A 230686-nucleotide genomic window follows, 5' to 3' on the forward strand; every position below is an offset into this window, starting at 1 on the left:
CCCTTGCTCATCAATCATCAAGCCAGCATACAAGAAACCTGTGTAAGTATGACCATCAGCCTTCATACCATCTACAGTTGGACGCATGACTTCTTTCATGACTCTGTCAAAAACATCTGCAGTCACAACTGGGGCAGGGGAATACGCACCCATACCACCCGTATTTGGACCTTGGTCAGCTTCAAAGATACGTTTATGGTCTTGTGACGTTGCCATAGGAAGGATGTTGTCACCATCAATCATACAAATGAACGATGCTTCCTCACCCTCAAGGAATTCTTCAATAACAACACGCGAACCTGCATCACCAAATTTATTGCCTGCAAGCATGTCATCAATTGCATCAAACGCTTCTTGATTGGTCATCGCAACAATGACGCCTTTACCCGCAGCAAGGCCATCTGCCTTAATTACGATTGGTGCGCCATTTTTTTCTACAAATGCTTTGGCTGCATCCACTTCAGTGAATACATCATAGAATGCTGTAGGAATGTTATGACGTTTTAAAAAGTGTTTGGCGAAAGCTTTAGAGCCTTCAAGTTGTGCTGCAAATTGGGTTGGTCCCCAAATTTTAAGGCCAGCTGCTCGTCCTGCATCCACCACACCATTTACAAGCGGTGCTTCAGGACCAACAATAATGAGGTCAACGGCATTATTTTTTGCAAAGTCGATAATGGCAGGGTTGTTGAGAATATCTAAAGCAACATTTTCACATTTATGTTCAGTTGCTGTACCCGCGTTTCCTGGTGCAACAAAAACTTTAGTGACTTGATCGTCTTGCGCAATTTTCCATGCCAATGCATGTTCACGACCACCACTACCCAAAACTAATATGTTCATCTTATGTATCCTTTTTTAATCCCTCCCAACCTCCCTTTATACAGGAAGGGGTATCACGAATTTAAAGAGTCCTGTAGTTCGTGACAAGTCCCTCTTATGAAAAGAGGGACTTAGGGGGATTTTTAAATAATGATTTATTGTGAATTAGTGACGGAAATGACGCATACCCGTGAAGACCATTGCAATACCAGCTTCATCTGCTGCTGCAATTGTTTCTTCATCACGCATTGAACCACCCGGTTGGATAATACATTTGATACCAGCTTTTGCAGCGTTATCAATACCATCACGGAATGGGAAGAATGCATCAGATGCCATAACAGCACCTTCAACCACTAAACCTGCATGTTCAGCTTTGATCGCGGCAATACGTGCAGAGTTTACACGGCTCATTTGACCAGCACCAACACCAATGGTTTGACGGCCTTTAGCATAAACAATAGCATTGGATTTAACGTATTTGGCAACTTTCCAAGCAAAGATTAAATCATCGATTTCTGCTTCAGTAGGGGCACGCTTAGTCACTACTTTAAGATCATCTTTAGTGATCATGCCAAGGTCTTGGTCTTGAACCAATAAACCGCCATTGACACGTTTATAATCGTATTGTGAAGCACGTTCATCAATTTTAGGAAGTTCGCCACATACCAGAACACGGACGTTTTTCTTTGCGCCAGTCACTTCAAGTACACCATCGGCAATACTTGGTGCAATAATCACTTCAACAAATTGACGGTCAACAATTGCTTGAGCTGTAACAACATCTAACTCACGGTTAAATGCAATGATGCCACCAAATGCTGATTCTGGGTCAGTTGCATAAGCAAGATCGTATGCAGCTTTAAGACCGTCTAACGATACTGCAACACCACATGGATTTGCATGTTTAACAATGACACACGCTGGTTTTGCAAATGATTTGACACATTCAAGTGCTGCATCTGTATCCGCGATATTGTTATAAGAAAGTTCTTTACCTTGTAACTGCTTAGCAGTTGAAACTGATGCTTCAGTTGCAGTCGATTCTACATAGAAAGCAGCGGATTGATGTGGATTTTCACCATAACGAAGATCTTGTACTTTATTTAACTGGGTATTGAAAGTACGAGCAAATTTGTCAGCTTGACCTTCTTCTTTACCAACACGTGCACCGAGGTAAGAAGCAATCATGCCGTCATACTGGGCAGTATGTTCAAATGCTTTAACCGCTAAATCGAAACGAGTCGCATAAGATAAAGCACCATCCGCTTTAAGTTCTGCAATTACAGTTTCATAATCAGTTGCATTTACGATGATCCCCACAGAAGCATGGTTTTTCGCAGCTGCACGAACCATTGTTGGGCCACCAATGTCAATATTTTCAATTGCATCTGCAAGCGAGCAGTCTGGTTTAGCAACAGTAGCAGCAAAAGGATAAAGGTTTACGACAACAAGATCGATTGCATCGATGTTGTGTTCAGCCATGACAGCTTCGTCTAGACCACGACGAGCCAAAATGCCTCCATGAATTTTAGGATGCAGTGTTTTTACACGACCATCCATCATTTCTGGGAAGCCTGTGTGCTCTGAAACTTCAACTACAGCCACATTGTTGTCTTTAAGCAACTTATATGTACCGCCAGTAGATAAAATTTCCACCCCAAGAGCAACAAGGTTCTGGGCAAATTCAACGATCCCGGTTTTATCAGAAACAGAGATTAAAGCGCGTTTAATAGTCATGATCTTCGTCAACAGTTTTTAAGTCTAGAGATTGAACAGGTAGGCAAAATATAGGTAAAAAAAATGCCCACGCAAGCCGTGAGCATTTTATCATTTATTCACTCATTAAACCGTGAGCTTTTAACTTTTTGCGTAAAGTGCCACGGTTCAGTCCGAGAATCTCAGCAGCGCGAGTCTGATTCCCGCGTGTGTATTCTAAGACAACAGATAAAAGAGGTTTCTCCATTTCTGCTAGCACCATGTCGTACACTTGTGATGGTTGCTCACCTTGCAATTGTGCAAAATAGTGACGAACTGCGCGATCTACGTGAATACGAAGAGCGACGTCAGATTGTGCAGTAAAAATAGGAGATTTGCTATTCATGCGAGTTAATCCGAAAATCAAAATATTACTTGGGTAAAGTAATATATAAATGTGGTCTAAAAAAATCTGAGCTCCGTTTTAGATCCTAAAACGGTTGGCTCTAAAACAAGAACAATTAGCTTGCCACAAATCGTCGAGTTGAGTGAAAAATAAGCGTAACAATAGATTAATATTTGTTACAACACTCTTTTAAACAAAAAAATGTTCTACATGCGCGATATTGGATATAAAGCACATAACAAAACAGTATTTTTTTTGAAAAAATGCGAGGAGTTTGCAGGACAAAGCTTTCGTGGCGCGTATGATACCATTGTCTAAGAAAAAATGAGCAAGAAAACTACATTTTTTTTCATTTTTTTATAATTTTTTTTAATTTTAAGGGTGAATAATGTCTAATTGGTACTGATCAAAACTTTTTCTTGGCTCTGTAACAACAAATTTAAAAGGATATGGGCTATTTTTAGGAATACGCTTAATTCCAACTAAACTTTCAATCAGATATTGCTCAGGTGTAATCACATGTGTAGCAATGACCTTATTTTGAGCTTTTAAAGTGACTCTTATGAGGGGTAATTCTAAGCTTTTAGAATATTGGTTATTGAGTTGACCTGAAAATTGAGTCTCCTGCCTATCAAGTGCTTTAACTTTAAGATGGCTAATCACAATTTGTTTATAGCGTTGATCAACAGTATCACACTGTAAGACGGCACAGGTTTGGGTAAAGACAGTATTCAAAAACGGATAACGATCAGTTAAGTTTGGATTAAACCAAAGGATTTGAAATAATAAAATGCTGAGTAAAGCAAGATTGATCAAGCTCCACGCCAGATAATAAAACGTACTTTTGGGTTTTACTAAATGTTGTCCGTGGTTATTTAAACCTTGTGATAGGTTTAAGCTTGGAATGTTATTGACTGGCTCATTGTTGAAATAATTCAAATTGTTTAAGTATGTTCTTAAATCAATATTGGAGTTTTCAATTTTACGATTAAAAATATCTAAAACATTGGTTTCGATTTGTCGTTTCGTCGTAATGAGGTTTTGTGCCTGACTTTGCACGACAGTCTCAGGATCGATCTTGGGTTGAGCAGGTTGACTGTTTTGTAAATGAATTAATGCATTAAAATTATGTGAACATTTCGGACAACAAACCATACCCTGCGCAACAGTGAGTTGCGTAACTGATACTTTATAAACTGAAGCACAATTTGGGCATCGGGTTTGTTTTTCGGTCATAAATATTTAAATTTTCATAGATTAAACAGCCTTACGCGACCCAGAAATTCTGCACCAGGTTTCTTCACGTTTCTCGACTTCTACTATATCAAAAAATTCAGAATAAATACTAGAAACATCAGTAACTTGCTCTTCAATTACGCCAGCAAGTGCGAACTCTCCCTCAGATTTAATCAAAGTTGAGAATTCTTTAGCAAGAGACATAAGTGGGCCTGCCAGAATATTTGCAACCAAAATATCCGCCTGTTGGTTTTTAAATTCTGCATTGAACTCTTCAGGTAATCCAACATAAAGATTTTCAAGAACGCCATTTAGCTCAGCATTTTGTTTGGTCGCCAAGACAGCTTGTGGATCGATATCTGTTGCATAGACTTTCTTTGCACCTAAAAGCAGTGCTGCAACACCGAGGATGCCTGAACCACAACCATAATCAATCACCACTTTATCTTTAACATCGGTTTTGCCTAACCATTGCAGACAAAGGAAAGTAGATGCATGGTTACCTGTACCAAACGCTAAGCCTGGATCAAGTTTGATATTGACTGCATCCGCTTCTGGTGGTTCTATCCATTCAGGTACGATCCAATACTTTTCACCAATTTGAATTGGTTCATAGTAATCCATCCAAGAACGTTCCCATACTTGGTCTTCAAGAAATTCACTACGCATCGGTTCAGTTGGGAGTTGGGTGCGAATAAATGTTTCTAGTGCTGTTACATCAATGTCTTCGCCTTCTTCTTGCGCGTAGATTCCTGTAACAATCACTTTATTCCATAGCGGAGTTTCGCCAGGGAGTGGTTCAAGCAAGTCTTGGTTTTCAGCATCATCTAATGTCACGCTGACTGCGCCTAAAGAACTTAACAAGGTTTCAGTAAAATCAACTTGAGCTTGTTCTACAGTAATATGAATTTGTAACCACTTCACGGCAAAGACCTAAATCGTTTTCTTTAAAGGCAGTATTGTAGCCGAAACTGGGAAGTTACGCTTATATTCAGTAGCAAAATAAAAAATGGATGCTTAAGCATCCATTTTAGTTGAGATACATGATGACTTTATATCGCAGGTTCAGTTTCAGTTGCTGCACGTCTTGAAATTAAGGCACCAAAAATAGCAGCGAAAATATACATAAAGATTGAGTAAACCGCTGCAGGCATTGCGACAGTAGAATTTGCGATGACAGTCAACGCAATCGTCATGGCTAAGGTACTATTATGAATGCCGATCTCAAATGCGCATGCGCGTGCTTGAGCACTATTAATACCGAGTAATCTTGGAACAAAGTAGCCAATAACCAGACTGCAAATACAGAAAATCACCGTGGCTAGGCCGACTTGAGTCAGGTACTCCATGATATGTGCACGTTCTTTGGTGATTGCCCCAATAATAATGAGAATCAAAAACACCACTGAGAAAATTCTTAAAGGTTTACTTAATTTTTCAGTAAAGTGTGGCGCATAATGTCGAATGAGCATGCCGATACACACAGGAATTAAAATAATTGCAAAGACTTGCAGTATTTTACTGAACTGCATGGTGATTTGTTGCCCATCATTCATAAAATATTGAATCGAAAAGTTTACGATCAAAGGCAAGGTAAAGGCAGCAATGACTGAGTTAATTGCAGTTAAGGTAATATTAAGTGCAATATCACCTTTAAATAAATAACTAAATAGATTGGCGGTACTTCCTCCAGGTGAGGCTGCAAGCAACATTAAACCAACGGCAAGCAACGGTGGGAGTGCAAGTACCTTACAAATGATAAAAGCAATACCGACCAAAAGTACCAATTGACAGAATAACGCAATCAATACAGCTTTAGGGTGTTTAGAAACTCGCGCAAAATCTTTTGGAGTAAGTTCTAAACCTAGTCCAATCATAATAATGGCGAGGGCGAGGGGAAGCATTATGGTAATTATCCCTGAATCCATAGTTTCATCCTTTTTGTTGTTTTTACATCAATTCAATATGTGAATATTCCGTTCTCGATTTGAGTGTAATCGAAAGGTATCGAATTGAAAAATGAAATCTATGACTCAGAAATCTTCTTGAAAATATGTGTTTTAAATATATAGCATTAGGCCGAACAACAATTGATTCATCGTAGACGTAAAACTATATGGATACTGATATTAATCAAGTCTACGCACAGACTTGAAATAAAAAAGGTGCTCCATTTTTAATGGAACACCTTTTTGCTCATATATGCTATTTATAAAAGCAGGTATTTATAAATGCACGTATTTATGCCTAAAGCAGATTATTGCGCTTGGATCGGATCTTCGCTTGGAGCGGCTTGACTCGGTTGCTCCATTGCAGGCTGTTCTGCTTGTGATGCATCATTTGTTGCTGGTGCATCTGCACTCGCTGGAGCAGATTGTTCTACAGCTGGGCGGTTTTCAATCGCTGGTTCAGGCGCTGCAGCAGCGGCAGTTGGGTTGCCACCTGCAGGTGCTGGAAAGCTAAATTGTAATTTACCATTTTCATTTGGTTCACATGTACCGTTAAAAGTTACACCTTTATTGGCGTAGGTGACCCAGTCACCTTGTTTTTTCTTGGCACATACCTGAATTTGCTTTTTCACTTCGGCTTTGCTGGTGTTTTCATCAGCAGCATGGGCAAAACTAAATGCAACACAACTGAGTAAAGATGCTGTAATTACTTTAGACATGGTATTTTTCATCATGATATTCCTTAAATATAAAGTCTCGAAAAAAATAATTTGTCCGTGTATTGTCTATCGTATCGTGAGTTTTTGATAAGTTAAATTCTATTTGTAGGGCAGTCATGAAACGAAGTGTCAATTTATGTTGCCTATGTATAAGAGATGTTTAATCGTTCATACGCATGATTGAGGGAAATAATATTTGTAAAACTGCCTAAAACTAGAAGTAAAATTTTGCTATAATTTCCTGTCATTCTTTTATCTCTCATTTATCACTATGCATTATCCTAAAGTTTACGATGTCATTGTTATCGGTGGCGGTCACGCAGGTACGGAAGCGGCACTGGCTGCGGCGCGTATGGGTCGACAGACTCTGCTTTTGACTCATAACATTGAGACTTTAGGGCAGATGAGCTGTAACCCAGCCATTGGTGGTATTGGTAAATCTCACCTTGTTCGCGAAATTGACGCCTTAGGCGGTGCAATGGCATTGGCTGCAGACAAGGGCGGTATTCAATTTCGTATTTTGAACTCGCGTAAAGGCGCAGCTGTACGTGCAACTCGTGCGCAAGCTGACCGTATCCGTTATAAAGCCGCGATTCGTCATACACTTGAAAATCAAGCCAATTTAGATATTTTTCAACAATCTGCAGATGACTTAATTGTTGAAGGCGATACGGTTAAAGGTGTAGTGACCCAAATGGGTATTCGCTTTGATGCGAAAACTGTGGTGTTAACCACAGGTACATTCTTAGGTGGCGTGATTCACGTTGGGCTAAATAATTCGTCAGGTGGACGAGCAGGCGATCCACCATCAATTTCGTTAGCAGCTCGTTTACGTGAATTAAACCTGCCAGTAGGTCGTTTAAAAACTGGTACACCACCACGTATTGATGCGCGTTCTGTCGATTTTTCTGTGATGATTCCACAACCGGGTGATTTCCCATCACCAACCATGTCATTTATGGGGGATGCTTCGATGCATCCTGAGCAAGTAAATTGCTATATCACGCATACCAATGCGCGTACTCATGAGATTATTCGTGGTGGTTTAGACCGTTCGCCGATGTATACCGGGGTGATTGAAGGTGTAGGTCCACGTTATTGCCCATCGATTGAAGATAAAATTCATAAATTTGCAGATAAAGATTCGCATCAGGTATTCCTTGAGCCAGAAGGGCTGGATACACACGAGCTTTATCCAAATGGTATTTCAACATCTTTACCATTTGATGTGCAGTTTGAGTTGGTACGCTCAATCCGTGGTATGGAGAATGCACACATTCTTCGTCCAGGCTATGCAATTGAATATGATTATTTCAATCCGCAGTCTTTGAAATTCTCACTTGAAACCAAATCGATTAATAACTTGTATTTTGCAGGTCAAATTAACGGTACAACAGGTTATGAAGAAGCTGGTGCACAAGGTTTATTGGCGGGCTTAAATGCTGCACGTCGTGCATGGGATCAAGAGCAATGGACGCCTAAACGTGATGAAGCGTATATGGGCGTTTTGGTCGACGATTTGATTACCTTAGGTACCAAAGAACCGTACCGTATGTTTACCTCTCGTGCGGAATATCGTTTGATGCTTCGTGAAGATAATGCTGATCAACGTTTAACAGCAATTGGCCGTGAAATGGGCTTGGTTGATGATGAGCGTTGGGCTTCTTATTGTGAAAAAATGGAAGCAGTTGAAAAAGAAACAGGTCGTTTACAACACCTTTGGGCTGCACCGAACAATCCAATGGGTAAAAAATTCGTTGAATTGACGGGTGCTGATCTTTCTAAAGAATGTTCTGCAATCGATTTACTTAAACGCCCAAACATTAACTTTGCACAAATTGCTGAATTAACTGGTTCTGAAGTATCTGCATTTGTTGGTGAGCAGATTGAAATTGCTGTGAAATACGAAGGTTATATCAATCGTCAGCAAGAAGATGTTGCGCAAATGAAGCGTTTGGAAGACACCAAAATTCCTGCTGATTTTGATTATGATATCGTTTCAGGGCTTTCTCGTGAAATCACCATGAAACTGAAAAATGTATTACCTGAAACATTGGCACAAGCCAGCCGTATTCCGGGGGTAACACCTGCTGCTGTTCAATTGGTGATGATTACAATTCGTAAAAATAACCAAGCGAGAAAATCAGCTTAAGATGTTGAATTGTAAGAAACCCGCTATATGCGGGTTTTTTATTATCTATAGCAAAGGGGGATTCTTATTGAAAATATATTGTCATTATGACAATATAAAAAGCAAGTAGATTCTAGAGTAAAACATGACAAAACAAGATCAATTAAAAGGTGCAATCTATGGTTTGTTGGTAGGTGATGCTGTAGGGGTATCTTATGAATTTCTCTTAGCTGAGCAGTTACCAGCCTATGACCAAATTGAAATGCTTCCACCGAATAATTTTGCAAAGACCTATCCTCATATTCCAGCAGGGACATGGTCAGATGATGGCGCACAAGCTTTATGCCTTTTGGATTCATTACTTTATAAAAATAAAATGGATACAGAAGATTTTATGAAACGCATATGTAACTGGTATCAATGTGGTTATATGGCTGTGGATTTTCAAGTATTTGATGTTGGAGTACAAACTGCTGAAGCCATAAGAAACTATCTGTCTGGTGTGCCCTTATTACAGGTTGCAAATAATGATGTACTCGCAAATGGCAATGGTTCATTGATGCGGGTATTACCTCTAGCAATTTGGCATCAAGGTTCAGATATACAGTTGATTGAAGATGCTTATGCGCAATCACATGTCACACATGCGCATTTACGTTCTAAAGTTTGCTGTGCTTTATATTGTTTATGGGCAAGGTCTATTTTAAATGGTTTGGATATTGCAGCTGCTTGGTCTGATGCAGTGACAAAATTACGTGCTTATTTAAAAGATAAGCCAGATGATCTAGAACAACTAGAATATTATATTCGACCTGATGAATTGGAAAAGGGAACAGGCAGTGGTTATGTGGTTGATTGTTTAAAATCGGCTAGATATGCATTAAAACAAACAACATATCAAGATGTCATTAAAACAGCCATTGCATTTGGTCGAGATACAGATACAACGGCTTGTGTCGCAGGAGGAATCGCTGGATTATATTTTGGTTTTGATTCAATTCCAGAGTCATGGTTAGCGCAGCTCAGAGCTAAAGATTTAGTTGAACCCTTATTGGCCAAACTACTCTCCAATGTGCCAGCTTAAAGGCAAATATTTATGTAAATCAAAGGGCAATTATGGCGCTTTGATTTTATGAACTCTACAGTCCAATTTGATCTTATTAGGAGGTATCTTTTAAAAAATCATCTCACTTATCTTTGTTAAGGCTAAATTTACGATTTATTTTTAAAGGCATATTTTAACTACACAGATCCAATCTAACTTTATAAAAATAACTCCTAAACAGAATTGATGAAAAACAAAGCAGTTTTAATTATTTTTCAGTTTGCAAAATTATCGTTATAGTCAATTTACATTCAAACGAGAGGTGAACATCATGACAATGAAATCGATCCGCTACAATAGTGCTGAACTCGCGTGCTGTAACATGTGATGTTTAACATACTCCAATAAATCCCATGTCTTGTGGACATGTAAAAATGTGACATGGGCTTTATATCAGCGCAAAAACAATAAAATTTAAAAACAACAATCAAAACAATAAATCAAAGAGCCGAAAGGCTCTTTTTATTTTGATTATCTTGGCTTGGGTGAAGTCGCTAGCTTATTCAATTTCATGTACCGCATTAAACACTTCAACAGGCTCAATTCGGACAATTTTTTTACCAAAACTTCTTAACCACCATACCAGTTGTGAGGTAAATGGAACTACAGCACTGACTTGATACAACTCTTCATTGAGTTGTTCAACTTTTTGCTCTTTACTGAGTTGGCTCTCCGTAAAGTATTGTGCATCATCTTCGTGCATGACTAATTTTAATTCAACATTTTCGGTCGGTCGAGAAAAGTCGACTCTAAAGCCCAGCGCACCAGAATCGATATATTCATCAATATCGAATTTGACTGGGTGTAAAGCACGTAAATCTAAAACAGTTGCAGATTTAAAACGATGTAATGCAAAGGTCTGAACTTCTGTCTTGTCATGACGCGTACAAATCAAATAAATAATTGCACCTTTTTGAACCAAACCTAAAGGATTTAGAGTATAGGTTTTCTCTTCACCCTGATAACCGCGTGCACGATAAACACATTCAATTTGTTTATCTTGTAGTAGTCCTTCATAAATGGCTTGCTGTGCATGTCTTTCCACCAGAGGTGGGATTACTGGTTGGCTAGCAGGCACAATTCGAACACGGTTAATCCATTGTCGAACATTGTTCTGCGTAGAAAGGCTACGCCGTGCCAAATCGAACCAAGGGTTCATTTCATCAATTAAACTCGGTGGAAGCAGGTGTTTTAAATGTTCTTCAACCATCATAAACGTGACTGCTTGCGAGCTGGTCATATGCGGCAGACTTTGAATCGGGGCATCTGAACGCCAACGCCAGCCTTGTGGTACGGTTTTGTTACTCTCGATAGGAAAGCGTTGAGCAATCTGATTTAGATCACGTTGAATCGTACGTAAACTGATTTCGATCCCTTCACGTTCTAAAACTTCTTGTAATTCACGTGTGCCCATCCACTTCCCCGTAGAGAGTCGGGACAGGATTTGCCATTGGCGATAGAGGCTATTGGAAGTTTCTTTTTCTTGTGCAGACATGGTTTGGTATCAATGGAATCGTGAATGTTTAAGGGAAATAAATCAGCTACACAATAGAAAATTAAAACTGATTCTGCAAGTTATATCCTGTGACTAGTCGCTTAGGTGTTGAAAATATTAGCTAAAAAATTTTGAAACAAGTTCGATCAAAACTCACATTGAGTGCAATAGCAAACAATGAATTAATAAAACTGAGCCAGAAAGATTTAATTGTACAGGTGAAGAATACAGGATATGGCGATTTAATAATATTTTGGCATTGATATTGCATTATTAAAGAAGCCATTAGAGAAGATAAAAAGAGGTTTGTATGCTAAAAGAAACCATAGATACAAATTCAAGCAATGAGAATTATGCAGATCGCTTCGCTTTGCCAATTGCTGAGGCAGAAGAAAAAACTGAAACGACGAATCAACAACAGATAGGAAATATTCAACAGGCCATTAATCTAAATTTCGATGCACAACAAGCCTCACATCATTTACTTAAACAGATGAACTCGGTTTTTTTTAATGAAATGACGGATGATCAGGTTCTTTCGCCCGAAACTGCTGAAAAAATCGAAGATTGGTTATCTCAACACAGCATTTACCAACTTGAGAAACTCAATGAAACAGCCAAAGCACATTTTTTATATCAAGGAATTACTTTTGCGGTTTATGGTGAAAAATCGGGAATTGATCGCACCATACCGTTTGATTTAATTCCGCGTGTGATTGCCAAGCAACAGTGGAACAAGATTGCAGCAGGCTGTACACAGCGTATTCAAGCATTAAATTTATTTTTAGCTGATATCTATAATCAACAAAATATTTTAAAAGAAGGTTTAATCCCAGCAGTACAAGTGCTTTCTCATGAAGCTTATCAACCAGTGATGATGAATCATCGCTTGAATGGAAATATTTACAGTCAAATCAGTGGAATTGATATTGTTCGGGACTGCAAAGGTGAGTTTTTTGTCTTAGAAGATAATCTACGTACGCCTTCAGGTGTGTCCTATATGCTTGAAAGTCGTAAGATGAGTCAAAAACTTATGCCTGAATTATGCAATCAACACGTTGCCAATATTGAGTTGTATCCACAATTGTTGCGTGATGTTTTGGCTGAAAATTCAAAAGTAGATTGCCCCACAATCGTGGTTTTAACACCAGGACGTTATAACAGCGCCTATTATGAACATTCATTTTTAGCAAGGGAAATGGGTGTGCCATTGGTGACATCACGTGATCTTTTTGTTGAAAACGACAAGGTTTATGTGAAAACTATCCGTGGGCGTCAACAGGTTGATGTAGTTTATAGGCGTTTGGATGATGGTTTTTTAGACCCATTAAGCTTTAGACCTGATAGCACTTTAGGTGTTGCAGGGCTAATGTCTGCTTATTTAAGTGGAAATGTGGTGATTGCTAATGCACCTGGTACAGGCGTTGCAGATGATAAGTCGATTTATCCATATGTGGATCAAATGATTGCTTATTATTTAAATGAAAAACCAATTTTGTCCAATGTACCGACGTATCAATGCCGTGAAGCTGAAGCTTTGGATTATGTTTTGGCAAATCTGGATCAATTGGTGGTAAAAGAGGCTCAAGGTTCAGGTGGTTATGGGATGCTCATCGGTCCTAAAGCAACTGAACAAGAAATTGACCTATTTAAAATGAAGTTAATGGCTTCACCCTCTGCGTATATCGCTCAACCCACCTTAAATTTATCTGTTGCACCAACACTAACTTCCCAAGGAATTGCTGAACGTCATATTGATTTACGACCATTTATTCTCAGCTCACCAGAACGCATAGAAATTGTTCCAGGTGGCTTGACTCGTGTTGCGATGCAACAAGGTTCACTGGTGGTCAACTCATCACAAGGTGGTGGAATTAAGGATACATGGGTAATTGATGAATATTCAATTTAGCCCCACCTTCAAATAATCCCAGCCAAAGGAGAGCAAACATGATTTTACTCAGTACCAATGCACAGAATATTTTTTGGTTAGGACGCTATTTAACCCGTATTCAATATTTGTGTAGCCAATTTCCATTTAAAACCAATGAATTGGCTTTAGACTATGCACATGCTTTTTGTTTACCCGCATTTGATGCAAGTTCTTTAAATGAATTGATTTTAGACAATGAGCAACCTGCATCATTTCATCAGCATTTTTTATGTGCCAAAAATAATATTCATGATTTACGTGGGGTGATTTCAGCACAGTCCTTTGCCGAATTAAATCAGTTATTACAACAGGCAGAGCAAAATGCTGGTTTTATTTGTGATGTTTGTGAAGAATGTAATGATGTTTTAGAGGCAGAGGATGATGAATTATTGTTTCTATTTTTTAGCTTAGGGCAAAAAATGGAACAATTTGATCGTCAATTACGTCTGAATCAAGATAAATCAGTGACTTTGACACAATTGAATCATTTGATTGATCGTTTAGATCAACATGGTATGTGTAGTTTGCCTGAAGTTTGGGAAGAACTAAAAAACCAACCAGACCGTATGAATTATTATCATTTTAGTGACCATATTGACTCATTATTTGAATTGGATCGCTTATGAAACTGATGATTAATCACCAAACGCATTACCAATATTCTGAATGGGCAAAAAATAGTATTCAGTATATCAAGATGACACCACAGTCTAATTTGCATCAACAGGTGACGGGTTGGCATGTCAGTGTTCCCGGTGAAAAACACATTAAAAAAGATGCCTTTGATAATGTCTGGTTGACCAGTTCGCAAATTGAGCCTTATCAACAAATGTCCATTATGGCGCAGGGGATTGTCGATATTAATGTAGACAATCAATTTGGTATAGAAGATCAGGTATCACCTGTGGTTTTTTTACAGCCAACCACTGCAACCTTGTGCAATACAGAAATGATTGCTTTTGCTGAACAGTATCTAACGCATAAGCATTGGGCGAATTTCCAAAAATTAGCAGAAGCTTTATTGCAACATATGCCTTATATCAGCGCAAGTACCACAGTAACGCATACCGCAATGGAGTCTTTTTCAGCACGACAAGGGGTATGTCAAGATCATAGTCATGTCTTGATTGCGATGGCGAAAGCATTGGGGGTACCAGCTCGCTATGTTTCTGGTTACTTATATGTAAATAATCAATCGCATTTGGCAAGTCATGCTTGGACAGAGATATTTTTAGATGGTAAATGGCATGTTATTGATGTCAGTAATCAATTATTCCGCCCAGAATCACATGTCTATGTGGCGATTGGACGCGACTATTGGGATGTTGCACCCGTTCGTGGAGTAAGAGAGCAAGGTGGCACTGAAACCATGTACTCTATTGTTCAAGTGCTTGCATGTTAGTGGTGGCAATGGTAAATAGTGTGAATAATTGCAGAATGTGATTAATCTCAAATTTAGTTGTATAGGTAGTTTCATGACGTATTGCTGTGCTTTAAGACTCAAACAAGGTTTAGTATTTATTAGTGATACCCGAACCAATGCTGGAGTCGATCACATTTCTGTATATCGAAAACTTTATACGTTTGGGGTAAAAGGCGAACGCTTTATTTGTATTCAAACTTCTGGCAACCTTGCAACGACACAAGCGGTGATTGGACATTTAGAAAATCATTTGGCACTTAAGCAAGAACCCAATTTGTATAGCGTGAATACGATGTTCGAGGTCGCAGGATTGGTTGGGCAAACCCTACGCAAAGTCATTGCAGATGTCACTGAAGATACTCAAGAGCAAAGTAATTATTATTGTAGTTTGTTGGTTGGTGGTCAGATCAGTGGAGAGGAAATGCAGCTTTATAATATTTATCCGCAAGGTAATTTTATTTCTGCAACCAGTGATACGCCTTATTTCCAAATTGGTGAAAGTAAATATGGTAAACCAATTTTAGATCGTGCCTTAAGTTATGATATGCCTTTAGATGAAGCGTTACGTTGTAGTTTAATTTCATTTGATTCGACTTTACGTTCAAATGTATCTGTTGGTATGCCATTAGATGCGATGATTTATCTTAAAGACAGCCTAGAGGTGCCAAAAGGCAAGCGAATTAACGACAGTGATCCTTATTTTCAACACATCAGCAAACAATGGTCTGAAACTTTAAAGAAAGGTTTGCAAGATTTACCTAAACCGACCAATGATTATTTTGAATAATACTCTATGTGCTTTTAAAGCGAGTTTAATCTCGCTTTTTTTATATTAAAAATTATAAAGAGGTTGCATAAATTCAATTCTATGTTTCTTTTATTCTAAAATTTATATCGAGACAATTGACTAGGTGGATCATGATTTACTTTGTGTTTTTAATGATAAATATATATTAAATCACTGTTTTAAATTAAAAAAATTAAAGAGCATGGTTATTATGTATGTGCTGTAAAGCAATCCGAATAAAAAAATGATAAACAATTAAATAATAAAATGTTAAGACTTGTATGATCGCAAATAATTGTTTATAAATAATGAAAGTTAAAAATAGAAGAATTACATGACTTTTCAATTATGCTATGCAAGTAAAACAACTTCACCCCATCATCAAATACTCAATGATTTAAGAGATATTTTAGGTGAAGCGAGAGATTTTAATATACTTCATCAAGTTCAAGGCGTTCTGTATTTTGCAGATGAGCATTTTTTTCAATGTCTAGAAGGTGAGGAAGTGGTTATCTTACATGTACTGGAAAAATTGCATAAAGATCCAAGACATCATCAGATCAAGCTGTTTAGAGCAGGCCATGTTGAGCAAGGGCATTTTTCACAGTGGTCTATGAAATACGTGAGACGAAATGGCAAAATTCAACAATACTTCGAGAGTAAGGGCTATAACCATTTTCGCCCATTAAGTTTAGATGAGCAGGATATCCCGACATTACTTAAACTACTCTATGAGATTGAACAGCCAGAAGAATTTGTCTGAAATCTGAAAACTCTTAAAAAATCCAAGCGATGGCTTGGATTTTCATCTTGAATCGAGAACGCGTGTTTAAAGTTTTTTACGGATAGGGCGAGCACTCATACGACAGAGTAACTCATAACCGATCGTACCATTGGCAGCAGCCACATCATCAACCAAACGATCTTTGCCCCACAGTTCAACGACTGTACCTAGCGGTGCATCTAAACCAGTGACATCAATTGCGATCATATCCATTGCGACACGACCAATGATCGCTGTCATTTGACCATTGATGCTGACATAGTTTTGTTGAGGAAAAGTACGCGGATAACCATCCCCATAGCCTATTGAAACAATGGCGATATCCATTTCATTTTTGGAGAAAAATGTAGAGCCATAGCCTACAGATTCACCTGCTTGAATATGATTGAGTGCAATAATTTCAGCGGTAAAGCTCATGACAGGTTTGATGTCTAGTTCAGCAACGCTTCGATCTGCAAAGGGAGACGCGCCGTAAAGCATGATACCTGGACGTACAAAATCAAAATTCAGTTCAGGCCATTTAAAAATGGCAGCAGAATTGCAGCAGGAAGCTAAGATCGGTTCACAAGCAGCTTTTACCTGTAAGAATTGATCTTTCTGTTGTTCATTTAACGGGTGATGATCCGCATCTGCATTGGCAAAATGCATGGCCAGCACACAGGTAAAACCTTCTGCTTTGAGTGATTGAATCACTTCAATAATTTCAGCCACCTTAAAACCCAATCGGTTCATACCGCTATTGAGTTTTACCCAGACTTTTAAACCTTTGTCGATATATTGTTTTTTATGTGCACGTAACCAAGCCAATTGTGGTTGATGATGTACAACGATTTCAAGGTTGTTTTCAAGAACACTAATCATTTCATCAGCGCTGAAAATACCTTCGATGAGAGTAATCGGTTGTTGATAGCCTAATGCTCGAATCTCTAAGGCTTCAGCAAGGCAGGCGACACCAAAGGCATCAGTCGCATTTAAGGCGGCTAAACAGTCCTTGACGCCATGTCCATATGCATTGGCTTTAACCATACTGACAATTTTAGCGCTTGGTGCAAGTTGTTTGACTCGGTTTAAATTATATTGCAGTGCTTCACTGTCAATATAAACTGTTGCTTGACGCACCCTAGTTACTCCTGAGGAATGGCAAAGATTGAATAATGCTAAATCGCATAAATAGAGATAAAAGCCTAACTTTAAAAAAAGTGCAGCTTTAAAACGCTAAATATTGTAGTCCTATCAGCTTTAAATAAACATAAACATTTGTGTTTTGAATGGTTTATTGATTTTGTATCGATAAAATTTTTGCTAAGCGCTTTGCACATAATTTGTAAAGATATTGCACTTTATTTTTTAAATAAAATCGTACATTTTATATTTAAATTTAAGGATTTATTTCGGAGGGTATATGGGAACATGGTCACATGAACCATTTGGAAATGATACTGCAAGTGATTGGGCCTATGAGTTTGAAGAGCAAGATGGGCATGTTGTCATTGAACAAGCTTTTGATGAAATGATTGATATGGCAACCGAAGAGTTTATCGATGCCGATATTGGTTGTATTGCGCATGCTGCGGCTGATGTTTTAGCTAAATCATTTGGTGAAGGGATTGAAGAAAATGAATATTATCCTGAACCTGTAGAAAAATGGCTTGAACAAAATAAAAACAATGTCAATTATGCGCTTATTCCCAAAGCATTGACTGCATTATTATTATTGACCAGTGAAAACTCTGAATTGGATGAGCTTTGGCAAGATTCAGATGATTATGATGAATGGACTAAGAATATTGAAACGTTGAGAGAGACTTTAAGTTCTAAGATTTGAAGATTAAAATCTCATCTCAACAGCAGTGTTAAATGATGCTAAATCTATTGATCAACATTATTCTTCATCTTGATATTGCGCATAATACTCAGGCGATAGATTACTAAAGCGCGTGTATTGACCTTCAAAGGCTAAACGCACAGTCCCGATCGGGCCATTACGTTGTTTACCAATGATAATTTCAGCTGTGCCTGCTTCTTTCGACTCTTTGTTATAAACCTCATCACGGTAAATAAACATAATTAAATCGGCATCCTGCTCGATTGCACCTGATTCACGTAAGTCGGACATTACCGGACGTTTATTTGGACGGTTTTCCAGAGAACGGTTAAGCTGTGACAGTGCAATAACAGGGCACATCATTTCCTTGGCAAGGGCCTTTAAGCTTCGTGAAATTTCACCAATCTCACCAACACGGTTATCACCCATGCCTGGTACTTTCATCAATTGCAGATAATCGATCATGATACAACCCAGCTTGCCGCCATGTTGTTTGGCAATACGTCGTGCACGTGCCCGAAGTTCCGTTGGTGGCAGTGCAGATGAATCATCAATATAAAGATGTTTTTCTTGTAGCTGTAAAATGGTTCCAGTGACTTTAGACCATTCATCGCCGTCAAGTTTACCCGAACGTAAATGCCCTTGATGGACTTTACCGTATGCTGAAATGAGACGCATGGCGATAGAGTCTGCTGGCATCTCCATAGAGAAAACCAGTGCTGGCAGATCACAGTTAAATAACACACTTTCTACAAGGTTCATGGCAAAGGTTGTTTTACCCATCGACGGACGTGCAGCAACAATGATCATATCACCAGCTTGCATACCAGAGGTTTTATTGTCTAACTCCATAAAACCTGTGGTTAAACCAGTGATATTGCCTTCCATTTGAGAAAGTTCATTTAACTTATCAAAAACGTCTGCTACAACTGAGGTAATGGCTTTTGGTCCTTGTGCTTTGGCATTATTATTATGTTGTTCTGCAATAGAGAAAATATTGGTTTCAGCAAGATCTAGAATTTCACTGACTTCACGACCTTTGGTGTCATAAGCATTTTGCAGGATTTCATTGCCTACTTTAATCATGCTTCTTAACGTTGAAAATTCTTTGATTTTGCCCGCATAGGTTTCTAGGTTATAGAAACTTGAAGGTGAATCGGACATCAATTGCATTAAATATTCTTCACCACCAATTGCATCAAGCAAGTTTTGCTTAATCAGCCAATCGTTGACTAAAACTGCATCATATGGAGAGTTTTCTTGTGCCAGTTTTTCGATTGCACGGAAGATATATTTGTGACGTGTTGCATAAAAATCAGTTTCATTCAAAGTATCACTGACTTGTTCAAAAGACTCAGCAACCGTCATCAATGCAGCCAGTACAGCTTGTTCAATTGCCAAGTTATGAGGAGGCGTACGAAACTCTTTTAACTGAGCATTGTCTTTGTTTTTTGCATCAGTGCTGAAGGGATTCTGTTGAGCTGTGGCAGTTGCCTGAGACATATAAAACCTTGATTTTTAAATCGTGCAAAAACATTATTTACGTAATGTACGTGTGTACTGAAGTACTCACTTATCTTAATGCAAAATACTAAAAGTATCTAACAGTAATACCGATAAGTAGGGGAATGAATCAACTAGAAACAATTTCAGCTGATCCGAGGTAAAATTTAAAGATAAAAAAAGAGCATACAAAAGTATGCTCTTTTTTTCTGCAAGAAATTACTCAGATACGATAGTAACGAGAACTTCAGCAGTAACATCATGATGCAATTGGATTGCGATGTTAAATTCGCCAGTGTGACGAAGTGCACCGTTCGGTAAACGAACTTCAGCACGGTCAACAACAAGACCAGCATTTGTTAACGCGTCAGCGATATCACGAGTACCGATTGAACCGAATAATTTACCTTCATCACCAGCTTTCGCAGTGATAACGATGTTTACTTCGTTCAATTGGTCAGCACGTGCTTGAGCAGCAGCTAAAACTTCAGCTTCACCTTTCTCAAGTTCTGCACGACGAGCTTCAAATGCAGCAGTATTCGCTTCAGTCGCTGCAACTGCTTTACCTTGAGGGATAAGGTAGTTACGGCCGTAACCAGCTTTAACTGAAACTTTATCGCCTAATTTACCAAGGTTTTTAATGCGTTGTAATAAAATAATATCCACGGCTCAACCTCACTTATGATTGTCAGTGTAAGGAATCAACGCTAAATAGCGAGCTTGTTTGATAGCAAGCGCTAATTGACGTTGGTAACGAGCTTTAGTACCTGTAATACGGCTAGGAACAATCTTGCCGTTTTCAGTGATGTACTGTTTTAAAGTGTCGATATCTTTGTAGTCGATGTACGTAACGTTCTCAGCTGTAAAGCGGCAGAACTTGCGACGACGGTAAAAACGTGCCATTGATGTTCTCCTTATGCTTCAACAGAATCTTGAGCTTGTTGTGCTTCTTCACGTTGAGCTTTACGCGCACGTTTTTCTTCAGCACTCTTAGCGAGTAAAGATTCTTCAGTGATTGCGTTTTCACGACGGATAATCACGTTACGAAGGATTGCATCGTTATAACGGAACAATTCTTCTAATTCATTAAGCGTAGTTTGGTTACATTCAATGTTCATTAAAATGTAATGCGCTTTATGGATTTTGTTAATTGGGTAAGCCAATTGGCGACGGCCCCAATCTTCAAGACGGTGAATTTGACCTTCAGCATCTTTGATGTGAGAAATGTAGCGTTCTACCATTCCCACAACTTGATCGCTTTGGTCTGGGTGTACCAGAATTACGATTTCGTAGTGACGCATTGTCAGCTCCTTACGGTTTATACAGCCCCAACCTTAAAAAGATTGAAGCAAGGAGTCACAATCAGCATAAACTTTAAACAACAGTTTAAAAGCCAATAGATTGTGCCGCAAAAATTGCGAGCGCCTATTATAGGAAAGTTTGCGCGCAAACACAATTTAATATTCAAATATTTATTGGAATAACCACTAAATTTTACAGACCCGAGATTGAATTTCATCTTGTACCTATTTAGATTGAAAATGAATAAAAATATGGACCGCTAAAATGACAAATTACAGCGCTGAAAAACTGGAAACCATTGAATCTTATATCGAAAACCCTACACAAGACTTCTACTTTGATGTTTTTGATGGTCGTTATGACATTGTCATGGTGGTGGATTGGAGAGAGGAGGATGATGCAATTATTGGCTATTGTGAAAATATTTTAGAAACTGGACAATTGTCTGCTGAACTTGAAGATGCTGATAATCAACAAGGTTTTAGCATCACAATTCATTATGGTGAAAAATCATTGTTGATTCCTTATCAAGGAGAAGGTGCTGATCGTGATACCACACTACGGGCACTCAATGAAATTTTACAACCTGAGTATGAAATCCGTTTCTGTAAAGCTTCTGATGGTTCCGACACATTAGAATTTATTCCACTTCCGAAAAAATTATGGCATCAACTGGATATGAAATATGCGGGAAAAATGGATGCGTTATTTGCTCGGTTTGAGCATGATTCTGTTTTTTTTGGAAGTTAATTGGGTCACTCAATTAGAAGTTAAATTGAATAAAAACGTGAATTTATTGATTAGATTAATTCATGATTTATTTTGTGGTAATAAAAACACCACAAAACCCTTAAAGTTTGGATCAGTATCAAATTTAAGTTGCTGATCCCATTTACCATGTTGTACCAAGCCAATTTTATAAGGCAGTTTCAATGTTGAAGCCTTGGTTAAATAAGTCTGATAATTTGGAATAGTCGTAGTGCCTTGATAGGTTTGAATTACCATTTCATCAATATTTTCTCTAAATAGCCTAAGTGTAACTGGATCACGCAGATTGGCCCAATCCATCAAACTGGTGATGCTGAGTTGATAATGCTGTGGTAACTGCTTTCTAAGCTGTTGTAGAAATAAGCCATACGCTTTTAAATTTTTAGTTGGTGCATCAAAGTCGATTTGAATACCTTGAATGTGATTGCCTGCGCTTTCCCACTGTCGGACGCGTTGTAAAATTTTTTCTATTTCAGCGCCTTGCCAATTTAAATGATGATTTCGAAAAACTAACCATACTTTTTGATGTGGAATTTTAACCACAGAAATGCCTTGTTGGATCAAGATAGGTTGGTTGGAATTTTTCTCCAGCCTAACTTCACCTTGTAAAATATAGATTTCCTTAGCTTTACTTAAATAAGGCGCAGACTTGATATTTCCCCAAATCCAAAAGGCATTATAGTCATTTGCATTGACCTGATCTGAGGCTGTTGCGGATTGACTCGGTTGACACGCCATTAATCCTAAACAACATTGGATTGTCAGTAGAACCGAGAAAATCTGTTTAAGCATGAATCAACTACCAATAATATTTTAAAGATTTTGCCCATGTGGTATTTGGATAGTCACGTTTAATTTGTGTATACCATTGTTTGCGTGTGGATTTTGTGGCCTCTTTTCCACCACAGACATTCATACTGCTCGGCGAATAACACATCACAGCGCGATAAAGCGCATAAGCTTGTAATTCACTTTTAGAATTGGATTTAATAATTTCTTTATAGACCTCACCACGACTAAAAGTTTCACCTGTAAAGGCATTTTTCGGTTGGCTAAAACTTGGACCATAGTAATAGTCACCATAAAAACTTTCTAAAGCAGTGCCTTGATTACGCATATATTCGCCTAGGCATAAACGATAAGTTAAATTTTTTGGATTTTTTTCTAAGCCAGCTGTTAAGGTGCTTAATTTAGGGCATTTGAGCGTTGGTGTAATTTCATGACCATTCCAAACAAAAACTTCGAAGTGGGGTTCTGACTTATAAGCTTTAATTTTGCTGTTGTATGCTTTGTATTCTGAGGCATCTTGAGGTAACCATGTGGTATAGGCTTTATTGAATACCGCATAGTTTTGACTCATTAAGCTTTTATCTAATAATGTATATAAAGCCAGATTCTTTTTATCAGCTGAACTGTCTTTGGCAGTAATGATACTTTCTAAAGCTTTGACATCGGCAATTTGAGTAATGAATGCTTTCTGTAAGGTGGCTTGTTTGATTTTTGAATGATTTCCTAAAAAGGCATTTTGGTTATTGGTGTTTTTATAGTGAATCGCTAGGGCGACTTCTACCAAAGCTTTTTGATAAGGATTAGCAGAAATTGCGAGTAAATGGTCCCAATATTGTTCAACCAGATTTTTATCGCTACTTTTTTCAAGAATGACCCCTTTAAGCGTATATTGGCTGAGTTCTAAATAATTTTGAATGGAATTGGGTTTTTGTTTCGGTAAATAATTTAACGCATCTTGCGGTTTTTTCTGAATAAAATATAAATGAACGGCTTGTAAATAACGGAACAACTCAGGTTGCTCCTTAAATACAGGTTTTTGTGCATTTAACTCGGACCAGCTAATTGGCCGGTACTGCGTAGAATCACTCTGACGCATATACATCAGATCATAGATGGCTAAAAAGAAAGGATCGTTGAGTGTTTTTGCGTTGAAGTTTTCTAAACCAAATACCTTGCGATCTATTTCGGCCGCCAATGTGGACATATCGAGATTGTAATAATCTGATCTGGGGTGATCCATCTGCCAAATCATCTCTTTGACTAGCGCATCTTGTTGATTGGCAATCCAGTAGCCTCGGCGTAAAAAGCCTCTAGCACTGGCTACGTATTGACCTTTAGGGTAAAGCTTAAAATAATCAGTAATGCGATTAAAAAAAGTTTTAAGAAGTGCTTGATCAACTTTCTGAGTATCTAAATCACCATAAGTTCCTAATGACTGGCTATACAGCTCATTTAATGATGTGCGGATGAGCATGTATTGAGCGGTTTCTTTTAACCAAGGGTCATCAACTTGGCTTAAGGCTGTAAATATTTTAGTTGCTGAGGAATAGTTAGCTTTGTAAAATAAAATGATCCCATTTAAATAAGAAGCATACTGTTGAGCGGACTGTGTCCATTGCGCATTGACCTGAATCAATGGAATAGTTTGTTGACAATCTTTAATCTGATTTCGTTGTTCTAACAAGCTGCCTTTTTCGTCTTGAGATATTTTCTTGTGATTTGAAACTTGTTGAAGAAAAACTTCAGCACCAGATTTGAGCGTTATACAGCGCTCATCATAGACGTGATCATTTGCATCATAAAAAGCACGTTTGTTTGGAATTTTATTTTCAGATGCTTGAGTTAATTCGGTAGGGTAAAAAGGGACTAAGCCACTAGACGTATCCCATAAACTCATTTTATCAACTTCAAATGCTTTGATACTTGCTAAACCTTTGTCACTTAGCAGTAGCATCATGTTGGTTCTATTGTCATTGGCTGGATAGAGTATGGGGAGGTTTAATATACGATATTGATTGTTGTTTAGGTCAAAAGTTGGTGATGCGATTTCTTCTGCAGCGCCAGCAAAGCTAGAAGTAGGATGAACTACCAAAGGTAAACCGACAAGAAAGACATATTGCAGTGTTTTATTTTTAAAAAGCATAAAGTGCCTATCGTTATAATAAAAATTTTAATATTTTAATTTTATTTATGCAGATAAAAAAAAGATAGAGAGAACTCTATCTTTTTTTAAAACAGTGGCAAATGAGGTGCAGGGGAGACATAACTAAAACTAAAGCTCACACTGAGCGCTGTAATTAGAATGACGGAATACAAAAAATATTTTTTTGCCCAGACCTGATCATTTTCAGCTTTAAATCCAATAATCGATAAATATACCCAATAGGCACATAAAGCATTAAAGGTAATAAGGAAGAAAATGTTGGTATAGCCAAAACAATACAATCCATTTAAAACTGCAGCAAACAGAATAACGTAAATTAAACTTTCAACTTTCGTGCGAAAAATTGAACGGGCTACAGGTAAAATTGGAATATTTGCATTTTTATAATCATCAAATCGATAGATTGCAATTCCCCAAGAATGTGGCATTTGCCAGAGTGCATAAGCTAAAAAAATCAGCAAAGCGGCAACATCAAATCCGTTGGAAACAGCAGTATATCCAATTACAGGAGGGCTTGCGCCAGAAATACTTCCAATCACAGTTTGGTGAATGGTAGTACGTTTACTCCAAAGACTATAAAAAATCACATACACAACAAAGCCGAGTACAGCAAAGCCAAATGCGTAGGCGTTGACAAAAAACCACAACAAAGCAAAGCCAATTAAACCGAGCACAGCAGAAAAAATTAAAGCAACTGTTGGGCTGATAGTTTTTTTGACGAGCGCACGATTCATTGTACGTTGCATTTTTTGGTCAATGTCTTGGTCAATGACATTATTCACCACACAGCCAGAGGCAACGACAAGCGTAGTGCCTAGTAATGTGATGAGAAGTAAAAGGAAATCTACAGAACCTTGAGCGGCTAAGAAAAAGCCGCCCAAAGTGGTAACGAAGTTACCAAAGAGAATTCCTGGCTTAGTCAGGAATAGATATTTTTTCAACATGACACCCTAGAGCATCATGTTTGAATGTAAGTAGTTCATGATCCATACAGAACCAATTAATAGAACTGCAATCGTCAGAATCGTATAGATGAATGCAATCACATTCCAGCGTTGTTCAGAAGATGAATTCATGTGCAAGAAGAAAACTAATTGTACAAGAACCTGAGCAATCGCAGTGATCGCAATCGTTGCAACAACTGCACCACCAGTCATTCCTTTCATCACCATCCCAAAAGGGATGATGGTCAATACGACAGAAAGAATGAAGCCGATAGAGTATTGTTTGATGTTTCCGTGCGAAGCACCAGCAGCATTATGATCATGACTCATTATAAAGCTCCCAGTAAATAAACTACGCTGAATACACAGATCCAAACGATGTCAAGGAAGTGCCAGAACAAACTTAGGCAAGCAAGACGACGTGTATTTGGAACAGTCAAACCATTTTTCTTGATTTGAACCATTAACACGATCATCCAGACCAAACCAGATGTTACGTGGATACCATGCGTACCTACAAGGGTAAAGAACGCAGATAAAAACGCACTGTGGGTAGGACCATGACCAGCGTGAACTAAATGATTAAACTCATAAAGTTCCATACCGATGAATGTTGCACCAAAGAGCCAAGTGATAATTAACCACATAAGCACTTGGTTAACATTTTTCTTGTAAGAAGCAAGTACCGCAAAACCGAAAGTCACAGAAGAAATCAAGAGAGCAAAGGTTTCAACAAGTACGAAACCTAAAGACTCACCAAATAACTCTTTTGGACTTGGAGTACCAGGCGGAATATGACTGCTTAATACAGCGAACGCGATGAAGAGTGTACCGAATAAAATCAAGTCACTCATCAAGTATGTCCAGAAACCAAAGACGGTGATGTCTGTATCATCGTGATGATGATGTTCATCGTGTCCGTGGTTGTCGTGATGAAGTACTTCAGCCATATCCTTAGTCCTTCTTCAAGTGTTTTTCAAGTAAAGCATAACGCTCGTTTTCGATACGTTCTACTTCAGCAGCTGGTACGTAGTAGTCCACTTTTTTAGTGAATGAACTTACGATGAAGCTGATAACAGCACCAAGGAAAGTTGCAACGACTAACCACCAGATATGCCAGATTAAAGCGAAGCCCATTGCTGTAATGAACAAGGCAATAACAAAACCAGCAGCACGGTCAGTTGGCATATGAATATCTTCATATTTCTCAGGACGTGCATACGCTACACCATTCTCTTTGTCATTCCAGAAAGTATCAATACCATTGATTTTTGGAATTTCAGCAAAGTTATAGAACGGAGCAGGGGATGAAGTAGACCATTCAAGTACACGACCATCCCATGGATCGCCTGTGTTGTCCATGTTGTCGTGACGTTGTAAGAAACCAACAATAACTTGCATTAAGAAACAAGCAATACCGATTGCTACAAGCACAGCACCAAACAAAGCAATTGCTAAGTATGGGTCCCATTCAGGGTTGTCATATGTATTCAAACGACGTGTCATACCCATGAAACCAAGGATATAAAGTGGCATGAATGCAAAATAGAAACCAAAGAACCAGAACCAGAACGATGCTTTACCCCAAGTTTCATTTAACTTCCAACCAAACATTTTTGGCCAGTAGAAAGTGATACCTGCGAACATACCGAATACAACACCACCAATAATTACGTTATGGAAGTGAGCGATCAAGAATAAAGAGTTGTGTACCAAGAAGTCAGCTGGTGGAACAGCCATCAATACACCCGTTAAACCACCGATACCGAAAGTCACAAGGAAGCCAAGTGTCCAGTACATTGGTGATGTAAAGGTAATACGACCCTTATACATAGTGAATAACCATGAGAAGATTTTCACACCAGTAGGAATCGCAATAATCATGGTCATGATACCGAAGAACGCGTTAACGTTGGCACCAGCACCCATGGTAAAGAAGTGGTGTAACCATACCACGAAAGCAAGTACTGTAATCGCAATCGTTGCATACACCATAGACTTGTAACCGAACAACGTTTTACGAGAGAACGTTGAAACGATTTCAGAGTAAAGACCAAAAGCAGGTAATACTAAGATATATACTTCTGGGTGACCCCATGTCCAAATCAAGTTCACATAAAGCATTGGGCTACCGCCAAGCTCATTGGTGAAGAAGTGGAAACCGAAGTAACGGTCTAGTGTTAACATTGCAATTGTTGCAGTCAATACTGGGAAAGATGCAATGATTAATACTGCTGTACAAAGTGCAGTCCAAGTAAAGATCGGCATGTCCATAAGTTTCATACCAGGCGCACGCATTTTGATGATGGTAACAAAGAAGTTAACACCCGTTAAAAGCGTACCTAGACCAGAAACCTGGAGTGCCCAGATATAGTAGTCAACACCAACACCAGGAGAATATTGAATGCCAGAAAGAGGTGGATAAGCCATCCAACCTGTTGCAGCAAACTCACCTAATACTAGTGAAACCATCATCAAACCAGCAGCACCAGCAAATAACCAGAAGCTCACAGAGTTTAATAATGGGAATGCAACGTCACGCGCACCAATTTGAAGTGGTACAGTGATGTTCATCATACCAACAACAAGACCCATTGCTACGAAGAAGATCATGATTACACCATGTGCGGTGAAGATCTGATCGTAATGGTCTGGATGTAAGTAACCTTCACCGCCACCTTTTGCAAGGAACAGTTGAAGACGCATCATGATTGCATCTGCGAAACCACGAAGTAGCATCACAACAGACACAAGGATATACATAATACCAATTTTTTTATGGTCTACAGATTTAAACCATACATTCCAGAGGTAACCCCATTTTTTGAAATAGGTGATACCGCCGAAAACTGCAATTGCACCAAGAGCCATAATGACCATTGTTACAAGTACAATCGGCTCTTTAGGGATTGCATCCCAATTGAGTTTACCTAATAACAAAGACATGTCTTATTCCCCTACAGAAGCAGTTGCATGTTCAGCACCTGCATGTTCAGCACCTGCATGGTCTGCACCATGGTAGTTGCTCATGTAAGTGTTGATAATGCTTTTGAACAAGTCAGGCGTAACTGAAGAATAATAAGTCACAGGATGAGGCTTAGTAGGGAATGGACCTTTACGTTCAGCTTCGTGTGCAGCTTTAAGTTCTTCTGGAGTATGCGCATTGTTCAGCATTGCTTCAATTTGGTGTTTAGAACGATCACCATCTTTGAGCGTAGCAAATTCAGTCGCATCAAGCGTGGTTTTTTGGATCGCTTCAGGATTAATTGAAGTACCTTTACCTGCTTTAATAGCGTCTACCCAAGTGTTGAAGTCAGCATCTGAAACAGCATGAGCTCTGAAACGCATTTGCGTAAAGCCATAGCCGCTATAGTTTGCTGAGAATCCACGGTAGCCATCTGCTGGACTTGGATGTTCTGCAAGCATATGTAACTTAGTTTGCATACCTGCCATTGCATAAACCTGACCTGCTAACTTAGGAATGAAGAATGAGTTCATTGTAAAGTTAGAAGTGATTTGAAATTCAATTGGTTTATTGACTGGGAAACGAACTTCGTTAATTGTAGCTATTTGTTGTTCAGGATAGATAAATACCCATTTAAACTGTTCAGCGACTGCTTGAATTTTTAAATGTTCTTCCATCTGACCTTGAGTATTCGTTAATGGTCTGTAAGGGTCATATTTGTGTGAACCCCACCATGTTAAATACGCAAGAATAGCAATAATAATACACGGGATACCCCATACTACAATTTCAATCGCAGTAGAGTGTGCCCATGTAGGTTTATAGTCTGCATCTTTATTTGACGCGCGATATTTCCAACCAAACCACAATGCCATCAAGATCGAAGGAATTACGACCAATAGCATTAAGTAGATCGCAGTCATCATCAGGCTACTTTGACCTTCAGCGACTGGACCTTTAGAGTTTAGAAGTACTATATCACCACCACACCCAGTTAAGAGTGCGGCGATCGCAGATAAAGACAATACAGCTAAAGTCGTTTGTCTCATTTTACAACCTCGGTGAAGAGTCCCATTCCCTATATAAATATGGGATAGCGATTAAAGTGCCGCATGATTGAAAATGACTATTATTTCTAAATAGAAAACATTCTCAATGATCTGACACCGCTACGTTGTAGGGCATTATGCCTCATATCGTCAAACTTAGCTATACATAGAGGTTGAATATATTGATGTAAAAATACCTGATATTTTTAGTCGGAATTATAAAGAAAACAAAAACATAAATTATTATTTTGTGCATGGCGAGCGATAAAAAATGGCGGTATAACCGCCATTTGAATTATTCTGAAAGATCAATAACTTTGGTTTTAGAAATACGATCATGTAATGCATAATTCTCTTTAGAGAAAAACATGAACAAATCAACAATGAAAATGATGGCAATCAGAGGCAATACGCTCATAACTTGAGACAGGATAAGAAATAAAAATGAACGAACAAAAAATCCTCTTAGCGACCCTGGCAATTGATTGGTATTGACATCAACAATCTGCAGTTTGAATATTTTTTTACCAATAGATTGCCCAAATTTGGTAATCATAAAGCATTGAGTGATCAAGAGAATAAGTACAAAGACCATCAGAGCAATATTCAGATAGGCTGGCATACTTTGGCTGATCATTTCAGCAATTTTAACTTGGTTGTCTACTGAAAAACCATCTGAAGCAACTTTGATTGCATCTTCAGGCATAAAATAAGCAATAGCGATGAATTGGGGTAAAAACAAAAGGGCAAAATCGATAAGTTTGGCTGAGATTCGTTTACCTATAGGTGCCGCTTTAATGATTTTTTTTGTACTTTTTTCAATTTTTATATTGGTGATAGCAGGATTTTGTTGACGATCAATTTGTTCGTTGTTTGATGACGTTGGTGTGACATAACCAATAGGCTCATAAACAAGTTTACCTTGTGTAAGTTCACCAAGCGCTTTCCATTCCGTTAATCCTTGATGCCAAGCTAAATCTGTTAAAAGTACTTGCTGGCTTGCAAGCATTTGATTCAGTTGTTCAATTGAATACGGGCCAGCTTGTTGGTTATTTCTCGCCAAGTAAATTTGCATAAAACTCAATTCTCAAAATAAATCTAAAAGTACAAAATTGGTAGATGAAAATGAACATAACCGCAACTTTGTTCACCTACTTTTTTAAACCACTATGTATACTAGATTTTTGAATGTATTAACATTAAATTTACACGAAATCTTAAAATATCAAGAAAAATTAACCTGTTTAGCAGCAGAGGGGTGCCCCTGAAACTTGGTTTAACATTCAAACACAGATGTGAAAACTTAATGCAGAAACTATATAAAATGTTTGTATCTACGTTAAAAACTAGCAATCTTAAATCTGATATTTAATAGAATATTAAAATCAAAGTTTAAAAAAATATACATAAAAAAGACCCTGCTAGAGGGTCTTTTTAAACGGCTTTGATTAAGATTGTTTAATCTTTTCTTCAGCAAGGAAGAACCAAGTATCTAAAACTGAGTCTGGGTTTAATGAAACAGATTCAATACCTTGTTCCATTAACCATTTTGCAAGATCAGGGTGATCAGAAGGACCTTGACCACAGATACCTACATATTTACCCGCTTTACGGCAAGCATGAATTGCCATAGAAAGTAATGCTTTTACTGCTGGATCACGTTCGTCAAACAAGTGAGAAACGATACCAGAGTCACGGTCTAAACCAAGTGTTAGCTGAGTTAAGTCGTTTGAACCGATAGAGAAGCCATCGAAGTGTTCAAGGAACTGTTCAGCAAGTAATGCGTTTGTTGGTAACTCACACATCATGATCACTTTAAGACCGTTTTCACCACGTCTAAGACCGTTCTGAGCCAATAACTCAATAACACGTTTCGCTTCAGATACTGTACGTACAAAAGGAATCATGATTTGAATGTTGGTTAAACCCATTTCATCACGTGCTTTTTTCAATGCACGGCATTCGAGTTCAAAGCAGTCACGGAAGTTATCAGATACATAACGACTCGCACCACGGAAACCAAGCATTGGGTTTTCTTCTTCAGGCTCGTAAAGCTTACCACCAATCAAGTTCGCATATTCATTCGACTTAAAGTCAGACATACGAACAATTACTGGTTTGTCAGCAAATGCAGCTGCAAGGGTAGAAATACCTTCAACCAATTTTTCAACATAGAATTCAATCGGTGATGCATAACCAGCAGTACGTGCCAGAACGGCCGCACGTGTTTCGCGTGGTAGGCTGTCAATGTTTAACAACGCTTTTGGATGCACACCAATCATACGGTTGATGATGAATTCTAAACGTGCAAGACCAATCCCTTCGTTTGGAATTTGAGCAAAGTCAAATGCACGGTCAGGGTTACCTACGTTCATCATAATTTTGAACGGAAGTTTAGGCATAGATTCGATCGAGTTACGTTGAATTTCGAAATCTAACGCACCTTCATAAATAAAGCCTGTATCACCTTCAGCACAAGAAACAGTGACTTCTTGACCATCAACAAGCACTTCTGTTGCATTACCACAACCTACGATGGCAGGAACACCAAGTTCACGGGCAATAATTGCCGCATGACAAGTACGACCACCACGGTTAGTTACAATTGCAGCCGCACGTTTCATCACTGGTTCCCAATCTGGGTCAGTCATGTCAGATACAAGAACATCACCTTCTTGTACTTTGTCCATTTCTTTAATTGAGGTAACGATACGAACTTTACCAGAACCAATACGTTGACCAATTGAACGACCTTCACAAAGAACTGTACCTTTTTGTTTAAGGAGGTAACGTTCCATTGTGCCGACATTCTCACGGCTTTTTACCGTTTCAGGGCGTGCTTGAACGATATAGATTTGACCATCATCACCGTCTTTTGCCCATTCGATATCCATCGGAGCTTGATAATGTTCTTCAATGATCAAGGCTTGTTTAGCAAGTTCTTGAAGCTCTAAATCATTTAAAGCAAATTGCTGACGATCTGTTTTTTCAACATCAACAACGACAACAGATTTACCCGCAGCACCTTCTTCACCATAAATCATTTTTTGGTGTTTAGAACCAAGATTACGGCGAATAACGGCATGTTTGCCATTTCTTAGAAGTGGCTTAGAAACATAGAATTCGTCAGGGTTTACTGCACCTTGTACAACCATTTCCCCTAAACCGTAAGAAGCAGTAATAAATACTGCTTCACGGAAACCAGATTCTGTATCAAGTGTAAACATTACACCTGCAGCACCCGTTTCAGAGCGAACCATACGCTGAATACCAGCAGAAAGCGCAACAATATCATGTGCAAAATTTTGGTGTACACGGTAAGCAATGGCACGGTCATTATAAAGTGAAGCAAAAACTTCTTTAATTGCGATAAGAACGTTGTCGATCCCACGAATGTTTAAGAAAGTTTCTTGTTGACCCGCAAATGAAGCATCTGGTAAGTCTTCAGCAGTTGCAGAAGAACGTACCGCAACAGCGATGTCAGGATTACCGTTAGAAAGGGCAGCAAATGCTTCGCGAACTTCAGTCTCTAGACCTGTAGTAAGTGGAGTTTCTACAATCCATTGACGGATTTTTGCACCAGTTTCTGCCAGTGCGATTACATCATCAACATTTAATGCTGCAAGTTCTGCATTGATTTTAGCATTTAGGCCACTTTGCTCTAGGAATTCGCGATATGCATCAGCAGTCGTTGCAAATCCACCTGGAACTGATACACCAGCATTTGCTAAATGACTGATCATTTCCCCAAGTGAAGAGTTTTTACCACCCACGATCTCAACGTCGTGTTTACCTAGTTTTTCCAGACCGATTACGCGTGCTTCCAAAGTTGTTACTCCACTTATGCAGTATTAATCACTATCTTGGCATGAAATTATAACAAAAAACTTAGCATTTTGATTCAACTAAGTGATAGTCATGTAAGATGGGCTTACTATAAAGATTATACATCGCTAAGACAAATGTTTGAGGAGATTTTTAATGTCAGAAAGTAACCAAATAAAGCGGAGCGTATTTTTTATTTCTGATGGTACAGCGATTACAGCTGAAACCCTTGGGCATTCATTATTAGCGCAATTTCCTCATGTAAAGTTTGATATCCATATTATTCCCTATATTACCTCTGAAGAAGCTGCAATGAATGTGGTCGAAGAAATCAATAAAAGGGCGGATAAAGATGGTCAACAACCCTTGGTATTCGATACTTTGGTTGACCCTTATGTTCGTGACATTATTAATACTGCAAATGCAGTAAATCTTGATGTTTTTGAAGGGCTTATTAGTAAGTTGTCGGACGTTTTAGGTACACCGCCTACAACTTTAGTCGGACAAACCCATGCTGTGACGGATTCTGAGTCGTATAAAGCACGTATTGATGCTGTTCATTTTGCTTTGGATAACGATGATGGAGCACGTACCCGCCATTATGACAAAGCAGATTTAATCCTGATCGGCGTATCGCGTTCTGGTAAAACCCCAACTTCAATTTATTTATCTTTGCAGTTTGGTATTCGAGTTGCAAACTACCCATTAACCGAAGAAGATTTAGACGATAATCGTTTACCTGCAGTACTGAAAGAACATAAAAATAAACTATTTGGTTTGATGATTGATGCTGAACGTCTCGTTGCCATTCGTTCTGAACGTAAAGCCAATAGTCGTTATGCGAGTTTTTCGCAGTGTCAGATGGAGCTACGTGCTGTTGAAGGGATCTATATTTCTGAAGGGATTAAATATTTAAATGTTTCAGAGATGTCGATTGAAGAAATTTCAACCCGTGTTTTACAAATGACAGGGCTTAAACGTCGTATTGGATAATCCATCCTTATAATTTTTGAAGTGTGATGTGGTGTAACAACAGTATTGAGCTGAATCAAGATTTGGCTCTTTTTCTTTTATGTTTATTATTTTTTATAGTGTGATTTGTTATATGAATAAGATATTAAAAGTAAGTTCATTTTTCATGCTTGTAAGTGTACAAGGTATATTTGCACAACAAACCAATGCTGAATCATTGAGCAATTTTGAAAATGGTTTGGTTGAAAAATACTATCAAAAATCCTGTTCAGGGCGTGGTGAATGTGATCAGTACAATGAAAAAATTTCCAGTGAAATTGAAAATAAAATAAAAAATGATTCATCGAGTTTTGCATATTCGTTTGCAAAACTCACTGAAAAAAATATGCTGGATATCCATTACAGTCCTGATCGAAAAATCAAATTTTATACGATGGACGTTTCTGCTGGGGGAACGATGAGAGAACCATATAGTTTAATTCAAGTGAAGCCAAGCAATGGATTGGCGTCCCAAGAGTTAGCTCAAGTGGGATTTATCGATAAAATTGCGCAAGTCAAAATTAAAAATCAGGACGTTTATTTAGTCACCAGTCTATTTATTAATAGTACTTGTTCAAGGGGCTACCGCATTCACTCCTTTGTATTGAACAACGGCAAATTTGTCGCGCACCCCATTTTTGAAACCAAGACTCAAAAACTTGATTCAATTGGTGTTGAAAATGATTGTCAGGAATGGGAGCGTTCTGCTGAAGATTTTATCCGTATCTCAAAAGACTTAAAAAATATTGATATATTGGTGGTGAATGCTTCAGGAAAATTGACCAATAACTATTTACGTTATCAAAAAGCTCCACAGGGTTATCGTTACAGTGGTGTGGTCAAATAATTAAATAAAAGAGGCCTAAAAGCCTCTTAAGTTCAAACCTTCTCAAACTATTATTCGTAAGTGGTAATAATCACATCCACTAAATGTTCAATTCCTTCCATACTTTGTACTGCATTTTCAGTAATTTTAACGACTGGCCAAGTGATTAATTTACAGTTTTTACGTTGTAACGCTGTATAGTAGGTATCTGATTTTAAAAACACTTTACTCTTTAATGCAGAGTTCGGCATCAACTGACGTTTTAACCATTGTTCCTGAACTTGCGACTCTAGATAACGAATCGCCAACATTGATTTAACACGATGATTAAACAAGCGACGATTTTTGATAATCAAAGGGTGCGAAATTAACTTTTGAACCCCTTTTTCAGTTTGCGGTAAAATAAAAGCGGGTGTTATTTGAAACACTTTTACAAATTCAGCACTGTTTAAAACGTGGCTAAGGTGTGTGACTGTAAGTTGATTTGCACCAATAATTGCCACGTTTAAACCGGTAAAATCGGTGAGCTTAATCTCAGTAGATGCAATAATTTTACCTTTATAATGCTTGAAAAATTCCGGCTGATTTTGAAAAAAACCTTCATTTTGACTCTTTTTCCTATCGAGCATATTATTTCCTTTTTATACTAATTGGTCGCAGTGGGTTCTGACGTTAATTGATATATCCAACTTGGGACTTTAGGTAAAGACTTTTCAGGAATCTTGTCAGTCACGCTAACCATGGCATCAATCGGGATATGGAACCATTTTTTATTGCGATCTACTACATTTTTGCCATGAAATTGAATGATTTGGAACCATGGGTTACGACGTCCTTCCGCTGTTCTTCCGCCAATTTTCGAAAATTTATTCATTGCTGCATATAATTTTTCTTCAGGAAGCCCGAGCTTAATGACGTTGTCACGCATTTTATTGATCAATGGTAAGTAGGCCAAAATACCCAGCATTAAACGTGGATCGATTACTCGTGCAGCCATTTGGGCAAGCTCAATGACGCTTTTATTGATCCCTTGTGCTTCCATTACACTGAAACCCACACCTAAATGGCGTGCTTCATCGCCATTAATCAGTTCAAAGGCTTGGTGGCAAACTGGATCATCTACAGTATCCAATAAAAAGGTACATAAAGCGCCATCCAAAGCCACTTCAAGCATGGGAATCACTGCGCCTAAAATATAAAAAGGCATTTCATCGGCATAGGTATCTAGCCATTCAATAATCAAGCGTAAATTTTTATTTGGTTTAGGGATATCACCATCTAACATTCCCCAGCGTTTCATGAGCGCCATTTCTGCATTGGCATGGCGTTGTTCTTCGGCATGAAAGATGGCGTACATCTCCCGTAAAGTTGCCGTTGGCGCTTTTTTTGACATTGCTGAAAATGCACGGGCACCTACATGCTCAATCCACATCAGATCTGCCATAAAGTCTTTAAGTTTTGGCCATTGTTCAGCTGTAACCAGCTCACGGCCTGGTGCATCCCAATCAATATCGGATAAAGTCCATTGTGTGTTTTTGACTTTATCTAACATTTTTTCTAAGTCAATTGAAGCCATAGCAAATCTATTAAAAATAAGGATTTCATTGCATTTTATTTAATATTTCTGTGAATCAATTGGCGAAGATATTCATTGTGGAATGATGAAAAATATCAACCCAGTAATGGTTTGATTTTGAATGTGAAAATTTAGCTAAGTGATTGAGATAAAAAGAAAGACTTGTCATAAAAGGACAAGTCTTATCATTTGGAGCAATAGATTGTTTAACAATTAAAATTTATCTTCTGGTGTTTCAAGTTCTTTAACTTCAACTTGTTGAACAGGGTGGGGCTGAGGCAATTCAGGCTGTGAATTCGTTCTGAGATATTCCAAGTCTCGTATATTCTTTTGTACAGCAACAGCACCAAAGAGGCTAAGTAAAAAAGCCATGATATAAAAACCTTTCTCACTGAGTGCCATCGTCGCATTCCATAAACCCAATGCGAGCAGAACGATACAGATCACCACTGAAGCCCAGCATAGTCCATAATAAATTGCTGTGACTGGCTGACCTTCAAGTTTATCCCGAACAACTTTTTGTAGTGAAACAGCAGAAAATAGACCATAAAGGATCAGGATTAAATAATAGCCTTTTTCATTTAATAGAATTTGTGCATTGAATAAACCGACACAGTAGGCTGCCGCACCAGCAAGTAAAGCCACCCAACTGACTGCAATAAAAGCAGGGGTGGGTTTATTGATATATTGGTTCATTGTTGTTCCTTATTACTATTTTACTGATTTTTATATGTTCTATTATGCTGATTTGAAATGAGATGGCAAATCTTTTCAATTTATGAGAGCTAATTCAAATAGAGTTTAAGTGTGGGAAATAATAAATAGTATTTTAAATCAATTGGATATTTCAGCTATAGGACAGTTAAATCAAAAAAAAACCAAAATGAAATTTATCATTTCATTTTGGTAAAGAGGAAAACATGATTGATTTGTATTATTTTTTAAATCCATCAATAAACTAAAGTTGTCTAGGCGCTTCTGTGTATCATAAATATCGCAAGTGAAAATAAATTCATCTACCTGATATTTTTCTAAAAGTTGCTTTAAACCGTTCTTCACTGTGTCTGGTGAGCCAATTTGCGCCATACCTAAGAAGTTTTGTACGGACATTTTCTCTGATGCAGACCATCGGCCTTCCATTGTTGCTACAGGCGGTTTCAGTTTTAAACTTTGTCCTGTCAGTAATGCAAGAATACGTTGATACACACTTGTGGCTAGATACTCTGCTTCCTCATCGGTTTGGGCGACCACAGTAGGAACCCCCATAGATACAAACGGTTTATCTAAATAGGCGGATGGTTCAAAATTGTCACGATAGAGCTGAATGGCTTGTCCTAACATTCTCGGTGCGAAATGTGAGGCAAATGAATAAGGAAGCCCTAATTTAGCCGCCAGTTGTGCGCTAAAAAGACTCGATCCTAAAAGCCACACAGGCACATGCGTACCTTGCCCAGGTGTTGCTTTAATTCTTTGCTGAGGCACTGCATCAGCGAAATAGCTTAAAATTTCTAAAACATCTTGTGGAAATTGCTCTTCTGTTTCTTGACGACCACGTCTTAATGCACGCATGGTGGTTGGATCTGTTCCGGGCGCACGACCTAAGCCGAGTTCAATACGATTTGGATAGAGTGTTGCCAAGGTACCAAACTGTTCAGCAACCACTAAAGGTGCATGGTTGGGTAACATAATCCCTCCCGAGCCCACTTTAATATTTTTTGTATTGGCTAAGATGTAACCCAGCAATACAGCAGTTGCGGAGCTGGCGATACCGTCCATATTATGATGTTCAGCTAACCAAAGGCGATCAAAGCCTAACTGTTCTGCATGCTGAGCAAGTTGCAATGCATGCTTAAGAGAAAACTCAACTGTTTGATCTTCTCGAACAGGTGCGAGTTCTAGGATAGAGAACTTCGTATTCTTTAATGCGGTATCTGTTAAAGACGACATTTTTAAACTCGAAAATAATATATATCGAAATAATACGATATAAGTGTGCAAATGTATATCGAAAATTGTCGATATTTGGTGGTTTTGATGTTGATTTTATTATCCAAAAAAAGCACCCGAAGGTGCTTGATTTAAATGATTGGATATTAATTTTGGACTGAAATTAATTTTTCCAATTATTCTTGTTTTTGTAGTGACCATAATGATTGCCATTGTCTTTACGATAGCCACGGTCATTGTAGCGATAATCAACATTACGGTAACCGCCACGATCATATCGATCATTATAACGTCCATAACGGTTGTCATAGCGGTCATCATAACGACGGTCGTTACTGACTTTTTGACCTAATGCCGAACCACCTGCAGCACCAAGACCTGCGCCAATATAGCCACCAGTTGAAGTACCCGTCACATTACGACCTACGGTATAACCACCAGCACTACCTAAAGCACCGCCAATGATCGCACCATTACGGTCACGTTTATTCGATGAAGCGCCTGCGCCAACACCACCACCGATTGCAGAACCAATCATAGCGCCTGTTGAACCACCCATTTGTTGGCCAATCGCAGCACCCACCACACCACCAAGTGCAGATGTTAATGCTGTATTGGTTGAGTTGCCTGCATGTGCAGTCGTCATCATTGTTGCTGCAATTACAGTTGCACCAAGGATTGCTTGTAATTTCATTTTAAACTCCTGATCGAAGCTTCTTCGAATTCTTAACTTGAGGCTAGAATAACGAAACATTTAGCAATAATTATGGATTTGAATGTAAGCAATTTCTATGTTTTGTGTGTGGATTGTATTTCTTGCTCTTTAATTTATTCATATTGCGTGAATGTTAAACTTAATTTTAAGTAAAACCTTATTTAGTACAATCAATATTAAGCTATAAATCATTACTTGTAGTTCTACAAGATAGACAGTTTATCTAAGATGAAACGATACAAAAAAAGCACCAGAAGGTGCTTGATATCGTTCAAGGATCAATTAGTGATGACGACGGTGTTTTTTGTAGTACTTTTTATTGTACTTACGTTGATCTGCATGGCGGTCTTGAGAAACTTTTTTACCAAGAACTGAACCACCTGCTGCACCAGCAGCAGCACCAATATAACCACCTGTGGTACCACCCATATTTTTACCTACGGTATAGCCACCAACACCACCTAAACCACCACCAATTGCAGCCGCAGTACGGTCTTTTCTATTGGTTGATGCAGCAGCACCACCTGCACCGCCCACTGCTGAACCAATCATTGCGCCAGTGTTACCACCAATTTGTTTACCTACAGCAGTACCAACGACACTACCTAAAGCAGAGGTTGCTGCGATACGTGTTGAGTTATCAGCATGAGCACTTACTGTAAATATTGAAGTTACTGCCAATACAGTACTAAATATGATCGTATTAAATTTCATGTGTTGCTCCATGTCCTTATCTGGACAGTTCTATCTCTATTCGATGTGGCAAATGTAACAAAAATTTTTCCAAAAAATGTGGAGAGGGATCTGAAAATTGATAGCGTTTGGTATCTGAATGTATGTTTTCTATTAAAAGTGATTTTAAAACACCCATATTAGTCAACAAATAGCATGAATAATGGAGAATAAAAGCATCTAATCAAAAATCATGCGGATCATCTTGCTATAAATTCTATAGCTTATCTTGATGGTGCTTATATAAATGTGTCATTTAAATGGCAGAATCGGTAAACTAGGCACAATTTTAGAATTTTCTTACCAATTTTAAATGGGCTGTTATAAAGCTCGATGTTTTTTGGTAAGGCTTAGCTTGAGAATGTATTTAAAATGAAAGAATCGTTACGTTTACGATTAGACCAACTTTGTGATCGACATGAAGAGTTAGAAGCATTATTGGCAGATGTTGAAGTCATTTCAGACAATAAGCGTTTTCGTAATTTGTCCCGTGAGCATAATGATTTATCAGAAATTACCGATGTTTGGAAAAAGTACAAGCAAGCTGAAGAAGATATTGAAACAGCAGAAGCAATGTTAACTGATCCAGATTTTAAGGATATGGCTGTTGAGGAAATCAAAGAGAACAAAGCTTTAATTGAACAACTTGAAGCTGAGTTGAATATTCTCATGATTCCTAAAGACCCAAATGATGCCAACTCGGCATATTTGGAAATCCGCGCTGGTACCGGTGGTGATGAAGCGGCGATTTTCTCGGGTGACTTATTCCGTATGTATAGTAAATACGCTGAAACTCAAAACTGGCGTATTGAGATCTTATCTGAAAATGAAGGTGAGCATGGCGGATATAAAGAGATTATCTGTCTAGTGAATGGTGAAGGTGTTTACGGTCGCTTGAAGTTTGAAAGCGGGGCGCATCGTGTACAACGTGTTCCAGCCACTGAGTCACAAGGTCGTGTACATACTTCGGCATGTACTGTGGCAATTCTTCCAGAAGTTGATGTAGACACCACAGTAGAGATTAATGCTGCGGATCTACGTATTGATACTTACCGTGCTTCTGGTGCGGGTGGTCAGCACATTAACAAAACTGATTCTGCTGTACGTATTACCCATCTTCCAACAGGTACTGTGGTGGAATGTCAGGATGAACGTTCACAGCATAAAAACAAAGCAAAAGCGATGGCGTTACTGGCTTCACGTTTAGAGAATGCGAAACGTGCTGCAGCCGATGCAGCAACATCTGAAATGCGCCGTGATTTGGTAGGTTCAGGGGATCGTTCGGAACGTATCCGCACATATAACTATCCACAAGGTCGTATGACAGATCACCGTATTAATTTAACTTTATATAAGTTAGATGCAGTAATGGAAGGTGATTTGACTGAGCTACTTGACAGCTTACATCGCGAATATCAAGCAGATCAGTTGGCGATGCTTGCACAACAAAATGGTGGTTAATGAATATTGCACAGGCTTTGGCCTTACGTGGAGAAGCTGAAAGTTATGAGCGTCAAGAAAATGCTTGGTTACTTGAGCATATTTTAAAAATTGATGCTTTTGATTTGTCACTTAAATCTACGCAAGAATTAACTGCTGAGCAAGAACAGCAATATGTTGAGGGTCTAGCGCGGATTGCTGCGGGTGAACCCTTGGCTTATGTAACTGGCTCACAACCATTTTGGACTTTGGATTTAACCGTTACCAGAGATACTTTAGTCCCTCGTCCAGATACTGAGGTATTGGTTGAAACGGTTTTAAATCTTGATTTGCCTGAAGATACTCGTATGGTTGATTTAGGTACGGGTACAGGTGCGATCGCATTATCGCTGGCAAGTGAGCGTCCAAATTGGTCTATTATTGCCACAGATATTTATGAACCGACTTTAGAAGTTGCTTTACATAATGCTGAAAAGCATGACTTGGGGCAGGTCAAGTTTTTTCTAGGAAGTTGGTTTAAAGCTTTGAATCGTCAATTTTTTGATGTGATAGTTTCTAATCCACCTTATATTGATGCTGATGATGAGCATATGCAGCATCTTGCTTCTGAGCCTGAACGAGCTTTGGTTGCTGAGCAGCATGGTTTGGCGGATATTGAACATATTGTTCAGCAAGGTAAAAAATGGTTGGCGACTCAAGGTTGGATCGTACTTGAGCATGGTTATGATCAAGCTGAAGCGGTACAAAACATTTTTAAAGGTGCTGGTTTTAAACAGGTCAGAACTGTTAAAGACTATGGCGGTAATGATCGTGTCACGTTAGGTCAGTGGCCAAATTAGTTTTGCATTGCTATATCTAAAAAGACTTTGTTCGATGGCGGTGGTTGCGCTTATCCAACAAAGTCTTTTTTATTGGCGAATAAATAGTATTAAAAGAATTTGACCTATTCAAAATTTTAAAGATTGGGTTGAAATATAGCCTTTAGAAAAACCAGCTAAGTCAAATTACTTTTCACCAATTGAATCGGCTCTAAGAGTTTTTCACCCAGAGAGCTGTGCATTTCTCTTTCAATTAAACGAGTAATTGAATCTAAAGGTAAATCATTTTCTTGTAGGCCAAATGGTTCTTCAAGCTGAGCACTCAAAGCATCTAGTCCCAAAAATAAATAAGCAATTAAACTGACGATGACGGGTGTCCAAATCCCTAAACTTGCTTCTAAACTAAACGGCAAAATCAAACAAAAGCAATATACTGTGCGATGTAATAAGACTGAATAAGAATAAGGCAATGGGGTGGTTAGAATGCGATCACAGCCAGCCTGAATATTACCCATTGCAACAATATGATGATTTAAACCTTGATAGATAATGTCAGAAATTTCACCTGATTTAAGTGATTGCACTAAAGATTTTTGGATTTCTTCTAAAACAAATTGTGCAGCATTAATGTGGTTTGCCAGTTGGCTAAAGCTTAATTCATCTAAATCAACTTTATTTTTATAAAATTCAATGGACTGATTTTGATTGCGTAAACGATTTCTTAATAAACGGGTAAATAGCATCACACGATACATTAAAACTTTACGCTGGTTTTCTTGCAAAACATGCGTGTCACGAGAAAGATGGCGTGAGGTTGCAATCAAAGCACCCCAGAGTTTACGACCCTCCCACCAACGATCATAACATGCAGTATTTCTAAAGCTTAAGAAAATAGAAAGGATAATCCCGAACACGGTAAACCCAATTGCAGGTACAGCAGGAATTGTAAAATAGTGATGTGATGATAGGTAAACCAGAACTGTCGAGATCAGCACAACAAAAGTTAATGCGGGTAAGACTTTGGGAAGAATGGTGCCGTGCCAAGCAAAGAGAAGTGCGAAGCTGTTACTTTTATCACGAATGATCATACTGTCTACCTTACTATTACTGTGACAGTGTTTCATAGAGAAAAGCAGAAATGCAAGTTGCAAATAAGCAATTTAAAAAATACGGCTGATCAAAAGCCGTATTTTGAGCGGTTTATGTTCTCCAACGTAAAAACCAGTTTTCAATCAATTTCATCAGATTGTCAGTGAGTTTACCAAGGACAGCCAGCAAGATAATCGCAATAATCACAATATCGGGCCGTGAGGTTTCTCGACCATCACTGAGTAGATAACCGATACCTTGTGTCGCTGCAATCAGTTCTGCTGCAATCATAAACATCCACGCTAGGCTTAAACTGTTTCTTAGTCCAACGAGAATTCCAGGAGATGCAGCAGGCAGAACAATTTGGAAGATACTTTGTAGATAGGTCAGACGGTATACTTTTGCCACTTCTAACAACTTTGAATCAACACCATGTATGGCAGATACGCTATTGGTATAGGTGGGAAAGAATGCACCAATCGCGATTAAGGTAATTTTTGAGGCTTCATCAATGCCTAACCACAAAAGCAATAACGGAATCCAAGCAAGGCTTGGAATAGACTTGATCGCTGAAAATGTGGGTTCTAAAAAATCTTCAATGTGTTTGTTTAAACCCACTGCAATTGCAAAAATGAGTCCCAATAGGCTACCAATAAAAAATCCTAAAAATACACGCCAAGTACTGGTATAGATATGGGTAAATAAATCACCTGCGGCAAGCTCCTTGAATGAGTCAACTAAGCTACTTGGGGCAGGGAGCAGATAAGACTCAATCCATCCAAAACGAACTAAATACTCACATAATAAAATGAGCAACAACGGAATCGTAATTCCTTTTACCCATTTTAAAACATTGGCCTTAAAGGCAGGTTTGTTTAAACCCGCCTGCGTTATACGTACATTTGATTCGCTTTGCGTCGATTGAGCATGTGTAGACTTTGTCATTACTTCTCAGCAACCTTGCCAATGACCTTTTGCGCATATTTGCTGTCAAATAGTTGATCCACAACTTGATTTACATTGGTGCCTTTTCGAACCAGTTCTTCTTCAGTCAAAATAGTCCCTGCTTTCTTTAGCGCATTAAGATGTTTCGCGGTTGGAATGTTTTGATCTAGATTGGTTCGGCTCAATTGCAACTTCGCCACTTCAAGTGGTAACTTTGCTTCACGTGCTAATAATTCTGCAAGTTTATCTGGATTGGCTTTTGCCCATTTACGTGCTTGTTCATAAGCTTTAATTACAGCCTCAACTGCTTCTGGACTTTGAGTGCTAAATTGATCTTTTACACTTAACACACTGTAACTATTAAAAGCGATATTGCGATAGAGCAGTTTTGCACCTGATTGCAATTGTGCAGATGCCATCAGTGGGTCAAGCCCAGCCCAAGCATCTACCTGACCACGTTCTAAAGCTGTTTTTCCATCTGGATGTTGTAGATGTACCAATTGCACATCGCGTTTATTTAAGCCAGCGGTTTCAAGTGCTTGAAGTGTAAATAAGAATGGGTCTGTCCCTTTGGTTGCAGCAATTTTTTTCCCTTTGAGGTCTTTTAAGGATTTGATTGCTGAGTTTTTTGCAACGACTAATGCAGTCCATTCTGGCTGGCTTTGGATATAAACCGTTTTAATCGGACTGCCATTGGCACGACTTAATACTGCTGCTAAACCTGCGGTAGAGGCGAAATCGATACTGCCACTGTTTAAATATTCAAGTGAACGGTTACTGCCTTGGCTAAACACCCATTTGACCTCTGTTTTGGGTAATGCTTTTTCTAACAGCTTTTGTTCTTTAACCACTAAACTTGTTGGGGCGTAATAGGCATAGTCTAATTTCAATGTTGTTGGGATGGCTGCAAAAGAAGACATTGCGGTTAAGCTTAAGGCTAAGGTGGAAACTAAGCGCGTCATTTTTTTGCTAAAAACTTTCATACATACCCCATAAAATTCAAAGAGAAACACAGAGCTAGATATGTATATTTTTTAGGGTGAAAGTACAAAAAAGAAAAACAGATATTCACTTCTTAAAATATGAAATGTAAAAAATATTAGTTTAACTATATGAATAAATTTATGTTTTTAACGTATGCATATTTGCTTGTTGAATAGATGATTATTGAAATGAGTTATAAAAAAATATTCTAATTAAATTTTAGTCATTAGACATAAAAAATGCCTCTATACAGAGGCATTTTTGGATTGGGCAAATTAAACTGGATAATCTTCCAGACTGTCTGCAATTTCAACTTGGTCTAATGCATTGGTTTCAAGTGCCAGACAAAGCGCAACAATTTTTGCAGTATCAGCAATGTTTTCTTTTTTCATTGCTAAGCCTGATTGAATTGCATCTAATCGCTCTTGGTGAATATCAAGCGCTTGTGCGACTTCTGCAGCATCATTGGTTTTGAAAAAATCATTCATGGCATGTTCAAAGTCATGATCTGAAGCTTTTAAAATACCTTCGATAAGCTCATCTAAATGTTCAGTTTGAGCCGAAAGGGAATGGATAAAGTTTTGAACTAGATTTTGCTCTAGTACATCAATCATCTTAATCATGTTAGTGACCTAAAAGTGATTAAAGGGGAGGAGGGTACCACAGGAAATAAGCAGAAAACCTGCTTTAAATTGGGTAATAAATATACCATTATTGATTAATTTGCAACCTTATTCAGATAAGCTGTAAATATCGAGCTTGCATTTATATTGATATGTTTTTTATTATAATTTTGATTTTAAATAAATTTCCCTAAAGACTGAGATTTTGTTTAACGATGTTATCAAGGTTGTTTGGGTTCTCTATAAGCACCTGGACTTACCCCAGTCCACTTTTTAAATGCACGATGAAATGCACTGGCATCCTGAAAGTTCAACAGCTCACTGATGTCTTGTAAGGTATGTGAGGTTTTGCCAAGTAGTTCAATCGCCATATCTCGCCGTATATCATTTTTGAGTTGTTGGTAACTGCTGCCTTCATTTTTTAAACGGCGTTGTATAGTGGCTTCTGAAATATTGAGCTGTGCTGATAGTTCACCGAGTTCTAACCATTCAGCAGGAGCAATAGAAAGTAATTGCTTGCGAATCATTGAACTTAAAGCCAAAGGATTCTTAAATCTTAATAGTAGATTTTCAGGGGTGTTTTTAATAAAACCATACCAAGATTTTTGATCGCGTTTGATTTGAATGTTTAAATAGTTTGCATCGAATTGCAGATAATTTTCATCTGCTTGGTAAGTAATATTTTCACAGAATCGAACGCGATAATCGCTGTCATCTTCAGGGGACGTGCATTTTAATTGCAATTGATTGAGTAAAACTCTTTGATCTACTAACCAACAGATCAAACTGTGAATCAACATAATATAAGTGGCATAGCAGAACATGCGCTTAGTTTGTAATTTGTCTGTAATGACAATGTATGCATAATTTTCATCAATAATCAGTTTGCTGGTGAAGTCATCCAAGACAAAATTAAAATATTGCAAAATTTGTTCAATCGCTGTGTGTAGGGTATCCGCTTGCATGACCATTTTAGACAATAATTTATAACAACCGCGTCGCATCTGATGCGAGTCCATGCCAAAGAACTCATCATTCATATGGTCTGCTATTTTAGTCCAAAGTTTTGCATAAGCTGAAACAGCAATACGTGATTTGGTTGCATGAAATATTTCTAGCGGTATCTCTGCATCATGCAAAATCTGCTGTATATCATAGCCCTTGTCTTGGGCACTGCTCAGCGCCTCATGTACCAGTGCAATTGAAATTGTGCCTTTGCTTTCACTGAATTGTTGATTGTTCACAGTGTATTCCATTATCTTGTGAGACGTGTTTTGTGACTAAAGTTTTCCAAAAAGATGTTTAAATTGTCCAAATACATCATACAGGATGCAACTTTTGGAAATTGTACTCAAGCTTGACTATGTTTACTCTGCATCTTAAGTCGAAAGTGGGTTTAATTCATCATTTAAACTGCTCAATTCAAACAATGAACTAGGAAAATAAAATGAAAATTGAAGGAAAAGTTTTTGTTGTGACTGGTGGTGCATCTGGATTAGGTGCAGCGACAGCCACACATTTGATTGGTCAAGGTGCGAAAGTGATCATGGTGGATATGAATCACCAGCTTGGCGAAGAAATGCAGAAGCGCTTAGGTGAAAAATCCAAATTTGTTCAACTTGATGTGACGGATGAAGTTGCTGTTGAACAATTCTTTAAAAATGTGGAGCAGGATTATGCTCAATTAAATGGCTTAATTAATTGTGCAGGGATTGGTCCATCTGCCAAAGTACTAGGTAAAAATGGCATCCATGCTTTAGACGCATTTCAAAAAGTATTGAATATTAATGTCGCAGGAACATTTAACATGCTGCGTTTTGCCGCAGATGTCATTTCTCGTTATGCATTACCAGCAGGTGAAGAAGATCGCGGTGTGATTATTAACACTGCTTCAGTGGCTGCGTTTGATGGCCAAATTGGTCAATCCGCTTATGCTGCATCTAAAGGTGCTGTTGTTGCAATGACATTACCTTTGGCGCGAGAACTTGCGCAACATGCCATCCGTGTGATGACCATTGCACCAGGGATTATGGAAACTCCAATGTTGAAATCATTACCACAAAATGTTCAAGATGCGCTGGGTGAAATGGTGCCTTTTCCTAAACGTCTTGCGAAGCCTGAAGAGTTTGCACAGCTTGTTGGTCATATTTGTGAAAATAGCTATTTAAATGGTGAAACAATTCGATTAGACGGCGCAATCCGTATGCAGCCAAAGTAATCTGGTCTAATCCATCTGCTTATTTCTAACTTTGCTTTAACACAAGCAATAGCAAACTTTTAAAAAATTGAATACTGCCTGACATGATCTAAACCATCATGTTAGGCAGACTTTAGCCTAAATTTATATAAACAACGAGATTTTGATTGGTCGCTGATCATGATTGCAGTGATTTAAAATTTAAAAGTGCTGAGAGGGATGCTCAAATGATTCTCAATGATGAACAAAAAATGGTTCAGGAAATGATGCGAAATTATTCGCAGAATAAACTTAAACCCACAGCTGCTGAACGTGATAAAACTGCAAAATTTCCTCAGCAAGAACTCAAAGAGTTGGGTGAACTGGGTGCATTAGGCATGACCGTGTCTGATCAATGGGGTGGCGCAGGTTTGGACTATATTTCCTTGGTGACGGCAATTGAAGAAATTGCCGCAGGAGATGGTGCAATTTCAACCATTGTCAGCGTACAAAATTCTTTGCCTTGTGGAATTATGCAAAAATATGGGACAGACCAACAAAAACAAGACTACTTAATGCCATTGGCAACAGGTCAATGGCTTGGCTGTTTCTGTTTAACGGAACCACAGGCGGGTTCAGACGCAGGTGCTTTACTATGTAAAGCAGAACGTGATGGCGATTCGTGGGTAATTAATGGAACCAAACAATTCATTACTTCTGGACTGCATGCACAAGTGGCGATTGTGTTTGCAGTTACGGATAAATCCGCAGCAAAGAAAGGCATTTCTTGTTTTATCGTTCCAACCAATACAGAAGGTTATATCGTTTCTCGGATTGAAGATAAAATGGGACAACATTGCTCAGATACCGCAACAATTGTTTTTGAGAATTGTCGGATTCCTGCTGAGAATATATTAGGAAATGAGGGTGAAGGCTATAAAATCGCCTTGTCGAATTTAGAGTCAGGTCGCATTGGTATTGCCGCTCAATGTGTGGGAATGGCACGAGCAGCGTTGGATGCTGCGGTTGAATATGCCAATCAGCGTAAAGCTTTTGGAGTGGAGTTGGTACAACATCAGGCTGTGGCATTTCGCTTAGCCGATATGGCCACTCAAATTGAAGCAGCACGGCAGTTGATTTACCATGCCGCAAGTTTAAAGGATGCAGGTTTAGCTTGTCTAAAAGAAGCATCAATGGCGAAGTTATTTGCATCTGAAATTGCTGAAAAAGTCTGTTCGGATGCGATACAAATTCATGGTGGTTATGGCTATGTCGCTGATTTTCCAGTAGAGCGAATCTATCGAGATGTTCGAGTCAGCCAGATTTATGAAGGCGCTTCCGATATTCAGCGTTTAGTTATCGCAAGAGCGGTGATTCAGTAAGTTTAATTGTAGATTAGCGCATCAAAATTCTATCTCAAGACCAGCTTCGCACTGGTCTTTTTTATTTTAAAGCCTTCCACCATGACAGCAAAAGCAGATGTTCAAAAACTGCAATACAATTGAGGTATTTGGAAATTGTGTGTGATTTCTAATCATGGTTATCTATACGCATAGGAACACATGTTGAATGATTCAACATTTTTAGAAAAGCTAGAAAGCAAAATATGGAACCGCACATCGAGATGATTTGTGCTGAAAATACAAGGATATTGCCATGAAAACATTGGAACAAGCCTATCAAGAATTCGATTATGAAAAACTAATCAATGAACAACTGGTTGGCAACCCACAGTCAATCAATGCCTATATCGAGTGCTGCGAGCGTTTTGTCGGTTTAAATAAAGTGGCTTTGATCTGGGAAGGCAAAAACGGTGAGTCTTCACAATGGACCTTTGAACAACTGGCACAAGCATCAGGAAAATTAGCCAATTATTTACACTCGCTAGGCTTAAAAACTGGTGATTGTATTGCTGGCTTATTACCACGTACTCCAGAACTATTGATCACCATATTGGCAACTTGGCGTATCGGAGCAATTTATCAGCCCTTATTTACCGCCTTTGAATCAAAAGCGATTGAGCATCGCGTAGCAACAGCCAATACCCAACTGATCATCACTAACACTGAACAACGTCCAAAATTAAACGGGATTGAACTTCCACATATTCTGACCGTTCATCCACAAGATTTTGCTACAACAAAGGATGCAGATTTTTGGCAAGAACTAGCAGGTCAATCAGCTGAATGTACACCCGTCATGTTGAGTTTTACTGATGATTTTTTAATGATGTTTACCTCGGGAACAACAGGTTTGGCAAAATCGGTTCCAGTGCCATTAAAAGCAATTTTGGCCTTTAAAGAATATATGCGTCACGCCGTTGATTTACGTGAAGATGATTCTTTTTGGAACCTTGCGGATCCAGGTTGGGCATATGGTCTATATTATGGTATTGCTGGCCCATTGGGATTAGGTCACAGTATTATCATGGATGAACGTGCATTTAGTGTCGACCATGCTTTAGAAATTATTCAAAAATACCAAGTCAGTAATCTTACTGGTTCACCTACAGCATTTCGTATGTTCTTTGGTTTTAAAGAAAAATTTAATGCTTCAATCAAAGCGCATTTACGAGCAGTTAGCAGTGCGGGTGAACCTTTAACACCTGAAGTAATTCACTGGTTTAATCATGACTTAAATGTCAATATTTATGACCAATATGGGCAGACAGAATTAGGTATGGTGATTGGTAACCATCATGCTTTAGCACATGCAATAAAAGTCGGCTCAGCAGGTTTTGCTAATCCTGGTCATCGTTTTGCAGTGTTAAATCAAGACAATCAAGAAGTTGAACGAGGTGAGATTGGAACGCTAGCAATTGACTTCTCTCAATCGCCACTCACATGGTTTAAAGGTTATGGTGGAAATAATCGTAAATCCTTCGTTGGTCATTATTACTTAACTGGGGATACGGTTCGTTTGAATGAATTAGGTGGGGTTGATTTTATTGGTCGTGCAGACGATGTCATTACAACTTCAGGTTATCGTGTTGGGCCATTTGATGTAGAAAGTACACTTTTGGAATGTGTTGAAGTTTTAGAATCTGCCGTGATTGGTAAACCTGATCCAGAAAGAACAGAGATCGTAAAAGCTTTTGTTGTGCTCAAGCCTCAGTTCACGGGTTGTCACCAATTGAATACTAAATTACAAGAATATGTACGTTCTCGATTATCTAAGCATTCTTACCCACGTGAAATTGAGTTTGTTGAAAGCTTACCCAAAACATCTAGTGGCAAAATTCAACGTAATTTATTGAAGCAACAAGAAGTGGCTAAATTACAGCAAATGCAATTGCAGGCTTAATATTTTAATATCTTTTAAAGTTCCATGCTTTGCACCCGAAAGGGTGCTTTTTTATGATCAGCATAAGATCTCGTATTTCTAAGGTCTTTATAACAATTTTAGTCCACTTTACCTGTGATATTTTTTGTCTAAATAATAAATGGATCAAATAGAATGATTCAAATTCACGATATTGTCATTAATAAAAATTAATCTGCTTTAAATTTCAACAAACGTTAAAAATTATGCAAAATTTAAAACCACATACACTTTGTTTAAGCCTTGCACTATTGGGCTGTTCATTTCCAAGCTATGCACAATTGATGTTTAGCCAATACATTGATGGCACAGTAAATAGAAAAGGATTAGAAATTTATAATCCAGATGGCAGCACTGTAAATCTTGCAGATTATCAAATTGAACAATATACCAATGGGGCAACGAGTAAAACAGCGACTTATACCTTAGAGGGAAATTTAGCCAGTAAAGCAAAATTTATTATAGGTCGTACCGAATTACAGGCAGAACTTGGTACTAAAGTGAATCAGGTTGCTGGTTTGTCATTTAATGGCGATGATGCTTTGGTCCTTGTGTATAAAGGCACAGCTGTAGATCGTTTTGGACGGATTGGGGACAAACCAGCAAGTGGCGGCTGGGGAACAACAATCACCAGCTATCAAAATAGCCTAAGCAGAATAAAAAATAAAAATGATGTCAGCGCTGTAGATCCAAATAGTGCTTTTGATTTGGACAGTGAGTGGAGCAAATGGTCAGATCGTAATGCATTCAGTAGCTATTTAGGTACTGGTACAACGACACCGCCAATCACTGCAATCAGTTGTAGTACTGCTGATACTGCAATTGCAGATTTACAATCTGCGGCACAAAACCAACAATATGTGGTTCGAGGTGTCATTACTGCGGATTATCGCTATCAAAATGGTTTTTCAGGTTTCTATATTCAAACCCCTGACAGTAAAGCTAAAGCAAATTTAAGCAATGCGATCTTTGTCTATCTCCCTGCTGCAAGCACAATCACTGGCGGTAAAGTGGGTGAAGAAGTTATTCTGAAAGGGCGTTTAACCAATTATGAAAATCAATTGCAAATTGATCAACTGAGCAGCAATATTCAAACCTGTAATAATCAAGCCGCAAGTTTGGTGAGTTCTACTCCGATTCAACTGCCATTTTCAAGTTTAACCGATGCTACAGGCAATGCACCTAAGCGCTATCAAGGTATGTTGGTAAAAATTCCTCAAACCTTAACGGTTAGCGAGAATTATGATTATGGTCGATATGGTCAATTGTCTTTAAGTTTGGGACGCTTATATATCCCAACCAATTTATATCCTGCGAAATCCAATGAAGCGGTTGCTTTAGCAAAACAAAATCTATTGTCTAAGATTATCTTGGATGATGGTTATAACAATCAAAACAGAACACCGTGGTTGCCACAAACATTTAATGCGGCAAACACTTTACGTACAGGCTATCAGCTTAAAAATGTTGAAGGGATTTTGGAATACCGTTTCAATGCTTGGCGTATTCAACCGATTCAAAACAAAGCTTTGCCTGAGGTTGTCAAAGACAGCAATCTGCGGAATTCAACCGTCTTGGCAAAAGAGACTAAACAGGTTCGTGTTGCCGCATTTAACGTCCTAAATTATGACAATTCGCCGCTGATTGGTGTTAAACCAGATCGTGGTGCAAACACCGAGACAGAATTTAATCGTCAACATGCCAAAATAGTCAGTGCGATTAAAACCATTGATGCAGATGTTTATGGCTTAATGGAAATTGCCAACAATGGTTATGGCGAAAAAAGTGCTGTGAATTACTTAACCAAAGCTTTGGGTGCAGATTGGAAATATGTCATCCCACCGAATATGGATAAGTTGGGTACTGATGTGATTGCAGTTGCGATTATTTATAATAGCAAACGTGTAAAACCTGTTGGTAATCCTGTGGTATATGATGATTTAACACAGAAAAACCGGGTCACAATGGCACAAAGCTTCCAAGCGGTAACGGGAGGAAAAACCTTTACTGTTGTACCAAATCACTTAAAGTCTAAAGGTAGTTGTCCTGACGATAAAACCTCACCAGAAGCTAACCAAGGTGATGGTCAAGGCTGTTGGAATCCGACTCGTGTCACTGCAGTACAAAAATTGATTCAGTGGATTGCAACCAACCCGACCAAAGCGGAAAAGCCAAATTATTTATTGGTCGGGGATATGAACAGTTATGCCAAAGAAGATCCAATCTTGGCATTTGAAAAAGCCAACTATAAAATATTGCTAAATGATGAAAAAGTAGGGCAAGGGAAATCTGCATATAGCTATGTCTTTGGTGTGGCCAGTGATGCAACCGGGAATGGCGGTGCGGGTAATTTAGATCATGCAATTGCAGATGCAAACTTATACCCAATGGTTAAACGTACTTTTGCATGGCATATCAATGCTGATGAACCAACAGCATTAGACTACAATGAAGAATATAAGACTGAAGAACAAATTGCTTCTTTCTATGCGCCAGATGCTTTCCGTTCTTCTGATCACGATCCGGTTATTGTTGATTTAGATTTAAATGAATCAAGTGGTACTACAGGTGGGCATAAGAGCAGTGGGGGCAGTACGGGACTGTGGTCTTTATTTGGACTGATGTTGCTTACAGCGAGCTCAGTATTAGCGCGTTCTAAAAAGAAATCCTAATACGCGATATCTTTTTTAAAGAGAAACTAGTGATCTAGTTTCTCTTTTTTATGCTTTTATAAAACTATAGAACATAAAAAATTGCACCAACTGATTTAAGACTGAATCTCTTCATAGATCAAGCGAATGATATTGGTCGAAATACTATTTCATTCATGTAAATCATTCGGTTTTATCTTTCAACGGTACTATGGCTCGGATCACGGTAAAACCCTGCTGAGAATGGATTTCAAAACTACCCCCAATTCTTTTTACTCGCACCTGCATACTCTGTAAACCCACATGCAAACCAGCTTGAACCTGATCTACTTCAAAGCCAATGCCATTGTCTTGAATGGTTAAAACGAGTTGTTGTCGTTCATCTTCAACCAACGAAACTTCGACATCAGTTGCATGGCTGTGTTTTACAATATTGGTTAAGGCTTCTTCTGCGACACGAGAAAAGGTTAAACAAATCAATGCAAGCGGTTTATGTTTCCATTTTTCTGCAAAAATCCAAGTCGATTCAATCTCCATTTCTTCGAAAATTTGTATAAAACGATGACGCAATGGCGCAACCCACATCACTGGGCTTTCTGGTATTTTTGCCCCAGCACTGCTTCCTGAGTCAATCACTTGGCGTAAGTCATTTCTTAACAGTTTAAACATAGAGATCACTTGCTGTTTTTCAATATGTTCACTGTGATCCAGTATAATCATCGAGCGAACAATTGAACCACCTAGTCCATCATGTAATTCATGAGACAGATTTAGACGCTCTTGCAACCGCATATTATCAATTTCGAGTTGGTACTTTTTATCTAAAGATTGTTCTAAGTCAAACGTGACTTTTTCAATAGTTTCTTCAAGGGTCTGATTAAATTTTTCAATACGTCCAACATTCTGTGAAATACGATAAGCCAAGATAAACGAAATTGCTAAGCTGGTAATTGGTGCGGCCAATGGCGTCCAATAGAGCGTCTGATCCAGATGATGGATCATGCTATAAAAATCATGAACAATAATAAGTAAATAAATGAGGAAAATAAACGCAAGCAGGAGAATGTCCATCTTTCTACGTTTAAAAGCAATCCACTGGAAAAACAAGCAGTTAAAAATAAATACCATGCCAGAATAGAAAAAGACAGAGGATAAGCTACGCTCTAGATAATTGATCGGTGTCAACAGCAATGCCGCAATCGCGATTGTAGAGGTCAATAAAAGTAAACGTTCTAAATACGGATAATGGCGATTGGCAAAACGCCAAGCAAATAAACAGAGGCAATAGGTGTATCCAACTAAAAATACCAGATTTAGACGTGCTGTTAAGATACTGTCGGTAAAAGGAAGAGGAATGGTCGAAATGATATTGTAGGCAAACAATACCCATAAAAATGAAGTTAAACTAAACCACCCAAAGGCTTTTTCTTGGCGTCGAAATAGCCAAATGGTAAAACCTGTAGTTCCCACCACAAAGGTAATAATAATATTGATAAAAAATAAAGTTCGTCGTTCAAAAACCAACTGATCCTGTTGATTGGCGATATCTTCGGCCTGACCAAATTTAATTTTTCCTAGGCCTGAATGTTGTGATGCAACCCCTACAACACGGACTAAAATTTCATTTTGTTGGTTTTGAATAGATGTAGCAGGAAGTACCCAATACCTTGGCATATTCCAACTTCTTGACAATGGCTCGACTAAGGATTTGTCTTTCCATAACAGTTCATTATTGCTATAGACAGCTCCTGCAATATTGATTCGTTCAATCAGCAAGGCGACAGGTTGATTTTCCTGATCACACTGATATTGCCATTTGATTTTATACCAAGCAGTGCCTGTGTAGTTTTTCCAGCGCGTTTCCCAGTCATCTGGCAAGGTGACTGTTTCCCATCCCTGTTGGGGAACCTGTTCAAGATTTGCAAGCGCTTGAGCAACTTGTATGCTTTGGATTTGAAAATGGCAGGCTGCATCTGCTGTATTGGACTGACCTGTTAAGGCTGCACCAGCAAAAGCAAAATGCTGGGTCAAACTTAGCATAAGACCGAACAACCCGATTAATTTTAGAATTAGTCGAGTAATCCTAAGTTGCGTGCTGTATCGATGGCTTTGGCTCTGTTGCATACCGCAAGTTTCCGATAAATATGTTTAATATGAGATTCAACGGTATAACGGGATAAATTGAGTTGATCTGCAATTTCCTTATTGCTTAAGCCTTGAGAAACCAGTTCTAAAATTCCCAATTCTCTTTTGGATAATACACTGTCCTGATCAGTGACTTTCTGACAGGGTGCAGTTTTATTTGAATTATTTTTTTCATTAAAGTGTAGTTGTTTTAAAATTTTTTGAGCAATAAATGGATCAATCGGCGCTCCACCACGCAAGACACTTTTGATCGAAAGAGAAACTTCTAAGTCATCTCTTTCTTTGAGCACATAGCCTGTTGCACCTGCACTTAGTGCATTGAGGATCGCATCTTCAGTGCTCCATGCAGAGATCACTAAAATCATGATGGTTGGATCATAGTTTTTTAAAATCTCAATAAACTCAATTCCATTTCCATCAGGCAAGCCTAAATCAACCAATGCAAAAGAGGCTGAATGTATACTGAGTTGTTCTTTGGCTTGAGCTAAACTTTGGGCAAAACGTAAATCTGCAATTGAGTATCCTAGATTAATTAATATGTCAGTCAGTCTTTTTTGTATAAGCGGCTCATCTTCTACGATGATGACTGGAACAGGTAAACTTAACTCATTGTTCATGATGTAAAAAACTCGCCCATGTCTATTGGACTTAGTTTTTCAGATATTGATGGCTTTATCTATACCTGATAATAGGTATTTTTAGTATTTAATAAGGGTCTGTTGATATTTCATAAATGGCTTGCGTTGTAGGTTAAAATTGAGCATGAGACGTATACGTCGTAAAGCATGAATGAGAATAGCGAGACTATTTTCAAGTTTCATAACGAAGGCTGAGATAATTTTAACCACAACCCTGAGCAAGAACAAAGCACTGCTTTGTTTGCAGCGCAAGGCGCAGCGGGGGACTAGAGTGTTTTTTGCCGCTACGTTGTTACCTTGCGAAACGATGTTTCTCATCATTTAGAATGACTAAATTTCGTATTTCGCGCCTAGTATCGCCTAAAAAACATTCGTAGTCGCAAACATAGACGAATTGTCAACAGCCCCAAAGTGATTAGGAATGAATATTCAGTTTATTACAATCGCGTTTTAACGCACTTACTGAGTATCAAATGATGCCTAAAGTCAATTTATTGAGACCAAGTTAACTTTTTGAGATAAGGTTATTGAGACAAGTTAAGTAAATATTCAAATTTTAGTAGATAAAAATCACAATTTAACAGCAAAATATCGGTTATATTCGCTGAATAATGGATTATTTTTATAATGGATGTAGCTTACGATGATTAAATTCCTTAGAAATTTGGCAGTGATACAATGCATTGCGATTACCATTTTGGCTATTGTTCTTTACCTGTATTAAACGCTGATCATCACTGCCTTAAGAAAAATAAAGCTGTTTATTTTACCGCACTAAATTGATCAACCAAGCTACGACTTGCTTCATTCATCCCTATAATTTCAACCTGAATGTTATTTTGCAGAAACTTGTTTTGTACCTGATTGAGCATACTGACAGAGGTAATATCCCAAATATGGGCATGGGTTAAATCGATAATGACATGATCAACAGATTCATTAAAATCAAAAAACTGAAAGAATTTTTCTGAACTGCTAAAGAAAATTTGCCCAAAAATTTCATATTTACGGGTCGTGCTGTTCAATAGATGAGACTGGACACGCACTGTATTTTCTAATTTATTGACCAAGAAAAGTGCAGATAAAAGTACACCAATCAACACGCCTAAAGCTAAGTTATGCGTCATCAGTACAATGACCACCACCGCAAGCATCACGCTATTGCTTTGTTTGGGATGTTTTGAAAAGTTTTTGACTGAGTCCCAGTTGAATGTAGTAAAAGCCACCATAATCATAATTGCCACCAGTGCAGCCATTGGAATATAAGACAGCCATTCTTTTAAAAAGACCACTAAGCACAGTAAAAAAACACCTGCAACCAAGGTCGATAAGCGAGTTCGTGCACCAGAAGACACATTGATAATCGATTGCCCAATCATGGCACAACCTGCCATACCCCCCATAAACCCACTGACCATATTGGCGATGCCTTGTCCACGGCATTCTTTATGACGATCGCCTTCCGTTTGGGTCACTTCATTAACAATCGTGGTTGTCATCATGGTTTCGAGTAAACCCACGGTGGCCAAGGTGATGGCATAAGGAAAAATAATTTTTAAGGTATCGAGGTTAAGTGGAATGTCTGGAATTAAAAACAGCGGCAAAGTGTCTGGAAATTTTCCTAAATCACTGACTGTACGCATATCTGCACCCAAAAATAAGGCAGCTAAACTCAGTACAATAATGCACACCAAAGGTGAGGGAATGAGTTGACCGATTTTGGGAATATAGGGGAAAAGATAAACCACCCCTAAGCCAAAGGCGACAAATAGATAAGCCGTCAAATCCATACGTTGTAATTCAGGAATCTGTGCCACAAAGATGAGAATAGCCAACGCATTAACAAAACCATAGACGACAGACTGTGAAACAAAGCGCATCAGTTTTGCAACTTTAAAATAGCCAGCAAGAATCTGAAGAATTCCAGTCAAAATTGTGGTGGCAAATAAATACTGTAAACCATGATCTTTGACGAGAGTAACCATCAGCAACGCCATTGCGCCCGTGGCTGCGGAAATCATTGCGGTACGTCCACCAAAGAAAGCAATGCTCACTGCAATACAAAATGATGCATACAGGCCGACTTGTGGATCTACGCCTGCAATTGCAGAAAAAGCGATTGATTCAGGAATAAGTGCCAAGCCTACGACCATTCCAGCAAGTACATCTGTACGAATATTGGAAAACCATTCCGCTTTTTTTAGACTAATCACTATAAACCTTTCATCATTCTTTAAAGATGCGTATGTTAAAACATCTCTTAGTGAAAAAGCAGTTAACTTTGACTTGAAAAAGTCTTCATTTTGTTGAATATTCAAGTTATAGCTGATTTTATAAATTTATGCTTTTTGCAATTTTATGTTTTACGACTTGAAATTGTGATCTGAGCCATTTACAACTTAAACAGTCATATAACAAGGATTAGATATGAAATTATATTATTCACCAGGTGCATGTTCTTTAGCTGCCCATATTTTACTCAACGAAATTAATGTTGATTTTGATCTAGAACGTGTTGATTTAAAAACGCATAAAACAGAAAAGGGCGCAGATTATTACGAAATCAATCCAAAAGGCTATGTACCCGCATTAGAAATCAATCCAGGTTTACTTTTGACTGAAAATGTTGCAGTACTGCCTTTTATTGCACAACACGATCCTAAACAGGATTTGATCCCACCATCAGGTTTGGGACGTGCTAAAGTTTTAGAATGGTTGGGTTATTTAAACTCAGAGTTGCATGATGAATATGCCGTCTTCTTTGACCCAGCGATCACTGAAGATGAAAAAGTACGTGGCTATGCAACCATAGATAAAATGTTGAAATATATAGATGACTATCTTGCAGAGTCTGAATACGATTATTTGGTCAATGACCGCTTTGGTCCTGCTGATGCGTACTTGTTTGTACTGACAAATTGGTCGAATTCAATTCATCATGATCTAACGCCATTTACCAATATTGTGGCATTACGCAATAAAGTCGCTGAACGTCAATCTGTACAGATTGCAATGCGTGATGAAGGTTTAATTCCTTAAGTATTCTTAAATCGATATACAAAGCACCTACGGGTGCTTTTTTATTGAATTGATTAACGTGAAATGGGCAGAAACAGGGAAAGGTGTTTATTATTGATTTTTAGTCAATAATGTTTTGCTTATTTTTGCGTTTTTTGCGATAAAAATAAGTTCTATAGTTGCGCCATAAATCAAGCGTATTGGCAAAATATAGGTAAACAATGAGTAATATCTTAATCGTAAATGGTGCGAAACAGTTTGCACATTCAAATGGTGAATTAAACGATACCCTAACTGCTTTGGGTGAAGACGTGCTTAGCGATTTGGGACACCGTGTAAAAGTGACACGTACTGATGCAAATTACGATGCTCAAGAAGAAGTAGAGAAATATCTCTGGGCGGATGTTGTGATCTATCAAATGCCAGGTTGGTGGATGGGTGCACCGTGGACCATGAAAAAATATATTGATGATGTTTTTACCACTGGTCATTGCAGTTTATATGCCAACGATGGTCGTAGCCGTTCTGATGCTACCAAGAAATATGGCTCAGGTGGTTTGATTCAGGGGAAAAAGTATATGTTGTCGTTAACTTGGAATGCACCCTTGCAAGCGTTTGATGATCCTGAGCAATTTTTCCATGGTGTTGGTGTAGATGGTGTGTATTTACCTTTTCATAAAGCCAATCAATTCTTAGGGATGCAAAGCTTAGAAACATTTATTGTCAATGATGTGATTAAAGCACCACAAATTGCGCAATATGAACAGGCATATCGCCAACATTTACAGCAGCTTTTTGCTTAAGCAAATTGGAATTTTGAGTATCTCATTTAAAAAATTTAAGGAGCCTAAAATGTTGACCATTGTCGCTGAAATCCGTGCATATCCAAATGGATTACACAAAGATAAAATTATCCAAGCATTTAAGAAAATTACCCCGACAGTATTACAAGAGCAAGGCTGTCATGGTTATCAGCTATTGGTTGATGCTGGTGTTGATGTGAGTTATCAAAGCAAGGATTCTGATTTGATCGTGATGCTTGAAAAATGGGAAAGTATTGAACATCTCAATGCCCACTTGCAAACTGAGCATATGCAAGCGTATCAACTTGAAGTAAAAGAGCATGTTGCTGATGTTAAAATCCGTATTTTAGAACATGGATTTTAAAGCTAATTTATTGTTATAAGCTTTTTTCTCGCTTTGGGAGAAGGCTAGGGTGAGGGATTCTTTTATGTTGAATTATTGTTTTTAAAAAATAATTTATAAAAGACATCCATCATTGAACATAACGCTCAAAGTTGATTTGCTCAAGTTTGGGCAAAGGTGCTTTCTTTAATTTTGACCAGGATATCTTTGGTGTATTTTTGCGATCAAGTTCTTGCGTACTGGTGACATTTTTGATTTTCCCTGTTAAAAAATTAGTACTTTCAGTTCGACTGTCACCTGATGGTATATCGAAATAATGTAAATCATAGCCGATCAGATCGAATGATGGGTTTTGATAGCGGAAAGTATAAATATTATTAAAGACCTCCCATGAATTACAACGAAACGAGTAATTTAATGTGATCTTAAGTTGTCCATTCTGGATGATTGGTGAATTGTCTACAATCAATGGATCGATAAGGCAAGGGTGTTCATTGTTGCTTTCTCTAGGGAGTGAAGAATTACTGGTGATAAGGCGATAAGTTTGAGCGTCTTTAAATAGAACTAATAATTTTCGCTCATTTTGGTTAAGTAGAAGATTTGCTGGCTTTTTATGATTGAATTTATTTTTAACAATATTTACGGGATCCGTATTTTCAATAATCAGCACCATATCGGCCTGTTGATCACCATTTAAGTCACCTTGAACTTTGCTAAGTATTTTCCAATCTTTAGGAATGAAAGCTTGAACATCAGCTTCAGTATTGGTTTCTGCCCACACTAAGCTTGAGCAGACTGTTAATGTAAAAAATAGAAGTAATAGATTGTTATTCTTCATGGTTTTCTTCCAATTCACTGAATTGTAAATTTATGCCTATTTTTAGGCATGTCCCCAAGCTATCACTTTTGATTACCTTGTCTTAGCTAATTTTTTATGGCAAATATCGAGTCCTCTTCGACACTTTTATTCTCAGAATAATATGGCATATTTATGAATTGTTGGTAGATACGAAACGTGTTTTATTCAAACTCGCCGTAGTCTTTAAAATTGATCTGCTCAAGTTTAAGTGAATAACTGTTCTTTAATTTGGACCAAGAAACTTGCTTAGCTTGATCCTGATTTTCAAACTCACCACCACCTGTAGTGTTTTTAATTTTACCTGTTAGAAAATTGATACTTTTCGCACTGGTTTCACCAGATGCACGATGGAAGTAATCTGTATCGTAACCAATCAGCTTAAAAGACTGGTTTTGATAACGGAAAGTAAAAGCATTGTTATAGACAGACCATGAACCACAACTGAGCCAATAATGTAAATTAATTTTAACTAATCCATTTTTGATGGTGAGTGGATCGCCTTCACCTAGAGGGTCAGCAAGACAAGGTGATTCTTTATCTCCCTCAGTAGGAAGCGAGGAATTACTTGCAACAAGACGATAGCCTTGAGGGGCTTTAAATAAAATTAATAACTTTCGATTGTTTAAATTCAGCTGAGGATTACCTAATCCCTCATTTGTCACAATATTTTTTGGATCCGTATTTTCAATAATTAAAGCAAGATCTGTAAGCTTATCACCATTTAAATCACCTTGTACTTTACTCAACACTTTCCAGTTTTTAGGGATAAATGATTGATAGTCAGCTTTGGGGTTGGTGTCTGCCCAAACCAAAGTTGAGCATGTTGTTAATGCACAAAATAAAATTAATTCAGTTTTGTTTTTCATTATTTTTCTCCAATAAATTGAACGCTAAAGTTATGAATCAATTCTTCACTATCCCAAGGAATATTCTCCAAAGTATAGCTTGTCGAAGTTCTCAGTGTTTTCCAAACAATTTTGGATGGCGTTTCAACTTGTGCAAAGATATTTGGCGTTGTGGTCACTTTGGCTTTGTTACTTAGAAAGTTAAGGCTGGTTTCTTTTAGTTTGCCACTAATTTTATCTAAATCATAAACATCAAATCCAATGAGATGGAATTGATTGTTCTTTAGTTTAAACCCATAGGTATATATCAAGCCATACGTATTGCTACAGGATGACATAGTATTGAATAACACATCTAAGCGTTGATTTTTTATCGTCAATGAGGAGTCATCTAGAGCATCTTCGATACAGAGTTCTTCTGAACGATAGGTCCAGTTAGGAATTTGTCGACTTAGCTTAAGTTGTAATTGTTGGCCTTTTTGAAAAAGCACTAAAAGCTTTCGATTGTGCTGATTTTCATTTTTAGGTTGGATGATGAGGGCAATATCCTTTTTACCATCTTGATTTAAATCACCTTCTGCTTGAGCAAGAATTTCCCAATTGTTTGGGACAAATTTTTGTAATGAGGTAGAAGGCTGATTTGCAAAGCTTAGCGATGAATAAGCGCTCAGGAGCAGGGCGGTATTTATTATTTTATTCATGATCTTTCTCAATGAATTTATCAAGATATTTTGAGCCTAAAAGGACTTCGGAAAATCCTTTTAGGCAATTCAAACGATTATTTAAAGAAATAACCTGTTTCTGGTGAACTCGCATTTGCCATTCGTTTACGTGGCATACGACCCGCCAAATAGGCTTCACGTCCAGCTTCAACCGCTTTTTTCATTGCTGACGCCATTAAAATTGGATGATGTGCAGCGGCAATCGCGGTATTCATCAATACGCCATCGCAACCTAATTCCATTGCAATTGCGGCATCGCTTGCAGTACCTACACCAGCATCAACCAAAACTGGCACTTTGGCATTTTCTTTAATAATTGAAATAGTATGCGGATTTAAAATGCCTAGGCCAGAACCAATTAAGCTACCTAAAGGCATGATCGCAACACAACCCATGCTTTCAAGTTCTTGAGCCACAATAGGGTCATCCGATGTATACACCATCACTTCAAAACCATCTTCAATCAATGTGCGAGCAGCATCAAGTGTTGCTGTTACATTGGGATAAAGGGTTTTCTCATCACCTAATACTTCCAATTTGACCAGGTTATGGCCATCTAAAAGTTCACGTGCAAGCATACAGGTACGTACTGCGCTATTGGCGTCAAAACAACCCGCTGTGTTCGGTAAGATGGTGTATTTTTCAGGTGGAAGGATTGACAGTAAGTTGGGATGATCTGGATTTTGCCCAATGTTTACTCGGCGAATCGCCACTGTCACAATTTCAGCGCCACTGGCTTGAATTGCTAAATCAGTTTCTTGCATGTCTTTGTATTTACCCGTACCCACGAGAAGACGAGATTGAAAAGTACGAGAACCGATAATAAGAGGGGAGTTTTCAGTAGGAAAATCTAGCATGGGAGAGCTCCAAATTAGCCGCCACCGACAGCGTGAATGATTTCAATACGGTCTTTTTCAGCAATAGGGGTAAGTTCAAGTTTACTTTTGGAAATGATCATTTCATTCATTTCTACGGCAAAGCGTTTACCTTCGAGTGAAAGTTCCTGAACCAGTTGTAAAAGATTTTGGCAAGCGGTTTCTTGAGGCTCACCATTTAAGAAAATTTGCATATACATTCCATTCGATTGCGCAAATTGTGATGTCTAAAATCAAAATAATTTTATTTAGCGTATTTCAATGCATTCCATGCAAGGACCAGCCAACCTGCAATCATCAGTGCTCCACCAATGGGTGTAATTGCACCTAAACCTCGTGGTAAACCCAGTGCCATGACATAAAGCGAACCGCAGAAAAATAAAATACCAATTTGGATGAGTAAGAAGCTGGCTTTGATTGGAAGTTGAGGGATGACTTTACTGAGAATAGCCAGTGCCAATAGGCCCAGTGCGTGGTAGAAAAAATAATCAGTAGCTGTTTGCCACCATGCCAACTGAGCTTCAGTTGCGTGAGCTTTTAAACCATGTGCGCCAAATGCACCTAAGATTACTGCAAGCGCTAAATTCAGTGCTGAAATTGCAATCCACATAAGCCAGTCATCTGCATAAATTTGCGCATAACATTAACACAATTTCGAAGCGGGATTAAAGGCAAAATCTATTAAGAATAAAGATTTGACAAAAATATCAGGCAAAATAAAAGGGCATGTCGCCCTTTTATTGAAAATATAAATATCGGTCTTGTATGCAGACTGTTTTGAAGATTTAGTTGGATGACATGGCAACTTTGATTTTGTCCATGGCATTTTTTTCTAACTGACGAATACGCTCAGCAGAGACATTGTACTCTGCAGCCAATTCATGCAAGGTCGATTTATCATCATCTAACCAACGGCGCTGTAAGATGTTGCGTGAGCGATCATCTAACTGTTCCATAGCATTATGCAAAGCTGAAGTACTTTGTTCTTCGTAATCTTCTTCTTCGACTAAACGAGCAGGATCATAGCGGTTATCTTCGAGATAAAGCGCTGGTGCAACATGAGTTGAACCTTCGTCATCGTCATCACCTTGAGCTTCAAAAGCAGCATCATAAGCGGTTAAACGACCTTCCATTTCCAAGACTTGTTCTGCTGTTACATTTAAGTCATTGGCAATTGATTGTGCTTCTTCAAGTGTAAGTTTTTTACTTGATTTTTTTAGGCTACGTAAATTAAAAAACAATTTACGTTGCGCTTTGGTGGTCGCAATTTTGACAATACGCCAATTGCGAATCACATATTCATGAATTTCAGCCTTAATCCAGTGCACAGCAAAAGACACCAAACGCACACCCATATTGGGGTCAAAGCGTTTAACTGCTTTCATTAAACCGAGATTACCTTCTTGAATTAAATCACCTTGTGGCAAACCATAGCCCGCATAACTGCGCGCAATATGTACCACAAAACGTAAGTGAGACATCACTAACATTTTCGCAGCATCTAAATCTTGATCGTAAAAATAGCGATCAGCTAACTCTTTTTCTTGTTCAGCTGTCAAGATTGGAATCTGATTTACGGTGCTGATATAAGCACCTAAGTTAACACCTGGTGCAGATAAGGACAGGGGCATCAACTGATTGCTGCTGTCACTCATGGGTTCTCCTTATAGGAATTTCGTTGTATAGCTAATGCATTCATCTTAATTCGAATATTGTACATAAGTAAGGAAATTTGGGTATCGAAATGTAAAAATATATGCAAATTTGCAAAAAATAATTTGAATTGAAAATAATTAAGATTCAATTAAGTAATGAAATTCATGCTCTGATCGTTTAGTCAATTGGCAGGAAATCTTGTTGATCTCGCAATAACGCGTAATATCAATTTCACTGTGTGGATCAGAGGACATTAAAAGAAATATTTGATGAGGCAATGCTCTTTTTAATTCACGCTTTAACATTAATAGAGGCATTGGACAGGGTTTACCCATACAATTTATTTCAATTGCTGTCTGACCTAAAGGTTCATTCATTTTTTGGCAAGGTAACAACAGGGTTATGGAACACATATTTTACCAAGTTTATTGAAACACCCCAACAAAAATTGGAATATTCTTCAACAAATAAAAAATAATCGTGAAGCTGTTTAAAAAACACGCTTGATATCGAAAATAATTATCAAAAAAAATTCTATTAATTGTCATAAACCCATGTTAAGCTCGTTGCGTATTTAGGATTTATCAGAAACAATTCTTGTTTTGAAACCCTATTACAAGATGGATGTAACCGGGATTTTGTTAATAGTTTTACAGAATGATTACAAGCTTTGAAATTAGAAAATATTTTAAAACTTTGTTTGCTCTGCTGTTTGCAACACCGGGTGGTCCCTTTTTCTTAATAACTGAGGATTAACTTATGACAGCTCGTGAACAAGGCGTAGTTAAATGGTTCAACGACACTAAAGGCTTCGGCTTTATCCAACGCGCAGGCGGTGATGACGTATTCGTTCATTTCCGTGCTATTCAAGGTGACGGTCATCGTTCACTTCGTGACGGTCAACGCGTTGAATTCAGTGTTGTGCAAGGTCAAAAAGGTTTTCAAGCTGAAGAAGTTCAGCCTTTAGACTAATCTTAAATTTTTAAAATTTAAGTGGCGCTCCAATTTCTTATAAATTGGGGCGTTTTTTGTTTATAATGGGCGCAATTAAAAGTGTCTACAGTTAGAGCTCGTATTTATGTCATCAGGTTTCGAAACCCTTAATTTACATCCGCAACTTAAACAAGCGATTGATGCTTTAGGGTTTAAAGAAATGACCCCAATTCAGCAAAAAGTATTGAAATATACTTTAGCAGGTCATGATGCAATTGGTCGTGCTCAAACCGGCACAGGTAAAACAGCGGCATTTTTAGTCAGTATTATTAATGATTTGCTCACAAACCCAATTAAAGAACAACGTTTCCGTGGTGAGCCACGTGCATTGATTCTTGCCCCAACACGTGAACTTGCAATTCAAATTGAAAATGATGCAAAAGATTTGGTCAAATATACCAATCTAAATGTCGTGACTTTGGTTGGCGGCGTTGATTTTGATAAGCAAAGAAAACAACTGGATCAAGGTTTTGTTGATATTTTAGTGGCAACCCCTGGTCGTTTAATTGATTTCACAGAACAAAAAGAAGTTTGGTTAGATCAAATTGAATTTTTGGTGATTGATGAAGCTGACCGTTTATTAGATATGGGCTTTATCCCATCAGTTAAACGGATTGTGCGTTTTTCGCCACGTAAAGAGCAACGTCAAACCTTAATGTTCTCGGCAACATTTAGCTATGATGTTCTCAATCTTGCCCAACAATGGTTATGTGAGCCAGTTACAGTCGAAATCGAACCAGAAAAGAAAACCAATGCTGATGTTGAGCAACGTGTATATGTGGTCGAAAAGAAAGATAAATATCGCTTATTGCGTGAAATTTTGGCAGATGAACCCATTGAAAAAGTGATGATCTTTGCCAATCGCCGTGATCAAGTACGTAAACTTTATGATCATTTAAAAGCAGATGGTTATAAGGTGGTGATGCTATCTGGTGAAATAGCGCAAGATAAACGTTTGAAAATGTTAGATCAATTTAAAAATGGTCAACATAATATTATGATCGCAACGGATGTTGCTGGCCGTGGTATTCATGTAGATGGCGTATCTCATGTGGTGAATTTCACTTTACCTGAACAGTCAGATGATTATGTACATCGTATTGGTCGTACAGGTCGTGCAGGTACACAGGGTGTAAGTATCAGCTTCTTGTCTGAAGATGATGCATTTAATTTACCAACTATTGAGAAAGCGATTGGGCAAAAATTGCCTTTAACGCGACTAGATGGTTATTGCTAAGTTTTTTGTTTTTTATCAAATTGTGTTTAAAAAACCCACTTATTTAAAGTGGGTTTTTTATTGGCTATTTTAGTTTAGGCGGCTAAACGGATTAACTTGCTTTACAGCTAAAGGTCAATGTTGTTTGATAGTCAGTATCTTTTTCAATACCGTAGTTTTTGCCCATTACTGAACCTAATACGCCTGCTGCTGCAGTGATCATTTTTCCAGTCTGTTCATCGACGACACCTTTTAAACTGCCATGGTATTCAGTTTTTTCATCCACTAAGACTGGTGCACCTTTTTTACCGCAAGCCTTGTTTGCTGCAGTAATGGCATTATTTTTTGCGGTAATTTGGTCTTTACCTAAGCCAGTGACTTCATACTGGTTATCTGCGTTTTGAATCGCTAAAGTTTGTGTTGGATTTGATGCACACGCAGTGAAGAGTAACGCTGAACTAGCAAGTAAAGTGATCGTTGTTAATTTATTCATATTGATTCTCAAATTCCTGTACTAAAAATTAAAAATAGATACTGCTTTTAAATTAGTTATAATTTGAGCATAGAATATGGGCTAAATATTGAGAAACATGTATAAATTTTGCAGTTTTTTTTAAGTTTATTGATGATTTGGCTTTATTTTCGAAGCCAAAGGGTATCGAAGGCATTTTTGCGAGCAATCATGTTCATTGATAACCTAACAATAAGTTGTATGTAATATTGACAGATGCCAAGTAAATTTTGTCGGAGATAGCTTAATGATTTTAGATTATGCTAATCTTGAAACAAGTGAAATTAACCAGATAATAGATAGGTCAATGTCAGATTTAAATTTCAAAGCAGTACATGACAATATTCATCAACGTCAATCGATTGGTCATTTGGTTGAACCTGCACCTTCACACGCACAACTGAATATTGCATTTAAAGCCGCTTTAACAGCACCTGATCATCATCGTTTAAAACCCACACAATTTATTGTCGTGGATGTTGAGCAACGTGAGGCATTTGGTGCATTACTGGCACAATCTATTGCTGACTTAGGTGAATTAGATCCAGCCCAAGTTGAACGGGTAAAACTTCATCCTTTTAGAGCGCCTATTTTAGTGCTTGCTGTGACTAAATTTCAGGATCACCCTAAAGTGCCTTTTTTTGAACAAACGCTGAGTTCAGGGGCTGCAATTGAAAACTTTTTATTGTCGATGCAGGCACAAGGTTTCGCAACCATGTGGCGGAGTGGGGCTGTGGTCGAATCTAAATTATTAAAATCAGCACTGGGTTTAGCTGAACGAGATTTAATTTCTGGCATTATTTATGTTGGTACAGCGGCAAAAGCGATTGCCCCGCGTGCAGAGATTGAAACAACACAATATGTTCATTTTTGGCAAGCTTGAGTCAAAAAATTGTTGATATTTTCAGGTCGAAAAATCATTGGGTTATTAGGATAAGCATTTTAGGATAACAATAAATGTCGGATTTACAATTTAAAGATTTAGTTGAACCTATTGTATTGGGTCAGAAAACAGCGTTGCGTGTGACTGTGCTGGGTGGTGGTAGTTTTGGTACTGCAATGGCAAATACAGCAGTACGTAATGGTTGTGACACCATGATTTGGATTCGCGATGAAAGTATCGCAGCTGAAATTAATGCGACTCATGTCAATAAACGCTATTTACCAGATTTTCAATTGGAAGCGGGTTTACGTGCTGAGTCAAATCTAGAAGATGCAGTGCGTGATCGCGATATTATTCTGGTGGCAATCCCAAGCCATTCTTTTCGTGATGTTTTACGTCAAATTAAACCGTTTATTAGTGCACAAGCCGTTGTTTCATTAACCAAAGGCATCGAAGCAAAAACCTTTAGCTTTATGAGTGACATCATTCGGGAAGAGCTTCCTGAAGTCCCTTATGGTGTTCTTTCAGGACCTAATTTAGCCAAAGAAATTGTTGCAGGACAACCTGCAGGTACCGTAATTGCCAGTGATAGTGAATTAGTACGTTATGCCGTACAACAAGCACTGCACAGTGCCTTGTTTCGAGTATTTGGCAGTGATGATGTACATGGTGTCGAATTGGGTGGGGCACTTAAAAATATTTATGCTGTTGCAATGGGAATGGCCGCTGCTTATAAAGTTGGTGAAAATACCAAGAGTATGATTTTAACCCGTGCCTTGGCTGAAATGAGTCGCTTTGCAGTTAAGTTGGGGGCAAATCCTTTAACATTCTTAGGTTTGTCTGGTGTCGGTGATCTTTTTGCAACCTGTAACAGCCCATTGAGCCGAAATTATCAAGTTGGTTTTGCCTTGGGTTCTGGAAAGACACTGGAACAAGCAACCTCTGAATTGGGACAAACCGCTGAAGGGATCAACACCATTGTACAAGTCAATGCACGTGCAAAGGAGTTGGATGTCTATATGCCAATTACCACTGCATTGTATGAAGTTATTTTTGAAGGTGCGCCACCACTGAATATTGCCGTTTCTTTGATGAAGAATGGGCATCGTAGTGATGTAGAGTTTGTGCTTCCGCATAACGAAGTTTAATCGTGTGTTGTTGGCACAATATTCAAAACTTTAGAGATGGATTTGTAACAAAGCCTCGTTATAATCAGTGCAGTATTAAAAAGGAAATCTTATGCAACTGACTTTGGTGCGTCATGGTGAAGCAGCTCCACCCGTCAATGGGGTGGACAGTAAACGGCCTTTAACACAACGTGGGCATTTACAAGCACAACAAACGGCTAATTTTTTAAAAGAAATCGTGCAGCCGGATGTATTTGTTGTCAGCACTTTATTAAGAGCACAAGAAACATTGGCGCACATACAGACGTACTTCCCGAATATATCTGTATTGGTCTGTGACAAAATAAAGCCAGATGATGATGCAAAATTAGCAATCGAATGGTTGTCACAATTGCCATTTGAACGTATTGTGGTGGTATGTCATATGAATGTTGTGGCACATATTGCAGAACAACTGACACATGAACATTTTAATCCTTTTGCCTTGGCAGAGGCTCGTATTTATGAGCAAACTGTGATTGCAAATGGTCTATCTACACAAGATAAAGCCTTTATTCCAACTGTATAAAAGCATTGTTAAAAGAACTTAACGGCAGAAAACGATAAATGTTGTACTTATGGATGCCTGAAGCCAATGGGGTTTGGCAGTGGTCTCGAGGAAGTGATTGGACTAAATCTTCGAGCCTAGAACAATTAATACAAGATATTAAACTTTACCAAGGTGAAGAAGCTGTGGTTTTCTTCCCAAGTCGTGAAGTGCAAATTCTTCAACAGAAATTTAGTAAAACTCAATATAAACAATTGGGTGTAGATGGTGTCAAATATTTATTAGAAGAATATGTGATTTTGCCGATTGATCAGATGAAAGTGTTTTCACACTTTCAACAACCCGATCAGGTTTCAATATTGGGGATTCATCAATATGCTGTCACCACAATGCAGCATTCCTTGTCATTGATTCCGTTAAAAATTGTCTCTTTATTACCTGACTTTTTGATGCTGCCTGTACCGGAAATTGGGCAGACGATTTTGGCCAATGTCAACGGGCAATTATTGGTTCGAGAAGGTGAGTTCCTTGGTAATTCGATTGATGATCTGAATGTATATTTGGATTTCGCTGATCGAGAGAAAAGCTATTTATATAGCGGATTGACAGATGAGCAAGCGGTCAGCTTATTTGCGATTGCTACAGCGGATCAGCGTGAGCCTTTTGATTATCAATTTAGTGAAATCAAAAAACCGAAACTACATCCTTATAATGTATTGCCAAAAGCCAAGCAAGCCAATCAAGGCGTTTCTCGTTATTGGCAAGCCTGTGCAGTTTTGGTGGTTGTTTTGATCATTGCGCAATTGAGTTACGATGCTTTGCGTTGGATTAAGCTGAAGAAAGTTGCGGATCAAACTGCTTTGATTGCAGTGGATCAGTATAAAAAGTGGTTTCCAAATGAGCAACGGATTACAGAAGAATCTGTAGAACGTCAGTTTAAAAATAAATTGGCACTGAGTCAGAGTGCAAATACCCAAGCTTTACAATTACTCAGCCGTGTTGGGCCAATTTTGATGCAACATCAGATCATTGCCAGTCGTGTGAATTATGATACAGCAGTGTTAAATATGGATCTGGTGGCGAAAAATGCTGAAGGCTTGCAGACCTTGGTGACGCAACTGAATCAACAGGGCTTTAAAGCAGAATTAGGCAATGTTCAGACGCAAGGCGCATCTGTCGTTGGTTTGGTGAAGATACAATAATGAAAACAATGGAAAATGTGCAAAATCGACTGGATATATGGTCTGAGAAAATCGCAGAGAATTTAGAAAAAATATCTCCACGTGAACGTGTCATGGTTATTTTTACTACGATTTTTGTCATTGTGGCAATTGTGGGTGCGGCGTTGTGGTACACCCATAAAGCTGCCGAAAAACAACAAGCACGTTTAAATCAGATGAAAGATCTTGTGGTGTGGATGCAAAGTAATGTAGTGGCCATGAAGCCCGCAGATGATTTGGCATTAACCACTGCGGATAAAATTCAGCGTGTGGCTCAACAACAAGGGCTTTCGGTTGCCTCACAGCAAGTGGGTGAGCAATTTCAGATTATTGCACAACATCAAAACTATGCCGTTTTAGCTAACTTTTTAACCCAAATTGCTCAAATGGGTGTGAGTTTGGAAAAGATGGAGTTAGCCAAAGAAGGTGGGCAGATTAAATTAACAGCGACGGTACAGTAGTAGTGAAAATAAACACAGTTCAAGCATAGCCTTTTCAACATACTGTGCCTATAATATGGCAACTTAAAAAGCAGTAGACTTTTGTAGCTATGATGTATTCACTTGCTCGCCCTTTGTTGTTTTCTTTAGCACCAGAGCGTGCACATGAACTCACATTATCCATGCTTAAATCTGCCCATAAAATGGGGGCGATTCGTCAAACTGTTGCTGCCAAACCAGTCACTTGCATGGGAATTGAGTTTCCAAATCCAGTTGGTTTAGCAGCAGGACTGGATAAAAATGGCGCTTATATCGATGCCTTAGCGGGTTTAGGATTTGGTTTTATTGAAATTGGAACCATTACGCCTAAGCCACAAGAGGGCAATCCCAAGCCACGCCTTTTCCGTATTCCCCAAGCCAAAGCAATTATTAACCGTATGGGGTTTAATAATGATGGCGTGGATCAATTGGTTGAGAATGTTAAAGCCGCAAAATTTAAAGGCATTCTTGGTATCAATATTGGTAAAAATGCCACAACACCAGTTGAAGATGCAGTTTCCGATTATTTAGTTTGTCTTGAAAAAGTTTATAACTACGCATCTTATATTACTGTTAATATCTCATCTCCAAACACCAAGAATTTACGTTCTTTACAAAGTGGCCATGCGCTCACTGAACTTTTGGAAACACTCAAAAAACGCCAGTTAGAGTTGGCAGAAGAATTGCAGCACTATGTTCCTTTAGTGTTGAAAGTTGCACCAGATCTAGAAGCTTCAGATATCGAATTTATTGCATCACAATTGTTGCAGTTTAAAATTGATGGATTGATCGTGACCAATACAACATTATCCCGTGAGGGGGTTGAAGGTTTGCCATTTGGTGATGAAGCGGGTGGTTTATCAGGTGCGCCCGTATTTGAAAAGAGCACGGCATGTTTGGCGGCTTTTTCAAAAATTTTACAAGGTAAAATTCCTTTGATTGGTGTTGGTGGAATTTTATCTGGTGAACAAGCTGTTGCAAAACAACAAGCCGGTGCAAGCTTAGTCCAAATTTATAGTGGTATGATCTATACAGGTCCTACACTCATTAAAGACTGTGTTGACGCTATGATTTAAAATATGAATACCTTAGACATTATTATTCTGATTCTATTGCTCATTGGAGGGCTAAACGGTTTGCGACAAGGATTCGTGAAAGCCTTTGCGAACTTGATAGGATGGATTTTTGCACTGATTGTCGGTGCTAAATATGCCAATATCATCGCACCTTCAATGTCTGCACTCAGTCAGGATCCTGTGGTGCAGAAAATTGCTGCATTTGCTTTTATTGTCTTGGTGATTATTGTTTTAACATGGATTGTCACAGCCTTACTCAATCAGATTTTAAAAACTTTAAAACTCGGTCCGTTAAATCGTTTAGCTGGAAGTGCTTTAGGGACCTTGAAAGGTTTGTTCATCGTCCTCATTACTATGCAAGGTTTAGGGCCGTGGGTTGAAAGTTCTCCAACGTGGAAACAATCCAAATTCATTCAGACGCTGTTACCATTTGCACCTTTGGCATCTGAAATCTCTAAAGATGCTGCAAATGAAGCATTACATCATATACATTCAGAAGATCGTTCCGATGATACTTCTGTAACTAAGGCTGATCGATCATCGGATACTCAAAGCGATGAAAAATCAGCACATTCGACAAAGAATCCGTTTTATTAGTCCTAGCTGGTCTGCGAGGTAGTTATGTGTGGAGTCGTTGGTATAGCAGGTAAAGCACCTGTAAACCAAATGTTATTTGATGCGTTGACGATGTTACAACATCGTGGGCAAGATGCGGCTGGGATTGTGACTTGTCATAATGGACGTCTTTTTCTAAGAAAAGATAATGGTATGGTACGTGATGTATTTCATACTCGCCACATGCGCGCATTACTCGGTAACTATGGTATTGGTCACGTGCGTTATCCAACTGCTGGTTCTTCAAGTAGTGCAGAAGCGCAGCCTTTCTATGTAAACTCACCTTATGGGATTACATTGGCGCATAATGGTAACTTAACCAATGCGGCTGATATTCACGATGACTTATTCAAAACTGACTTACGTCATATGAATACGGACTCAGACTCAGAAGTATTGCTAAACGTTTTTGCTCATGAATTGCAAAAATGTGCATCATTAACGCCAATGCCTGAAGATATTTTTCATACAGTTAAACGTGTGCATGAGCGTTGTAAAGGTGCTTATGGCGTCGTTGCAATGATCACAGGGCATGGTATCGTAGGTTTTCGTGATCCGAATGGTATTCGTCCACTGATCTATGGTTCGCGTTTAACTGAAAATGGTGAAACAGAATATATTATCGCTTCTGAATCTGTTGCGATTACCGCGTTAGGTTTTAAAGTAGAACGTGATATTGAGCCTGGTGAAGCGATCTTTATCAATTCAAAAGGTGAGTTCTTTTCACAACAGTGTGCGGCAAATTCACGTTACCGCCCATGTATTTTTGAATATGTCTATTTTGCGCGTCCAGATGCAACTATTGATGGTATTTCGGTATATAAAGCACGCTTGAAAATGGGTGAAACCCTTGCGAAGAAAATTCTTCGTGAATGGGGGGATATGCATGACATCGACGTGGTGATTCCAATTCCAGATACGAGCCGTACTTCTGCTTTAGAATTGGCGAATATGTTGGGTGTGAAATTCCGTGAAGGTTTCATGAAAAACCGTTATATCGGTCGTACCTTTATTATGCCGGGTCAGCAACAACGTACCAAATCTGTTCGTCAAAAACTCAACCCTGTAGAGCTTGAGTTTAAAGGCAAGAACGTTTTGTTGGTTGATGATTCGATTGTACGTGGTACCACTTGTAATGAAATCATTCAAATGGCACGTGATGCGGGTGCGAAAAAAGTCTATTTTGCCTCTGCTGCACCGATGGTGAAATATCCAAATGTGTATGGTATTGATATGCCAGCAAAAGCAGAGTTGATTGCTTCACATCGTAGTGTTGAAGAAATTCAGGAGATTATTGGTGCTGATCGTTTAATCTTCCAAGACTTGGATGATTTAAAAGCGGCAGTAAGAACCAGTAAAGTACCTGTCATTCAAGATTTTGATTGTTCAGTATTTGACGGTGTTTATGTCACAGGCGATATTGATGAGCAATATTTAACTGATCTTGAGCAAAGTCGTAGTGATACTGCGAAAAAAGAAAAAGATGGTTATATTGATGTCAATATCGATGCAGCATCTGTGGATTTAAGCGGTATCAAAGAAGAAATGTAAGCAACTTTGATTTACATTGAGAAAAAGCGGGAAGTTCCCGCTTTTTTCATTTATAGTATTTTGCAATGTAATGAGGAATTTTACATTGAAAGATGTCAGTCATTATTTGATAAAAAACAAGAATATGTTGTGGTCTGCAAGTATTTGCTTACTTGCGGTCATTTTGACCATTTTTATTCTAAATACTGTTTTAGGATTGCTGGTTCACTATGTGGATCCAGATCAAGAGATCTGGTGGAATATTCTCAGTCCTTACTGTGTCGGTTTGATCATCGTCATCATCGGTTGGTCAATCGCATATGAATTTTATGTGTTCCGTACAGGTGGTCACTCACTTGCAAAGCAATTAAAAGCCCGCCGTTTAAGTCAAATTGAAAGCACTCCAGAAGAAAGTGTAGCATTAAAGCTTGCAGATAAATTTGCAGAGACTTTTGAGATTGATGCACCTACATTGTATGTATTGCCAGATGAAGTCGGAGTCAATGCTTTAACTGCTGGGTTTCATCCAAGAGATACGGTGATTATTCTGACCTGGGGTGCATTACAGAATCTGGATGAATTAGAGCTTTATGGTTTATTGGGGCATGAGTTCAATCAAATTCTATCCGGTGAAGCACGCGAAAATACCCGACTTAAAATTTTATATAGTGGTTTAATTACCTTTAGCCAGTTGGGAAGTAAAATTGCGAAACAGGGTTTTAATCGTTATAACGCCAAGGGAAATCAGCATAAATTTGAAACCAGTTTTGTCGCAGTTGGCGGGGTGATTTGGCTGCTCGGCAGTATGGGGATTTTAATTAATCGTTTGATTAAATATTTTACTTTGGGTGGTCGTACTTTTTATAACGATTATAAAACTAAAAAATTGTTGCTTAACAATGCCAATGTACAAACCTTATTGCGTATCTATGTGCATCATGCAGGTTCTCAAATTCATAGTGAGTTTTCCGAAGCCATTGCGCATATGTGTTTTGCCAATTCCTTAAGTCCGCAAAGTTGGTTAAATATCCATCCAAGTATTGAAGACCGTATTTATGAGTTAAATCCAACACTGTTACAGGATCTACAGCTGGAAAATTTAAAAAAATTACGTAGTCAGCCTTTATTTAGTTTGTTACGCCCTTTGGAAGAATCAACAGGGGACGTTTATAACCCGTGGGTATCTCCACAGCCTTTACCTTTATTGCGTTTATCTCCAATTAGTTTTGCTTTAAACGATGCAATTAAACCTTTAAATCCAGAAGTACGCCGTCAAATTGAGCGTTCTGACTTGATTCAGCGCGCTATGCAAACGGCAACGGGTTCTCGTGAGGTGATGGTCGCAATCTTAATGATTCGACAGTATCGCGAGTTTATTCCGTCTGATGCGGAGGTAAGTCGTGCCATTATTGACTCACTTTTAAATTTAGATGGTCGGGTACATATTCAAATTTTCCATGATGCCTGTGAAAACCTTGGTAATATGCCTGCGACCAGTGCACGTCAATTCGTCACCAAGCTAGCGAAAATTATTCAAGAAGATGGCGAGATTGGTTTGTTGGATGCATTGCTGATTGAGCGTGTAAAGGCTGAATTGCATTTGTTGCCGATGCATACACCGTCATCCTTGGAAACGGTTAAACCACAAATTGTGCGCTTGATTGATGCCTTGCTACACGTACAGCAAATTAACAGTGCCAATCAGCTTGATGTGCGTTATGAGATTTTAGAACGGGTTTTGTCTAAGGATGAGTTAGAACTGTTTGAAGAAATCTCAGATGAACCTATTGATTTGGGTGAAATCTTAAATGACATCGCAGGGTTATTATTACGTGATCGTCTGAGTATTTTAGGTGTGGCTGAAATTTGTTTGTGGAATGATCGAATTATTACCCAAGATGAATTAGATGTACTGCAATTGCTGTATTGGCGACTTGGCTTTGCCACAGATGATATCGTAGATCAAATGCAGAAAAAGAACAGTGTGATGATTATTTAACAAGAGTAAAGTGAATTGTAGAAAAAGTAATCATAGCAATGATAATAAAAAGAATTAGCTGGGAAGTGCTAACACCACTTGATCTTAAGTGGTGTTAGAAAAAACACTGAATTAACTCGCCATCGCATCGACAGAAAGCTCAGCCACTGTTGGCTTGGCTTTTTCTGCTTTTAGACCTAGCTTATTAAACAATTGTTTGTCTTTGCCTTCACCAGCATTTGGTGTGGTTAATAATTTTTCACCACTAAATAGCGAGTTTGCACCTGCCATAAAGGCTAAAGCTTGATCTGAGTCAGTGAGCGATTCACGGCCTGCAGAGAGGCGGATATAGCTGTGTGGCATGATAATACGCGCAACCGCAATCGTACGAATCCATTCTGTGACATCAAGTTTTTCAACATCTGCAAGTGGCGTGCCTTCAATTGGAACAAGCATATTGATTGGTACAGATTCAGGATGAACAGGCAGGGTTGCTAATTCATGTAATAATCCAATACGATCATTGCGATTTTCACCCAATCCAACAATACCGCCACTACAGACTTTCATCCCCGCATTACGGACATGATCCAAGGTGTCTAAGCGATCATCAAAAGTACGTGTGCTGATGATATGTGAATAGTATTCACGAGATGTATCTAAGTTATGATTGTAATAATCTAGGCCTGCTGCATGTAAACGTTCAGCTTGTGATTGGTTGAGCATACCCAGTGTCATACAGGTTTCTAAACCTAATGCTTTAACTTCGCGCACCATTTCGAGGACATAAGGCATATCACGCTCATGTGGGTTTCGCCATGCTGCACCCATACAAAAACGCGAAGAACCTGATTCAATGGCTTCTTTTGCTTCACTGATCACTTTGTCAACTGCAATACGTTTTTCAGCTTCTAATTTTGAATCATAGCGTGCAGATTGCGAACAATATTTGCAATCTTCAGGGCACTTACCAGTTTTAATTGAAAGTAAAGTACTGACTTGAATGGTATTGGCATCAAAGTGTTCACGATGAGTTTGCTGTGCTTTGAAAACTAAGTCTAAAAAAGGCTGTTCATATAAAGCTTGAATTTCTTCACGAGCCCAGTCATTACGTACTGTCATTAATTAAATCCATGATAATCATTATCTATCCCTGTATATAATACATAATTCATGCCAATTCCATAGGGCAAAAAAGTCCAAATACGATGGTATCTTACGATTAAAAAGATCAAGAGTATAGAAAACTAAAATTATAAATATAGTTGCAAAGTTAACCACATTCCTTGTGATTTACTCACAAAATTTTAACTTTAATTTTTATTAACTTCAGTGTATTGGTCATTAAAATATTCAAAAATTACGAACTTTGCAACGATCTGAAAATTATCACTCGGCACAATTTAAGGGCATCAATGGGCTGAAATTTGGTGTTGTTTAGCATTTTGCTCGGTAATAGCCCAATCAATATGGACTTGCACAACTTCATCATGTAAGGCTCTATTTTGGGTCAATGCTGCAATAATTTGGGCTGAATACGGTGCATTACCTAAGCCAATTGCAATATTGCGCATAAAGCTTTGAAAGCCTGTACGTCGGATGGGGCTACCCTCAGTACAATTGAGGAAGGTTTGTTCATCCCATTGCCATAAATCCAATAAGTTAATATCGTCTAGGCCATGACGTGGGTTAAAGTCTTCAATCGAAGCTTTTTTGGCAAAACTGTTCCAAGGACAAATCAGTTGACAGTCATCACAGCCAAAAACACGGTTACCAATACCACGTCTTAACTCTTCAGGAATGATTCCCTTATATTCGATGGTTAAATAGGCGATACATCTGCGCGCATCCAGCATATACGGCTCAACAATCGCTTGAGTTGGGCAAATGTCGATACAGGCTGAGCATGAACCACAATGATGCGTTGCTGGTTCATCAAAGGGCAAATCAAGTGAAGTAAATAATTCACCTAAAACAAAAAAAGAACCCGATTTTTTATGAATCAATAAAGTATGTTTACCAGTCCATCCCATACCCGCACTTTCTGCCAATGATTTTTCAAACACCGGCGCTGAGTCGGCAAAGGGGCGGGATTCAAACGGACCAACTTTTTCTTTAATGAGGGTTGCCAAGGTTTTTAGCCGACCACGCATGATTTTATGATAGTCACGTCCACGTGCATAACGGGCAATAATTGCTGCATTGGGCTCATCTGGTACATAACGCGGTTTTGGTGTTTCCACCAAATAATTCATTCGTACACAGATGATACTTTTTGTGCCTGGAACCAGTAGTGTTGGATCCGCTCTTTTTTCTAAATTTTCTTCTAAAAACTTCATATCCCCATGGTATCCGCGTTTTAAATATTCTTTAAATCGTGGTAATTCAGCTTGAGCATCAGGACGAGCAATGACACAATCAGCAAAGCCCAGTTGCAAAGCCTGTTGTTTGATCCAAGATTTTAGTTCTTGAAGATCAAGCTGTTGCAAGGGAATGGATTGCGAAGTTAAAGTTGCCGACATAATGAATCAATGCGCTATAAAATAGTGAGAAGAAAAGGACAGAATGATGCATCAGCAAGTTTATCACAGCCGTGAAATACAAGCATGGGAAGCGCGTTGGTTTGCTCAGCAAAATAGCGTTTTTGGTTTAATGCAACAGGTGGCTTGGTCGATTGCGCAACGCTTAAATATTTTGTTTCAACAAGCTTCTCCCCCAATTACCACTGTTGCAGTGTGGTGCGGTGCAGGAAATAACGCAGGTGACGGCTATTGTGTTGCTCATTATTTGCATCAATACGGTTATCAAGTCGAAATATTTGCAACTGATGCAGGGCATTCTCAGCAGTTAAAGGCGGCAAGTGAATTAGTACAGACAGATAAAATAAAAATCCATCCACATTTTAATATCGAAAAGCGCTTTGATTGTCATATTGATGCACTGTTTGGTATTGGCTTAAACCGTGATTTGGATGATGCATTGCAAGCGATTATTCAACACTATAATGTCCAATCAGGTTTAAAAGTAGCCATCGATATTCCAAGTGGTTTAAATGCCAATACTGGACAGCCATTACCTGTTGCGGTAAAAGCAGATCAAACATTGACTGTTTTAGGCCTGAAAGCGGGCTTGTTTACAGGGCAGGGTCGAGAATATGCGGGTCAAATTGAGCTCGTTTCAATTGTTCCAATAGACCCACAATTAAAAGCAGTCGCACAGTTGTCACCTACCCAGATTCAATTGCCACAACGCCAAGCGTTCGGCCATAAAGGCAGTTATGGGCATGTTTTGGTGGTCGGTGGGCATGCAGAGATGGGCGGTGCAGTCATGTTAGCTGCTGAATCTGCATTTAGTGCGGGTGCAGGAAAAGTCACGATTGTATGTCATGCCAAGCATCATACAGCAATTCTGGCACGCTCTCCTAACATCATGCTAAGAGATATCAATGCTTTAACTGATGTGGATATTCAAAATTTATTAAGCCATGTGGATGCTGTCAGTTTTGGAATGGGTTTAGGGCGTGATGCTTGGGCGAAACAACAATTTTCAAAATGGTTTTCACCCATTCATTTAACCCCACAGCTACAAGTGGTTTTAGATGCTGATGCTTTATGGTTTTTAGCTGAACAAGCTGCTCAACTCAATCAACGAACTTACCTGACGCCTCATCCAGGTGAGGCTGCTAAATTATTAAATTGCTCAGTGGCAGAGATTGAAAATGATCGTATTGCTGCGATTCAAAAACTTCAGCAAAAATATTCAGGACAATGGGTACTTAAAGGTTCTGGAAGTTTGATTTTAGAAAAGCATCTATGGATCTGTACTGCGGGGAATGCAGGCATGGGCACTGGTGGAATGGGAGATGTTCTTGCAGGAATGATTGCCAGTTTAAAAGCACAATTTGATGAGAATATTCACTTACATGAAATTGTCACCTTACATGCTTTGGCAGGTGATAGGCTCGCAAAAAACGGTATGCGTGGTTTACAGGCCCAGCAAATGCATGATGCTGTGTATTATGTGGTCAATCATTCATTGTCAGGAGTGAGTATGTGATGAAAGCGGTTAAATTGTTAATTCGTGGTAAAGTTCAAGCTGTAGGCTATCGTCGTTGGTTTGAAAAAGAAGCCTTACAATTGAATTTAAAAGGTTATGTGAAAAATCTAACTACAGGCGAGGTTGAAGCTGTGGTGGTCGGAGATGAACAAGCGATTTTAAGTTTGATTCGTCATTGCTATGTTGGGCCTTTACGTGCTGATGTGAGCAGTATTGAACAACAAAACCTGAATCGTGATTTAGACTATACGGATTTTAAGATGATTCGTTAAAGTGATCATTTAGAATAGCAACCACATACTGATATAAATCAATATTACCTATGATGATCAACAAAATTTTATTCAGCTGTATTTTGATGTGCGGTATTCATACTGAGCTTGTCGCACAACCAGTAGACGCTGTGATGAATAAGAATAAGATTGTTTTAAAAGATTTGGACTTTAAAACTGTGATGAAATCTTTTTATCAACAGCAGATCCAATATGTCAAAATCCTTCAATTAGATCAGAGCAATATACAGTATGTCGGGATTAAAAATGCCGAATATACCCATGTCTTTGATCGTGATGATGCTGTGATTGTATTTAGTCCTGCGAATGCTTATCAAAATGCTCAAAATGAGTTGCGCTATCTTATAAGTACAACAGAAGTTTCGATAGATAAAAATAATCAATTACTAAACTTTTGTGGTGTATGCGCAACATTTACTAAAATCTACCTATTTAAGAAAAATGCTTTAGGTCAATTTGAGTTAGTGAGTCAGAGTCAGGATGAAAAGAGTTGGATGAATGCAGATTTTAATTATTTGCCTTATCCGACTGAAAATATAGTTAAAAATATTCGAAAAATTGGTCCGCGAATAAAAGGCTATGTCGAAGAACAAGCGTATAGTCGACAAGGCTATTCAACGAGCACGCTCTATATCATCCCATTTGATGAAAACCCTGTACTGGTCAAATTGGAAGTTGCAGAAATTGGGAATGACAATGAAGTGACAGGAAGTGATAAAATCTACAATACACAAGCTGATTATCGCTTTTTAAGCACTGAGCATGATGGTTTGTACGATATTGAAATTCACTATTCTGGTACGCAACAAATCTATGTTGGTGATATCGCTAAAATTGTGCCTATAAATGAAACCCATGTTTATCAGTATAATGAAAAACAGCAGAAGTATATTCGAGTGAAATTACATGATTGATAAATATTTAGTTGTTGGAATTGTATTTGCTGCGTGTTTGGTATTGATCATTTATACCCAACTCGATAGTGGAAAAAAAGAAGATAAGTCTTTGTCATTCAAAGCAAAGTTACAAAAGGAATTTCCAAATTATACCATTCTTGAACGGAATCAAAATTTCATAATTTGTCGAGAAGGGAGTAATCCACGTATTCCTGAAGAGTTGGTATTGATACGTGTTGATTCAGAACAGAAGAAAAATCTAAGAACTTCTGGAAAAATGTTAATTGCAACCTATACGAAGCAACCCAGCATTCGTGAGATTCGAAAAGATACTTTGCCTTATCTCACTTGAGATGGGCTCTACCATCTCAATAAATAAAAAACCTTTCAGATCATCTTGGTGATACCGATAACTTGTTTATGATTGCAATAGCTTGGGCTTTGACATGGGTAGAGTGAGGCGTTTTGGTGGTATATAAATTAACGTCGACGACTACTATTGCGACTCCGCCCACGAGCCATCCCGCCTAAAGCATTCAGTACAGCTAATTTGCTCATACTGCCAGAAGCATGGGCATGGCAAATTGCTGCAGCGAGTGCATCGGCAGCATCTTGTTGGGGTTGGATTGATAAGTTAAGTAACTTCATTACCATCATCTGAACTTGTTCTTTGTCTGCAGCACCATAGCCCACAACAGATTGTTTAATTTGACGGGCCGTATATTCTGCAACTTGTAAGTCTAAATTGACCAATGCTGCAATTGCCGCGCCACGCGCTTGTCCAAGTTTTAAAGCGGAATCAGGGTTTTGTGCCATAAATACTTGCTCTACAGCAGCTTCTGTAGGACCATGAAACTGAACAATACGTTCAACTCCAGCAAAAATTCGTTTGAGTCGCTCAGGCATTTCTGTTGTTTCAGTGCGAATTGTACCAGCATCAACAAAAGTAAGTTTTTGACCATCTTTTTCAATGATGCCATAACCTGTTAAGCGTGAACCAGGGTCAATTCCAATAATTAAAGGCATAATACTGCTTATCGTAAGTCTTGCTTCAATTATATGATTCTAAAAATGAATTGTAAGTAAAATTTTAACTTAGTTGTATAATCAAAGTACACAATAGTATTATTTCCCTTAAGCACAACGCTAGGGGGCTCATTATTTATAAAATCTTAGTCAATAAATCGCACAAATACATAAAATCGTTGTCAGAACACAAAATTACCCTTTAAAAATTTTTAACTGCCCATATAAATGATAGAAGCAACGAAATTCATTGTTTTTATATGTGAATTTTCAAGCTCACTTTTAATTTATCTTTGAGATGCCTTGTTTCGATGAAACTTTTTCCTATTATTTTAATTGGTACGATTCTTGAAATTGCTGTATGGATTGGTGTAGCCCAATTCATTAGCGGTTGGTACGTATTTTTCTGGTTTATCATTGCTTTTGTAATTGGTTTAAACTTGTTGCGTTCAAGTACCGCAACAATTATGCCGCAATTACAACAAATGCAAATGACAGGAATGATGGGAAATGATCCTGCAATTGCCAAAAAAATGGCGACAGCATTTGCGGGCATTTTGTTGATGATTCCAGGTTTAATCACCGATGTCTTGGCGTTACTGGTTATTCTTCCACCTGTACAGAATGCAATTAAAAATGCAGGTATGAAATATATGGCGAAAAAGCAACAAGCCATGATGAACAATATGATGGGTGGAATGGGGGACATGGGGGGTGCTCAAGGTCAAAACCCATTTGCAGATTTGATGCGTCAAATGCAGGATATGCAAAACCAGCAATCTGGTGGGCAATATCGTGATTCAACCATTATTGATGGTGAAGCGCATGAAGTTGAACCGCAGCATAAACAAATTGAATTGAAAGATGTAAATAAAAAATAAAATATAGTCTACGATATTGAATAGAACGCCGAATCAATGATTCGGCTTTTTTATGTCTGAAATCATAGGGTCTGTTGACAATTCGTCTACGTTTGCGACTACGAGTGTTTTTTAGGCGATACTAGGCACGAAATACGAAATTTAGTCATTCTAAATAAGTAGTTCGTAACAAAGTAGCGGCAAAAAACACGCTAGTCCCGAAGGGTTGTGGCTAAAATTATCTCAGCCTTCGTTATGAAACTCGAAAATAGTCTCACTATTCTCTTCGTTTCCTGCCTTGCCTGCTCAATTTTAACCTACAACGCAAGCCATTTATGAAATGTCAACAAACCCTAAAGCAAGCATAATTTCTTAAACATATTTTTGATCAAACGATATAATCACTGAGTCACAATTTCTAAGATTTTATTATGTCGATGTTATTGACTATTTGTGCACTACACTTTGTTGCACAGTTGAGTCCTGGTCCAGATGTATTACTTGTCGCTAAAAGCTCAGCATCGACAACACGTGCCAATACTGTAAAAATCATTTTAGGCATCTCTGCTGGTGTGGTGGTATGGGTTGCATTAACCTTGCTTGGTTTTACGGTTTTATTGGAACAATGGCCATGGATTCAACAAGTCTTGATGCTGATCGGGGGCTTATTCCTTGCTAAAATGGGCTATGCAATGTTGAAAGGCGGCATTGCAACACTTAAACAAAATACCAATTTAGATGGCGTGATCGAGCAGCCCCCTAAAAACTATTTTCTATTGGGCCTTTATACCAATTTAGCTAATCCTAAGATTGTGATTTATTTTAGTAGTGTTTTTTCATTGGCATTGAGTTCAACAGCAGGTGCAAATTTAAAACCGCAGTTGGCAGTGATTATTCCAATACAAACATTTTTAGTTTTCAGCCTGTTGATGATGATCATGTCAATTCCTAAAATTAAACGCGTTTATCAAAAATCGGGAAGTTATATCGATATTGTTTCAGGAAGCTTTTTCTTATTATTTGCCATTTTCCTTTGGGTCGATGTCTTGAAAATGTTTTAGTGGTCGGGATGTTGTAGAGGATTTACGGGTTGTTGTTGTGACTGTTGATCATTGCGACTATCGTTTTGATCTTGAGTGGCATAGCGATGTGGATCTAAGGTTTTAATATTATTTTCAGATTGCGTGTATTTACGACTGCGATTTGCACGCTCTCTTAAACCGCCTTTTTTAATCAGCTGTACCAAAATAATCTCCAAAACAATATCTTTAACTTTACAGATTATAGCTTGAATCAATGTAATACAGAATATTGAATGAATGATCCACAATTTGATAGCTGTTGATTTATAATCACTTATTTTTAGTATGTAAATTTAAGTTATTGAATTTATGCAAGAATATATTGAAACAAATTTGTCTTGTCAAAAGATATGAATCATGTACACTAAAAAAAGAAACAGATTTTTTGCATTACATATATGGATATAATTGTAGTGTAATAATTAAAAACAATAATAGCGCCATAAAAGGAGATCTGAATATGATTCTACAATATCATTGTGCTTGTTGTGATGAAGCGGTCAGTTCAACACAAAAAGTTTGTCCAAAATGTGGCTCTCAACATATTAAAAGCCCATATGGATTATGGACGTTTTGTCTGGTTGCTTGTTTGATTGCAGCAGTAACGTTTAAAGTGGGACATATTTATTTGCAAAATCACAATACAGAAACCCCAGCGCAAGTTTCTTTATTGAGTGTGTTACAGCCAGATGCTAAATCAGATGGTCAATAATTCGTGTAGATGGTAGGTTTAATTGTATAAAGGTTTGATTTTTTAAAAAACAATAAAATTAGATCATGCTAATGATTAAAATAAACAAACCATTAGAGATGTTTTAAGTTATAAATATCGATAAGATATTTAACATATAGATATTCAGTGGAGTAGAGGAGGAAAAATTTTGAGGTATTCATCCCGATAACATTAATTCAATAAAAAAGCTCGCATTTGCGAGCTTTTTTCAGATTTAGATCTTAGGCTAGAATTACAAATTTGCAGAAGCTTTAAGTGCTTCAACTTTATCTGTCTTTTCCCAAGTAAATGCAGTATCTGAACCTTCACGACCAAAATGACCATAAGCAGCGGTTTGCTTATACATCGGTTGAATTAGATCAAGCATACGGGTGATACCGTATGGACGTAAGTCAAAATGCTCACGAACCAATTGGATAATCAATTCATCAGATACTTTGCCGGTATTAAATGTGTTGATCGAAATCGAAGTTGGCTCAGCAACACCAATTGCGTAAGACACTTGAATTTCACATTTATCCGCCAAACCTGCTGCAACAATATTTTTTGCAACATAACGGCCTGCATACGCAGCAGAACGGTCAACTTTTGATGGGTCTTTACCCGAGAAAGCACCGCCACCATGACGCGCCATACCACCGTAAGTATCTACAATGATTTTACGACCGGTTAAACCACAGTCACCCACTGGACCACCAATCACAAATAACCCTGTTGGGTTGATGTGAAATTTAGTACCTGCATGGAACATTTCAGCAGGGATAATTTTTTTCACGATTTCTTCAATCACAGCCTCTTTAAGATTGGCTTGTGAAATTTCAGGATCGTGCTGAGTTGAAAGAACAACTGCATCTAAACGAACAGGTTTGCCATTTTCATAGGCAAATGTTACTTGGCTTTTTGCATCTGGACGTAACCACGGTAGTGCGCCGTTACGACGTAATTCAGCTTGTTTTTCCATTAAGCGATGCGCATATGAAATCGGTGCTGGCATCAACACATCAGTTTCACGGCTTGCATAACCAAACATTAAACCTTGGTCACCTGCACCTTGGTCTTCTGGTTTCTGACGATCTACACCTTGTGCAATTTCAGGTGATTGTTTACCCACCATGTTAATCACAGCACAAGTTGAACCATCAAAACCTAAATCGGTATGGTGATAGCCAATTCCATTTACGGTATTGCGGACAATAGTTTCAAAATCGACATTTGCAGTCGTTGTAATTTCACCTGCAAGAACGACTGCACCAGTTTTTACTAATGTTTCGCATGCAACCCTAGCGTATGGGTCTTCTTTTAAGATTGCATCCAAGATAGCGTCACTGATTTGGTCAGCCATTTTATCTGGATGGCCTTCGCTCACAGATTCCGAAGTAAAAACAGCATACTCGCGCATGAAAGTCCTATCACAGTAATTTATAAAGACGCAATATGTTACATCGACTTCAGCCTGAGGACTAGCATTACCTGACTAAAATGCATGAATTAAATTCATTTTCATGTGTTTTTAATTGATATGCTCATTAGAAAAATTGATAAAAGATTATGGTTGAGTCCTGTTTTCTGGAAAATTTGCAAAAGCAGGCCGATTTGCATTCAAGTTATCATGACTTTTTATCATGTGAAACGCTTTAGCGAGATCTTGTTCTATTTAAAATTGATCAGTATGAAATTTTCAAAATTTAGACTGAATTGGATGGTGAAAGAGTATCCGAATGTAACCGCATCGCTTAAACATAATCAAATTTGTTTTGCTGATGTTGAGATGTTCGATGTGAATAAGAAAAAAGACCGTTTTTAACGTTGATTTAAGACTATTCGGTATATTTTTTAATTAATTTGCAACCTAAGCGGATAAATATAGACTTAAGTCTTTACCCTGATCGCTTTTTTTAAGACAATACATCCCAGTTTTTGAATTTTCTATTCATCTTCCTATATTTTAATTTATTGGACTCTGATTTATGACAACCCCGCTGAATGAACGTCGTATAGCTAACGCAATTCGTGTATTGGCTATGGATGCTGTGCAAAAAGCTAATTCTGGACATCCAGGTGCTCCAATGGGGATGGCAGATATCGCTGATGTCGTATGGCGTGAATTTTTAAACCATAATCCAAGCAACCCACAATGGGCAAACCGCGACCGTTTTGTATTGTCAAATGGTCATGGTTCAATGTTGCAATATGCTTTGCTTCATTTAACTGGTTATGATCTTTCTATTGAAGATATTAAACAATTCCGCCAATTACATTCTAAAACTCCTGGTCACCCAGAATTAGGTTATGCACCAGGAATTGAAACGACAACAGGTCCACTTGGTCAAGGTGTTGCCAATGCTGTAGGTTTTGCACTTGCTGAGAAAACTTTAGCGGCACAATTTAATAAACAAGATATTCAAGTTGTAGATCACTTCACTTACTGTTTCTTGGGTGATGGTTGCTTAATGGAAGGTATTTCCCATGAAGCATGTTCACTTGCTGGAACATTAGGTCTTGGAAAACTCGTTGTTTATTATGATGACAACGGTATTTCTATTGATGGTGAAGTAGAAGGCTGGTTCTCAGACGATACAGAAGAGCGCTTTAAAGCTTATGGTTGGCAAGTACTTCGTGCAGATGGTCATGATGCAGATGCAATTCGTGCTGCAACAGTTGCTGCGCGTGCAGAAAGCTCGAAACCAACGTTGATTATCTGTAAAACGATTATTGGTTTAGGTTCGCCAAACAAACAAGGTAAAGAAGATTGCCACGGTGCACCACTAGGTAATGATGAAATTACATTAACTCGTGAAGCATTGGGTTGGAAAGAAGAGCCGTTTGTTATTCCTGCTGATGTCTATACAGCTTGGGATGCAAAAGCAAAGGGTTCAGCTTCAGAAGCTGCTTGGAATGACGTTTTTGCAAGCTATGCTGCAAAATACCCAACAGAAGCGGCTGAGTTAAAACGTCGTGTGAATGGTGACTTGCCTGCAGAATTTTTGGCACAAGCGGATGCTTATATTGCTGAAGTGAATGCAAAAGGTGAAACCATTGCAACACGTAAAGCAAGCCAAAATGCGATTCAAGCATTTGCACCTTTACTACCTGAAATTTTAGGTGGTTCTGCTGACTTGGCGGGTTCTAACCTTACACTTTGGAAAGGCGCGAAAGGGGTTGAGTCTGATCCTGCGGGTAACTACGTACATTATGGTGTGCGTGAGTTTGGTATGACTGCAATTGCCAATGGTGTAGCATTACATGGTGGTTTCATTCCTTATGTGGCAACCTTCCTTATGTTTATGGAATATGCTCGTAATGCAGTTCGTATGTCTGCATTGATGAAACAACGTGTGATCCATGTTTATACTCATGACTCAATTGGTCTAGGTGAAGATGGCCCAACGCATCAACCTGTTGAGCAAATTGCTTCTTTACGCGGTACACCAAATTTAAATACATGGCGCCCATGTGACACAGTTGAAGCGTCTATTTCTTGGAAATCTGCTTTAACACGTAACGAAGGTCCTACAGCGTTAATTTTCTCTCGTCAAAACTTACCATTCCAAACACGTACTCAAGCTCAGATTGAGAATGTTGTGAAAGGTGGTTATGTATTGGCTGAAGAAAAAGGCGAATTAAAAGCGATCATCATTGCGACTGGTTCAGAAGTTTCATTGGCGATGGAAGCATATGCACAACTTGACGGTGTTCGTGTAGTGTCTATGCCATGTGCAGAAGAATTTGTGAAGCAAGATGCTGCATATCGTGAAGCAGTATTACCATCAAATATCCGTGCACGTGTTGCAGTTGAAGCTGGACATGTAGATTACTGGTGGAAATTTGTAGGTTTAGACGGCAAAGTTATTGGTATGTCGACTTATGGTGAGTCTGCACCAGCCAAAGATTTATTCCAATTCTTTGGTATTACTACTGAAGCTGTTGTTGGCGCTGTAAAAGAATTAACTGCTTAATTCTTGCATCGTTTTAAATATGGAAACGCTCCGCTAGGGGCGTTTTTATTTTGTGAGATTTGTTTGTAAATTAATTAAATTTTAGTAGCAGTTTTTAGCAATAGGTATATAGTTGTGCCATTCATTGGGTATTCATGAAACATGGTGATACATATCCCAGAAGTGAGGAAAATATGAGCCTTTATGAACAAATTAGTGATGAAATTACCTTGATGGACGCAGGTGAGCAAAAGTGGATTGGGCAAGATTTGCCGCTTGAATCTATGGTTGCAGTTGAGTTGCTGTTACAGGATTTTCAAGAAGATAAGTTGATTAAGATCCGCCGTAAAAACCATGAAAAACAATCTGGTTTAAAACAGGTCGATCGTGTCTTGGTTGAAAAGTTATAAGTTTAAAAGCCCCGAAAGGGGCTTTGATTTTTATCTTTTGTAATTTTAAGAATTAATCTTCATCTAAATTAACAGCTGAAAAAAATTATAATAATACAATCTATGATCAAGGAAATGCTAACTGGGTCAGAAAATGGATAGAGGGCATTGAGCGGGGTATTTATTAATAAGAATACCTGATCCTCTTGTTAAAAAATGAGGGAATTCTTATTCAATACCCAACTCTGTCTGAATTTGGATATTTGAAGTCAATAATTTATGAACAGGGCAGCTTTCTGCAACTTTTAGCAGTCGTTTATGTTGCTCCTCGGTAAAATCACCTTTAAGAATAATTTTCCTTGAAATATTATTTTGACCTGCTTCAGGATCGCCCTCAGGATTTAAAGCTAAATCTAATTGTACATGTTCAATTTTAAGCTCTTTATGATTTGCATACATTTCTAGGGTGACCACAGTACAAGCGCCTAGCGCTGATAATAAAATTTGAATTGGATTCGGTGCAGTATCTTGACCACCTTTATCGCTAGGTTCATCGGCATACCATGTATGTCCTTGCGGATTGGTGAGTGTTACACGATAAGCTGTTTGTGTACTTTTTGCTTGAGCAATATTTGCCATAAAACATTCGTCAGATAAAAAAGATCAGTACTATAAATATAAAATTTCCGTAAAATGGTCTAGTGTAATTTATTGCTTTATAAATTTTAGCTTTGAATTTAGCCTATGGTCTATGCTTTGCTTAATTAGATTGTAAAAAATTAAATAATTATAAAACAATGCTTTATATTTATTTTTAAGGTTTTGATCAAGTTTTAAAAATGGTCATTATAGAATCGTTGCATATATGCAACATATCGTATTATCAATAACAATGAATTTATACGGGAAGTGTATAAACTAATATCCATTCGATAGCGAGAATATAAAGATGAACTTTAAAGCATTAACATTGGGTTTAGCCGTAGCATCAGTTGCAACTTTCAGCATGGCAAAGCCTGTAGATTACAAAATTGATCCAACACATACCGCAACAGTATTTACTTGGAATCATTTCGGTTTTTCAACACCTTCAGCAAACTTCAGTGACATCCAAGGTACGATTTCTGTTGATAATGCAAAACCAGCAGACTCATCTGTCAATGTAACTATTCCATTGTCTAGTTTAAATACCAATGTTGCAGCATTAGATGAACATTTAAAAAATGCAGATTTCTTTGATGCTGCAAAGTATCCAAACATCACTTTTAAAAGTACGAAAGTTCAAGCTTTAGGTAAAAACAAATACAAAATCACAGGTAACTTAACTGTGAAAGATGTGACTAAACCTGTTGTTTTAGATGCTGTTTTAAACAAACAAGGTGAGCATCCAATGACTAAAGCACAGTCAATTGGTTTCAATGCAACGACATCATTTAATCGTTCAGCATTTGGTGTTGGAGCATATGTCCCGAATGTAGGTGATAAAATCACTGTAAATATTACAACAGAAGCTTCTGTAGCGAAGTAATATTGAAATAGATCAAAGGCCTATAAAGTTAGTTTAACTTGCTTTATAGGCCTTTTTTATCGTCTATTCCTTATCCAATTTAAGATATTTAAATAATCATTACTCACTATGATTTGCTCTATAGGCAAAATCAGCTATTTTTCAGTCGTTGCAATTCTTTTATATTTTTAAATTTTTTCTAACATTATCATGATACTGCTCATATAAAATACTAGACAATTTCTTGCTATCGATATCTCGAGCATACAATATTAGTCATTAATAGCGAATATTTCCTGCTGGGAGACTAGCGACTATTTCGAACTGCTCTAGAAAAACTACCGTCGTCTGTGTAGTTAATGGTCGGTGCAAAAAAACCAGTCTTAAAGTCGACATTCCATGCCTTATATTTGTAGCCTATAGGTTTCCATGGGGATAATGAACTTGACCAATATTTACCATTAGATGGGGTATTGGGAAAAATATGAGTATCTAATGTAGGGCTAGTTGAATCATCAGCACAGTTAGCCGGAGCTTTTTGCCCATAAGGTAATTTTTTCATTTCAAGTTCATGATCTTGTCCATATTGTCTCCGCTCTTGTTCTGGTAATTGTATTTGTCCTATTTTTCTCCAGCCAGTACTACATTTACGAATTGTTATTAATTCTTTTATTTGGGGAACACGCCAGTTATTTTTACCCTCAAATCCACCATTTTTATTCATTTGATTAAGATAATCTTGTGCATCTTCCCAGTTTTTAAATTCCAAAGGATCACCCTTACAAGTTGAGCCTGTCCATGATTGCCCAATTGAACAACGCATCCAGATTAGACCTGTGGCAGGGTCACGCCATTGCCCAGATTTGCTTAATTGTTCATCCGTTTCTGCGTAAACACTCATAGCGCTTGTTGACAATATTAGTAGCAAGGATGCTTGAATTAAGCTTTTACGCTGCTCAATACAAAGTTTAAATTGGTTAAAGATATTCATTTTGTCTTAGTGCTTAAGGAATAGTTCTCTTTAATTTACTTTTACTTCCCTCCAAAGTAAATGTAGAAAAGACCGAATATCGTATTATCGTTGCCTTGATATATTTCATAACTACATTGATGAATATCGAGCAATGGTAAAGCAGCTGATATATCTGTTTAAACTAGGCTTTTTATCACCTAGTTATAAGTTGAATCGATCTAATCGGTACGGATATCTAAATATTCAATATAACCAGTACCTTCAACTGCACGACCCTTGAATGTACCTTTATATTTATAGCTCCCTGCATAACCTCCCGCCATACCATATTGAAAATCAGCATTTGTTCGACCATCAATATGGATTAACGGGTTTCCATTATCATCATTCACGCTCCATGAGAAGTTACGAGCTAAACGCATTGATAAACCATTCGGGGTTATAACGCGCTGATCTTCAAATGTATGGACATTAAAATTAAATCCATTTGAATGAATACTGCCATGATCATCTGTAGAACGAATATATACTCGACGTTGCAATACCAGATTTAATGGACCAAGGATTTCTACAAGTAGGACTTGAGTTTTCTCATCGATATTTAAAATATGATAAGTAAAATAATTGATATATAAATTTACATCTACTGCACGAGCATATTCATAAGTACACAGTCCTTGAACTGTGGTTTTCTTACCTTGATATTCAAGAAATCCTTCATATTTACATAATAATGCCCAGTGATCATATAAACCCAATGACATTTGTACAAATTGGGCAATTTTATCAGTCGCATGAATCTTTAAATCAAAATTGAAATCATGACCTTCACGCTGCGCATGAAAATTTGGATATGTACCTTCAAGTAACACGTCATGACCAAAACTTAAAGATGAACCATTGCTTTCCAATACACAGTCATTTTCTACACTATAGCCATTAAAATGTTCTTTTGTACCTACTGCGGTACCGATTAATACGTTTGCAGTATCAAGCGCAGTAGTTTGGATTAAATGTTGATTCCGAAAAATTTTTACACGAGGTTGGCCAACCACAATTAATAGATTCAAAAAATTAAATGGAGCTTCAAGATTCGGAATCATAACCCCATAATGAACGCAAGAATACTTTCCTTTTGGTGTATGCGTTGGCGTATTCACATCAAAAGGTCTTCCGTTGATTGTCTCTGAACGATCGATAAAATGATGTAAAAACTTTGGTGCAACAATGTGTTTGGGCAATAATCGTTTCATCAAAATGATCCTTAATACTTTATTTGTTAAAATTTACAGTTCTAATGAGATGCCCTGACGAGTACTTTTTATATCCAATGCACTCTTAGAGGTAATTTTAAGATATGATTTTGCAAATATTTTCTGTGATGTCTTGTTTAGGATTATTTCAAAATTTTGAGGTAGTTTTATTCCTAAGGGATTGCTTTCTTTAATCGAAAGCTCAGTAAAAACACGTGTTCCCATAATATAATCAAACCATGGCCGTGTAACACACCAATTGGCATTTTGATTACTTGCCATATGATGATCATAGTGCCAAGGGATTCGTTTACGCGCATATTCAGGGTCTAGATGAGATTTTGCATGTACTCGCCAATAATTCCAAATCCCATAATATAAGCCGGCAGTAAAAAATGGTGCAATGGGTAAAAATACAGTTGAAACCGCGGCTAAACCTAACAATGCGGTTTTTTCATTATAAATTTCTGCATTTTTAAACATAGATTCACGATATCCTTCATCATGAAACAGATCTGTTCTGGCACGTTTATGATGTGCTATATGTGTGAAGAAAGGGCTATTACGGTGTTTACTTGGAAACTCATGCAACCATACCTTATGTGCATACCATTCAAATCCATTCGCAACTAAAAGGCCAATTGGAAAACCTAACATCTCTGATCCTTTTCAATTAAGAAATAACCATCAGTGTAGAAAAGAACAGCTCATTTTTTTTGACCGAAAAGCTAACTCGTTAAATGTCATTAGAATCAAGTTATAGCTAAAAACTTATTTTTGCTTGCGCTGGCGATAATGGGATGGCGTTTCATTTGTCCAGCGTTTAAAGGCACGTGAAAAGGCGGAAGGCTCAGAAAAACCAAGTAAATATACAACTTGATCTATGCTTATATTGGGATTCATCAACAGCTTTTTTGCCATTTTTTCACGATAAGTTGCCAAAACTTTTTCAAAAGTCGTGTTAACTTCTTTAAGATCTGCACGAAGTTTTCGGGGCTGTAGCCCTAAATGTTGAGCAATTAATTTTAAATCTAATTGCCCTGATTCTAATAAACCGGAGCTGAGTAAGTTTTCTATATCATTAATCAAATAATATTTATCGACAACTTTTAGCTGCTGTTTAGCTACATGCTCATGTATTTTTAATAGCATTGGTTCAGCCGATGCTGAAGCTAAACTCAATATTTCCGCATCAAAAATTATACAGCCGTACTGCATACCTAAACGAGTCGGGCATTTCCAGATACGTTGATATTCATCTAAACTCGCGCCTTCTTGGTAAGGCAACCATATTTCTTTGGGATAAAAATGATTGTTACTGATATAGTTTAAAAAATTAAGCATAACGCTTATGGCACATTCTAGATAATGACGAACTGGGTGCTGAAGATTCGTGATCATTGCATTTTGATTTTCAATGTGTAAATGAGCCACAAAAGCATCGGTAAAAATTTTCTGATAACGCAACGCTCTTTGTAAGCCGTCCCCAAATGTAGGACTACTCATAAAAATGTATTCTAATATTTCGCCTCTAAAAATCGGGAAATGTTCACCTACATGAAGTCCGATATCCTGATCAGCACTGATTTCTTCAGCTATTTCCCAAAAACGTTGTTGGGTCGAATTATCTCGCCGAATGGTTTTGTCAGGTGGTTGTTCAGATAATCTTATTTGTGAAAATATCCGATTTGCGTCCAAATTCATTTTATTTAGAGTGTGATATGTTAACCAGAGGAAAACACCAGAATCACTAGATTTGCTTTGATCCATAAATCAAAAATACCGATTTCAACAGATACAATTTATAGTCGTAGATCAGGCTACAAACGTATAAAAGTCATCAAAATTTAAGCTTGTTTTATCATCTTAGAGAAAGCCATTTGACTGTTCAATGTCATTGCGTGCTAATTTTAATTATTGTTCTACAATCTAATTTAGCTATTCAGCAAATACGCCTAACAACCTTTTTTAAAAGTCTTTTATTTATGAGCAGCCTTTTCAACTAGTCGCTTAAAACTAGGGCATTGCAAATGCGATGGTGCAGGGCAGTCACCTACGTGGCGAAGTATGTCACGGAGTGCGATCAATTTATGAATTTGAAGATCAATCTCATCAGCTTTTTGGTGAATAACACTTGGGGAAAGATCAAGTGCACCACGACTATCGAACATTGCTGCGATTTCTTTAAGTGAAAAGCCTGCTGATTTTCCCATTGAAATCAAAGTGAGTCGTAACAGAACTTCAGAAGAGAATTGTCTACGTAATCCATGCCGAGAAATTGAGAAAATCAAACCGATTTCTTCGTAATAGCGTAGTGCTGAAGGTTTAATTCCACTTTTTGCTGAAACTTCACCAATATCAAGAAATTTCATACTTGACCTCAAGTCAACTTGAATTAGTAGTATGTGCTTAAACACCACTGCTGACAAGAGCGCAACATGACAGAGCAGACAGAATCATTAACATTGACAAACAAGACCCAAACTGGAATCACTATCACTTTGGGGTTATCCATGCTATTGGCATCGCTGGGAACAAGTATTGCTAATATCGCATTACCCACACTAGCTGAGGTCTTTTTACTGCCATTTATTCAAGTACAGGCTGTTGTAATTGGATATCTGATCTCGTTGACGATCACGGTTGTGATTGCTGGACGCTTAGGTGATCGATATGGATGTAAGTCTATGCTGATCGTTGGACTGATTATATTCAGTTTGGCTTCACTGCTATGTAGTGTTGCACCCAGCTTATGGATATTGGTTGTTGCACGATCATTTCAAGGAATAGGTGCGGCATTCTTAATGACACTTGCAATGGCACTTACACGTCAGACCGTCAGTAAATCACAGTTGGGAAGAGCAATGGGAATGCTTGGAACAATATCTGCTTTAGGTACAGCACTTGGACCAGTGTTGGGCGGGTTTCTGCTTGTCGTGAGCGGTTGGCAAAGCATTTTTGGATTACAGTTTATACTTGCGGGTATCGCGATTATTCTGGCTAGGGTACTGCTGCCTAATGATTACATTAAAAAAGAAATTCCTGCACTAACTTCTTTGCAAACAGACCAGAACATAACACCAAACCTCATGGTTAATTTGTTGGTTGCTGCTTTTATGATGACCACACTTGTCATTGGACCTTTTTATCTCAGTCTTGGTCTAAACTTGGATCAAATACAAGTGGGTTTGATTATGGGGATTGGGCCAGTGGTTGCTATCTTAAGTGGGATTCCATCGGGTCGACTTGTCGACCGTTGGGGCGGTCGCTATATCGTCACTATAGGATTGATTTTTCTGATTATCGGTAGCTCGATGCTCGCTATCTTACCGAAATTGATGGGTATAAGTGGCTATATTATGCCGATCATTATTTTGACTTCGGGTTATCAGTTGTTTCAGGCCGCCAACAATACCATGACCTTGGCGGATGTTCCCAAAGCTCGACAAGGGGTGGTATCAGGACTTCTTAACTTATCTCGTAATATGGGCTTAATTATCGGGGCTTCAGTGATGGGAGCTATTTTTTCATTTGGTGTCGGCACAAATCAGCTCATTCAGGCAACGGCTTTAGCAATCATTGATGGGATGCAACTTACCTTTATCTGTGCTGGAGCATTGATGGTTGTGGGCTTACTCATCAGTTGTGTCTCATTTCGTAGATAATATTGATCAGAAGGGCTTGTAGTGCAATCTTATAAAATGAGCTAGATTCAACAAGCCCTCAAAAAGAGGGCTTTTATGTTTTTATTTTTGTTTGGTTTCAATTAAATCACTTAAATCATACCCTAAGCTTTTAGCATAATTTAAATATTCTTCAGTCGTGGCTGGATCAAGCTGTTGAGATCGACTGAGTAACCATAAATATTTCTTATTGGGTGTACCGATCAATGCAACTTGATAGTTTTCATCCAGCTTTAAAATCCAATAATCACCACGCCCTACAGGTAACCAACGAAGTGCTTTTGGTAAAAAACTCACTTTTAATTTAGAGTTTGTAGGCGCGTTTTGTACAGATGCTTCGCCAATCGATTGTTGAAGCTTGCCATTTTTATCGTAACAACGATTATCCACTTTGATTGAGCCATTTTCATTTAAGGAATAATCAGCAGTAACGTTATAATCGCATTTCTTTTGAAAATACATTGGCTTGCGTGCAATTTCATGCCAAGTACCCAGATACCTCTTTAAATCTACGTTTTTAACGGTTTGAATCTTTTCGTTTCCTGCATAAGCAAATGCCGCAACACTCAGTAATGCTATTCCACCGACGAGCGTTAATATTTTAAACTTGTTGTTCATGACATAGCCCTATATTTAAGTATTTAATATATATATTCATTATGTCGCGCCCGATGCGGGGATATTGTAATTTTGCTTACAAGTCATGTAGTTTTTTCATGTAAAAATCTCTTCTAAGCAGTCCAAGCTGTCTTTTTCTTGCGATAATTTCATCATGTTGGTAGGGCAGAATTTCAACCAATTGATCAACAGTTAAATGGTTGTTTTCAATGAGAAAGCAATCTTGATCTGTTGACCAAGCAGAGGATAACAATTGTTTTCTGTTTGGCTTATTTCTAGGGGACATGGATTAAATTCTTTACACCTTGATGGCTGATAATCAATAAAACTGCGAGTGATTGAATTTTAACGCTCTGCACTTTGAGTGAATCAGATTCGAACTGTTTATATCAAATTTTGATTTTGTTACTTAATCAAGATTTTAATACGTACTTTAGCAAAACTCAAATTTTAATTGTTATCGACAAATTGAGCGGGGGATAAAAATAGTTTATGCTCAGTTTAATCTAAGAACAATGAAGCAGATTTATGAAAAAAATAACAATGGTAATGTTGCTGATGCTTACAGGCTGTATTACACCAAATCCACATAGTTTGGTATTGATGCAGCAAGAAAAACAAATTGAAGTCATGCATGAGCAATTGGATAATGAAAATACCAGTAATGAGGTAAATAGAGCATTATTATGTGGTGAATATGAGCGTGTCTATAAAAAAGATTACCTGCCTGCTTTAATGAAATTAGACAAATCTATGGGACAAGAACAACCTGAACAGTATTATTTAGATGAATTAAATAACACCATTACTCAATATTTAGAACTGAAAAAAATAACCTGTTAAGGCTTTTTAGTTGGTTCAGTATTTATGCTGAGTTTCTTCCATTTTCTGATTTGAACTCTAAAATTGGTAAAAGGGGCGACAGTGTTGATATGAATCCATTTATACAGTGGCCAGTTGGCAGGTGTGGTTGCCCATTTACGTTGATTTATTTTAAATAGTTCTTCATCTGTTAGATTTTCAATCCAGTCTGTGACTGCTTTGACTCGTTTAGACAATAACTGAGTATTTTCTTTTAATGAATACTGGGCATAAGTTTGATAAAAATTTTGATATAGACTTGCTAAGTTATTCCATTTATAGCCTTCTTTTGGCATTGAAACGGGGAAACCTGCAAGTTCTTTACTTTCCCATTCTAATAATAAATTTACCCATCCCAATTGATAGGCTAAGTTTTGGGCAGGGGTTTTATCTACAGCCGCAACTTTATGATCTTTTAAGTCTTCGGATATTTCTTCAAATTCTGTTAAATATTGCTTTAATGAATTATTGATTGCAACAATCAGTTCCTGTTTAGATTGGTAGGTTTTCATCTATTCAATATTCCCAAAATAAATACAATACTGTTTATATTTAATGCATGTTTAGATCTAATTTATTTTAACGATGACAATGATGGAGCAACTCATTACCGTAGTGAATATACAGTAATGAGTCTGAAATTTATGCCAATAGAAAATCAGTCATTCCAGAAGGCTTGTCTATTGTTTATATTCCGCAGCGATTATTCAAAATTATTTAGTAGCAGCTTGCTCATCGCCTTGTGCACTTCTAAACAACTTCCATTCATCAACCACTGTTCCATTTGGAAGCTTACAATATCCTACTTCATTTCCTAAAGCATCTTTTTTAATCTGAGATTCTCCTCCCATTTTTTGACAATACACACTTGCAGGATTGGCCATGCCAAGTGGTTTAGCATTCTGATTATTTACTTCAGGAGTAGAGCAGGCAGAAAGAAGTGTTGTCATGAGCACAGATGCGCCAATATATATTTTATTCATTGCAAACAAAGTCTTGGTTTTAAAGTATGCAGTATAAATAAATCAGCAAGCTTTAATGTATCTACTCTGTATAATCCTGTAGCTCAAAAATAATGATCAGGTACGACTTAGTATAAAATATTAAGTATGATTAAATAATATTGTGTAAGAATAAAGAATATCTTTTTAATGTAAGCGGTATAGTCAGTTAAATATAGGCAATGCAGTATTGATATTATATTTCGAGTAACGCCGTATTTATGGGTGAAGAATAAATAAGGTATAAAAAGCACGAAACAGAAAAGTCTATTTCATGCTGATATAGATAAACAGATTATACATTTAAGTGTTTAATAAAATGCTCTAAAACCAGTGGTGATTTTAATTCCAGATTTGCTGCATATTTTTCATTTCCGGCTCGTAAATGGGGAATATTTAAGCCAGCTTTGCGTAATTCACAAGTATGTCCAATCAGCCATTTTTCCATATCATCTGCCGCAACTTCGACATGGAATTGTAACGCCAAGATATTTTGCCCGACTCTAAACGCCTGATTTGTATAAATTGCTGAACTGGCAAGTAATTCAGCCTGTACAGGCAAGTCAAAGGTATCACCATGCCAATGTAAAACTTCGGTATTAACGAGTGGCAATAACGGATTATTTTGAGCCAGATTTAGCTTCAATTGACTCCAGCCAATTTCTTTTTGGTGGCCTGTATAAACCTTTGCGCCTAAAGCATGTGCAATCAATTGTGCACCTAAGCAAATGCCAATCGTTGGTAAATTCTTGGCTAAACGTTGTTTAAGATAAGCAATTTCATCATTTAAAAAGGGATAATCTTCAGTTTCATAAACACCAATTGGGCCACCTAGAATGATAACTAGACCTTCAAATTCAAATGCTTGCTTTAAATCATCCATACCTGCTTCAAAATAACGTATGCGATAGCCCAAATCATAAAAAGTGTCTTCAAGAATACCTAAATCTTCAAATGCTAAATGTTGAATGGCATAGATTGTCTTCGGCAAAGCGTGTGTGGAGGAAGTCATGGTTTTATAATGATTTAACGAGAATATTGCTAATTTATACTAGATTGTATTGGGTTGAAAACTAAATTTATGCTGTGATTTGCAACATAGAATAAATACAGTGTTTGCTTGATTCCAAAATGGTCAATTTAACCGAATCATCAGAGATACTTCGCGCTATGAGTATAGCGCCGACCAGTTGACACAAAACGCCCCAGGCTTTTTCTTCACTTCCGAGACGTTGAGCAAATAGGGCATGACCGCGCTGTAATTCTTGTTGATAGCGTTGTTTAATCTCCTGATCAGCGCGCGCAACTTCAGTGGCGAGGGTTGGCAATACACAACCATAATCTGGATGTTCAACATGCGAGAGGGTTAAGTAACGATTGAGTTCAAATTCAATCCATAACTCAGCCTGATCATGAGGGTTGTTTTGCCACATCTGAATGCTATTTTTGAGTTCGTTTTCAACCAATGCTTTAAACAAATCCTGCTTGGAAGAAAAATGTGAATAGAATGCACCACTGGTCACGCCAGCAGCTTTCATAAAGCCATCTACACCGGTTGCAGCAAAACCATCTTTTTTGGCAAGCTGTCCACTGATTTTTAACAGCTCTTTTCTTTTTTCTTCTTTATAGCCAGATTTGTATCGCATATTTTCCTCGATCACATTTTTTCTTGACGCTCTAGTTAAACTATAACATAGTAATCGTTATAATAACGATCGTTATGCAAAAAGGGAAGCATGATATGCAAGATGAAATAACAACATCAAATCAGAAAGTTGCATTGATTATTGGAGCAGGTGATGCAACAGGTGGCGCAATTGCGAAACGTTTTGCCAAAGGGGGATATATTAGTTGTATGACCCGTCGCAATGCTGACAAGTTACAACCACTGATTGATGAAATTGAACAGGCAGGCGGGACAGCATATGGTTTTGCATCAGATGCTCGAAAAGAACAGCAAGTTATACAATTGATCGAAGAAATTGAAAGCAACATTGGCGAAATAGAGGTACTGGTTTTTAATATCGGTGCCAATGTTCCATGTAGCATACTTGAAGAAACCGCGCGTAAATATTTTAAAATATGGGAAATGGCGTGTTTCTCCGCCTTTTTAACTGGTCGTGAAGTGGCGAAACGAATGGTAAGCCGACAACGCGGGACATTGATCTTTACTGGTGCGACTGCTGGTCTACGTGGTGCTGCTTATTTTTCAGCATTTGCAGGGGCAAAGCATGCACTTAGAGCTTTGGCACAGAGTATGGCGCGTGAACTTGGTCCACAGAATATTCATGTGGCTCATGTGGTAGTTGATGGTGCAATTGATACAGATTTTATTAAAAATAGTTTTCCTGATCTTTATGAGAAAAAAGACCAAGATGGTATTTTAAATCCTGAACATATTGCTGAAAATTATTGGCATCTTGCCCAGCAACCACGTGATGCATGGACACATGAGCTAGATTTACGTCCTTGGATGGAAAAATGGTAAGTCACTTTATATTAGTAAGTTAATTAATGGTTGCGAGTTGCTATAAGTCATGTTGTATAAGCAGGTGGCTTTATCTTTGTATAGCGAGAGTACGTCTGGATGATTTAAGTTTCTTATAGAATCATTTTTACAGTAGTACGATAAAAACATGATCAGTACAGTTAAGGAATAACACTGAATGAAACAGGTAGAATTTTATTTTGATTTGGGTAGTCCATATAGTTATTTAGGCTTTTATCAGATTCAAAAAATTGCAAAACAAAATCAAGTGCAAGTGATTTGGAAGCCGGTCTTGCTTGGTGGTATTTTTAAAGCCACAGGGAACAGTAGTCCAATGGCTGTGCCAGCAAAAGCCAGCTATTCGATGATTGATATGGGGCGCTGGTCAAAACTCTGGAATATTCCAATACAAATGAATCCCTATTTTCCTATTAATACTTTAAATCTGATGCGGGTGATTACAGCGGTTCAGCTTTATCAAGCTGAAAAATTCTTAACAGTGTTAAACGCTTTATTTGATGCAATGTTTGGACATCCACGTAATTTAAATGATATCAATGAACTTATTAGCTTATTTCAATCATTGGGTTTTAGTACAGAGCAGGTTCAAACTTGGCTTTCAGATGAACAAGTTAAAGCCCAACTAAAAAATACCACAGAAGAAGCCATTGGGCGTGGTGTTTTTGGTGCACCGACATGGTTTATTGGCGATGAAATGTTTTGGGGCGTTGATCATCTTCATTTTGTTGAGATGGGGTTGGCTAAATCTTGATCAATACGCTTTTAAATTCTGATTCTATGATTTAGATACTAGCATGAGAGAATAGCTGTGCTGCAGCTAGCCATGCAGCACAGCTATTCTACAGAAAGCCAAACTACATCGAATCATCAAAATATTTGATGAAGAAACGCTAATCGTAAATATAGAGGATTAAACATAATAATGCTGTAATAGCGCAAGGATCAGTGCCAAAGTAAATACGGATAAAAGTGTTTGCATGCTGATGCTTGCCGCCATTAATTGATGATCGCCGTTTAATAGTTTGGTTAAGATATATGCGGAAGATGCGGTTGGGATAGAAAAGAAAATCATGATAGCAATCACCGCAGCATGACTTAGCTCAAAAAACTGCAAGCAGATAAAGGCAATAAGCGGGATCAGCAATAATCTGAGTAGGCTAATAAGCAAAGACTTTTTCAGATAAACTTTGAGGGTCGAAAACTGAATTGCTGTTCCTACACATAATAAGCCCAACATCAGACTACTACTTGAAAAAGCATTTAACAGATTTGCAAAGCCAGACCAAATAGGAATGTTTAAAACATTAAATGTAATTCCCAATATACAAGAACTGATCAGTGGGTTTTTGATTAAAGACCAGAAAATATTTTTAATGTTCAGTTGATCTTTATCTGTCAGAGAAAGGATCGAAATAACATTAACCAAGGGAATTGCTATAGCAAGGATATTTACCAAGATACTTTTGATTTCAGCATTATTGAGTGTCGTGGCAATCGAGAGTCCGAGATAGGTATTAAAACGAATCAAGCTTTGAACATATACACCGATTTGGGCAATAGGTGTGCGGTTTAACTTTGCAAACAGATAAACGCCAGCAATGATCATGGCCATAATTAAAAAAATGACCGTAAGAATGCTGTTGAGATGCCCCATATTCATATCTGCATTTGCAAGAGAACTAAACAATAAGGCTGGAAATAAAATATAGTAATTGAGCTTTTCTGCGCCATTCCAGAATTTTTCATCAAGTATACGTGACTGGAACAGATAAAAACCTAAACCAATCAGGGCGATGGATGGGAAAAGAATAGTAATCATTTGTAGCATGATGAACGCTCTATGCAGAACCTAATTCGGCCAAGTCCCACCCACTGATTATTTCATCTGTAAGCTAAACCCAAGTAAACTTTAATCAAGAATATGACTTATGCCTATTCATGGTAAAATGAGTCTTTACTCATGGATAGAGTGGCGATGACATTTACTCAACTGACTATTTTTGCCATGTTGGCTGAACAAAAAAGCTTTACTGTCACAGCGCAGCGTTTGCAAATTTCTCAATCTGCGATTTCTCATGCAATTAAAGGCTTAGAACAAGATTGGTCAGTCACATTGTTTTATCGTAATCATAATGAAGTTGAGCTAACTGAATCAGGTATACGGCTTTTAGTGCATGTGAAAGAAATTTTGAATATTTCTAATGTGCTAAAACAAGAAATCTCCGATATACAAGGATTTCATTCTGGCACTTTAAGAATTGGTTCTTTTGGTGCTTCATCTTCTAATGTATTGATTCCCTTAATTCTAGAAAAATTTAGTTTAAAATATCCAAATATTGAAGTGTTTATTAAAGAAGGAACGGACAAAGATATTGCTCAATGGATTCATGACCGTACTATTGATGTTGGATTTGTGGTTTTACCTGAAGAACGTTTTGATACTTTTCCTGTGATTGAGGATATTTTTGTAGCACTTATTCCCAAATCCTATGCACGATCACAACAAAGTGCAGTTCGATTGGATGAATTGGTAGAACATCCTTTTTTAATGACCTCAGCAGGCAGTCAAAACCATGTGACAGAGATGTTTAGAAAAGCCAATCTGAGTCCAAAAATTAAATGTTATTTTTCTCAAATTTTGACCATTATTAATATGGTGAACAATGGTGCTGGTGTTTCAATTGTCGCAGATATGGCCTTGAATAAAGAGTTGATGACGCTGTTTCCCAATGTTCAAAAATTACCTTTATCACCCAATATCAAGCGGTCTATTAGTCTGGCAGTGAAGAATAAAAAACAGATGAGTCCAATTACACAGGCATTTATTGATATTGCACAAATGGTTTAGCATTTTATCGTGAGCCTTTCGTAAAAGAACAAAAGAAGAGTATAAGCACAGAGAATGAATGATTTGATTTATAAACTCATAGAACGTCCTAAAATAGCATTTATACTATGTGGCTGTGTTGCTAACCTATCCTTATGGGCAATCGGCCATATCAAAAGCTTTAGCATTTTATGGGTACTCAGCTTTTTCGTTTTTACCGCATTTTCTGCATTGGCTTTGTCTGTATATTTGATGGAAATTGTTGAGAAAAAGCCAAGATACAAAATCTACTTTCAACTGTTGTTTTACACACTTTTGATCATTTTATATTTAGCATTGAATACTTATAAATCTGTTTTAGATCAGAAATTTTTTCCACGAAGTTTAGTGATGTTTGTGGTTGTGTTTTTCACAATGTTATTGATGGTGAATTTAAGAGTTGTGGTTGGATATAGTTTCGAAAATATTAAAATGCTATGGGAAAGGCGTAAGTAATTTTGCTGCTGATCTTAATATATCTGATTTGAACGTATTGGTTTATGCAACTCAACAAACAATACTAAACAGGCAATAAAGGAATGTGTTGATGGATTTAGAAACATTACAACGGCAAATCTGCAAAAAATATCAGTCAAAATATATCGAATTTAATCTGTCGGATAGGGTTGCAATTGCATTACAGAGTCTAGGTCAACAACCGATTTATGCAGTTCGAGTTGCGCTTAAAAAACCAGACAATGTTTCTTGGTTTATTCACTGTGGAGAATATTCTTCCGCTGATGATTTTTATCAACCGCTGCATGCCTCGCATTTACAGCAATATTTACCTGAAATTTTACCTTATTTGGCGCTTGAGCACGGTTATCATGTCATTATTGATGAGCATGGCTATGAAGATGTTTGGATGAATCCAACAACCGACTAAATTTAGCGAATCATCGCAATCTGTATAAAATAATGAATGAATTGATAGTGATAAGAATTAAAAAGCATCTTCATCATGACCAAAAAAAGCGAACCGAAGTTCGCTTTTTAAAAGTGTAAATCAACTATAGAACTTAGAAGAAGCCCATTGCTTTGGTTGAATAGCTAACCAATAAATTCTTGGTTTGTTGATAATGATCAAGCATCATCTTGTGGTTTTCACGGCCAATGCCTGATTTCTTATAACCACCGAATGCAGCATGTGCAGGGTAGATATGGTAGCAGTTGGTCCATACACGACCAGCTTCAATCGCACGACCCGCACGATAAGAGGTATGCGCAGAACGCGACCATACACCAGCGCCTAAGCCATACATCGTATCATTGGCAATTCGGATTGCATCGTCATAATCTTTAAATGTTGCGACAGAGAGCACTGGTCCAAAAATTTCTTCTTGGAAAATCTTCATACTGTTGTCGCCTTTGAAAATGGTAGGTTCAATATAGAAACCTTGACCGACTTCCTGACGATCGCCGCCACCTGTAAGCAATTGAGCGCCTTCAGCACGACCTGTTGCGATACAACCCAAGATTTTGTCTTGTTGCTCTTGAGATGCCTGAGCACCAATCATGGTCTCTGTATCTAGAGGATGTCCAGTTTTGATGCGTTTTACACGTTCAACTGCCATTTCTAGGAATTTATCTGCAATACTTTCTTGAACCAAGGCACGTGATGGGCAAGTACATACTTCACCTTGGTTTAAAGCGAACATGGCAAAGCCTTCAAGCGCCTTGTCTAAATAATCATCATCTTTATCCATGACATCTTCAAAGAAGATGTTTGGTGATTTACCACCAAGCTCAAGTGTCACAGGAATAATATTTTCAGTTGCATATTGCATGATCATTTGACCAACAGCAGTTGAACCTGTAAAAGCAATTTTAGCAATACGTGGATTGGTTGCCAGTGGGCGACCCACTTCAACGCCGTAACCATTGACAATATTTAAAACGCCTGGCGGTAAAATATCTTGAATGAGTTCAGCAACAACTAAAATACTTGATGGTGTTTGTTCAGCAGGTTTAAGTACAATACAGTTACCCGCTGCAAGTGCTGGTGCAAGTTTCCATGCTGCCATAAGAATAGGGAAGTTCCATGGAATGATCTGACCAACCACACCTAAAGGCTCATGGAAGTGGTAAGCAATGGTATCTTCATCAATTTCTGAGATACCACCTTCTTGTGCACGTAAACAACCTGCAAAATAACGGAAATGGTCAATTGCTAAAGGAATATCGGCTGCCAATGTTTCACGAATTGGCTTACCGTTTTCCCATGTTTCTGCAACCGCTAGTAATTCTAAATTTTCTTCTAAACGATCTGCAATTTTCAGCAGTACATTTGAACGTGTTGTTGGAGATGCTTTGTTCCATGAAGCTTTGGCTTTATGTGCTGCATCTAATGCAAGTTCGATATCTTCCGCAGAAGAACGTGGAATTTTGGTAAAGGCTTTACCATCTACAGGAGAGACATTATCAAAATATTGCCCTTTAACAGGTGCTACCCATTTGCCATCAATAAAGTTTTCATATTGGGCTTTGAACTGTACTTTTGAACCAGGCTGATTTGGATCTACATAACGCATAAGAGTATCCCTTTACTTATATTCATGATCATTCATGATGTGTTTAATATGGCATGTATGAACAATGATTGTTTACATGATGGTTTGAGCATAGAGAGTCAAAGGTAGGGAAAAGGTTGGATGAAATCCAAGACACATTTGCGCTATGCTTTAATCTTTGGCAATATTTTCTTGTTTATTGAAAAATTGCTAAATATTGGAAAAAATTGGTTTTATTCTAACGCTTTGGTATGAGTTGTGTTGACTGAGGTTAAGCTCACTGTGTTAATGTGCTAGAGTAATTTATAAGCAGGTCCGCTGGATAAAAACAACAGAGAAAGGATAGGATATTTTTTAACGAATTACAGAGGAAGTAGCGTATGTTAAGCCAACAAGAGTTATCAAATAAACGGAGTTTAATTGAGCAATTACGCCAAAGCAGTAGTTTGTCTTTAAAACATGCTGATCAACTCGGGCAGAGTATTGCAAGTTCGTGGCAACGTTCCAACTCAGCTGCGATTCCCAAAGATCGTGATGCTGCACCCTTGATGAATGTAAAACAAGAAAGAAAAACACTGTTAGAAAAAGCAATCGAACATTGTCGTGATGAATTAACTCATATCGCAGAACAGTCGGCAATGGTTGCTGCAGTAGGGGATATTGGCAGTACCATTATCTGGTCAGCCGCAAGTGGGCAAATGCGCAATGCCGCAGAACGTGTTCATTTTATTGCTGGTGGGCAATGGCGAGAAGATTTGGTGGGAACCAATGCTTTGGCACTGTCATTAAAAACCCAACAATCCAGTTGTGTGTTTTCTAACGAACATTTTATGTCTTCTGTGCATGACTGGGTTTGTTATGCCTCTCCCATTATAGATCCTTATTCCAAACAAGTTTTAGGGGTGATTGATCTGTCAACCACATGGAATCATCACAATAGTTTGGGATTACTGGCCGCTGAACGCTGTGCCTCAATTATTCAATCGGCATTGCTAGAGTTTCAGCAACAACATTTATTTATCCGGGCTTTTGCTGTGCCACAAGTGTTGTTCAATGGCAAGATCGTGGTACTGACACCACGACAAATTGAAATTTTGACCATTCTTGCGTTGTGCCCACAAGGGATGAATCTGGAAAATTTACATCAAGCACTATATGGCGAACGAAAAGTGAGTGTCGGCACATTAAAAGCTGAAATGTCGCAATTGCGCGATATCTTGGGTGGCATGCTGGGTTCACGGCCTTATCGTTTATTGGCACATGTTGAAGCAGATTTCTTGCAAGCAGAGAATGCTTTAGATGCAGGCTATACCGAATCCGCTTTAAAATTATGCAAAGGTGTATTTTTAGCTAAAACTGAAAGTCCTTTTTTATCTGCATGGCGAGACTGCCTTGAATCACGCCTGAGTGAAGCGATTTTTAAAGCCAATGAAACAGATGCTTTATTAAAACACCTTGCACATTTTCCAGAGGCGATTGATGCCGTTGAACGTTTGATTGAACTTACACCAGTCGGGCATCCTGCTCATCAAATTCTAATGAAATATAAAGATGAACATTGATTTTGCAGGATACTTTTAACTGATCATTCGCTTGTAAAGAAGAATGAATTGGCGCTTTTAAAGCTGTTTTTGGGCTAACCAAGAAAAAAGTTGATGATAAACTTCTTTTCTGACTTCTGGTGCCGATAAGACCAAGTCATGCAGTCCATTTTGAATGGTCATGACATTAACGTCGCCCTGTATTTTACCTGCATCCCTGATGATGTCTTTGACCTCTAAAATAACATCAGTGCTTTGAGCATCTCGGTTAAATTTCTTAGGATAGCTTGTTTTGTGAGAATGCATCACCAAGGTTGGTACATTGATCTGTACGCCTGCATGAATTTCTTTTTGCGCTTCAAAAATTGCATGCACAAAGCTTAAATATACTTTGGGGTAAGTTGGTTTTTTCCACTCTAAGCTGAAATCCCATTCGCCTTGCAAATCTTTATGCAGACTAGTGACATACCATTTATTTAATTCACTTGGAAACTTTAAATTAGGTAAGCGTTTACCCAATGCGCTGAGTTTGGGGAGGGCTAATTTTTTCTTCCAAGCAGGCATATTAAAGTCATAGAAAGGACTATTGCACCATAAGGCTTGAATAAGGGGGAGTTGTGGATAATGTGCTGCATATAATGTTGCGATCAATCCACCTGTAGAATGTCCTGCCAGTAACACCTCAGTGTGGCCTTCCTGACCAATAATCTTTAATGCTTGTGTGATTTCTTCATCATATTCATTCAAATTTAGAACATAATAATATTTTTGATGTGGTAGGTAAGAACGACCATATTTTCTTAAATCAAGTGCATAAAAATCATAATCATGTTGATTAAATTGTTCAGCCATTTCTGTTTGAAAGAAATAATCGATAAAACCATGGATATAGAGTACCGCTTTCTTGGTCGCTTGAACTGCTTGTTTGCGTACCAAAGTCGCAATGACTTTACCATCATAGTCATCTGTTAAGTTTAAGGTTAGTTTTTCATAACCTGTACCAAGGATATCAGGTTGATATTCAGTAGATTGAGTGGTCATAGCATATTCCTGAATTTATTGAAAAATGAAATCCGAAAAATTACAGATAGTCTTTTACCAGCGCATAGGATTCATCATATAGTTTTTGTGCCAACTGTATATCTTTGGCTTTGCCTGATTTAAACGCAGGGGTTTGCAAACTCACATAATCACCATTGCGCTTTTCCCATGATGGATCAAAAGCAATTTTTTTAATTAATTCGGCAGGCTTAGATGGTGGAATAAGACCAAGTTTAATTATTGCATATTGCCATTTGGGTAATTCACGATAAATCTCAGAATCTACGCCACCTGGATGCAATGCATTGCTGGTGACATGACTTCCTTGTAGTTGTTTGGCAAGGATATTACTAAACAGCAGATTGGCTAATTTACTATTGCCATAGCTCAATACACCATTGTATTTTTTCACTTGATCCGCGTTAAAATTCTCAGGTTGGATACGACCTAAAAGATGCATCATTGAAGCCAAATGAATTACACGACCTTGTTGGGCTTTTTGAACCAATGGAAGAAGTTTCAATGTCCAAAGAAAAGGCCCCAGATAATTTACCCCAAACTGTTTTTCAAAACCATCAGCTGTGGCCTCAAGATCAGGTGTCATCATGCCAGCATTGTTGACTAATACATCAATTTTTTCATATTTGGCAATAATTTCATTGGCTGCTTGGTTAATTTGTTCAAGACTATTTAAATCAAGGTGAATCACGTCTACTTGACCTGTACCGAATGACTCTAAGTGTTGCTGTGCTGTTTTTGCTTTTTCTGGATTACGACAAGCAATGATCACATGGTGACCATCCTTAATAAATGTTTCTGCAGTTGCAAGCCCGATTCCAGTGTTTGCACCCGTGATGATGATGGTTTTACTTGTTGTTGTCATTGCTGAAATAATCCGCTGGTGTTTTAAGCATCATAGTCATAGATTGTGACTTTATCAATATATCTGACAATAATGATTGTCATTTTTTAATAAGCGTATAAAAAAAGGAATATTACCTAAGTAATATTCCTGAGTATCAAGCACACTTCATTGGATTTGGCTTAAAACAGTTGTCAGGCTGATGTAGAACCAAAGAGTATCGTTTTACATTGCTGATTCAAAAATTTTAATGACTTGAGCATCAGTTGCTTTACGTGGGTTTGTCAACATACAGGCATCTTTTTGCGCATTTGATGTCATTACTGCATGATCTTCCGCTTTGACACCCAGTTCAGCTAAGCCAGAAGGGATACCAATAGATGATGATAACTCACGGATTGCATCAATCGCAGCAAAAGCAGCCTCAGTAACGGTTAAACCCTCGGTATTGACACCCATTAATTGGGCAATTTTTGCATAACGGTCAGGACAAGCAATTAAGTTAAACTCACACACATGCGGTAATAGAATTGCATTACATACGCCGTGTGGAAGGTTATAGAAGCCACCTAATTGATGAGCCATTGCATGTACATAACCTAAAGATGCATTGTTAAATGCCATACCTGCTAAATATTGTGCATATGCCATCGCATCACGTGCTTCAAGATTTTCGCCATTGGCAACAGCAGGGCTTAACCATTCGCTAATCATTGAAATGGCTTTTTCTGCACATGCATCGGTAATTGGGTTTGCAGCAGTTGAAACATAAGCTTCTACAGCATGAGTTAACGCATCCATACCCGTTGCAGCAGTTAAAGCAGCAGGTTTTGCAATCATGAGTTTAGGATCATCAATTGCAACAAGCGGGGTACAACGCCAGTCAACAATCGCCATTTTTACATGGGTATCTGTATTGGTGATAATACAGAAACGAGTCATTTCAGAAGCAGTTCCCGCCGTTGTATTGATTGCGACAAGCGGTGTCATTGGGACTTTACTTTGATCAATCCCTTCATAATCACGAATATGACCGCCACCTGCGGTGACTAGGCCAATTCCTTTTGCACAGTCATGAGAAGATCCGCCGCCTAAAGACACAATAAAGTCACAGCCATTATTGTTATATTCATTTACGCCATTGTGTACATTAATATCTGTCGGGTTTGGTTCTGCGCCAGGAAAAACATGACTGTCTACGCCAGCTTCTTTGAGATAGCCAACGATAATGTCTGCAACACCAAATTTGAATAGGCCAGCATCAGTGACGATGAGGGCTTTTTTTGCCCCTAAATTTTGTGCTTTAGCGCCGACTTCTTTGGCACAACCTGGACCAAAAAGTGAGACGCAAGGGATGTAAAAACCGTTTGTTTGATCTGCTATATTTTTAAAAGCCATGGTGCGATTCCTTCTACCATTGTTATTTCATCATTCCAGAAAGGTGATGATCACCTTGAGGTTGAGTATCAGTTTTGAGGGCTGGATTGAATACCTACTAAACACCTACCAAATTTTAATCATGCAAACTTTAAATCAAGTATTTGATATTTATATTTAAAATAAAATGATGAAGTTTTTCTTTATAATTTTAAGCTGAAAATCCAGCTTTAACGCGAGTTTTGATTAAAAACGACAAAAACAGATTTTATTTGGTATTTTTTGCTTTGACAGATCATTTTATTTTTAAAAAGTGAATCGTTGCGTTAAATTTCGGGGATAAATTTTAAGATCCATCAAAATAGACTAAATTATCAATTTGTGAGAATGTGTGTTAATAATTAAAAAGTGAAAATTATGTGAAAAATTTAATATTTCTATACTAGGTCAGTATGGGCTTAAATAGACTTTTTAAATATACCTGTACTGTTAATTTATGCTAAATGATAAAAATAACATAATGATATATATCATTAATAAGTATTATAAAAAATTTAAAAATAAAAATACCAATATTTTTTTCGGATGAGTGTAAATGCTATTGATCAGAATTTTATACATAAATATTGTTTTTTATGTATGTTTTTTAAACAGGTTGCCACGGTTCGGTAATCTCATATTTTAAGGATAAAAAATGAAAAAAATATTAACGTTAAAAAATATTGCTATAGCAACTTCATTATTCGCGATTACCAGCACGAGTTTTGCGGGGGAGTATAAACGCTTTTCAGTATCTGCAGGTTGGTTACATGTCATGCCTCAAGGAAAAGCCAATCCCTTTAATATTAATACCAGTGTTAAAAATGGTACCAATGCAACAGTCGGAAGTATCTCTACAACCAGTTTTTTAAACTCAGTTGATCCTAATGCGATGGGAGAAGACTTAGGCGGAGTGCCATTTAATCAGAAAGAGGTGTTAACTGAATTTCTCAATGATGCCTTTATGCAAACCTTATTGACTGATGGTAAGGGGAATATTTTGCCGGAGGTCGCAGGAACCGCAAATATTCATGGCTTGGAAAATTGGCAAGCAAAGGGTACAGGGCTCGAAGTCGATGACGTGGATACGCTGGGCTTGATGCTAAATTATTACATCAACGACAATGTTTCTTTGCAACTCATTGGTGGGATTCCTCCAAAAGTGGATATTAAAGGTAAAGGGGAAATATTGGCACCGCTCACAGGATTAGCCACTTCGCCAAATGAGTTGGTCAATATCTTATTTCCAGATGGTATTGGCTTAAATCAAGCCATTCCAATCACCAATTTAGGCAATAAGTCTAAAGCAGCATCGGTACGTGCTTGGACACCAGCGCTGGAAGCGCAATATCAATTTGGTCAATCTGGTGTCAATAAATTGCGTCCATATATTGGGGTAGGGGTGATGTACTCTCATTTCACGGATATTAAGTTGAACTCACAGATCAAAAGTGATCTGGTTGCAGCGGGACATATGATTCAAAACGTTTTAGATGGAAAAGCTGGGGCTGCGTTAGATGGCAAACCTTCCAGTGCAAATCCTTATGTAAGAGTTAAAACGACTGATGCCATAGCACCCATTGTAAGTCTGGGCGCTACTTATGATATTAATGAAAACTGGTTTGGTGTGGCTTCTGTTTCTTATGCCAAGCTCAACAATCAGGCAAAGATTGATGTTGTTGATGCCAAGACTGGTAAGCGACTGATTAATTCCACGACAAAAGTCGATATAGATCCATTGATTACTTATGTTGGTGTGGGGTATCGCTTCTAAAATCAACACTATTTTCCCTAAGAATAGTGAAGATTTTAAATGGTTAGCTTCGGCTAACCATTTTTTGTGGTCTAGGTAAAATCTTGTTAGCGATATGTAGATTGACGAGCAATAAAAAAGCATCCATTCAAGATGCTTTTTTGAAGGTATGGTACAAATCAGAGAACTTATTTCTCTACGATTGCAGTTACACCTTGACCACCAGCAGCACAAATCGAAATTAACACACGACCTGAACCTTTTTGGTTAATCAATTTTGCAGCAGTTGCCAAAATACGACCACCTGTTGCTGCGAATGGATGACCCGCAGCTAAAGAAGAACCTTTAACATTGAGTTTGCTACGGTCAATTGAGCCCAATGGTGCATCTAGACCTAAACGTTCTTTACAGAACTTAGGATCTTCCCATGCTTTTAAGGTCGAAAGAACTTGTGATGCAAAAGCTTCATGAATTTCATAGTAGTCGAAGTCTTGAAGTTTAATACCCGCACGAGCCAACATACGTGGAACAGCATAAGCAGGTGCCATCAATAAACCTTCTTTCTTATTGACAAAATCTACAGCAGCAGTTTCAGTGAATGTTAAGTACGCGAGTACTTCGTGACCATTTGCTTTCGCCCATTCTTCAGAGGCTAAAAGCACTACTGAAGCGCCGTCTGTAAGTGGAGTAGAGTTACCTGCAGTCATTGTTGCAGTATCACCTTTACCAAATGCAGGTTTAAGCTTAGCCAATTTTTCAACTGAAGAATCAGGACGTAAGTTATTGTCTTTGTCTAGACCCATAAATGGCGTGATCAAATCATCGAAGAAACCTTCTTCATATGCTTTGGCCATTTTTTGATGTGAAGATGCAGCAAGTTCATCTTGAGCTTCGCGTGGAATACCCCATTCTAGAGCAGTAATCGCTTGGTGATCACCCATAGATAAACCTGTACGAGGTTCACCATTTTTTGGCGCATCCATCAAGTCTTTAACATTGATTTTAGCTAAGGCTTTTAAACGATCTTTACCTGTTTTTGCAATGTTTAATTCAAGCAATGCTTTACGTAAGCCGTCACCAAATGCGATCGGTGCATCAGAGGTGGTATCCACACCACCAGCAATACCCACTTCAATTTGGCCTAATGCAATTTTGTTTGCAACAAGGAAAGCTGCTTGTAAGCCAGTACCACATGCTTGTTGAATATCATAAGCAGGGGTTTCAGGGGCAAGTTGAGTATTTAAAACACATTCACGTGTCATGTTGAAATCACGGCTATGTTTTAGAACTGCACCAGCAACAACTTCACCTAAACGTTGACCTTGAAGGTTAAAACGTTCAATTAAACCGTTTAAAGACGCAGTAAGCATGTCAATGTTTGACGCTCGGAAATAAGGGCCATTTGAACGTGCAAAAGGAATACGGTTACCGCCAATAATTGCTACGCGACGTACAGTGTTTTGACTCATAATTTTATCCTGCTGACCAGAAGTTTGAGTTTTAGAAGATGAAGCTGTTGTAACTTTTTTTGCCGTCGATGCTGTTGCTTTGCTACGTGAAGCAGCTGCTGGTGCACGAGTCGGTTTTTTAGTCGTGTTGGCTGCATTGGCATTTGTAGAATTTGTGTTGCTACTTTTACTCGTACGAGTACGAGGTTTTGATGTATTTGACACAGTTTCTTGTACAGTGCTTTCAGCGTTTGAATTTTCTTGAGTTGTTTTGCTCATAAGGCTTTTCCAAGCATGTTCGCAATATTCTTAGTGCTTACATTAACATAATTGGCTATGACTCGAATTGACTATAATGACATTTGCATATTCTTTCAGGTCAAGTCATCATTTTGGCAACTCAAGTATGATTTAACTGAAACTTATGGGTCATAGAGATGATAGCGTTGTTGACGATTCCTCTAAGCCTTGCGCGAAGAACAACGCAAGCCATTTAAGAAAGCGCAACACAGCTAAATATCTGAGATTATACTGAAGTTAAAAGATAGCTTAAGCCCCATACAAAATTAATTTGATGAGAGATAAGAAACATGTCTGACCAATACCAAGCATTTGCTAAATCTCCAATTGGTAAATTTGTCATAAAAAATTTAGGTTTACCATCACCAATCCAGCTAGACCGCTTTGAGTCAGCCACTCCTGTCGTTAAAGGTGCTGTATTATTTGGTGCAGCTCCAAAGAGTCATTTCACTGGTGAAGTTGCGCAGGTTCTTAGTAATATTCACGCCAACACTTATGCAGGGAATAACGCAGAGTTACAACAAGCTGCGGCAAAATCTGGTTTGAATGTTGGCGCTTTTAATGAAGGCGATAAAGAATCAAAATTTAAAGCAGTGATATTTGATGCATCAGGGATTCAAAATTCAGAACAATTACATGAACTACACAAGTTTTTTAATCCTGTTGCCCGTCAAATTGCAACATCAGGCCGTGTAATTATTATTGGTTTAACACCTGAAACTGCACCAACGATTAAACAGGCGATTGCACAACGTGCATTAGAAGGGTTTGTTAAATCGGTTGGTAAAGAGTTTAAGAAAGGAATTGCTGCTGATCTTATTCTGGTTGATGCAGATGCTGCACAAAACTTGGAATCAAGTTTACGTTTTACAATTTCTCCACGTTCAGCATACGTATCGGGTCAAGTGATTCGCGTATCTAAAGGTGATGTGATTGATATCGATTGGGCCAAACCGCTTGCAGGCAAAACTGCATTAGTAACAGGTGCAAGCCGTGGTATTGGTGAAGCGATTGCACATGTATTGGCACGTGATGGTGCACATGTAATTTGTTTAGATGTTCCACCACAACAAGCAGACCTTGACCGTGTTGCAAGTGAAATCGGTGGTTCTACACTTGCAATTGATATCACTGCTGCTGATGCTGGTGAAAAAATCAAAGCTGCGGCAGCTCAACAAGGTGGTTTAGATATCATCGTACATAATGCGGGTATTACACGTGACAAAACTTTGGCAAATATGAAGCCAGAGATGTGGGATCTGGTGATTAATATCAACTTATCTGCTGCTGAACGTATTAATGATTATTTATTGTCAAATGATGGTTTAAATGCAAATGGTCGTATTGTTTGCGTATCTTCAATTTCAGGTATTGCCGGTAACTTAGGTCAAACCAACTATGCTGCATCAAAAGCAGGTGTCATTGGCTTGGTGAAATTTACTGCGCCTGTGTTAAAAAATGGTATTACCATTAATGCTGTAGCGCCGGGTTTCATTGAAACTCAAATGACCGCGGCAATTCCATTTGCAATCCGTGAAGCGGGTCGTCGTATGAACTCAATGAGTCAAGGTGGCTTACCTGTTGATGTTGCTGAAACAATTGCTTTATTTGCATCTTCAGCATCTACAGGATTAAATGGGAATGTTGTGCGTGTTTGTGGTCAAAGCTTATTGGGTGCATAATCACGCATAAGTGAAATCCTGTTTCGTTTAGGGGATTACCGCGAAGCGATTATTTGTGTATTTAAATAACGCTTTCGCTGGCTTTCTCTTCAACGAAATCAGGATGTTTAAGCTGTATCATCCGTTAATTTCCAACTGAAATGTTGGATTTTTTAAATGTTGAATAAGAATTAATTTTTCAAAGGTCCAGTATGAATACTCGCCATTTTAGTCAACTTCCTAAGCCATATTTAGCTTATCCAAAAGTGATTCAGGGTTTAATTTTTAAAAAGCCAAAAGGTGAAAAAGTTCTACCGCAAGTTGAATATGTGGTTGATTCATTCAAAATTGATCCAAATCATTTAAAAGCATATAACGAAGTGTGTGGATTTAAAAATAATGGGTATATTCCCGCGATTTATTTAGCTGTTTTATCGCAAAGTTTACAAATGCATATGATGACCTCTGAAGCATTTCCTTTTGCAGTCTTAGGCTTGGTGCATATTCGCAATCAAATTAAGCAAACACGTAAAATTGGGGTCAATGAACAGCTGACTTTATCTTGTCAATTTGGTGAGTTAAAGCCCCATGATAAAGGGGTTCAGTTCGATTTCATCACAACAGCCAAAGTTGGCGGTGACGTGGTCATGCAAGGATTAACCACCTATCTAGCACGTCAAAAGACCGATGGTTCAGTTATAGAAAAACCAAAAGATAAAAAAGAACCAAATTATCAAGTTCAGGCGGTTTGGGAAGTTTCTGAAAATACTGGTCGTCGTTATGCTATGACATCAGGTGACTTTAACTTGATTCATATCCATGCATTAACTGCAAAAGCATTTGGTTTTAAACAAGCGATTGCTCATGGAATGTGGAGCAAGGCACGCGTTCTCGCTGGGCTCAACTTACCAGAAGCTTATGAAGCCGATGTGTTGTTTAAATTGCCGATGTATTTACCTTCAACAGTAGAATTTTTAACTGCACAAGACGGTACAACAACTGACTTTTTGATTCGTAATCAAAAATCACAAAAACCTCATGTTTCTGGTGTGGTTAACGCTTTATAAGATAAAATATAAAGCCTGAGTCGAGATGATTCAGGCTTTTTTAATTAAAAAAGTTATGATTAAAAAAATAGGATAGGGCAATGAGCAGTTTAACGGACATTATTTTTGCGAATACGAAAAATTATCAGGGCTATGTGGATGAGCGTTTTCAAGATCTCGCTGTTCAATTTAGTCGTTTGCAGGATGGTCGTAGCGAAAATGGTGGTGCTGCTTTAACTGTTTATTTTCAAAATGAAAAAGTTGTCGATATATATACGGGTAAAAAATCAAAAACTGAGCAATGGAATGAGCGAACCTTGTCGGTATGTTATTCCACTGGGAAAGGTGTACTGGCAACACTCGCGCATATTTTGGTGAGTGAAGGTTTCTTAGACTACGATACGCCTATAGTCAATTTTTGGCCTGAATTTGCTCAAAATGGTAAAGAGAATATGACACTGCGTCATATTTTAAGTCATCAAAGTGGCTTATACGATATTCGAAATATTATTGCTGGTGCCGTTGAAATGGCAGATTGGCAGCATATGCTCAAGGTCATGGAGCAGGCCACACCTCGTTTTGCTGTTGGAACTGATATTGCATATCAGGCATTAACATTTGGCTGGTTGGTGGGTGGTGTTTTAGAGAAAGCAACGCAACAATCTTTAACACATTTAATGCAGAAGTATTTGGTTGAACCCCTACAACTTGATGGTGCCTATTTTGGTGTGCCTGAATCTGAGCTAAATCGTGTGGCGCGTTTAATTCAAAAAGCAGCACCTGTACAAAAAACAGAAACAAAATCCAGTAAGAGCAAAGCCAAGAAGCATCATAAAACGTCTTTTTCCGATAAATTGGTTGAATTAACCGGACAAAATCCGCAAGATTTTTTAGATGCTATGGTACCGAAAGGGATGCGTGATTTTAGTTTCTTTAGTGACCAAGGGCTTCAAGCAATTATTCCAGCGGCCAATGGTGTATTTAGCGCCAATAGTCTTGCAAAAGTTTATGCCATGATGGCAAATAAAGGGGTTTGGGAAGGAAAAGTTTTCATTCGTCCTGAAATATTTGCAGAGTTAAGTCAAATCCAATCGATTAAACGAGATCGCGTGATGCCAATTCCTATGAAATGGCGTTTAGGCTACCACCGTGTGATTAGTATGGGTAAACGTGCCAAGCAAGGCTTTGGTCATATTGGATATAACGGTTCTGGGGCGTGGTGTGACCCGCAACGAGGGCTTAGTTTTGCCTACACCCATAATTTTGCCATTGGTTCAATCACCGGTGATTATCGTCTTTGGGGGCTGACCCAAGAAACATTACGTTGCGCCGACGGTTTACTTAAGGGAAGTAAAGGCTGGTTCTAAATATTAAGATCAAAGCGATTGAAATTTTATAGTAGATCAGATGGCTGAGTCTTATTTTGCAAAAGAATTAAAAATAAGGACTTTAAACAGCGGTATATAGATTTATCAATATTTTCTTAGGCAAATAACTCCATTTTTAGGATGGTTTCGACATGATGTTTAAATGAGTGTTGGTCTAGACCTTTTAAGCCAAGTTGATAGATTCCTTCTAAACCACAAACAAAAGCAATCAGCCGCCAAGCAATGTCTTGGCTGCTGCTGGCTGTAGCAATTTTAAATTCTTGTTGGCTGACGCCATGTTCAATCGCAGTAACCAAAGCAACATGCCATTGTTCCATCGTAATATTATAAGCTTTTTTAATTTCAGGATCTTGGTCGATTAAAATCTCAGCTTCATTCCAGAGTCGTAAATAGGGTTGCGTTAGTTCAATATTTTCAAAGCCTAGCAAGAGAGATAAACGCTCAAAACTACTGTCGGTTTTAATTTGATCTTCTACTTCATTGAGTTGATCCATCAATTCAATAAAAACTTCGGCCTTTAAATGCGAACTTGATTCAAAGTGATGATGTACTTGTCCTGTTGAAACTTGTGCTTCTGCGGCAATACGGCGCACAGTTAATCCATTCAATCCATCTTGTAATGCAACACGCTTTGCTGCATCCAAAATCATAGTACGACGCTGTTCTCGGTTTAAATAGTTCATCACTTTTAATACAACAAAATTTACAAAACAAATATTAAACAAAGTTGGACGTTTGTTCAAGTGTGGTTATAATAACTCAACTTGAACAAGTGTCCAACTTTAATTAGGTGTGTTATGTACCGCAATTGGGTGATTTTGGCAATCATCGTTTTAATTTATTTACCAGTTTCAATTGATGCAACGGTTTTGCATGTTGCCATCCCAACATTGAGTGCTGCCTTATCACTATCCAGTAATGAAATGCTCTGGGTGATAGATATCTATTCACTGATCATGGCAGGTTTGATTTTACCCATGGGGGCATTGGGGGATCGTATTGGTTTTAAACGGCTGATGCTGATTGGTGCTGGTATTTTTGGTGTGGCTTCTCTCATGGCTGCTTTTGCGAGTTCAGCCTATATGTTGATTGCTGCCCGAGCATTTCTTGGTGTAGGCGCTGCCATGATTTTACCTGCAACCTTGGCAGGTGTTCGCAATACCTTTTTAGATGAAAAACAACGTAATTATGCTTTAGGTATTTGGGGAACTGTCGGTGGTGGTGGAGCCGCTTTTGGTCCACTTTTGGGTGGTTTTATTCTGGAACATTTTTCATGGGGAACCGTGTTTCTGATTAATGTGCCAATTATTATTTTGGTCTTGGTATTGACCACATGGCTGGTGCCAAAGCAAGCAGTACAAACCAAACAACCTTTAAATCTATTACAAGCGCTCATTTTGGTCACTGCAATCTTAATGCTGATTTATTCGATTAAGACCTCTATCTATGCGTTTAGCCTAGGGATGATTTTGATTTTTGTGCTTGGATTGGGGTTGTTAGTGGGATTTATCCGCCATCAATTGAAAACAACCCAACCGATGATCGATTTTAGTCTGTTTAAGAATCCTGTGATCTCAACCAGTATTGTGATGGCAATGGTGGCAATGATTGCATTAGTTGGTTTTGAGCTACTGCTTTCACAAGAATTACAGTTTGTGTATGGATATAGCCCATTGGAAGCAGGTTTGTTTATTTTACCCTTTATGATTGCAATTAGTATTGGTGGACCCTTTACCAGTATTTTAATGAATCACTATGGTTTAAGACCTGTAGCAACTGTTGGGATGCTGATGTGTGCCTTATGTTTCTTTGGTTTGGCCATGACCAATTTTGACATCGATTATATTCAAGCTTGGGTGTGGATGGTGCTGATGGGGATCAGTGTTGAAATCGCGTTATTATCTTCCACAGCAGCTATTATGTCTGCTGTACCTCCACAAAAAGCAACGGCTGCTGGTGCAATCGAAGGCATGGCCTATGAGTTAGGTGCAGGTCTTGGGATTGCGATTTTTGGACTATTGCTATCTATATTTTATGCACATTCGATTATCTTACCTGATCATTTACCGCTGAATATCGCAGCTCAAGCAAGTTCTTCTATTGGTGAGGCATTATTGCTGAGCAAACAATTAGAACCTGCATTGATGCAACAGGTAAAACAAGCTGCTTTTGAAGCGTTTATTCATTCGCATAGTAAAGTCTTGGGTATTTCGGGTCTGATGTTCCTAGTTTTATCTGTCTTTGTTTGGCGTGCTTTACCTGCAAACAAACAGCGAGCAGTCTAAAATATTGCGCATAATTTAAATTATGCGCTTATTTTTTACATTTAGATTTTACAGTGTGAAAAAATGAGTTTGATGTACCGATTGAAAAACTTTAGCAAGCTCAAATTGTGATTTAATCAACACTGCCGTGGCAGTGTTTTTTTAGTAAATTTGCTAGTGTATATTTTTAAATCTATTTAAGAGATAGATAAACTTTGTGTTGTAGAGTATGGTGTCGAATTCGAAGAAATTGATCGAATTATCTCTAATAAAAAATAACTCTACAGTTCTTCATTCACTAATCAGCAAAAAAACAGTATCCTTAGACCTGTAACTAGGAGCTTCCATGTATCAGGTACTTGCACGTAAATATCGCCCACGTAACTTTAATGAATTGGTCGGACAGAATCACGTTTCACGTGCACTGACCAGTGCTTTAGATCGTGGACGTTTACACCATGCCTATTTATTTACTGGAACACGTGGGGTGGGGAAAACCACGATTGCTCGAATTTTAGCGAAATGTTTAAATTGTGAAACAGGGGTAACCTCTACACCTTGTGAAGTTTGTGCAACCTGTAAGGCGGTAAATGAAGGGCGCTTTATTGACCTTATTGAAATCGATGCTGCATCACGGACTAAAGTCGAAGACACACGTGAGTTGTTGGATAATGTACCTTATGCACCGACTCAAGGTCGATTTAAGGTATATTTGATCGATGAGGTGCATATGCTTTCGACGCATTCATTTAATGCGTTATTGAAAACATTGGAAGAACCGCCTGAACATGTAAAATTTTTATTTGCCACAACAGATCCACAAAAATTACCAATTACGGTGATTTCACGTTGCTTGCAATTTACATTACGTCCATTGGCTGTAGATGAAATTACCCATCACCTTACAGATATTTTAAATAAAGAAGAAATTTCATCAGAGCAAGATGCGATTTGGCAAATTGCTGAATCTGCCCAAGGTTCATTACGTGATGCATTGTCTTTAACTGACCAAGCAATTGCCTATGGTCAAGGTGCAATTCATCATCAAGATGTCAAAGAAATGCTGGGTTTGATTGATAGAACCATCATTTATGATTTGATCTTGGCAATTCATCAAAACCAAAATGCACGTGTCAGCCAATTATTACTACAATTTAGGCAACAGGCTTTAGATGTTTCATTGGTTTTAGATCAGTTTATTTCGACTTTGCATGAGTTGGCAATGTTGCAATATTTGCCTGATTTAAGTCTAAAATACAGTGCTGAAATTAATCAAAAAATTATGCAGTTATCAAAAATTGTCTCTGCACAAGATTTACAGCTTTATTACCAAATTGCCAGTAAAGGTAGAGCGGAGCTACAACTTGCAGTAACACAAGAGCAAGGCTTTGAAATGACAGTATTGCGTTTACTGGCATTTAGACCGATGCAAATCAATGAAATTGTAGTCTCTCAAGCTCAACAACCACAAAACAATCAGAATATCGATCAAGTTGTTATTTCACAGCAACCGCATCAAGCATCTGTTCAAACGGGGCTTGTGCAACAAGCACACATTCAGCAAGAACAAATTCAACAAGAGCCAGCTCATCAACAGCAGGCTCAGCAAGTGCCTGTTGAAAAAAACAGTGAACAACAAAATGCTACTTTGAATGTGAGTTCACAACCAGAAACTGACGCGCCATTAGCGGAGATACAGCAAGCGCAGGTTGAGGTCAATTCGCAGCGTGTAGTGAGTGATTTAGATCCAGCTTTTGACCAAGTTGAAGATCAGCAAACTCAACAGCAAAGTGTTGACCATGAACCGAGCAGTGATGACTATTTAGATGACTTTACTGAGGAAGTACAACAAAGCGCTGTGGTTGAAGCAACGGCTCATAATTATCAAGATATTGAAGCACAGCAGCCAACTGTTCAAGAGAAAATTGACGTAGAAAATGCAGAACCAAGTTTAACCTTGTTTGGTGCTGAGTTGAGTCAACCGAAAAATACCACGTCTCCGTCTAGTCCAAATCAAGATGTATTCTTTTTAGCACCTGAAAATCAGGATCAAAATGTTGAAATTGATTTGGTTGAGCCTATTCATTCTCAAACAGATACTCCAGCTCAAGTTTCTAATATTATCCCTGAAATAGAACGTGGATCTTGTTCTGAGGAACAAACGCCACAACAAATACTTGCCTTAAAATTACAGGTCTTAGAAGGTGAGTGGACGGTTGATAAATGGGAGTATTGGTTTAGAAACAGCTCACTTTCTCCAGCTGTTCAAGAACTTGCACAGCATGGGTTAATGACTGGGGATGTGAATGGTCAATCTATTTTTCAAATTTCACAAAAATATGAAAAATTATTGAACCAAGCACAACATGATCTTGAGGCGAAATTAAAACAGCAGTGGCCGAGTACTTTGTTTACGGTGCAATATGGTGAAGTTGAATCGACCACACCTTATATGATGCAAAACGAGCGTAAGCTTCGAGCTTATGATCGTGCCAGTGAAATGCTTCAAAAAGAGCCTTTGGTCAAAAGCTTAATTGAAGCATTGGATGGAAAGTTGGAAAATATTCAGCTTAAAGCCTAATTTTAAAAAACATCTAGATTAAATAACGTTTTCAACAAGCTCAATTTCACTGGAATTGGGCTTGTTTTTATTCCACTGTATTTTGCCGAAATTTAGGCAATATTCACAATCCTTTTCTACCTGTGCCAAGGTAAATCATTTTAAAATCTCCTCAGGTTCTCAATTTATATAAGAATTTTAATTCAAATTATGATGATCAATCTGGCATTTATAGTCGTTGTTATGCTGAAAATCACTTGTTTTAAATATTTTTATGGTTATAATTGCGGCAACTTTAATTAGCGGAGACCCTAAGTGGCAAATTGTTCATCGAGGCGCTGTAGTTTATATACAGCCATTATTCGTATCTGAGCAAGAGAGCACTGCCTTTAGGAGAGCTGTCTTGCAATGAGACAGTTATAATCTGATTTTAAACTACATCCCCATTTTGACGTGAAACAGCTCAATTTTGACTTTAATCAGTTCAATTTTGGCTTGTTTTTGTGCGCACTTAGATTCATACCGCCTCAGCAATGAGGATTACGGATGGTAATCAATCAACTTTGTATGATAGAAACAGTACTGATTACGGGCTGCTTTTTATTACTTATTATTCATAAATCAGCATATGCCGATCCTGTATTAATCACAGATGATGCAAGTGTTGCTGATCTATATACTTGCCATTTTGAAAGTAATATAAACTTTTATAAACATCAGGAGGTTAATTCCAGTTTTTCTCCAGTATGTGGCATTGCCAAAAATTTGGAATTAAGTTTTCAACTGGATGATCATGTTCAAAATAAGAATCGTCATGATGTGATATCAGGTCAATTCAAACGTAATTTGAAAGCAGTGGAGTCAAATAGTTGGGGCGCTGCCGCATCCTTAACAATAAGCCGAAATATGTATGGTGATGACCACTCTAGTTGGAAAGTGAATCTCCCCATAACTTATTTATTACTGGATGATCGGTTATTTTTAAATGGAAATATCTCCTATGAACATCAGGGCAATACTCAGTATGTTTTAGCTGCAATTTCAAGTAATTATTGGATCAATGCTAAAACTTCGCTCAGTGCAGAAATCTTTAATCAAGATCATCAGTCTGTATTTTTTCAAACCGCATTTGGTTATGAGTTGATTCAAGATTTTGTCAGGGTCCAAGTGGCTTATGCAGATCGATTTGACCACCATCATGATCGCTGGTTTGGGCTGGGAGCTGAGTTTCTCACCAATTTTAAGCTCATAAAAAAATCATCTAATTCAATTCCTGTTCAATAGGAAGAAGTCTTTATTGCCAAAAAAGGAGAACATTATGCTTCATAATCTATGGCAACGTTTATTTTCTAATTTCATCAAAAAATATCATATTCAACACTTATTTGAACGTCATCGTTCATTTAAAGAATTACATCAAGCCAGTTATGCCAGTGAAATTAGTAAAAAGCTTTCACAAAGTTTGATCAATGCTTCCTATGTAGCTTCAGAGCAATTGCTTAATCATTTAAATACAACAGAGCAAGGCTTGTCAGCAAAGCAGGTTGAACAACGACAAGAACAATTTGGATTAAATGAGCTTGCGCATGAAAAACCACTGCCGTGGTGGAAGCATCTTTGGTATGCCTATCGTAATCCATTTAATATTTTACTTACCATTTTGGCTTTGGTGGCTTTCTTTACCGACGATATAGAAGGCACAATCATTATTACAACCATGGTTGTACTTTCTACGGTACTGCGCTATTGGCAAGAATTTAAGTCAAATAAAGCAGCTGCTGCATTAAAAGCAATGGTAAGTAATACGGCTACTGTGATTCGCCAAGTAGATTGGGATGATCCAGACCTTGAAACCATGCAATATGACCTAGATCAAGGATCTCAACAGGTTGAACTTGCGATCCAAGATTTGGTTCCTGGTGACATCATTTTACTATCTGCTGGAGATATGATCCCTGCGGATTGTCGAATTATCTTTGCAAAAGATCTGTTTGTTTCACAAGCGTCGATGACAGGTGAATCTATTCCTGTAGAAAAGTTTGCTGATCAAAAAGATCACACCCTGCAAAATGCATTGGAACTGGAAAATATTGTTTTTATGGGAACCAATATTGTGTCTGGTTCTGCAAAAGCGGTGGTGGTGAATACTGGGACACAAACCTATTTTGGAGCATTGGCACACCGAGTATCTCATGCAGATCGTGCAACGACTTCATTTCAAATGGGGGTAAATAAAGTCAGTTGGTTATTGATTCGATTTATGTTGATCATGGCACCAGTTGTATTATTTATCAATGGCTTTACCAAAGGCGATTGGAGTGAAGCATTGCTGTTTGCTTTATCTGTTGCTGTGGGTTTAACACCTGAAATGTTACCGATGATCGTGACCTCAACATTGGCCAAAGGTGCAGTATTTTTATCTCGTAAAAAAGTTATCGTTAAACGTTTAGATGCGATTCAAAATTTTGGCGCAATGGATGTTTTATGCACTGATAAAACAGGTACCTTGACTGAGGATAAAATTTGTTTATCACAACATGTCGATGTAAATGGTAAGACATCACAACGTGTACTGGTACAGGCTTACTTAAATAGCTATTACCAAAGAGGGCTGAAAAATTTACTGGATGCTGCAATTTTGGACCATGCTGCACAAGACTTACAGAATCTAAATTTTAAATTTAAAAAACTTGATGAAGTACCGTTTGATTTTGTGCGTCGACGTATGTCAGTAGTAGTCAGAACCTTACAGGGTAACGCACGTATTATCACTAAAGGTGCGGCAGAGGAAATGCTGAAAGTCTGTTCGCATGTAGAGATAAATGACAAGATTGAGTTATTAACGCCAGCCCATCTTGAGGCGATTCAAGAAAAAATACGCCAATTTAATCTTGAAGGTTTACGTGTTATTGCCATCGCATATCGAGATTTTAGTGGTAGATCAGATGACTTTTCTGTCGCAGATGAAAGTAATTTGATTTTAACTGGATATCTAACTTTCTTGGATCCACCTAAAAAATCTGCTGCACCTGCTTTAGCTCAATTGGCAGCGCATGGCGTCAATGTCAAAGTGCTTACCGGTGATAATGAGTTTGTTACTCAAAAGGTCTGCAAAGAACTTGGTTTGGACTGTGAACATGTTCTTTTAGGTGGGCATGTTGAGAATATGACTGATGAAGAACTAAAATTTGCCGTTGAATATACACAGGTATTTGCCAAGTTAAGCCCAGTTCACAAAGAACGTATTGTGATGCAGTTGAAAGAGAATGGACATGTGGTTGGATTCCTAGGCGATGGAATCAATGATGCGGCTGCGATACGCAGTGCTGATATTGGAATTTCGGTTGATACCGCAGTGGATATTGCCAAAGAATCAGCAGATTTAATTTTACTTGAAAAAAGTTTAATGGTGCTTGAAGAAGGCGTGCTAGAGGGACGACGTACATTTGCCAATATGCTGAAATATATCAAAATGACGGCAAGTTCAAATTTTGGTAATGTTTTTTCGGTATTAGTAGCTAGTGCTTTTATTCCGTTTTTACCGATGCTACCGATTCATTTGCTGGTACAGAACTTACTTTATGATGTATCACAAATCGCCATTCCATTTGACAATGTTGATGATGAGTTGATTGAAAAACCGCAAAGCTGGAAACCAAATGAAATTGGACGTTTTATGATTTTCTTTGGGCCACTCAGTTCGATCTTTGACATTTTGACCTTTGCTCTGATGTGGTTTGTATTTCATGCAAATTCACCAGAACAGCAAACCTTGTTTCAGTCAGGTTGGTTTGTCGTCGGATTATTAACACAAACGATTATTGTGCATATGATTCGTACAGAAAAAATACCATTTATTCAAAGTCGTGCGGCAATGCCTTTGATGGTCATGACCTTGGTCATTGTGGCTGCTGGTATTTTCTTACCAATGGGGCCTTTTGCTGAGTACTTAAAATTACAAGCTTTACCATTAACTTATTTCTTATTTTTACCTTTCATCTTGCTTGGCTACATGCTGGTTGTGCAACTGATGAAAAAAATTTACATCCGTCGTTACGGGTGGTAATGGAGAACTCCAATGCAACTCCAATTCATGCAACATCTAGAATTAGCGAATATGCTAGATACCTTGATTAGTTTACTTGGCGCTTTTATTTTAGGGGGATTGATCGGGTTTGAGCGACAGTATAGACAGCGTACAGCAGGTTTAAGAACCAATGTATTAGTCGCACTTGGCGCTGCTATATTTGTTGATATTGCCAATAACTTAACAGGTGCTGATGGTTCAGTACGGGTGATTGCTTATGTGGTTTCTGGCATTGGATTTCTTGGCGCAGGGGTAATCATGCGCCAAGAAGGGAATATTCAAGGGCTCAATACTGCTGCAACCTTGTGGTGTTCTGCAGCTGTCGGTGCTGCGGCAGGTTGTGACCGTTTGGTGGAAGCAATATTAGCGACGATATTTATTTTGGCAGCCAATACTTTATTACGTCCTATTGGGCATATTATCGACCGTAAACCTTTAAATGTTGATTCGGAAATGCAACATGAAATTTATGTGGTTTGTCAAAAAGAGCACAGTAAATATGTCATGGATGAGCTGAATAAAGCTTTAAAGCGTTATCATTTTCCTGCTAAAGATTTTGATGTAGAACCGTTTGGTGAGCAAGATGTAGAGATTAAGGCGATTTTGATTGCGAACTCCGTTGAGGAAAAAGAAATTCAGCCGATTATTGAAATGTTAAATCAAATGCCTGAAGTGAGTCAGGCTTTTTGGGATCAAAATACCTTGGCTTAAAATGATGTTTATTTTTAGGGTGTCGGAGCTAAATAGTCTTAAGTGTCAATTTTTTAGGCTTAAACTATATAACGTGAGTTCGACTTAACTATATCTTTAACTTATTGAAAAGCAATGATCTTGACGGAGTCTTGCTGAACTGCCATTCAATTTCAGGATCAGCCTGCGGCTCGCCATACTTTTGTTTCGGCAAAAGTAGGCAAAACCATTGTCATCCGCAAAACTCGTCAACGACCAGAAACGCATTCAATGAATCGCAGAAACAATACTTTATGAATGAAGTCCTGCCTCAGACAGTTGCGGATGACGTTTCCGTGTATCATATTTCATCAAAAACTTATATCGAACTCAGTTTGTATAGTCTTGCAAAGCATCTCGCATTTTTTGTGGAATCGGGGTGCTTTTCTTTGTCTCACGCTCAACAAATACATGCACAAATTGACCTTGTGCTGAAGCTTCAGTTTTACCCTGTTTGAAAATAGCCAGATCATAGCTCAGTGATGAATTACCAATTTTTGCAATGGCGACCCCAACCTCAATAATTTCTGGATAGGTGAGTTCTTCGAGAAAATGACATGAAGAATTTACCACCAAGCCAATGATGGGTGAATGGTGTATATCAAAGTCTGTTTTTTGGATCAGGAGCGCATTTGCCGCAGTGTCAAAATAACTATAATAAGTCACATTATTCACATGACCATAAATATCGTTGTCTGCCCAACGTGTTTGGATAGGGAAGATAAAGGAATATTGGGTACGTAATTTTATTTCTGGTTTCATTTGGATTATTCATTCAAATAGATAAAAAATTAACAGCGCTTTTTCGTGATCAATCACCAAGTCAATGCTTTTCAAGATTTTATAAACAAGTAACTTTATAGATGAATTTTGCACTTGTTTACAAGTGTTTTAGTTAAACATTTATAATCAAGTGTATGCAATAAAAAAGCTCATTAAGTCTAACCTAATGAGCTTTTGCAATTTAGAACTGATTCAGTCTAAATTGATTAGAAACGATAACCAAGACCTAAATAAGTCACGATTGGTTTAATCTCAATGCTGCTTTGGCCTGAAATTAAAGTAGTTTGTCCAGCTGGCGTTGTACCATTAACATTTAATTTTGCTTTTGTTGTTAAATGCGCATATGAAACAGAAGCAGTTGCATACCAATTTTTGTTGATATTGAAATCTGCGCCAAGGATTGCAACAGGAGCAAACGCGTCATCAACTTTAACTTTACCTAGTTCTGGATTGTATCGACCAAGTAAAGGATTGGCTTTTAATGCATCATTGATTGCTGAATCAGTCTCAACATTTGAGAAATGAGCATACATCAAGCCTGCACCTACATAAGGACGGATCTTGTTGTTGATTGAACCAAAGTGATAACGACCAGAAAGCGTTGGTGTATAAGCATCTGTTGTTGCAGCTTTATCAAATTTATTTAGATCAACGACAGTAACACCATGAACTTTAATGCTACCTTTACCAGCAAGCTCCATTTCAGGAGGAGCGCCTAAAGTTAATTCAAGCGAAACATTGTCATTGACAAAATAATCAAGCATTAAGCCTGCGGTATCCGCATTTTGTACTTCAAAGCCTGCATCTGGGTTATTGGCTTGTATATTCGCCAATGGACCTAAATAAGGACTATTACCAGTTTTACCATTTACGCCTTGTCCTTTACTTTGAGGCATAACATGTAACCAACCAGCAGAAACACCAAAAGTTTTACCATCTGAAGTTGCTGCGTGAGAAACGTTGCTTAATCCAAATGCTGCTAATGGCAGAATTGCTAATGTAAGTTTTTTCATAGAATCATTTTCCAATACTAGTTGTCTTAATTTTCCGATTAAGATCTGTCGCGATTTTAGAGTAATTATTTTAAAAATTAAATAAAAATTAAATAAAAACTAATTACTAGCTAGTCATAAAATAAACGTTTAATGGGTTAATGGTTTGATAATTAATCATTTTTAAATAAAATCTTTAAAAAAACTTTAAGTTCGATTGATTAAAAAATATAACAAAACGAGGCAATAAGATGGTTTTTTCATATTTTGAGAATAATCAAGTTTAATTTTAATGCTGTATTTTTACAAGATTATAAATTTTGTTCAAAATTTAGGTCGATTTGATCTGATGCAGGCCGCATATTTCAAACACAAATTATAGGTCATATGATAGATATTTTGATACTTTTAAATAAAACACTCAGCGAGTATGTCTCAATTGTACTCCATGTTTATTCAAGATTATTCATAAATTAAAAAATGATCATGTGGTGTGAGTCATATTGGTATTGAAAGTGCCTTCTCCTACTGGACATAGGTATCTACACAATTAAATCTATTTAAGTTAAATTGGAGAGCATGCTCTCCAATTTAACATTCCACACTTAGATAACCGATTAGTTAAACGCTACGGACGTCTTGTAAAACTTAATATGAATCCACTTGCTTCATTAGCTCCAGCGCTTAAAGATATTGCTTCTACCCAAAAGACTAGCTTTGCTACAACCCAAGCAGTTTGGCGTTTCTTAAATAACGAAAACGTTTCATTTCAACAACTCAATCAGCCTCTTCAAAAACTTGCGTTTGAACAAATCGCTCTATCGAATCACCACTATGCCTTAGTTGCTCATGATTGGTCTCAACTACAATATTTCAAACATAACAACAAGTTAAATAGATTCAAAAGAACACATGCAAGTGACAAAGGCTATGAATTACAAAGCAGTTTATTAATTGATGCTGAAACGGGTTTACCCATTGCACCATTAGATCAAACTTTATGTGATGCTACTGGACGTTATTCAACATTTACTGATGGGCATAAAATAAAAGAAACCCACTTAAATGCACTATGTGAACAAATCGAACATATTGAGTCTTTACCAATAGAAAAGAAACTCGTACATATTATTGATCGTGAAGGAGATTCAATTGCTCATCTTAGATTATTGAATCAACAAGAACATTTATTTCTTATTCGAGGTAAAGAAGGAAATCGTGTTGAATATCAAGGAGAAGATGTTAAGTTAAGGGAAGTGTCAGACCAAATACCAACTACACAAACCCATACAATTCAATATAAAGGGAATTGCGAACAACTCTATGTTGGTGAAACTCAAATCAGTATTACACGTAATGCAAGACCAATGCAGAAAGACGAAACGGGAAAAAGAGTTCCACCACAAAAGGGAAAGTCATTAACCGTTCGACTGATTGTAGTTGAAGTTAAAAATAAGCAAGGAAAATCACTTTCTCGTTGGAGCTTATTAAGTAATGTATCATCAGAAATTCCAAGTATAGAATTGGCAACTTGGTATTACTGGCGTTGGAAAATAGAAAACTATTTTAAGTTGTTAAAACAGGCGGGCCATGACATTGAGTCATGGCTACAAACAACTCCGCAAGCGATATTAAGACGACTCTTAATTGCAAGTATGGCATGTGTGTTAACTTGGCGAATACAGCGAGAAAATGATGAGAAAAATTCAAGAGTTAGAGTCTTTCTAACACGTCTATCAGGAAGACAACAAAAAAGAGGAACAAGGGAAAGTGCTCCTGCAATTTTGGCTGGTCTGTCAATATTACTGAATACACTACAATTATTATCTGAACATTCGGTTGATGACCTTAAGCTGATTGCTGAAATTGCATTAGAGTCTCTACAAAAAGATGTGTAGATACCAATGCCTACTGGAGGAAGGCTAGGATGAGGGCGCTTTTATATTGATTTATGCTTTTAAAAAGGACCTATGAAAGAAGTCTATTTAAAAGTGCATTCAATAAATCAATGCATGATCAATGTTGATAAATTTTAATAAATCGCCTGATAAATTTTTAATGCATCTGCGTGGAGTAGAGGCCTTGGATTATTTTGTAAAAGACGGGTTTGTAGCATTGCATCGGATGCCAATCTATCGAGTTGCTGCTCGTGTACATTTAAATCGCGCAATTTCAAAGTCAAACCACTGTGATCTAAGTGTCTCTGCATATGATCAATAAATAAGTCACATAAGCCTTCTGTACTGCCTTTACTATAAGGATCAAGCCATTGCATTAACTCTGCATAAAGTGCTTTTGCATCAGGCGCATTGAATTTTAACACCTCCAATAAAACTAAAGCATTAGTATGTCCATGTGATAAATGAAAATGACCACCTAAGGGGTATGCTAAAGCGTGTACAGCACCTACAGGAGCGTTGGCAAAAGCCTGCCCTGCAAGCATAGAGCCAACCAGCATATTTTGACGAGCTGCTAAATTTGTACCATCCGCCAAGACCAATTTTAAATTTTTATTTAAAAGTTTAAGGGCTTGTTTAGCAAGCATGTCTGCATAAAAATTCTTTTTAATTTTAGAGGTATAGGCTTCAATGGCATGCACCATCGCATCTATGCCTGTTGCTGCTGTGATATGTGCAGGTAGGCCTGAGGTAAATGTTGCGTCTAGAATTGCCACATCGGCATATAAAATGGGGGAAACGATACCTGTTTTGGTGGTTTCACCTGTAGTGACAATTGAAATGGGGGTGACTTCAGAGCCTGTGCCCGCTGTGGTTGGAATAAGAATTAAAGGAAGGCGAGGGCCTTTGACATTATTGACCCCATAGATTTCCTGAATACTTTGTGATTGCTTTGGATTTGCCAATATCGCGATGAGTTTGGCAACATCCATAGAGCTACCACCACCAAAGCCAATCACCACATCTACTTGATTGTCTTTGGCGAATTGAACTGCCGATAAAACAATCTGCTCTGCTGGGTCTGCCTGTACATCGGCATAAATTTCATAGTCTAAATTGCATTGCGCTAAAATTTTTAATAGCGGCAAATGCAGTGCATGTTGAATCATGCCTGCATCTGTCACGATTAATGCTTTGTGGTATTGATTGCCTAATACTGTGCTGAGTTCTTGGATTGATCCTAAACCTGAAATAATATTGGCTACAGTTTGGAATTGAAAATGACTCATATGTATTATCCTTAATCTATCATCACAAATTAAACATTATTGTTTTAAGGTTCTATAGGATTCGCCTGCTAAATAACTTAACATAAGACTTTATAAAAGAAATGATCATTTGAGGTTGTTATGTCATCCAAAATGCCATACAAAGTTTTATGTGTGTGCTTAGGAAATATTTGTCGTTCACCCACAGCAGAGGTGGTTTTACGACACTATTGTGATGAAAAACGATTAAATGTAGTTGTGGATTCCGCTGGAACGAGCAATTATCATCCAAATAAATCACCCGATAGTCGCAGTCAAAAACATGCAATAAAAAGAGGCTATGATCTTTCTGGATTACGTGCTAGACAATTAAAAATACAAGACTTTTTAGAGTTTGATTTGATTCTTGCCATGGATCATCAGAATTTTGCGGATATACAGCAAGTGTATAACCAAGCCAGCAGCCAATTTGGTCTTGCTCAAATCAAAGCTAAAATTGCTTTAATGAATGAGCACGATCGCGTTTATCCACAACAGGCGCTTCCAGATCCTTATTATGGTGAAGCTGATGGATTTGAACGTGTACTTGATCAGTGTGAATCAAGCAGTTTGGCTTGGGTACATGTGTTTCAACAACAGTTTTAATGCAAGTGATTGAAATATTTTTAGGAAATAAATTTAAGTTATGAATATTGAATCACAGGTTCAGCTCAAACCCTTTAATACATTGAGTTTGAACTCGATTGCATCACATTATGTCAAAATACAATCTATCGTAGATCTTGAGCAAGCGTTGCAGTTTTCTAAAGCACACGATTTAAACGTTTTACTGCTTTCAGGGGGCAGCAATATGATGCTGCCTGAGCATATTCATGCGCTTGTAGTTGCTATAGATATACAAGGTATTGAATTTTTAAGTGAAGATGCCGAAAGTAAAACAATCAAAGTGGGTGCAGGGCAAGTTTGGCATGACTTTGTATTGTGGACGACAACGCAACAGCTTTACGGTTTACAGAACTTGGCTTTGATTCCGGGCTTAGTCGGCGCATCGCCTGTGCAAAATATTGGCGCGTATGGTGTTGAAGTCGGTGAATTTATTCAATCTGTAGAAGTCTACGATCGTCAATCAGCACAGACACTTTCAATTCAAGCACAAGATTGCCATTTTTCTTATCGACACAGTATTTTTAAAGATGACCCAGATCGTTATGTGATTACCCATGTGATTTTTAAATTACTTAAACATGCTGATTTAAAAGTAAATTATGGGGATTTAAAAGATGCAATGATGGATGATATGAGTGCTGAAAACTTACAAAAGCAAGTGATTCATATTCGTCAAAGTAAACTCCCAGACCCAAAAGAATATCCAAACGTGGGAAGTTTCTTTAAAAATCCGATTATTAAGCAACAAGAGTTTTCACAATTAATTGCAAAATTCCCTAATATTCCACATTATCCTCAAGCAGGGAATCACGTTAAAATTGCAGCGGGTTGGTTGATTGATCAATCAGGTTGGAAAGGTAAACAGCTTAATCAGGTGGGAATGTTTCATAAACAAGCTTTGGTATTGGTGAATTATGCCGATGCAACATTGACAGATGTACGCGCAACATATCAGGCAGTACAAAAAGATGTTTTTGAGAAGTTTGGTGTGCACTTAGAGCCTGAACCTGTGCTTTATAATGAACTAGGGTTAATCGAAAACCATTAAATTGAGTAAATATATGGTCAAACCGCATTGGATGGTCAGATTTCTACGAATAATTGCCATATTATTTGTATTATTCGGCTGTTTGGTCGTTTTTTGGTATACGCCATTTTATTCGACAATGATGGTTAAAATCCTGAATAGCATTGTTCCAGTTGAAGTGAATCAGGTGGCAGCAAAGAGCCAACAAAATGCTGCACTTTCGGAGGCTGAAAACTTAGAACCTGGTTCTGACTTATGGATTGCTCGACAAGCCTATCTTAAGTTGATGGATGAAGCGATTAAGAGTAAAAATGCTCAGGATTTAATTCTACTCCAGTTACGATATAAAGCCTTGCAAGAAAAAATTGCTGAAGATCAAAAAAATGATGATGAAGAACAAAACAAACCGGTAATTCCATTGGTGTCTGAACATGCTGCATCAGAGGTTGTTGAGAATCAATCGAACGATGTGGTTAAAAACTTATTGGATTTAAATAGTGAAGACAATAAGGCTTTAATGGATGAATATTTAACATTCTTAAAAAAACATAAAATTGATGAAAAATTACTTCAAGAAAATTCACACACATTGGCAAATGAATTGTCCAGTTCACAAGTACAAGAAGATCTTGAAAGTTTGCCTACCAAAACCAGTGAACAACCGAAGCCAATCAGTCAACCTTATGCAATTGTAGTCTTGGGCGGTGGTTTAACTTTAGATAAAAATCAAAAAGACATTATTGTGAATGACTATACCAAACTAAGACTTGAAACAACCTTAGCCTTAGAAGAGAAAGTTAAACTTCCTATTGTGCTGAGTGGTGTAGAAGCACCCTATATGCAAAAATGGTTATCTGAGCGCGGTGTACAAGCAAAACTATTAGAAAATAGAAGCATGAACACCTGTGAAAATACACGCTTCAGCTCATTGCTTTTACAGAAGAAAGGTGGTGCACCTACAGTCTTATTAATTACCGATCGTTACCATATGCCAAGAACGCGTCGTTTATTTGCATTAAATGGGATCGAAACAATTCCTGTCAATGCACCCATGCCAACTCAATTAACAGCATGGCAGCCTAGCAAACAAAATTATGATCATAGTCGTAGAGCCAATTATGAAACTTTAGCAACAATCCGAGATATGTTGTTTGGTTCGAGTGGCTGTAGAGAGGTGCCTTAATGGCAGATATTCCATTTTTAAATCCAACAATTCTAAAGCAACTTGACTTACCTATACCAAGTCGAGATACAACACCACAACTATTAGAAGCCTTAAACTTAAATCGTGAATATATTCCAAATAAAGAAATAAAATCTTATCAACGTCTTTATGGTTTTGATCAACTGGACTGTGTGCAATGGCAAGGTTTTATTGATATGCCGTTGTTTAAACTCCATGTGCAAGTATTTAAACCCAATATAGATAAAATAAAAGGCACTGTGTGTTTGTTGCATGGCTATTTAGAACATAGTGGTATTTACCAACCGATTGTGAAAGAAATCCTTGAACAAGGGTTTAGTGTGATTACTTATGATTTGCCTGGGCATGGACTGAGTAATGGTTCGCCTGCAAATATTCAAAATTTTGACCATTACCAACAAGTGTTACATGCAGTCTATCAATATGTAAAAAATGCAGAGCAGCTTCCTAAGCCGTGGTTGGGAGTAGGGCAAAGTACAGGTGGTGCAATTTGGATGCATCATTTACTTGAGTATGCACAAAAACGTGAAAATCCAATTGTGGATCGGGTGTTACTGCTTTCACCATTGGTCCGACCTGCAAAAACAGCGTGGTGGCATAATTCTATTGGTCTAGGAATTATTCGCAGAATTAAAAGAGAAGTCCCTCGTCACTTTAAAAGAAATAATCACAATCCTGAGTTTTTAAGATTTGTACGCCTTAAAGACCCGTTACAACCTCGAATGATGGGAATGGATTGGATTTTGGCAATGTCAAAGTGGATGCTGGAAATGGAAGCCTATCCAAAGTGCCGCATTCCGGTTTGGTTGGCACAAGGTGCACAAGACCAAACTGTAGACTGGAAATATAATATTGATTTTGTACGTCGACAATTTAGATTACAGACCTTATTGATTCTTGAAGAAGGCTCGCATCAATTGATTAATGAACGTGCTGATATACGTGCAGCATTAACAGGATTAATTCCTGCGTTTCTTCATGCACAATCTTCTGGTGATTATTTTGAATAGATATAGGTTGCTTTTAAGCTGAATTTCTCAAAAATGCCTAAAAAATAGGTGAATTATGCGGTTTTTTGAATATTTAGATTAAAAAATAATCACACGATGCATTTTGTTGAAAATAGGGCTTGTGCTGGTTTAAAATCTGTATAGAATACGCAGCATCCCGACGCGATACAGCAAACGAACTTAGCTTAGAGTGTTAAGTTGTTAAATGTTTATTGCGTCTTATTTATCACTGACGAAGTGATAAATTAATCATTAAGAGAATATGAAGAACAACTTGTGTGGATTTTTACTGATTGATTGATCGAAATATTATCATTGATTGATTGGTTTAAATTACTCGAAGTTTATTTGAGAGAATTTGTCAGTACATTGATGAGCCAGAATTGTGACCTTAAGTCACTAATGATTTTTAACTGAAGAGTTTGATCATGGCTCAGATTGAACGCTGGCGGCAGGCTTAACACATGCAAGTCGAGCGGGGGAGATTGCTTCGGTGATTGACCTAGCGGCGGACGGGTGAGTAATACTTAGGAATCTGCCTATTAATGGGGGACAACATCTCGAAAGGGATGCTAATACCGCATACGCCCTACGGGGGAAAGCAGGGGATCACTTGTGACCTTGCGTTAATAGATGAGCCTAAGTCGGATTAGCTAGTTGGTGGGGTAAAGGCCTACCAAGGCGACGATCTGTAGCGGGTCTGAGAGGATGATCCGCCACACTGGGACTGAGACACGGCCCAGACTCCTACGGGAGGCAGCAGTGGGGAATATTGGACAATGGGGGGAACCCTGATCCAGCCATGCCGCGTGTGTGAAGAAGGCCTTATGGTTGTAAAGCACTTTAAGCGAGGAGGAGGCTCCTGTAGTTAATACCTACAGTGAGTGGACGTTACTCGCAGAATAAGCACCGGCTAACTCTGTGCCAGCAGCCGCGGTAATACAGAGGGTGCGAGCGTTAATCGGATTTACTGGGCGTAAAGCGTGCGTAGGCGGCTTTTTAAGTCGGATGTGAAATCCCCGAGCTTAACTTGGGAATTGCATTCGATACTGGGAAGCTAGAGTATGGGAGAGGATGGTAGAATTCCAGGTGTAGCGGTGAAATGCGTAGAGATCTGGAGGAATACCGATGGCGAAGGCAGCCATCTGGCCTAATACTGACGCTGAGGTACGAAAGCATGGGGAGCAAACAGGATTAGATACCCTGGTAGTCCATGCCGTAAACGATGTCTACTAGCCGTTGGGGCCTTTGAGGCTTTAGTGGCGCAGCTAACGCGATAAGTAGACCGCCTGGGGAGTACGGTCGCAAGACTAAAACTCAAATGAATTGACGGGGGCCCGCACAAGCGGTGGAGCATGTGGTTTAATTCGATGCAACGCGAAGAACCTTACCTGGTCTTGACATAGTAAGAACTTTCCAGAGATGGATTGGTGCCTTCGGGAACTTACATACAGGTGCTGCATGGCTGTCGTCAGCTCGTGTCGTGAGATGTTGGGTTAAGTCCCGCAACGAGCGCAACCCTTTTCCTTATTTGCCAGCACTTCGGGTGGGAACTTTAAGGATACTGCCAGTGACAAACTGGAGGAAGGCGGGGACGACGTCAAGTCATCATGGCCCTTACGACCAGGGCTACACACGTGCTACAATGGTCGGTACAAAGGGTTGCTACCTAGCGATAGGATGCTAATCTCAAAAAGCCGATCGTAGTCCGGATTGGAGTCTGCAACTCGACTCCATGAAGTCGGAATCGCTAGTAATCGCGGATCAGAATGCCGCGGTGAATACGTTCCCGGGCCTTGTACACACCGCCCGTCACACCATGGGAGTTTGTTGCACCAGAAGTAGGTAGTCTAACCGTAAGGAGGACGCTTACCACGGTGTGGCCGATGACTGGGGTGAAGTCGTAACAAGGTAGCCGTAGGGGAACCTGCGGCTGGATCACCTCCTTAACGAAAGATTGACGATTGGTAAGAATCCACAACAAGTTGTTCTTCATTGATGTATCTGAGGGTCTGTAGCTCAGTTGGTTAGAGCACACGCTTGATAAGCGTGGGGTCACAAGTTCAAGTCTTGTCAGACCCACCAAGTCTACTGAACACAGAAGAGCAGATATATTAAGATCTTAAGCTGGGGACTTAGCTTAGTTGGTAGAGCGCCTGCTTTGCACGCAGGAGGTCAACGGTTCGACTCCGTTAGTCTCCACCACTAATTAAAGACTAAGTGATTACAGAACTTAGTAAGCCGATAGCTTATTAAGTTCTGTGATTTATCACAGTTAACTACTTGCTGACGAGGCGGTAGTGAATCATTAACAGAATATATTTGAGTTGAAATAATTGTTTAAACTCGTTTTAGTTGATGTTAGCAAGTAATTGTTAATGTTGAATGAAATGAGCACTAGCGATAAAACTGAATCAAGCGTTTTGGTATATGAATTAAATTGAAGCTGTATGGTGATTAAATTCACAGGCAACAAATAGAAGTGATTAAGTTCACATTGTTGATCCTCCTTGTAGGGATTAACGACTGTTTGGGGTTGTATAGTCAAGTAATTAAGTGCATGTGGTGGATGCCTTGGCAGTCAGAGGCGATGAAAGACGTAATAGCCTGCGATAAGCTTCGGGGAGGCGGCAAATATCCTGTGATCCGGAGATTTCTGAATGGGGAAACCCACTTACCATAAGGTAGGTATCGCATGATGAATACATAGTCATGCGAGGCGAACGAGGGGAAGTGAAACATCTCAGTACCCTTAGGAAAAGAAATCAATTGAGATTCCCTCAGTAGCGGCGAGCGAACGGGGATCAGCCCATTAAGTTATATGTGTTTTAGCGGAAAGCTCTGGGAAGTGCTACCGTAGAGGGTGATAGTCCCGTACACGAAAGGGCACATATAATGATGACGAGTAGGGCGAGGCACGTGAAACCTTGTCTGAATATGGGGGGACCATCCTCCAAGGCTAAATACTCCTGACTGACCGATAGTGAACCAGTACCGTGAGGGAAAGGCGAAAAGAACCCCTGTGAGGGGAGTGAAATAGATCCTGAAACCGCATGCATACAAGCAGTGGGAGCCGACTTGTTCGGTGACTGCGTACCTTTTGTATAATGGGTCAGCGACTTATATTCAGTAGCAAGGTTAACCGCATAGGGGAGCCGTAGAGAAATCGAGTCTTAATAGGGCGTTTAGTTGCTGGGTATAGACCCGAAACCGGGTGATCTATCCATGAGCAGGTTGAAGGTTGGGTAACACTAACTGGAGGACCGAACCCACTGTCGTTGAAAAGCCAGGGGATGACTTGTGGATAGGGGTGAAAGGCTAATCAAACTCGGTGATAGCTGGTTCTCCCCGAAAGCTATTTAGGTAGCGCCTCGGACGAATACCATAGGGGGTAGAGCACTGTTTCGGCTAGGGGGTCATCCCGACTTACCAAACCGATGCAAACTCCGAATACCTATGAGTACTATCCGGGAGACAGACTGCGGGTGCTAACGTCCGTAGTCAAGAGGAAAACAATCCAGACCGCCAGCTAAGGCCCCCAAATTATAGTTAAGTGGGAAACGATGTGGGAAGGCATAGACAGCTAGGAGGTTGGCTTAGAAGCAGCCACCCTTTAAAGAAAGCGTAATAGCTCACTAGTCGAGTCGGCCTGCGCGGAAGATGTAACGGGGCTAAAACTATATGCCGAAGCTGCGGATGTATACTATGTATACGTGGTAGGGGAGCGTTCTGTAAGCCGATGAAGGTGTATTGAGAAGTATGCTGGAGGTATCAGAAGTGCGAATGCTGACGTGAGTAACGACAAAACGGGTGAAAAACCCGTTCGCTGAAAGACCAAGGGTTCCAGTCCAACGTTAATCGGGGCTGGGTGAGTCGACCCCTAAGGCGAGGCCGAGAGGCGTAGTCGATGGGAAATTGGTTAATATTCCAATACTTCTGTGTAATGCGATGAGAGGACGGAGAAAGTTAAGTCAGCCTGGCGTTGGTTGTCCAGGTGAAAGGCAGTAGGCATGCATCTTAGGCAAATCCGGGGTGCTCTATGCTGAGAGCTGATAGCAAGCTAGTTTACTAGCGAAGTGGCTGATACTATGCTTCCAGGAAAAGTCTCTAAGCTTCAGTTACACAGGAATCGTACCCTAAACCGACACAGGTGGTCAGGTCGAGTAGACCAAAGCGCTTGAGAGAACTCTGCTGAAGGAACTAGGCAAAATGGTACCGTAACTTCGGGAGAAGGTACGCTGCTGACGGTGATAGGACTTGCTCCTTGAGCTATTGGCAGCCACAGAAACCAGGCCCCTGCAACTGTTTATTAAAAACATAGCACTCTGCAAACACGAAAGTGGACGTATAGGGTGTGATGCCTGCCCGGTGCTGGAAGGTTAATTGATGGGGTTAGCGTAAGCGAAGCTCTTGATCGAAGCCCCAGTAAACGGCGGCCGTAACTATAACGGTCCTAAGGTAGCGAAATTCCTTGTCGGGTAAGTTCCGACCTGCACGAATGGCATAATGATGGGGGCGCTGTCTCCAGCAGAGGCTCAGTGAAATCGAAATCGCCGTGAAGATGCGGTGTACCCGCGGCTAGACGGAAAGACCCCGTGAACCTTTACTGCAGCTTGACATTGAACTTTGATCTTACTTGTGTAGGATAGGTGGGAGGCTTTGAAGTAGTGACGCCAGTTGCTATGGAGCCATCCTTGAAATACCACCCTGGTAATATTGAGGTTCTAACTCTGTCCCGTTATCCGGGACGAGGACCATGTCTGGTGGGTAGTTTGACTGGGGCGGTCTCCTCCTAAAGAGTAACGGAGGAGTACGAAGGTGCGCTCAGCGTGGTCGGAAATCACGCGTAGAGTATAAAGGCAAAAGCGCGCTTAACTGCGAGACCCACAAGTCGAGCAGGTACGAAAGTAGGTCTTAGTGATCCGGTGGTTCTGTATGGAAGGGCCATCGCTCAACGGATAAAAGGTACTCTGGGGATAACAGGCTGATACCGCCCAAGAGTTCATATCGACGGCGGTGTTTGGCACCTCGATGTCGGCTCATCTCATCCTGGGGCTGAAGCAGGTCCCAAGGGTATGGCTGTTCGCCATTTAAAGAGGTACGCGAGCTGGGTTTAGAACGTCGTGAGACAGTTCGGTCCCTATCTACCGTGGGCGTTGGAAATTTGAGAGGATCTGCTCCTAGTACGAGAGGACCAGAGTGGACGAACCTCTGGTGTACCGGTTGTGACGCCAGTCGCATCGCCGGGTAGCTATGTTCGGAAGGGATAACCGCTGAAAGCATCTAAGCGGGAAGCCTACCTCAAGATAAGATTTCCCTAGGACTTTATGTCCTCTAAAGAGCCGTTGAAGACTACGACGTTGATAGGTTGGATGTGGAAGTGCGGTGACGCATGAAGCTGACCAATACTAATTGCTCGTGAGGCTTGACTATACAACACCCAAGCAGTTGTATACGAAGCATCATTTGATTCATAAAAGATCAAACATACTTGATTTAGTTGTAAAGCTAGTTAAACTATTCAACTCAAATGTTCTGTTAAACTCATTTGGTACGAAGTAAGGCATTTAAATAAGACCCGAACAAGTCCATAACAGTTTGCTGGCGACAATAGCAAGAGTGAACCACCTGATCCCTTCCCGAACTCAGAAGTGAAACCTCTTAGCGCTGATGGTAGTGTGGGGTTACCCATGTGAGAGTAAGTCATCGCCAGCTTTTAAATCTAAAACACCCCGATCTCTAGCGAGAGCGAGGTGTTTTTTTATGCGCGGAGAGAAATAATAAATAGTAAGAATAAGATGTAAATTTTGCTGTTTCACTTCCTCATTAAAATATAGCAAAGTAGGATAGAGTTAAGACTAACTATAACTATAGTTATTAGTTGCTTAACTGGAATAGAAAGAAGAATGACATTTAACGGAAATAGATAAAATGCACTGCTTTAAAACCTATCTATCCTCCAACATATTTCCTTATTTTTATGAATTTTCTTTCCTTCGTCATAACTTGAAAAATGGAAGCATCAATTGAATAAATTTATACAATATACAGTTAAATGAATTGAGCTTAAAATTCATCTTTATTTCTGTTAGGTGTTCTTATGCAATGGGTGGTTGCTGAAACATATTCATTCCCTTACGAGGCTCAGATTGCCAAAACGCAATTAGAAGCAGCTGAAATTCCAGCACGTATTGAAAATGAACATACTATTAATATGGATTGGCTTTACTCTAATGCTTTGGGTGGTGTGCGACTGTTAGTTCCTGAAAGCTATGCAGAAGAGGCTAAAGCATTACTTGCCCAAGATTTTAGTCAAGAATTAGAACAACAGTTTGGAGCAAGCGAAAGTTGCTCTCATTGTGGTAGTCGCGATATACAGCCATATACCGAAGGAAAACGTCCCGCTTATTTGGTTTTTCTATTGCTTGGTTTTCCGCTCTTTTTTTATAAAAATGGAACGAAGTGTAAACAGTGCCAACATTTTTGGCGTTAGTGCTCTATTGGAAAGTCGGCAAGATATTTTAAATAAGCAAACTTTAGATCAAATAAATTACTTACTAGAAAATATCGTAAAATTTGATCAATAAAAGCAAAGCATCATTCAACAGGATTTTGAAGTTGAAGGGATAGTCAAAGACTATGTGGATTTTCATATTGAAGAATTAAGTGATGATTGCTTAGAAAAAATTGGGATTTCTAATCCATTAACTGATTGTGGTCAAAATAGATCATCAAGGTCATTTAGACCATCTAAGTATCTAAATTGGGAAAGTTGAAATATAGAGCTAAATCTAACATGTTCATATTTTGCTAAAATGAAACAAAGGCTAAGCTTTAAGCTTGATATATTCTGTGTTGAGTTTATATGCTTATTTGTACAAGTATAAGTAATTAATATTTGCTGAAAGCTGAATCGTACAATTTACAATTAATGGATCAACATGGATAGAAATACTCCCATTTATGTTTCTTTAACAGGTACAAATAGCCATCAGATAAAAATTCCAGCTGGGCAAGGAAGCTTCTCAATTGGTCGAATCGGCATGGACAAGAAAAAGTTTGATGTTCTTGTTGAAGAAAATGCTGTAATCAATTGGGACGCTTTTAATACTTTGTATACGCCAAATGGTCAACAAAATGCGCATTTGCATCCTTATGGAGATTGGCCAAGATTTTTTTATTATTGGGGAAATGATCAGGGTTTTACTGAATGGTCGAAGAAAAGAGTAATAGAAGATTTTTCTTGGCGACCTACGCAAGCAATTTGTCTAGATTTAAGTCATGCTCAAATTCATAACTTTTCAATCAAAGCAGATCAACATCCAATCACATTAGTTTTAAATCATGCTGATAGTGAGAATAAGAAGGGGTTATATTCGCTTCATTTGGCTGGTCATATTGAGCATTTTGAAATTATTACCACAGCAGCATATCCCCATATGAGAATAGAGCCAACGACATACAAAGATCCAAGGGTATCGGCATACCATCTTCCTGTTATGAAAAATTTAGCGGCAATAACTTCGTTAGATTTAGCTGTTAAACCTTTAGGTCAAGCATTTGATTGTGAAAGCTTATTGCAGTTTCCTAATTTAAAAAATCTAAACTTAACTGGGAATATAACCAATACAGCAAGTTTAAAACAACTTCAGCAACTTGAACGTATTGGAATACGCTATGCCGTAAATTTGGAAGGCTTTCCTGCTTTAAAGACTTGGGAAAACTTAAGGTCCTTCATTGGATGGAATATTGATGAAAAAACAGGGAAAAGGTTAAATGCTGAATTAAAGCATTTAGTTAAAGAAAAACAATTGGATTATTCGTCGGTGTCTAAACTGAGGAGTTCAATATGGTTTACCACTGAATATGGAATTCCATTTGAAAACTGGGAAAGCAATAATGCAAAAATTGCGATCAAAGCATATAAATCTGCTTTAAAAGAAATCTCCAAGGCGAAGACAAAGCAAGATGTGAAAGGGGCAATTATTGAACTTGTTGAGATAATTAATACATTGCCCAATATTGAAACTGTTGAAAGGGAAGATACTGGTCTTGCTGTACTGCAACTGGTTGAAGCTTCAACATTCGATATAGATCAAGAAACAATGAATACTTGGTTTGATGAAATACGAGATTTTTAAAATATTCTGTTGTTAAGTAAAAAACGGCAAGATTTCTTACCATTTTTTAAAATTAAGATTAGAAGCTATATCCCGTAATTTACGATCGCCACGACGATTTTTCTGTCGTTGCAAAAATATATTCAGCTTTTAGTTGAATCGGTGTGGAAGAAGTTGCATATGCAGAGAATTCCATTGAATTATCCATGCCACACTATTTAATCAATCCACTTCAGTATGCCTAAAAAGCGGATTTGGTTGTACTTGGTGGATAATGTTATGTTAGTAAAGGCTTAAAATCAGGCAGTAAAATAAATGATAAAACAGCAAGAAAGACTGAGTCCATTGCAAGTTGAAAACCTATTTAAAACCTTAGCACAGCGTTTTCAGCAGCATACAGAACGACATGCACAAATGAGCTGGGATTTTGTTCAGAAACAACTTTTGCTTTGTCCTGAAAAGTTATGGGCTTTACAACAAATGGAAATGACTGGCGGTGAGCCTGATGTGGTTGTTTTACCGAACTCAGAAGGTGTGTATTTTTTTGATTGTGCAGTTGAGTCTCCAAAAGGACGGCGTAGTCTGTGTTATGACCGAGAGGCATTACTCAGTCGCAAGGACCATCCTCCTGAAGATACGGTGATCGACTGGGTAAATAAGCATGCCTTAGCACTAATGACTGAACAACAGTATTATGCTCTACAGCAAATATTCAATTTTGACTTAAAAACATCCAGCTGGGTCGAAACTCCAACGATATTACGTCAGCAAGGCGGGGCGATCTTTTGTGATCAGCGTTATGGGCGTACATTTACCTAATATTGATATTTAAATTAATGATTTTCAGTTTTGGTTTTGGGAGCTGTATGCCTATCCAAGCACGACATTCATGTTGCTAAACGAAAGATCTGTCATAGATGATGAAATGATATGTACGCTATTTATAAAAGCGCTAAATTTATATGATGGTTACTCAGCTAATGAATATGTATTTTATAAAATGAGCTTTTGAATTATTGAGTCGAAAAAAAACGGCAAGATCACTTGCCGTTTTTTATTAAAGGTTCGGATTAGAAGTTATATTCCATACCTAAGCCAATAACAGTTTTCTTTTTCTCTGGTGTAGATGTAGTTGACCAATCACGCTTTTGTTGACCAACAACACCGTAGAAGCGAGCTTGCTTGTTGATGTTGTAATCAGCGCCAATCCCGTAAAGGTCTTGTTTACGATCATCACGGCCATCTAGTTCTGTCGTTGCAGAAATATATTCAGCTTTTAGCTTAATCGGTGTAGAAGGAATTGCGTATGCAGCAGTGATGCCATAAGCATTTTCTTTCAAGCCTTTGAATGATGTTACTGTAGTACCAGAAGTGGTTGCAACAGTATCATCAGACGGTTTAGCAGTTTGCCATAATGCACCAAATACTAAGCCATCAAGACCCGCAGGTTTCAAGTCTACAGAACCTGTAACACGGATTGCGTCAGAGTAGATTGTGTTGCTACCTAATTCAGAGTTATATGCATTATATTTAGATGCAACACCGAAGTTACCTGCAACAGCAGCAGCAAAACCGTAGTCTTTGTTGTCATAAGTAAGTGATGTAGAGATACCATCTCCGAAACTATCACGGCTACCTTTTTGACCTTTAGCATCATTTTTTAAAGCAGATGATTCTTCACCTTGCTGGAACATGATGTTGAAAGCTAAACCAGCCAATAATTTTTTATCAGTTTCAAAACCGATCACGTTTTTTAAACGATCTTCACCAACTAAAATCGCAGTCATATCGAGTTCGTTGTGATCGTTGAAGATATCTTGGTTGTTACCAGCAGCATTTTTGAAATATGAATCAAACTGACCAACTTTTAACGTAGCGATACCGTCTGATTTAATCCCCACGAAACGGTTACGGTTAGTGAAAGCATCGCCATCACCATCAGCACTGATTTGCCATTCTGCCAAGTAAACAGCAGACAATTTATCTGTTAATTTCTCTTCGCCTTTAACACCAATACGAGAAGCGTTAGAGTTTACTTTAGTTACGCTTTCGTCTTTAAAGCCATTCTTATCAATTTGATCTAAAGTTACGTTGAATTTACCATACAATGTTGGCGCTGCTTGAGCTGCGCTTATGCTAAGGGTGGCGATTGCTGCAGCGAGTAGCACTTTTTTCATTGAGATTTCTCCAAAACATGTTCAATGGGTTTGCAGTTACTTTTTTTATTCAGTAAGTGTGGGTTTGTGCACTACTTACTAACTTGCATGCAGTATCTGTAAACTTTGTTACATATCAGTGAAGAAAAAATGACAATTTAATGACGCGAATTTAACATTTGTGTAATTTGAATAAAAAAATGAGGCTTGATTAGCCCCATTGATTCTAAAAAGGTTTTTAATTAAGCAGTGCAGCCTTAATTTTTTCAGCAAACCCTTTAATTTTTTCCTGATCGCCCATTTGAATAGCATGACGACCTAATTCATGCACCGAGCTCGGAATCAAATGAAAGTGTACATGAGGTACAGTTTGTCCAGCAGCAGCTCCAGAAAGTTGCATCAATACAATACCTTGAGCATCCAAAGCTGTTTCAATTGCTTGTGCTATTTTTTGCACAATCTTGATTGTATAAGCTGCAATTTCAGGATCTAAGTCGAGCAATGTCACAGCTGGAGTCTTCGGAATAATCAGGGTATGCCCATCGGCTTGCGGCATGATATCCATAAATGCAAGCACATGATCATCTTCATAAACTTTAATTGCAGGAAGTTCACCACGTAAAATTCGTGCAAATATATTCTGATCATCATAAGCCATGTTTATTTCCTTGAAGGTGTGAATGTGATTATTTACAGTTCAATTCTTTCTGACGTTCCTTGATAGAGTCAAGTTTTTGCTGCTCTTTTTCAGAAAATTTAGGCTTACTTGTATAACAATTGTCATTATTATATTTTGCTTTTGCTTCAGGATCTTTAAAACAGAACCCTTTTGATGCATAAATGACATTGTAATCATCTTGCAATTTTTTACATTCTTGGGTGTTATCAGCAAAAGCGTGACTAGCGACTAAAATAGATAAACTAGAAAGTGTAGCAATTACATATTTATTCATGATACGACCTCGAAATTGACATATTTACATGTCACTTAATGTGATTATAAGGTTTAGTTGTGATTATTCAATGACGAAAAATTAATCTAATGTAATTTTGCTCCATGATTCATACATTTTTACCGCGGTAGAAAAATCGCTATCAGGCTCTGAAAGACTATTGGCTGCGGTAATTAAGCTTTGTGTTAAACCAAGAATAGGTGCTGATAATCTTGCATCACGAACTAAATCAATGGCAATACCTGTATCTTTTGCCAATAAGGGTAAAGCAAAGGTCAGTGGAAAGCTACGATTGAGGATACGTTGCGGTAGTGCAGTTTCAGTCACACCACTTTTACCACTGGATGCATTGATACAATCAAGTGCTTCATTTAAATCTACCCCATGTGCTTTCAGCGTGGTAAATCCTTCAGCAGCAGCACATAAATGAACCGCCATCATCATATTATTTACAGCTTTTACTGCAAAGCCTGCACCTGAGTCCCCAACACGTTTAATTAATTTACCCATCGCTTGCATTGCAGGTAGGGCAATTTGAAACGCTTCTGCTGAACCGCCGACCATAAAGGTCAGTGTTGCATTTTCAGCGCCAATGGTTTGACCACTTACAGGTGCATCCAAGAAGTGAATATTATTTTTGAGAAGATACTCAGACTGTTTACGCGCAGCATCAGGTACACCACTGGTACAATCGACCCAAATCGCGCCATTTTTGATCTTTAAATTTTGGATTAAATCATCAATATCTTGACTGGTTGGTAAACATGAAAAAATAATATCAGCTTGCACCGCTTGATCGAGTTCGACAGCTTGAGTACCAAACTCAGTTGCATGTTGCTTGGCCTTTGCAAAATTTCGATTCCACACATATACGGTATCAAAATGTTTGGGTAAATGTGCTGCCATACGATAGCCCATTGCGCCTAAACCAATAAATGCAACTGTAGTCTTCATATCTATCTCTTAAATTTTTGTCGATCTTTGTTCTAACCATCTGGACAGTGTAGGCCAAAATTCATCTGCACTTTTTTGACTAGACATTAGCCCTAAATGTCCCCCAGGAATAAGAGTAAACGTGACATCACTACTCTTTGTCAATTCGCTTAAAGGCTTAACTGCATCTGCGGTGACCATTTGATCATTTTTTCCAGCCCCAATCATCAATGAACAGTCAATATTGCGAAGTTCAATTTTATGGTTACTGAGCTGAATTGCCCCATTTTTCAGTGGATTTTGCAGCCAAACATTAAATAACATGTCTTGATTAACACCACCGGGGTAATCCACCATGTGATTTAAAAAATTTCCAAGGGTAGCGTGTTCATGTAAGAGCTCTTTGTCGTCTAAATTTAGCAACAATTGTTTATGCCCCTCATACCAACCCTTTGGATCTAAAATCTTAAAACCAATGGCATTGAGTAAGCCCGGGGTATGGATCAGTTTTTTCGGTAAACCACCTTTATATAAAGTATCTTTGAGTTTTTGATTCTTTATAATCAGATTATTTATTTTTTGATAAAGTTTACCGATACCACCCGATGCATAACTGTCAATTGGGCTGGCCAGTATAATTAAGTTTTTAACATAATTGGGTTGACGTAATGCCGTGTAAAGTAATACAAAAATGCCGGCCATGCTCCAGCCATGCAATGAGATTTGCTCACTTTGAGCATGTTCTCGAATTTTATTAATGCATAACGGCATAGCTTCATCAATAAAATATAAAAAGTTTAAGTTGCGATCCTGATAACTGAGTTTTCCCCAGTCCAATAAATACACATCATAGCCTTGTTCGGTAAAATATTTGATAAGTGAACGATAAGGGTAGAGGTCGTAAATTGCCATATTGATTGACAATGGCGCTGTAAAAACCAAAGGTTCCTTAAATTTTTTTTCAGCAGCTGCGTAGTAACGCACTTTGGTTTGATGATGCTCCGCAATAATTTCATAAGGGGTACTTTGAGATAAAACCAATGACTTACCATTGAAGATACGAGTGGTTAGATTCTTCAATTTGGATTTGCGCTGTTGGAACTTAGCTGATACTTGTGTCATAAGCGGTGATTGTCTCATTTTTATGCAGATTTAAGCGAAGTGTATGTGATAATTTACGATTTTACCTTGACCTTAAATACATAGGGCGCTCAAAATGTTGGCAATATTTTACAAAGGCAGTTTTTGGACTGAGTAGTTGAAATGAGCCAGCACGACGACATTGAATACCAACTTGATACTTTAGCGATTCGTACAGGTCATACACGCAGTTTTGAAGGTGAACATAGTGAACCAATTTTCCTCACTTCGTCATTTGTGTATGAAAATGCAGCGGAAGCAGCAGCAAAATTCTCTGGTGCTGAACCAGGTAATATTTATTCACGTTTTACCAATCCAACTGTAGCAATGTTTGAAACGCGTTTAGCTGCACTAGAAGGTGGTGAACGCGCTGTGGCAACAAGCTCGGGTATGGCTGCAATCATGGCCGTTGCAATGTCGTTCTTAAAGGCAGGCGATCATGTGATTTGTTCACGTGCTGTTTTTGGTTCTACAGTTTCATTATTTGAAAAATATGTCGCTAAATTTAATGTCGCAGTGACTTTTGTTGATTTAACTGATTTAACCGCTTGGCAAAACGCGGTTCGTCCTGAAACCCGATTACTGTTTGTTGAGTCACCATCAAATCCCTTGGCTGAAGTCGCAGATATTCAAGCATTATCAGATTTAGCACATGCAAATGATGCTTTATTGGCGATTGATAATAGTTTTTGCACACCAATTTTGCAGCGTCCATTACAATTTGGTGCAGATTTAGTGATTTACTCTGCCACCAAATATCTAGATGGACAAGGTCGTGCACTGGGTGGTGCTGTGGTCGGTAGTCACAAATTACTTGAAGAAGTATTTGGTTATGTTCGTACCACTGGCCCATCGATGAGCCCATTCAATGCATGGGTCTTTTTGAAAGGTTTAGAAACCTTAAGACTGCGTATGAAAGCGCATTCTGAAAGTGCACAAAAAATTGCCGAGTGGCTGGTTGCTCATCCAAAAGTGAAAAAGGTTTATTTTGCTGGCTTAGCAGATCATGTTGGGCATGAGTTAGCAGCCAAACAACAAACTGGTTTTGGTGGAATCGTTTCTTTTGAAGTGAAAGGTGAACGAGAAGGTGCTTGGAAAGTTATTGACCATACACAATTCATCTCGATTACAGGTAATTTAGGTGATGCTAAGTCAACAATTACCCATCCAGCAACAACGACTCATGGTAAGCTTTCTCCTGAAGCAAAAGCAGCAGCGGGTATTCGTGAAGGTTTAATCCGTTTGTCTGTTGGCTTAGAAGATGTCGATGATATTATCCGTGACCTTTCTCATGGATTAGATTTAATTTAAGATAAGCAAAATTTGCAAAACAGTTTCTTTCATTTTCTTCTAGGCTTTTAAAAAACTAGTCATGAAAGTGCAAGACAGAGATTTAATTTAGGACTTTTGTTCGGAGTATTTTATGAACATTAATATGCTTATGCAGCAAGCGCAACGTATGCAGAAAGATATGGAAAGCAACGTTAAAAAGGCAAAAGAACAACTTGCTCAAACTGAAGTGAATGCTGAAGCTGGTGGCGGCTTGGTAAAAGTAACAATGACTTGCCGTAATGTTGTTAAGCGTATCGAAATCAGTCCAGATTTGTTACAAGACGATCCAGATATGATTGAAGACTTGATTGCAGCAGCAATGAATGACGCGGCTCGCCAAGCTGAAGTCATTACCGAAGCGAAGATGAAAGAAGCCAATTCAGGTATGGGTTTACCACCAGGTCTTTCAGGTTTGTTCTAAGGAATCATAGGTGTTTAGCGACCGTTTTGATCAACTCGTACAAGCTTTACGAATCTTACCCAGTGTTGGGCCGAAATCGGCTCAACGTATGGCACTCCATCTGATCATGAAAAATAAAGAAGGTGCTATTGGTTTGGCGCATGCGCTAAATGAAGCAACTTCCTATATTCATGAATGTAGTGTTTGTCATTCTTTAACTGAAAATGAAGTCTGTGATATTTGTTGCTCAAATGATCGGGATGATCAGCTGCTTTGTGTGGTTGAGTCTCCTGCAGATGTAATGGCAATAGAACAGTCTGGTAGCTTTAGAGGCAAATATCATGTATTGGGTGGGCATTTGTCGCCATTAGATGGTATTGGTCCTGAAGAAATAGGTATTCCATATTTAGTACAGCGTTTAACCGATGGTAAAATTACTGAAGTAATTTTAGCCACCAATGCAACTGTAGAAGGGCAAGCGACTGCGCATTATCTTGTAGAAGCGACAAAACATTTGTCTTTGCAAATGACACGAATCGCACAAGGTGTTCCACAAGGTGGTGAATTGGAATATGTGGATAGTCATACATTGAGTCAGGCTGTTCATAATCGCATGAGAATGAAATAGCGATCCTAGACTTGGTACCATTTAGAGTTTGTTGAGCTTGGGTGTTTAGCGTAAATGCGATAACGATTAAAAGATCAACAAACTCTGTCTCATTTAAAAATTATTTACATTCAATCTAAATTTTTTAGGTAAACTCAAGCTAAAGCAATGATTAGCCATGTTATTTATTACTTTAAAATATACTTTTATTAAGTTGTAAAACCTATATATAAAATAAATATTCACAAGAAACTTTATTGAAAAATAAGGTGTTTACGGAGAATTAGTTTAAAAATATTATATTTAAATTTTATATATTAAGGTAAAATCATATTTCATTTGAATGTAACATTTTGACTTAAACTGACATGTTTCAATTTATTAATCAACAGACCGATCTCGAACATGTGTTGAACTTGATGCAACATACCTCGACTTATGGTCTAGACACTGAATTTATTAAAGTCGACACACTTTGGCCAAAACTCGGTGTATTCCAAATTAATGTCAATGGTCAAGTATTTTTGCTCGACGGCACAACCTTAAATTTAGATCGCTTTTGGTTTCAACTTTTTCAAGCACAGCAAAATATTTTTCATGCTTGTGGAGAAGATATTGATCTCATTTATCATTATGCAGATCAGAAAAATCTGAAAAATGTCTTCGATACCCAAGTGGGATTGTCTTTTTTAGGACATGGTCTACAGGTCAGTTATCAAAATGCATTGAAATTGGTGTTAGAGATTGATATTGATAAAGATCAAACACGTTCAGATTGGCTGGCTCGACCGTTAACAGATGAACAAATGAATTATGCAGCCAATGATGTTTTATACATTATGCGTTTGGCTGAAAAAGTAAAAGCTGAATTGGTCGAGAAAAGTTTATACTCACATGTGCTTGAAGATTGTCAAAATTTAACCTTTGAAATTGCTTCAGAAACACCAAAAGAAAAATTATATTGTGATATTGGTAATTATCGTCATTCCAGAAAACAATTGATGCAATTGCAACAATTAAGTGTTTGGCGTGAAGAAATGGTCAAAGCACTCAATCAACCACGGAGCTTTATTCTAAAAAATGCCACAATGATTGATTTGGTTGAAGTTAATCCTAAAAATAATTTTCAATTGTCCTCTGTGAAGGGAATACGTCCAAATATTGTGCGTGAACATGGAAAAACAATTTTAGATTTATTGAAGTTTCTGCCTGAAACCGATGAATGGCCACTGCGTATTGCACGACCAATCAAGCATTCTTCTCAGGGAATCACCCTTGAAGTGGATGAGTTAATTTCTCAGGTTTCATTTGAAATGCAAGTACCTAAAGAAGTACTTATGCGTAAAAAATGGTTAAATGCCTTGTATCATCATGTGGTATTTCATGGCAATGAACAGGATTTACCCGGTTATTTGTTGGGGTGGCGCTATGAATTACTTACCCAGCCACTTATCCATCTGTTACAAGAAGATATTAAGTTTTTAAGTATGCAGATGAAGGTCAATGAATAGCGGCTGTTGCTGTTGTTGTTTAGATGAATAATCACCAATAGCCAAGAAAGCTTACTGCGTTATTGTTGATCAAAGATTTAGCAATTGGACATAAATAACGACTGATGCGTTAACTTTCGATAATGTATCCGTCGTTTTTTTCATGTATGCTGTCAACTAAGTTTTACTGAAGCTGTTGTTTAAAATGCATTGTGATATTTATAAATCGAGCAAAAAAGATGAAATGTATCTTTATGTGGCTCGCCCAAATCATCCAAATACAGACGAAAGTGCAGATCCCTTAGCGGCTCTTTCTGAGCCACTACGTGCTGCCTTTGGTCGTGCAACGCATGTAATGCATCTTGAACTGAGCGAAGCTCGACCTTTGGCACGTGTAAATGTGTTACATGTAATCGATTCACTCAATACAAAAGGCTTCTTTATTCAAATGCCGCCAGAAGGTTTAATTAACCCAAATGCGGTTGAACCAGAGGGATTACGTGGTGCTTGATCAGTTATCAGGAATATGGGCAAATTTTTTAGATCTATTTGATGCTATCCCAGAAGATAATATCGCAATAACCGTCTATATTCTTGGGACGCTGTTGATTTTATGGTGCTGGTATTCGATTTCAAAACGATTGCCATCGCCACTTGGCGGTATTACATGGATCATTGTATTTGCCGTTCTTGCAACCCCGACCATTTCTGAAGGACCAAACTCAGCGATTGCGCCAGCAATATTTGGACTGTTATTTGGTATTCTTACCAAGGATTCACCATTGATTTGGTCAAATCTTGCCTTAATTACTTTTGTCATGGGTATTGGTTTAGTCATTGGATTTTTTTGGTCTAAATACAAAACCACGAAAAATACCCAAGCAAGCGCTGTAGCAAAAAATATTTCACCACTTTAAATAAAAAATAAAGGTAAGTTATGTCTGTCGATTCTCAACAATTCACAGGTACTGAACAGTATATCGCAACGGATAGTTTAAAACTGGCTGTAAAAGCAGCTCGAGCATTGCAAAAGCCATTATTGGTGAAAGGCGAACCTGGTACAGGTAAAACCTTATTGGCTGAACAAGTTGCTGAGAGTCTAGGTCTTAAATTAATTACTTGGCACATTAAATCTACAACCAAAGCACAGCAAGGTTTGTATGAATATGATGCAGTTTCTCGTTTACGTGATAGCCAGTTGGGTGATGACCGTGTTTACGATATTAAAAACTACATCAAACCAGGTAAGTTGTGGGATGCATTTACCAGCGAAGAACGCTGTGTATTGTTGATTGATGAAATAGACAAAGCAGATATTGAATTTCCAAATGACTTGCTACATGAATTAGACAAAATGTCATTTTTTGTCTATGAAACAGGCGAAACCATTACTGCAACTCAACGTCCAATCGTAATCATTACTTCAAATAATGAAAAAGAACTGCCAGACGCATTTTTACGTCGTTGTTTTTTCCATTATATTGAATTTCCTGATGAAGCAACGATGCGTGAAATTATCGCAGTTCATTTTCCAAATATCTCTGGAACATTGGTTTCAGAAGCATTACAAGTCTTCTTTAAATTACGTCAAGTGCCTGGCTTAAAAAAACCACCTTCAACATCTGAATTGATTGACTGGTTAAGTTTGTTAATGGCAGATGATATGCCAGAAGACATTTTGCGTAATCATGATAAATCAAAAGCGATTCCACCTTTATATGGTGCATTGATTAAAAATGAGCAAGATGTACAGTTGCTTGAACGCTTAGCCTTTATGTCACGTCGTTAATGAGGAGATCGCAACATGTTTGTGCGATTATTTTATACCCTCAGAAAATATGGTGTTCCAGTTTCAACACGAGAACTCATTGATCTCAACCAAGCAATTAGTGAAGGCTTGGTTTTTGCCGATCAAGATGATTTTTATCAATTAGTAAAGACAGTCATGGTCAAAGATGAACGCTTCTTTGACAAATTTGACCGTGCTATGAAAGATTATTTTGAAGGTATTCATACTTTTGATATCGATGATCTGCTCAGCAAAGTTCAAAAACTTCCCAAAGACTGGTTTGATTTAGAGTTACTTGAAAAACATCTCACACCTGAACAACGTGCTGAATTGCTGAAAGCAGGTTCGCTTGAAGAACTGATGAAGATGTTGGAAGAACGCTTGCGTGAACAACATAAAAAGCATCAAGGTGGCAACCGAATGGTCGGCACAGGTGGAACTTCACCGTTTGGTGCTTTTGGTGACCATCCTGAAGGCGTGAGAATTGGTGGCCCAAGTCGTAAAAATTCAGCAGTAAAAGTTTGGGAACAGCGTAAGTATCAAAATTTGGATGATGAACAAATTTTAGGTACTCGACAAATGCAAATGGCTTTACGTCGTTTACGTAAGTTTGCTCGTCAAGGTGCTGCAGAAGAATTAGACATTAACAGTACCATTTATGAAACTGCCAAACAGGGCATTTTAGATGTACAAATGGTGCCTGAACGGCGTAATCGTATTAAAGTTTTGATGTTGTTTGATGTAGGTGGGTCGATGGATTCGCACATTGCACAATGTGAAAAATTGTTTAGTGCGGCAAAAACTGAATTTAAAACCTTAGAGTATTTCTATTTCCATAACTGTCTATATGACTATGTGTGGAAAGATAATCATCGTCGTTCTTCTACCCGAATGAATACATGGGATTTATTTAATACCTATGGTAAAGACTATCGTGTAATTGTGGTGGGTGATGCAAGTATGGCACCTTATGAGCTGAAATCGGTCGGTGGCTCTGTTGAATATATGAATGATGAAGCAGGAGACGTATGGTTACGCCGCTTACGCAATCATTTTGAAAAAACAGCATGGTTAAATCCAGAAGAGCAAGGTTATTGGCATTACACACAAACCATCGCATTAATTAAACAATTATTTGACGATCATATGTTTCCAATGACCCTTAAAGGTATTGAGGATATGACGAAATATTTGTCACGATAGATTATTCGAAAGCAAAGTTGTTATTCATAAATTCAACGGCTGATTTATTAAATAGGGAAAGAAATGGATCATCAAATAAATGGTATTGCATTACCAAATGAACAAGGCTTTTTTGGTGAATATGGTGGTCAATTTATTCCACCTCATTTAAAAGAAGCAATGGATGAAATCAATGTCGCATATGAGGAAATTCGTAAAACGCCTGAATTTCAAAATGAATTGGCTGATTTATTTGCCAATTATGTAGGTCGCCCTAGTCCTTTATTCCATGCAAGACGCCTTTCTGATCAATTGGGTGGCGCACAAATCTATTTAAAGCGTGAAGACTTAAATCATACAGGCGCACATAAAATTAACCATTGTTTGGGCGAAGCTTTGCTTGCCAAATATATGGGAAAAACCAAAGTGATTGCAGAAACAGGTGCTGGTCAACATGGCGTTGCACTTGCAACCGCATGTGCTTTGGTTGGTATTCCATGTGAAATTCATATGGGGCAGGTGGATATTGAAAAAGAGCATCCCAATGTTGTGAAAATGAAGATTTTGGGTGCAAAACTGGTTTCAGTCACTCAAGGTACTGCAACACTGAAAGATGCTGTAGATAGCGCATTTGAAGAGTATTTAAAAGACCCTAAAAACTTTATTTATGCGATTGGTTCTGTGGTTGGGCCGCATCCTTTCCCAAAAATGGTACGTGATTTCCAATCTATTATTGGCAATGAAATTAAAGTTCAAACCCAAGATCGCTTTGGCGCACAACCCGATTATGTGGTTGCGTGTGTAGGCGGTGGTTCAAATGCAATTGGCGCATTCACGGCATTTTTAAATGATGCAGAGGTTAAACTGGTTGGTGTGGAACCTGCAGGTCATGGTCTGGATACTCAACAGCATTCAGCAACATTGACTTTAGGAAAGCCAAGTCAGATTCATGGTATGGCTTGTTATGTACTAGAAGATGAACAGGGCGCGCCATTGCCTGTGCACTCGATTGCATCTGGTTTGGATTATCCGGGTGTAGGCCCTCAACATAGCTTCTTAAAAGATTTAGGCCGTGTGGAATATTCTACAGCAACAGATCAAGAGTGTTTAGACGCATTTATGACCCTTTCACGCGTAGAAGGGATTGTTCCTGCATTAGAAAGTTCTCATGCTGTGGCGTGGGCAATTCGTGAAGCGCCTAAATTAGCGAAAGAAATCAAAATTGTTATAAACCTTTCAGGGCGTGGTGATAAAGATGCCGACTATGTTGCTGAAAAGTTAAATCTAAACTGATAAAAAATTGATTTGATCTAAAAACCTAGCTTTGGCTAGGTTTTTTATTTTTTCGTTAAATTTGAAATTCAGCCTTGGATTTCGTTTAATGAACTCGATTGTTTATCCCCGTGATAAATGAAGACATGCAACTCAAAGCTGGTGATTATTTCTATTATCTAGAAATTTAAAAAAGGTTTTACATGCAAGCTGAGCTGCCAATTTTCTATACACAATAAAAAACCCTCCACATGGAGGGTTATATTTTTATAATGTCACTTAACCTGAAATATATTGTCTTAACTGTTCAATCAATTTTCGTTGATCTTCCATGGTGGCTTTGACTAAATCACCAATAGACACAAATCCAACTAACGTTTCACCTTCAATCACAGGTAAATGGCGTAAGTGTCCGTCAGTCATTAAATTTAAACATTCTTCAACCGTATGGCCACGTGTCACAGAAATCACTCTAGACGTCATGATTTCAGCGACCGTTGTATGGTCAGAGGTACGCTGCATAAGGGCAATTTTACGCGTATAGTCGCGTTCTGAGAGGATTCCGACGACCTTTGTATCTTGAGTGACAACCACAGCACCAATACCTTTGTTTGCCATAAGTGTAATGGCTTCTAATACTGTGGCAGAGGGTGAAATCGTATAAATTTCACGACCAATCTTATCTTGGATTACTTGTGCTACTGTCGTCATAATTATTCTTCCTTTTCTAGGGTGCTTACCAATCTGCACACCTTTAACTTAACTGTATTTTTTAACTTTGCAAATACTTTGCAGTCATAAAAATATAAAGTTTATTTTTTACAACAATTTTAAACCGCTAAAAATATATCTTCGCCTTTAAGCCGGTTGAAATTGAACATGACTATGGAAAAAGAAATGTTCCATTTGAGAAGTTGAGAGTTTAAATTTTCGAGATGAAGAATTAAACAATGCAGGCATGATATTGAGCCGTGTTAATGTAGGTAACAGCGATTCTCTAAAATCTTTAGGTGTTATTCTGCGGGGGGTGTAGTGAGGCCAATGAATCTTTGCATACTGATGGGCTTGAACAGCGTTTAGCCAAAAAGGAAAATAAACTTCATTTGAACCAGACTTCATTGCCCAGCCATCGTGGTAAAGTCCCCAAAGTACACCACAATACATGAGTGATTTTAAAATAGAAATTTTAATAAACAATTCATTCGAAATGGGTTGAAGATGAATATACTTTTTCATAATTAACAATCTTATTTAGTACATTGCCTATTGTAGTTGAAATTCTTATAAGAACTGTTGGTGCTTTATGCTCAATCGTAAGCATTTATTAAAACAATAAAAAATGTATTGAAAGCGTAATGATTTATTAAAAAATAAAAAGAATAGGGGTTAAAAAAACGCCACCTAGGTGACGTTTTATTATGCTTGCATGGTTGCCATCTTTTGCCAATATTGGGCTTTTAGAGAATCACGTTCAACGCGGAAACCTTGGTAGTAAAGTTCTGCAAGAAACATTGCTGCTTTACCATGACCGGCTTTCGCTGCATCTTCTAATGCTTTTACCGCTTCTACAAAGTTCATTTCACACTGGATTGTATTTACAGCATCTGCATAAACGTGTTCTAAGTCTTGGTGAGAGATTTGATGAATCATATATAACTCCTTATTGTAATTATGATCTTTTAACATAGCTCCCCAACGGAGCTTATACTTAACTAATCTAACTTAACTTTATTAAACTAATATTACAATTAGCCTTATTTGTCAAGCGATTTGAAATCTATGCTTGACGAAGATAAGATTACATGATTAAACATTAATCAGAAATAATATTTATTAAAATCAATATGAGAATTAAGACAAAGGGAGAGCAAAATGACAAACACTATAGATGGCTTTATTTTTGATGTACCCGCTGCTGAGTCTCAGATCGTAGAATTAGCTCAGTATCACCGTAAACAACTGGATGAGGCAATTTATCATCAAGAAATCCATCTTGGGGATTATTGTTTAGCCCAGCGTAAACGCGTGTACGATTATACCCGAAACTTAAATCCAGTGCAAAAAGCAGGCTTTTATCGAATCTATGATGGTGAATTAAGGCGTCTTGCTGATGATGATGATTTGCATCCTGCACATGCAGAGGGGGGAGTAAGTATCTTTGCTGTCAGTATTGCATTGGCAATAATCGCGATTATTTTATATTTCGCATTCTTACGTGCAACGATCCTTTAATTGGCACGATATAGAAATGATTCACGCGTTGTTTAACTTGGCTCAGGCCCTTTTCTTGAATAAGAGAAGAGGGCTTTAAATCTCATATCGACAGGCGATGATATCTATGGGGAGATTATTTAAGCACTGTCGTTCTCGCAATTTTGATCTTAAAGATCATCTTACAACCGATCTTCAGCTGTCTTGAAGAAAGCCCTATATTTTTATGGTCAGGATGATAAACTATCTGTAATTAGAGGTAGTTCATGCAAAAATTCAAAGATTATTTTCAAAAATTATTCTATTCATTTCCTGTGGAAAAAATCTTGAATTCTTTTGTTGTTGTGATCATCGCACTGATGATTTTTCTTGCAACATTGGCTTTAACACGGCCAATTAATCCAGATCAATACAAATATGTGATGCAATATTCACAACAAGCCGCCAATCCTAAGACGCAAAAAATTGCCAATCAATTGCGCCGCCAAGATCGTATTTATGTGGTTGAATATTTACGTCTACTACGTGCCTATCATTTTGAAAATCAACAAGTAAAACGATATCCTGCGGTGGATAGTAAAGATCCGCAATAACTGATAATACTCATTTGGTTGATTCCGCTTGCGGACGAATTGTTTTTTGAATGATCAATGTCGGGACATCTGGCATGGCTTGCGTATCCGCTTGCTTGTTTTGATTTGTACTGGATTGATCTGGGTTGGCTAAATCAGCACTTAACATGTCTTTTAATTCATTCTGATCCAGTGTTGGTGCAACAACAACCAAGGTGAGACGATCCGCACGAAGATGTTTTTGAATGGCTTTTTGAACTTGTTTGGTGGTGACTTGGCTTAATTGCTTTTGATATTGGGTCAAATAATCCGCAGGAAGTTGATAAAAACCAATCGATGCGATTTGGGCATTGATATTGGCATTGGAACTAAAGGTCATTGGAAATGAACGTAACATGCCTTCTTTGGTTTCTTCGAGCTGTTTTCTTTGGATTGGATTTTTTACAAAATCACGTAAGGCTTGATGTGCAACTTTGATACTGTCCATCAATTGATTTTGTTCAGTAGAATAACTCAAACTAAAAAAACCCTGAGCCAATGTGGAGGTCAAATTACTATATGCTCCATAGGTATAACCCCGTTTAACCCGGAGTTCTTTCATTAAAATGGAATTAAATCCGCTTCCGCCAAACATTTGATTGGCAACTTCTAATGCAACACGATCAGGATCGCTGCGCTGAATAGCCAAGTGTCCCATCATCACATTTGCTTGTGTTGAGTTGAATGGAATGTAATGGATATTAAAATCACTTTGATCTTGTGGTTCAGGAAGTGTTTGTGCAGCTTCACCTTGGGTTAGATTTTGACTGATTAAATTGGCCAGTTGGGTTGCATCGGCTGCAGTTAAATTACCAGTAATCGCAATATTCATATTTTGGGCGACAAGCAGTTTTTGTCGATAAGCCCTAAGTAGTTCTGGGGTAATTTTTTTAAGGCTGCCATTGGTCCCTACAGTGGGTTCGGCATAAGGATGTTGTCCATATAAAGCACGATAAAAGCGAATATTCATAATCCGACTTGGATTTTCTTGGATTTGCTTTTGCCCAACCTTGGTATTATTTAGCACAAGATTTAAACCCGATGGATTAAATTGTGCATGATTCAGCACATGCAACATGGTATTGATGGCAGGGTTTAATTTTTCAGGATCTGACAAGACCCGAAGTCGGACGACAAACATATCACGGTACGCGGTAACGCTAAATTGAGCGCCTAATCCTTCAAATGTAGACGCGATTTCTTTTGCTGTATATTGATCTGTACCTTCAGTGATCAGTTTGGCTGCCATATTTGCCATACCATACAAACCTTTTCCTAGTGCTTCATCCTGTGACGAACCTGCATTAAAGGTGAGTTGAATATCCACAATAGGTAGGTCAGTGGCTGAAACAAACAGTGTTCTGACTTTTTGGTTGTTGGAGAGGTCTTGAACAAAGGGCGCTTGGTATTGTTGATGTTTATCTAAATTTTTTAAGCTTTGTAAGGTCGAATTTGCCTTAAGTGCTGAATCATCTATAACCGCATCCGTTTCATCATGATTGTCTAATTCAACCTCTGCATGGTTAAGGGGGGAGTAGAGTAAGCTGATGCACACAAACAGGGGTATTTTTATCGAATAGGTCGAGAATGGATTAAAATTCATGAGAGATCCTTTTTTATTCTTTTGTACTTTCAGGCATTAAATACAAACTACTCAGATTGGCTTTGACAAAATAAATATTGGCAATTCGTTGTAAATCTTGTGGTGTGACTTTGTCATAATGTTTGGGTAATTCATCCATTAAACGAAAACTTAGGCCGTTTACTTCCAAATTCCCAATCATATTGGCTTGTCCACCAATATCATCCTGACTATAGATTAAATTTGAAACGAAGTTGTTTTTGACACGATCGAGTTCAGCTTGATTGACCAATTCTGTTTTAAATAAATTCATTTCTTTTTCAATCGCTTTTTGTGCCTCATCCAGAGAAACATCATCACTTGGGATCGCGGAGATCATAAATAAACTGTCACCACGATTATAGGGGTCATAACTGACACTGATTGCGGTCAGTACTTTTTTATCTCGAATCAGACGGTCTTGTAAGCGAGCGGAGATTCCGCCATCCAGTAAGGACTGGATAATGGTCAGGGCGTAGGCATCTTGTGGGTTTTTTGCTGTAGCAATGGATTTGACATTCCAAGCCATAAACAAGTTGGGGACTTGTACTGGCAACTGCACTTCCATGTGTCGATAGCCCATTCGATCAAACTCTAAAACATCATTACGGTCGGGAAGCTCTTTTTTGGGAATTGCCGCAAAATATTTTTCAACCTGTTTAAGTGCCTGTTCTGCATTGACATCTCCCACAATGACCAAAGTCGCATTATTGGGGGTGTACCAAGTTTGATACCAATGTTTAAGATCATCCAGACGAATATTCTGTAGGTTTTTCATAAAGCCAATCACTGGTTGACGATGGTGACTGGTTGGATAGGCGATCCATTTAAAACGTTCGTAGGCTAGATTTCGTGGATTATCATCTGTCCGTTGTCGTCTTTCCTCCATCACCACTTTGATTTCAGGATCAAAGTCTTGTTGTTTGAGGACCAGATTCGTCATACGGTCTGCTTCAAGTTCCAAAGCCAATGGAAAATATTTCTTGGGGTAAAGCTGATAATAGTTGGTGTAATTTGTATATGTGGCGGCGTTGGTGCGGCCACCATAAATTCGGCTCAAACGTGCAAACTCATCATCAGGAACTTTTTTGGTTCCTTTAAACATCATATGTTCAAGCACATGTGAAATACCAAGTACATTACCAGACTCATCACTACTCCCCACGCCGTACCAAATTTGGGTCATAACAATTGGTGAACGATGATCTTCACGGATAATCACTTTTAAACCATTTTTCAGTGTGGTTTCAAAGGTGGTCCTAGAAAGTTGGCTTTGAGGCGCTGCCTGAAGTTGCGTATTTACCGTGTTAAAAGATAAAAATAAAAGTGGCGCAAGGATAACTTTGGATTGTCTAAGAAGATTTAAGAATTTAGATTTCAGAATATACACAGATAACCCAAAAATTTATTTTAAATTTAGAACTATTCTTAAAAAATTAATGATTTAAAGCAAGGCTGGAATGTTGCATTTTGGTTTGCTTGTTTTATCGCTGCTTTAACGCTAAAAATGATGCAATCTATGCTAAACTCATTCTTTTTTAACGCTATGCTTTTCAAGGAATCGGCATGCAAGAACAGCAAAATAAATTCTTGATTGATGCGGATATCGGGGATGACGATGTCACATTACCTAGTTTACCAGCCGTCAATGTGCCTATTATTGAAAATAATGTAGAAACACCTAAAACGGAACCTGTTCAAACTGAGAGCCAAGACGCACAGATTGAATCGGCAGATGAAAAATCTAAAGGTGGCTTTTTTAGCCGCATGAAAGAAGGTTTGACCAAATCACGTAAAAGCCTTGCCGATGGTATGGTCAATATCCTGATTGGTGGTAAAGAAATTGATGATGAGTTGCTCGAAGAAGTAGAAGAGCAACTTTTGGTTGCTGATATCGGGGTAGAGGCGACTAAAACCATTATTGCGAATTTGACTGAGCGTACAGAACGTGGTGATTTGATTTACTCACATTCATTGTATAAAGCGCTACAAGAAGAGCTGGTTGCTTTACTTGCACCTCGGGTAAAACCATTGCATATCGATCCCAATAAAAATCCATTTGTGATTTTGGTGGTGGGTGTAAATGGTGTGGGTAAAACCACCACGATTGGTAAATTAGCCAAACGTTTACAAGGTGAAGGCAAGAAAGTCATGCTTGCAGCAGGAGATACCTTCCGTGCAGCGGCAACTGAGCAACTTCAAATCTGGGGTGAACGTAACAATATTGCTGTCGTGGCTCAAGGTCATGGTGCAGACAGTGCTTCAGTCATTTTTGATGCTTTTGAAAGTGCACGTGCCAAAGGTGTGGACGTTTTAATTGCTGATACAGCAGGGCGTTTGCATAATAAAAGTAACTTGATGTCTGAGTTGACTAAAGTAAAACGTGTGATGCAAAAAATTGATGCAACTGCGCCACATGAAGTGATGTTGGTGGTGGATGCAGGTACTGGTCAAAACGCGATTAACCAAGTTGAAATGTTTGACGAAGCTGTAGGCTTAACAGGTTTAACCATTACCAAATTAGATGGAACAGCAAAGGGTGGTGTGTTGTTTAATATTGCCAGTCGTACCCATGTACCAATTCGATATATTGGTGTGGGTGAGAAGATTGATGATTTACGTCCATTCTCTGCAAAATCATTTGTTGCTGCACTGTTTGAAACAGATAAGTAATTTAAAAAACTATTTATCTTAAATGAGACTCCGCTTTATGCGGAGTTTTTTATTTTCTAAGATTGGGGTTGATGGTGGTACGTTATTGAGAGAAGGCATCATAAGAATGTCATCAAGTTGTACTTTAATGCGATGTCTAGAATCGTATGTCCAGATTTGCAATATTTTTACCACAAAACAAGCAATGAAAAGTATATAGGATATTTGCCATATTCTTATCGTTGAAAAGCTCAAAGCAATAGGCTGAGTTTAATGGTAAATTTTAATTGAATTGTTTGATTAATAAATACTTTAATTGCTATTTAAAAAGGGGACCACATAAACACAGTAGTATTTAAAAAGGCCCGATTTCAGATATTGTTCTAAATATAGAACACATTGTTATGTATATAAGCATGACGAAACTAAGAATGATGCAATACACTCAAACCATGTTAAATAACACGACCCATTTGGTCATAGAAGGATTAACACCATGTCATTTTTAAATCAAATCAAACAACGCCGTACAATTTATGCAATTGGTAGAGATTTAAGCTTAGACCAAGCGAAAATTGAAGAAATCATCAAAGATGCAATCAAGCATAGCCCATCTTCATTTAACTCACAGTCTTCTCGTGCTGTGATTTTATTTGGTGATTCACATGTTAAATTCTGGACAATCGTTTTAGAAACTTTACGTAAAATCGTTCCAGCTGAAGCATTTGAAGGAACTTCGGGTAAAATTAACAGCTTTATCGCTGGTGCTGGTTCAGTGTTGTTTTATGAAGATTTAAGCGTGATCAAAGCTCTACAAGAACAATTCCCATTATATGCTGATAATTTCCCAGTATGGTCTGAGCATTCAACAGGTATTGCACAATTTGCAACTTGGACTGCATTGGCTGAAGCGGGTATTGGTGCATCTTTACAACATTATAATCCAATCGTGGATGAAGAAGTGGCAGCAACATTTGATGTACCTGCTGACTGGAAACTTCGCGCACAATTAGTATTTGGTTCAATCGAAGCACCAGCGGGCGAAAAAACATTTATTGATGATGCAACACGTTTTAAAACTTTTAACTAAGTGAAGCATTTAGTTTCAAGCTGAGGTCTATTGCTTATTTAGCTTAGACCTTGCGATTCCAGAAACCTGTTTAGAATGAAAATTTTAAACAGGTTTTTTATGTGCAGTGCGTTATCCCTGCTTGTCGCCAGACAATAGGTAGAAGCCGTATGATTAAATAATCTAAAAAAGCATAAGTGGTTTAAAAAAATTATGTGATTCCACCTTGTTGCTAAAGATTCTAATCATCTAAATTGAAACAATAAGATGAGATTTGAACAAACAGAAAAAAATATAAGTGAATCGAACAATTCTTTACACAGAATTATGGATTGGTTTTATCGACATTTAGCGCTATTCATGGCTTAATCTTTGCTCAAGGAATAAAAGTGTATAAAAAAATGGGGAAATTAGGGTTGATTCAGCACTTTGGTCTAATTTAGACATTTTAAAAAATTTATACACTGTTAAAAAGCGATTTAAGTTGATGATTTAGTTGATGGTGTTGCTGTATTTTTGATCGTTATTTTTTAAGTTAATGTAGCTATTTTTTTTAATTAAAATGATCACTATTTAGCAATGTGATAGTACTATTCAGCATGGTTTAAATCGGTATACTAGAAACTCTTGTTATAAAAAGTAGCAATATCAGGAAAGACAATGACTGCACGTATTCAAAAAGGCAAGTTAGCGATTGCTAAAGAACTTTACGATTTCATCGAAAATGAAGCACTACCAGGTTCTGGTTTAGATAGTGAAACATACTGGAAAAACTTTGAGCAAGTTGTTGTCGATCTTAGCCCTAAGAATAAGGCGCTTTTAGCGAAGCGTGACGAGATTCAGGCTAAAATTGATGAATGGCACCGCAACAATAAATTTGAACTCCAAGCTTATAAAGCTTTCCTAAAAGAAATTGGCTACTTATTACCAGAAGTAGAAGATTTTCAAATCAGTACAGAAAATGTAGATGAAGAAATCGCATTATTGGCTGGTTCGCAATTGGTAGTACCTGTGCGTAATGCACGTTATTGCTTAAATGCGGCAAATGCACGTTGGGGTTCTTTATACGATGCGCTTTACGGTTTTGACGTGATCTCTGAAGAAGGTGGCGCGGAAAAAGGTAAAGGCTATAACCCTGTTCGTGGCGATAAAGTTATCGCATTTGCTAAGAATTTCTTAAATGAAACATTCCCATTGGCAAATGGTTCACATGCAGATGCAACAAAATATGCTGTTGAAGGCAAAAAACTTGTTGTAACCCTTAAAGATGGTTCAACCTCGACTTTGGCGAAAGAATCACAATTTGTCGGTTTTAATGGCGAAGAATCTGCACCTGTTGAAATTGTACTTTTAAATAACGGCTTACACGTTGTTATTGAAGTTGATGCAAATAGCCCAGTGGGTAAAACTGATGCGGCAGGTGTTAAAGATCTTGTTTTAGAAGCTGCTGTTACCACGATTCAAGATTTGGAAGATTCGATTGCTGCTGTAGATGCAGAAGAGAAAGTAGAAGGCTACCGTAACTGGTTAGGTCTAATGAAAGGTACGCTTGAAGAATCAATTGAGAAGAACGGTAAAACCGTGACGCGTACATTGAATAAAGATCGTACACATAAGAACTTGATCGGTGGTGAAACAACACTTCATGGTCGTTCATTGATGCTTCTTCGTAACGTTGGTCATTTAATGACGAACCCTGCGATCCTTGTAGATGGTGCTGAAATCTACGAAGGTATTATGGATGCTTTAATTACACCATTATTGACTTTCGCAGACATCAAAGGTCAAAACGAAAACAAAAACTCTCGTAAAGGGTCAATGTATATCGTTAAGCCAAAAATGCATGGTCCTGAAGAAGTTGCATTTGCTGTTGAATTGTTTGAACGTTCTGAACAAGCACTTGGCTTACCAGCGAAAACGTTGAAAATCGGGATTATGGATGAAGAACGCCGTACATCTGTAAACTTGAAAAACTGTATTGCACAAGCGAAAGACCGTACTATTTTCATCAATACTGGTTTCATGGACCGTACAGGTGATGAAATTCATACCTTTATGGAAGCAGGTCCTTTCGTTCGTAAAGGCGAAGTGAAAAGCCAAATTTGGTTCCCAGCTTATGAAAACCGTAATGTGATGGTCGGTCTACAAGCAGGTTTACGTGGTAAAGCACAGATTGGTAAAGGCATGTGGCCTAAACCTGACATGCTTTTAGACATGTATAAAACCAAAATTGAACATCCAGAAGCAGGTGCAAGCTGTGCATGGGTTCCTTCACCATCAGGTGCTGTGATTCACGCGATTCATTATCACCAATGTAATGTTTCAGCACGCCAACAAGAGTTATTGAAAACTGAAGCGCTTCCGTTAGATGACTTGTTGACACCACCTTTAGCCACAGATACAAACTGGACTGAAGAAGAGAAGACCAAAGAGCTTGAAAATAACCTTCAAGGTATCTTGGGTTATGTTGTTCGTTGGGTTGATTTAGGTGTGGGTTGTTCTAAAGTGCCAGACATTAACAATGTCGGTTTAATGGAAGATCGCGCGACTTTACGTATTTCTTCTCAACACGTTGCGAACTGGTTACGTCATGGTATTGTGACTAAAGCGCAAGTTGAAGAAGTTATGCAGCGTATGGCGAAAATTGTTGATGAACAAAATGCCAACGACCCTGAATATAGCAACATGGCGCCTGGTTTTGACGGTTATGCATATAAAGCTGCTTATGATTTAGTATTTAAAGGTGGTGAACAGCCGTCTGGTTATACTGAGCCATTATTGCATGCGTATCGCTTAAAGTTAAAAGGTTATACAGGCGATTAATTTTATCGTCTAATTTATCCTATTAGCTTATCAATAAAGCCTCTTCGGAGGCTTTATTCTTTTTATGGTTTATTTTAAATGTTGCTTTCCGTGCATATATAAAATTTGTAGACGCGAGTTTGAGTTTTCAGCCAATAAGATAAAATCTCTGATACAATTTAACGGAATTAATCATTAAGCTGAATTATAAATGACATCAATTCTGAAATTAGATGCGCTGAAAAATGCTGAAGTTGCGAGTACGCCTTATCCGTATTTTGTGGTTGAAAATGCTTTGGCTGATAGTGAAGTCCAGGCCGTAATCCAAGACTTTCCTAAAATTGAACAGGGCGGAAGCTTTAACATCGAAGATGTAGAAATTAAGCCTAATTTTGATCGCTTTCTAAAATCGTTGGATACACCAGAATTTCGTCAAATTTTAACAGATAAATTTGATGTCAATGTGATGGAACATCCGATGATGATTACTTTACGTGGTTATTCTCGTCAAAAAGATGGGCGGATTCACAGTGATTCAAAAAGCAAATTGTTGACGGTTTTGATCTATTTAAATGAATCTTGGGATGCGCCGAATGGACGTTTACGCATTCTCAATGATGATAAAGACATCAATAACTATGTCACTGAAATCAATGCAGGTCCGGGCTCACTGGTTGCATTTAAAGTAACTGACAATGGTTGGCATGGCTATATTCCTTATGAAGGGCAACGCCAATCTATTCAAATTAACTTTTTGACCAGCGAAAAAGCCAATGCAAAACATAAGTTTTTCCATGGTTTAAGTGCCAAAGTGAAAAAGATTTTTGGATAAAAGTTAAGTGAAGAGGGTAAACTTCGGTTTATCCTCAATTGAAATCGCGTGCTGTTTCAAGTTTTTATCAATGTCTAATATTCTTATCAATGGATAGCGCGATAGATAAATTCAACAATTATAAATCAATATTTTAAATCTTATTATTATGTGTGCCAATTTTAAACCGATCAGCTTATTACAAGTTCAGCAGCTTGGCTTACCCGCGATCCCTTTCCTCTATGAAGAAGAAATATTTCCAAGCTTTCAAACGCCGTTGTTATTTAAATCTGATCAAGGGATGGAATGGCGTTTAGTTAACTTTGGTTTAGTGCCAAAATGGGCTGAGGACAAAGATGCTGCAAAACATACTTATAATGCAAGAAATGAAACCTTGATGGAAAAACGCAGTTTTGTCGAGGCTTTTAGCAAGTGCCAATTTGGTGTGATCCCCGTGACAGAATTTTATGAATCCAAGTATATCAATGGTCGACCACAACGGTGGGGTGTGCGACGTAAAGATGGTCAGGCTTTTTATATTGCTGCACTGTATGAGATTACCCGATTAAAAACCGGTGAAGTTGTTCGTTCAGCCACCATGATCAGTATGGATGCCCATACCCACCCGATGATGAGTGAATTTCATGAACCTCGAACAGATAAACGTTCGGTGGTGGTTATTCCACAGCATCGACTTGATGAGTGGTTGGGCTTAAAACAGCCCAATATTTCGAGTTTTATAGAGGGTTTCCCTGTGGCGGAGTTTGAGTGTTTTTATTGCCCCAAAGTATCAAATAACAAAAACTCGCCACAGTTGAACATCTTTGATGAAGAATCTTAACAATTAATGTGCAAGATTCTTAAAGATGATTTTTAAATTTTCCATGGTTTTTTCAATTTGTAGTGGTGTTAAACCGTCAAATGACTGTTCAAGTACAACACTCATTAAATCATTAATTTTATGGGTCATTTGTTGCCCAGATTCTGTTAAATGTACCCGTGTAATACGTGCATCGTTTTCACAAGAGTAGGTATCTACAAAGCCTTCCTCTTTTAAGCGATAAACAATTTTGGTTGTTGTCGACATTTTAGAAACGATCATTTCTGAAAGCTCAGAGACACTTGCATCTGGCTTGGCTTCTAAAGCAACCAATAATCGTCGTCTAGAGTTGTCTACTCCATACTTTTTAAGTACGTGATCTAAATTTAAAACATACTGAGAATGAACTTGAGTGATCCAGTAGTATGGGAAATTTTCGATGTTAAAATTTTCAGCAGCGGGTAAAAATTTTGCATATTTTTTAGTCATTTAGAGGTCCCTGTTTTTTGTAATTATTGCCATATATTAAGCGCTAATCATATTTTACTTTGAATACTTGAATCAATATGTGATAGATCACTTAATGAAAAAAACAAGTAAAATCGACGAAATGTAAATTTTGCTTGAACTAAACTTAAGTTAAAGTATTCAGTAAAGGCATTGTATAACTGTCTTAAATTAGATAAAAAGTAGTAATACCTTGCGTAAATTTAGTCGCTTCTTCATGCAATTTGGAATGAACAGAGTTCATTCTCTAGTTGTTGGTGTGGAATCGAAATTTTCAAAACAACCGCAAAGGTTATTTTTATTGAAAGTCAATGAATGTCCTTGTGTCATAATGGTTCATCCTATGTATTTCAGCTTGCTCAAGTATGAAAATTACCAAGAAGATGTTGTGAAAAGCAAGCTTATTAGTTAAAAAAATTAACATCTGATGTTATTTTAACTGAAAAATAAGAAAAATCAACTTGGCTTTACTGTTAATAATTTCCTTTGATTACGTCATCATGGCGATAAATCTAAATATTTCCTCTCTAAATGCCCATATATCCGATTGAAAATTATTAATTAAATTAAAGCGATTTATACCTTTAAAAGGTAAGTAGCATTTAATAACTATAGTTATACACAATTTATATTGAAAAAATCCAATGACATTTTTGTAAGATTGAGTGAAAAATAATTTGAATAAGATGAATCGGCATCTGTAAAGCATTGAGTTGGGCATACGAGGGCAGGGATGAACTGCAATTCGCCCGTATGGTGAAGTTATCCATAAGAAAAATCTTAAATAAATGTAAAATTTTTGTGAAAAATAATTACAACCGCAAGATATTGTGCATAATTAAGCTAATTTAGTTGAAAAGGTTTCATTCATGGATCCGTCGTCGTGTAGGTCAAATTTATTTTTCTCCACTTTATATATTGATAATAATAAGCAGGAGCTCTAATAATGGAATTTTTATTAGACCCTGGAATTTGGGTTGGTCTTTTAACCCTGATTGTTTTAGAAATTGTGCTGGGTATTGATAACCTTGTCTTTATCGCCATTCTTGCAGATAAACTTCCTCCTGAACAACGAGACAAAGCACGTATTATTGGCTTATCTTTAGCCTTAATTATGCGTCTAGGCTTGCTGTCTATCATTTCGTGGCTGGTCACATTAACCAAGCCTTTAATCGCCTTTGGCGGGTTGTCTTTCTCAGGTCGAGACTTAATCTTATTATTCGGTGGACTGTTCCTCGTTTATAAAGCCGTCACTGAATTACATGAAAAAATGGAAGGCAAACCTGAGGTTAAAAGTTCAGGTGCAGTTGTTTATGCAAGCTTCTGGGCAGTAGTGGCGCAAATCATCGTTTTAGACGCTGTATTCTCTCTTGATTCGGTGATTACCGCGATCGGTATGGTCGACAATATCTATGTGATGATGGCCGCTGTAACGATCGCTGTGGTTGTGATGTTGATTGCGTCTAAGCCGTTAACCGCTTTTGTCAATAAGCATCCGACTGTCGTAATTCTATGTTTAAGTTTCTTATTGTTGATTGGTGTGAGCTTAATCGCGGAAGGTTTTGGTTTCCATATTCCGAAAGGCTATATCTATTCAGGTATTGGCGTAGCAATTTTAATTGAAGCCTTTAACCAGTTTTCCAGCCGTAATGTTGAAAAGCACCAGTCGAAAACACCATTGCGTCATCGTACCGCAGATTCAATTTTAAAATTGATGGGAAGCAAGCTGGATGCAGATCTATTACAAAGCCCTGAAGCTTTAGCTGCTCAAAAAGCCTTTGGTGATGAAGAACGCTATATGGTTGGTGGTGTACTGACCCTTGCTGAACGTTCAGTTGCCTCAATTATGACGCCAAGAAATCAAATTTCGTGGATCGATCTTGAAGATGATGCGGAGAGTATTCGTCAGCAAATCTTGGCTGTACCACATAGTTTATTCCCAGTATGTCGTGGACAACTGGATAAAGTAGTTACGGTTGTTCGCGCTAAAGAGTTAATTGATGTACTGGATGAACCAGAGCAATTACAAGCCTTGCTTAAACGTAGTCGTCCAATTTTTATTTTTGAAAAAATGAAAGTGATTGACGCAATCCATACCTTAAGAACGTCTAAAGGTTCTTTGGTCTTGGTGAGTAATGAATTTGGCAATATCCAAGGTTTGATTTCTCCATTGGATGTGTTTGAGGCAATTGCGGGTGAATTTCCTGATGCAGATGAACAGCTAGAGTTGATCAAACTGAATGATACAACGTGGAAGGCATCAGGTATGCTTGACTTGTATCAGCTTGAGTTGGAACTTGGTATGTTGGATCTGGTTCAAGAAGACTCAGGTTACTTTAGCGTAGCAGGTTTGATTTTAGACAAAACTCAAGGCGAAGCAAAAGTAGGTACTCAGATTGAACAAGAGGGCATTTGGTTTGAAGTCATCGAAATGGATGAAAATCGAATCAAGACGGTAAAAATTACCCGTCCAGAGCAATTTTGATCACTATTTTGCGATTAAATCGCAAGCAGATATAAAAAACTAAGAAAAAATGCCTCATTGATGAGGCATTTTTTTTTGAATAAAAAGAGCACTTAGATAGGATTACTTATCTAAGTACTTAAAACTATAATCAACCTGTAAAAAATTTAGACATAAAATATAATTTCTCTTAGATCTATATTTTTAATTAAATCAATTGCATAAAAAAATAAACTGTTTGATTTAAAAAGTTAGCAATGCCACAGCTTACATTCAAAGTTTAAATCCCTTTGCGTAGGCGATGCCTCACTTTTTAGAGATAAAAAGTGACAAAAAATCTTTCGTTTGGCGAGGGGTACATCCTATACCCCCGCCCAACGGCGACATCCATGTCGTCCCACGGTAGGATCACCATCTAGGATTCAAAAGTACAAAAAATGAATTGATGGAAATCACTTGTATGAATAATTAGCTGGTCTGACTATCATTAAAAATATTTTGTGCCATCGTTGGCCATAAGTTTTGATGTGACTTCTTAAACATTAACATATGACCAATGGCTTTATGACCTGTATCTTTCGGTTTAAGCTCTATCATTTCTGTGCTGGCTTTTGGATATAGGCGAAGTAAGTCTTTGACATTGGCTTCAGTAGCGATCTCATCATCCGATGACCAATACACCGTAATTGGGCATTGAATTTCGTTGTGATAGTCCTCGAAAATCGTTTTACCTATAGCGTTCATCACATATCCAGGTTTACTGCAAAACTCAGCCCATTGTTTTGCAACATTTTTGGGTAAATTTTCTCCCATGCCTAAAAACTTGGTTGCGCCATAACCTTTGACTAAGCTCGAAACAGGAAAGATCATCTTAAACATGACTGGCGCCATACGTTTGGTTCGCCCTTTAAGTCCTTTTACATGTCCTGTAGAGCCTGAAATTGCAATCACTTGTGCCACTTTCTTATAGTTAGAAACAATGCCTAATAATTGTCCGCCAGCACTATGACCTAAAAGTATAACTTGTTGTTTTCCTGTCTTATTCAACAAAGTTTCAATGGCTGCAGGAATATCCAGTTGACCCCAGTCTTGGATACTTGCTTTGGACTGACAAAGAGGACCATGTAAGGATTCACCTATACCACGGAAATCGAAGACCAGCACATCTGAACCTTGTTGAGCAAGCCACTCTATAAAATGATGATAAAAACCTTGGGTAATCCCTGTTGCAGGGCAAACCAAAATAGGCAATCGATGGGTTGATTGTTTTGCCGGATAAAAACGTGCAGTTAAGCTATAGCTATCTGCACAAGTTATGGTTAAATTTTCAAATGTATTCATAACAATTCAATGAGTATGCTTTGATGATTACTTTACATAAGTTCCAAAAAGAAACTTGATCAAAGTATGACTTATGAGTCAAAGCTAATCTAAATATTTTAAGCTGTTGGAATTAGGGTGTTTTAAATGGATTTTGTGGGTTTAGGTTTGTCAGTAAAGTTAGCTTTAATATTCAGCGGGATTTTTCTATGGGTAGGTATGCTGACAGGGGTTTGGAAATACTATCAAATTAGCCGATCAGAAATGGCCCGAGCGCATTATTATGTCGATATCGCACATCGCAGCAGCTTGCTTTATGCTCCAGCCACTTTGATTTTGGCGGTAATGGCCTATTGTTCAAGCTGGACAGAAACCACAAATTTGATATTTGTCTTGATCAATTTATTCTTTTTTAGCTTTTCAATCGCCAGTTATGTTTTGCATGGTTTTTTAAAAGATACGACCAATCAATTCAAACAACCGCACCAATTAGGAACCATGCAATTACCGAAAATATTGTTACGTATAGCAATGCTGTTATTGGTACTCGGGGAGATTGTTGCGACTGGAGGATTATTACTTGGTATGTTGATTACTTTGTTTTAATACTTAAATTTTTATAATTTTCTTATTTAAGATGGATGCATGGCATCCATCTTTTATTCTGTAATCTTCGCAAGTTTACGAGATTTATGGTCGACTACATCCCAAACATAGAAGGCAGCAGAAACGACTAATGCATAGGCAAAAAATTCAGGTTTTAAATTGCCTTGAATGAGTCCATGAATAAACAGAGTCACTAAAAGTGCAAGTGTTGTACTTAGATAGATGACCAGTTTTGTATTTGTCTTCAAAGAATTAATGAAGACTTGCTTATTGAAATGTATTGATAACATCCCCATTCCTCCTGTCTGCTCGACAAAAACCACATTGTTTTAGTCTGGATTGGTTTATTCAGTTGTACCATATCTAATTATTATTTCAAGAGCAAATACCTCTATTATTCAAAATAATTATGACATATTTATTACAAATGATGATTATTTTATAAAAAATGAAAATATGAGTGATTTTTTATATAAATGATGTAATTGTTGTGGAGTTAGTGTGAGCCAGTTATCAAAATAAAATACAATAACTGAATAGGTCTTGGAAGCACTTTCGACTAAAGTTGATAAAAATTATGCAATATTTATGCAAAAATCGAAAAAAATGACTATTTTTTTTAAATAATTCGATTTTGGCATGGAGAGCGGTTCATTCATGTAAAAAATGCAACAACGCGACTGAATTCATCTGTGTTAAATAAGAATTAAGTTTTAGTATTTTTAGCCAAATGTTTTTTATACATAGCACAAAGCTTAATTCGATCTATTCAGGAGCATTGATCATTTGCTTGAAGCACTAAAATGGATCAAACAACGCTTTAAAAATTGTGTCGCAAACAATAACGGCCTGTGGGGTAAACATGACAATTATTGATCACTGTTAAAATAAGATTTGGGTAAAATCAAATTTTAAGGATGATAATTAAAAAGCTTTATTTTTTAATTTTATCAATTACGACACAGATGATTAACACGATCAATGATGGGATCACCCATGCAAGATTTTGTTCATTTAACGGTAAGTTTTGAATCATTAAAGGTAAGCTGTCCTTAAAGCTTGTGACTTTAATTCCTTCAATAAGACCAAATAGAAATGCAACGCCAGTAACAGGTGCGATAACCGTGGTTGGGTGATTGAATTTACCCCAAAAGAAGCTTAATAGAATGACTACAATTGCGGGTGGGTAAATTGCACTGAGTACAGGGACTGAAAAAGCAATCAGTTTGGTTAAACCTAGATTTGAAATCACCAATGAAAATAACACCAAAATAATCACTAAAACTTTATATGGGATTTTCGTGAGTTCAGAGAAGTATTCAGCACATGCACAGGTTAAGCCAATCGCAGTAACCATACATGCAATAAAAATCAAACCTGTCAGGAATAAAGAACCTAAGTCACCAAAAGCATGTTGAACATAAGCATGCAGGATCACTGCGCCATTTTCAGCATTTGGAGCAGCATCATGACTGCCTAAACCCAGTTTAAATAAGCTGAGATAAACCAGCGTTAAACCTACACCAGAAATCAAACTTGCAATAATGGCATATTTGGTTACGAGCTTTTTATCTGTTACACCACGAGAGTGGATGGCATGAATAATCACAATACCGAAAACCAAAGCGCCTAAAGTGTCCATGGTTAAATAACCATTTACAAAACCTTCAGAAACAGGGCTGGTAGCGTAATTGTTGATTGCAGGAGAAATTGAACCAGTCGGGATCAGAAATGCTGCAATACCTAAAATTGCCAGTGCAATAATTTTTAGCGGTGCAAGAATATGACCCACTGTATCCAATAATTTATTTGGATAAAGAGAAACTAAAGTTACAAATGCAAAATAGATAACACTATAAATAAATAATGCTGTACCACCATTTCCAAAATATGAGGAAAAACCAATTTCATAAGAAACAGTTGCAGTACGAGGTGTAGCAAATAATGGCCCTACCGAGAGATAACACACAACCGTCAGTACTAAACTTGCAACTTTACCTAAAGGCGAGCTTAAAATCGCAATAGAACCTTCAGTTTTAGAAAGTGCCATAATGGTAATAACAGGTAAGCCTACAGCTGTGACTAGAAAACCTAGCGCTGCGAGCCATACATGTTCACCGGCTTGTTGAGCAACAATGGGTGGAAAAATAATATTGCCTGCCCCAATAAATAAGGCAAAGGTCATAAAGCCTAAAGCAATAATATCCTTTGTACGGAGATTAGTCATAAACTGTGGTTGAAAAAGCAAAACAGCGATTTTAGTAGAAATAGCTTATTTTTTGTATTTTATTTTATGGATAATATTCCCGTTTTTTATAAATTTTAACCAATTAGTCATATTGATTATATTTATGTGGATGATTCACAGTTAATTTTCAAAAATTGAAAAAATCAAAATTTTCAAAAAATATAGAATAGATAAAATATTCATATGGAAAGATTATACTTATTCTAAAATTTATGTGCTTGATTTTGCATTTTTATTAAATATGATAGGCGGTAAATTGCCCTAAACGTATTGAAAAGGCATATAATATTTTTTCACTTTTGCGGACAGATCCAATGAAAGCTTCTACAGTCACCATTAAAACCGAACAAGACCTTGAAAAATTAAGAGTGTCGGGGCGTTTAGCTGCTCAAGTTTTAGCAATGATTGGTGAATATGTGAAGCCGGGCGTGACGACTGAGTATTTAGACGATATTTGCAATGATTTTATTGTCAATACGCTAAAAGTGATCCCTGCAAATATTGGATATTATGGTTATACCAAAACCACCTGTATTTCTCCAAATGAAGTGGTCTGTCACGGTATCCCATCAAAACATAAGGTTTTAAATGATGGCGATATCATCAATATCGATGTTGCGATTATCAAAGATGGTTATTTTGGTGATACCAGCCGTATGTACTATGTGGGTACAGTTAAACCTGAAGCGAAAAGACTGGTTGAAACGACTTATGAGGCAATGGTGGCTGGGATTCATATGGTCAAACCCGGTGCAACACTCGGGGACATTGGTTATGCGATCCAACAAGTTGGGCAACGTGAAGGTTATACGATCGTTCGTGAATATTGTGGTCATGGGATTGGTAAGATTTATCATGAGCAACCTAACGTATTACATTATGGTCAACCCGGACAGGGCTTAGTGCTTAAAAAGGGTATGGTTTTTACCATTGAACCAATGATTAATGCGGGGAAATCCAGTGTCAAAGAGCTGAAAGATGGCTGGACTGTGGTTACTGCGGATAAGTCACTGTCAGCACAATGGGAGCATATGGTTGCTGTCACAGATACAGGATTTGAGTTGCTTACTCCTTGGCCTGAAGGCACTGGTAGCTACCCTGAAATTTAATCTTTAGACTTTGGTCTAATGAATGAATTATGCTCAGCGATTTATTGTTTTTTTATCTTTAAAAATGAGATTTTTCTCACTTTATTTACTGGGAATGTGGATCTTTTAGGGAATATTTTCGTTTAAGAAATATCCAATAAGTGTTTTTAAGTATTGGTTTAAATATTAACCAATCGCTAAGATAGCTTCCAGATTCTCGCTGTAGTTTCTATTGTTGTTTCAAGCTTTCTAGCTTACCCATCCTAGGGTAAGCTTTTTTTTTGTCTATCGCTTCTCGATTTGCTTTGATTTGACGATTGCAAATTTAAAATAAGATGAATGAGCCTCCATTCATCTTATTGATCAAAATGCTATTTTTTAAGTTTAAAGTTTAAAATAAACGAAACAGCGAAGCCAAATAGTAGTCCCCAAAAAGCTGAACCAATCCCAAAAAACTGAACACCTGATGCACTGAATAAGAAGGTGAGCAGTGCGGCTTCACGGTCTTTGACTTCATGAAATGCAATCGCAATATTATGACTAATCGTACCAAACAAGGCGATCCCCGCTAATGCCACAATAAAAAGATGTGGAAAAGACATCAATAGACTTGTCAGTGTTGCCGCAAATAACCCCATCAAAATATAAAAGAAACCACAGCTCATACCAGCAATATAGCGCTTCGCAGGGTTTGGGTGAACTTGGTCATCCAAACTGACAGCAGCACTGATTGCGGCAATATTCACGGTATAACAGCCAAATGGTGCAAGTAAAGTCTGCGCTGTACCAGTCCAACCAATAAGTTGGTTAACATGGGGTTTATAGCCATAACTTTTAATCATCGCAATCCCTGGTAAATACTGAGATGCCATATTGATTACAAATAAAGGCAGTGCCAATCCGAGAATTGCAGACCATGTGAACTCAGGTGTCATCCATACTGGTTTTGCCAATCCCCAATGTAAGGTTGGAACATGAAACTCCATAAAAAATGGACAAATGATGATTCCAGCGATCACGGTAATCACAATACAATAACGTGCCCATAGCCGTTTAGTAACGATATAAACCGCCAAGAGGCTGAGAATAAATGCCCAGTTATTTTGCATACTGGCAAATAGAGCAATACCAAACTTGAGTAATACGCCTGCCAGCATGGCACTGGTCAAACTCTGAGGAATATACGAAATAATTTTTTCAAATATACCTAAAAAGCCTAGTGTGGCAGTCAGTAAACCACTCACCAAGAAAGCACCAATGGCTTCATAGAGTGAGTAGCCGCTGGCAGTGGCAATGATGAGTGCAAGTGCAGCGGTTGACCATGAGGTGGCAACAGGATATTTGAATTTCCAAGAAAGAATTAATCCTGAAAGACCTATACCTAAACCGAGTGCCCAAAACCAAGAGGTAATTTGTTCAGGGTTTGCGCCAAGTAATTGAGCTGCTTGTATAACGAGTACAGCCGAAACACTGATACCAATTAAGAAGGTAATGAAACCTGCAAATACAGCAGGTATAGAGAAGTCTTGGAGTAACTTTTGCATGATCCCTTGCTTTTAAATTTGATTGAATGGTTGAAAATGCAACCATCATACATGGATCATTTTAAAGCTTATAGGGTTAATTGGAATTAAATAGCAAAAGCAAAAATAAAATTGAATAAATTCTCATTTTGGGAGAATTTGGCTTTTTTAATCTAGAACTGTCTTAGTTGAAAACAATGTATAGTCAAACCACCTAATTATTCATATAAGTGATTTGCATCAATTCATTTTTGGTATTTTTGAATCATAGTTGGTGATCCTATCGTGGGGCGACATGGATGTCGCCGTTGGGCAGGTTACAGGACGTACCTCTCGCCCAGCAAAAGATTTTTGTCCCTTTTTATCTCTAAAAAGGGAGGCATTGCCTACGCAAAGGTATTTAAACGTTGAATGTAAGGTGTGGCATTGCAAACTTTTTATAATTAAGAATTTTTTCATGTGATTGATTTGATTAAAAATATTAATTAAAAGAAGTTGTGTTCTTGTGTCTGATTTTTTTGACAGATTGACTATAGATTACCCATTGATAAAGATTAGATATTACCTTGAATAGAAAGCGCAGTTGATCCAAAAAGAATGCTTTAATCGCGAGATTTATTGAGCTAAATCAGCTTACATCGTTGAAACGGCTAACTTTATTCCAAAAGTACAGAACAGCAAGCCTACACATGCAACACAACCTGCAGCAATTTTGTAGCGTGTATTGAAAAAAGTGGCGAGTTTAACGCCTGAGAAGATCAAGATCGTCAAATAACTCATACTGATGATTTGCAGAATCACTGAAAGTGCCGCAAAACTTAAAGCAGGGTAAGGGTAATCAGGATCGACAAACTGAACAAAGAACGAGAGATAAAATAAAATTGCTTTTGGATTGAGTAAGCTAATGGTGAGTGCTGTTCGAAATGGATGAAATTGTTCGTTAGTTGCAGTATTCGATGTATTTGTTTGCAGCGTTTGTGGTTTGCTCTGCCAAGTTTTGATACTTGCGATCAACAAACGAATACCGAGATAAGACAGATAGCTTGCACCTACAACTTTGAGAATGATAAATAACCATGGAAAAGCGTGTAGTAAAGAGGCAGCACCTAAAACAGTGCAGAGAATCAGGATTAAATCTCCTGTAAATACGCCTAAGGCACCGATATAGCCCGTTTTAATCCCAAATCGAGAGGCAATTGACATCACATACAATGAGTTGGGACCGGGTAAAATGACGATAAAAATAGTCCCTAGTATATATGTCACAATATCGGTAATACCAAACACAACATTCTCACTGTATAAGAAAAGCGAAATAAAAAAGCCGAGCGTTTATGATAACAAACTCGGCTTTAGAGTGTGAGCGATTTTAGTGCAATTTTAACCAAAAGCGCATCTACAATTTAGATTTATATAAATCATTCTAAATACATAGATTAGTCAATAAAATCAGCATCTAGGCCAAAAGATTGACGCAATAATAATGCGAGTTGTTCACGTGCTTTGATAAAACCGTCAATCCCGCTTTGCAATAATTGGAATGCCATTAAATCAGCTTCCAATTGTTGTTTAAATTCTGCTTTAGAAATCTCTTGATGTTCTTGAGCAGTCTGGTCCGTGTCTAAGCTGAGTTGAGAAACCACATGACGTTGATCATTTTTCAATTTTTCAAGCAGACCCGGTGCAACGGTTAAAAGGTCACAACCTGCTAAACCTAGAACTTGGTCAATGCTACGGAAGCTTGCGCCCATCACTTCAGTTTTGATTTGATGTTGCTTGTAGTAATGATAAATTTGTTTAACAGACAATACGCCTGGATCTTTCTCAATTGGATAGCTTTCTACATTTTCAGCTTTTTTAAACCAATCTAAAATACGACCGACAAATGGAGAAATCAAAGTAACATTGGCATCTGCACAGGCTTTGGCTTGGTGTAAACCAAAAAGCAGGGTTAAGTTACAATGAATGCCTTCTGCTTCTAGTACTTTCGCTGCCTGAATACCTTCCCATGTAGAGGCAATCTTGATCAGAATACGGTCTTGGTCGATCCCATATTCTTTATACAATGCAAGTAGCTCTTTAGCCTTGGCAATGGTTTCTTCGGTATTATAGGAAAGGGCTGCATCCACTTCTGTTGAAACACGACCTTCTACAATATTTAAAATTTCGACACCGAGTTTGACGGTGAGAATATCGATGGTGCGTTCGACGAGTGCATCTAATTCATAACCTTCTTTTTTTGCTTGCGCATAGGCATCTTCAATCAGCTCACGACTTTCAGGCTGTTGTGCTGCTGCTGTAATGAGTGAAGGGTTAGTCGTTGCATCCAAAGGGCGAAATTGTTGAATTGCGTTTAAATCACCTGTATCAGCAACGATAGTGGTTAAGCGTTTTAATTGATCTAATGCAGATTGTGTCATTACCGATTATTTCTTAGTTAAAATATTTGTGATTTATTTATAACACAATGCGATTTGAGCAAAAGAGGAAAATGTACTGAAAGGCCTATTATTTTGTATGAATTCTTTGATTTCGAATGTGATTAATCAAAAAACGAGCAGCTGAGCCTAAATTGCTCTCACGACTCCAGACTAAGTCGACAAAATATTCAAATTTTGGTGTGAAATCGAGCAAATCTAAGATTTTTAACTTATGTTTGAGCTCAGGATTTTCATTAAACATTTCTAAGGGAAGTACACCCCAACCCAGTTCTTTTAAAATTAAAGCACATGCTGAGTGGTGATTGTCTGTCCGCCAATAGTTTTTAGAATAAAGCAGTTCGGGTTTAATGGTTCGATCACGACTTGCCACGACAATTTGTCTGGATTGTAGGATTTGTTCAAAAGTAACTTGTTTATGTGCTGATAATGGGTGATGAATAGCTGAAACAGGGACCAAGGCTTCTTTTTTAAATTCGACAAATTGCTCACGGCTTTCAAGTATTTCACGTTCAAACATCAATGCCAGTTGAGCCGTCTGATTCATCAGCATTTTCAGCGCATCTTCTTGTGGTGCGGAGAAGATATTAATTTCTAAAGTTGGAAAATGCTCTCCCAACAGTGCAATGTATTCAGCCCAGTCTGTATGCAGTAATTCTGAAACCACCACGATATTTAATGAGGATTCCAAGCCTTCGCTAAGTGCAATCGCTTGTTGTTTCCACTGGTTCATTTCTACCAGTAGTTGTTCAGTTTTTTCATATAAGCGTTGAGCTTGAGGTGTAGGGATTGGTTCACGTCCCACACGATTAAAGAGTTTTAGATTTAAGTCTATTTCCAAGTTGGCGATAGACATACTGACAGCGGAGGGGACTTTGCCAAGCTGTCGGGCTGCTGCTGAAAATGAACCTGTTTCCATCACCGTTTTAAAGATGGTGAGTTGTTCTTGGTTGATATTCATGCGCTTGGCACCATTCTGTTTAGTTTTTCAGTCATTAAATTTACTCCAATTCACGCAACCTTTCAATAAAATTGAAAGAACCTGACTCGATTGATCAATATTATAAAAATATAATGCATCCATCGAATCAAGAAAGAGTAGTTTTAAATGATGATTTCCAAAAGAAGGGTTATTCATGCATTAAGCTATGAAGTCATCCTGTTGGTGATCATAGCGATTGCATTAAGTTTTATTTTTGAAGTACCAATGGAAGTTACTGGCGTATTAGGTGTTGCAATGGCCGTGACTTCAGTGGTTTGGAATATGGTGTTTAACCATTTCTTTGAACAATTTGAACGTAAGAGAAAACTTAAACGTACCATAGGTGTACGTATTTTACATGCCATTGGTTTTGAGGGTGGTTTGATGTTAGCCACGATTCCAATGGTTGCTTACGCAATGGATATGTCTTTGTGGCAAGCAATTTTATTGGATTTTGGAATGACCACCTGTATTTTGGTGTATACCTTTATTTTCCAATGGTGTTATGACTTGATTGAAGAGCGTATGGGGGCAAAGCCTGTACATTCTTAATTAAGCCTGCGATGCATTTATTTTAAATTTTAGTGAAAATTTCAAATGTGTTGCGATAGAGCTCCCCCTTACTTTTCAATAAAAGTAAGGGGGAGTTTTTTTATAAAAATTTAATTAAATTAATTTTCTGGAAAAATTGTTTGATTATAAAAAAACTGCAATGCCACACCTTACATTCAAAGTTTAAATAGCTTTGCCTAGGCAATGCCTCACTTTTCAGAGATGAAAAGTGACAAAAATCTTCTGTTTGGCGAGGGGTACGTCCTTTACCCCCGCCCAACGGCGACATCCCTGTCGCCCCACGATAGGATCACCATCTATGATTCAAAAGTACAAAAATGAATTGATAACCAATTGTTACTCAAAGTTCATATAAAAACATAAGCTTCATTTATGATCAGTTGCTTGATAGAAGTCACTTGTATAAATAATTAGGTGGTTTGACTATAAGGAATAAAAACTAGGTAAAACATAATCAATAAAATAAAAACCCGTTACACGATCACAGCTCAGTTTAAACAAACTTTTGCAAAAGATAATTGAATTCAATTTGTTTTGTAAAATTGTTCGCCTACAATAGGGTCTGTTAACATTTCATAAATGGCTTGCGTTGTAGGCTAAAATTGAGCAGGCAAGGCATGAAACGAAGAGAATAGCGAGACTATTTTCGAGTTTCATAACACAGACTGAGATAATTTTAACCACAACCCTTCGGGACTAGAGTTTTTTTGTCGCTACGTCGTTACGAACTACTCATTTAGCTGACTAAATTTCGTATTTCGTGCCTCGAATCGTCTAAAAAAACTCGTTGTCGCAAACATAGAAGAAGTGTCAACAGACCCTAATAAATTCAATATATGTAAGAGATGGATTGAGGCAAACAAATATGGTGCAGACAGTTCAGGAGCAGCTGCCACATAGACACCAGCTTGCTGCTCAAGAATTACTTCAGGTTTCAGCAAATTTAAATAAGATTTATCTTGATCAATTTGACTATTTGTCCGAGATTACTGCGCACAACTTTTTCCAGTTTGATCCACAGCAGCATAAATTCAGTCTGGCAAATCAGTTACTCAATATCTACTTTGATGAAGAAAAGGGTTTAATTTTTGCTTTAAATTTTGAAAAGTTACCGCGTTGTTTAGAAAATAAAATCAATATCAATCGTTTTGTTCAATATTTCTCAGAAAATATTTATTTTTATACAACAAAATATCATGAGATACATCCGACTGATTTAAAGACCAAAGCCCAAATCATCCGCCAAACGCTGATTGAGCAGGTTTTTGAGTGGGTGGATGGTGAAAATCGGGTAGAGCAGTATTTATATAATATTAGTGAAGCAGATGCAGAGCGTATTGATCAAATTTTGCTGCACTATGAATATTTTGATTATGCCTATGTTTCTGATTTTGCCAAATATGGTAAAGCGATTCCTTTAAGTGTTGAGATTAACATTAAGCATTTAGTGCTGATTAATTCTGTATTGGGTCAGGAGTTTTTACCGATTCAGTCATTGCTACCCAAATTTCAACAGGCCATTTTTTCTTTAGATCAGTTTATTCCAGCGCATTATTTGCGTATTTTAAAGATTTTCCACCCAGAATCATTACGCTTACACGAACTCAGTCAGTATTTTGCAAGTTATCAACTACTGGCTGTACATGCTCAAGAACAACCGCAAATGCTTGCTTATACAAAATATATGAAACGGGGCTTTTGGCAATATCAGGATTTATTGAGCAAGCAGCACTTTTTACAAAAAGATGCTGAATATTGGGAACAGGATCAAGTTCCACAATTTCCAATTTGTAGTCTTAAGCGCACTGCAAATTGGCTCTTTAAACAAGATGAACAGGTCAATGATTGGATGAGTCGACATATAAAGGATCCCAATGTCAGGATCACAATCACAGCATTAAGTCTGATTGATACTTCAAAGATTTATCCTGAAGTCACTCTAAGTGTTTTAAAGTATTTTAAAAATATTGCAGCACGGCTATTTTTAACTGAATGTCACTCTTTTGCAATTACAAATGAATGGCAAAATCATCCAAAGAACAATCGTTATGATTTTTTAAAAACAGAGATTGAAAATAAATCGAATAAGAAAATAATTTCTAATTCTTATTTATATATCGAAGAATGGTTGGATTTCGCTGCGTTGATGTTAGCGGATCAACCACAGATGTATAAAAAAATATACCTTAAGATAAATCGTATCATTCAAGCATTTATGCTGTTTTTACAACATATTGCTCAGAGCTTACCCAAGCAACTGATTAAATTTATTGATCCGCAACGACAACAACATGCTGAATTTTTTATTCAGTTGCAAAAGCACAATATAACAGTCGATGATTTTCGTAAAAAACTGAAACACATGCAGATCGGTCGTGCATCTAACCATAGTATTTACGACAGCTTTGTTTTGGACTATGTGATGCATTTATTTAATGATCATCACGATATTGAGCGGAATGTCACTTGGCCTGGTCTATATCAGCAAGCACAGCGTTGGCATCAACATCATTATTTTGTTGATACCTTGTCGACACTTAAAGAAAAAATAGATGTAGAGCATTGGGATCGTGTTGCACCAATGCAAAAGATTTATTTTGAAGAGTGGTGCTATGAAGAACTGAATAGCCTAAAACGAATTATTCAAGAGTCGTTGGTGTTTAAACACTGTTTGGCATTGTCCTATTGTGCGCGGATTGTAGATCGTGAATATGTAGCATTTCATGTATCGAAAGTTGATGATGCGACTCAGGAAATGACTTTGGGTTGTTATTATAAATTAGGACGTTTGGTCTTTGATCAATTGCGTTTACCCAATAATCATATTCCTGATGAGTTTTATATATTGAAAGCTCAAGCTTTTATTGAAGATGTAAATCAGCATTTAAAATGGAAAAGCAGTATTCAACCCAATGAAGAATTGGGAAACTTATAGTTTGACGTAGATGAATTTTGAGTGAGCGACTCGGCTTTAATTCACTTTTCATGATGCATTTGGCTTAACTTTTTATGCAAAAATCGTTAGGCTATAGCCGTCCCATCCTGTTTAGGTAATTCAAGGCTGTTATGAAACAAGAAACTGCACTCAAACTTATGAAAGCGGGTGAAAATGTCTTTTTGACTGGATCTGCTGGTGCAGGAAAAACCTATACGCTTAATCAGTACATCAATTATTTAAAAGCACGCAAAGTCCCTGTTGCAATTACAGCATCTACGGGGATTGCAGCAACACATATGAATGGCATGACGATTCATACTTGGGCAGGCATTGGGATCAAAGATACGCTGACGGATGATGATTTAAAGCGTATGAAAGAGCGTAAATACTTAAAAGAGCATTTAGAAAATGCCCAAGTCTTGATCATTGATGAAATCTCAATGTTACATGCCAAACAGCTTAATTTAGTCAATCAAGTTTTAAAATATTTTAAAGAATCTGATGATGCTTTCGGTGGTATTCAAGTGATTGCGGCCGGAGACTTTTTTCAGCTGCCACCTGTAGGAAAAAATAGCGAACTAAATCGAGATAAATTTTGTTTTATGTCAACCGCTTGGGTTGAAGCAAAGTTTCGTGTTTGCTACCTGACAGAGCAGCACCGTCAAGATGATTCGGCTTTAAATGATGTACTCAATGCGATTCGTGCCCAAAATATTCAGCCACAGCATATTCAAGCGCTACAAGATACCCGTAATCAAGACATTGGTGATACCTACACACGCTTATATACCCACAATATGGACGTGGATAGCATCAACTTTCAGCATCTCAATGCGATTGAAGGCGATGATCATCAATTTGTAGCGGTCACAGATGGTAATGAAAAGCTGATTGAAACATTGAAATCTTCTGTACGTGCGCCTGATGAGTTGACGCTTAAAAAGCATGCCAAAGTTATGTTCGTTAAAAATAACTTCGATATGGGCTATATCAACGGTAGTTTAGGTGAAGTTATTGGTTTTGAAGAAGACGATGAACTGGGAATGTTGCCTAAAGTCAAAATGACCGATGGTACAACCTTGTTGGTTGCGCCAGAAACATGGTCTGTTGACAATGAAGGTGGTAAAACCATCGCCAGTCTACAACAAGTACCATTACGATTAGCTTGGGCGATTACTATTCATAAATCACAAGGGATGACCTTGGAAGCTGCGGAAATCAACTTAAGCCATACCTTTGAAAAAGGTCAGGGTTATGTGGCTTTATCCCGGCTTAAATCGATTCAGGGTTTAAGATTGTTAGGTTTTAATGATCAGGCGTTGGAACTGGATAGTCTTGCAATTAAAGCAGATAGCCGTTTTCAAGAGTTATCCAATGAAGCCGAAGTGCATTATGCAGATTCAGATTTAACCACACAGCATAATGCCTTTATTCGTCATTGTGGCGGGACGTTAAATACCACTGAAATTGAACGTAATGAGAAGAAGCTGGCGCGTAATAGTGGTAAAACTAATTATGCTTCAGCAACACTTGATGAAACACGTGAATTGTTTGAAAGTGGCTATGAGATTCAGGATATTGCGGTTGAACGTGGATTAACTCCTGCGACAATTATCAATCATTTGGCTCGTTTACATCGAGAACAAGGTTTGGATATCTCGATTGCAAATCCTGGTGAAGAAGTTGTAGAAAAAATTCGTGTGATTTATAAAAAATTGAAGAAACGTCAAGATCCAAGTCATTTTAATGATGATGGTGCGATTAAATTACGTCCAATCGTTGATTTAACCAGTCCAAAAATGGGCTATGATCAAGTACGTTTGGCATTGTTATTTGTTGAGTGAACCAAATCAAATTTATAAATTATGCATATTTATTTTTTATTTGAAATTGCTGAAATTTCAAACATTCAAGTTGGTCTGCAAATATTTATTCGTAATCATCTTGCTTGATATCATCACTCTTGAAACCTAATCTTTAAGAAGTTAAGCATTATACACTCAATAATATGGATGTTATTGAAGTGTTAAACTTATGTAATAAATGCTGAAATCTGTTATCGATCTTTAGGATTCCATATTTAGAAATTTATAAAATGCATGCAGCATAAAGTATCAATGATAATGTTTTTTACACTAAAATATTGCTGATCTTTATAACCACAGCAACATATGCCGAAACTGAAAAACAAGTCGCCTGTAGTAAATTTAGAGATATCGCTTATTATTTTGTTAATCAGCAACAAAATGGAAAATCAAAAGCTGAACAAATCGCTTTTGTTGATACTTATGGTGAAAAAACGGGTGATGAAACAGAATACTTAAAAATAATGCTGAATTACATCTATGAAAATATTGAAATAGTCGCAGACATAAACAAACAAGAAAGCATTGCTAATTATTTTGGTGATTTGGATTACGCGCAATGTATTGAAAAAATATAAGCCATATTTCAACTGATCACGTTAATTTTACAGTTTTTTTATATGTTAATGCTATAATTCTGACCAATATCCAGTACTTTCAAACGGTTAATACGATGCCACAAATGTTTATTGATTATTCTGACAATATTCAGAATTTAGATAAAAAGAAATTGATGTTGGGTTTAAATCATGCACTGTTTGATACAGGTTTAGTGGGGCAAGCACATGATATTAAATCCCGTATTCAATCAGTTTCGGATTATTTGATTGGCTTTGGGGATGAAAGCGGCGAGCAGAGTAATCAAGCATTTATTTTTGTACGTTTACAAGGTCTAAGTGGTCGTACTGAACCACAAAAAGACTTAATGACTGAAAATTTATCGCAATTTTTACAGTCATTTGAAGGTTATTCTGCACAGGGTTTAGAAATTCAGCTCTGTGTAGAGTTTGCTGAAATGCCACGAGAAATTTATAAAAAAGTTTTTGTACAAAAATAATCAGCTTGGGGCTTAAAAAATAAGCCCCAATCTTTTACTTATTCACTTCTGAGTTCGCATATTGCTTTAACCAGTTTTGGATATCGCGCTTGTAACTCAGCACCATTGAGTAAATCTCTTTCAATCTCGCCAGCTGCAAAATCATAGTGATGTTCTGGATATTGTAAATATACCGCATCACGAATCTCAGACTCTTCTTCATTTTCATGATGAACGCTATATGCCTCATCAGCAACATAGAGTAGACCCTCAGCCCAAGTATCGCCTATATCAAAACTATATTTTCCGCTAACAAAGTTTTGAATATCTTCTTGTATGTCATCAAAGAATTCCTTACCTTTGAGGATTAACCAACATCTAAAATAAATAAAACCATCATCTGATAGATAAGCATCGAAATTGAAAATACCATCTTTTTCAGTAAAATCAGATTCTAAAATTGTCGAGAGTTCTGCGATTTCAGCACTATAGAGTTGTGAGAGTTTGAGCTGGAGTGTTTTTTCAAAAGTAATCAGTTGTTGTTTATCTAATTGAGATAAATATTGCACAAGATCTTGTAAATGCTGGTCAATATCATAGTCAGACCAGTGAGCATCTTTGTTATGATTCGACTGGTCTATTGCGTCCCAAAACAATTTTTCTTCTTCTCGTAATGACATCAGTGATTCCATAGGTTTAAGCTTAATTTTAATGCTAAAAAGTAAATTTATATGTTTAGTCTAAAGACTTAAAACTTCTATGTCTGCATATTGCCAAATTTTATCTGCACTCATTTGATATATTTCATCTAAAAATGCGACATTAAAGCTTCCAACAGCTTGGGCTTTTTCAAAAGCCAGTTTTCCTGCAATCGCAAAATGGATATGTGCAGAGATTGTTGCAATCGTGGCTGTTGTGACTGCACTATACGCAGCAATTAATGCCCCTAAAGCGCAACCTGTTGCCGTGACTTTAGGTTGTAAATAGCTTCCACCATTGACCTGAATCACGCTATTGAGCTGTTTAGAAAGGATAAAGTCAGATTCACCAGAAATTGCAACACATTCGGTATGGGTTAAAAGTGCTAAAGCCTGTAAATACACTTCATTGCTTGACACAGTACTGTCTACACCTTTGGATTCAACTTGATTACCTGCAAGTGCACTGATCTCTGAGGCATTACCACGAATAACAGTCGGTTTAAGCAAAACCAATTGATCAACCATTTCACTGCGCCATTTGAGAAATGCACCATAACCAACAGGGTCGAGAACCCACGGTGTATTTTTACTTGCTACAGTTTGTGCTGAAATTTGCATGGCCTGCATTTGTTCAGAGGTCGGCGTTCCCACATTGATACTTAATGCCGCAGTAATAGAAGCAAAGCTTTCCGCCTCAAATGGGTTATCAATCATCGCAGGTGAAGCCCCAGCAGCCAATAAGACGTTGGCTGCATAATTTGCTGCAACACTGTTGGTAATACACTGTACTAAGGGCTGTTGAGTTTGTAACTCAGTCCAAGCATCCACAACTTTTTGTAAAATGACATCAGTGTGGGTATGAAGTTGATCCGTTTGAGAATGTGTAATATTTTCAGGATGATTCATAAATGCTCCTTACTGAGTAAAATAGTGGTCTTGGTGTTTGCAACTGCGACAAAATAATGTCACATAATTTTGTGCATCATACTCAACCGTTAATTCGTTTGAGCCACAATACATACAGCGCTTTTGTGAATAGAAATTTAAGCGTGGTTCAATCTTTTTCCAAGATTTCCACACAGGTTGAAAGAAGATACCTTCATCGTAGCCCAAAAACCGATAAAACAGTATTTCACTCATCCTACTCAATGGAATATTTGGTGGGCGTGGTAGGGTTGATGTTTCCCATTTTTCAGCAATTGCACGTTCTCGATATTGTTGCACTGTTTTCTTGAGAATATTGGTATTAATAAAGTTTTCGTTACGAACTTGTAGCGCCTTTTTTTGATATAGATATTCAAGTGCAGTCTGAATGAGATAGAAAATTTGTCCAACAGCCAATGTGTCGAGTAGGTGATAACAGAAGATTTGGAAGTTTTTATTGCCCGAAATCTGGATACCCCACGTGCGGCAATAATGTTGGGTAAACTGTACAATTTCTTGATACAGCACAACATAGAGTGCATTTTTGACTTCTTCGGATGTTTTAAATGGGATACCTTGGCTTAGATTTTCATAGAACCAGTGGCGTAGTTGTGTTGCGATACTAAACATACTCGGTTCGGAATAACCATCCAAACGGACATTGATATAGTATTGATGTGCATCATCACTAAAATCTTTGGCAACAAATACATTGTCTTTAATCAGTTGATTGAGAAGTTGACTTTGGAAATAGTAATTGGGGGTAATTGGGTGATATTTAATCACTTCCCAATCAATAAACTCTTGATGGTTGGTATTTTCATGCACCTGATTGTCTAAAATACTCAGTAAAAATAACTTATGTAAAAAACTGAGTTGGTCTAAACCTAGTTCAAAATTATCTTTTTTCTTTAGCTTACGGGTTTCTTGCAAGCGAGTTTCTTTAATCATTTTACGCCGTTTGCTTTGGCATGTTTCACAATGACAGTTACGTTGATTGTTTGGAAAAACTTGATGATTGCAATGGCTACATTGGTGAAAACTGACTTCTTTCTCAAATTCTTCAGCTTCAACATAATACATACTTGCCTGACAAAGCGGGCAAAATGTACTTTCATCCAGCTGTTTTTGCAGAATTTGAAGCATAGAGATAAATATATAAATTATTAAGGACTTTTCATTATACACATCTATATAGATGAAAGCTGATTGCTTAAAATGAATGTATTATAAAATATACATATTCGATGATGATTGAACCCATTGTATGATTATTCAATGATATTCAAAGACTAAATCTCAACGAACGAATCCAGTTGAGTGCAAGTTTAGATGTTTCGGAATGGGATCATTTTCTAATCTTTCCATCTGGTATGCATGTAGAATGCCGTTATGGTATTTTCTTGCTCAAAGCACTTAAAAATATTCAAATTGATCCGATTGAGAACCGTTATATGGGGCGCCTCGTTGCGTCAAAACATATTGACCATTCAGAATTATTGCAGGATAAAATAGCGCAGTCTGGTTTACATTATTATTTTGAAAAGCAAATATTTGTAATCCCTTTGCAAAAGTAACAATGTGGGGCTTTGGGGAAATCAAGCTTGCATGGTTTAGTAGTTTATATGGTTTAAATGCGGTAAATAGAACGTATCTATTGATTCTATTTACCGATAAAAGGTGATTTAAACAATAATCCTAACGCTTAGCTGCCTTAATAAGCAGCAGGGCACGGTAATTCAGAATCCTCAAAATGCTCCATTTTAGCCTGAAGCAATGCCTTGGCTTTTTTAACTGGAACTTTGTGCTGTCCTAACATTTCATATTGTTTTAAAAGCGCAGTCACTTCACTGGTTTTTAAAGGAATTCCTTCACAAGTCATAAACATCGCAATAACCTGATGATCTAACTTCGCTTTATCCAGCATTTGCATCGTTTTAATGTTTTCAACACGGACTATATGGTCTTTAAAAATCATGTTGCACCTCATTTTTTGTTGAGTATTTTTATTGTGCGATATACACAACATTAAACAAGCAAAAACTGTGCTCAAAATGTAGTCGCTTTGAAAAAAGTGTAATGTTGTGCATCGTGGGGTTTAATGCTTTATCGTGCGCCTACTGGTTGGTATAAGCCATTTCCTCTACCAATCTCTGCTTGATAGATGGGTATCCATGGCGCAAAGAATATATTTTGTTTCCATTCATTTAGCACATTGAAACCATTGCGTGCAATCGCAATACGATGTTGTACATTGGCCAGATTGGTTGCGGTGAATGGTGCGCGTATAATCAGATAGGGGGTGAAAATTAATTTAAATTTATTGATGCCCACAAAAATATCACCACGTAAGCCTAAGTTCTCTAAACTCAGTGAGAGCATAAAATCATTAAGTTTAGCAAAATCACGCATTAATGGCTTATCCCACATCGGTTGTAAAATTTTCTCCTGTTCATGGATACCAAAGCTAATGGCTGCATTTGTAGCCAGTTTTTTAAATTTTGATGAATAAATACCTGATCTAAGCGCTTCTTCATCCGCGATTTTTTGTAATTGAAACGCTTGAGTCAGGGTAGATCCATAGCCAGTCAGTTGTTGTGCTAACACCAAAGCATCATAGTGTTGATGCATAATACTGAGTCCACCAATATCTGCCATCACATTGGCTTGCCCATTAATTAATTCATTATTGGCTTGGGCAATGGTGGACTGTAATGTTGGTACATTCATCCCCGCAATAATGATGTTTTGACCATTGGTGACATTTAAGGGATCTAAAGCATTGGACAATGAGAAGGTTAATGCGTACGTTGAACGGACATCATTGGCTACAAAAATCCCCAGATTTGGCCAGAAGAATTTTGGGTTATTACGACTGAGTGCATCGTAATACATCAAAATAAAAGCATTAGTTGCCAACACTATTTTTTGTTGTGACTGGTTGCCATAAGTATTTATCGCCAATTGTTTGACCGTAGAAAATTGTTGACGAATTTTGCTACGAATATTTTCGTATTGTTGAATGGTGGAGGTAATAGACGGATCGTATAAAAAGGTTTGATTATTGGCAATGTTGTAAAGTTGCTGGTACAGATTTTTTTCAGATGTATTGAGGTTGCGTTGTGCCATATTGGCATTCATATTGTAGGCAAGTTTTGACAGTTGTGCTGGGCTTGCTTGAGTGGCATAGCTGGTTGCTGCCATTGTTTGTGTGGCATAAGGTACGACAAAAACAGTTGTAATACCGATGATACATCTCGTTAATATTGCTTTAGATCTGGATATGGTTTTCTTATTCATGGGGAACGTCCTGTTAATTTGTTTTTTTGAATTATGCTTATTTTGAATGTGTGCTATTCAAAGGGTATAGGGTCTGCTGATAATTCGTCTATGTTTGCGACTACGTGTGTTTTTTAGGTGATACTAGGCGCGAAATACGAAATTTAGTCATTCTAAATAAGTAGTTCGTAACGACGTAGCGGCAAAAAACACACTAGTCCCGAAGGGTTGTGGCTAAAATTATCTCAGCCTACGTTATGAAATTCGAAAATAGTCTCGCTATTCTCTTCATTTCCTGCCTTGTCTGCTCAATTTTAACCTACAACGCAAGCCATTTATGAAATGTCAACAGACCCTAGTTATAAATAAGAAAAAATAATTTTAAAATGTGCGTTCAGGACAAGCAGATGAATGGTTTTTCCAGTAAATGATAAAATTATGTGATAAGTAAAATGAATATAGTTTCATTATAAAAATCAGAACAAATCGCCATTGTCATAAAACTGTCATCACGACATTGCATAGTGCAATAAATTTTACATATTTTTGACATAAGAGTAGAGCAATATGGCTTTTAAATACGGCGTTGCTGCATTAGCTTTAATGCTAAGCGGATCAGTTTTTGCAGCAGTCACCTTATCTGCGCCAGAAGAAATTGTAGTATTGGCGGTGAACGATCAAGAAGTGAATTCAGGTTTAATCCGTAAAAAGAATGAATATAAAGTCGATGCAGGTCAAGTTGCGGTAAGTGTTCGTTATCAACAATATTTTGAACATTTAAATGGTGAACATGACATTTTAAAGTCGGGTGTGGTCACAGTGACAGCGCCAGATTTAAAAGATGGTCAAACTTATAAAATTGCTTTAGTAAATCCACCTCAGCGTTTTGAAGATGCAAAAAAATATGCAGAACAACCAACGATTGCGATTTATGACAATAAAAACCGTCTCGTGGTGCAGCAGACTGGTGTAAATACTGAAGCGAAGCCTTGGTTAGGTTCTGGTTTATTTGGCAAAGTGATTGATTTAACTTCAAGTAAAAAAGCGCCAGTAAATCAACCAGCAGCTGTATATGCAACAACGACAAGCCAATCACCAGCAGCAACCACAGTTAGCAAGACCACTCAAACTGTGAGTGACGCCAATTCAGCAGATCGCCAATTGATTCAAATCTGGCAAAATGCAAGCAAGGCTGAACGTCAGAAGTTTATGACTTGGTTAGCTGAGCAATAATTTTAAGTAAATCTGAAAGACCATTTCGATGGTCTTTTTTTGTGTTATAACAAAGTGTGTTTTTGAAAAAAAAGAATAAAAATGTTTGAAAGTTTTTTGATGTCAGATGATTTTCTTTATACCGCAGCGATCATTTTTACCGTTATTGGTTTATTTGCTTTTAGCTGGATTCCATATCGAGCTTATTGTATTACAGCGCAACTCATTCAAAATAAATCTAATATTTTCCATTTTCTAGCTTTCTTTGCTAGTTTAGGTATTTTATATATCTGGTCAATTTCATTTTATAGGCTGATCTTTAAATGTATTGCGGGCACTACCCAAATGCATTGTTCTGCTAGTCGAAGTGGAGAATTGCTAATTCTCATTGAGGTTGCCTTATCACTGGTCATTTTTGAATTGGTCTTATTTATCTTCAATTTTTTAAAAAGCAAACTGTATGCAGCTTAATTTTAGAACAGCACGAATATCTGACATTACAAATTTAGTTGATCTGATTAATTCTGCTTATCGACAACAAGAAGGTCGTAGTTGGACCAGTGAATCAGAAATTGTCACGGGTGATCGAATCAATGCCAAGCAATTAGAACAAGCCTTGGCTCAGGATAATTTTCAGTTATTTGTTGCTGAATTGGATGAGCAAATTGTCGCATGTATTGGTTTGACTTTTACCCAGCATGATGTGGAAATCGGCACATTTTGTATTGCAGCTCAATTACAAAATCAAGGTATTGGCAAATATGTTTTAGATTTTGCTGAACAGTATGTGCATGACAAGGTTCTATCCAACCATTGTCATTTTACGCATTTCGTTATGTGGGTTTTAAGTGTACGTCATGAATTGATTGCTTATTATCAGCGCCGTGGCTATATACAAACGGGTATAGTGGAGGATTATCCTTTAAATGCAAATGTAGGCATACCTATTGTAGATTTGCATTTAATCGAAATGAGAAAGAGTGTCGCGAGTAAAGCTTCATCCAATTAAAATAAAACCCTGAGTAAATCAGGGTCTTATTTTTTCAAATTTAGGACTTAGCTAAAGAACCAAGTGTAATAGCCCCATAGCATGAGTGGCCATGCGACATAGGGACTAAATAACCATTTCCATAACCAAAACTGTGGCAGAAATCCTACCCCATGTATAAAGCCACCTGAAATACCAATCATCACCATCATGAGCGCACTATGGTTATAGTGACCATTGGCATCAAGCATTGCGCCAGGGTGAATCAACAATACCGCAGCAAGAGGCAATGCCATCAAAAACGAAATGGCCATTGCAAACTTATTCGGCTTTCTTTGTTTTGTTGTCATTGCGATCTCTGTCATGGTTTATTCCTCATCCAAATCTTGATGATGTTCAATATAGAGTGCACTTAACACACCTGCAAAACACGCCATCAAGATCCCAAGAATCCAAGCGAAATACCACATAAATATTCTCCTATTTGCTTAGACACAGCCTTAGTACAGGCTGTGTGAGTTATCTTGAACATGTTTGTTGGTGATAACGCCCCACATTTTGTAATAACACCATGTGGTATAGATTAAAATAATGGGCACAAATATAGAAGCAACCACAGTCATTACTGTCAATGTATTCTTACTTGAAACCGCATCCCACATGGTTAAACTTACAGTTGGGTTAATACTTGATGGCATTAAGAAGGGGAACAGTGCAAAACCAGCAGTTAAAATTGAACCCGTCACCGCTAAGGTAGAACCTGAAAAGCTGACGCCAGCTTTGTTTTTACCAGCACCAAAGATAATCAGGATTGCGCCAAGGATTGCAGAAATAGGTGCAAGCATGGTGATTGGGTAAATTGAATAGTTATTCATCCAACCATGATTACCCGTTGTTAATACTTCTTTCGCAAGCGGATTGGCAACAGCATTGGTATTAAATGGTTGTACCAAAGTATATCCTTCGATGCCACCAAAATATAACCAGGCACCCACGCCCAAGAAGGTAACTAAGAAGAGTATACCCATCAATTGTGTTGCTTTAGCAGAACGTTGACGTAATACACCATCTGTACGCAGCATTAACCATGCACCACCATGTGCACACAGCATCGACAAACTTACTATACCGCAAACCAATGCAAATGGATTAAGCAGGGCAAAGAAGCTACCTGTATAAGTTGAACGTACAGTCTCATCTAAAGTAAACGGGACGCCCAAGAACATATTACCAAATGCAACACCGAAAACCAGCGCAGGTACAGCACCACCGATACATAGGCCCCAATCCCAAGAATTACGCCATTGGGTATTTTGCAGTTTAGAGCGATAGTCAAAGCCAACAGGTCTAAGGAAGAGTGCAAATAAGACCAGCAAGAGCGCCCAATACATACCGGAGAAAGCCGTTGCATAAACCATAGGCCAAGCAGCAAATAGTGCGCCACCCGCAGTCACGAACCAAACTTGGTTACCTTCCCAATGCGGTGCAATGGTATTAATTGCTGCACGGCGTTCATCATCAGTTTTACCTACAAATGGCATCAGTGCCATTGAGCCCATATCGAAACCATCTGTGAGGGCAAAGCCAATCAGTAGAACACCGACTAAAACCCACCAGATAATTTTGAGAAGTTCATATTCGATCATGATTGATTCTCCCCAGTTTGAGCTTGCTGAGCTTCAAGTTTCTCGAAGTGATATTTACCTGTATGTAAAGAGCTTGGTCCTAAGCGTGAGAATTTGATCATTAAATACATTTCGATAATCAATAACACTGTATAGAACGCGGCTAATGCAATGATTGATCCCCATACATCGCCAGTACTTAAACTTGAGGCAGAGAGATGTGTAGGTAAAACTTCACCAATAGTCCACGGTTGGCGACCACCTTCTGCTACATACCAACCTGTTTGTGCTGCAATCCAAGGTAATGGTAGTGCAAACAATGCAAATTTAAGTAACCATGGTTTATTTTCTGCATTACGTTTTGCCACAGCAAATGTTGCAAGGATAAACAGGAGTAGCATCAAGAAACCAGAAGCGACCATTGCACGGAAAGAGAAGAACAATGCGGTTACATTTGGAATGGTATCTTTTGTTGCTGCTTGAATATGTGCTTCAGAAGCATCTGTTACATTTTCAGTATATTTTTTAAGAAGTAAGCCATAACCTAAATCTTTTTGGTTTTCTTTGAATGATGCCATCAGTTCAGGCGAACGGTCACCAGCACGAAGTTTTTCGAGTTCGCTATATGCCACCATACCATTACGGATACGTGCCTCATGTTGAACCATCAAGTCTTTAAGTCCTGTGACTTCTTTATCGAGTGAACGTGTGGCAATAATACCCATTGCATACGGGATTTTTATAGCATAGTCAGTACGTTGTTCTTCCTGATTTGGAATACCAAATAAAGTAAATGGCGCAGGTGCTGGATGTGTTTCCCACTCAGACTCAATTGCAGCCAACTTGGTTTTTTGAACATCACCAAGCTCATAACCAGATTCATCACCCAATAAGATGACTGAAAGTGTAGACGCTAAACCAAAGATTGCAGCGATGGCGAAAGAGCGACGCGCAAATGGTAAATCACGTTTTTTCAATAAGTAATAACTTGAAATGGCGAGAACAAAGATTGCGCCAGTGACATAACCGGCAGACACTGTGTGAACAAATTTCACTTGAGCTACTGGGTTAAAAATCAAAGCACCAAAATCGACAAGTTCCATACGCATGGTTTCAAAATTAAATTCTGAACCGACAGGATTTTGCATCCAACCATTGGCAACTAAAATCCATAATGCGGATAAATTCGAACCCAGCGCAACTAACCATGTCACACTTAAATGTTGAACTTTTGAAAGGCGATCCCAGCCAAAGAAGAATAAACCAATAAAAGTTGATTCTAGAAAGAATGCCATCAATCCTTCAATGGCAAGTGGCGCACCAAAAATATCACCCACATAGTGAGAGTAGTACGCCCAGTTTGTACCGAACTGGAATTCCATGGTCAGACCAGTGGTTACACCTAAAGCAAAGTTAATACCGAAAAGTTTGCCCCAGAATTTGGTCATGTCTTTATAAATTTCTTTACCAGAAATCACATAAGTGGTTTCCATAATGGCAAGAATAAAAGCTAGACCTAGAGTAAGTGGTACAAATATAAAGTGATACATCGCGGTCATTGCAAATTGGAACCGCGAAAGATCGACCACGCTTTCAGAAATCATCAACGTGTCTCCTTGATTTGGGAAGGACTGCCAGCAATACGCTCAGCAACTTGGTTATCAAAATCTTTAGGAATAGTCGGCGCATCAAACCAGATATGTTTGATCGTCATTAAAAGGGCAATCTTAATTATTAATATGACTGCAATTTCTCTGACAAGCCGATGGTTTAAATCGTTAGGTTTTAAGCTCATGCGTTAAGCCTATTATTTAAATATGCTTATATTATTAAACAAAACGCAACAAGAAATAAATAGATAAAACAGTTAAAATAAAAATATATTATTAAATTTAAATTAAACAATAACTTAAAAATTTGTGCTGTTAAAAAATATACTAATTTATACTGATTTTAAAGTTGATTAAAACACTTGTAATTAATAAAAATAAAACCTAGTAAAATAGTATTGTTTAGATTTTATTAAACCAACCAAATCGGTTTGAATTAAATTTGGTGAAAAATTATTCCGATTAAAATGGTTGGTTTAAATTTTTGTTGAGTTTATTATTTTAGAAAAAATCTAATTGAGTAACAAATATGGGGGGAACAATAATCGTGATTTATGCTTAAATTTTAGTCATAATTAAAAGTTAAAAGATGTTTCTATTTTGATAGTTGGGTATTTATTTGATTATGTACAACTTCATCTATATTTGGATTTTTGCTAAAGTTCAATGATTTAAATTCTTGTTCATTTTATCTAATAAGTTATAACTGATTGAGCTGAAAGGAAATCACCATGAAATGTTTAGTTGTTATTGCTCACCCTGTAACTGATAGCCTTTGTCAAAGCTTGGCGAAGACCGCAATAGCGACTTTAATTGCCAATGGTCATGAAGTTGTGGTTGAAGATCTGTACGCCTCTGGTTTTTCACCCGCACTGACAGATGAGGAACGTCAAAGTTATTACAGTCCTACATTTGATCAAACTGCTGTCAAAGAGAATATAGATGATTTACTTTCCGCAGAAGCTTTAATACTGGTCTTTCCGACTTGGTGGTTTGGTTTTCCTGCAATACTGAAAGGCTGGTTTGATCGTATTTGGGCTCCTGGAGTTGCTTATGATCATGCAAACGATTTGGGTGCAATTCAACCTAAACTCGACAACCTAAAATACACATTGGCGATTACTTCATTGGGTTCAGCTTGGTGGGTAGATCGTTTGGTACTTTGGCAACCCGTAAAACGCATATTGAAAATCGCATTATTGAGTACCTGCGCACCAAAATGTCATTTTCAAATGTTGTCACTGTATAAAGCTGAATCACTTACTCAAGCTCAAATTGCGTCATTTTGTGCACGGATTGAAGCTAAAATTGCAAGTTGGCCAAAATGAGGGCAAGTTATGATTAGATTCAGCTGGAGACGTAATAAAGGTATTGGACGTGCTCAACCGAGTCAGACTTTTAATACTGATCTGAACTAAATAGATGATTTGAGATCGAAATTTTCTTGGCAATATAATGTGATTTTCTAAAACGTATTAAGATGATTTGCGATTGAAATTCTAATTCACCAAATTCTGGTTCGACTTGGATATAGTGCAGTTGTCCATTTTCATCACGGACCCGTGCTTGAGCTGAAAACCCAGGTCGTGCATTACCACTAGAGACTGTAGCCAATCGTCCAAGCAAGTCAACTTGATTCAACGTAACTTTAGGTTTTATCACCTGATCCAAACAATGAATCATAAACACGGTGAAGAAGATTGCAATTACCAATGCGGGTAAAACTACATAATACCAAGCGGCAAATACTTGTTTGCTTGCAAAGATAGAAAGCTGTAAAAAATAGCCTGCAAAACTAAAATTCAATAATAAAAAAACGAAAATAAGTACTTTGGAAAATTTAACTTGTAACAGGGGCGACTCAATGAGCCAATCTGGTGAAATTTTTTTCAGAAAGGTACTTGGCCGTAAGCCGATATAGTAGCCAAAAGTTTCTGCCATACTCAGCAGAATTAAAGCCAAGACACTGAGGTGAAAGGGCATTAATTCATGTTCAAATAAGAATCCAAGCATGGCAGTTTCCAACCTTATTCGTCCTCGATGTAGATACCACCATCTGAATGGACTGAAATATTTACTTTTTCAAGTTTATCACCCAGACATGGTCCTGAAATACATTCACCTGTTTCAACTTCAAACAAAGCACCATGCGTCGAGCATTGAATATATTCGCCGTCTTGGTCTAAAAACTGATTTTCCAGAAATTCCAGTTCAGTTTGTAGATGAGGGCAGACATTTTGGTAGGCATAAAATGCGCCATCACGTTGAGTGATAAAAATGGTATCGCCAGTCATTGTGTCAAACGCACGTGCCTTACGCTCTTCAATTTCATCGGTCATTGCAATTTTTTCAGACATTTATGCACATTCCTTTTTGAACGTTTCGAGTAGATTTGCGTATTCTGCAACGTCTAGGCGTGGTCCAAACTTAGACACCACTTCACTTGAAATAAGAATAGCAAGTTGTGCCGCGGTTTGTAAATTTTCACCATTATTTAAAGCATATAAGAAAGCACCTGAGAATGCATCACCAGCACCATTTGCATCGACTGCATTTACTTTACGACCTTGAACATAAAAATGCTGTTTTTGATCTGCGACTAATGCACCTTTTTCACTGAGTGTAATCACCACATCAGTACTTAGTGTTTTTAATTGATTCAACGCAGCTTCTACAGAGTCAGTTTCTGTATACATCATGGCTTCTTGTTCATTACAGAAAATTAGATCCACACCATCATCGATTAATTCATTTAGACCTTGGCGTGCATATTGCACCATTGCAGGGTCAGATAGGGTTAATGCGATTTTAACCTTGTGATCACGAGCAATTTGACGTGCTTGTTTTACCGCTGCGCGTGCTGAATCACTTGTAGACAAGTAACCTTCGATATATAACCATTGCGCTGTTTTTAAAGGTTCAAAATCCATTTGTAGATCTGAAAGTTCTGCGGTAATGCCGAGATAAGTTTGCATCGTACGTTCTGAGTCTTCACTGACCAGAACCATACATGTACCCGTAACACCTTCACTGATCGATTTTTTCGAAGTTTTGATCCCTGCATCATTTAAACCATCGAGATAAATTGTGCCTAGATCATCATTTCCAACACGGCACGCATAAAATGCTGAAGAACCTAATGCACTGAATGCCACTGTGGTATTGGCAGCTGAACCGCCAGATGCTTGACCTTTATAATTTTGACTGGCTTTTAAATTATTGTATAGCCGAGTTTGAGATTTACCATCTGCGAGTTGCATGGTACCTTTTTGCAAATTTTGTTCAGCTAAAAAGAGATCTGATACTTTAAATTCTTGGTCAATGAGCGCGTTACCAATTGCAAAAAGGTCAACTGTAGCCATGTTCTTCATCACATCAATGTTAAAAACATAAAGTTTACACGAATGCTCAGCTTTACAGTAGTTTGTTGAAAAAATTTCAATTACATTTGTCAAATATGGTTTGTTGGAATTTTACAAGCTGCTTGTGCTGAACAAAACCTGTTTTTGAGACGATTATTGCGTAGTTTAAGCCATTGTGTTGATCAGTGTGCGTGATTAAATTAGATTGTTTCAATGTGATTGATTGAGATCGCTCGGCTAGGTTTTGTTGAGAAATAAACATAGGCATCAAGCTAAAACTGTCTACAAACCCTAAAACATATTGGAGGTTGAGTGAATATTTTAATTCAACAGGTAGATCAATTGCCTGCGCAAATTCAAGATTTAGCCGTAGTTGCTGAAAAAGAAGGGTTTCATTTTATTCAACGTTTGGTTGATGAGTTTCAGCAAGGCAGCAATAGATTTAATCGACATGGTGAATTTTTATTGGTTGCGTTTGATGGAGATAAACTGGTTGCATGCGGTGGTTTAAATATTCAAATCAGTGAGGATGGTGATACAAAGCAGAACTCAGAAACTCAGCATAAAATTGGTCGGGTACGCCGTTTCTATGTATTGCCTGAATATCGCAAAACGGGATTGGGTAAAAGTTTATTGCTCGAACTTGAAAAAAGAGCAAAATCTAATTTTTCTGCCTTGTGCTTAAGTAGTGAAAAAGACGCAGCGCCATTTTATCAAAAGCAAAATTATGTTTTTGTCTCAAATCACCCAAATTATAATTACTTTAAATATTTAATTTAGTGAATTTGGAAATCCCTTGGTCTATACCTCTAACTCTGAGCAACAGCATCATTTGAAAATGGTGCTGCTGAATTACAACGATAGGCTTTAAGGTTATGTTTATTTTTGGAGATTATTGGTGTTGGTCTGCAAAAATAGTTTTCGTGGTAAAAATACTAAAAAAATAGCCTAAGCAATTCTTTTCTATAAAAACTTTTCAAGCTACATCAGACATACATCCGCTTTGGTGAAGTATTGATAAGCGCTAAATACAAATGATGACTCAGTTTTTAACAGGGTAAAGTGACTTTTATCACGTTTTTAATTCTATTTTAAGTCGAAGCATAGAATATAGCTTTTAACGCATAATTGCTGAATAAATCAAATGAAGCAAAATGATTTAGATGTACTGATTTCTAAAGTTCCGCAAGTCACATTACTGTTTTGGATCACCAAAATCTTTGCAACCACTTTTGGTGAAACGGCTGGCGATGCTGTTTCAATGTCACTTAATTTAGGGTATTTGGTCGGTACCTTTATCTTTGCTTTTATCTTTATCGCTTTTGTCTATTTTCAAATTCGAGCTAAAGCTTTTCACCCCTATTTATATTGGTTTACCATTATTGCAAGTACGACAGTGGGCACGACACTAGCAGATTTTGTCGATCGTTCACTGGGTATTGGTTATTTAGGTGGAAGTACGTTATTACTCAGTTTGGTATTGTTGACTTTATATGCTTGGTACAAAGTCGAAGGAACAATTTCACCACATATCAATCAGCCTCGTGCAGAACTGTTCTATTGGTTAACCATTACCTTTTCACAAACTTTAGGTACTGCACTGGGGGATTGGTCATCAGATACAGCAGGACTGGGTTATAGCGGTGGGATTGTGCTGTATGTAGTTTTGATTCTCATCGTCATCGCCTTGTATTTATTTACAAAAACTTCAAGGGTTATTTTATTCTGGAGCGCATTTGTGCTTACTCGACCATTAGGCGCTGTGGTTGGTGATTTTCTGGATAAACCGATTGATCATGGTGGATTAGCCCTGAGTCGTTTCACAGCATCGGCTGTATTATTGATTGCGATTTTCATCTGTATTTTTATCGCTCAGCGTTGGGATACAGAAAAAACATAAGTATTACTAATTTAAAAATATTGAGTTAAAAAGTTAAGTTTTACAGTGATGATCGAATCCTTTGATCATCACTTTTTTTATTGATCGCATTGCGTATTCTTGATATTTCAGCAGCAAGTCACGGTTAATCCTGATTGATTTACTAAGAATTAGTGTTAGGAATGAATCGCATTTATTTAAGTTTCGGTTATACTTGAAGGTATAGATAAACATTTAATATTGGAGATCGCATGACTGTAGATGTCACTGAAACCTTATCTCAAACTGTTCATCCTGCGTTTCAGCTGGTACGTCAACACCATGTAGAAGCTTTAGACATTTTAGTGTCTGAATATAAACATAAAGTGACTGGTGCAATGCACTACCATTTAGCAACTGATCACGACGAAAATGTGTTCCTTGTTGCTTTCCGTACTCAACCAATGGATTCCAAAGGTGAGGCACATATTCTTGAACATACAGCATTGTGTGGTTCAGAGAAATTCCCAGTACGTGATCCATTCTTTTTGATGATTCGTCGTTCATTAAATACTTTTATGAATGCGTTTACAGCAGCTGATTGGACCGCTTATCCATTTGCAACCCAAAATAAAAAGGATTTCCAAAACCTTTTGGAAGTCTATTTGGACGCGGCTTTTGCAGCCAATTTAAATCCATTGGATTTTGCTCAAGAAGGTATTCGTATTGAGCTGGAAAATGGTGAGCCTGTTTATAAAGGCGTGGTATTTAATGAAATGAAAGGGGCAATGAGTTCACCTTCAGATCAGCTTTATCATCAGCTTGCACATCATTTGTTCCCGAAAACGACTTATCATTATAACTCTGGTGGTGATCCGAAGGATATTCCTGACTTAACTTATGATGAGTTAGTGGCGTTCTATAAATCACATTATCATCCAAGTAATGCGGTATTTATGACCTTTGGTGATGAGCCTGCTTATAAACTACAAGAACAATTTGAAAAGTTGGCGTTGTCTAAATTCAGTAAAGGTGAAACGATTTACTCTAAAGAAGAGCAAAGACTAACAGCACCGATTGAAGTACAAGAAACCTATGCTGTTGATGCAGAAGATTTAACAGACAAGACTTATCATATTTTGTCTTGGTTATTGCCAAAAACCAGTGATGTTAAACTTCGCCTGGGTATGCGTTTGGTTGAAGGAATTCTTTTAGAAAACTCTGCTTCGCCGTTGCGCCATTATTTAGAAACATGTGGTTATGCACAGTCTACAGGTCCAATCATGGGTGTAGATGATTCTAACTATGAAATGACGTTCTATTGTGGAGTTCAAGGTTCAAATCCTGAGCATACTGAAGAATTTAAAAATGGCGTGCTTAATATTCTTCAAGATGTTGCTTCAAAGCCTATTGATAAAGACATGGTTGATGCAATTTTGCATCAAATTGAATTACATCAACGTGAAATCAGTGGTGATGGTACGCCGTATGGTTTAACACTGATTCTCAATGGTTTGGGCAATGCAATTCATCATAATGATCCAATCCATGCTTGGGATGTGGATACTGCCATTGCAGAAGTAAAAGAAGAACTCAAAGATCCGATGTGGTTATCCAACTTGATTCAAGTTCATTTATTGGATAATCCGCATCGTGTACAAATGACTTTAGTTCCAGATGCAAATAAATCTGCTCAAGAAGCAGAAGATGAAAAAGCACGTTTAGCGAAAATTGGTGAGGCTTTGTCAGAAGCAGATAAAGCTGAAATTATCGCACAAACTGAAGCTTTAAAAATTCGTCAAGAAACTCCAGATGATTTGAGCTTATTGCCGAAAGTCGGTTTGGAAGACATTCCAGCTGAATTGGCCATTGTTCAAGGTCAATTGCGTGAAGTGATTTGCAATGGGGTAGATACACCATTAAATCTGTACCATGCAGGTACAAATGGAATTTACTACCAACAAGTATTGATTCAAATACCAGATCAAATTGTAAAATCGCCTTATTTTAACTTACTGTCTGTTCTCATGGGAGAAGTAGGTGCGGGCGAATATGATTATCTTGAACTTCAACAGTTACAGACGGCAGTCAGTGGCGGTTTGGGAATGGGTGCTTCGCTTCGTTCTAAAACCGATGACAAAGGTCAAATTAGTGCATGGTTGACGTTAACAACCAAATCTTTAACGGATAAGTCTGATGCGATTCAGTTGCTTAAATTGGCTTTTGAGCAACTACGATTTGATGAAAAAGATCGTATTATCGAACTTTTACAACAACGTAAAACACGTTGGGCTTCTCGTTTATCGGGTTCTGGACATAGTTACGCCATGCAAATTGCCTCACGTCATATGAGTGCGTTGGCAAAACGTGATTATGACAATACCGGCCTAGGCGCATTGAATTGGCTAGGTGATTTGATCGCAAAAATTGAAAAAGATGATGCGGCATATGATGCGTTTATAGATGAGTTAAAATCAATTCATAAAGGCTTAATGCTTGCACCAAAACAATTTTTATTGGTGTGTGAAGAGCATCATTCAGAGCGTTTAGTTGAAGAAGTGCAAACGGTTTGGGATAAACTTGCAGTTGATCAATCTCCTGTCTATTTAACGCAAGTGGCTATGGATGAGAGCGATGCAGATCAAGCATGGTTAATTCAAGCCAATGTTCAATTTTGTGCTTCTGCTTACCAAGCTGTAGATGTTGCCCATCCAGATGCGGCGCCGTTGATGGTGCTTGCAGGCTATTTACGCAATGGTTTCCTGCATAGTGCTATTCGTGAAAAGGGTGGTGCATATGGTGGGGGCGCAAGTTATGATGGCAATGCTTGCTCGTTCCGATTCTATAGTTATCGTGATCCACGCCTTGCAGAAACTTTCCAAGACTTTGAAGCAAGTTTAGATTGGTTGTTAAATAAAGAGCAGCATGATTATCAGCTTGAAGAAGCCATTCTTGGTCTGGTTTCTAGTATGGATAAACCTGGTTCACCAGCAGGTGAAGCCATTACTGCATGCTATGCATTGCTTCATGGACGCACACCTGCGTTTAGAAAGCAATTACGCGAGCGCTTATTAAACGTTACTATTGACGATCTTAAGCGTGTCACACAAACTTATTTACTTGAGCAAAAGCCTGTAAGAGCTGTAGTCGCTCCAGTTGCCAAAAAAGAAGTGTTGGAACAATTAGGTTTTGAAATTAAGAAAGTAAATTAACCCTATAAATTCTTTCTGGAGAATTCTATGTCGTTCAAAAATTTTGAACGTACACCATTGAATCTGAGCATCTTAATGATGCTCAGTTTTGGTTTGGTGACCATTGCTCATGCAGATGATACTGTACAAGTGAATCCTGCAAGTACGCAAGCCTGTGTTGCACTCGAATCTAATGCTGACCGTTTGGCTTGTTACGATAAAATATTTAAAACACCTACCGTTGCTCCGCAAGTCTTGGTGTCAGAGCAACGTGCTGCTTTAGATATTCAAAAAGCCAATGTTGAACCTGAAACACTCAAAGATAAAATCACCCAAAAAGCAGAAAATTTATTTGCCATTCATGGTGATAAAATTGACCCCAATACCTCATTACTTGATCGACGTTGGGAACTTTCTCAAGACAGTAAATTAGGTACGTGGAATATTCGTGCGAATCAACCTGTTTATTTGCTTCCTGCATTTTGGACCAGCAAAAAAAATGAATTTCCGCAGAGTCCAAATCCTCAAAACACCGTGGATGAAGATCAAAATTTAAAGTCAATGGAAGCTAAATTTCAGATTTCTTTAAAAACCAAAGCTGCCGAAAATATTTTTGGGAACAATGGTGATGTTTGGGTTGGTTATACCCAATCGTCTCGCTGGCAAGTTTATAACAGTGAAGAGTCTCGCCCATTTCGTGAAACAAATTACGAACCTGAAGCAAGTTTGATTTTTAGAACCAATTATAATTTATTGGGCTTAAATGGTCGCTTACTGGGTTTGACTTTGAATCATCAGTCAAACGGGCGTTCTGATCCGCTATCACGTAGTTGGAATCGGGTTATTTTAAATCTTGGTTTTGAAAAAGATAATTTTGCCTTGATGGTGCGTCCGTGGTATCGCATCGAAGAAGATTTTAAGGATGACAATAACCCTGATATTAAAAATTATATCGGTCGTGGTGATTTGACTGCATTCTATCGCTGGAATGACAATGATTTTTCTTTGATGCTACGTCACTCTTTAAAAGGTGGGGACGATTCGCACGGCGCAATGCAATTTGATTGGGCGTTTCCAATTAAAGGCAAGTTACGTGGGCATTTTCAATTGTTTGATGGCTATGGCGAAAGCTTGATTGATTATAATCACCGTGCGACTTATGTCGGTCTAGGTGTTTCGTTAATGAATTGGTATTAATCATTTAAAATAGCGTTGATTGGCTAGATTTAAATAACAAGCTGTCTTTATATGAGGCAGCTTTTTTGTTTTTGATTATTGATTTATAAGGAAGAGTTGTTGTTTTATTTGGATAAGTAAGCGGAAAGCGCAAGAGTGCTATTTGCAGTATAAGATGAGGCATAGCCTACGCAAAGCGATTAAAATTTTAAAGGTAAAGTGTGGCATTGCTAAATTTTTATAATCAAATAATTTTTTACATATTATTGATTTAATTTAAAATATTAATTATGAAAAAAATATATTCTTGAGTCTGAGTTTTTGACTGATTGACTATATAATAAAAACCACGCTATTTTTAACGTGGTTTTTTATAATTTGGCTATTTAAACACTTTATTTACGAAGTGCTGACTGTTGAATCTTCATCTTCTGTGGCTTTTGGTTCAGGTTCAACTAAAAAGCCACCAGTCTGTCTATGCCATAAATGTGCATAAATACCATTTTGTGCGATCAGTTCCTCATGAGTACCTTGTTCTGCAATTTGACCTTGATCTAACACAATCAAACGATCCATTTGTGCAATGGTTGAAAGACGGTGAGCAATCGCAATCACAGTTTTATTTTGCATTAACTCATCTAAGCTTGATTGAATTGCAGCTTCAACTTCGGAGTCTAAAGCACTGGTTGCTTCATCCAAGATTAAGATAGGTGCGTCTTTTAAAAATACACGTGCAATGGCAATACGTTGACGTTGACCACCCGAAAGTTTTACTCCACGCTCTCCGACATAAGCATCATAGCCAGTACGGCCTCTTAAATCTGAAAGTTGCGGAATAAACTCATCTGCTTTGGCTTTTCTTACTGCTTCATACATTTCTTCATCAGTCGCATCAGGGCGACCATATTTGATATTTTCCGCAACTGTACGATGTAATAAAGAGGTATCTTGGGTCACAAGCGCAATATTTTTTCTTAAACTGTCTTGAGTGACTTCTTCAATATTTTGACCATCAATGGTAATTTTTCCATTATTGATGGTGTAAAAATGTAGAAGTAATTGAATTAATGTGGATTTTCCAGCGCCTGAACGTCCCACAATCCCAATTTTTTCACCCGGTTGAATGTTTAAATTAAAGTGATCAATGACTTTTTTGCTGTTATAAGCAAATGTGACATCGCTAAATTTAATATTACCTTGAGTCACAACAAGTGGTTTGGCATCTTCTTTGTCTTGGATATTGATCTGACGACCTAAAGTTTGCATACCATCTTGAATTGTGCCGACATTTTCAAATAGGGCAGAGGTTTGCCACATCATAAACTCAGCCATACTATTGAGTTTAAGAATCATGGCTGTTGTTGCTGCAATCACACCAATCGCTGCTTGACCCTGTAACCATAACCAAACAGCAGTACCTAATACTCCAAAGAATAAAACGGCTGTCAGCAAATTGATGCAAAGTTCATATGCAGTGCCTAAACGCATTTGTTTGAACACTGTACGCATAAACTCTTTCATCGACTCTTTTGCATACTGGCTTTCACGGCCTGCATGTGCAAAAAGTTTTACTGTCTGAATGTTGGTATAGGCATCGGTTACACGTCCAGTCATCACCGCACGCGCATCGGCTTGTTCTTTGGAAATTCGTCCTAATCTTGGAATGTAATATAATGCCGCACTGACAAACAACGCCAACCATAATAAAAGTGGAATCAATAGAATAGGAGAAATTGATCCCAACACGATACTGATGGTGATGAAATAGATGACAACATAAGTCACCATGTCGCCCAAAATCACCCAAAACTCACGTACAGCTAATGCTGTTTGCATGACTTTGGCAGATAAGCGTCCCGCAAAGTCATTATGGAAGAAGTCTAAGCCTTGGCGTAGCATTAGATTATGAAATCTCCAACGCAAACGCATTGGAAAGCTACTGTATAAAATCTGATGTCTGATAATGGATTGCATACTGGCAAAAAAGATATTTGCCAACAGAATACAGCTTAAAAAGATCAAATTTTCACGATGATTTACTAAAAAGTCTTGAGGTTTTGACTGTGTCAACCAATCGACTAAATGTCCGATTTGTGAAAAAAATAAAGCTTCAAAACTTGCTGTTGCAGCAGTGAATAATATTAAAATCAATAAATAACGCTTAACACCAGTCGCAGCTTGCCAAACAAATGGAAAGAACTTGGTGGGTAATGGTTCGTTTAAACCTTTCGACGGATATGGATCTACTAACTTTTCAAACCATTGCAGCAACATAAAATCCTCGTGGAAATTTTATAGATTGATTAAATTGTAAAATATTGAAATGAAGTTACAACCTGAACAGCTTAAATTATTTTAAGGCAAATTCAGCAGAAATTGGGAGAATAGTGGGGTAATGTAGATTGTATAGTTTTCGTGGAAATTACACCAGTTATTTATATCGAATAAAAACGATTTATAGTATAGCCAAAGATGATTAAAAAATTATTGTACTTTGACAATCTAATCGTAAATTGAACATTAATCTTCTAACACTTTAACAATCATAAGAAAGTAACAACACTGCTCGAATGTTTTTTACATGAGCGTTCAATTCTTAAAAGAAACTTTGCCTTTCTATAAGTACTATATTAAAATATAGATTACAGTCTATATTTCTAGGTTTCGCATGTGGACAGTCATTACAACGGATTTGTTTAATGAATGGCTTGAACAGCAAGATGATTCAACACAGGAAAAAGTCTTAGCTGCATTGGTCGTTCTACAACAGCTGGGGCCAAGTTTAGGTCGCCCTTTAGTTGATACCGTAAATGACTCGAAATTCATGAACATGAAAGAATTACGTGTTCAGCATAGAGGTAAACCACTAAGAGCCTTTTTTATATTTGATCCATTACGACAGGCTATTGTGCTTTGTATTGGTAATAAGGGCGGTAAAAAGCGTTTTTATAAAGAGATGTTAGATATTGCAGAACAGCAATACGAACTTCATCTTTCAACCCTAGGAGATCAATCTAATGGCTAAAACCTTACAGGAACTATTGGCTGGTCGCTCTCCAGAGAGTCAAGACCGAATTCAAAAAATGGCTGATGAACTACGTTTACAAACGCAGCTGCATCTTATTCGAGAAGAATTAGAGATTTCGCAAAAAGAATTAGCTGAGATACTTGGAATCAAGCAGCCTTCACTTTCAGCAATTGAAAATCGTGGTCATGATCTTAAAATTTCAACGATAAAGAAATATGTTGAAGCAATGGGGGGGAAGCTTCGCATTGATGTAGAGCTTCCAACAGGAAAACATATTGAATTTAATGTTTAACTGTTGAAAATGGAAACGATAAGCTTCCATTTTTTGATAGGAATGAGCACGATTATGCTGAGAATTATCTAAACTTAAATTTAATCGAGTCTAGAGCTGTGTTAAAACGCTATGTACCTACTTTTTTATTTTTGGTTTTAAATCATTTACAAAGAGTATCAATCCAAACAGTATTGGGCTACTCAGTATACATAAGGCCACAAAAGAGATGCTATTGCCATAATTTAAACTGAATAAAAATAAAGCCAAGATGATCAACGTAAACGCGATAACTTTTACTAATTTCACATGTTGTACTAAAACAGACAATTTACTTTTCTCAGTCTTGGTGATCTGCTTTGAGCTGATCAAATATAAGCTATAACTGGCAATCAGGATCAGGAGGAATGCTAAGGTCAATATCATGACACAGACTCCTGCGCTTGTTTTTGTTCCAGCTTTTTCTTGATCTTCGCCACAGCTTTGTTTTGAATCGGTGTGATTCTTTGATGTAAAAAAATCGCTAAAATGGCAAATAACCAGATCATTAAGTCCACACGTAAAAATAACCAATAATCCTGTAATGAATGAATATATTGATTAGAAATCAGATAATAGACATTTAAAATAGGCAAGGCTAATGTCATGGCAATCAGCAGCTTGAGCTGAGTTTTCCAGAGATATTGTTGTTTTGTGCAAAGCGCAATAATAAAACTGAATAACCACAAAGTAAAAAATGTATAGACTTCATAATTTGGTGTATCTGCTTGAAGTTGCACAAAACGATTGGCATATAAATAACCCAACATCGCAATGGGTAAACCAATAATCATCGTGGTATTGAGTCGATTGACCAGATAATGCCCAAAGTGAAAATGCTCATTTTTCTTTTGTAATTGTCGTTTTAAACTCCAGAGCAATAAACCAGAAGCAATCATTGCACAACCTAAGAGGCCAGAGAAAAATAAGCCTAAACGCAATAAAGGTTGGGCAAAATTCGCCATATGCAGCCCGTACATACTGGCATTTAATGTTGCAATTGCACTGTTATTACGGGTATTCCCAATTAAAGCACCAGTTGCACCATTAAAGCTGAGTTGTGCTTGATCACGTGTAATCGAATGATCTTCTAGGGCAGTAATCGTGAGCTTGGCAAGCTGTGTATTGGGCTGATCTACGGTAATATTATCGATATTCGTTTTTCCCCATTGCTGTTGGATTTGTTGCAGGAAATGTTGAATAGATAACATATTCTTCGGCTGTGCTTGTTGAGCCTTGTTTGTAGTTGAAACATGACGAATTTCATCAAAATACTGATATGGATTATCTGGATAGGCTTTTTTCATCCCTGCGGGGAAAAGCAGATAGAAAAAGATAGCTAAGCCGGTAAATGTAATGGTTAAGAAAAAGGGCAATGCGATTACCGAACTTACATTATGAAAATCTAAATATGAACGCTGACCTTTAAATGCTCTTAAGGTAAAGAAATCGGTAAATATCTTTTTATGGGTAATAATGCCTGAAATCAAGGCTATAAACATAATTAACGCTGCAAAGGTGACAATCAAACGCCCAATCGAATAAGGCATTCCATAAAGCTGATAATGAAACCCATAGAAGAAATCACCGCCTTGTGTAGCAGAAAGACTCAATTCTTTACCTGTATTGGCATCTAAAGTTTTACTTTCATAACCACCATCGGCTTTTTGCCAATAAACTTTATTTGCAGGGGTATTCTGATTTGCAACGCCGATATACCAACTTTTTGCATCTGGGGCATTTTTTTGCAAATAAGCAAAGGCAGACTGTATAGCGGATTCCTGTTTGATTTGCATACTTGCGAATTGTGGTTGCATCCACATACTAATTTCATGGCGATAATATGTTGCAGAACCTGTCAAAAAAATTGCAAATAACAGCCAGCCGAAAGTAAGCCCGATCCAAGAATGTAACCATGCCATAGATTGACGAACAGATTTATGCATGAGTTAACCTATAAACTTGGAAAATAGGAAAAAAGTAGCGGCCAACGCTAGGCTGATCAGCGTAAGTTTCTTTAAAGAATGTATACAAAAGCTTAGAATCACAAAAATAATGTAAAAAATAAGTGCGCTAAATGCCGCCAAATAAATAGATTCAGCTTTGGCAAAATAAGGATAAAACACATCAATTAAAGCTAAGGATACTAAATAACTGCACACATAGCCCATACCAAAAGCCAGTATAAAACGATAGAGCACTGATAAAGGGTAGAGCACAATCTGCATAACGATCACTTTCTTGCAATTGAAAACGCCTTAATCCTAAAAGATTAAGGCGAATTCAGATTAGTATTTAAATTTCACTGCAACATTATAGTTTGTAGATGGGCCATAAAATGCCTGACCATCTGGAAAGCTATATAAATATTTTTTGTCTGTTACATTGTTTGCATTTGCTTGAAGCGAAATATGCTTATTCAACTCATAGCTGGTCATCAAATTCACTAAAGCATAAGCATCTTGGGTAATTGTACTCTTTACAGTAGAGTCATACAGCTTGGTTGCATCTTGCCATTGTAAGGCTGCGCCAATTTTCAGTTTAGGTATAGCTGGAATGGTATAGGTGGTTAAAAGATTAATGGTTTGGTTGGGGTTGTAAGTACGTGCCTCTCCACCATTTTTTAAATCTTTTAAGCTAAATTGGCTATAGCCAAATGCCAGATTCAAATGATCTGTTAATTGTCCAGCCAGTCCAACTTCTACCCCTTGAGAGCGTAAGTCACTGGTTTCAACTTTTCGATTGAGAGGGTTTCCATCAGAGTTACGTAAAGGGTAATTACTTTGTTCTGTGCGAAACACTGCCAAAGTTCCAGTGAGTTTGTCATCTAGCCATGAACTTTTAATACCTGCCTCATAGCTTTCACCTTCAACTGGTTTGAGTGCTTTATTATCAGTACCCAATCCAGATTGTGGGCGGAAAATAGAGGTATAGCTTAGATAACCTGTGTATTCAGGGTTAAAGTTATAGGTAATGCCAGCATAAGGAGATACTTTGTTTTCGTCATAGGCCATTGATGAACCGTAACTTTCACCTTCACTTTTAGCTTGAACATAATTTAAACCGAGTAAAAGTTTTAAATCATCGTTTAAGTGTAGTCGTGTTGCTGCATATACAGAATTGAGCTTTTGTGTATAGTTTGCCGCATCACTAAACGCTGACCAAGTGACTGATTGAGGTGTCCAGCTTGCCCAATCCGTGGTCTTATTATTATTGATATTGCTGTCATTAATTGTGCCTGAGGTTTGTTGATCATACTGTTTATTTTGTAGATAACTATAACCTAGCGTCGCTTCGTGTTCACGGCCAAATAATGAATATGAGCCTTGTAGATTTAAGTCGGCAAAATGACTTTTTAGATTTTCTTTTCCACCCCAAGCGGTAAGGGCTACACCCGCTCCATTTTGATCAGGATAACCGAAATAATAGAGTAAGTTACTGTTATGGTCGGTTTGGGTGTAGTTATAACTCAGCTTAGCTGTCCACTTGTCATTAATTTTTTGCTTTAACTCAGCAAAAGCATTTTGTGACTTATTATCCCAATATGCCCAATCTGGATTGGGATTATAATTACGCTCATAGGAAAGTTGTTTCCCATCTGCACCGAGAAGTGGTAAGGCACCCCAATTATTTGCATTAGGTTTGTTCTGTTGTTGGCTATAACCGACAGTCAATAACGTGCTATCACTTAAATCCGCATCAATGATGCCAGAAAATCCATTTTTCTCAGATGAATAACGATCTAGATAAGAATCTCCAGTTTGCTCATAACCCATCAAACGTCCGCGGATGCTGCCTTCTTTGTTGAGTGCACCTGAAACATCTGCTTCATAGCGTTGGGTATTCCAAGAGCCATAACTTAGCCCAGCATTGGCTTGAAATTCTTGGGTAGGGCGTTTACGGATATAATCGATTGTTGCGCTTGGATCACCAAAAGCATTGGTTAAAGCATCTGCTCCTTTAATCACGTCAATACGATCATAAAAATATGTATCAGGATTGGTATTATTATAATTGTAGCTGCTAGAAGGGAAGCCGACGCCATCAGTTAAAATATTTGAGATTTCAAAACCACGAGCAGTGTAGGTTGAACGTTCGGTTTCCTGATTGCTTACAGTAATACCGGGAGTATTACTTAAAGCTTCACGTGCACTATTGAGCGCAAAATCATTTAATTGCTGACGTGTCACTACATTCACTGTTTGTGGTGTTTCTTTGACAGGAATATTCAGCTTGGCTGCACTTGCAGATTTTTTAACGATATAAGATTTTGATTGTTCAGAGCTTAATTCAGTTTGATCCGCTGTGGCTTGAACTGAAATTGTGGGTAGATTTTCAATATTTTCAGCAAAACTTTGCTGAGCACTGAATACTGCTAAACTAAGAATAGAGAACTTAAAACTGTGTGGGAGAGAATTCAACATCGCTTATCTTAAATGATAATAATTATCGCTTAGTTTATTGTTTGTAAGAAGTGCTTACAAGCGTCGTGCAATTGAAAATATAAATAGAAAATAAAATAACGATAGAAAATTAGATGAATTGTTTTATAAATTCACCTATTTGCCATAGCAGTATCCAGTTTTGACTATTCACAATTAAATCTGATGAATATGCTATCATGCAGTTATAGTGCTGATCAGGAAGAATATCTTGCAAAATCGAAAGCTTAAAATTGGAATTGTCGTAGGTGAGGTATCAGGGGATACTTTAGGCGCAAAACTTATTCGTCGTTTTCGTGAACAGGGTATTGATGCTGAATTTGAGGGGATTGGTGGTCCTCAAATGATTGCAGAAGGATTTAACAGTTTTTATTCAATGGATATTTTATCTGTGATGGGGATTGTTGAAGTGCTTAAAGATTTAAAAAAATTATTTGCTGTACGTGATGGTCTAGTCGAGAAATGGACTGCCAATCCTGTAGATGTTTTTATCGGTATTGATGCGCCAGACTTTAACTTACGCCTTTCAAAAAGTATAAAACAGAAAAACTTGCCTATTAAAACGGTGCAATATGTCAGTCCATCTGTATGGGCTTGGCGACAAGGACGGGTGCATGGCATCAAAGCCAGTATAGATTTAGTGCTTTGTCTATTTCCTTTTGAAAAAGGCTTTTATCAACGATATGACGTGCCAGCAGCCTTTGTTGGGCATCCACTGGCAAGTCAATTGCCATTACAAAATCCAATTTTGGATGCAAAGCAAGAGCTTGGTTTAGATATCAGTCAAAAGCATATTGCCTTGTTACCGGGGAGTCGACGTGGTGAGATTGAACGACTTGGACCGTTGGTGTTGGATGCAGCAAAAATTCTTTATCAAAAATATCCAGATTATCAGTTCCTGATTCCTGCCATTAATGATTTACGCAAACAGCAAATTCAGGAATTATTAAAGCATTATCCAAGTGATTTGGTTGCAAAAATTCATTTACTGGAAAATACCGATAAAGAATCAAAAATTGGTCGTCAAGTTATGAATGCAGCCAATATTGTGGCTTTGGCATCAGGGACAGCGACACTTGAAGCATTATTGTTACATCGCCCAATGGTGACTTTTTATAAGTTGAATTGGTTAACTTATGTGATTGCTAAATTTTTAGTGAAAATTCCGTATTATTCATTGCCGAATATTATTGCGGGTAAAAAAGTGATTCAAGAGCTTATTCAACAAGATGCCACAGCAGAAAATTTGGCCAATCAAATTGAAAAATTAATGAATATTGAAACTGCACAAATTCAGGTGATGCAATTGATCACCATGCACAAGCAACTTTTGGCTGGAAATAGTGAAGATCCCGTTCAGGCGATTTTAGCAATTTTAACAGCTTGATTTTTAACGCTAGCAACTGATTAAGCAAATATTCGTTTGCTTATCGAGCTGCTGGAAAACCTTGTAATCAGTTTAGAAAACATTTAACCAATAAAAACTCCTCTAAATCTAAGATAAAGAGGAGTATGTATAAATCATTTTTTTGGTTTGGGTGTAAAACTATTCCGCCCGAACTTTAAGTTCATAACCTGTATATTTACGAATATTGATGACACCCGTATCCATAATCAAGTATTGACCTTTGATTCCTTGTAGCTTGCCCCGAATGATTGGGGTTTTATCTAAATTGTGCGATTTAACTTTTTCAGGGTAAATATCGACAGGGTAGATGAATTCACGAGGTAATTCATTTTCTAACAATTCAACCGTTTCATTAAATTCAAGATTTTGCGCAAATTCATCGCGAATACTTTGAATCTTAGGGGAAAATTCTTGAACCAATTCATTACGAATTTCAATCAGATCAATCGGTTCAGCTTCACCTTTAAGTAGCTTTCGCCAATCCGTTTTATCTGCAACCTGTGTTCCAAACATGACTTCAAGTTGACCTGAAAGACGGCGCGAACCGACTTTTAAAATAGGCAGTGCTTGGGTCGCACCTTGGTCTAACCAGCGTGTTGGCATTTGACCTAGACGGGTAATCCCCACTTTTAAAGCACTTGAATTTGCTAGATATACTATATGCGGTTGAAAGCAAACTTCATGAGCAAAATCATCTTCACGGCAAGTACCTAAATGATAATGGCAAGTTTCAGGCTTCATGATACACATGTCGCAAGACGCCTTGGTTTTCATGCATTTAAAGCAGTGGCCTTGCGAATAAGACTTCGGTGTTTTTGCGCCACAAGAAACACAATAAATATTTCCTGTCGCTTCAATCTCAATTTCCTGGCCTAAACTAAATGGTAGCTCGGTTTCTGAGCGATCTAATATAAATTTATATTCAACATTTGCCTTATGTGTTTGTTGATCAGTTACACTAAGGTCTTTAAGACCTGCATGCATTTTATGACAAATGCCTTGTAGTTCCATGTTTAATTACTCGCTTCAAAAAAGGTGCAGTTATGGCTGAGCAAAATGTCATCACTTCAATGCTAGACGATTTATCGCAAGAACAGCCAATTCAAACTGCATTGTGTATTGGGCAAAATTTGGCGCAATACCCTACAAATTATTCAATTCAATGGTCCTATTTTAACGTATCTGAGTTTTTAAGTCTGCCTTTTACGCAACGATATGATTTAGGATTTGTACTTTTAGATACAGATGAAATGTCTGGGGTGACCGATTTGCAGAAATCTCAATTATTGGTCAAGTTGCGTGATTTACTGGCAAAACGAATCGTCGTGGCATGTCAGTTAAAAGATGAACAGTTGCTCAGATCGCTTGGTTTTACTCAACTGATTGATAAAACATTACATCAAAATGATTTTGCACTTTGGCAGTTTAATATTTTGACCTATAAACATGTACCAGATTGGTTTAATTCTAAGTTCTGGGCCAATCCAGAAAACTGGAATAAATTTCGTTGGTAGTGATTTTATTTTGGTTATAAAACCAGTCTTAAGCTATTGCAAAATTTAACAATTCCAATTTTGGTGAATAGGATAAAGCCAAGTATGCTGTACTTGTCTCATAAAACTTAAAAAAGGAAAACGCATGACAGATTTAACCAATATTGTGGAAATTCTGGCAAAACAAGCACTTGGCGGACAACAACAATCACAAGGCGGGCTAGGTGGTGGATTGGGCGGGGTACTTGGTTCAGTACTCGGTGGCTTGGGTGGGCAGCAACAACAATCACAAGGTGGATTGGGTGGCGTGCTTGGTTCAGTTTTAGGTGGTTTGACAGGTGGACAACAACAACAAGCACCGCAAGCGGGTGGTTTTAATGCCTCTTCTTTATTGATTGCAGTTGTGCCATTGGTCTTGGGTTGGATTCAACAAAATGGTGGTCTACAAGGTGCTTTAGCTAAATTGCAAGGCGCAGGCTTAGGTGGGCAGGTTCAAAGTTGGGTCGATCCGTCACAAGGAAATGGTGCTGTAAATGTAGAGCAAATCCAGAGTTTATTTGGTGGTCAGCAAGTTGAACAAGTTGCTCAACAAGCCAATGTTCCGACCAATGAAGTATATGGTGCAATCTCTACAGTATTACCGCAAATTATTGATTCACTCACACCACAAGGTGATGCAACAGATCACACTGAAGCCAATGGTGATATTCAAAATGTCATGAATTTGGTATCAGGCTTTTTAAAGTAAAATCGAATATAAAAATGATCAAAGCCAGTCAATAGATGTTGACTGGCTGATTTAAATTAAGGCTGTGGGTCATCGCCAATTGCTTCGCTACTTTTTACGTCGCCATTCTGTTTCTTTTTAATGTATTTAATTTGCCCATATCCTTCAGCATACCATTCATCCAATGTTTCATCTCCGATTTGAGAAATGAAATGACATGCATTATCAAACTTTAAAGTATTGTCATCATTGTCAATTAAAGTCAGATCTTCAAATCCTACAAATACTAAGTCAATCGTCTTATTATTTTCAGACTTATCATTGTTATCCATTTGCGATTCAATGACTGCGTTGTAGGTCATTTGGAATTTTTGCTGTGGTTTAAGATTGGATGGGAATGTTGGAAGCGGGGCTTGATAGGTGGTTTTTACCAGCACATCATTTGGATTTGATCCGAGCGCAGCAATACCATAGTCCAAGTTTGCAAGCATGGTGCGGCCAGTTAAATCGTAGATATAATCTGTACGCACACCTGCGCCTTGTCTAACGATTGCTATTGCATTCTGATTGTTGAAGGTTGTAGGAACAATCTGTATTTGTGTTTCTTCATTGTTGTTCAGGGTAAACTGTTTGTTGGGTTCTAACTTAAAACAATCATCTGAATTGGCTGCTTTATGTGCTTTTTTAACCGCTGGGGCTTCTGCTTGATGTTCAGAACTGTCATGCGGTTTATTTTTAGAGCAAGCAACACTAAAAATAGAGAGTAAGCTAATTACAACAACAGTTTTCTTCATTTTTACCCTAGACGATAAAGTTTAAATTTCACGAGGCTATTTTTCACTATGAGCCAATAAAAAACAACCATATTCTTACGAAATATGGTTGGAGTAAACTTTATATTTATGAGTTGCTTATTATTCAGCTAAGACAGTTTTGTCTTCCTCTTCATCATCTTCAGCAGAATCCATACCTAATTCTTTGAGTTTGCGGGTTAAAGTATTACGCCCCCAACCTAAAAGTTCAGCAGCATGACGCTTACGACCACGAGTTTGTTGAAGTGCTGCGATGATCAAAGTACGTTCAAACATTGGAGTGGCAATGTCTAAAATTTTCATTTCACCATTTTTAAGCTTTTGAATTGCCCATTGCGCTAATAACTCATCCCAATGATGTAATGCAATACGATCAATACCAGCTTGCGCTTGGCCCTGATCATCAGATTTATTGATTGGAATTTGTTTTAATTCAGACGGCAAGTCTTCTGGATAAACTTCACGCCCTGTGATCATCACAGTTAACCAGCGGCAGGTATTCTCGAGTTGACGTACATTGCCTGGCCAAGGCAGTTTTTGAATATACTCTTGTGTTTCTGGGCGTAAAATTTTAGGACTAACTCCAAGTTCTTTACCTGCGCGTGCCAAGAAGTGTTGCGCCAACATCGGAATATCTTCAGAACGATGAGCAAGTTTAGGAATGTGAATACGAATGACATTTAGACGATGATATAAGTCTTCACGGAAACGGCCATCATTGACCAACTTTTCTAAATCTTGATGTGTTGCTGCCACGATACGAACATCAACACGAACTGGAATATGACCACCAACACGGTAGAACTCACCATCTGCCAAAACACGAAGTAGACGTGTTTGGGTTTCAAAGGGCATATCACCAATTTCATCTAAGAATAAGGTTCCGCCATTGGCTTGTTCAAAACGACCTTGGCGTTGAGTATTGGCGCCAGTAAATGCACCTTTTTCATGGCCAAATAATTCAGTTTCAATCAAATCTTTTGGAATAGCGGCCATGTTTAACGCAATAAATGGTTTACTGCTTCTTGGTGAGTGGCGATGTAAAGCGTGTGCAACTAACTCTTTACCTGTTCCAGATTCACCGTTGATCAATACAGTAATATGCGATTGAGATAGACGTCCAATGGCGCGGAAAACTTCCTGCATTGCAGGGGATTCACCAATAATTTCCGTAGATTGAATCGGGGTAACTTTGGCAGATTCTTGTTGTTGCAGCTTGTTGATATGCAAAATCGCACGATTCACCAACGCAAGTGCTTCATCAATATCAAACGGTTTTGGTAGATATTCAAAAGCACCTGTTTGATAGCTCGATACTGCAGATTCTAAATCTGAATGTGCTGTCATAATAATCACAGGCAGATCAGGATAACTTCCTTTGACTTTTCCTAGGAAGGTTAAACCATCAATGCCGGGCATACGAATATCAGTGAGAATGACATCTGGGGCATTGCTTGGAAGTTGATCTAAAGCAGATTGTGCTTCTTCAAAACTGGTGACATCGAAGCCTTCTTCTTTAAATGTTTTTTCCAAGACCCAACGCATAGCACGGTCGTCATCGATCACCCAAATTTTATTATGCGACATGGTTAGACTCCCAAGGTAGATATAAGCTAAATACTGTTTTTCCAGGAACGGATTGGCATTCAATCATTCCGTTGTGTTGATGCATGATATTTTGTGCGATGCTTAAGCCAAGACCTGTTCCTTTGGCACGACCAGTCACAAGTGGATAAAACACGGATTCTAAAATTTCTTCAGGAACACCAGGGCCATTGTCTTCAATATCAATACGAATGGCTGATTTGTTCAGTACGCCATTAATCGTCACCAAACGTTGGATGCGTGTACGCAACATTAGTTCAGGTTGATGATCAATAAAAAACTCACGATTCTCAGTCATCGCCTGTACCGCATTGACACTGATGTTGAGCATCACTTGAATCAGTTGATCGCGATCCGCTTTGACATCAGGCAATGAAAGGTCATAGTCTCGTGTGATTTTAATTTTTTTCTTGGTCTGATTTACAATTAATGAGCGAACACGTTCAAGTGGTTCATGCACGTTGACCAATTCGTAGCTTGGGAGCTGACGTGAACCCAGCATAGTGTCAGCAAGGTTTCTTAAACGATCGACTTCACTGATAATAATATCGGTGAACTCTGCGTACTGTGGATCATTTAAACTACGAGCAAGCAGTTGAGTTGCGCCACGAATTCCACCTAATGGGTTTTTGATTTCATGTGCAACACCTCGAATCAGTTGTCGTGCAACTTGGTGTTGTTGAATCAGGTTTTCTTCTTTAGAAATTTTAAGCATCCGATCAATCGGATTTAATTCAATTAATAGTAATGGGTGATAGGGTCTTCCTGTATTTAGCTGCGATACGGAATAATCAACATGCATGTCTTTAAAGTTAACATTGATAATCGCTTCACGGCGTGTATAGGCTTGACCTGTTTTTATTGAGTTGTTTAATGCTTCCAAGGTATTAAAGCTATCATTTGGTGCATGTAAAATATTAATTACTGGCTGACCTGCCGCACGAAGCAAGCTAATATCAAACAATGCTTCGCATGATGAATTAAGATAAAAAATATTTAAATTACAATCGACCAAAAGAATTGCAGTGGTTAAATTGTCCACAAGCAATCTATAATCAATTGTTGGGTATTGATCCATTAGCAGAGCTTTCCTGTCTTTAAATAGCGCAATGGCATCTGCACCTCGTTTTCTATTTTCCCGAACATGGGTGATTGAATCGGTTAAATCGTCCTGATATAAAGCAAGATGCACGCCAACTTTTATATACTGCGCAGTTTTCTTACATGAATGATAAAAATTGCGCATTTACTGCGCTTTATTCAAGTGTAAAAACCAGCATTCATATTACGCTATCATTATATTGTTCCAAAATGGTGCATTGTAGTAATTTAATTATTTGATTGGATGTATTTTGGTGCATTATACAAAGAGTGCAGTTTCCACCTGTTTTTATCTCTTGAAAAGTCATACAATACGCGGATTATAGTGGAGCGCAGATTCATGAAGTCCCCCAAAGTCGGTTTTGTATCTTTAGGTTGTCCTAAGGCATTGGTAGATTCTGAACGCATTTTAACGCAGTTAAAGACTGAAGGTTATGATGTTGCATCAGATTATGAAGGTGCTGATTTAGTTGTTGTGAACACCTGTGGTTTTATTGAATCTGCAGTACAAGAGTCTTTAGACGCAATTGGTGAAGCCATGAGCGCCAATGGTCGTGTGATCGTCACAGGCTGTTTGGGTAAAGATGAAGATAAAATTCGCCAGATGCATCCAAATGTCTTAAAAGTGACAGGTGCTGCGGCGTATCAAGATGTGATGGAAGCTGTCCATCAGTATGTTCCAGAACCACCGAAACACAATCCTTTTGTAGATCTTGTACCTGAACAAGGTATTCGTTTAACACCTAAACATTATGCTTATTTAAAAATATCAGAAGGCTGTAACCATCGTTGCACATTCTGCATTATTCCAAGCATGCGTGGTGATCTTGTGTCACGTCCTGTTGGCTCTGTATTAAATGAAGCACAGGCGTTAAAAAAAGCAGGTGTAAAAGAAGTCTTGGTGATTTCTCAAGACACCTCCGCTTATGGTGTAGATACCAAATATAAGCTTGATTTCTGGAATGGTCAGCCTGTTAAAACCAAATTCTATGACATGTGCGAAGCGCTTGGTCAGTTAGGGATTTGGGTGCGATTACATTATGTTTATCCATATCCACATGTGGATGCGGTGATTGACTTAATGGCACAGGGTAAAATTCTTCCGTATTTAGACATTCCTTTTCAACACGCCAGTCCGCGCATCTTAAAATTGATGAAGCGACCAGCTCATAGTGAAAACACCTTGGAACGTCTAAAATTATGGCGTGAAAAATGTCCTGAATTGGTTATTCGTTCAACATTTGTCGTGGGTTTCCCTGGTGAAACTGAAGAAGATTTTCAAATGTTATTGGACTGGTTACAAGAGGCGAAACTTGATCGTGTAGGTTGCTTTACCTACTCACCTGTAGAAGGTGCAACAGCCAACGATTTGCCTGATCATGTTCCTGAAGAAATTAAGCAACAACGCTATGAACGTTTTATGGAAGTTCAACAAGCGATTTCTGCTGAAAAACTACAAAGTCGTATTGGTCAAACCATGACGGTTTTAGTGGATGATCTTGAAGAAGAATTCCCAGTCGCAGTTGCACGCTCTTATGCAGATGCACCTGAGATTGATGGTAATGTTTTTGTTGAAGATATTGATAAGTCAGTGATTAAAGCTGGTGATTTACTTGAAGTCGAAATTACAGATGCAGATGAATACGATTTGTTTGCCAAGTTGATTCGCGTTAAATCAGCTTAAGTGTTTCCGATTTCGATTTGATTAAATACGAATAAAATTGTAGA

General features: G+C 37.9%; 215 protein-coding genes, 2 tRNA genes, 3 rRNA genes and 2 pseudogenes (1 of these 222 cut by a window edge). 111 read left to right on the forward strand and 111 right to left on the reverse strand.

Going from position 1 to position 230686, the window contains the following annotated elements; translation table 11 throughout:
- From purD to ACQ7EO_RS08505, 7 genes are all read right to left on the reverse strand, one after another.
- On the reverse strand, positions 1 to 840 hold the 5' portion of the coding sequence (gene purD / locus ACQ7EO_RS08475) for a phosphoribosylamine--glycine ligase (RefSeq protein ID WP_004822476.1). The gene continues 444 nt to the left of window position 1, outside the view; 840 of the gene's 1284 nt are visible here — the first part of the coding sequence; the start codon lies at positions 838 to 840; its stop codon lies off the left edge, out of view.
- Positions 841 to 984: 144 nt separating this feature from the next.
- Positions 985 to 2559, reverse strand: coding sequence for a bifunctional phosphoribosylaminoimidazolecarboxamide formyltransferase/IMP cyclohydrolase (purH, locus tag ACQ7EO_RS08480; protein ID WP_034613392.1), 1575 nt, complete (start codon positions 2557 to 2559; stop codon positions 985 to 987).
- Positions 2560 to 2653: 94 nt separating this feature from the next.
- A complete protein-coding gene (gene fis / locus ACQ7EO_RS08485) occupies positions 2654 to 2923 on the reverse strand; it encodes a DNA-binding transcriptional regulator Fis (protein WP_001086304.1) in 270 nt (89 codons plus the stop codon).
- Between the two features lie 375 nt (positions 2924 to 3298).
- Positions 3299 to 4159, reverse strand: coding sequence for a zinc-ribbon and DUF3426 domain-containing protein (locus ACQ7EO_RS08490; protein ID WP_004822471.1), 861 nt, complete (start codon positions 4157 to 4159; stop codon positions 3299 to 3301).
- A gap of 21 nt (positions 4160 to 4180) precedes the next feature.
- Positions 4181 to 5083, reverse strand: a complete 903-nt coding sequence (prmA, locus tag ACQ7EO_RS08495; RefSeq protein ID WP_004822468.1) for a 50S ribosomal protein L11 methyltransferase — start codon at positions 5081 to 5083, stop codon at positions 4181 to 4183.
- A gap of 128 nt (positions 5084 to 5211) precedes the next feature.
- A complete protein-coding gene (locus tag ACQ7EO_RS08500; RefSeq protein WP_262086412.1) occupies positions 5212 to 6087 on the reverse strand; it encodes a bile acid:sodium symporter family protein in 876 nt (291 codons plus the stop codon).
- 329 nt (positions 6088 to 6416) lie between these two features.
- Entirely contained in the window at positions 6417 to 6839 is a 423-nt protein-coding gene (locus tag ACQ7EO_RS08505) for a hypothetical protein (RefSeq protein WP_004719309.1), read from the reverse strand.
- Between the two features lie 259 nt (positions 6840 to 7098).
- On the opposite strand from ACQ7EO_RS08505, the gene mnmG reads away from it, so the two are divergent.
- Both mnmG and ACQ7EO_RS08515 read left to right on the forward strand, forming a co-directional pair.
- Positions 7099 to 8979 (forward strand): tRNA uridine-5-carboxymethylaminomethyl(34) synthesis enzyme MnmG, encoded by a 1881-nt coding sequence (gene mnmG, locus ACQ7EO_RS08510; protein ID WP_004719311.1) that lies wholly within the window; start codon positions 7099 to 7101, stop codon positions 8977 to 8979.
- 124 nt (positions 8980 to 9103) lie between these two features.
- Entirely contained in the window at positions 9104 to 10042 is a 939-nt protein-coding gene (locus ACQ7EO_RS08515; protein WP_434279389.1) for an ADP-ribosylglycohydrolase family protein, read from the forward strand.
- A 520-nt stretch (positions 10043 to 10562) separates the two neighbouring features.
- On the opposite strand, the gene ACQ7EO_RS08520 is transcribed toward ACQ7EO_RS08515, so the two are convergent.
- Positions 10563 to 11558, reverse strand: a complete 996-nt coding sequence (locus ACQ7EO_RS08520; protein ID WP_004719313.1) for a helix-turn-helix transcriptional regulator — start codon at positions 11556 to 11558, stop codon at positions 10563 to 10565.
- A gap of 310 nt (positions 11559 to 11868) precedes the next feature.
- Between ACQ7EO_RS08520 and ACQ7EO_RS08525 the strand changes: the two genes are divergently transcribed.
- The 5 genes from ACQ7EO_RS08525 (at position 11869) to ACQ7EO_RS08545 (ending at position 16464) form a co-directional block, all read left to right on the forward strand.
- The gene (locus ACQ7EO_RS08525) at positions 11869 to 13470 is read left to right on the forward strand and encodes a circularly permuted type 2 ATP-grasp protein (RefSeq protein WP_434279390.1); all 1602 of its coding nucleotides are present in this window, start codon (positions 11869 to 11871) and stop codon (positions 13468 to 13470) included.
- A 38-nt stretch (positions 13471 to 13508) separates the two neighbouring features.
- Positions 13509 to 14117: an alpha-E domain-containing protein gene (locus tag ACQ7EO_RS08530; protein WP_004822456.1), complete on the forward strand. Its 609-nt coding sequence runs from the start codon at positions 13509 to 13511 to the stop codon at positions 14115 to 14117.
- Entirely contained in the window at positions 14114 to 14893 is a 780-nt protein-coding gene (locus tag ACQ7EO_RS08535; RefSeq protein ID WP_434279391.1) for a transglutaminase family protein, read from the forward strand. The genes ACQ7EO_RS08530 and ACQ7EO_RS08535 overlap by 4 nt, the downstream gene beginning before the upstream one ends.
- 73 nt (positions 14894 to 14966) lie before the next feature.
- Positions 14967 to 15701 carry a proteasome-type protease gene (locus tag ACQ7EO_RS08540; protein ID WP_004822453.1) on the forward strand — a complete coding sequence of 245 codons (735 nt, stop codon included), beginning with the start codon at positions 14967 to 14969 and terminating at the stop codon, positions 15699 to 15701.
- Between the two features lie 334 nt (positions 15702 to 16035).
- The gene (locus ACQ7EO_RS08545; protein ID WP_004719325.1) at positions 16036 to 16464 is read left to right on the forward strand and encodes a BLUF domain-containing protein; all 429 of its coding nucleotides are present in this window, start codon (positions 16036 to 16038) and stop codon (positions 16462 to 16464) included.
- Positions 16465 to 16530: 66 nt separating this feature from the next.
- On the opposite strand, the gene alr is transcribed toward ACQ7EO_RS08545, so the two are convergent.
- Positions 16531 to 17604: an alanine racemase gene (gene alr, locus ACQ7EO_RS08550; protein WP_434279392.1), complete on the reverse strand. Its 1074-nt coding sequence runs from the start codon at positions 17602 to 17604 to the stop codon at positions 16531 to 16533.
- Between the two features lie 283 nt (positions 17605 to 17887).
- Here alr and ACQ7EO_RS08555 point away from each other — a divergent pair, with 283 nt between their 5' ends.
- Positions 17888 to 18310, forward strand: coding sequence for a DUF4259 domain-containing protein (locus ACQ7EO_RS08555; RefSeq protein WP_004719330.1), 423 nt, complete (start codon positions 17888 to 17890; stop codon positions 18308 to 18310).
- Positions 18311 to 18367: 57 nt separating this feature from the next.
- Here ACQ7EO_RS08555 and dnaB read toward each other — a convergent pair whose 3' ends face one another.
- From dnaB to rpsF, 4 genes are all read right to left on the reverse strand, one after another.
- Positions 18368 to 19813, reverse strand: coding sequence for a replicative DNA helicase (gene dnaB / locus ACQ7EO_RS08560; protein WP_004719332.1), 1446 nt, complete (start codon positions 19811 to 19813; stop codon positions 18368 to 18370).
- Positions 19814 to 20032: 219 nt separating this feature from the next.
- Positions 20033 to 20479: a 50S ribosomal protein L9 gene (gene rplI / locus ACQ7EO_RS08565; RefSeq protein ID WP_004719333.1), complete on the reverse strand. Its 447-nt coding sequence runs from the start codon at positions 20477 to 20479 to the stop codon at positions 20033 to 20035.
- 9 nt (positions 20480 to 20488) lie between these two features.
- Complete coding sequence (gene rpsR, locus ACQ7EO_RS08570) at positions 20489 to 20716, reverse strand: 30S ribosomal protein S18 (protein ID WP_004719336.1); 228 nt, start codon at positions 20714 to 20716, stop codon at positions 20489 to 20491.
- Between the two features lie 11 nt (positions 20717 to 20727).
- Complete coding sequence (gene rpsF / locus ACQ7EO_RS08575; RefSeq protein WP_004719337.1) at positions 20728 to 21114, reverse strand: 30S ribosomal protein S6; 387 nt, start codon at positions 21112 to 21114, stop codon at positions 20728 to 20730.
- 265 nt (positions 21115 to 21379) lie between these two features.
- On the opposite strand from rpsF, the gene ACQ7EO_RS08580 reads away from it, so the two are divergent.
- Complete coding sequence (locus tag ACQ7EO_RS08580; protein WP_244013044.1) at positions 21380 to 21865, forward strand: hypothetical protein; 486 nt, start codon at positions 21380 to 21382, stop codon at positions 21863 to 21865.
- Between the two features lie 60 nt (positions 21866 to 21925).
- Here the strand turns inward: ACQ7EO_RS08580 and ACQ7EO_RS08585 are convergent, their stop codons facing one another.
- From ACQ7EO_RS08585 to ppsA, 9 genes are all read right to left on the reverse strand, one after another.
- Entirely contained in the window at positions 21926 to 22675 is a 750-nt protein-coding gene (locus ACQ7EO_RS08585) for a DUF3142 domain-containing protein (protein WP_434279393.1), read from the reverse strand.
- Positions 22676 to 22682: 7 nt separating this feature from the next.
- Positions 22683 to 24815 (reverse strand): hypothetical protein, encoded by a 2133-nt coding sequence (locus ACQ7EO_RS08590; RefSeq protein ID WP_434279394.1) that lies wholly within the window; start codon positions 24813 to 24815, stop codon positions 22683 to 22685.
- Positions 24816 to 24901: 86 nt separating this feature from the next.
- Complete coding sequence (gene cyoE / locus ACQ7EO_RS08595) at positions 24902 to 25780, reverse strand: heme o synthase (protein ID WP_004719345.1); 879 nt, start codon at positions 25778 to 25780, stop codon at positions 24902 to 24904.
- A 6-nt stretch (positions 25781 to 25786) separates the two neighbouring features.
- Positions 25787 to 26113 (reverse strand): cytochrome o ubiquinol oxidase subunit IV, encoded by a 327-nt coding sequence (gene cyoD, locus ACQ7EO_RS08600; protein WP_171066910.1) that lies wholly within the window; start codon positions 26111 to 26113, stop codon positions 25787 to 25789.
- Entirely contained in the window at positions 26110 to 26730 is a 621-nt protein-coding gene (gene cyoC / locus ACQ7EO_RS08605) for a cytochrome o ubiquinol oxidase subunit III (RefSeq protein ID WP_004719350.1), read from the reverse strand. The genes cyoD and cyoC overlap by 4 nt, the downstream gene beginning before the upstream one ends.
- 4 nt (positions 26731 to 26734) lie before the next feature.
- A complete protein-coding gene (cyoB, locus tag ACQ7EO_RS08610; RefSeq protein WP_004719352.1) occupies positions 26735 to 28726 on the reverse strand; it encodes a cytochrome o ubiquinol oxidase subunit I in 1992 nt (663 codons plus the stop codon).
- 3 nt (positions 28727 to 28729) lie between these two features.
- Positions 28730 to 29794 (reverse strand): ubiquinol oxidase subunit II, encoded by a 1065-nt coding sequence (gene cyoA / locus ACQ7EO_RS08615; RefSeq protein ID WP_004822435.1) that lies wholly within the window; start codon positions 29792 to 29794, stop codon positions 28730 to 28732.
- Positions 29795 to 30089: 295 nt separating this feature from the next.
- Complete coding sequence (locus ACQ7EO_RS08620) at positions 30090 to 30869, reverse strand: RDD family protein (protein WP_434279395.1); 780 nt, start codon at positions 30867 to 30869, stop codon at positions 30090 to 30092.
- Between the two features lie 373 nt (positions 30870 to 31242).
- Entirely contained in the window at positions 31243 to 33621 is a 2379-nt protein-coding gene (ppsA, locus tag ACQ7EO_RS08625; RefSeq protein ID WP_004719359.1) for a phosphoenolpyruvate synthase, read from the reverse strand.
- A gap of 154 nt (positions 33622 to 33775) precedes the next feature.
- Here ppsA and ppsR point away from each other — a divergent pair, with 154 nt between their 5' ends.
- Positions 33776 to 34612, forward strand: a complete 837-nt coding sequence (gene ppsR / locus ACQ7EO_RS08630; RefSeq protein ID WP_004719361.1) for a posphoenolpyruvate synthetase regulatory kinase/phosphorylase PpsR — start codon at positions 33776 to 33778, stop codon at positions 34610 to 34612.
- Between the two features lie 112 nt (positions 34613 to 34724).
- A complete protein-coding gene (locus tag ACQ7EO_RS08635) occupies positions 34725 to 35477 on the forward strand; it encodes a hypothetical protein (RefSeq protein ID WP_434279396.1) in 753 nt (250 codons plus the stop codon).
- Between the two features lie 50 nt (positions 35478 to 35527).
- Here ACQ7EO_RS08635 and ACQ7EO_RS08640 read toward each other — a convergent pair whose 3' ends face one another.
- From ACQ7EO_RS08640 to ACQ7EO_RS08665, 6 genes and pseudogenes are all read right to left on the reverse strand, one after another.
- On the reverse strand, positions 35528 to 36085 hold the full coding sequence (locus ACQ7EO_RS08640) for a hypothetical protein (protein WP_004822427.1): 558 nt from the start codon (positions 36083 to 36085) through the stop codon (positions 35528 to 35530).
- Positions 36086 to 36102: 17 nt separating this feature from the next.
- A complete protein-coding gene (locus ACQ7EO_RS08645) occupies positions 36103 to 37032 on the reverse strand; it encodes a hypothetical protein (RefSeq protein ID WP_004822426.1) in 930 nt (309 codons plus the stop codon).
- Positions 37033 to 37245: 213 nt separating this feature from the next.
- On the reverse strand, positions 37246 to 37728 hold the full coding sequence (gene yiaA, locus ACQ7EO_RS08650) for an inner membrane protein YiaA (RefSeq protein WP_034613439.1): 483 nt from the start codon (positions 37726 to 37728) through the stop codon (positions 37246 to 37248).
- A gap of 243 nt (positions 37729 to 37971) precedes the next feature.
- A pseudogene (locus ACQ7EO_RS08655) lies at positions 37972 to 38979 on the reverse strand (LLM class flavin-dependent oxidoreductase); the annotation flags it as partial.
- A gap of 163 nt (positions 38980 to 39142) precedes the next feature.
- The gene (locus ACQ7EO_RS08660; protein ID WP_234624198.1) at positions 39143 to 39673 is read right to left on the reverse strand and encodes a glycine zipper domain-containing protein; all 531 of its coding nucleotides are present in this window, start codon (positions 39671 to 39673) and stop codon (positions 39143 to 39145) included.
- Between the two features lie 303 nt (positions 39674 to 39976).
- Positions 39977 to 40408 (reverse strand): hypothetical protein, encoded by a 432-nt coding sequence (locus tag ACQ7EO_RS08665; RefSeq protein ID WP_004822418.1) that lies wholly within the window; start codon positions 40406 to 40408, stop codon positions 39977 to 39979.
- Between the two features lie 390 nt (positions 40409 to 40798).
- On the opposite strand from ACQ7EO_RS08665, the gene prfA reads away from it, so the two are divergent.
- Both prfA and prmC read left to right on the forward strand, forming a co-directional pair.
- Positions 40799 to 41887: a peptide chain release factor 1 gene (gene prfA, locus ACQ7EO_RS08670; RefSeq protein ID WP_004719378.1), complete on the forward strand. Its 1089-nt coding sequence runs from the start codon at positions 40799 to 40801 to the stop codon at positions 41885 to 41887.
- On the forward strand, positions 41887 to 42705 hold the full coding sequence (prmC, locus tag ACQ7EO_RS08675) for a peptide chain release factor N(5)-glutamine methyltransferase (RefSeq protein WP_434279397.1): 819 nt from the start codon (positions 41887 to 41889) through the stop codon (positions 42703 to 42705). Before prfA ends, prmC begins: the two co-directional genes overlap by 1 nt.
- A gap of 155 nt (positions 42706 to 42860) precedes the next feature.
- Here the strand turns inward: prmC and ACQ7EO_RS08680 are convergent, their stop codons facing one another.
- The 5 genes from ACQ7EO_RS08680 to ACQ7EO_RS08700 all read right to left on the reverse strand — a co-directional run bounded on the left by ACQ7EO_RS08680 (position 42861) and on the right by ACQ7EO_RS08700 (position 47581).
- Positions 42861 to 43772 (reverse strand): bestrophin family protein, encoded by a 912-nt coding sequence (locus ACQ7EO_RS08680; protein WP_004822414.1) that lies wholly within the window; start codon positions 43770 to 43772, stop codon positions 42861 to 42863.
- 112 nt (positions 43773 to 43884) lie between these two features.
- Positions 43885 to 44718, reverse strand: coding sequence for an ABC transporter permease (locus tag ACQ7EO_RS08685; protein WP_105713734.1), 834 nt, complete (start codon positions 44716 to 44718; stop codon positions 43885 to 43887).
- On the reverse strand, positions 44718 to 45701 hold the full coding sequence (locus ACQ7EO_RS08690; protein ID WP_419355844.1) for an aliphatic sulfonate ABC transporter substrate-binding protein: 984 nt from the start codon (positions 45699 to 45701) through the stop codon (positions 44718 to 44720). The genes ACQ7EO_RS08685 and ACQ7EO_RS08690 overlap by 1 nt, the downstream gene beginning before the upstream one ends.
- Positions 45702 to 45977: 276 nt before the next feature.
- Complete coding sequence (locus tag ACQ7EO_RS08695; RefSeq protein WP_004719389.1) at positions 45978 to 46325, reverse strand: hypothetical protein; 348 nt, start codon at positions 46323 to 46325, stop codon at positions 45978 to 45980.
- Positions 46326 to 46546: 221 nt separating this feature from the next.
- Positions 46547 to 47581 carry an AraC family transcriptional regulator ligand-binding domain-containing protein gene (locus ACQ7EO_RS08700; protein WP_434279398.1) on the reverse strand — a complete coding sequence of 345 codons (1035 nt, stop codon included), beginning with the start codon at positions 47579 to 47581 and terminating at the stop codon, positions 46547 to 46549.
- Positions 47582 to 47772: 191 nt separating this feature from the next.
- Between ACQ7EO_RS08700 and ACQ7EO_RS08705 the strand changes: the two genes are divergently transcribed.
- The 4 genes from ACQ7EO_RS08705 to ACQ7EO_RS08720 all read left to right on the forward strand — a co-directional run bounded on the left by ACQ7EO_RS08705 (position 47773) and on the right by ACQ7EO_RS08720 (position 54494).
- On the forward strand, positions 47773 to 48543 hold the full coding sequence (locus tag ACQ7EO_RS08705; RefSeq protein ID WP_004719394.1) for a 3-hydroxyacyl-CoA dehydrogenase: 771 nt from the start codon (positions 47773 to 47775) through the stop codon (positions 48541 to 48543).
- Between the two features lie 206 nt (positions 48544 to 48749).
- The gene (locus tag ACQ7EO_RS08710; RefSeq protein WP_434279399.1) at positions 48750 to 49883 is read left to right on the forward strand and encodes an acyl-CoA dehydrogenase family protein; all 1134 of its coding nucleotides are present in this window, start codon (positions 48750 to 48752) and stop codon (positions 49881 to 49883) included.
- A gap of 274 nt (positions 49884 to 50157) precedes the next feature.
- Entirely contained in the window at positions 50158 to 51804 is a 1647-nt protein-coding gene (locus ACQ7EO_RS08715) for an AMP-binding protein (protein WP_303577814.1), read from the forward strand.
- 224 nt (positions 51805 to 52028) lie between these two features.
- Complete coding sequence (locus ACQ7EO_RS08720) at positions 52029 to 54494, forward strand: ExeM/NucH family extracellular endonuclease (protein WP_434279400.1); 2466 nt, start codon at positions 52029 to 52031, stop codon at positions 54492 to 54494.
- Between the two features lie 162 nt (positions 54495 to 54656).
- Here the strand turns inward: ACQ7EO_RS08720 and ACQ7EO_RS08725 are convergent, their stop codons facing one another.
- The 3 genes from ACQ7EO_RS08725 to ACQ7EO_RS08735 form a co-directional block, all read right to left on the reverse strand.
- On the reverse strand, positions 54657 to 56597 hold the full coding sequence (locus tag ACQ7EO_RS08725) for an ATP-binding protein (protein WP_434279401.1): 1941 nt from the start codon (positions 56595 to 56597) through the stop codon (positions 54657 to 54659).
- On the reverse strand, positions 56543 to 57235 hold the full coding sequence (locus ACQ7EO_RS08730; RefSeq protein ID WP_096735528.1) for a LuxR C-terminal-related transcriptional regulator: 693 nt from the start codon (positions 57233 to 57235) through the stop codon (positions 56543 to 56545). Before ACQ7EO_RS08730 ends, ACQ7EO_RS08725 begins: the two co-directional genes overlap by 55 nt.
- 782 nt (positions 57236 to 58017) lie before the next feature.
- Positions 58018 to 59469: a SulP family inorganic anion transporter gene (locus ACQ7EO_RS08735; protein WP_434279402.1), complete on the reverse strand. Its 1452-nt coding sequence runs from the start codon at positions 59467 to 59469 to the stop codon at positions 58018 to 58020.
- Between the two features lie 214 nt (positions 59470 to 59683).
- Here ACQ7EO_RS08735 and ACQ7EO_RS08740 point away from each other — a divergent pair, with 214 nt between their 5' ends.
- The 3 genes from ACQ7EO_RS08740 (at position 59684) to ACQ7EO_RS08750 (ending at position 61441) form a co-directional block, all read left to right on the forward strand.
- Complete coding sequence (locus ACQ7EO_RS08740; protein ID WP_004719407.1) at positions 59684 to 60295, forward strand: glutathione binding-like protein; 612 nt, start codon at positions 59684 to 59686, stop codon at positions 60293 to 60295.
- Between the two features lie 200 nt (positions 60296 to 60495).
- Positions 60496 to 61077, forward strand: a complete 582-nt coding sequence (locus tag ACQ7EO_RS08745) for an NAD(P)H-dependent oxidoreductase (protein ID WP_434279403.1) — start codon at positions 60496 to 60498, stop codon at positions 61075 to 61077.
- Positions 61078 to 61126: 49 nt separating this feature from the next.
- The gene (locus tag ACQ7EO_RS08750) at positions 61127 to 61441 is read left to right on the forward strand and encodes a putative quinol monooxygenase (RefSeq protein ID WP_096734404.1); all 315 of its coding nucleotides are present in this window, start codon (positions 61127 to 61129) and stop codon (positions 61439 to 61441) included.
- Between the two features lie 109 nt (positions 61442 to 61550).
- On the opposite strand, the gene ACQ7EO_RS08755 is transcribed toward ACQ7EO_RS08750, so the two are convergent.
- The 8 genes from ACQ7EO_RS08755 to ACQ7EO_RS08790 form a co-directional block, all read right to left on the reverse strand.
- Positions 61551 to 62258 (reverse strand): hypothetical protein, encoded by a 708-nt coding sequence (locus tag ACQ7EO_RS08755; RefSeq protein WP_434279404.1) that lies wholly within the window; start codon positions 62256 to 62258, stop codon positions 61551 to 61553.
- Between the two features lie 182 nt (positions 62259 to 62440).
- Positions 62441 to 63145, reverse strand: a complete 705-nt coding sequence (locus tag ACQ7EO_RS08760; protein WP_434279405.1) for a hypothetical protein — start codon at positions 63143 to 63145, stop codon at positions 62441 to 62443.
- Complete coding sequence (locus ACQ7EO_RS08765; RefSeq protein WP_239045413.1) at positions 63145 to 63825, reverse strand: hypothetical protein; 681 nt, start codon at positions 63823 to 63825, stop codon at positions 63145 to 63147. The genes ACQ7EO_RS08760 and ACQ7EO_RS08765 overlap by 1 nt, the downstream gene beginning before the upstream one ends.
- A gap of 77 nt (positions 63826 to 63902) precedes the next feature.
- Positions 63903 to 64703 (reverse strand): thiazole synthase, encoded by an 801-nt coding sequence (locus ACQ7EO_RS08770; RefSeq protein WP_434279406.1) that lies wholly within the window; start codon positions 64701 to 64703, stop codon positions 63903 to 63905.
- Positions 64704 to 64717: 14 nt separating this feature from the next.
- Complete coding sequence (thiS, locus tag ACQ7EO_RS08775; RefSeq protein WP_004719420.1) at positions 64718 to 64915, reverse strand: sulfur carrier protein ThiS; 198 nt, start codon at positions 64913 to 64915, stop codon at positions 64718 to 64720.
- A gap of 50 nt (positions 64916 to 64965) precedes the next feature.
- Complete coding sequence (locus ACQ7EO_RS08780) at positions 64966 to 65331, reverse strand: DUF423 domain-containing protein (RefSeq protein WP_004719421.1); 366 nt, start codon at positions 65329 to 65331, stop codon at positions 64966 to 64968.
- Positions 65332 to 65506: 175 nt separating this feature from the next.
- Positions 65507 to 66376 (reverse strand): RNA polymerase sigma factor RpoH, encoded by an 870-nt coding sequence (gene rpoH / locus ACQ7EO_RS08785; protein WP_004719424.1) that lies wholly within the window; start codon positions 66374 to 66376, stop codon positions 65507 to 65509.
- 138 nt (positions 66377 to 66514) lie between these two features.
- Positions 66515 to 66754, reverse strand: a complete 240-nt coding sequence (locus ACQ7EO_RS08790; protein WP_004822372.1) for a sulfurtransferase TusA family protein — start codon at positions 66752 to 66754, stop codon at positions 66515 to 66517.
- A 382-nt stretch (positions 66755 to 67136) separates the two neighbouring features.
- Between ACQ7EO_RS08790 and ACQ7EO_RS08795 the strand changes: the two genes are divergently transcribed.
- Together ACQ7EO_RS08795 and rhlB are read left to right on the forward strand one after the other, a co-directional pair.
- Complete coding sequence (locus ACQ7EO_RS08795; RefSeq protein ID WP_004822370.1) at positions 67137 to 67349, forward strand: cold-shock protein; 213 nt, start codon at positions 67137 to 67139, stop codon at positions 67347 to 67349.
- Positions 67350 to 67455: 106 nt separating this feature from the next.
- Positions 67456 to 68607 (forward strand): ATP-dependent RNA helicase RhlB, encoded by a 1152-nt coding sequence (rhlB, locus tag ACQ7EO_RS08800; RefSeq protein WP_004719428.1) that lies wholly within the window; start codon positions 67456 to 67458, stop codon positions 68605 to 68607.
- A 91-nt stretch (positions 68608 to 68698) separates the two neighbouring features.
- On the opposite strand, the gene ACQ7EO_RS08805 is transcribed toward rhlB, so the two are convergent.
- Positions 68699 to 69079 (reverse strand): hypothetical protein, encoded by a 381-nt coding sequence (locus ACQ7EO_RS08805; protein ID WP_434279407.1) that lies wholly within the window; start codon positions 69077 to 69079, stop codon positions 68699 to 68701.
- Positions 69080 to 69404: 325 nt separating this feature from the next.
- Here ACQ7EO_RS08805 and ACQ7EO_RS08810 point away from each other — a divergent pair, with 325 nt between their 5' ends.
- The 9 genes from ACQ7EO_RS08810 to ACQ7EO_RS08850 all read left to right on the forward strand — a co-directional run bounded on the left by ACQ7EO_RS08810 (position 69405) and on the right by ACQ7EO_RS08850 (position 78573).
- The gene (locus tag ACQ7EO_RS08810; RefSeq protein ID WP_035371016.1) at positions 69405 to 69980 is read left to right on the forward strand and encodes a nitroreductase family protein; all 576 of its coding nucleotides are present in this window, start codon (positions 69405 to 69407) and stop codon (positions 69978 to 69980) included.
- 74 nt (positions 69981 to 70054) lie between these two features.
- Positions 70055 to 71128: an NAD(P)H-dependent glycerol-3-phosphate dehydrogenase gene (locus ACQ7EO_RS08815; RefSeq protein ID WP_151957715.1), complete on the forward strand. Its 1074-nt coding sequence runs from the start codon at positions 70055 to 70057 to the stop codon at positions 71126 to 71128.
- Positions 71129 to 71219: 91 nt separating this feature from the next.
- Positions 71220 to 71675 carry a SixA phosphatase family protein gene (locus tag ACQ7EO_RS08820; protein WP_004822364.1) on the forward strand — a complete coding sequence of 152 codons (456 nt, stop codon included), beginning with the start codon at positions 71220 to 71222 and terminating at the stop codon, positions 71673 to 71675.
- Positions 71676 to 71713: 38 nt separating this feature from the next.
- The gene (gene gspL / locus ACQ7EO_RS08825) at positions 71714 to 72856 is read left to right on the forward strand and encodes a type II secretion system protein GspL (RefSeq protein ID WP_434279408.1); all 1143 of its coding nucleotides are present in this window, start codon (positions 71714 to 71716) and stop codon (positions 72854 to 72856) included.
- Positions 72856 to 73335, forward strand: a complete 480-nt coding sequence (gspM, locus tag ACQ7EO_RS08830) for a type II secretion system protein GspM (protein WP_239045417.1) — start codon at positions 72856 to 72858, stop codon at positions 73333 to 73335. The genes gspL and gspM overlap by 1 nt, the downstream gene beginning before the upstream one ends.
- Before the next feature lie 89 nt (positions 73336 to 73424).
- A complete protein-coding gene (locus ACQ7EO_RS08835; RefSeq protein ID WP_004719442.1) occupies positions 73425 to 74429 on the forward strand; it encodes a quinone-dependent dihydroorotate dehydrogenase in 1005 nt (334 codons plus the stop codon).
- A gap of 3 nt (positions 74430 to 74432) precedes the next feature.
- Positions 74433 to 75026 carry a CvpA family protein gene (locus ACQ7EO_RS08840; protein ID WP_004719444.1) on the forward strand — a complete coding sequence of 198 codons (594 nt, stop codon included), beginning with the start codon at positions 74433 to 74435 and terminating at the stop codon, positions 75024 to 75026.
- Between the two features lie 24 nt (positions 75027 to 75050).
- Complete coding sequence (gene purF, locus ACQ7EO_RS08845) at positions 75051 to 76595, forward strand: amidophosphoribosyltransferase (RefSeq protein WP_004719445.1); 1545 nt, start codon at positions 75051 to 75053, stop codon at positions 76593 to 76595.
- 85 nt (positions 76596 to 76680) lie between these two features.
- A complete protein-coding gene (locus ACQ7EO_RS08850; protein ID WP_004822360.1) occupies positions 76681 to 78573 on the forward strand; it encodes a M48 family metalloprotease in 1893 nt (630 codons plus the stop codon).
- A gap of 111 nt (positions 78574 to 78684) precedes the next feature.
- Here ACQ7EO_RS08850 and bioB read toward each other — a convergent pair whose 3' ends face one another.
- The gene (gene bioB, locus ACQ7EO_RS08855; protein WP_004719449.1) at positions 78685 to 79674 is read right to left on the reverse strand and encodes a biotin synthase BioB; all 990 of its coding nucleotides are present in this window, start codon (positions 79672 to 79674) and stop codon (positions 78685 to 78687) included.
- A gap of 290 nt (positions 79675 to 79964) precedes the next feature.
- The gene (gene queG / locus ACQ7EO_RS08860) at positions 79965 to 81074 is read right to left on the reverse strand and encodes a tRNA epoxyqueuosine(34) reductase QueG (protein WP_096734397.1); all 1110 of its coding nucleotides are present in this window, start codon (positions 81072 to 81074) and stop codon (positions 79965 to 79967) included.
- Between the two features lie 46 nt (positions 81075 to 81120).
- Here queG and ACQ7EO_RS08865 point away from each other — a divergent pair, with 46 nt between their 5' ends.
- The 4 genes from ACQ7EO_RS08865 to ACQ7EO_RS08880 are packed head-to-tail and all read left to right on the forward strand — an operon-like array spanning position 81121 to position 84149.
- Entirely contained in the window at positions 81121 to 82608 is a 1488-nt protein-coding gene (locus ACQ7EO_RS08865) for an NAD(P)H-hydrate dehydratase (protein ID WP_434279409.1), read from the forward strand.
- On the forward strand, positions 82608 to 82880 hold the full coding sequence (locus tag ACQ7EO_RS08870) for an acylphosphatase (protein ID WP_434279410.1): 273 nt from the start codon (positions 82608 to 82610) through the stop codon (positions 82878 to 82880). Before ACQ7EO_RS08865 ends, ACQ7EO_RS08870 begins: the two co-directional genes overlap by 1 nt.
- A 50-nt stretch (positions 82881 to 82930) precedes the next feature.
- Positions 82931 to 83815, forward strand: a complete 885-nt coding sequence (locus ACQ7EO_RS08875; RefSeq protein WP_434279411.1) for a hypothetical protein — start codon at positions 82931 to 82933, stop codon at positions 83813 to 83815.
- Positions 83808 to 84149: a hypothetical protein gene (locus tag ACQ7EO_RS08880; protein WP_004719458.1), complete on the forward strand. Its 342-nt coding sequence runs from the start codon at positions 83808 to 83810 to the stop codon at positions 84147 to 84149. The genes ACQ7EO_RS08875 and ACQ7EO_RS08880 overlap by 8 nt, the downstream gene beginning before the upstream one ends.
- 128 nt (positions 84150 to 84277) lie before the next feature.
- On the opposite strand, the gene ruvC is transcribed toward ACQ7EO_RS08880, so the two are convergent.
- Complete coding sequence (gene ruvC / locus ACQ7EO_RS08885) at positions 84278 to 84823, reverse strand: crossover junction endodeoxyribonuclease RuvC (protein ID WP_004719459.1); 546 nt, start codon at positions 84821 to 84823, stop codon at positions 84278 to 84280.
- Between the two features lie 311 nt (positions 84824 to 85134).
- Between ruvC and ACQ7EO_RS08890 the strand changes: the two genes are divergently transcribed.
- Both ACQ7EO_RS08890 and ACQ7EO_RS08895 read left to right on the forward strand, forming a co-directional pair.
- Positions 85135 to 85704 carry an FxsA family protein gene (locus ACQ7EO_RS08890; protein ID WP_034616867.1) on the forward strand — a complete coding sequence of 190 codons (570 nt, stop codon included), beginning with the start codon at positions 85135 to 85137 and terminating at the stop codon, positions 85702 to 85704.
- A gap of 410 nt (positions 85705 to 86114) precedes the next feature.
- Positions 86115 to 86744 carry a LysE family transporter gene (locus ACQ7EO_RS08895; RefSeq protein ID WP_004822346.1) on the forward strand — a complete coding sequence of 210 codons (630 nt, stop codon included), beginning with the start codon at positions 86115 to 86117 and terminating at the stop codon, positions 86742 to 86744.
- Here the strand turns inward: ACQ7EO_RS08895 and ACQ7EO_RS08900 are convergent.
- Complete coding sequence (locus ACQ7EO_RS08900; protein ID WP_004822344.1) at positions 86741 to 86929, reverse strand: hypothetical protein; 189 nt, start codon at positions 86927 to 86929, stop codon at positions 86741 to 86743. The genes ACQ7EO_RS08895 and ACQ7EO_RS08900 overlap by 4 nt on opposite strands.
- Positions 86930 to 87225: 296 nt before the next feature.
- Here ACQ7EO_RS08900 and ACQ7EO_RS08905 point away from each other — a divergent pair, with 296 nt between their 5' ends.
- A complete protein-coding gene (locus tag ACQ7EO_RS08905) occupies positions 87226 to 87477 on the forward strand; it encodes a hypothetical protein (protein ID WP_004822342.1) in 252 nt (83 codons plus the stop codon).
- Positions 87478 to 87730: 253 nt separating this feature from the next.
- On the opposite strand, the gene metK is transcribed toward ACQ7EO_RS08905, so the two are convergent.
- Positions 87731 to 88897: a methionine adenosyltransferase gene (gene metK / locus ACQ7EO_RS08910; protein ID WP_004719464.1), complete on the reverse strand. Its 1167-nt coding sequence runs from the start codon at positions 88895 to 88897 to the stop codon at positions 87731 to 87733.
- A gap of 270 nt (positions 88898 to 89167) precedes the next feature.
- Between metK and ACQ7EO_RS08915 the strand changes: the two genes are divergently transcribed.
- From ACQ7EO_RS08915 to ACQ7EO_RS08925, 3 genes are all read left to right on the forward strand, one after another.
- On the forward strand, positions 89168 to 89302 hold the full coding sequence (locus tag ACQ7EO_RS08915) for a hypothetical protein (RefSeq protein WP_270402692.1): 135 nt from the start codon (positions 89168 to 89170) through the stop codon (positions 89300 to 89302).
- Between the two features lie 163 nt (positions 89303 to 89465).
- Positions 89466 to 91454, forward strand: a complete 1989-nt coding sequence (gene tkt / locus ACQ7EO_RS08920) for a transketolase (RefSeq protein ID WP_034615254.1) — start codon at positions 89466 to 89468, stop codon at positions 91452 to 91454.
- 173 nt (positions 91455 to 91627) lie between these two features.
- Entirely contained in the window at positions 91628 to 91843 is a 216-nt protein-coding gene (locus tag ACQ7EO_RS08925) for a hypothetical protein (protein WP_004719469.1), read from the forward strand.
- A 207-nt stretch (positions 91844 to 92050) separates the two neighbouring features.
- Here ACQ7EO_RS08925 and ACQ7EO_RS08930 read toward each other — a convergent pair whose 3' ends face one another.
- A complete protein-coding gene (locus ACQ7EO_RS08930) occupies positions 92051 to 92461 on the reverse strand; it encodes an OsmC family protein (protein WP_434279412.1) in 411 nt (136 codons plus the stop codon).
- Between the two features lie 310 nt (positions 92462 to 92771).
- On the opposite strand from ACQ7EO_RS08930, the gene ACQ7EO_RS08935 reads away from it, so the two are divergent.
- Positions 92772 to 93350 carry a YceI family protein gene (locus ACQ7EO_RS08935; protein WP_004719471.1) on the forward strand — a complete coding sequence of 193 codons (579 nt, stop codon included), beginning with the start codon at positions 92772 to 92774 and terminating at the stop codon, positions 93348 to 93350.
- Positions 93351 to 93636: 286 nt separating this feature from the next.
- Here ACQ7EO_RS08935 and ACQ7EO_RS08940 read toward each other — a convergent pair whose 3' ends face one another.
- From ACQ7EO_RS08940 to ACQ7EO_RS08960, 5 genes are all read right to left on the reverse strand, one after another.
- A complete protein-coding gene (locus ACQ7EO_RS08940; RefSeq protein ID WP_434279413.1) occupies positions 93637 to 94230 on the reverse strand; it encodes a DUF1566 domain-containing protein in 594 nt (197 codons plus the stop codon).
- A gap of 290 nt (positions 94231 to 94520) precedes the next feature.
- Positions 94521 to 95555 carry a DUF6670 family protein gene (locus tag ACQ7EO_RS08945; protein ID WP_434279414.1) on the reverse strand — a complete coding sequence of 345 codons (1035 nt, stop codon included), beginning with the start codon at positions 95553 to 95555 and terminating at the stop codon, positions 94521 to 94523.
- A 33-nt stretch (positions 95556 to 95588) separates the two neighbouring features.
- The gene (locus tag ACQ7EO_RS08950; RefSeq protein WP_303577732.1) at positions 95589 to 96212 is read right to left on the reverse strand and encodes a sterol desaturase family protein; all 624 of its coding nucleotides are present in this window, start codon (positions 96210 to 96212) and stop codon (positions 95589 to 95591) included.
- A gap of 114 nt (positions 96213 to 96326) precedes the next feature.
- Positions 96327 to 97325 (reverse strand): AraC family transcriptional regulator, encoded by a 999-nt coding sequence (locus ACQ7EO_RS08955; RefSeq protein ID WP_004822325.1) that lies wholly within the window; start codon positions 97323 to 97325, stop codon positions 96327 to 96329.
- A 209-nt stretch (positions 97326 to 97534) separates the two neighbouring features.
- On the reverse strand, positions 97535 to 97927 hold the full coding sequence (locus ACQ7EO_RS08960; RefSeq protein ID WP_239045428.1) for a helix-turn-helix domain-containing protein: 393 nt from the start codon (positions 97925 to 97927) through the stop codon (positions 97535 to 97537).
- A gap of 66 nt (positions 97928 to 97993) precedes the next feature.
- Here ACQ7EO_RS08960 and ACQ7EO_RS08965 point away from each other — a divergent pair, with 66 nt between their 5' ends.
- Positions 97994 to 99220: an MFS transporter gene (locus tag ACQ7EO_RS08965; RefSeq protein ID WP_434279415.1), complete on the forward strand. Its 1227-nt coding sequence runs from the start codon at positions 97994 to 97996 to the stop codon at positions 99218 to 99220.
- An 81-nt stretch (positions 99221 to 99301) separates the two neighbouring features.
- Here ACQ7EO_RS08965 and ACQ7EO_RS08970 read toward each other — a convergent pair whose 3' ends face one another.
- Both ACQ7EO_RS08970 and ACQ7EO_RS08975 read right to left on the reverse strand, forming a co-directional pair.
- Positions 99302 to 99856 (reverse strand): lipocalin family protein, encoded by a 555-nt coding sequence (locus tag ACQ7EO_RS08970; protein WP_096734383.1) that lies wholly within the window; start codon positions 99854 to 99856, stop codon positions 99302 to 99304.
- A 76-nt stretch (positions 99857 to 99932) separates the two neighbouring features.
- On the reverse strand, positions 99933 to 100142 hold the full coding sequence (locus ACQ7EO_RS08975) for an acyl-CoA thioesterase (protein WP_244012902.1): 210 nt from the start codon (positions 100140 to 100142) through the stop codon (positions 99933 to 99935).
- Between the two features lie 242 nt (positions 100143 to 100384).
- On the opposite strand from ACQ7EO_RS08975, the gene ACQ7EO_RS08980 reads away from it, so the two are divergent.
- Positions 100385 to 100699 (forward strand): hypothetical protein, encoded by a 315-nt coding sequence (locus tag ACQ7EO_RS08980; RefSeq protein WP_434279416.1) that lies wholly within the window; start codon positions 100385 to 100387, stop codon positions 100697 to 100699.
- Here the strand turns inward: ACQ7EO_RS08980 and ACQ7EO_RS08985 are convergent.
- The 4 genes from ACQ7EO_RS08985 to ACQ7EO_RS09000 all read right to left on the reverse strand — a co-directional run bounded on the left by ACQ7EO_RS08985 (position 100696) and on the right by ACQ7EO_RS09000 (position 103364).
- Positions 100696 to 101229, reverse strand: a complete 534-nt coding sequence (locus ACQ7EO_RS08985; protein WP_434279417.1) for a ClbS/DfsB family four-helix bundle protein — start codon at positions 101227 to 101229, stop codon at positions 100696 to 100698. The two genes, ACQ7EO_RS08980 and ACQ7EO_RS08985, sit on opposite strands and share 4 nt — an antisense overlap.
- Before the next feature lie 201 nt (positions 101230 to 101430).
- Complete coding sequence (locus ACQ7EO_RS08990; protein WP_034615223.1) at positions 101431 to 101700, reverse strand: putative hemolysin; 270 nt, start codon at positions 101698 to 101700, stop codon at positions 101431 to 101433.
- A 313-nt stretch (positions 101701 to 102013) separates the two neighbouring features.
- Entirely contained in the window at positions 102014 to 102730 is a 717-nt protein-coding gene (locus ACQ7EO_RS08995) for a glutamine amidotransferase (protein ID WP_434279418.1), read from the reverse strand.
- Positions 102731 to 102797: 67 nt separating this feature from the next.
- Positions 102798 to 103364 carry a TetR/AcrR family transcriptional regulator gene (locus ACQ7EO_RS09000; RefSeq protein WP_434279419.1) on the reverse strand — a complete coding sequence of 189 codons (567 nt, stop codon included), beginning with the start codon at positions 103362 to 103364 and terminating at the stop codon, positions 102798 to 102800.
- Positions 103365 to 103459: 95 nt separating this feature from the next.
- Between ACQ7EO_RS09000 and ACQ7EO_RS09005 the strand changes: the two genes are divergently transcribed.
- Both ACQ7EO_RS09005 and ACQ7EO_RS09010 read left to right on the forward strand, forming a co-directional pair.
- Positions 103460 to 104206: an SDR family oxidoreductase gene (locus ACQ7EO_RS09005; RefSeq protein ID WP_096734377.1), complete on the forward strand. Its 747-nt coding sequence runs from the start codon at positions 103460 to 103462 to the stop codon at positions 104204 to 104206.
- 178 nt (positions 104207 to 104384) lie between these two features.
- A complete protein-coding gene (locus ACQ7EO_RS09010; protein ID WP_270386487.1) occupies positions 104385 to 104978 on the forward strand; it encodes a 2-hydroxychromene-2-carboxylate isomerase in 594 nt (197 codons plus the stop codon).
- A 159-nt stretch (positions 104979 to 105137) separates the two neighbouring features.
- Here ACQ7EO_RS09010 and ACQ7EO_RS09015 read toward each other — a convergent pair whose 3' ends face one another.
- A complete protein-coding gene (locus ACQ7EO_RS09015) occupies positions 105138 to 106055 on the reverse strand; it encodes an AEC family transporter (RefSeq protein ID WP_434279420.1) in 918 nt (305 codons plus the stop codon).
- 147 nt (positions 106056 to 106202) lie between these two features.
- On the opposite strand from ACQ7EO_RS09015, the gene ACQ7EO_RS09020 reads away from it, so the two are divergent.
- From ACQ7EO_RS09020 to ACQ7EO_RS09030, 3 genes are all read left to right on the forward strand, one after another.
- Positions 106203 to 107075 (forward strand): LysR family transcriptional regulator, encoded by an 873-nt coding sequence (locus tag ACQ7EO_RS09020; protein WP_303577746.1) that lies wholly within the window; start codon positions 106203 to 106205, stop codon positions 107073 to 107075.
- A 54-nt stretch (positions 107076 to 107129) separates the two neighbouring features.
- Positions 107130 to 107549, forward strand: a complete 420-nt coding sequence (locus ACQ7EO_RS09025) for a hypothetical protein (protein ID WP_434279421.1) — start codon at positions 107130 to 107132, stop codon at positions 107547 to 107549.
- 91 nt (positions 107550 to 107640) lie between these two features.
- Complete coding sequence (locus ACQ7EO_RS09030) at positions 107641 to 107979, forward strand: immunity protein Imm33 domain-containing protein (protein ID WP_034615201.1); 339 nt, start codon at positions 107641 to 107643, stop codon at positions 107977 to 107979.
- 133 nt (positions 107980 to 108112) lie between these two features.
- On the opposite strand, the gene exaC is transcribed toward ACQ7EO_RS09030, so the two are convergent.
- Positions 108113 to 109624, reverse strand: a complete 1512-nt coding sequence (gene exaC, locus ACQ7EO_RS09035; RefSeq protein ID WP_434279422.1) for an acetaldehyde dehydrogenase ExaC — start codon at positions 109622 to 109624, stop codon at positions 108113 to 108115.
- A gap of 359 nt (positions 109625 to 109983) precedes the next feature.
- Here exaC and ACQ7EO_RS09040 point away from each other — a divergent pair, with 359 nt between their 5' ends.
- A complete protein-coding gene (locus tag ACQ7EO_RS09040; RefSeq protein WP_004719519.1) occupies positions 109984 to 111165 on the forward strand; it encodes a hypothetical protein in 1182 nt (393 codons plus the stop codon).
- 57 nt (positions 111166 to 111222) lie between these two features.
- Here the strand turns inward: ACQ7EO_RS09040 and ACQ7EO_RS09045 are convergent, their stop codons facing one another.
- From ACQ7EO_RS09045 to mdh, 3 genes are all read right to left on the reverse strand, one after another.
- The gene (locus ACQ7EO_RS09045; RefSeq protein ID WP_434279423.1) at positions 111223 to 112185 is read right to left on the reverse strand and encodes an alpha/beta hydrolase; all 963 of its coding nucleotides are present in this window, start codon (positions 112183 to 112185) and stop codon (positions 111223 to 111225) included.
- Positions 112186 to 112225: 40 nt separating this feature from the next.
- The gene (locus ACQ7EO_RS09050; protein ID WP_034615196.1) at positions 112226 to 113068 is read right to left on the reverse strand and encodes an SDR family oxidoreductase; all 843 of its coding nucleotides are present in this window, start codon (positions 113066 to 113068) and stop codon (positions 112226 to 112228) included.
- A gap of 204 nt (positions 113069 to 113272) precedes the next feature.
- Positions 113273 to 114445, reverse strand: coding sequence for an iron-dependent methanol dehydrogenase (gene mdh, locus ACQ7EO_RS09055; RefSeq protein ID WP_004822286.1), 1173 nt, complete (start codon positions 114443 to 114445; stop codon positions 113273 to 113275).
- A 673-nt stretch (positions 114446 to 115118) separates the two neighbouring features.
- Here mdh and ACQ7EO_RS09060 point away from each other — a divergent pair.
- Positions 115119 to 116237 (forward strand): OmpW/AlkL family protein, encoded by a 1119-nt coding sequence (locus ACQ7EO_RS09060; protein WP_004822285.1) that lies wholly within the window; start codon positions 115119 to 115121, stop codon positions 116235 to 116237.
- Between the two features lie 167 nt (positions 116238 to 116404).
- Here the strand turns inward: ACQ7EO_RS09060 and ACQ7EO_RS09065 are convergent, their stop codons facing one another.
- Entirely contained in the window at positions 116405 to 117943 is a 1539-nt protein-coding gene (locus tag ACQ7EO_RS09065; protein WP_056512794.1) for an acetyl-CoA C-acetyltransferase, read from the reverse strand.
- A 311-nt stretch (positions 117944 to 118254) separates the two neighbouring features.
- Between ACQ7EO_RS09065 and ACQ7EO_RS09070 the strand changes: the two genes are divergently transcribed.
- From ACQ7EO_RS09070 to ACQ7EO_RS09080, 3 genes are all read left to right on the forward strand, one after another.
- The gene (locus tag ACQ7EO_RS09070; RefSeq protein WP_434279424.1) at positions 118255 to 119646 is read left to right on the forward strand and encodes a 3-oxoacyl-ACP reductase; all 1392 of its coding nucleotides are present in this window, start codon (positions 118255 to 118257) and stop codon (positions 119644 to 119646) included.
- Positions 119647 to 119837: 191 nt separating this feature from the next.
- Complete coding sequence (locus ACQ7EO_RS09075; RefSeq protein ID WP_434279425.1) at positions 119838 to 120692, forward strand: MaoC family dehydratase; 855 nt, start codon at positions 119838 to 119840, stop codon at positions 120690 to 120692.
- An 80-nt stretch (positions 120693 to 120772) separates the two neighbouring features.
- Positions 120773 to 122038 carry a serine hydrolase domain-containing protein gene (locus ACQ7EO_RS09080; RefSeq protein WP_434279426.1) on the forward strand — a complete coding sequence of 422 codons (1266 nt, stop codon included), beginning with the start codon at positions 120773 to 120775 and terminating at the stop codon, positions 122036 to 122038.
- A gap of 116 nt (positions 122039 to 122154) precedes the next feature.
- On the opposite strand, the gene ACQ7EO_RS09085 is transcribed toward ACQ7EO_RS09080, so the two are convergent.
- Positions 122155 to 122742 (reverse strand): TetR family transcriptional regulator, encoded by a 588-nt coding sequence (locus ACQ7EO_RS09085; RefSeq protein WP_034615257.1) that lies wholly within the window; start codon positions 122740 to 122742, stop codon positions 122155 to 122157.
- Positions 122743 to 122856: 114 nt separating this feature from the next.
- Here ACQ7EO_RS09085 and ACQ7EO_RS09090 point away from each other — a divergent pair, with 114 nt between their 5' ends.
- From ACQ7EO_RS09090 to ACQ7EO_RS09110, 5 genes are all read left to right on the forward strand, one after another.
- A complete protein-coding gene (locus ACQ7EO_RS09090) occupies positions 122857 to 124344 on the forward strand; it encodes an MFS transporter (protein ID WP_434279427.1) in 1488 nt (495 codons plus the stop codon).
- 325 nt (positions 124345 to 124669) lie between these two features.
- Complete coding sequence (gene dnaX / locus ACQ7EO_RS09095) at positions 124670 to 126904, forward strand: DNA polymerase III subunit gamma/tau (RefSeq protein WP_434279428.1); 2235 nt, start codon at positions 124670 to 124672, stop codon at positions 126902 to 126904.
- A gap of 525 nt (positions 126905 to 127429) precedes the next feature.
- Complete coding sequence (locus ACQ7EO_RS09100; protein WP_434279429.1) at positions 127430 to 128167, forward strand: hypothetical protein; 738 nt, start codon at positions 127430 to 127432, stop codon at positions 128165 to 128167.
- Between the two features lie 34 nt (positions 128168 to 128201).
- Complete coding sequence (mgtA, locus tag ACQ7EO_RS09105) at positions 128202 to 130949, forward strand: magnesium-translocating P-type ATPase (RefSeq protein ID WP_434279430.1); 2748 nt, start codon at positions 128202 to 128204, stop codon at positions 130947 to 130949.
- Between the two features lie 12 nt (positions 130950 to 130961).
- A complete protein-coding gene (locus ACQ7EO_RS09110; RefSeq protein WP_004719550.1) occupies positions 130962 to 131681 on the forward strand; it encodes an MgtC/SapB family protein in 720 nt (239 codons plus the stop codon).
- 348 nt (positions 131682 to 132029) lie between these two features.
- Here ACQ7EO_RS09110 and ACQ7EO_RS09115 read toward each other — a convergent pair whose 3' ends face one another.
- Positions 132030 to 132461 carry an acyl-CoA thioesterase gene (locus ACQ7EO_RS09115; protein ID WP_434279431.1) on the reverse strand — a complete coding sequence of 144 codons (432 nt, stop codon included), beginning with the start codon at positions 132459 to 132461 and terminating at the stop codon, positions 132030 to 132032.
- 227 nt (positions 132462 to 132688) lie between these two features.
- Positions 132689 to 133495, reverse strand: coding sequence for an OmpW/AlkL family protein (locus ACQ7EO_RS09120; RefSeq protein ID WP_004822265.1), 807 nt, complete (start codon positions 133493 to 133495; stop codon positions 132689 to 132691).
- Positions 133496 to 134127: 632 nt separating this feature from the next.
- Between ACQ7EO_RS09120 and ACQ7EO_RS09125 the strand changes: the two genes are divergently transcribed.
- Positions 134128 to 135372, forward strand: coding sequence for a transposase (locus tag ACQ7EO_RS09125; RefSeq protein ID WP_244012863.1), 1245 nt, complete (start codon positions 134128 to 134130; stop codon positions 135370 to 135372).
- A gap of 134 nt (positions 135373 to 135506) precedes the next feature.
- On the opposite strand, the gene ACQ7EO_RS09130 is transcribed toward ACQ7EO_RS09125, so the two are convergent.
- Positions 135507 to 136661 (reverse strand): iron-containing alcohol dehydrogenase, encoded by a 1155-nt coding sequence (locus ACQ7EO_RS09130; RefSeq protein WP_004822263.1) that lies wholly within the window; start codon positions 136659 to 136661, stop codon positions 135507 to 135509.
- Positions 136662 to 136781: 120 nt separating this feature from the next.
- On the opposite strand from ACQ7EO_RS09130, the gene ACQ7EO_RS09135 reads away from it, so the two are divergent.
- The 12 genes from ACQ7EO_RS09135 (at position 136782) to ACQ7EO_RS09190 (ending at position 149486) form a co-directional block, all read left to right on the forward strand.
- Positions 136782 to 137285 carry a low molecular weight protein-tyrosine-phosphatase gene (locus tag ACQ7EO_RS09135; RefSeq protein WP_434279432.1) on the forward strand — a complete coding sequence of 168 codons (504 nt, stop codon included), beginning with the start codon at positions 136782 to 136784 and terminating at the stop codon, positions 137283 to 137285.
- 40 nt (positions 137286 to 137325) lie between these two features.
- Positions 137326 to 138354 (forward strand): UDP-N-acetylmuramate dehydrogenase, encoded by a 1029-nt coding sequence (murB, locus tag ACQ7EO_RS09140; protein ID WP_434279433.1) that lies wholly within the window; start codon positions 137326 to 137328, stop codon positions 138352 to 138354.
- Positions 138355 to 138367: 13 nt separating this feature from the next.
- Positions 138368 to 139516, forward strand: coding sequence for a YdcF family protein (locus ACQ7EO_RS09145; RefSeq protein ID WP_434279434.1), 1149 nt, complete (start codon positions 138368 to 138370; stop codon positions 139514 to 139516).
- Positions 139516 to 140547 carry an alpha/beta hydrolase gene (locus ACQ7EO_RS09150; RefSeq protein ID WP_004719563.1) on the forward strand — a complete coding sequence of 344 codons (1032 nt, stop codon included), beginning with the start codon at positions 139516 to 139518 and terminating at the stop codon, positions 140545 to 140547. Before ACQ7EO_RS09145 ends, ACQ7EO_RS09150 begins: the two co-directional genes overlap by 1 nt.
- Positions 140548 to 140957: 410 nt before the next feature.
- Positions 140958 to 142496: ribosomal RNA gene (locus tag ACQ7EO_RS09155) — 16S ribosomal RNA — on the forward strand.
- A 59-nt stretch (positions 142497 to 142555) separates the two neighbouring features.
- A tRNA-Ile gene (locus tag ACQ7EO_RS09160) sits at positions 142556 to 142632 on the forward strand.
- 44 nt (positions 142633 to 142676) lie between these two features.
- Positions 142677 to 142752: transfer RNA gene (locus ACQ7EO_RS09165), tRNA-Ala, on the forward strand.
- Between the two features lie 337 nt (positions 142753 to 143089).
- Positions 143090 to 145980 (forward strand): 23S ribosomal RNA (locus ACQ7EO_RS09170).
- A 167-nt stretch (positions 145981 to 146147) separates the two neighbouring features.
- Positions 146148 to 146262, forward strand: a 5S ribosomal RNA gene (gene rrf / locus ACQ7EO_RS09175).
- The 16S, 23S and 5S rRNA genes sit together here with 2 tRNA genes alongside, the layout of an rRNA operon.
- Positions 146263 to 146647: 385 nt before the next feature.
- Positions 146648 to 147040 carry a DUF2007 domain-containing protein gene (locus tag ACQ7EO_RS09180; protein WP_434279435.1) on the forward strand — a complete coding sequence of 131 codons (393 nt, stop codon included), beginning with the start codon at positions 146648 to 146650 and terminating at the stop codon, positions 147038 to 147040.
- A gap of 448 nt (positions 147041 to 147488) precedes the next feature.
- Positions 147489 to 148688, forward strand: a complete 1200-nt coding sequence (locus ACQ7EO_RS09185) for a hypothetical protein (RefSeq protein ID WP_434279436.1) — start codon at positions 147489 to 147491, stop codon at positions 148686 to 148688.
- A 294-nt stretch (positions 148689 to 148982) separates the two neighbouring features.
- Positions 148983 to 149486: a DUF4256 domain-containing protein gene (locus ACQ7EO_RS09190; protein WP_434279437.1), complete on the forward strand. Its 504-nt coding sequence runs from the start codon at positions 148983 to 148985 to the stop codon at positions 149484 to 149486.
- A 251-nt stretch (positions 149487 to 149737) separates the two neighbouring features.
- Here the strand turns inward: ACQ7EO_RS09190 and ACQ7EO_RS09195 are convergent, their stop codons facing one another.
- From ACQ7EO_RS09195 to ACQ7EO_RS09215, 5 genes are all read right to left on the reverse strand, one after another.
- Positions 149738 to 150844: a porin gene (locus ACQ7EO_RS09195; protein WP_004822251.1), complete on the reverse strand. Its 1107-nt coding sequence runs from the start codon at positions 150842 to 150844 to the stop codon at positions 149738 to 149740.
- Between the two features lie 217 nt (positions 150845 to 151061).
- Positions 151062 to 151481: an HIT family protein gene (locus ACQ7EO_RS09200; RefSeq protein WP_434279438.1), complete on the reverse strand. Its 420-nt coding sequence runs from the start codon at positions 151479 to 151481 to the stop codon at positions 151062 to 151064.
- 28 nt (positions 151482 to 151509) lie between these two features.
- The gene (locus ACQ7EO_RS09205; RefSeq protein WP_004719576.1) at positions 151510 to 151776 is read right to left on the reverse strand and encodes a YARHG domain-containing protein; all 267 of its coding nucleotides are present in this window, start codon (positions 151774 to 151776) and stop codon (positions 151510 to 151512) included.
- An 81-nt stretch (positions 151777 to 151857) separates the two neighbouring features.
- The gene (locus ACQ7EO_RS09210) at positions 151858 to 152730 is read right to left on the reverse strand and encodes an NAD(P)-dependent oxidoreductase (RefSeq protein ID WP_434279439.1); all 873 of its coding nucleotides are present in this window, start codon (positions 152728 to 152730) and stop codon (positions 151858 to 151860) included.
- A 9-nt stretch (positions 152731 to 152739) separates the two neighbouring features.
- Positions 152740 to 153831, reverse strand: a complete 1092-nt coding sequence (locus tag ACQ7EO_RS09215) for an alpha/beta fold hydrolase (protein WP_056511927.1) — start codon at positions 153829 to 153831, stop codon at positions 152740 to 152742.
- A gap of 141 nt (positions 153832 to 153972) precedes the next feature.
- On the opposite strand from ACQ7EO_RS09215, the gene ACQ7EO_RS09220 reads away from it, so the two are divergent.
- The 9 genes from ACQ7EO_RS09220 to trpB all read left to right on the forward strand — a co-directional run bounded on the left by ACQ7EO_RS09220 (position 153973) and on the right by trpB (position 161942).
- Positions 153973 to 155160 carry an O-succinylhomoserine sulfhydrylase gene (locus tag ACQ7EO_RS09220; protein ID WP_434279440.1) on the forward strand — a complete coding sequence of 396 codons (1188 nt, stop codon included), beginning with the start codon at positions 153973 to 153975 and terminating at the stop codon, positions 155158 to 155160.
- Between the two features lie 112 nt (positions 155161 to 155272).
- A complete protein-coding gene (locus ACQ7EO_RS09225; RefSeq protein ID WP_004719585.1) occupies positions 155273 to 155602 on the forward strand; it encodes a YbaB/EbfC family nucleoid-associated protein in 330 nt (109 codons plus the stop codon).
- Positions 155603 to 155612: 10 nt separating this feature from the next.
- Positions 155613 to 156209, forward strand: coding sequence for a recombination mediator RecR (gene recR / locus ACQ7EO_RS09230; RefSeq protein ID WP_004719588.1), 597 nt, complete (start codon positions 155613 to 155615; stop codon positions 156207 to 156209).
- A 347-nt stretch (positions 156210 to 156556) separates the two neighbouring features.
- Entirely contained in the window at positions 156557 to 157699 is a 1143-nt protein-coding gene (locus ACQ7EO_RS09235) for a ribonuclease D (protein WP_016539239.1), read from the forward strand.
- A 184-nt stretch (positions 157700 to 157883) separates the two neighbouring features.
- Positions 157884 to 158189 (forward strand): YcgL domain-containing protein, encoded by a 306-nt coding sequence (locus ACQ7EO_RS09240; protein ID WP_434279441.1) that lies wholly within the window; start codon positions 157884 to 157886, stop codon positions 158187 to 158189.
- Positions 158182 to 158595 carry a hypothetical protein gene (locus tag ACQ7EO_RS09245; protein WP_016539240.1) on the forward strand — a complete coding sequence of 138 codons (414 nt, stop codon included), beginning with the start codon at positions 158182 to 158184 and terminating at the stop codon, positions 158593 to 158595. The genes ACQ7EO_RS09240 and ACQ7EO_RS09245 overlap by 8 nt, the downstream gene beginning before the upstream one ends.
- Before the next feature lie 20 nt (positions 158596 to 158615).
- The gene (locus ACQ7EO_RS09250; RefSeq protein ID WP_004719598.1) at positions 158616 to 159467 is read left to right on the forward strand and encodes an AAA family ATPase; all 852 of its coding nucleotides are present in this window, start codon (positions 158616 to 158618) and stop codon (positions 159465 to 159467) included.
- Positions 159468 to 159482: 15 nt separating this feature from the next.
- Entirely contained in the window at positions 159483 to 160670 is a 1188-nt protein-coding gene (locus ACQ7EO_RS09255) for a vWA domain-containing protein (RefSeq protein ID WP_004822231.1), read from the forward strand.
- A gap of 63 nt (positions 160671 to 160733) precedes the next feature.
- The gene (trpB, locus tag ACQ7EO_RS09260) at positions 160734 to 161942 is read left to right on the forward strand and encodes a tryptophan synthase subunit beta (RefSeq protein ID WP_434279442.1); all 1209 of its coding nucleotides are present in this window, start codon (positions 160734 to 160736) and stop codon (positions 161940 to 161942) included.
- A 258-nt stretch (positions 161943 to 162200) separates the two neighbouring features.
- On the opposite strand, the gene ACQ7EO_RS09265 is transcribed toward trpB, so the two are convergent.
- The 3 genes from ACQ7EO_RS09265 to ACQ7EO_RS09275 form a co-directional block, all read right to left on the reverse strand.
- Positions 162201 to 162632 carry a CBS domain-containing protein gene (locus ACQ7EO_RS09265; RefSeq protein ID WP_004822228.1) on the reverse strand — a complete coding sequence of 144 codons (432 nt, stop codon included), beginning with the start codon at positions 162630 to 162632 and terminating at the stop codon, positions 162201 to 162203.
- A 147-nt stretch (positions 162633 to 162779) separates the two neighbouring features.
- The gene (locus ACQ7EO_RS09270) at positions 162780 to 163157 is read right to left on the reverse strand and encodes a DUF2750 domain-containing protein (RefSeq protein ID WP_004719606.1); all 378 of its coding nucleotides are present in this window, start codon (positions 163155 to 163157) and stop codon (positions 162780 to 162782) included.
- Between the two features lie 180 nt (positions 163158 to 163337).
- Positions 163338 to 163571, reverse strand: coding sequence for a hypothetical protein (locus ACQ7EO_RS09275; RefSeq protein WP_004719607.1), 234 nt, complete (start codon positions 163569 to 163571; stop codon positions 163338 to 163340).
- Between the two features lie 222 nt (positions 163572 to 163793).
- Between ACQ7EO_RS09275 and ACQ7EO_RS09280 the strand changes: the two genes are divergently transcribed.
- Both ACQ7EO_RS09280 and ACQ7EO_RS09285 read left to right on the forward strand, forming a co-directional pair.
- Positions 163794 to 164153, forward strand: a complete 360-nt coding sequence (locus tag ACQ7EO_RS09280; RefSeq protein WP_004822225.1) for a hypothetical protein — start codon at positions 163794 to 163796, stop codon at positions 164151 to 164153.
- 245 nt (positions 164154 to 164398) lie between these two features.
- The gene (locus ACQ7EO_RS09285; protein ID WP_004822224.1) at positions 164399 to 164725 is read left to right on the forward strand and encodes a hypothetical protein; all 327 of its coding nucleotides are present in this window, start codon (positions 164399 to 164401) and stop codon (positions 164723 to 164725) included.
- Positions 164726 to 164735: 10 nt separating this feature from the next.
- Here the strand turns inward: ACQ7EO_RS09285 and ACQ7EO_RS09290 are convergent, their stop codons facing one another.
- Positions 164736 to 166346 carry a M16 family metallopeptidase gene (locus ACQ7EO_RS09290; RefSeq protein WP_314335837.1) on the reverse strand — a complete coding sequence of 537 codons (1611 nt, stop codon included), beginning with the start codon at positions 166344 to 166346 and terminating at the stop codon, positions 164736 to 164738.
- A gap of 13 nt (positions 166347 to 166359) precedes the next feature.
- Positions 166360 to 167754 (reverse strand): M16 family metallopeptidase, encoded by a 1395-nt coding sequence (locus ACQ7EO_RS09295; protein ID WP_056511802.1) that lies wholly within the window; start codon positions 167752 to 167754, stop codon positions 166360 to 166362.
- A 176-nt stretch (positions 167755 to 167930) separates the two neighbouring features.
- Between ACQ7EO_RS09295 and ftsY the strand changes: the two genes are divergently transcribed.
- From ftsY to ACQ7EO_RS09320, 5 genes are all read left to right on the forward strand, one after another.
- Positions 167931 to 169037 carry a signal recognition particle-docking protein FtsY gene (gene ftsY / locus ACQ7EO_RS09300; protein WP_004719613.1) on the forward strand — a complete coding sequence of 369 codons (1107 nt, stop codon included), beginning with the start codon at positions 167931 to 167933 and terminating at the stop codon, positions 169035 to 169037.
- 475 nt (positions 169038 to 169512) lie between these two features.
- Positions 169513 to 170106: a nitroreductase family protein gene (locus ACQ7EO_RS09305; RefSeq protein ID WP_004719619.1), complete on the forward strand. Its 594-nt coding sequence runs from the start codon at positions 169513 to 169515 to the stop codon at positions 170104 to 170106.
- 639 nt (positions 170107 to 170745) lie between these two features.
- Entirely contained in the window at positions 170746 to 172908 is a 2163-nt protein-coding gene (locus ACQ7EO_RS09310; protein WP_314335835.1) for a malate synthase G, read from the forward strand.
- Between the two features lie 190 nt (positions 172909 to 173098).
- Positions 173099 to 173719 carry a 2OG-Fe(II) oxygenase gene (locus ACQ7EO_RS09315; RefSeq protein WP_004719624.1) on the forward strand — a complete coding sequence of 207 codons (621 nt, stop codon included), beginning with the start codon at positions 173099 to 173101 and terminating at the stop codon, positions 173717 to 173719.
- A gap of 148 nt (positions 173720 to 173867) precedes the next feature.
- Positions 173868 to 174539: an SOS response-associated peptidase gene (locus tag ACQ7EO_RS09320; RefSeq protein WP_244012843.1), complete on the forward strand. Its 672-nt coding sequence runs from the start codon at positions 173868 to 173870 to the stop codon at positions 174537 to 174539.
- A 3-nt stretch (positions 174540 to 174542) separates the two neighbouring features.
- Here ACQ7EO_RS09320 and ACQ7EO_RS09325 read toward each other — a convergent pair whose 3' ends face one another.
- The gene (locus tag ACQ7EO_RS09325) at positions 174543 to 175007 is read right to left on the reverse strand and encodes a MarR family winged helix-turn-helix transcriptional regulator (RefSeq protein WP_004822209.1); all 465 of its coding nucleotides are present in this window, start codon (positions 175005 to 175007) and stop codon (positions 174543 to 174545) included.
- Positions 175008 to 175971: 964 nt separating this feature from the next.
- Between ACQ7EO_RS09325 and ACQ7EO_RS09330 the strand changes: the two genes are divergently transcribed.
- On the forward strand, positions 175972 to 177510 hold the full coding sequence (locus tag ACQ7EO_RS09330; RefSeq protein ID WP_004822208.1) for a TerC family protein: 1539 nt from the start codon (positions 175972 to 175974) through the stop codon (positions 177508 to 177510).
- Between the two features lie 447 nt (positions 177511 to 177957).
- Here the strand turns inward: ACQ7EO_RS09330 and ACQ7EO_RS09335 are convergent, their stop codons facing one another.
- Positions 177958 to 178830, reverse strand: coding sequence for an alpha/beta hydrolase family protein (locus tag ACQ7EO_RS09335; RefSeq protein ID WP_434279443.1), 873 nt, complete (start codon positions 178828 to 178830; stop codon positions 177958 to 177960).
- A 126-nt stretch (positions 178831 to 178956) separates the two neighbouring features.
- Between ACQ7EO_RS09335 and ACQ7EO_RS09340 the strand changes: the two genes are divergently transcribed.
- Positions 178957 to 179415, forward strand: coding sequence for a hypothetical protein (locus ACQ7EO_RS09340; protein ID WP_434279444.1), 459 nt, complete (start codon positions 178957 to 178959; stop codon positions 179413 to 179415).
- 53 nt (positions 179416 to 179468) lie between these two features.
- Here ACQ7EO_RS09340 and ACQ7EO_RS09345 read toward each other — a convergent pair whose 3' ends face one another.
- A complete protein-coding gene (locus tag ACQ7EO_RS09345) occupies positions 179469 to 179705 on the reverse strand; it encodes a hypothetical protein (RefSeq protein WP_004719635.1) in 237 nt (78 codons plus the stop codon).
- 644 nt (positions 179706 to 180349) lie between these two features.
- Entirely contained in the window at positions 180350 to 181642 is a 1293-nt protein-coding gene (brnQ, locus tag ACQ7EO_RS09350) for a branched-chain amino acid transport system II carrier protein (protein WP_419311812.1), read from the reverse strand.
- Between the two features lie 335 nt (positions 181643 to 181977).
- On the opposite strand from brnQ, the gene map reads away from it, so the two are divergent.
- Positions 181978 to 182772, forward strand: coding sequence for a type I methionyl aminopeptidase (map, locus tag ACQ7EO_RS09355; protein ID WP_434279445.1), 795 nt, complete (start codon positions 181978 to 181980; stop codon positions 182770 to 182772).
- Positions 182773 to 183122: 350 nt separating this feature from the next.
- Here the strand turns inward: map and ACQ7EO_RS09360 are convergent, their stop codons facing one another.
- From ACQ7EO_RS09360 to ACQ7EO_RS09375, 4 genes are all read right to left on the reverse strand, one after another.
- Complete coding sequence (locus tag ACQ7EO_RS09360; protein ID WP_434279446.1) at positions 183123 to 184295, reverse strand: benzoate/H(+) symporter BenE family transporter; 1173 nt, start codon at positions 184293 to 184295, stop codon at positions 183123 to 183125.
- Between the two features lie 612 nt (positions 184296 to 184907).
- A complete protein-coding gene (leuE, locus tag ACQ7EO_RS09365; RefSeq protein WP_434279447.1) occupies positions 184908 to 185561 on the reverse strand; it encodes a leucine efflux protein LeuE in 654 nt (217 codons plus the stop codon).
- 149 nt (positions 185562 to 185710) lie between these two features.
- Complete coding sequence (gene tal / locus ACQ7EO_RS09370; protein WP_034618363.1) at positions 185711 to 186694, reverse strand: transaldolase; 984 nt, start codon at positions 186692 to 186694, stop codon at positions 185711 to 185713.
- An 88-nt stretch (positions 186695 to 186782) separates the two neighbouring features.
- Positions 186783 to 187673, reverse strand: coding sequence for a LysR family transcriptional regulator (locus tag ACQ7EO_RS09375; protein ID WP_034618362.1), 891 nt, complete (start codon positions 187671 to 187673; stop codon positions 186783 to 186785).
- Between the two features lie 147 nt (positions 187674 to 187820).
- On the opposite strand from ACQ7EO_RS09375, the gene aceI reads away from it, so the two are divergent.
- The 5 genes from aceI (at position 187821) to ACQ7EO_RS09400 (ending at position 194127) form a co-directional block, all read left to right on the forward strand.
- Complete coding sequence (aceI, locus tag ACQ7EO_RS09380) at positions 187821 to 188246, forward strand: chlorhexidine efflux PACE transporter AceI (RefSeq protein WP_004822192.1); 426 nt, start codon at positions 187821 to 187823, stop codon at positions 188244 to 188246.
- 886 nt (positions 188247 to 189132) lie between these two features.
- Positions 189133 to 191202, forward strand: a complete 2070-nt coding sequence (locus tag ACQ7EO_RS09385; protein ID WP_434279448.1) for a hypothetical protein — start codon at positions 189133 to 189135, stop codon at positions 191200 to 191202.
- Positions 191203 to 191333: 131 nt separating this feature from the next.
- Complete coding sequence (locus ACQ7EO_RS09390) at positions 191334 to 193049, forward strand: AAA family ATPase (RefSeq protein ID WP_434279449.1); 1716 nt, start codon at positions 191334 to 191336, stop codon at positions 193047 to 193049.
- A gap of 299 nt (positions 193050 to 193348) precedes the next feature.
- Entirely contained in the window at positions 193349 to 193648 is a 300-nt protein-coding gene (locus tag ACQ7EO_RS09395; RefSeq protein WP_434279450.1) for a hypothetical protein, read from the forward strand.
- Between the two features lie 95 nt (positions 193649 to 193743).
- Complete coding sequence (locus tag ACQ7EO_RS09400) at positions 193744 to 194127, forward strand: 5-carboxymethyl-2-hydroxymuconate Delta-isomerase (RefSeq protein ID WP_434279451.1); 384 nt, start codon at positions 193744 to 193746, stop codon at positions 194125 to 194127.
- 38 nt (positions 194128 to 194165) lie between these two features.
- Here ACQ7EO_RS09400 and ACQ7EO_RS09405 read toward each other — a convergent pair whose 3' ends face one another.
- Genes ACQ7EO_RS09405 through ACQ7EO_RS09415 form a run of 3 tightly spaced genes read right to left on the reverse strand, consistent with a single transcriptional unit; the run spans position 194166 to position 196877 of the window.
- A complete protein-coding gene (locus tag ACQ7EO_RS09405; RefSeq protein WP_303576820.1) occupies positions 194166 to 194786 on the reverse strand; it encodes a DUF4240 domain-containing protein in 621 nt (206 codons plus the stop codon).
- A gap of 60 nt (positions 194787 to 194846) precedes the next feature.
- The gene (gene thiM, locus ACQ7EO_RS09410) at positions 194847 to 195713 is read right to left on the reverse strand and encodes a hydroxyethylthiazole kinase (protein WP_034618096.1); all 867 of its coding nucleotides are present in this window, start codon (positions 195711 to 195713) and stop codon (positions 194847 to 194849) included.
- A 9-nt stretch (positions 195714 to 195722) separates the two neighbouring features.
- Positions 195723 to 196877 (reverse strand): hypothetical protein, encoded by a 1155-nt coding sequence (locus ACQ7EO_RS09415; protein ID WP_004822186.1) that lies wholly within the window; start codon positions 196875 to 196877, stop codon positions 195723 to 195725.
- Positions 196878 to 197047: 170 nt separating this feature from the next.
- Between ACQ7EO_RS09415 and ACQ7EO_RS09420 the strand changes: the two genes are divergently transcribed.
- Positions 197048 to 197308 carry a DUF6678 family protein gene (locus ACQ7EO_RS09420; RefSeq protein ID WP_244012827.1) on the forward strand — a complete coding sequence of 87 codons (261 nt, stop codon included), beginning with the start codon at positions 197048 to 197050 and terminating at the stop codon, positions 197306 to 197308.
- Between the two features lie 137 nt (positions 197309 to 197445).
- On the opposite strand, the gene ACQ7EO_RS09425 is transcribed toward ACQ7EO_RS09420, so the two are convergent.
- Both ACQ7EO_RS09425 and ACQ7EO_RS09430 read right to left on the reverse strand, forming a co-directional pair.
- Positions 197446 to 197709: a hypothetical protein gene (locus tag ACQ7EO_RS09425; RefSeq protein WP_004822185.1), complete on the reverse strand. Its 264-nt coding sequence runs from the start codon at positions 197707 to 197709 to the stop codon at positions 197446 to 197448.
- A 128-nt stretch (positions 197710 to 197837) separates the two neighbouring features.
- Complete coding sequence (locus tag ACQ7EO_RS09430) at positions 197838 to 199031, reverse strand: hypothetical protein (RefSeq protein ID WP_314335819.1); 1194 nt, start codon at positions 199029 to 199031, stop codon at positions 197838 to 197840.
- Positions 199032 to 199577: 546 nt separating this feature from the next.
- Between ACQ7EO_RS09430 and ACQ7EO_RS09435 the strand changes: the two genes are divergently transcribed.
- From ACQ7EO_RS09435 to ACQ7EO_RS09445, 3 genes are all read left to right on the forward strand, one after another.
- The gene (locus ACQ7EO_RS09435) at positions 199578 to 200243 is read left to right on the forward strand and encodes a YccT family protein (RefSeq protein WP_034613883.1); all 666 of its coding nucleotides are present in this window, start codon (positions 199578 to 199580) and stop codon (positions 200241 to 200243) included.
- A gap of 81 nt (positions 200244 to 200324) precedes the next feature.
- Positions 200325 to 200693: a hypothetical protein gene (locus ACQ7EO_RS09440; protein ID WP_434279452.1), complete on the forward strand. Its 369-nt coding sequence runs from the start codon at positions 200325 to 200327 to the stop codon at positions 200691 to 200693.
- On the forward strand, positions 200683 to 201231 hold the full coding sequence (locus tag ACQ7EO_RS09445) for a GNAT family N-acetyltransferase (RefSeq protein WP_434279453.1): 549 nt from the start codon (positions 200683 to 200685) through the stop codon (positions 201229 to 201231). The genes ACQ7EO_RS09440 and ACQ7EO_RS09445 overlap by 11 nt, the downstream gene beginning before the upstream one ends.
- A gap of 47 nt (positions 201232 to 201278) precedes the next feature.
- Here the strand turns inward: ACQ7EO_RS09445 and ACQ7EO_RS09450 are convergent, their stop codons facing one another.
- The 5 genes from ACQ7EO_RS09450 to cydP are packed head-to-tail and all read right to left on the reverse strand — an operon-like array spanning position 201279 to position 204630.
- The gene (locus ACQ7EO_RS09450) at positions 201279 to 201575 is read right to left on the reverse strand and encodes a cyd operon YbgE family protein (RefSeq protein WP_004719673.1); all 297 of its coding nucleotides are present in this window, start codon (positions 201573 to 201575) and stop codon (positions 201279 to 201281) included.
- A gap of 3 nt (positions 201576 to 201578) precedes the next feature.
- Positions 201579 to 201680: a cytochrome bd-I oxidase subunit CydX gene (cydX, locus tag ACQ7EO_RS09455; protein WP_002120988.1), complete on the reverse strand. Its 102-nt coding sequence runs from the start codon at positions 201678 to 201680 to the stop codon at positions 201579 to 201581.
- Positions 201681 to 201710: 30 nt separating this feature from the next.
- Positions 201711 to 202856: a cytochrome d ubiquinol oxidase subunit II gene (cydB, locus tag ACQ7EO_RS09460; protein WP_434279454.1), complete on the reverse strand. Its 1146-nt coding sequence runs from the start codon at positions 202854 to 202856 to the stop codon at positions 201711 to 201713.
- The gene (locus ACQ7EO_RS09465) at positions 202853 to 204439 is read right to left on the reverse strand and encodes a cytochrome ubiquinol oxidase subunit I (RefSeq protein WP_004719676.1); all 1587 of its coding nucleotides are present in this window, start codon (positions 204437 to 204439) and stop codon (positions 202853 to 202855) included. The genes cydB and ACQ7EO_RS09465 overlap by 4 nt, the downstream gene beginning before the upstream one ends.
- Positions 204439 to 204630: a cytochrome oxidase putative small subunit CydP gene (gene cydP / locus ACQ7EO_RS09470; RefSeq protein ID WP_434279455.1), complete on the reverse strand. Its 192-nt coding sequence runs from the start codon at positions 204628 to 204630 to the stop codon at positions 204439 to 204441. The genes ACQ7EO_RS09465 and cydP overlap by 1 nt, the downstream gene beginning before the upstream one ends.
- Before the next feature lie 546 nt (positions 204631 to 205176).
- Here cydP and ACQ7EO_RS09475 point away from each other — a divergent pair.
- Entirely contained in the window at positions 205177 to 205773 is a 597-nt protein-coding gene (locus ACQ7EO_RS09475; RefSeq protein ID WP_434279456.1) for an NAD(P)H-dependent oxidoreductase, read from the forward strand.
- Between the two features lie 70 nt (positions 205774 to 205843).
- Here the strand turns inward: ACQ7EO_RS09475 and ACQ7EO_RS09480 are convergent, their stop codons facing one another.
- The 3 genes from ACQ7EO_RS09480 to ACQ7EO_RS09490 are packed head-to-tail and all read right to left on the reverse strand — an operon-like array spanning position 205844 to position 207807.
- Complete coding sequence (locus tag ACQ7EO_RS09480; RefSeq protein WP_004822174.1) at positions 205844 to 206458, reverse strand: OB-fold-containig protein; 615 nt, start codon at positions 206456 to 206458, stop codon at positions 205844 to 205846.
- A gap of 14 nt (positions 206459 to 206472) precedes the next feature.
- Entirely contained in the window at positions 206473 to 206784 is a 312-nt protein-coding gene (locus ACQ7EO_RS09485) for a Rieske (2Fe-2S) protein (RefSeq protein ID WP_162242519.1), read from the reverse strand.
- A gap of 18 nt (positions 206785 to 206802) precedes the next feature.
- Positions 206803 to 207807, reverse strand: a complete 1005-nt coding sequence (locus ACQ7EO_RS09490) for an adenosine kinase (protein WP_434279457.1) — start codon at positions 207805 to 207807, stop codon at positions 206803 to 206805.
- A gap of 312 nt (positions 207808 to 208119) precedes the next feature.
- Here ACQ7EO_RS09490 and ACQ7EO_RS09495 point away from each other — a divergent pair, with 312 nt between their 5' ends.
- The 4 genes and pseudogenes from ACQ7EO_RS09495 to ACQ7EO_RS09510 all read left to right on the forward strand — a co-directional run.
- On the forward strand, positions 208120 to 208587 hold the full coding sequence (locus tag ACQ7EO_RS09495; RefSeq protein ID WP_004822170.1) for a GNAT family N-acetyltransferase: 468 nt from the start codon (positions 208120 to 208122) through the stop codon (positions 208585 to 208587).
- Between the two features lie 364 nt (positions 208588 to 208951).
- Positions 208952 to 209707, forward strand: coding sequence for a COG4705 family protein (locus tag ACQ7EO_RS09500; protein WP_004822168.1), 756 nt, complete (start codon positions 208952 to 208954; stop codon positions 209705 to 209707).
- Between the two features lie 230 nt (positions 209708 to 209937).
- Positions 209938 to 212877 (forward strand): insulinase family protein, encoded by a 2940-nt coding sequence (locus tag ACQ7EO_RS09505; protein ID WP_434279458.1) that lies wholly within the window; start codon positions 209938 to 209940, stop codon positions 212875 to 212877.
- Positions 212878 to 213012: 135 nt separating this feature from the next.
- Positions 213013 to 214053 (forward strand): annotated as a pseudogene (locus ACQ7EO_RS09510) (phospholipase A); the annotation flags it as partial.
- A gap of 378 nt (positions 214054 to 214431) precedes the next feature.
- Here ACQ7EO_RS09510 and ACQ7EO_RS09515 read toward each other — a convergent pair.
- Positions 214432 to 216303, reverse strand: a complete 1872-nt coding sequence (locus tag ACQ7EO_RS09515) for an ABC transporter ATP-binding protein (protein ID WP_167321166.1) — start codon at positions 216301 to 216303, stop codon at positions 214432 to 214434.
- Positions 216304 to 216700: 397 nt separating this feature from the next.
- Between ACQ7EO_RS09515 and ACQ7EO_RS09520 the strand changes: the two genes are divergently transcribed.
- On the forward strand, positions 216701 to 217057 hold the full coding sequence (locus ACQ7EO_RS09520; RefSeq protein WP_151802360.1) for a type II toxin-antitoxin system RelE/ParE family toxin: 357 nt from the start codon (positions 216701 to 216703) through the stop codon (positions 217055 to 217057).
- The gene (locus ACQ7EO_RS09525; RefSeq protein WP_004719697.1) at positions 217050 to 217352 is read left to right on the forward strand and encodes a helix-turn-helix domain-containing protein; all 303 of its coding nucleotides are present in this window, start codon (positions 217050 to 217052) and stop codon (positions 217350 to 217352) included. The genes ACQ7EO_RS09520 and ACQ7EO_RS09525 overlap by 8 nt, the downstream gene beginning before the upstream one ends.
- A 401-nt stretch (positions 217353 to 217753) precedes the next feature.
- Here the strand turns inward: ACQ7EO_RS09525 and ACQ7EO_RS09530 are convergent, their stop codons facing one another.
- Genes ACQ7EO_RS09530 through ACQ7EO_RS09540 form a run of 3 tightly spaced genes read right to left on the reverse strand, consistent with a single transcriptional unit; the run spans position 217754 to position 221794 of the window.
- Positions 217754 to 219316: a PepSY-associated TM helix domain-containing protein gene (locus ACQ7EO_RS09530; RefSeq protein WP_434279459.1), complete on the reverse strand. Its 1563-nt coding sequence runs from the start codon at positions 219314 to 219316 to the stop codon at positions 217754 to 217756.
- A gap of 3 nt (positions 219317 to 219319) precedes the next feature.
- Positions 219320 to 219598: a hypothetical protein gene (locus ACQ7EO_RS09535; RefSeq protein ID WP_419263414.1), complete on the reverse strand. Its 279-nt coding sequence runs from the start codon at positions 219596 to 219598 to the stop codon at positions 219320 to 219322.
- 60 nt (positions 219599 to 219658) lie between these two features.
- Positions 219659 to 221794, reverse strand: a complete 2136-nt coding sequence (locus tag ACQ7EO_RS09540) for a TonB-dependent siderophore receptor (RefSeq protein WP_434279460.1) — start codon at positions 221792 to 221794, stop codon at positions 219659 to 219661.
- A gap of 229 nt (positions 221795 to 222023) precedes the next feature.
- On the opposite strand from ACQ7EO_RS09540, the gene lpxB reads away from it, so the two are divergent.
- Positions 222024 to 223199, forward strand: a complete 1176-nt coding sequence (gene lpxB, locus ACQ7EO_RS09545; RefSeq protein ID WP_270386076.1) for a lipid-A-disaccharide synthase — start codon at positions 222024 to 222026, stop codon at positions 223197 to 223199.
- 159 nt (positions 223200 to 223358) lie between these two features.
- Here the strand turns inward: lpxB and ACQ7EO_RS09550 are convergent, their stop codons facing one another.
- The gene (locus tag ACQ7EO_RS09550; RefSeq protein ID WP_004719710.1) at positions 223359 to 224231 is read right to left on the reverse strand and encodes a DUF2797 domain-containing protein; all 873 of its coding nucleotides are present in this window, start codon (positions 224229 to 224231) and stop codon (positions 223359 to 223361) included.
- 32 nt (positions 224232 to 224263) lie between these two features.
- Here ACQ7EO_RS09550 and ACQ7EO_RS09555 point away from each other — a divergent pair, with 32 nt between their 5' ends.
- Together ACQ7EO_RS09555 and ACQ7EO_RS09560 are read left to right on the forward strand one after the other, a co-directional pair.
- On the forward strand, positions 224264 to 224734 hold the full coding sequence (locus ACQ7EO_RS09555; protein ID WP_004719712.1) for a DUF6231 family protein: 471 nt from the start codon (positions 224264 to 224266) through the stop codon (positions 224732 to 224734).
- Positions 224735 to 224858: 124 nt separating this feature from the next.
- Positions 224859 to 225461 (forward strand): YidB family protein, encoded by a 603-nt coding sequence (locus ACQ7EO_RS09560; RefSeq protein ID WP_004719714.1) that lies wholly within the window; start codon positions 224859 to 224861, stop codon positions 225459 to 225461.
- Positions 225462 to 225517: 56 nt separating this feature from the next.
- Here the strand turns inward: ACQ7EO_RS09560 and ACQ7EO_RS09565 are convergent, their stop codons facing one another.
- The 3 genes from ACQ7EO_RS09565 to glnL all read right to left on the reverse strand — a co-directional run bounded on the left by ACQ7EO_RS09565 (position 225518) and on the right by glnL (position 228935).
- Positions 225518 to 226234 carry a hypothetical protein gene (locus ACQ7EO_RS09565; RefSeq protein ID WP_004822149.1) on the reverse strand — a complete coding sequence of 239 codons (717 nt, stop codon included), beginning with the start codon at positions 226232 to 226234 and terminating at the stop codon, positions 225518 to 225520.
- 120 nt (positions 226235 to 226354) lie between these two features.
- Positions 226355 to 227839, reverse strand: a complete 1485-nt coding sequence (gene glnG / locus ACQ7EO_RS09570) for a nitrogen regulation protein NR(I) (protein ID WP_004822147.1) — start codon at positions 227837 to 227839, stop codon at positions 226355 to 226357.
- Positions 227829 to 228935: a nitrogen regulation protein NR(II) gene (glnL, locus tag ACQ7EO_RS09575; RefSeq protein WP_034613940.1), complete on the reverse strand. Its 1107-nt coding sequence runs from the start codon at positions 228933 to 228935 to the stop codon at positions 227829 to 227831. Before glnL ends, glnG begins: the two co-directional genes overlap by 11 nt.
- A 363-nt stretch (positions 228936 to 229298) precedes the next feature.
- Here glnL and rimO point away from each other — a divergent pair, with 363 nt between their 5' ends.
- A complete protein-coding gene (rimO, locus tag ACQ7EO_RS09580; protein WP_004719723.1) occupies positions 229299 to 230642 on the forward strand; it encodes a 30S ribosomal protein S12 methylthiotransferase RimO in 1344 nt (447 codons plus the stop codon).
- Positions 230643 to 230686 lie beyond the last annotated feature (44 nt).

It is taken from the genome of Acinetobacter sp. CE-15 (assembly GCF_051059255.1).
In the GTDB taxonomy this organism is placed as follows: Bacteria; Pseudomonadota; Gammaproteobacteria; order Pseudomonadales; family Moraxellaceae; genus Acinetobacter; species Acinetobacter guillouiae.

Bases quoted from the DNA above. Each gene is read 5' to 3' on its own strand.
- ACQ7EO_RS09225 (WP_004719585.1), top strand. From the start codon at position 155,273: ATGAACATTAATATGCTTATGCAGCAAGCGCAACGTATGCAGAAAGAT.
- ACQ7EO_RS09210 (WP_434279439.1), bottom strand. From the start codon at position 152,730: ATGAAGACTACAGTTGCATTTATTGGTTTAGGCGCAATGGGCTATCGT.
- ACQ7EO_RS08745 (WP_434279403.1), top strand. From the start codon at position 60,496: ATGAGTAATATCTTAATCGTAAATGGTGCGAAACAGTTTGCACATTCA.
- rpsF (WP_004719337.1), bottom strand. From the start codon at position 21,114: ATGCGTCACTACGAAATCGTAATTCTGGTACACCCAGACCAAAGCGAT.
- gspM (WP_239045417.1), top strand. From the start codon at position 72,856: ATGAAAACAATGGAAAATGTGCAAAATCGACTGGATATATGGTCTGAG.
- ACQ7EO_RS08765 (WP_239045413.1), bottom strand. From the start codon at position 63,825: ATGAATAAAATAATAAATACCGCCCTGCTCCTGAGCGCTTATTCATCG.
- ACQ7EO_RS09090 (WP_434279427.1), top strand. From the start codon at position 122,857: ATGTACCGCAATTGGGTGATTTTGGCAATCATCGTTTTAATTTATTTA.
- ACQ7EO_RS08715 (WP_303577814.1), top strand. From the start codon at position 50,158: ATGAAAACATTGGAACAAGCCTATCAAGAATTCGATTATGAAAAACTA.
- ACQ7EO_RS08790 (WP_004822372.1), bottom strand. From the start codon at position 66,754: ATGAATGAACCTTTAGGTCAGACAGCAATTGAAATAAATTGTATGGGT.
- tkt (WP_034615254.1), top strand. From the start codon at position 89,466: ATGACAACCCCGCTGAATGAACGTCGTATAGCTAACGCAATTCGTGTA.
- tal (WP_034618363.1), bottom strand. From the start codon at position 186,694: ATGACACAATCTGCATTAGATCAATTAAAACGCTTAACCACTATCGTT.
- mdh (WP_004822286.1), bottom strand. From the start codon at position 114,445: ATGGCTTTTAAAAATATAGCAGATCAAACAAACGGTTTTTACATCCCT.
- ACQ7EO_RS08535 (WP_434279391.1), top strand. From the start codon at position 14,114: ATGAAACTGATGATTAATCACCAAACGCATTACCAATATTCTGAATGG.
- ACQ7EO_RS08705 (WP_004719394.1), top strand. From the start codon at position 47,773: ATGAAAATTGAAGGAAAAGTTTTTGTTGTGACTGGTGGTGCATCTGGA.
- ACQ7EO_RS09070 (WP_434279424.1), top strand. From the start codon at position 118,255: ATGTCTGACCAATACCAAGCATTTGCTAAATCTCCAATTGGTAAATTT.
- cyoB (WP_004719352.1), bottom strand. From the start codon at position 28,726: ATGTCTTTGTTATTAGGTAAACTCAATTGGGATGCAATCCCTAAAGAG.
- ACQ7EO_RS08880 (WP_004719458.1), top strand. From the start codon at position 83,808: ATGATTGATAAATATTTAGTTGTTGGAATTGTATTTGCTGCGTGTTTG.
- ACQ7EO_RS08945 (WP_434279414.1), bottom strand. From the start codon at position 95,555: ATGAAACGATTATTGCCCAAACACATTGTTGCACCAAAGTTTTTACAT.
- ACQ7EO_RS09375 (WP_034618362.1), bottom strand. From the start codon at position 187,673: ATGAATATCAACCAAGAACAACTCACCATCTTTAAAACGGTGATGGAA.
- ACQ7EO_RS08980 (WP_434279416.1), top strand. From the start codon at position 100,385: ATGAAAAAAATAACAATGGTAATGTTGCTGATGCTTACAGGCTGTATT.
- ACQ7EO_RS08740 (WP_004719407.1), top strand. From the start codon at position 59,684: ATGAAATTATATTATTCACCAGGTGCATGTTCTTTAGCTGCCCATATT.
- ACQ7EO_RS09560 (WP_004719714.1), top strand. From the start codon at position 224,859: ATGACAGATTTAACCAATATTGTGGAAATTCTGGCAAAACAAGCACTT.
- ACQ7EO_RS08915 (WP_270402692.1), top strand. From the start codon at position 89,168: ATGAAATTTTCAAAATTTAGACTGAATTGGATGGTGAAAGAGTATCCG.
- ACQ7EO_RS09330 (WP_004822208.1), top strand. From the start codon at position 175,972: ATGGAATTTTTATTAGACCCTGGAATTTGGGTTGGTCTTTTAACCCTG.
- ACQ7EO_RS08710 (WP_434279399.1), top strand. From the start codon at position 48,750: ATGATTCTCAATGATGAACAAAAAATGGTTCAGGAAATGATGCGAAAT.
- ACQ7EO_RS09010 (WP_270386487.1), top strand. From the start codon at position 104,385: ATGAAACAGGTAGAATTTTATTTTGATTTGGGTAGTCCATATAGTTAT.
- ACQ7EO_RS09220 (WP_434279440.1), top strand. From the start codon at position 153,973: ATGAGCCAGCACGACGACATTGAATACCAACTTGATACTTTAGCGATT.
- ruvC (WP_004719459.1), bottom strand. From the start codon at position 84,823: ATGCCTTTAATTATTGGAATTGACCCTGGTTCACGCTTAACAGGTTAT.
- glnL (WP_034613940.1), bottom strand. From the start codon at position 228,935: ATGGATCAATACCCAACAATTGATTATAGATTGCTTGTGGACAATTTA.
- ACQ7EO_RS09280 (WP_004822225.1), top strand. From the start codon at position 163,794: ATGACAAACACTATAGATGGCTTTATTTTTGATGTACCCGCTGCTGAG.
- bioB (WP_004719449.1), bottom strand. From the start codon at position 79,674: ATGACAGTACGTAATGACTGGGCTCGTGAAGAAATTCAAGCTTTATAT.
- ACQ7EO_RS09085 (WP_034615257.1), bottom strand. From the start codon at position 122,742: ATGAACTATTTAAACCGAGAACAGCGTCGTACTATGATTTTGGATGCA.
- ACQ7EO_RS08895 (WP_004822346.1), top strand. From the start codon at position 86,115: ATGTCGATGTTATTGACTATTTGTGCACTACACTTTGTTGCACAGTTG.
- ACQ7EO_RS08515 (WP_434279389.1), top strand. From the start codon at position 9,104: ATGACAAAACAAGATCAATTAAAAGGTGCAATCTATGGTTTGTTGGTA.
- ACQ7EO_RS09060 (WP_004822285.1), top strand. From the start codon at position 115,119: ATGAAAAAAATATTAACGTTAAAAAATATTGCTATAGCAACTTCATTA.
- ACQ7EO_RS09555 (WP_004719712.1), top strand. From the start codon at position 224,264: ATGGCTGAGCAAAATGTCATCACTTCAATGCTAGACGATTTATCGCAA.
- ACQ7EO_RS08640 (WP_004822427.1), bottom strand. From the start codon at position 36,085: ATGCTCGATAGGAAAAAGAGTCAAAATGAAGGTTTTTTTCAAAATCAG.
- ACQ7EO_RS08530 (WP_004822456.1), top strand. From the start codon at position 13,509: ATGATTTTACTCAGTACCAATGCACAGAATATTTTTTGGTTAGGACGC.
- ACQ7EO_RS08870 (WP_434279410.1), top strand. From the start codon at position 82,608: ATGAAAGCGGTTAAATTGTTAATTCGTGGTAAAGTTCAAGCTGTAGGC.
- ACQ7EO_RS09425 (WP_004822185.1), bottom strand. From the start codon at position 197,709: ATGATTTTTAAAGACCATATAGTCCGTGTTGAAAACATTAAAACGATG.
- ACQ7EO_RS09000 (WP_434279419.1), bottom strand. From the start codon at position 103,364: ATGCGATACAAATCTGGCTATAAAGAAGAAAAAAGAAAAGAGCTGTTA.
- trpB (WP_434279442.1), top strand. From the start codon at position 160,734: ATGGATCATCAAATAAATGGTATTGCATTACCAAATGAACAAGGCTTT.
- ACQ7EO_RS09150 (WP_004719563.1), top strand. From the start codon at position 139,516: ATGGCAGATATTCCATTTTTAAATCCAACAATTCTAAAGCAACTTGAC.
- prmC (WP_434279397.1), top strand. From the start codon at position 41,887: ATGAATATTGCACAGGCTTTGGCCTTACGTGGAGAAGCTGAAAGTTAT.
- queG (WP_096734397.1), bottom strand. From the start codon at position 81,074: ATGTCGGCAACTTTAACTTCGCAATCCATTCCCTTGCAACAGCTTGAT.
- ACQ7EO_RS09250 (WP_004719598.1), top strand. From the start codon at position 158,616: ATGTCTGTCGATTCTCAACAATTCACAGGTACTGAACAGTATATCGCA.
- mgtA (WP_434279430.1), top strand. From the start codon at position 128,202: ATGCTTCATAATCTATGGCAACGTTTATTTTCTAATTTCATCAAAAAA.
- cyoE (WP_004719345.1), bottom strand. From the start codon at position 25,780: ATGTTGAAAAAATATCTATTCCTGACTAAGCCAGGAATTCTCTTTGGT.
- ACQ7EO_RS08815 (WP_151957715.1), top strand. From the start codon at position 70,055: ATGTCGGATTTACAATTTAAAGATTTAGTTGAACCTATTGTATTGGGT.
- dnaX (WP_434279428.1), top strand. From the start codon at position 124,670: ATGTATCAGGTACTTGCACGTAAATATCGCCCACGTAACTTTAATGAA.
- ACQ7EO_RS08805 (WP_434279407.1), bottom strand. From the start codon at position 69,079: ATGAATAAATTAACAACGATCACTTTACTTGCTAGTTCAGCGTTACTC.
- ACQ7EO_RS09445 (WP_434279453.1), top strand. From the start codon at position 200,683: ATGCAGCTTAATTTTAGAACAGCACGAATATCTGACATTACAAATTTA.
- ACQ7EO_RS09005 (WP_096734377.1), top strand. From the start codon at position 103,460: ATGCAAGATGAAATAACAACATCAAATCAGAAAGTTGCATTGATTATT.
- ACQ7EO_RS08795 (WP_004822370.1), top strand. From the start codon at position 67,137: ATGACAGCTCGTGAACAAGGCGTAGTTAAATGGTTCAACGACACTAAA.
- cydB (WP_434279454.1), bottom strand. From the start codon at position 202,856: ATGATCGAATATGAACTTCTCAAAATTATCTGGTGGGTTTTAGTCGGT.
- ACQ7EO_RS08820 (WP_004822364.1), top strand. From the start codon at position 71,220: ATGCAACTGACTTTGGTGCGTCATGGTGAAGCAGCTCCACCCGTCAAT.
- ACQ7EO_RS09500 (WP_004822168.1), top strand. From the start codon at position 208,952: ATGAAGCAAAATGATTTAGATGTACTGATTTCTAAAGTTCCGCAAGTC.
- ACQ7EO_RS09565 (WP_004822149.1), bottom strand. From the start codon at position 226,234: ATGAAGAAAACTGTTGTTGTAATTAGCTTACTCTCTATTTTTAGTGTT.
- ACQ7EO_RS08700 (WP_434279398.1), bottom strand. From the start codon at position 47,581: ATGGAATACACTGTGAACAATCAACAATTCAGTGAAAGCAAAGGCACA.
- dnaB (WP_004719332.1), bottom strand. From the start codon at position 19,813: ATGTCTCAGGCAACTGCCACAGCTCAACAGAATCCCTTCAGCACTGAT.
- ACQ7EO_RS08690 (WP_419355844.1), bottom strand. From the start codon at position 45,701: ATGAAAGTTTTTAGCAAAAAAATGACGCGCTTAGTTTCCACCTTAGCC.
- rimO (WP_004719723.1), top strand. From the start codon at position 229,299: ATGAAGTCCCCCAAAGTCGGTTTTGTATCTTTAGGTTGTCCTAAGGCA.
- ACQ7EO_RS09525 (WP_004719697.1), top strand. From the start codon at position 217,050: ATGGCTAAAACCTTACAGGAACTATTGGCTGGTCGCTCTCCAGAGAGT.
- ACQ7EO_RS09110 (WP_004719550.1), top strand. From the start codon at position 130,962: ATGCAACTCCAATTCATGCAACATCTAGAATTAGCGAATATGCTAGAT.
- ACQ7EO_RS08620 (WP_434279395.1), bottom strand. From the start codon at position 30,869: ATGCAAATTTACTTGGCGAGAAATAACCAACAAGCTGGCCCGTATTCA.
- ACQ7EO_RS08925 (WP_004719469.1), top strand. From the start codon at position 91,628: ATGAGCCTTTATGAACAAATTAGTGATGAAATTACCTTGATGGACGCA.
- ACQ7EO_RS08525 (WP_434279390.1), top strand. From the start codon at position 11,869: ATGCTAAAAGAAACCATAGATACAAATTCAAGCAATGAGAATTATGCA.
- rpsR (WP_004719336.1), bottom strand. From the start codon at position 20,716: ATGGCACGTTTTTACCGTCGTCGCAAGTTCTGCCGCTTTACAGCTGAG.
- ACQ7EO_RS08755 (WP_434279404.1), bottom strand. From the start codon at position 62,258: ATGAAGAATAACAATCTATTACTTCTATTTTTTACATTAACAGTCTGC.
- ACQ7EO_RS08950 (WP_303577732.1), bottom strand. From the start codon at position 96,212: ATGTTAGGTTTTCCAATTGGCCTTTTAGTTGCGAATGGATTTGAATGG.
- cyoC (WP_004719350.1), bottom strand. From the start codon at position 26,730: ATGGCTGAAGTACTTCATCACGACAACCACGGACACGATGAACATCAT.
- purH (WP_034613392.1), bottom strand. From the start codon at position 2,559: ATGACTATTAAACGCGCTTTAATCTCTGTTTCTGATAAAACCGGGATC.
- map (WP_434279445.1), top strand. From the start codon at position 181,978: ATGAAAGCTTCTACAGTCACCATTAAAACCGAACAAGACCTTGAAAAA.
- ACQ7EO_RS09030 (WP_034615201.1), top strand. From the start codon at position 107,641: ATGGATTTAGAAACATTACAACGGCAAATCTGCAAAAAATATCAGTCA.
- ACQ7EO_RS09270 (WP_004719606.1), bottom strand. From the start codon at position 163,157: ATGAAAAAGTATATTCATCTTCAACCCATTTCGAATGAATTGTTTATT.
- ACQ7EO_RS09290 (WP_314335837.1), bottom strand. From the start codon at position 166,346: ATGAATTTTAATCCATTCTCGACCTATTCGATAAAAATACCCCTGTTT.
- metK (WP_004719464.1), bottom strand. From the start codon at position 88,897: ATGCGCGAGTATGCTGTTTTTACTTCGGAATCTGTGAGCGAAGGCCAT.
- yiaA (WP_034613439.1), bottom strand. From the start codon at position 37,728: ATGAACCAATATATCAATAAACCCACCCCTGCTTTTATTGCAGTCAGT.
- ACQ7EO_RS08865 (WP_434279409.1), top strand. From the start codon at position 81,121: ATGCATCAGCAAGTTTATCACAGCCGTGAAATACAAGCATGGGAAGCG.
- ACQ7EO_RS09145 (WP_434279434.1), top strand. From the start codon at position 138,368: ATGGTCAAACCGCATTGGATGGTCAGATTTCTACGAATAATTGCCATA.
- ACQ7EO_RS08960 (WP_239045428.1), bottom strand. From the start codon at position 97,927: ATGAAATTTCTTGATATTGGTGAAGTTTCAGCAAAAAGTGGAATTAAA.
- ACQ7EO_RS08750 (WP_096734404.1), top strand. From the start codon at position 61,127: ATGTTGACCATTGTCGCTGAAATCCGTGCATATCCAAATGGATTACAC.
- fis (WP_001086304.1), bottom strand. From the start codon at position 2,923: ATGAATAGCAAATCTCCTATTTTTACTGCACAATCTGACGTCGCTCTT.
- ACQ7EO_RS08940 (WP_434279413.1), bottom strand. From the start codon at position 94,230: ATGAGTGTTTACGCAGAAACGGATGAACAATTAAGCAAATCTGGGCAA.
- ACQ7EO_RS09535 (WP_419263414.1), bottom strand. From the start codon at position 219,598: ATGCAGATTGTGCTCTACCCTTTATCAGTGCTCTATCGTTTTATACTG.
- ACQ7EO_RS09400 (WP_434279451.1), top strand. From the start codon at position 193,744: ATGCCACAAATGTTTATTGATTATTCTGACAATATTCAGAATTTAGAT.
- ACQ7EO_RS09435 (WP_034613883.1), top strand. From the start codon at position 199,578: ATGGCTTTTAAATACGGCGTTGCTGCATTAGCTTTAATGCTAAGCGGA.
- ACQ7EO_RS08890 (WP_034616867.1), top strand. From the start codon at position 85,135: ATGAAACTTTTTCCTATTATTTTAATTGGTACGATTCTTGAAATTGCT.
- ACQ7EO_RS08665 (WP_004822418.1), bottom strand. From the start codon at position 40,408: ATGAAATTTAATACGATCATATTTAGTACTGTATTGGCAGTAACTTCA.
- ACQ7EO_RS09180 (WP_434279435.1), top strand. From the start codon at position 146,648: ATGCAATGGGTGGTTGCTGAAACATATTCATTCCCTTACGAGGCTCAG.
- ACQ7EO_RS08585 (WP_434279393.1), bottom strand. From the start codon at position 22,675: ATGCTTAAACAGATTTTCTCGGTTCTACTGACAATCCAATGTTGTTTA.
- brnQ (WP_419311812.1), bottom strand. From the start codon at position 181,642: ATGACTAATCTCCGTACAAAGGATATTATTGCTTTAGGCTTTATGACC.
- ACQ7EO_RS09135 (WP_434279432.1), top strand. From the start codon at position 136,782: ATGTCATCCAAAATGCCATACAAAGTTTTATGTGTGTGCTTAGGAAAT.
- ACQ7EO_RS08635 (WP_434279396.1), top strand. From the start codon at position 34,725: ATGAATAAGATATTAAAAGTAAGTTCATTTTTCATGCTTGTAAGTGTA.
- ACQ7EO_RS08555 (WP_004719330.1), top strand. From the start codon at position 17,888: ATGGGAACATGGTCACATGAACCATTTGGAAATGATACTGCAAGTGAT.
- murB (WP_434279433.1), top strand. From the start codon at position 137,326: ATGAATATTGAATCACAGGTTCAGCTCAAACCCTTTAATACATTGAGT.
- ACQ7EO_RS09335 (WP_434279443.1), bottom strand. From the start codon at position 178,830: ATGAATACATTTGAAAATTTAACCATAACTTGTGCAGATAGCTATAGC.
- ACQ7EO_RS09190 (WP_434279437.1), top strand. From the start codon at position 148,983: ATGATAAAACAGCAAGAAAGACTGAGTCCATTGCAAGTTGAAAACCTA.
- ACQ7EO_RS09100 (WP_434279429.1), top strand. From the start codon at position 127,430: ATGGTAATCAATCAACTTTGTATGATAGAAACAGTACTGATTACGGGC.
- mnmG (WP_004719311.1), top strand. From the start codon at position 7,099: ATGCATTATCCTAAAGTTTACGATGTCATTGTTATCGGTGGCGGTCAC.
- ACQ7EO_RS09050 (WP_034615196.1), bottom strand. From the start codon at position 113,068: ATGACAACAACAAGTAAAACCATCATCATCACGGGTGCAAACACTGGA.
- ACQ7EO_RS09305 (WP_004719619.1), top strand. From the start codon at position 169,513: ATGTCATTTTTAAATCAAATCAAACAACGCCGTACAATTTATGCAATT.
- ACQ7EO_RS09020 (WP_303577746.1), top strand. From the start codon at position 106,203: ATGACATTTACTCAACTGACTATTTTTGCCATGTTGGCTGAACAAAAA.
- ACQ7EO_RS09480 (WP_004822174.1), bottom strand. From the start codon at position 206,458: ATGCTTGGATTCTTATTTGAACATGAATTAATGCCCTTTCACCTCAGT.
- ACQ7EO_RS09065 (WP_056512794.1), bottom strand. From the start codon at position 117,943: ATGAGCAAAACAACTCAAGAAAATTCAAACGCTGAAAGCACTGTACAA.
- ACQ7EO_RS09490 (WP_434279457.1), bottom strand. From the start codon at position 207,807: ATGGCTACAGTTGACCTTTTTGCAATTGGTAACGCGCTCATTGACCAA.
- ACQ7EO_RS08730 (WP_096735528.1), bottom strand. From the start codon at position 57,235: ATGAACAATGAGTTAAGTTTACCTGTTCCAGTCATCATCGTAGAAGAT.
- gspL (WP_434279408.1), top strand. From the start codon at position 71,714: ATGTTGTACTTATGGATGCCTGAAGCCAATGGGGTTTGGCAGTGGTCT.
- ACQ7EO_RS09040 (WP_004719519.1), top strand. From the start codon at position 109,984: ATGTTAAGCCAACAAGAGTTATCAAATAAACGGAGTTTAATTGAGCAA.
- ACQ7EO_RS09440 (WP_434279452.1), top strand. From the start codon at position 200,325: ATGTTTGAAAGTTTTTTGATGTCAGATGATTTTCTTTATACCGCAGCG.
- thiS (WP_004719420.1), bottom strand. From the start codon at position 64,915: ATGCAAATTTTCTTAAATGGTGAGCCTCAAGAAACCGCTTGCCAAAAT.
- prfA (WP_004719378.1), top strand. From the start codon at position 40,799: ATGAAAGAATCGTTACGTTTACGATTAGACCAACTTTGTGATCGACAT.
- ACQ7EO_RS08965 (WP_434279415.1), top strand. From the start codon at position 97,994: ATGACAGAGCAGACAGAATCATTAACATTGACAAACAAGACCCAAACT.
- ACQ7EO_RS09255 (WP_004822231.1), top strand. From the start codon at position 159,483: ATGTTTGTGCGATTATTTTATACCCTCAGAAAATATGGTGTTCCAGTT.
- ACQ7EO_RS09080 (WP_434279426.1), top strand. From the start codon at position 120,773: ATGAGCAGTTTAACGGACATTATTTTTGCGAATACGAAAAATTATCAG.
- ACQ7EO_RS09465 (WP_004719676.1), bottom strand. From the start codon at position 204,439: ATGATTTCTGAAAGCGTGGTCGATCTTTCGCGGTTCCAATTTGCAATG.
- purF (WP_004719445.1), top strand. From the start codon at position 75,051: ATGTGTGGAGTCGTTGGTATAGCAGGTAAAGCACCTGTAAACCAAATG.
- ACQ7EO_RS09345 (WP_004719635.1), bottom strand. From the start codon at position 179,705: ATGTTATCAATACATTTCAATAAGCAAGTCTTCATTAATTCTTTGAAG.
- ACQ7EO_RS08770 (WP_434279406.1), bottom strand. From the start codon at position 64,703: ATGCTAGATTTTCCTACTGAAAACTCCCCTCTTATTATCGGTTCTCGT.
- ACQ7EO_RS09485 (WP_162242519.1), bottom strand. From the start codon at position 206,784: ATGACCGATGAAATTGAAGAGCGTAAGGCACGTGCGTTTGACACAATG.
- ACQ7EO_RS08810 (WP_035371016.1), top strand. From the start codon at position 69,405: ATGTCAGATTTAAATTTCAAAGCAGTACATGACAATATTCATCAACGT.
- ACQ7EO_RS08660 (WP_234624198.1), bottom strand. From the start codon at position 39,673: ATGAAATTACAAGCAATCCTTGGTGCAACTGTAATTGCAGCAACAATG.
- ACQ7EO_RS08875 (WP_434279411.1), top strand. From the start codon at position 82,931: ATGATGATCAACAAAATTTTATTCAGCTGTATTTTGATGTGCGGTATT.
- ACQ7EO_RS09430 (WP_314335819.1), bottom strand. From the start codon at position 199,031: ATGAATAAGAAAACCATATCCAGATCTAAAGCAATATTAACGAGATGT.
- ACQ7EO_RS09285 (WP_004822224.1), top strand. From the start codon at position 164,399: ATGCAAAAATTCAAAGATTATTTTCAAAAATTATTCTATTCATTTCCT.
- ACQ7EO_RS08935 (WP_004719471.1), top strand. From the start codon at position 92,772: ATGAACTTTAAAGCATTAACATTGGGTTTAGCCGTAGCATCAGTTGCA.
- ACQ7EO_RS08760 (WP_434279405.1), bottom strand. From the start codon at position 63,145: ATGAAAAACAAAACTGAATTAATTTTATTTTGTGCATTAACAACATGC.
- ACQ7EO_RS09205 (WP_004719576.1), bottom strand. From the start codon at position 151,776: ATGAATAAATATGTAATTGCTACACTTTCTAGTTTATCTATTTTAGTC.
- ACQ7EO_RS08680 (WP_004822414.1), bottom strand. From the start codon at position 43,772: ATGATCATTCGTGATAAAAGTAACAGCTTCGCACTTCTCTTTGCTTGG.
- ACQ7EO_RS08780 (WP_004719421.1), bottom strand. From the start codon at position 65,331: ATGTGGATTGCAATTTCAGCACTGAATTTAGCGCTTGCAGTAATCTTA.
- ACQ7EO_RS08580 (WP_244013044.1), top strand. From the start codon at position 21,380: ATGACAAATTACAGCGCTGAAAAACTGGAAACCATTGAATCTTATATC.
- ACQ7EO_RS08725 (WP_434279401.1), bottom strand. From the start codon at position 56,597: ATGCAACAGAGCCAAAGCCATCGATACAGCACGCAACTTAGGATTACT.
- ACQ7EO_RS09360 (WP_434279446.1), bottom strand. From the start codon at position 184,295: ATGCAAAAGTTACTCCAAGACTTCTCTATACCTGCTGTATTTGCAGGT.
- ACQ7EO_RS09195 (WP_004822251.1), bottom strand. From the start codon at position 150,844: ATGAAAAAAGTGCTACTCGCTGCAGCAATCGCCACCCTTAGCATAAGC.
- ACQ7EO_RS09505 (WP_434279458.1), top strand. From the start codon at position 209,938: ATGACTGTAGATGTCACTGAAACCTTATCTCAAACTGTTCATCCTGCG.
- ACQ7EO_RS09075 (WP_434279425.1), top strand. From the start codon at position 119,838: ATGAATACTCGCCATTTTAGTCAACTTCCTAAGCCATATTTAGCTTAT.
- ACQ7EO_RS09200 (WP_434279438.1), bottom strand. From the start codon at position 151,481: ATGGCTTATGATGATCAGAATATATTTGCACGAATTTTACGTGGTGAA.
- rpoH (WP_004719424.1), bottom strand. From the start codon at position 66,376: ATGAGTGACAGCAGCAATCAGTTGATGCCCCTGTCCTTATCTGCACCA.
- ACQ7EO_RS09215 (WP_056511927.1), bottom strand. From the start codon at position 153,831: ATGACACAAGTATCAGCTAAGTTCCAACAGCGCAAATCCAAATTGAAG.
- cydP (WP_434279455.1), bottom strand. From the start codon at position 204,630: ATGAGCTTAAAACCTAACGATTTAAACCATCGGCTTGTCAGAGAAATT.
- ACQ7EO_RS09340 (WP_434279444.1), top strand. From the start codon at position 178,957: ATGGATTTTGTGGGTTTAGGTTTGTCAGTAAAGTTAGCTTTAATATTC.
- glnG (WP_004822147.1), bottom strand. From the start codon at position 227,839: ATGTCGCATAATAAAATTTGGGTGATCGATGACGACCGTGCTATGCGT.
- ACQ7EO_RS09185 (WP_434279436.1), top strand. From the start codon at position 147,489: ATGGATAGAAATACTCCCATTTATGTTTCTTTAACAGGTACAAATAGC.
- ACQ7EO_RS09115 (WP_434279431.1), bottom strand. From the start codon at position 132,461: ATGAAACCAGAAATAAAATTACGTACCCAATATTCCTTTATCTTCCCT.
- aceI (WP_004822192.1), top strand. From the start codon at position 187,821: ATGATGATTTCCAAAAGAAGGGTTATTCATGCATTAAGCTATGAAGTC.
- ACQ7EO_RS09390 (WP_434279449.1), top strand. From the start codon at position 191,334: ATGAAACAAGAAACTGCACTCAAACTTATGAAAGCGGGTGAAAATGTC.
- ACQ7EO_RS09120 (WP_004822265.1), bottom strand. From the start codon at position 133,495: ATGAAAAAACTTACATTAGCAATTCTGCCATTAGCAGCATTTGGATTA.
- ACQ7EO_RS09550 (WP_004719710.1), bottom strand. From the start codon at position 224,231: ATGGAACTACAAGGCATTTGTCATAAAATGCATGCAGGTCTTAAAGAC.
- cyoA (WP_004822435.1), bottom strand. From the start codon at position 29,794: ATGAGACAAACGACTTTAGCTGTATTGTCTTTATCTGCGATCGCCGCA.
- ACQ7EO_RS09450 (WP_004719673.1), bottom strand. From the start codon at position 201,575: ATGACAGAGATCGCAATGACAACAAAACAAAGAAAGCCGAATAAGTTT.
- ACQ7EO_RS09520 (WP_151802360.1), top strand. From the start codon at position 216,701: ATGTGGACAGTCATTACAACGGATTTGTTTAATGAATGGCTTGAACAG.
- ACQ7EO_RS08720 (WP_434279400.1), top strand. From the start codon at position 52,029: ATGCAAAATTTAAAACCACATACACTTTGTTTAAGCCTTGCACTATTG.
- ACQ7EO_RS09015 (WP_434279420.1), bottom strand. From the start codon at position 106,055: ATGCTACAAATGATTACTATTCTTTTCCCATCCATCGCCCTGATTGGT.
- rhlB (WP_004719428.1), top strand. From the start codon at position 67,456: ATGTCATCAGGTTTCGAAACCCTTAATTTACATCCGCAACTTAAACAA.
- ACQ7EO_RS09265 (WP_004822228.1), bottom strand. From the start codon at position 162,632: ATGACGACAGTAGCACAAGTAATCCAAGATAAGATTGGTCGTGAAATT.
- ACQ7EO_RS09130 (WP_004822263.1), bottom strand. From the start codon at position 136,661: ATGAGTCATTTTCAATTCCAAACTGTAGCCAATATTATTTCAGGTTTA.
- ACQ7EO_RS09275 (WP_004719607.1), bottom strand. From the start codon at position 163,571: ATGATTCATCAAATCTCTCACCAAGACTTAGAACACGTTTATGCAGAT.
- ACQ7EO_RS09125 (WP_244012863.1), top strand. From the start codon at position 134,128: ATGAATCCACTTGCTTCATTAGCTCCAGCGCTTAAAGATATTGCTTCT.
- ACQ7EO_RS08500 (WP_262086412.1), bottom strand. From the start codon at position 6,087: ATGGATTCAGGGATAATTACCATAATGCTTCCCCTCGCCCTCGCCATT.
- ACQ7EO_RS09405 (WP_303576820.1), bottom strand. From the start codon at position 194,786: ATGTCATTACGAGAAGAAGAAAAATTGTTTTGGGACGCAATAGACCAG.
- ACQ7EO_RS09540 (WP_434279460.1), bottom strand. From the start codon at position 221,794: ATGTTGAATTCTCTCCCACACAGTTTTAAGTTCTCTATTCTTAGTTTA.
- ACQ7EO_RS08540 (WP_004822453.1), top strand. From the start codon at position 14,967: ATGACGTATTGCTGTGCTTTAAGACTCAAACAAGGTTTAGTATTTATT.
- ftsY (WP_004719613.1), top strand. From the start codon at position 167,931: ATGCAAGAACAGCAAAATAAATTCTTGATTGATGCGGATATCGGGGAT.
- ACQ7EO_RS08995 (WP_434279418.1), bottom strand. From the start codon at position 102,730: ATGACTTCCTCCACACACGCTTTGCCGAAGACAATCTATGCCATTCAA.
- thiM (WP_034618096.1), bottom strand. From the start codon at position 195,713: ATGAATCATCCTGAAAATATTACACATTCTCAAACGGATCAACTTCAT.
- ACQ7EO_RS08840 (WP_004719444.1), top strand. From the start codon at position 74,433: ATGAATACCTTAGACATTATTATTCTGATTCTATTGCTCATTGGAGGG.
- cydX (WP_002120988.1), bottom strand. From the start codon at position 201,680: ATGTGGTATTTCGCTTGGATTCTTGGGATCTTGATGGCGTGTTTTGCA.
- ACQ7EO_RS08970 (WP_096734383.1), bottom strand. From the start codon at position 99,856: ATGAACAACAAGTTTAAAATATTAACGCTCGTCGGTGGAATAGCATTA.
- ACQ7EO_RS08590 (WP_434279394.1), bottom strand. From the start codon at position 24,815: ATGCTTTTTAAAAATAAAACACTGCAATATGTCTTTCTTGTCGGTTTA.
- ACQ7EO_RS08695 (WP_004719389.1), bottom strand. From the start codon at position 46,325: ATGATTAAGATGATTGATGTACTAGAGCAAAATCTAGTTCAAAACTTT.
- ACQ7EO_RS08645 (WP_004822426.1), bottom strand. From the start codon at position 37,032: ATGGCTTCAATTGACTTAGAAAAAATGTTAGATAAAGTCAAAAACACA.
- ACQ7EO_RS09475 (WP_434279456.1), top strand. From the start codon at position 205,177: ATGAAATGTTTAGTTGTTATTGCTCACCCTGTAACTGATAGCCTTTGT.
- ACQ7EO_RS09385 (WP_434279448.1), top strand. From the start codon at position 189,133: ATGGTGCAGACAGTTCAGGAGCAGCTGCCACATAGACACCAGCTTGCT.
- ACQ7EO_RS09530 (WP_434279459.1), bottom strand. From the start codon at position 219,316: ATGCATAAATCTGTTCGTCAATCTATGGCATGGTTACATTCTTGGATC.
- ACQ7EO_RS08905 (WP_004822342.1), top strand. From the start codon at position 87,226: ATGATTCTACAATATCATTGTGCTTGTTGTGATGAAGCGGTCAGTTCA.
- ACQ7EO_RS09415 (WP_004822186.1), bottom strand. From the start codon at position 196,877: ATGCTTCAAATTCTGCAAAAACAGCTGGATGAAAGTACATTTTGCCCG.
- ACQ7EO_RS08985 (WP_434279417.1), bottom strand. From the start codon at position 101,229: ATGAAAACCTACCAATCTAAACAGGAACTGATTGTTGCAATCAATAAT.
- ACQ7EO_RS08930 (WP_434279412.1), bottom strand. From the start codon at position 92,461: ATGGCAAATATTGCTCAAGCAAAAAGTACACAAACAGCTTATCGTGTA.
- ACQ7EO_RS08990 (WP_034615223.1), bottom strand. From the start codon at position 101,700: ATGAATAAAATATATATTGGCGCATCTGTGCTCATGACAACACTTCTT.
- ACQ7EO_RS09320 (WP_244012843.1), top strand. From the start codon at position 173,868: ATGTGTGCCAATTTTAAACCGATCAGCTTATTACAAGTTCAGCAGCTT.
- ACQ7EO_RS09240 (WP_434279441.1), top strand. From the start codon at position 157,884: ATGCATTGTGATATTTATAAATCGAGCAAAAAAGATGAAATGTATCTT.
- ACQ7EO_RS09325 (WP_004822209.1), bottom strand. From the start codon at position 175,007: ATGACTAAAAAATATGCAAAATTTTTACCCGCTGCTGAAAATTTTAAC.
- exaC (WP_434279422.1), bottom strand. From the start codon at position 109,624: ATGCGTTATGTAGATCCAAATCAGCCTGGTTCAAAAGTACAGTTCAAA.
- ACQ7EO_RS08975 (WP_244012902.1), bottom strand. From the start codon at position 100,142: ATGTCCCCTAGAAATAAGCCAAACAGAAAACAATTGTTATCCTCTGCT.
- ppsR (WP_004719361.1), top strand. From the start codon at position 33,776: ATGTCAGAAAGTAACCAAATAAAGCGGAGCGTATTTTTTATTTCTGAT.
- ACQ7EO_RS09235 (WP_016539239.1), top strand. From the start codon at position 156,557: ATGTTTCAATTTATTAATCAACAGACCGATCTCGAACATGTGTTGAAC.
- ACQ7EO_RS08685 (WP_105713734.1), bottom strand. From the start codon at position 44,718: ATGACAAAGTCTACACATGCTCAATCGACGCAAAGCGAATCAAATGTA.
- ACQ7EO_RS08490 (WP_004822471.1), bottom strand. From the start codon at position 4,159: ATGACCGAAAAACAAACCCGATGCCCAAATTGTGCTTCAGTTTATAAA.
- ACQ7EO_RS09025 (WP_434279421.1), top strand. From the start codon at position 107,130: ATGAATGATTTGATTTATAAACTCATAGAACGTCCTAAAATAGCATTT.
- ACQ7EO_RS09310 (WP_314335835.1), top strand. From the start codon at position 170,746: ATGACTGCACGTATTCAAAAAGGCAAGTTAGCGATTGCTAAAGAACTT.
- ACQ7EO_RS08835 (WP_004719442.1), top strand. From the start codon at position 73,425: ATGATGTATTCACTTGCTCGCCCTTTGTTGTTTTCTTTAGCACCAGAG.
- ACQ7EO_RS08955 (WP_004822325.1), bottom strand. From the start codon at position 97,325: ATGGATCAAAGCAAATCTAGTGATTCTGGTGTTTTCCTCTGGTTAACA.
- ACQ7EO_RS09315 (WP_004719624.1), top strand. From the start codon at position 173,099: ATGACATCAATTCTGAAATTAGATGCGCTGAAAAATGCTGAAGTTGCG.
- ACQ7EO_RS08505 (WP_004719309.1), bottom strand. From the start codon at position 6,839: ATGAAAAATACCATGTCTAAAGTAATTACAGCATCTTTACTCAGTTGT.
- ACQ7EO_RS09045 (WP_434279423.1), bottom strand. From the start codon at position 112,185: ATGACCACTCAATCTACTGAATATCAACCTGATATCCTTGGTACAGGT.
- ACQ7EO_RS08520 (WP_004719313.1), bottom strand. From the start codon at position 11,558: ATGTCTGCACAAGAAAAAGAAACTTCCAATAGCCTCTATCGCCAATGG.
- ACQ7EO_RS08545 (WP_004719325.1), top strand. From the start codon at position 16,036: ATGACTTTTCAATTATGCTATGCAAGTAAAACAACTTCACCCCATCAT.